Here is a 229350-nt window from a genome sequence, read left to right as displayed (position 1 = left end):
AGCCGGAAGTCGCGCTCCACGATCCACCGGAGGCGTTGTACGGCGGGGGAGCGGACGGCATGGAACTCCCGACGGCGGCAGCCGCCTCTGCTGCCCGGCTCCTGAAGGACGGGGGCTACTTCGTGATGGAACACGCCGAAGTCCAGGCAGAATGGATCGCCGGCATGTTGGAGCGCATGGGACGTTGGAAAGAGATCACCACGCACTTTGACCTGAACGGCAAAGAACGTGCCACCAGCGCGATACTGGCCAGTGTCGCCCCTGATGAGTGAAAGAATAGCGCTGTGACCACAACCTACAACTGCACTTCCGAGGACCAGCGCGCTGAAGGGCTTCAGCACGCCCAGCGCGCCATCAGCGAAAAGAAGTGCATCGTGATGCCCACGGACACCGTCTACGGTATTGCCGCCGATGCCTTTTCGCCCTTGGCGGTGACGATGTTGCTGGCCTCCAAGGGCCGCAGCCGGCAGATGCCGCCCCCGGTGCTGATTCCCCGGATCAACGCCCTGGATGGGCTGGCAACTGAGGTGCCAGCCGATGCGCGCGCCCTCGCGCAGGCCTTTTGGCCTGGCGGGTTGACGCTGATTCTGCATGCACAGCCGTCACTCGATTGGGATCTTGGGGACACCAAGGGCACCGTGGCTCTGCGTATGCCTGATGACCACCTTGCCCTGGACCTTTTGGGCATGACGGGGCCGCTGGCTGTATCCTCTGCCAACCGTACCGGCCAGGAAGCAGCGCAGACGGCTTCGGAAGCACGTTTGCAGTTGGCCGATTCAGTTGAGGTCTACTTGGAGGGCGGCTTCCGACCGGTCAAGGGAACCGCAGCCGTGCCTTCCACAATTGTTGACGCAACGTCCACCCCCTTCCGGGTGGTCCGCCAAGGTGCCATCGAACTGGAGCGGCTCAGGGAGATTGTTCCATCGATACTCGGAATCGGTGAAACGGTGGCTGCCGCAGCACCGGAAGCCGATTCCGAAACGGCCACGCCCGGGACCGACGGCGAAAACCTGCCCGAATGATTCCTGTACGCCAACGCGTCCCCGTCCTTGACGTGGACGCCACTCCGATGCGCGTCCAGGAGCTTCTTGATGCGATGGCCGGCCTTCTTGAGGCCGGCACCACCAGCACCGTTCTGGGCCACAACCTCCACAGCGTTACCTTGGTGCACTCGCACCCCGATGTCCGAGCGGTCTACGAGGACAGCTCCATCGTCCTTCTGGATGGTGCTCCGGTAGCGATGTTGTGGGGACTCGCGCACAAACGGCAACTGGAGGCGGCCGGACGGGGGACCATGGCCTACAGGCTTGGTTCCATGGACTGGATCCCGGAGCTCGGGAAGATTCCCGGGCTGCAGCGTATTGCCGTCATCGGGGCCGGACGCGAAGCCAATACCAAGGCAATCGCCCGCCTTCGATCCATCGTTCCGGGGGCGACCGTTGACGGTATGCCTGGCGAAGAATGGGATGAAGCCCTGGAAGGCGCAGTGGTGCAGTGGCTGGCCGCCTTCCGTCCCCAGATCGTCCTGTTGGGCCTGGGAATGCCCCTTCAGGAAACGGTCCTGCACCGCAGGCTCGGGGAGCTTCCTGCTGCGCTCTACTGCGCCGTCGGGGGAGCGATAGAGCAGGTGGCCGGTATCCAAAAGCTGGCTCCACGCTGGTTGGGCCGCCTGGGACTTGAATGGGCCTGGCGCCTGGTGCTGCATCCGGGCAGGGTCGCCTACAGGGTTTTCGTTGAACCATGGAAGCTGGCCGGACTGCTGCTGAGGCGCCGTTTCCAACCATCCAAGACCAAAGGCAACTAAATGTCATCGAAAGCTGTCGTGGTCGCTGTCGTAGTGACCTTCAACCGGCGTGAACTCCTCCAGACCACTTTGGAGGGCATCGCTGCCGGCACCCGCGTTCCGGACGCTATCGTCGTCGTCGACAACGCGTCCACGGACGATACCGCCGCCTTCCTGGAGCAATACCAAGGTCCGGTGACAACCGACGTCGTTCGTTTGAACACGAACGTTGGCGGCGCCGGAGGGTTCGTGGTTGGCATGGAGCGTGCGGTGCTGGACCACCACGCGGACCACGTGTGGATCATGGACGACGACACAGAACCCCAGGCAGCCGCCCTCGGTGAAGCCTTGGAGGTTTCCGAAGCCTACCGGCAGGAAACGGGGGAAGCCCCGGCGTTCATCGCGAGCCGTGTCGTATGGACCGATGGCCGCGACCACCCCATGAACAGGATGCGCCCGCGGATGGGTGCAAGCGAGGCTGCACGCAGCACCGCTGCCCGGATCGGGGCTACCCAGATCCGCAGTGCTTCCTTTGTCTCGGTTCTGATCCGGGCCGAAGAAATCAAACAGCACGGCCTTCCCATCGCGGACTACTTCATCTGGAATGACGACCTGGAGTACACAGCCAGAATTTCCCGTGACGGTACAGCCCTGACCACCGAGGCGTCCGTGGCCAACCACCATACGAAAGTCTTCGGCGACGCCGGAGCGGATCCGGGCCCGCGGTTCTATTACGAGGTACGGAACAAGCTCTGGGTGTACACCCGGTCGAGCGCTTTGGCGCCCTGGGAGAAGATCTTGTTCACCGGAGCTTCCCTGCGCAACTGGACACGGACAATTGCTGCCTCCTCCAACCGCAAGGTTCTGTTGGAGGGGCTTCTCAAGGGCCTGCGCCACAGCCTCAAGGCACCGCGTTCCAACGCGCAGGTACTGGACGGAATCTACGCCCTGAGGGACGTAAAAGAGCCTGTACGGTAACAGCCGTACAGCCCGGGCCCGGCGAAAACAAGCTGCGGTCCTGCGGCTGCGTCACACCGGTGGTCACGGCCATTGGCATTAGTATCGTCACTAGAGTCCACGAAAATCCCGCAACATTCGGCACAGCCGGTGCAGGCATGGCGACGGAGTAGTTCCATTTATCCACTGACAGAATTCCACACCCTGAGCTGCCCTGAGTTGCCCCTCATTGCAGCGCCCGGGCGGCGTGCACCGGTCCCGGTGTCCGCGTCGGCCAAACGGCCGCTCCAGGGAGTCGCCTCATGATCATGTATCTGCTGATGGCGTTGACGGCTGCCGTAGTGGCCTACGGGGGAACGTGGGGAGCCCGCGTGCTGGGGAACAAGCTTCGCTTGTACCAGCCCATCCGAAGCCGTGACATGCACTCCGCCCTGATCTCCAAGCTCGGGGGACTGGGCATCTTCGTGGGCTTTTTCACTGCGCTGGTGGTGGCGTCCAATTCGTTCTTCGTGAAGGACATCTTCAGGCACAACGACGCCCCATGGGGGATCCTGGCCGGTGCCGTTGTCATTGTCGCGGTGGGGGTAGCCGACGACATCCTGGATATCCGGTGGTGGATAAAACTCCTGGGCCAAGGAACAGCGGCCTTCATCGTGGCGATCTGGGGCGTACGGATGTCCGTCGTGCCGTTCATCCCCGAGCCCATAGTGCTCAATTCCGAGGTAGTCCAGATCGTGCTTACGGCGGGCTTGATCGTTACCACCATGAATGCCGTGAACTTCATCGACGGACTGGACGGCCTGGCAGCCGGCGTAGCCATCATCGGCGGGGGAGCGTTCTTCCTCACTGCTTACTGGGTCCACCGCAACAACCCGTCCACGGATAACTCGGACCTCGCGACGCTCCTGATGGCCATCCTTGTGGGCAGTTGCATCGGCTTCCTGCCCCATAACTGGTTCCCGGCCAAGATCTTCATGGGAGACTCCGGGGCAATGCTCATCGGCTTGCTCATGGCCTCGGCAGGTGTGGTTGCGACGGGACAAATCGGTTCGGGGCTGTATGACCGCGCCAATGGCATCCCCACCATCGTTCCGATTCTGCTGCCCTTCGCTGTGTTGTCGCTTCCGCTGCTGGATCTGGGAATGGCGGTCGTCCGCCGGACGGCCCGGGGCCAGTCTCCGTGGTCCGCTGACCGCGGGCACCTCCACCACAAGCTGGTGGACCTCGGGTACTCGCACCGCACCGCCGTCGTGATGTTGTACGTCTGGACGTCGATCCTGGCCTTCGGCGGCGTGGCTTTTGCCGTCTTCCCCTGGCAGGTAGTGCTGATCGTGGTCATTGCGGCGGCGCTGGTCATGGCCGCGGTAACGGCGTGGCCCTACTTCACGAGGAAAACAGCCGGACCGGGAGAACGGTAGATGACGGTCGGTTATCGTCACAGTTCTATCTCATGTAGAATTCTTACTGCGGACAGTCACTCGCCCGTAACCCCACTTTGAGAATATGGCACCTGTGCCACGAGGATTGGTATCCCCATGACATCCAACGCCAATTCCGGACGCCCGTCCGGTAAACGTGTTGTTGGATCCTTTGGTGGCCGGTCCTCGTTGTGGCTAAGGCTGCTTGCCCTCAGCGCTGCGGCGGCCACCGCTGCAACGGCGCTCACCTGCGTGATCGCAGCCCTCATGAATGGGGGGCAAGGCGCGCTCTCAGCCGCGTTCGGCTCCGCGCTGGTCATGCTCTTCTTTGGAATCAGCCTCCTGATCGGTCACTTTGTCGGCCGGAACAACCCCTCCGGTGCCGTCGGTCTTTTTGTGGCTACGTACTTCATCAAGGTTGTCGGCTTCGCCGTAGTGCTGTTTGTGCTCGGAGCGCCGGAGTGGCTGCACGCACGGTGGTTCCTTATCGGGGCAGTCGTCTCGGTGGTCTTCTGGCAGGCCGCGGAAATCTACGGTTTCAGCAAATCCCGCCTCCAGATCTACAACGATCCTGCCGAGCCGAAGGGTGGTCCGGATGTCTCCGCGTAAGCGCTATTCACGCCCGTCCCTCGGTGGTCAGCAATCCGCCAACCGTAATGACTCCGCTGAAGCCGGAAACGACGGCGGCTACAACGCCGGTATCGCTGTCTTCAGCTACATCATTGGCGGGATCATTGTCTGGAGTTTGATAGGCTGGGGTTTGGATAATCTGTGGGGGACCCGCTGGATTGTGCTCCTTGGCGCTCTGCTGGGAGCCGCAGGAGGGTTCTATCTTTCCCATATGCACGGCCTCACCAGGCAAAGCTCCTCTTCTGGCGAGAGCAACGCAGACAGCGGTCCGTCCACGGACGGGGACAGTAATGCCAAATAATTTCACATGGAATGTGGATGCGTGCAACGCTTCCGGATTTCAACCAATGCCCAATGATGGACACAGCAGAGAGGAAACGCGTTGATCGCGCTTGCGCTCCCCGCCCAGGATTCGGGGTCCTTCACCCCACCCGGAATCGACGAAATGCACCTGCCGGCAATCCTGCCTTGGGGTGCGCACGACGGATTCTCCAAGCAGATGCTGCTGGTGATCCTTTCGGTCGTCATTATCGCTACATTCTTCATCCTCGCTGCACGCAAGCAGCAGCTGGTTCCCGGCAAGCTGCAGTTCGCCGGTGAGATGGCCTACGGCTTCGTCCGGAACAGCATTGCCAAAGACATCATCGGCGGCAAGGACTTCATCAAGTACGTCCCGCTGTTGTTCAGCCTGTTCTTCTTCATCCTGGTGAACAACATCTACGGCGCCATCCCGCTGATCCAGCTCCCGAGCTTCTCGCACGTAGGCGGCGCCTATGTAATGGCCGGCATCGTGTATGTCACCTGGATCGCGATCGGCCTGAAGAAGAACGGCCTTAAGTACTTCAAGCTCGCGACGGTTCCGTCCGGCGTGCCGTGGTACATCCTCCCGATCGTTGTTCCGATCGAAATCATCTCCAACTTCCTGGTCCGCCCTGTCACGCACAGCCTCCGTCTGTTCGCGACCATGCTGGCCGGCCACTTGATCGTGATGCTCGCCGGTTCCGGCATCGAGTTCCTGGTCATGCAGGAAAACGTGCTGCTCAAGGGCGCATCGGTCCTGGTCCTCGTCGGTGCCATCGCCATGTACATGCTTGAAGCGCTGATCATGGCACTGCAGGCATACGTGTTCACCTTGCTGACCGCGATCTACATCGAAGGCGCCCTGCACGCCGACAGCCACTAAGGCTCCCAACACTTCCCCTCGCGGGGATGAAGCAACCCAAACAACCTGCCGCACGGGCGGCATCTTGAAAGGAAGAAAAAATGGAAGGCACCATCAACGGCTCCCTCAACCTCATCGGCTACGGTCTTTCGGCCATCGGCGGTGGTATCGGTGTGGGTCTCGTGTTCGCCGCTTACATCAACGGTGTTGCACGTCAGCCGGAAGCTCAGCGTGTGCTGCAGCCGATCGCGTTCCTTGGTCTGGCACTGACTGAAGCTCTTGCCATCCTCGGCCTGGTCTTCGCTTTCGTTCTTTCCTAGTCCTAAGAACCAAGCGAATCCAAGCACGAGTAGATAGGACGGGTGAAATATGAATCAGCTGATCATCTCAGCCGCCACTGAAGGCGAAGCGGCAGCGAACCCGCTTGTTCCCAATATTTGGGAAATGGGCGTTGTCCTCGTCGGCTTTGCGGTCCTCATGTACATCGTGGTCAAGTTTGTTGTCCCGATGTTCGAGAAGACCTTCGCAGAGCGTGCCGAAGCAATCGAAGGTGGCATTGCAAAGGCCGAAGCGGCTCAGGCAGAAGCTTCTGCAGCTCTTGAAGAGTACAAGCAGCAGCTCACCGATGCCCGTGCCGAAGCCAACCGCATCCGCGAAGAAGCACGCGCCGAAGGCGCCCAGATCCTCGCGGACCTGAAGGCAAAGGCTGCAGCAGAGTCTGCACGCATCACCGAGCAGGCACACGCCGCCATCGAATCGGAGCGCCAGGCAGCTGTTGTCTCGCTTCGTTCCGAGGTCGGTACCCTGGCCACCACGCTGGCTGGCCGCATCGTTGGCGAAGCACTCACCGACGACGAGCGCGCTGCCCGCGTTGTTGACCGCTTCCTGGCCGATCTGGAGACCCAGAGCGCAGGTGCAGCTAAGTAATGGCAGGTATATCGAGCGAATCGCTGACCAAAGCACTGTCCCAGTTGGAAGCCAAGCTTCCCCTGGCCTCGCTGCAGTTGGCTAAGGACCTCTTCGGAATCCTGGGAACGGTGGACAGCTCGGCTGGCTTGCGCCGCGCCCTGACTGACCCGTCCCGTACCGGAGACGAGAAGTCGGCGCTGGTCAAGCAGCTGGTTGGCGGGAAAGTCTCCGCTGATGCAGCTGAAATTGCGGGCGGATTGGCCAGCTCACGCTGGGCGTCGGCACGCGATATCGGCGATGCACTCGAGACCCTTGCCGCCACGGTGGTCATTGCCGTAGCTGAAAACAAGTCGGCCGTTTCTGCCTCCGGTATCACGGGGCTGGAAGAGCTGGAAAACGATCTGTTTGCCTTCAACCAGGCCGTCGCTTCCAGCCACGAAGTACAACGTGCTTTGTCTGAGCCGCAGGCTTCCCCTGCGGCGAAGATTGCACTGGCCGAGAAACTGGTTCCTGGCATCAGCGAGGAAGCCAAGATTCTCATCAGCCAGGCAGTGACGCATCCGCGCGGTGTCAAGCCGAGCAAGCTTGTCGAGTCATTCGCCAAGCTTGCAGCCAAGCGTCAGCAGCGCTGGATTGCAACTGTCAGCGTTACCCGTCCGTTGACGGAAACGCAGGCCAGCCGTCTGCAGGCCGGGCTTGACGCCCTGTACGGTCGCGAGCTGAAGGTCAACGTCAACGTTGATCCGGCACTTATCGGTGGCATCCGCGTCCAGGTAGGTGACGAAGTACTCGATGCTTCGGTTATTGCCCGCCTGACCGAGCTCCGCCGCCAGCTTGCCGGCTAGCGAAGACACAGCACAACTTAACTGATATAAAACCCGGTCATCGTGAGCAACGATGATCACGAAACAGGAGAGCAGGGACTGCAGATGGCCGAATTGACCATCAACGCCGACGACGTCCGTAATGCGTTGAACGAGTTCGCGGCGTCCTACGAACCCGGTAACGCAGAGCGCGTAGAGGTTGGTCGTGTGACCACCGCAAGTGACGGCATCGCCCGTGTTGAGGGTCTTCCCTCGGTCATGGCGAACGAGCTGCTTCGCTTCGAAGATGGCACGCTGGGCCTGGCCCAGAACCTTGACGTCCGCGAGATCGGTGTCATTATCCTCGGTGACTTCACCGGTATTGAAGAAGGCCAGGAAGTTCACCGCACCGGTGAGATCCTGTCCGTTCCGGTGGGCGACGCCTTCCTGGGTCGCGTTGTTGACCCCCTGGGCCAGCCCATCGACGACCTTGGCGAGATCAAGGCCGAAACCACCCGTGCACTGGAACTCCAGGCTCCGGGCGTTACCGAACGCAAGTCGGTCCACGAACCGATGCAGACCGGCCTCAAGGCTATCGACGCCATGATCCCGATCGGCCGTGGCCAGCGTCAGCTGATCATTGGTGACCGTCAGACCGGTAAGACCGCAATCGCCGTCGACACCATCATCAACCAGAAGGCCAACTGGGCTTCGGGAGATGTCACCAAGCAGGTACGTTGCGTCTACGTTGGTGTTGGCCAGAAGGCTTCCACCATCGCATCCGTCCGCCAGACCCTTGAGGACCACGGCGCACTGGAGTACACCACCATCGTGGCGTCCCCGGCTTCTGACCCCGCCGGCTTCAAGTACCTCGCACCGTACGCCGGTTCGGCCATCGGCCAGCACTGGATGTACGGCGGCAAGCACGTTCTGGTGATCTTCGATGACCTGTCCAAGCAGGCTGAAGCTTACCGCGCCGTGTCCCTGTTGCTGCGCCGTCCGCCGGGACGCGAAGCATACCCGGGTGACGTCTTCTACTTGCACTCCCGCCTGTTGGAGCGTTGTGCCAAGCTCTCCGACGAGCTCGGTGCAGGTTCGATGACCGGTCTGCCGATCGTCGAGACCAAGGCAAACGACGTTTCGGCCTACATCCCGACCAACGTGATCTCCATTACCGATGGCCAGATCTTCCTCCAGTCGGACCTCTTCAACGCCAACCAGCGCCCCGCTGTTGACGTTGGTGTGTCCGTCTCCCGCGTTGGTGGCGCCGCCCAGGTCAAGTCCATGAAGAAGGTCTCCGGTACGTTGAAGCTGGACCTGGCCCAGTACCGCGACATGCAGGCGTTCGCAATGTTCGCCTCCGACCTTGACGCTGCTTCCCGTCAGCAGCTGACCCGTGGTGCACGCCTGATGGAACTGCTCAAGCAGGGCCAGTACTCACCGTTCCCGGTCGAGAACCAGGTTGTTTCCATCTGGGCCGGTACCAACGGTTACCTGGACGACGTTCCGGTTGAAGACATCAGCCGCTTCGAGTCCGAGTTCCTGGAGCACCTCACGCACAAGTCCTCCATCCTGACCACGCTGGCACAGACCAACGTCCTGGATGACGACACCGTTGCGGCTTTGAAGGAAGCAATCGTCTCCTTCAAGAAGGGCTTCTTCGGCGAAGGTGACAACCGCCTGGTTGGTGCCGGCCACGAAGAGCACGCAGCGATCTCCGGCGGCGACGTCGACCAGGAAAAGATCGTCAAGCAGAAGCGCTAGTTCCGAAAACCTGCCCTGCCGGGGTCCGCAAGGGCCCCGGCAGGGCAGCACATCGGGAACTTAGGAAAGGATAAGTATGGGAGCCCAGATTCGGGTCTACCGTCAGAAGATCAGCTCGACGACGTCGATGCGCAAGATCTTCAAGGCGATGGAACTGATCGCTACCTCGCGCATTGGTAAGGCCCGCGCCCGCGTAGCAGCTTCACTGCCCTACGCGAACGCGATTACCCGCGCCGTTTCTGCTGTCGCAACTCAGAGCGAAATCGACCACCCGCTGACCACCGAGCCGGAGCAGATCCGCCGTGCCGCAGTCCTGATCATCACTTCGGACCGCGGCCTTGCAGGATCCTACTCGGCCAGTGTGCTCAAGCAGGCTGAAGGTCTCACCGAGCTTCTTCACGCAGAAGGCAAGGAAGTCAAGGCGTACCTGGTTGGCCGCAAGGCGCAGGCGTACTTCGATTTCCGCAACCGGTCTTACGCCCGCGTATGGACCGGCGGCACGGATGCACCGGAATTCGAAACCGCGCAGGAAGTCGGAGCTGCTCTTCTTGAAGACTTCTCCACCGATTATGAAGAGGGTGGCGTGGACGAAATCCACGTCGTCTACACCCGCTTCAAGTCCATGGTGACGCAGGAGCCCACGGTTATCCGTTTGCTCCCGCTGGAGGTCGTCGAAGAGGAAGCAGCCTCGGAAACCGAGCTGCTGCCGTTGTACGAATTCGAACCGGAAACGGAGCAGGTCCTCGACGCCCTGCTTCCGCGTTACATCGAGTCCCGCATCTTCGCGGCGATGCTGCAGGCTGCTGCTTCCGAGCTCGCAGCACGCCAGCGTGCCATGAAGTCGGCCGGTGACAACGCTACGGAACTGATCAAGAAGTACACGCGCCTTCGCAACACGGCCCGCCAGGCCGAGATTACGCAGGAGCTTTCCGAAATCGTGGCCGGCGCCGACGCACTCGCGTCCTAGCCTGCAACGGATTCGGTTCCAAGCTGCACCTGCAATAAACAGATAAACTTAACCCCACGCCATCTACTGAGTGAAGTGAGAGAGATGACTGCCACTGCTACCGAACACGTAGCAACGGCCGGTGCCACCGGCCGCATTGCCCGTGTTATTGGTCCGGTTGTCGACGTCGAATTCCCGGCTGACGCAATCCCCTCGATTTACAACGCCCTGACCACTGAGATCACCCTCAACGGCCAGACCAAGACCATCACGTTCGAGACCTCCCAGCACCTGGGTGACAATCTCGTCCGCGCCATCTCCCTGCAGGCAACCGACGGACTTGTCCGCGGCACCACTGTCCAGGACACCGGCGCTCCGATCTCCGTGCCCGTCGGCGACGGCGTCAAGGGCCACATCTTCAACGTCCTCGGCAAGCCCCTGGATGTCGAAGAGTCTGAGATCAAGGCTGACGCCTACTGGCCGATTCACCGCAAGGCTCCGAGCTTTGCTTCCCTCGAGGGCTCCACTGAGATGCTCGAGACCGGAATCAAGGTCATCGACCTTCTCACCCCGTACATCAAGGGTGGAAAGATCGGCCTGTTCGGCGGCGCCGGCGTTGGCAAGACCGTTCTGATCCAGGAAATGATCACCCGTGTTGCCCGTAACTTCGGTGGTACTTCGGTATTCGCCGGTGTTGGCGAGCGTACCCGTGAAGGTAACGACCTCTGGGTTGAAATGGAAGAGGCCGGCGTTCTGAAGGACACCGCCCTTGTCTTCGGCCAGATGGATGAGCCGCCGGGAACGCGTCTTCGCGTGGCCCTGTCCGCACTGACCATGGCGGAGTACTTCCGCGATGTCCAGAACCAGGACGTGCTGCTCTTCATCGACAACATCTTCCGCTTCACGCAGGCAGGTTCGGAAGTTTCCACGCTGCTCGGCCGTATGCCGTCCGCCGTGGGCTACCAGCCCAACCTTGCTGACGAGATGGGTCTGCTCCAGGAGCGCATCACCTCCACCAAGGGTCACTCCATCACGTCGATGCAGGCCATCTACGTGCCTGCTGATGACTACACCGACCCGGCTCCGGCCACGACCTTCGCACACCTCGACGCGACCACGGAACTTTCCCGTGAAATCGCCTCCCGTGGTCTGTACCCGGCCGTTGACCCGCTGACGTCGACCTCCCGTATCCTGGACCCCCAGTACATCGGCAAGGACCACTACAACACGGCTGTCCGTGTTAAGCAGATCCTGCAGAAGAACAAGGAACTCCAGGACATCATCGCCATCCTCGGTGTCGATGAACTTTCTGAAGAGGACAAGATTGTCGTGTCGCGTGCACGTCGTATCCAGCAGTTCCTCTCCCAGAACACCTACACCGCAAAGCAGTTCACCGGCGTCGAAGGCTCCACCGTGTCCATCAAGGACACTGTTGAAGGCTTCACCGCTATTTGCGACGGCGAGCTGGACCACATCGCAGAGCAGGCGTTCTTCAACGTCGGCGGCCTGGATGACGTCGAGCGTAACTGGGCCAAGATCCAAGAACAGACCAAGTAATATGGCTGAGCTCGAGGTTGAGATTGTCGCGGCGGACCACTTCGTGTGGTCCGGAGCGGCCAAGATGGTGAAGGCCCGCACCAGCGATGGTGAAATCGGAATCCTGCCGGGCCACTCGCCCCTGTTGGCCATCATGGCCGAGGGCGAGCTGGCAATCCAGCCGGTTTCCGGTGACCGGATTGCAGTAGTTGTCGACGGCGGGTTCTTCTCCGTGGACAACGACCGCGTGGTCATTGTTGCTGACAACGCCAAATTGGGCGAAGCGGCTACAGCGGGGATCCGATAGCACGACCTTGATGGACGATTCCCTTATTCCGTTCATCGCCTTGGCAACAGCGTTCACGTTGCTGATCATTTCACTGTGCCTTCTGGGGGTGCGCCGCTTCAATCTGCGGCGCGCCCTCGGCACGATCGACGCCTCCATTTGCACGGCTGGAAACAGCTGGCAGATGGGGGTTTGTCGTTATCAGGACAATGATCTTGAGTGGTTCCGCTTGATGTCCCTGAGCGTTGTTCCCAAATACAGATTCAAACGCAGCTCGCTGGAATTGCTGGGCCGCCGCCAACCGACTGAGGAAGAACTCGTCCGGGTGCAGCCTGGCGTCGTGGTGGTCGAACTGCAATACGAAGGCAAGAAGTTCATGCTGGCCATGAACTTTGATGCCTATGCCGGGCTCTCCTCCTGGCTGGAGGCCGGGCCGGTTATCGGCGTCGGTACCTGGCGTTAGGCGTTATGGACTTCCTTTCGGACGTCAGCCTTGTGTCCGGGCCGTTCCTCTGGTTCAGCATTGCCTGCGGGATCGTTGGGGGAGCGTACCTCCTCTGGCGACGACGACTGTCCTGGTTACTGGTGGTTGTGGGCTCCTTGCTGACAGCCATCGCCGTGGTCGCCTTGGTGCACTGGATCCTGGTGGACCTCATGGCTGTCTTCTCGGAGAACCTGCCTTTCGAGACCTTGGCGTGGACAGTGCCTGCCGTAGCAGCCATTTTGCTCGGTGCTGCACGTATTCGCCGCAATTCCGCCAAAGGTCGCTTGCTGAGCGTGACGGCCATGCTGGGAGTGATCCTGCTCTGCATGGTGCAAGTGAACCTGTATTTCGGATTGAACAACACCGTGGCTGACCTCCTGGGCACCGCTGTGGCACGGATCCAGCCGCTTGAACAGAGCCTCAAGCGCCCAGCAAGGCCCACTCCGGCTCCTCTGCCGTCGGCGTGGAAGGCTCCTGAATCCATGCCGCAGTATGGCATTCTGCGAAAGGCCACGATCCCCGGGACAGTATCCGGTTTCACTTCCCGGGATGCATTCATCTACTTCCCGCCTGCTTATCAGACTGAGCTCCGGCCCAGCTTGCCGGTGCTCGTGCTTTTCGCAGGGCAACCCGGAGCACCGGCCGACTGGTTGACCGGAGGAAGACTTCGGGCCCAACTCGACCATTTCGCCCAAGCCCATGGCGGAATTGCGCCAGTGACCGTGGTGGTTGATCCGAATGGATCCGGCAACGCCAATACCCTGTGCATGGACAGCCGGATCGCGCCGGCAGACACTTACCTGTCGCAAGATGTCCCCGCGTGGATCTCCGACACCCTGGACGTCTCCACCGATCACAAGCAGTGGGCTGTGGGCGGCTTCTCGTTTGGCGGTACGTGTGCCCTGCAGATGGGAACCGCGCACCCTGAGATCTTTCCTTCAGTGCTCGCCTTTTCCGCCGAGCGTGAACCTGCCCTCGCCAAGGACAGGAACAAAACCATCGGGGACTCGTTCGACGGCGATGTCGCAGCCTTCGAATCAAGGACGCCTTTGGTGTTGATGCGGGGCCGTAACTTCGCCGGCAGTGGCGTCTACTTCGCGGCCGGTGAAACGGACAACGAATTCATTAACTACATGCACGAACTTGGCGAAGCCGCCAGGAAAGCGGGTTTCCAGACCGAGGAGCACACGATCCGCAAGGCCGGGCATTCCTGGGACGCTGTGGTGAAGGGAATGCCGGAAGGCCTCGATTTCCTGGCCGGTCGATGGGGGCTTCCGAAATGAGCCTGGCAGTAAAGGGTGTCGTCCTGCCCGCGTTGAGGCAAACCGGACAGCATGTGCGGGCCACCCCCTTCACCGTCACCGTTCTGGGATTGTTCGTTGCCGTATCAATCATCTCCGGCAGCTTTGTCGCCGGTCCCCCAGATGGTTGGCTGCGGGTGGCTGGTGTGAGCCTGGCTGGTCTTAAGGCCGGTGACTGGTGGTCGATCTGGACATCGCTGTTCTTCACCACCAACCCCTCGGCCTATGTCACCGCCGTGCTGATGATCCTGTTTCTCCTGGGACTGGCCGAACGGCGCTTCGGATCGCTGAAGACAGCCGCGGTGTTCTTTGGCAGCCAGTTTGCCGCGGTTTCGGCATTCCTGCTGGTCACCCAGATAGCGAAGGCCTCCGACGACGGTTGGCTGGCCCGCATGGGTGAAACGCCCCTGATTGGGCCGTACGCCGCCATCCTGTCCACATGTTTGGCGGCCAGCGCACTCCTGCCAATGCTGTGGCAACGACGCCTGCGCACAGTGGCTGTGTCGATCTCCCTGCTCCTGCTGCTGTACGTCGGCCACGCCGAGACGGTGATGGGCTTCCTTGGAGCATTGATCGGCTTGGCGGCCGGTTGGTGGACACAAAGCAGCCAGGGCCATCTCCACCTGCACAGGTCAACGGGCAGGGAAGTACGGAACCTGTTGTCCTTGACCATGGCAATCTTCGCCGTTGGACCCATCGTGACAGCCGCTGCGAAGAGCCCCTCGGGTCCGCTCGCTTTGCTGCGGGACGTCATTCTGAATCCAATACCCACGTTGGGCCAGCTTGAGAGCAATTGCGGCGGCAGCATCGATGTCTCATGCCTGGAGGTTGGACGGCAGGGCTACACCGGTCCCTTCGGCCTGGCCCTTGCCGTGGTGCCTGTAGCGCTGCTCTTGATCTGTGCCGACGGAATGCGCAGGGGGCGCCGGCTCGCCCTGGGGATCGCCATAGGCGTGCAGTTGGTGGTGGTCGCCCTTTCGGCAATCTACCTCGGTCTTTTTGCCAACATCCCGAGGCCGCAGGGGCGTTCCCATGTGGGGATGATGAACTCCGCCGTGGTCCACCTTATTCCGCTGGTGCTGGTTCCCCTCGTCCTGGCGGTACTGCTCTTTGTCTATCGGGGCCACTTCCGGGTTGTTTCCTCGGACCGTCTCCGGCGCCGGGTGTTTTGGCTTGTTGGTCTGACCGGCGCAGGACTTGGTATCGCCTACTGCATCGTCTGGTTCTCCTCCGGGGGCATGTCGAGGGATGGCGGGCTGCTCGGCCTCGCAGCGGAACTTGCCCGGCAATACCTCCCTGTACCGCTCCCGGGTTCCTACCGGAAGGTCTTTGCCGAGCGTGACGTCCTGGAAGGCTTCCTTTTCTCCTATTCCGGCACCGTGTTCTGGCTGGTGGCGCTGGTGGGCGTATGGATACTTTTCGTCCGTGGGCACCACACGGGCGGCCGCGACCACCAGGCGCGCGAACGTGCCCGGACCCTGGTGAAGTCCGGTGGCGACTCCTTGTCCTGGATGGCGCTGTGGGAGCCGAACAAGTATTGGTTCGCTCCCGGGCACGAGGGGGGAGTGGCGTACCAGCAGCACGGGCATGTGGCGCTGACAATGGCGGGTCCCATCGGGCCGAAAGAGAATCACGTGGCAACAGCCGCCGGTTTCCTCGGGCATTGCTCCGAACATGCGTTGATCCCGTGTTTGTACTCTTGCACGGATGAACTCTGGCCGATGCTGCAGGGGCGGGGCTTCCACCGCGTGGCAGTAGCCCAGGAAACACGCCTGCGCATCCGCGGCCTGGAATTCAGGGGCAAGGAATGGCAGAACGTCAGGACCTCGCTCAACCGCGCGGCCAAACTGGGGGTCACGGCCCGATGGGACACGTTCTCCGGGCTGCCTCACGGCATCCGCGCCCAAATAAGTGAGGTGTCGGAGGAATGGGCAGCGCAGAAAACGATTCCGGAGATGGGTTTCACCTTGGGCGGCCTGGATGAACTCGAAGATGACGAAGTGTTGTGCGGCGTAGCAGTCGATGAGGCCGGCTTCGTCCATGGCGTGACCAGCTGGCTCCCTGTCTTCGAAGACGGCAAGGTGGTCAGCTGGACGCTGGACTTCATGCGGAGGCGTGGGGATGCCTTCCCTGGAGTAATGGAATTCCTGATCGCCTCGGCTGTTCTCCACCTGCGGGAATCCGTGGAGGTGATCTCTTTGTCGGGATCGCCGCTTGCCCAGGAGAAGGGTGAGATTGAACAGCAAGCCAAGGGCTTGGCAGGTTTGCTGGATGTCGTAGGCCAGGCCCTGGAACCCGTTTATGGTTTTAGGTCCTTGGCCTCCTTTAAGTCGCGATTCCAACCCGAGTACCGGACCTTGTACATGTATTACCAGGATCCACTGCATCTTCCGGCAATGGGGCGCGCCCTCAGCCGCGCTTACCTCCCGGGGCTGTCAGTTCGTCATTCCGCCAGGCTGCTTCGGACTTTGGTTGGTTGAATTGTCAATGCTTTTATGAGCAGGCATTTCTTCGTGTTTAGTAACAGTCGCAATCTGAATGTGACAGAGCGGGCCGCATAAACGAACTTCCCGTCCTTAAACACCTTGACCCCGGCTCGGAAGCCGGGGTCAAGGTGTTTGTCCCTTCCGCGCCATATGGAATCAACGCAGAATCAACGGGTAAGGCTAGACGACGGTAACGCCGGTGGCCTGGGGGCCCTTGGCACCCTGGCCGATCTCGAACTGAACGCGCTGGTTCTCATCGAGGGTCTTGAATCCACCGGTCTGGATCTCGGAGTAGTGAACGAAGACGTCCCCATCCGAGTCGTCCGGGGTAATGAAGCCGAAGCCCTTTTCAGCGTTGAACCACTTTACGGTTCCCAGTGCCATGTATATCTCCTCATTATGGAACTTCAGTCCGATACACTTCGTACCGGCTTTGTTACTCCGCGAGAAGACCTGAATTCCCTTCCAGATGACCTGGTTGGATTCGCAGGAGCTTCACGCTCGCAACTCGTCTTGCGAGCATGAAAACCACCTACACAAAGACTGCTACAACACTTTCATGTGCTCTGCCGGAGGTCAACGGTGTTTTGGGCAATTCGAGAAAAATTTAGGTAAAAAGAAGGTAACGCGGCACGCCCGGCAATTGCACGGAAGCGCTTGGCTAGGACAGCCATTGCCCATTGCGCATGACGCCGGTGAGTTCCAGGTCTTCATTGGTAAGAACGACGTCGGCGCGCAGTCCGCGTCGTAGGCCACCTATTTCGTCGGAAAGGCCAAGCACGGCCGCCGGAACCGCCGTTGCGGAACAAACGACGTCGGGAAGCGCGACGCCGGCAGCCACCGTCTTCCGGACGACGTCCAGGAGGGTGTCGGTGCCGCCCGCGATCGATCCCGTGGCATCCAGCGTGGCTACGCCGTTGCTGACCGTCACCGGGGAAGGGCCCAGCATGTAGTTGCCATCAGACAATCCGGCCGCGGCCATGGAATCGGTCACCAGGACGATGTTGCTTGCACCGACCAACTGGAACACGGTGGCGACCGTGCTGGGTGCCAGATGGGTACCGTCCGCGATGAGTTCCACTACCGCCTTGCCTTCCTGCGCCATGCGCAAGCAGGCGGCGACAGGCCCGGGCGAGCGGTGGTGAAGGGGAGGCATCCCATTGAAAAGGTGCGTGACGGTCGGAAGCGAGCTGACGCCGTCGAACCCTGCTGACTCAAGTCCTTCACGGGCGGCGGCCAGCGACGCTGCCGCCGTGGCGTCGTCGCAATCCGTGTGGCCCAACGAGGGCGTGACGCCATGGGAGGTCATGAGGTCCACCAGGGCAGCGGCGCCCGGGAGCTCCGGCGCGTACGTCATGGTGGCCAGCTTGCCCCCGGCGGCGCCGACCAACTCGGTCATGAGGTCCAGATCCGGCTCAAGCAGGTAGTCCGGATTCTGCGCCCCGCAGCGGGCATGGGAGAGGAACGGGCCCTCAAGGTGGATTCCGGCTACGAGTCCTTCCTCCACCAGCTTCACGTAGAGCTCTATGCCGCGAAGGAGGTCTTCCCGCGGCGCGGTGACCATGCTGGCGAGGAAGGTTGTGGTTCCGGAGCGGTGCAGGAACTCGACGGCTTTGCGCGCGGAGCTTTCTTCGCCGCCGGGGAAATCGCCTCCGTTGCCGCCGTGGCAATGCACGTCCACCAGCCCGGGGATCAAGTAGCTCCCGCTCGGGACGCCGAGACGGATCGCCCCCTCAAAGCCGTCGAAAGCCTCGGGGTCGAAGTCCGCGGCTGGACCCGCGTAGGCAATCCGGTCGCCGTCGATGGCCAGCAGGCCGTCTTCGATCACCTCACCGTCGGTGACAAGCGTTCCTTTGATGATCTGATGGCTTGGCGCGGACGAGGAAGCGAAACGGGTTTCGGCAGTCATGTTTCTGATTCTAGTGGCCTGCGGCACACTGGCCGCCGGAGGCCTCAGAAGAGGCGGGACTCGCTGTCATCCACTCCGCGCATGGCGTCATAATCCAGGGTGACGCAATCGATTCCGCGGTCATTTGCCAGAACTTTGGCCTGGGGCTTGATTTGCTGTGCTGCGAAAATGCCCCGCACGGGCGCCAGCAGGGGGTCGCGGTTCAGCAACTCGAGGTACCGGGTCAGTTGTTCGACGCCGTCGATGTCACCACGGCGCTTGAGTTCGACGGCGACGGTGCCGCCGCTGGCGTCGCGGGCCAGGATGTCCACGGGGCCGATGGCCGTGAAGTACTCGCGGCGGATCAGCGAGTAGCCCGGGCCCAGTGTCTCGATCTGCTCGGCCAGCAGGCGCTGTAGGTCCGCTTCCACTCCATCCTTGATCAGGCCAGGGTCGATGCCGAGATCATGGGAGGTGTCGTGGAGTTGTTCGTAGATGTTGATGATGAGGCGGTCATCGGTCTTGGCCGATTGCACTGTCCACTGTTCCACCACGCCCTCTTCGACGTCGGTCTCCTCCGGGGTGGTCACCCGCAAGGTGGCAGGCGGGCTCATCCAGTTCAGCGGCTTGTAGGAGCCGCCGTCGGAGTGCACCAGCACCGAGCCGTCGGCTTTGACCAGCAGCAGTCTGGTGGCGAGGGGGAGGTGGGCCTTGAGCCGGCCTACATAATCAACAGAACAACGGGCTATCACGAGTCGCACCCGCCCCACATTACCGTCTGGGTCCGGTGGTTTGGGGCAGAATGGAGGTATGCCCCGCTCCAACCGTCCCCGCCGCAACGCGTCCAGCGCACGCTCGGGCAACGCTGCAGGCAAGTGGAGCGAACCGGTGCCAGAGCTTGACCTGGAGCGGGCCCGTGCAGGAATTGCCCGCAGGGAGAGCGCTCCGGACGGTGACTGGATGGTCCGGACCATGACGGCCAAGAAAGCCGAAAAACAATACATCTGCCCGGGTTGCTCCACGGCAATCCTGCCGGGCATCGCGCATTTGGTGGTGTGGTCCGACAACCACCTGTTCGGGCCGGCCGCCGGATTGGCAGAGCGTCGCCACTGGCACACCAACTGCTGGACCTCGCGGACCTACCGCTACCGCTGATGCGCTTAGGCTAGGAAGCATGACTTTCGACCCCGCCTCGTTCGTTTTCACCCCGCAGGACGCGCCCTCGGAGATCCGTGCCTCAACGGTGCTTCCGGCCAAGCGCGAGAATGTGGAGATCACCACGGAGGACGGCAAGGTCCTGGTGGGCGAGCTTGCGCTTCCCGAATCCGGTGAGGTCACGGCAACCCTGATCACCCTCCACCCGCTGCCGACCCACGGCGGATTCATGGATTCCCATGTGTACCGCAAGGCGTCCTACAGGCTCCCCGCACTCTCCGGCGTCGCGGTCCTTCGCTTCAATACCAGGGGAACGTCCTCTCCGCGCGGCACCAGCGATGGGCAGTTCGAAGAGGGGATCGGTGAGCGCTACGACGTCGAGGCGGCTGTGCGTTTCGCAGTTGGTCGGGGCCTGCCCAACCGCTGGCTGGTGGGATGGTCCTTTGGAACGGAACTTGCGCTGATGTATGGCGCTGTGGAGCCTGTGGCGAGCCAGATTGAGGGAGCCGTGCTCCTGTCCCCGCCGCTGCACCGGGCCACGGACGTCCACCTCAAGGAATGGGCCGGTTCCGGCAAGCCGCTGACGGTTTTGGTGCCCGAGCATGATGACTACCTGCAGCCGGAGGAAGCCGCCCGGCGGTTCAGCCTGGTTCCGCAAGCCCGGGTTGTCGGCGTCGACGGCGCGAAGCACCTGTGGGTGGGGGAGAAGTACGCGGCGCGGGTCCTTGACGAAATCGTCGACGACGTAACTCCCGCAGGTGCCGGCGTCGACGGCCTGCCACGCCAGTGGGCGGGACCGGTAGCCAGCGCCTGACCAGTAGTCACTACCCAACCCCCACCCCGGAGTTTTTGTACAGATAATGCCCCTAAACGCGTCGTTTAGGGGCATTATCTGTACAAAAACTCCCTAGGGGAGGGAGCGTCGGGGACGGGGTCAGTGCCTGTCTTGCCGGACGATGAAGACTTCCTTGATCAGCAACATGATGGCCGCGGCGGTCGGGATGGCAATAAGCGCTCCCAGCACGCCCAGGAGGCTGCCGCCGGCAATGACGGAGATGACCGCGACGGCGCCCGGCACCGCCACGGCGCGCTGCATGATGCGCGGCGAGATGAAGTAGGCCTCGAACTGGAGGTAGGCGAAGTAGGCGATCGCGTAGACGACGGCGGTCTGCCAGCCTGCCGTGAGGGCAACCAGGATGACGACTACCGCCGCGATCATTCCGCCCACCAAGGGGATGAAGGCCAAGAGTGCCACGACGAAGGCCAGCAGGACGCTGAACGGGATGCCCAGGATGGTCATGACGATGAAGGCGAAGACAGCGTTCAGCAAGGCAACGCACGCCTGGCCGATCACGTAGTTGCCCACGGAATCGGTGATCGCCTCTGACAGGGCTTCGACCCTGGGCCGGCGTGAACGGGGAGCAAGCCGGTAAGCCCACTTCTTCATCGACGGCAGTGCCGCCAGGAAGTACAGGCTCAGGACAAGGACGATCAGCGAGCCGAACAGGCCGTTGGCCACGGTGGACCCGAAGCCAACGACACCGCCGAAGATGCCACCCATGGTTTCGGGATCCTTGACGAATTTGTCGAGCTCCGTGGTGATGCGCTCGCGCACGCCAAACTGGCTGTCCACGGTGCGGAAGAAGTCTGAGTCAAGGAAGTTCCGGATCCAGTCCGGGGCTTGCCGCACGATCTCCGAGACCTGTTCAACAATGGTGGGAATCAGGGTTGCGAAGAAACCCGCCACTGCCAGTACCAGTGCTGAGACGGAAATCAGGATGCCCGCGGGCCGCGGGACCTTGTGGGCCTCGAGCCAGCGGACCACGGGATCAAGTCCCAACGCAATGAAAAGGGCGGCAACGATCCACAGGATGAGCTGCGTGGTGTTGCTGGCAATGTAGAACACGGCCAGCGCCACTCCGACACCGGCGGTGCCCATGAAGCCGACATAGAGGGGGTGCTGTGATGACATCCGGGGACCGGGAGCGCCAAAGCCGTGATCGTCCTCCGGGCGGAAGCCATCCCGACCGGCGTCGCTGTCGTCCTCCGGCGGCATCTCGAAGCGGACGCGGTTGCGGGCGCCGGGGATAGGCTGCCTGAGTCGGCGGCTGATGGCGGCAAGCCGTCCGGTCCGGACTGGAACAGCGGCGGCAGACCCCTCCGACGAGGCATCCACAGCGGCCGGTCCGGCAGCGGACGCCGGCTCATCGACGGGACGGGACTCCATGTGGTCTTTCACAGGGTTGTACAGCCTTTTCATTGGTGGTGCAGGGTCAATTCAGGCTCATTACTGCCCGGATATCATGATCATCGCCACACTATCAGGAGCACTGAATCGGGCCGCGGCGGCGCCACCGCGGGCTTTTCAGGGTGTCGCCGCCGTCACGCCGATCTGACTCCTTGATAACAAAACGGTTACCCTTGAAGTTCAACGACCGCTGATGATAGGTGATCCTGTGCGTTTGAAGACTGCAGCCTTGCTGGTGCTGCTGGGCCTGCTGACGATGCTGGCCGGCATTGGCCAGCTGACTTTCTGGGCCCCCGCTGAAACCGTGACGGCTTCGGTTCCCGGCGATACCAAAGCTTCCCCGCTGACCGTGATCGATCAGAAACTGATCGACCTCCATGACGGCCCGGTGAAGATCAAGATCCAGGGCGAGGGCAACTACACCATTGCCACAGGCCGCCCGGACGATGTCGATGCCTGGGTAGGGAAAACAGCCCACACCACACTGACCGGTGTCTCCGCAGACCAGAAGTCGCTCGAAGTGACCTCCGCCGACGGCGAAGCAACAGCGCCCTCCCCGGCCGGCTCCGATCTCTGGGTAAGCACTGAAGACGCAAGCGGCGACTTCGAATACACCTGGAATCCTCCCGCCGACGGCGAATGGTCGCTGCTGGTGGCTGCCGACGGTACCAAGCCTGCACCGACCGCGATCTCCATGACGTTCCCGAACAAGGCCACCACACCGTGGGCTGTGCCGCTGATCGTCCTGGGCATCATCATCATCCTGGTGGGAGCGGCCCTGCCGTTCATCGCCAAAGCCTTGAGCAGCCGCCGCAAGGACGGCGAGGGTGACGGTCCGCATGACGGCGAGGCAACCACGACGCTGCCCGTACAGTCGCCCGCGGGCGATGAGGGCCGCCGTCGTACCGGTGGAGCCGAAGGCCCGGCCCTGCGAGTTACTGCCGTAGCTGCCGCGCTTGCAGCAGTCATGGTCGGCGGGACGGCTGTGGCCGCCCAGGCCACGTCTTCTCCGGATGCGACCCCTTCTGCCTCGTCCTCCGCAGCAGCCGGTGGCGACGGCGGAACCCCGGTCATGCTCGAATCCCAGCTTCAGCGCATCCTGGAACAGGTTGCCAGCACCGTTGACGCGGCCGATGCCGCGAAGGATGCGGCCAAGCTTGCCCCGCGCGTGGACAAGATGGAACTCCAGATCCGGACGCAGAACTACAAGATCCGCTCCGCTGTCTCGGCGTACGAAGCGCGCATGCCGGTCCGGGCCACCAAGCTCCAGAGCAGCGTCATCAGCACCAAGAAGGACTGGCCAAGGACCGTCTACGCCCTGACCCAGGGTGAAGGAAATGTTGTCCCGCAGGTCCTGACCCTCGTGCAGCTTTCGCCGCGCGAAAACTACAAGCTGTGGGGCACCGCGCCCCTCCAGCCCGGCACCAACTTCCCGTCCTTCCCGGTCCCGCGCAAGGGCACCACGCCCGTGGCTGCAAGCGACAAGGACGGCTTGGCCTACAGCGGCAACCAGGCGCTGGAAATCCTGAGTGAAATGCTCACCAACCCGGATTCACCCAACCGGAGCAAGCTCGCCGACGGCCAGGCATCCCCGTACATTGCCGGGGCCCTGGCTTACCAGGCCGATACCGTGAAGAACGGCACCAGCGCCAACTTCAAGTTCACCCACACACCTGTCAGCAACCAGACCGTCGTGCTCAAGACGGCCGACGGCGGTGCGCTGGTGGTGGGGCGCCTGGACTTCTCGTTCGAGGGAACCCCCAAGGCAGCAGGTGACAAGCTCATCCTGGAGGACGATTCCGCCGTCTTTGCCGGTGGCAAGGAGACAACTACGGGCATGGTGTTGAACTTCGCCGAGTCCGTGGCCGTGTACATCCCGCCGGCGGGCTCGTCCGATCCCATGAAGCTGGTAGCTGCCACCCGCGGACTGGTTGGCGCCAGCTTCAAGTAGCCCGACCAGCAGGCAGGCAGCGGCTAGAGTGGACGGTATGAGTTCGCCCGGATACCGACCCACTCCAGCCGCTGCCAGCCAGCTCAACCTGCGCGGCGCCGTCGACCTCTCGTCGTTGCGCCGCCCCACTCCGCCGCAGGGGCCACCGGTTCCCGTGTCCGCGGACGGAGAGGCACCCCAAGGCGGTGGCGCCGGCAAGGCCCCGCTTCGCGTGGATGCCACGGAAACAAACTTCCAGGACCTGGTGCAGTTGTCCGCCCAGATTCCCGTGCTGTTCCTCCTTTGGTCGCGGTATGCGGCCGAATCGCCCGGCGTACTTGATACAGCACAACGCGTCGTTGAAAGCTACGGTGGCCGCCTCGTGCTGGCCGCTGCCGACGTCGATGCCTTCCCCCAATTGGCCCAGGCCTTCCAGGTTGAGGCTGTGCCCACCGCCGTCGCAGTGATCAAAGGCCAGCCCGTGCCGCTGTTCCAGGGCCCGGCCGACGACGCGCAGATCCGCAACCTCATTGAAGAACTCCTCAAGGTGGCGGCCGCCAATGGCGTCACCGGAAGCATCGGCGACGCCGGACAGGCCGACGACGCCGAGCCCGCACCATTGCCGCCGCTGCACCAAGCCGCCGTGGACGCGATCGAGTCCGGCGACTACGACGCCGCGGTAGCCGCTTACAAGCAGGCCCTCCTCGAGCAGCCCGCAGATGCTGAGGCCAAGGCAGGCCTGGCCCAGGTTGAATTGATGGCCAGGCTGGAAAAGCTCACCGCTCCCGAGGCCGAAGCTCTCCGCGACCAGGCCGCCAGGGAACCCGATGATCTCCAGGCCCAATTGGGCGTCGCCGACCTCGATGTCTCAGGCGGGCACATTGAGGATGCCTTCAACCGGATCATCGCCTTCATCGGCAGGAACTTCGGTCCCGAGCGGGAGGCTGCCCGCGTGCGTCTCCTTGAGCTCTTCGAAGTCGTGGGCATCAAGGACGAGCGTGTGGCCAAGGCCCGGCAGGGCTTGGCAAGGGTGCTCTTCTAGTGGCATCGGCGCTCTTTTCCCCGCTGAAGCTTCGCTCGCTCACGATTGAGCACCGGGGTTGGGTTTCGCCCATGTGCCAGTACAGTTGCCGGCCCGAAACAGGGGAGGGCGTCCCGAACGACTGGCACCTCATGCACCTGGGCTCCTTCGCCGCCGGAGGAGCCGCGCTGATCATGAGTGAGGCCGCGGCGGTGAACCCGGAGGGCCGGATCAGCCCGCGGGACGCGGGACTCTACACCGATGAACAGGCTGCCGCGTGGGCCCGCATAGTGCACTTCGTCCACCAGCATGGTGCCGTTGATTGCAGGATCGGCGCCCAGCTGGCTCATGCGGGGCGGAAGGCCTCCACGTACTGGCCATTCGCTGACCGCTCGGGTTCGGTCCCGGAGTCCGACGGCGGTTGGCCCACCGTTGGTCCTACGGACCAGGCCTTCGACGGTTACGCAGCGCCGGCTGCCATGACCGAAGAGGACATCCAGGCCGTGGTGGCAGATTTCGCCGCCGCTGCTTCGCGTGCCGTGGATATCGGCTTTGACACTGTGGAGATCCACGGTGCGCACGGGTACCTCCTGCACCAGTTCCAGAGTCCGCTGATCAATACGCGCACGGACGGCTGGGGCGGGAGCGAGGAAGGCCGGAACCGGCTCATGCTCACGGTCGTGGAGGCCGTTAGGGCCGTTATACCCGACTCCATGCCGCTGTTGCTGCGGATCTCCGCCTCCGACTGGGCAGAGGGGGTGTGGACGTGGACGCCTCCGCCAGGTTGGCGCGGGCGGCCGCCGAGCTCGGCGTCGATCTGGTGGATGTCTCCAGCGGTGGTGCTGTGGCCCACCAAAAGATCAACGCTGTGCCCGGTTATCAGGCCGGGTTCGCCGAGCAGGTAAAGCGCGACGCCGGCGTCCCCACCGCTGCTGTGGGACTGTTGACCAGTCCCGCCCAGGTAGAGGACATCGTCGCCAACGGCCGTGCCGACGCCGTGTTCATGGCCCGGGCAGCCCTGCGCGATCCGCATTGGTGGTTGCGTGCGGCCTACGAGCTCGGCCATGAACTGCCATGGGTTCCGCAGTACCAGCGGGCCGTGCCCCGCCACGGTTTCTAGAACCCAGGCCAGCCCGCGCCACCGAGGCTAGGCTGGTCCCATGACGGAACCACGCCATGAATCCATGCCCTTATCCACCTCCTCACAGGCGTCCGAATCCCAGCCGTCGGCCGCTGCGGGTGCCAGCCAAACACCGCAACAGGCACCGCAGCCACCGGCGGAAGCCCCCTTGTCGGCCCTGTCCATCCGCGGGCTGGCCAAGCGCTTTGGCGGCAAGATTGCTGTGGACGGAATCAACCTGGAAGTACCTGCCGGCTCGTTTTACGGGATGGTGGGTCCCAACGGCGCCGGTAAAACCACAACCTTGTCCATGGCCACCGGCCTGCTGCGTCCGGACTTCGGTACGGCGGTGGTCCACGGAGTCGATGTGTGGGCACAGCCCTTGGCCGCCAAGAAACTCATGGGCGTCCTGCCCGATGGCGTGCGCCTGTTCGACCGGCTGACCGGCGAGCAACTTGTCACCTATTCAGGCCTCTTGCGCGGCATGGACCGCGATGTCGTGGCTGCAAGGGTGTCGGAGCTGCTTGCTGCCCTTGACCTTCAGGGCGATGCCGGATCACTGGTGGTCGATTATTCGGCCGGCATGACCAAGAAAATCGCCTTGGCATCGGCGTTGATCCATGCGCCGCGGCTCCTTGTCCTGGACGAGCCCTTTGAATCGGTGGATCCTGTGTCGGCCGCCAATATCCGGGGCATCCTGGAGAGCTATGTGGCCTCCGGAGGAACGGTCATTGTCTCCAGCCACGTGATGGACCTCGTACAGCGGATGTGCAGCCACGTTGCCGTTGTTGCCGGCGGCCGGGTCCTGGCTGCGGGCTCCGTGGACGAAGTACGCAACGGTTCCACACTGGAAGAGCGCTTCGTGCAGCTGGTAGGCGGCGGACACCGGACGGAGGGGCTGGAATGGTTGCGCACCTTCTAGGCCTGAAGTGGCAACTGCTTCTTAACGGCTTCAAGCGCAGTCCGTGGCAATTGGTTGGGATGGCGTTGGGGTTGCTCTACGCATTGGGAATGCTGGTCCTCCTTGTTGGAGGCCTTATAGCACTGCGGTGGGCCGATCCTGAGATCGCCCACACCGTGGTGGTATTGGGTGGAGTGGCCACAGTTCCGGGGTGGGCAATCATCCCCCTGGTAGCGTCGGCGGCCGACATGACGTTGGATCCGGCACGTTTCACCACGTTCGCTATTCCACCCAAGCAACTGCTCGCGGGCCTGGCGCTTGCCGGGCTCATCGGCATCCCCGGCCTCGCCACCCTGATCGCGGCCTTGGGAACCGTGGGCACATGGTGGCGGAGCGTGCCCTCGGTTCTTGGCGCATTCGTGGGTGCCGTCCTGGGAACACTGACCTGCATCGTGTTGTCCAAGGTAGTGACGACGGCGACTGCCGGCCTTGCCTCGTCGCGGCGGTTCAAGGATGTCAGCAGCATCATCGTCTTCATCCCCCTGGTGCTGCTGGGGCCGATCATGATGGGAATCGTGGAGGGGGTCCGCAACAGCGCAGACTACCTTCCCGGGCTCGCACGTACGTTGTCGTGGACGCCCCTCGGAGCGGCTTGGTCGCTGGGTGGGGAGCTGGAATCAGGGCAGTGGGCCGCCGCCGGCCTCAAGGTCCTGATCGCGGCGGCGACCATTGCCGCGCTGCTCCTGTGCTGGCACTTGCTGCTGCGGCGGGCCCTGGTGACACCCACGTATTCCGGCGGCTCGGCGAGGAAGGGCGGAAAGCTTGGACTCTTTGGCCGTCTCCCGGGGACCCCGGCCGGAGCCGTGATGGCGCGGGCCCTGATCTATTGGCTCAAGGATCCGCGGTATGCGGCGTCGTTGGTCATCGTCCCGCTGTTCCCGGTACTTTTCTTCTTCAGCAGTTCGCAAAGCGGCAGCTACGGGCTCTTCATGATCCTGGGCCCTCTCACTGCATTCGTCATGGCGTGGTCCATCTGCGCTGATGTTTCCTATGACAACACGGCCTTTGCGCTGCACCTCGCCGCCGGTGTCCGGGGTATTGATGACCGTTTGGGGCGGGCCCTGGCCTGCCTGGCGATATCGCTTCCCGTGGTCCTGGTCTTCACTGTGGGGACTTTGTTCCTCACCGGGGAATGGCAGTGGCTGCCCAACGTTCTGGGGTTGTCACTCGGGACGCTTTTCACCGGGCTGGGTCTGTCCTCGGTGATCTCGGCCCGGTATAACATTGCCGTACCCCTGCCGGGAGACAGTCCGTTCAAGAAGCCGCCGGGAAACGTAGCCCAAACGCTTGCCGTGCAGGGAATCGGAATGCTCGTTCTGGCACTGCTGTTGGTTCCGGAACTCGCTTTGGTGGCTGTCCAGGCCTTCAGTGGCGGTCCTGAAGCCGGATGGATCAACCTGCTGGTGGGTCCGTTGCTGGGCGGGGTCCTCTTCATCGTCGGCGTTCGGCTCGGGGGCAAATGGCTGGATGCACGTGGCCCCGAGATGTTTGCCCAACTCAGTGTGAACCGCTAGTTCCGTAACAAGTTTGACAACCATGGCCTCAAAGATGGGACATGGGATAACCTCGGTGACAGAAGATGATCCTCAGAAAGAAAGGCCGTGACGATGGAAGTTGTCATTCTCCCTGGCACCAAGCAGATTGGTGCGCTTGCTGCCGACGCCATCGAGGCGTTGGTGCGGCGCAAGCCGAACGCTGTGCTGGGCCTCGCCACGGGATCCTCTCCTCTGCCTATTTACGATGAGCTGGCCAGCCGCTACGAAGCCGGGGGCCTGGACTTCAGCCAGGCCCACGGCTTCGCCCTGGATGAGTACGTTGGCTTGGAGGCCGGGCACCCGGAGTCCTACCGCGAAGTCATTCGACGGGAATTCACCAACCGGGTCAACATCAAGCCAGAGAACGTCCATGGTCCGGATGGGGCTGCCGAAGACCTGGAAGCAGCCTGCCAAGCCTACGAGGACGCAATCAAGGCCGTGGGCGGCGTGGATCTGCAGATCCTTGGTGTCGGGACGGACGGCCACATCGGCTTCAATGAGCCCGGTTCCTCCCTGGCGTCCCGGACCCGGATCAAGACCCTGATTGAGCAAACACGCAAGGATAACGCCCGCTTCTTTGACAGCATCGACGACGTGCCGCACCACGTGGTCACCCAGGGGCTGGGGACCATCATGGACGCCAAGCACGTGGTCCTTGTGGCTACGGGGGCCCAGAAGGCCCAGGCGGTCCGCGATTTCGTGGAAGGACCGGTGGCTGCCATCTGTGCCGCGTCCATCCTTCAGATGCACCCCCATGCCACGATCCTGGTGGACGAAGCCGCCGCGTCATCACTGAAGCTGGCCGACTACTACCGGCACACCTACGACAACAAGCCGAAGTGGCAGGGCCTGTAGACGGTAAGATGTTTGGCATGACTACGCTTCCTCCGGATCCATTCGAAAACGACCCCATGCGCGAACTTTCCGGAGCCGGAACGTCCACCTCCACCATCGAGCGTGAAGAAACACGCCAGGAAGTGGAACCCGGTGACCGTGAGCGGTTTGCGCACTACGTCCGCAAGGAAAAGATCATGGAATCGGCAATGACAGGTGAGCCCGTCATTGCCTTGTGCGGAAAAGTCTGGACCCCGGGCCGGGATCCCCAGAAGTTCCCGGTCTGCCCGGAGTGCAAGGAGATCTATGAGGGCCTCCGCCCCGGCAATGACGGTGGAAACGGCGACGGTCCGGGCAACTCCAAGTAGTGGGTGGGAAGAGAACACAGGCCCCTTGTAAACAACACCGTTGTGCGGTCCGCTTTGGCGCGCCCGCAAACAGTGCGGTAACTGCAACTGCCATCAGGCCGGGGGAGTCAGCATGACAGAAACACTTTTCGGTGGCCCTTCACTGCCCCCTGCGTACCCGGAACGCGCTGCCTGGGGTACGGCTCCCAAGCTGCGTGCTTGGCAGCAGGAGGCACTTGACCTCTACATGACCCGCAACCCGAAGGACTTCCTCGCTGTGGCAACGCCCGGCGCTGGTAAAACCACCTTCGCCCTGCGCATTGCCACCACGCTGCTGGACAGCGGGGTGGTCAACCGCGTCACCATCGTGGCACCAACCGACCACCTCAAAAGGCAGTGGGCGGACGCCGCGGCCAGGGTGGGCATCGCCATTGATCCCAACTTCAAAAACTCGGACGGGCAGCACGGCAGGGGCTTCGTCGGCGTCGCTGTGACCTACGCGCAGGTGGCCAGCAAGCCGATGCTGCACCGTGCCAAGACCGAAGCAGCCCGGACCCTGGTGATCCTTGACGAGATCCACCACGGCGGTGAAGCCCTGTCCTGGGGCGATGGGCTGCGCGAGGCTTTTGATCCTGCCGCCCGCCGCCTCTCCCTGACGGGAACGCCGTTCCGGTCCGATACCTCGCCTATTCCATTCGTTGAGTACGCCGAGGACCGTGACGGTATCCGCCGGTCCAAGGCCGATTACACCTACGGCTATGGCAACGCCCTTCGGGACCACGTTGTCCGGCCTGTGCTGTTCATGGCGTACTCGGGCCAGATGCGGTGGCGCACAAGTGCCGGCGACGAAATGGCGGCCTCGTTGGGCGAAGCCGCCGTGACCAAGGACATCACCTCGCAGGCTTGGCGGACGGCTCTGAATCCCGCCGGCGAGTGGATCCCGGCTGTTCTGGCAGCAGCGGACAAGCGCCTCAGCGAGGTACGCCGGACGGTGCCTGATGCCGGAGGCCTGGTGATCGCCACCGACCACGAGGACGCCCGTGCCTACGCTGGACAGTTGAAGAAAATCACGGGCCAGTCGCCCACGGTGATTCTCTCCGACGACTCAAAGGCCTCCAGCAAGATCGAGGAGTTCTCGGCAGGGGACAAGCGCTGGATGGTGGCCGTGCGCATGGTGTCCGAAGGTGTCGACGTGCCCCGCCTGTCGGTGGGTGTCTACGCCACGTCAACCTCGACACCCTTGTTCTTTGCCCAGGCAGTTGGCCGCTTTGTGCGTGCGCGCAAAAGGGGGGAAACGGCGTCGGTCTTCCTGCCGTCGGTACCGCCGCTGATGATCCTCGCCAACACCATGGAAGCCGAGCGCGACCATGCGCTGGACCGGCCCGAAAAGGACGACGACGGGCTGTTCAGCCCCGAGGAAAACCTGATGGCAGAGGCCAACCGGGAAGACAAAGCGTCCGACGAGCTCACCAAGGGCAAGTTCGAAGCATTGGACTCCCAGGCTTCCTTCGACCGTGTCCTGTTCGACGGCGGCGAGTTCGGTACCGGGGCGGACATCGGCTCGGATGAAGAACTGGATTTCCTTGGCATCCCCGGACTTCTGGATGCCGAGCAGGTGGGTACTTTGCTTCGGCAACGGCAACACGAGCAGCAGTCGCGAAAGAAGCGCCAGTCGCCCCTGGCCGCCGCGGCGTCCCCGGCGATTCCGGACCACCGCATGCTGATGGACCTGCGCAACGAGCTCGCCAAGAACGTCGCCGCGTGGGCTGCCCGTACGGGAACCCCGCACGGGGTTGTCCACACCAAGCTGCGCGAGGTCTGCGGTGGTCCAGCCGTGGCCCAAGCCAACGAAGAGCAGCTGCAGGCACGCCTTCGAAAGCTCCAGGATTGGTTCATCGGCCGGAAGTAGCCTGCCCTCGGCCCTGCCTGATACGCCAAAGGGCGCCGCAAATGCGGCGCCCTTTGGCGTTTAGTCTCAAGCGGGTCAGCCGTGCTCGACCTCGACGCCGGCCGCTTCCAAGTCGTCGAAGACATCGCTGAGGTCTTCGGAGATCCCGGCGGTGAGGTCGGCAATCACGGTGGTGTTGTACCCGGCCTGGACGGCATCCAGTGCTGTGGCTTTGACGCAGTAGTCGGTGGCAATGCCTACGATCACCACATCTTCGACATCATGGCTCTGGAGCCAGTCATCGAGTCCAATCGCGTCCTCGTCGATCACCTCGGCTACCGTGGCGCCAGCTTTCAGGTCTCCTGAAGGAACGTCATCTTCCGGCGCCAGGACCCCTTCGAAACCCGAGTAGGCAGCCGTGTACTGTCCTTTGCGGAAGTAGGCCTGGATGTACTCGGGGTCCAGGTCCTCATGCAACTCGGCGCCCTTGGTGCGGGCCCGGCAGTGCGGCGGCCATGAGTCCACCATGTCCGGTGTGTCGGAGAAGTGGTCGCCGGGCTCGATGTGCCAATCCTGTGTTGCCACGATGTGATCGAAATGCTGCTGGTTGGCGTCAACGTATTCGGTGATGGCACCGGCAACATCGGCACCTCCCTGGACCGCCAGAGTGCCGCCCTCGCAGAAATCGTTCTGGACATCAACGATGATCAAGGCCCTGGACATCAGTTCTCCTCGTAAACGGTGGGGATGGCGGCCTCGCCGCGTTGCAAACGGTTCACGACAGGGGGCAGCTCGGCCATGGTTGCCGCATGGCGTTCCTTCGCCCGGACAACACCTTCGGGGCCGGTCCACCCCGGCAGGACCTCACCGTTCTTGACGAACTGGTGGAGCAGGGGGCGATCGTTGCCGTCGTCTTCGGGACGGTGTCCGATGCCCACCACTTCGTGGGTGGCCCTGCCGCGCTCGTTGAGCTTGCGCAGGGCGTACTTGCGGCCACCAACACTTGCCTTGTTCTTGGCAGCCTTGGCGACGGAGATAAATTCGCCGGCGTCGTTGGTGCGACTGACCAGTTTGTAGACCATGCTCGCCGTCGGAGCGCCGGAGCCTGTGACCAGCGAGGTCCCCACGCCGTAGGAGTCCACAGGCGCGGACTGGAGGGCTGCGATGGCGAACTCGTCCAGGTCCGACGTCACAACGATGCGGGTGTTGACGTTCCCGAGGTCATCGAGCAATTGGCGGACCCACTGGGCCTGCGCCACGAGGTCGCCGGAGTCCAGGCGCACGGCTCCCAGCTTGTCTCCGGCGAGTTCGACGGCGGTCCGAACCGCCGTTTCGACGTCGTAGGTATCCACCAACAGCGAAGTCCCCGGGCCGAAGGCCGCAATCTGGGCTTCGAATGCTTCACGCTCGGTGTCGTGCAGAAGGGTGAAGGAGTGTGCCGCCGTGCCGACGGTCTTGATCCCGTAGCGCCGGCCGGCCTCAAGGTTGGAGGTGCTGGCGAAGCCGGCGATGACAGCGGCGCGGGCTGCCGCCGTCGCCGATTCCTCCTGGGTGCGCCGGGAGCCCATCTCGATGCAGGGGCGGGTCCCCGCAGCCGAGGTCATGCGGGACGCGGCCGAAGCGATGGCGCTGTCGTGGTTGAGGACCGAAAGGATGAACGTCTCAAGGATGCAGGCCTCGGCGAAAGTCGACTCGACAATCAGGATGGGGGAGTTGGGGAAGTAAGCGTCCCCCTCTGCGTAGCCCCAGATGTCGCCGCTGAACCTGTAGTCGGCGAGGTAGTCCAGGGTCTCCCTGTTGACCACCTTGTTCTGTTCCAGGAAGGCGAGTTCGGCGTCGCCAAACCTGAAGTCCGCTATGCCTTCGAGCAGCCGTCCCGTGCCGCCCACCACACCGTAACGCCGGCCGTCCGGCAGCCGGCGGGCGAACGCTTCAAACACCGAACGCCGGTGGGCGGCGCCCGAGTGCAGGGCGGCCTGCAGCATGGTCAGTTCGTAGTGGTCTGTGTACAAGGAAGTTGCGGGGTGGTCCCACGACGCGGCTCTACTCACGAATTCACTCTAGTGCGAGCCGCCATAGAATGGACAGATGAGCCCTAGCGTTGCGTTTGGCACGGACATCGATGAGCGGACCGAAGCTGCAGAGCAGACGTCCACCGATGTCCTGACGGCCCCCGATGTCCCTTGGAACCTGGTGATCTGGAACGATCCCGTCAACCTGATGAGCTATGTGAGCTACGTTTTCCAGAGCTATTTCGGCTACTCGGAATCGAAGGCGCACAAGTTGATGATGGAGGTCCACAAGAAAGGCCGTTCCATCGTGGCGTTCGGAAGCAAGGAACAAGTGGAGCAGCACGCTGTGGCCATGCACGGTTTTGGCCTGTGGGCCACTGTGGAGAAGGCCGCCAGCGGTAACGAAACACCCGGAAAGGGCGGCCGCCAGCGTGGCTAAGGCATTCAAATACGGCCTCAAAGGCATTACGGGGTTCCTTGAGCCGGCCGAGCGTGATCTCCTGCGCGGTTTGCTGGACGACGTCATCTCGATGCTCGACCCCGAAGTCCGGGAAAATGAAGACCCCCTGGCGGCCCTCATCGGCCTGGACATGGACGTCAAGCAGCCAAGCGACCGGGCCCTCCTGCGGCTGTTGCCGAACGTTTTGAAGGACGACGACGGCGGCTCGCTGGAGTTCCGGCAGCTCACCGAACGCTCTGTCCGGGAGAACAAGATCGGGGCGCTCCGGGCCACCGCAATGGGCTTGGACCGGGAGGACCTGGTTCTGACGCCGGAAGAAGCAGCCCGCTGGTCCATGGCGCTCAATGACGTCAGGCTGGTCCTGGCAGAACGGCTGGACATCCGCGATGAAGCGGACGCCGAGCACATCCACAGCATGCAGGACTGGAGCCAGGCCGAAGACGTGGAGAGCTATTTGGCGTTGGTCTACAACTTCACCACCTGGCTCCAGGAGTCCCTGGTCCAGGCAATGATCTCGGCCCGGCAGGCGAAATCCTGATCTTGGGGGCCCTGTGCCGCTCCGCCCTTGTGACACATAAGACACGAGGCGGAGGACACACCTGATGGCCGCACCCCACGGGAGGCCTTATTCTCGAATAATCATGACATCAGCATCGGGTTCACCAAGCGGCGCTCCGGGCAGTGGCGCCCCCATCAGCGCGGGGGAGATCGTGGGAACGCGCCCGATCGGTATTTTCGACTCCGGCGTAGGCGGATTGACAGTGGCGCGGGCCATCATCGACCAACTGCCCAACGAGTCGATCCTCTACGTGGGAGACACCGCCAACGGCCCCTACGGACCCCTCCCCATCGCCGAAGTGCGCGCCAATGCCCTCGGTGTGATGGACGAACTGGTGGATTCCGGTGTCAAGCTGCTGACCATAGCCTGCAACTCGGCGTCGGCCGCTGTTCTCCGCGACGCCCGGGAAAGATACACGGCCAGGTACGGGATACCGGTCATCGAGGTCATTCAACCCGCTGTCCGGCGTGCCGTTTCCGCGACGCGTTCCGGCAGGATCGGGGTCATTGGAACCTCTGCCACGGTGGGTTCGCGTGCCTACGAGGACACCTTTGCCGCAGCCCCTGACCTCACCATCACATCCGTGGCGTGCCCAGCCTTCGTGAGCTTCGTCGAAGCCGGAATCACGACGGGGCCCGAACTTTTGGCGGCCGCCAACGAGTACTTGGCACCCCTCAAGCAGGCCGGTGTGGATACGGTGGTCCTTGGATGCACCCACTATCCACTGTTGACCGGCGTCATCTCCTTTGTCATGGGTGAAGATGTCACTCTGGTCTCCAGCGCCGAAGAAACGGCCAAGGACGTCTACCGGGCGCTGGCCACCCACGGTATCCAGCGGACGGGGTCGAGTGCCCCCAGCCACGAATTCATCGCCACAGGTGATGCCGCCCAATTCGAAACGCTGGCGCGCCGGTTCCTTGGACCCGAAGTGCTGTCCGTGAAGCACGTGGACCACGTGGCAGCGCAGTATCCAACCGGCAGCCTCGCGCGGATCACCCCCGAGATGCTGGAAGCGGCAAAATCAGGGGCCGGCCTGTCACGGCGCTCCTATTTCGTGAACCCTGCCGACTCTGCGGCTGCAGCCATGGGGCGTGGCTTGTGAAGCTGACCATCGTGGGTTGTACGGGTTCGTTCCCCGGGCCGGGATCGCCGGCGTCGTGCTATCTGGTGACAGCCCATGACGGCGAACGCGAGTGGAAGATCGTCATGGACCTCGGAAGCGGCGCCCTGGGTGCGATCCAGCGGTATACGGACCTGGAGGACATCGACGCGATTTTCCTCACCCACCTGCATCCGGACCACTGCATGGACCTCTGTGGCCTGCATGTAGCAGTGCGCTGGAAGCCCGGCGGCTGGGGACGCGACCGCATTCCCGTGTGGGGTCCGGCGGCCACGGCGGACCGTATGGCCACCGCGTATGGTCTGGACCTGGATCCGGGGATGCATGAGGAATTCGACTTCACCAACTGGGCGGAACAGAAGCCTGTCACGGTTGGACCGTTCACCGTTACTCCCTACGGCGTCAACCATCCGGTGGAAGAGTGCTACGCCTTGCGCGTCACGGCAACAGAGCCGGGTAAGGACGGCACGCCGGTGACCCGGGTCCTGACATACTCCGGAGACACCGACTCCTGCCAGGGCCTGGAAGATGCTGCAGAGGGGGCAGACCTTTTCCTCTGCGAGGCAGCCTTCGAGGAAGGCCGCGATGACGCCATCAAGGACGTCCATCTCACCGGCAAGCGCGCCGCGGAGGCGGCGGTGAACGCCGGTGCCAAACGATTGCTGCTGACCCACATCCCCGTCTGGACCTCCCAGACGAAAGTGATGTCCGAGGCCAAACCCGTTTTCGCCGGGGACGTTGCTGTTGCCGTAGCCGGGGTCCACTACACCATCTAGCAATGGGCGGCTGAGGCAGGCGGGCCATCGTCGCTAAGCTTGGAGCATGACTTCTGAAGCTACAGCAACACCCGTCATCCGCGCCGATGGCCGGACCCCCGACCAATTGCGACCCATCAGCATCACCCGTGGCTGGTCCAAGCAGGCAGAGGGCTCGGCTTTGATCGAGTTCGGAAACACCCGGGTCCTGTGTACCGCTTCCCTGACCGAGGGCGTGCCCCGCTGGCTAAAAGGCGAGGGCCGCGGCTGGGTAACTGCCGAGTACGCCATGCTTCCCCGCGCTACGAACACCCGTTCGGACCGTGAGTCCGTGAAGGGCAAGATCGGCGGACGCACCCACGAAATTTCGCGCCTCATCGGCCGTTCCCTGCGTTCGATCATCGATACCAAAGCGCTTGGCGAGAACACCATCGTCCTGGACTGCGATGTCCTCCAGGCCGACGGCGGTACGCGCACGGCTGCCATTACCGGTGCCTACGTGGCGCTCGCCGAGGCCATCCGCTTTGCCCGCGAGAACAAGCTGATCGCCCGCAATGCCGAGCCTCTGGTGGACACTATTGCGGCGGTCTCCGTGGGAATCATTGACGGCGTTCCGATGCTTGACCTGCCGTATGTGGAAGACGTCCGTGCGGAGACAGACATGAACGTAGTGGTGACAGGATCCGGCAAGTTCGTGGAGGTGCAGGGCACAGCCGAAGGCGCTCCCTTCGACCGCGATGAACTGAACGCCCTGCTGGACCTCGCCCTCCTGGGCACCACCCAGCTCGCCGCCATCCAGCGCGAGACGCTGGCGGAAGCCCCGTGAGCGCCGGGACCTCAGCCAGCACTCCACTGCTGGTCCTCGCTACCCATAACAAAGGCAAACTGAAGGAGCTCCGCGAACTGCTGCGCGGCCAGGTGCCCGGTCTCGACGTCGATACCCAGGTAGTTGACGCCGCTGCGGCAGGTGCCCCGGACGTCGCGGAAACCGGAGTCACCTTTGCTGAGAACTCACTCCTCAAAGCCCGCGCAGTGGCAGAGGCGACAGGCTTGGTGGCCATCGCCGACGACTCCGGGCTGGCGGTTGATGTTCTGGGCGGCGCGCCGGGCATCTTCTCAGCCCGTTGGTCCGGACGGCATGGCGACGACGAGGCAAACCTGAACCTGCTGCTGGCCCAGCTCTCCGATGTCCCGGAGGGATTCCGCGGGGCGGCCTTCGTGTGCGCCGCGGCCTTGGCTGTGCCGGGATCCGATGGCGTTGCCCGCGAGACCGTGGAGTACGGCCAGCTTGAAGGGACGCTTCTGCGTGAGCCCCGGGGTGAAGGCGGCTTCGGTTACGATCCCGTACTGCAGCCTGCGGGTATGGACCGCAGCTGTGCCGAGCTCAGCCAGGAAGAAAAGAATGCCATCAGCCACCGCGGGCAGGCATTCCGGGCTTTGCTTCCAGCCATTGTCTCTGCGCTCTCCGGTAACGGTTCAGAACGGTCCTGATCCGGCACGCAACGACAAAGCAAAAGGCACCCCCGCGATGCGGGGGTGCCTTTTTCTGCTTTTGGCTCGTGTGCTCCGGGAGTCCTAGCGCTCCGTGTGCTTTCCGGCCTCGTGTTCGTCGATGAATTCCTCCACCGGGTCGGTCCCTTCGGCTGCGGCCTTCCGCTTCGCCACGAACCCCCGGGCGACCTCGATGATGACCGGGATAACAGAGATCAGGACGATGACGATGAAGATGATGTCCAGGTTCTTGCTGACCCACGGAATGCGATCTCCCAGGACATAACCGAGGAAGGTGACGCCACCGCCCCAGAGGAGCGCGCCGATGACGTTGAAGATGAAGAACTTCCGCTTGTCCATCTGGGCAACGCCCACGATGACAGGGACGAAGGTGCGGATGATGGGGACAAACCGGGCGAGGATCAAGGCCTTGCCGCCATGCTTTTCGAAGAACGCGTGCGCGCTCTCGACGTTTTCCTTCTTGAAGAGCCTGGAATCAGGGCGGTTGAAGATCGCCGGGCCGGCCTTTGAACCGATGAGGTAACCGGTCTGGTTTCCAATGATGGCTGAGACGATGATCAGGCCTGCGAGGGCCCAGATGTTGAACTTGATGGTGTCGGTTGCGACGAGGAGTCCGGCCGTGAAGAGCATTGAGTCACCCGGCAGGAAGAAGCCCACCAGCAGCCCGGTTTCAGCAAACACAATGCCGCACACCAGCAGCACGACCCACGGGGCCAAGGCAGGGTCGGCCAGGAAGATCTGGGGGTTCAACCAGTCCGGCAGGAACGACGCCATGGCCGGCTGCACGGGGCCTGCGCCCCCGAAAGTGGATACGGCAAGGTCGCTCATCGCAGAAAAGATCACCCAACAAGCCTACTGGACCGCCGCCGTCGTTAGTTCTTTGCCACCGGGCCGAAGCCAGCGGACGTGTAGCGTTGCCCACAATCCGTGCCGGATGGGCCGCCCCGCCGTCGAAATCGCAAAAGGGCGGCCTATTCCGGCTGTAATCTTGTCCAGTGGCATTGGACTTTACGGCGATCGACTTCGAAACAGCCAACGGCTTCAGGGGGTCCCCGTGTTCGGTGGGACTGAGCAAGGTCCGTGGGGGAGTCGTGGTGGAGGAAGCCTCGTGGCTGATGCGCCCGCCCGAAAACCACGATCACTTCGAATTCCACAACACCCGGATCCACGGGATACGTGCTGAGGACGTCGCCGGGCAACCCAGGTTCGGGGAGCTTTTCCCGGAAATCGGCGCCTTCATCGGTGACGACATCCTCGCAGCACACAATGCAGCGTTCGATCTTGGCGTCATCAGGTCCGGTTTGGAAGTCTCTGGGCTTCCCGGTCCGGCCTATGACTACGTCTGTACCGTGATGCTGTCACGGCGCTGCTATTCGCTGGTGTCGAACTCGCTGCCGTACGCGGCCGAGGAAGCCGGTGTGCCGCTGGTGAACCACCACGACGCCGCCGAAGACGCCCGTGCCTGCGCCGGAATCCTGGTGGACATTGCCAGGCGCAACAACGCCAACAGCATCGCCGAACTCTACCTTTCCCTGGGCCTGAACCTGCCCAAACAGCCCGCATTTGATCCCTCCCACGGGTTGTCGAAGGCCACCAGATCCGCCCTCGCTGTCCGGACCGGCGGTGCGTTGACAGCGGGTCCTGCAGGGACTGCGGAAGCCCCGGGCTGGTCGGCGTGGCCGGAAGAAGGCCCCAACCCCCTGCCCAACCCCGCGGCCGAACCCGGACATCCGCTCTTCGGGCAGACGGTGGTGTTCACGGGCGATCTCGCCATCACCCGGCCTGAAGCGAAGTCGCGGGCCGCTGACATGGGAGCCCGACCGGAAAGCCGCGTTACTGCACGTACGACAGTTTTGATCGTTGGCGACGGATTCGTCGCAGGCGACCTTCGCGCGGGACGACTCACGGGCAAGGCAAAACGCGTTCTGGAGCTGCACGCCAAGGGCCAGCAGATCGAAGTGGTCTCAGAGGGCGAGTTCCTGCAAATGGTGGGCGGCGCCTGAGAGCGACCCTGGCGCTCTCTCACGTCCCGCGGGTTTCCCGCGGACGCTCTCTCACGTCCCGCGGGTTTCCTGCGGACGCTCTCTCACGTCCCGCGGGTTTCCTGCGGACGCTCTCTCACTTCCCGCGGGCCGCCAGGACTGTCGTGCCAGCGGATCGGCGGTTGGGCCGATCTACCACCCGAAGGGAAGGGAGGGTTTGGGCTTTGGGGGTGGGATGTGATTGACGGTTGGGGTGATACGCAGGGGAAGTGAGAGAGCGTGGGGTCATAGTCCGCAACAATGCTTTCTGCAGCCGGGCCGGCGCTCCTAGCCTAAGGTCATGACAAAGCCAACCCTTCCTGTAACGCCAACGCGCCAGACCGGGGCGCGCGTGAACCGCGGGGTTGATTGGCGGGCTGTGTTCGCCTTCCCCAACCCTGTCAACGAGTACGCCGCCCGTATCACCGCCGGCCTCGTGGTGCTGCTGGCTGTCGCGACACTGGTGACGGGTTGGGGCTGGGGCTTGGTGGTCCTGGCCGCAGGATTCTGGCTCCGGGTGCTTTTTGGTCCACGGATTTCCCCGTTGGCGCTGCTGTCCGTTAAGGTCCTGGCGCCCCGGATCGGTCACGCCAAGCTGGTTGCCGGTCCTCCCAAGCGTTTCGCCCAAGGGATGGGTGCCGCCATGACGAGTGCCGCCGTCGTGCTGTTTTTTACTGGCCTCCAGCCGGCCGCCTGGGTCGTCCTCGCATTGTTGATCGTTGCTGCGTCGCTGGAATCGTTTGTTGGCTACTGCCTTGGCTGTGCGATCTTTGGCGTGCTGCAGCGCCGCGGACTCATTCCCGACGACATCTGCGAGGCCTGCAACAACATCACGCTGCGCAGCTTGTAGGGACCTCAGCCGGTAGTGACGGCAATGAGCCGGTCTGCCATGCCGCGAACAACCTCGGGCGCTTCCAGCGCGGCCAACCAGTCTTCGGGGAGGCACTGTTCGCCGTAGTAGGCTCCCAGGATGTTTCCGGCGATGGAGCCGGTGGAGTCGCTGTCGCCGCTGTGGTTGATGGCCACTGCAATCGCTTTGCGGAAGTGCTCTGCAGGGTCACCGTCCGTGGTGGACAGGACAGCGTAAAGGGCGACGGCGAGGGCCTCCTCGGCCACCCACCCCTCACCCAGCGTCGTGGTGAGGTCCTCAGGATTAAGTCCGGCCGTCTCCAGCGACAACTCTAATGCCGCCTGCAGGCGCTCGCGAAGTTCGGGCGCCTGCGTTGACACGCCGTCAGTGTAGGCCAGCGCCTCTTGCGCCGCCCCGCGGATGCTGCCTCCCGCGACGATGTTGTGGATCAGCAGGCTGAAGGCCGCAGCGCTCAGTCGTGCCGAGGGATGGCCGTGCGTCAGAGAAGCAGCATCTGAGCTGAGCTTGTAGACCGCATCCGGGGAGATGTGGGGGATCAGGCCGAACGGTGCCGAGCGCATCACCGTGCCGCATCCTTTGGAGTCGGGATTGACCGGCCGTGCCGCTGTGCCCATCTCGCCGGAAGCGAGTCCGCTCAGGCAGGCGTTGCCGGGCGCCCGCCGGTGCCGGAGCACCTCTTGGGCGTCGATCCACCGGGGCTGCGGGACGGGAGCAGAGGAGGAAACTTCCACATCCTGGGTTGCCAGCCATCGCAGGTAGGCGAGCCAGAGGCAGGCGGTTTCGTCGGCGGCGACTCCGTCGTTTGCCCATTCAAGTGCCTCCACCAGGCCATCCACCGTATAGAGCGTCATCTGGGTATCGTCCGAAAAGTGGCTGCCGCCGTCGAGCTGTCCAAAGGAGGTCAGGCCGTCTGGTCCGTAGTGCGCGCGGATCGCGGCAATGGAGTCGAACTCCACGGCGTAACCCAGGGAATCGCCCAAGGCTCCACCCAACAGGGCGCCATAGACGCGGGAGGGGAAGGACGGCGCGGTGGTGGAGGTAGCTTCAGCACTCATGCCAGTAACTTACCGTGCCCGGGACGCGCCCGCTGATATGGTGGGGAGGCTGTCCGGCGCTGAGAAACTTGGAGAGACATCGTGCGTGAACCTGCTTGGCGACAAACGGGCAAGACTCCCGACTACCGGTTTTCGCTGGCCAACGAACGCACCTTCCTGGCCTGGATCCGAACCTCGCTTGCTTTGCTTGCCGGAGCAGTCGCCGTCGATCAGCTGGCGCCAAATATCGCGCCGACGCCGGTCCGCCTGGTTTTGTGTGTGTTGCTCGCCCTCGTGGGGGCCGGCCTTGCGGCCCTGTCCTACCGCAGGTGGGGCCGGATGGAAGCTGCCATGCGCAACGATGAGGCACTGCCTTTCTCCCGCGTGATGTTGTTCATGACCATCGTTGTTGCCGTCGCGGCCTTTGCCTTCGCGGTGCTGATCCTGGTGGCCCGTTGAGCGGCTCGCAGCAGTGAGCGGAGCGCGGCGGTGAGGGGCGCCATTCCGGAAGCCACCCGCGATCCCGGGCTGCAGCCGGAACGAACTACCCTGGCGTGGCGCAGGACCCTGATCTCCCTGGTGGTGGTGGACCTGTTCATCTGGCGCAGCTGGTTGAAGTCCGAGCCATCTCCGGTCAGTCTCGTCAGCGGCCTGCCCGGGCTCGACTATCAAGGAATCTGCGCCCTCATGGCTGCCGCAGCCACCGTGGTCCTGGCTTCCGTGGTGTGGATCCGGTCCCGACAGCTGCAGGCAGGAATCGCTGCATCCTCCGCGCAGCTGATTCTGGCCAGCACATTGGCCGTCATGGGGCTGGGCGCCGCCGCGATCGCGGCCATTGCCTTGGGCGGATAAGCTCGAGGGTAGGTTCGCGTCCCAGCAACTGTCCAGATTCGGCTGGCAAAATGCTCAAGGATCCCGGACGCACACAAGAGCACCTCGTGCTATCCCCACGTGCTTGGGCACCCGCACACCACCTTCCACCCCGATCGTAAGGACCCGTTCCCCATGACCACTTCTGTTCAGGCCGCTACCGAACCCCAGCCGGGACTCCTGGCCAGGTTGGGCGCCGAAGCACTGGGTTCGTTGTTCATTGTGCTTGTGGCGGTGGGCGTTTCGATCTTCTCGAACCCCTCCGGGGCGCCGCTGCCTGCAGCCTTGGCCACCGGACTGGCGGTTACTGCGGTCATGGCGGCATTCGGCTACATCTCCGGGGGCCATTTCAACCCGGTGATCACCTTGGGCAACCTCATTGCCGGACGCATCCGTGCTGTTGCTGCAGTGGCCTACCTCGCCGCGCAGATCGTCGGCAGCGTGATTGGTGCAGCCCTTGTCTACATCGTGGTGACCATGGTCCCCGTGCTCACGGATTCCCGGGCTGCCTTCGGGTCCACCGCAGCCGGCTTCGGCGAGCACGCCGTGGCGCAGACCCAGATGGCCGGCGTGTTGCTGGTGGAAGTTATTGGTTCGGCTCTCCTTGTTGCCGTCTTCCTCGGCGCTACCGCAGGACGCCGGGCGGTGCCGGCCGTGGCCCCCTTCGCGGTAGGACTTTCGGTGGCTGTGCTGGTGCAATTCGGCCAGGTTCTTGGCAACCTTCCGTTCAACCCGGCCCGCGCTACCGCGCAGGCATTCTTCAGTCCCTCATGGGCCCTGGACGGTCTGTGGCTTTTCTGGGTGGCCCCGCTCATGGGTGCGGCCCTGGCCGGCCTGGCTTTCCGTGGATTCCAGGGCTTGTCCGCTGGCTCTGACGCAGCGGCCGAACCCCAAACCGGTTCCGATGCCATCAACGACGACTTTGATGCGGCCACGGTCGAGGATGCTTCGGACTCCGGAACGGACGACGCCGCTGCGCAGCAGCTTCCGGCCAAGCCGGTACACGATGACGCCCGGGACTTTTTCGACAACAAGAAGGGCTAGCGAGCCGCAAGGGCCGACGACGGACGGCTTGTCTGCGCTTTTTTGTCGGTGCCCACGGTTAGCTTGGAAATATGCGGTTACTCCACACATCGGACTGGCATTTGGGCCGGTCATTCCACGGCGTAGGCATGCTGGATGCCCAGCGCAGCTTCGTGGACCAGCTGGTGGCTTTCGTCCAGGCCCAATCAGTGGACGTGGTGTTGGTTGCAGGAGACGTCTACGACCGTGCGCTGCCCGGCCTGGACGTGGTGAAGCTGCTCGATGACGCCTTGGTCCGGATTACGCAGGCTGGGGCCGCCGTCGTTGTGACCAGCGGCAATCACGATTCCGCCATCAGGTTGGGCTTTGCGTCCCGGCTCCTGGAACGCGGCGGAGTCCATGTCCGGACACGCGTGGAGGAACTGGACGTTCCCGTCCTCCTGCCTTTGCACCCCGGAGGGGATCCGTCGGCCCACGTCGCCATCTACGGGATTCCCTACCTTGAGCCCCGATTGGTGGCGGAGCGGCTGGGCGTCGAAAATGCCAGCCACTTCGACGTCACGAAGGAGGCCGTGGACAGGATTCGGCGCGATGTCGAGCGCCGTCGCGAATCCGGCACCGTTCATCCCGTCGTCCTGGCGCACACTTTCGCCAGTGGAGGCATCACCTCCGAAAGTGAGCGGGATATCAGCATTGGCGGCCTGGGCGCGGTTCCGCTGGACCTGTTTGACGGCTTCACATACACGGCATTGGGCCATCTTCATGGCCGTCAGGAGTTGGCGCCCAATGTCCGTTACTCGGGTTCTCCGCTGGCGTATTCCTTCTCCGAGGCCAAGCACCACAAGGGCGCATGGCTGCTCAACATTGCAAGCGATGGAGCAGCCAGTGTTCAGGAAGTTCGCTGGGAGCCGCCCAATGCGCTGGCGGTCCTGCGGGGAAAGCTGGATGATTTGCTGGCCTCGGAAGAATACGCCTGGGCTGTGAACGCGTACTGCCAGGTCACCCTGACAGATGCCAAACGGCCGCCGCAGGCCATGGAGAAGTTGCGCACGCGATTCCCCGAAACACTGGTTCTTGCCTTTGATCCCGAAGGCGCCGAATCCAGGCCTCAGACAAGTTACAGCAGCCGCCTCGCCGAGGCCGAAAGCGACCTGGACATTTGTTGTGGCTTCCTCGAGCACGTCCGGGGCAGGGGACCTGCGGACTCCGAGGCAGCGGCACTGCGCGAAGCCCTCGAGGCAGTGCGTTTGGAGGAAGCGGAACTATGAGGATCCACCGGCTGGACATCGAAGCATTCGGGCCTTTTGCCACCTCACAGCACATCGATTTTGACCTTTTGAGCGCGCAGGGCCTGTTCCTTCTCAACGGCGCAACCGGCGCAGGCAAAACGAGCATCCTGGATGCCATCTGCTTTGCTCTGTACGGTTCAGTGCCCGGCGCCCGGCAGGAAGGCAAGCGGCTTCGCAGCGATCATGCCCTGCCCGGTGCCGAACCTCGGGTGGTCTGCGAATTTTCCGCACGCGGCAGGCGCTTCGAGGTCACCCGTTCCCCGGCGTGGGAACGCCCCAGCGCACGTGGTCGCAAGGGCTTCACCACCCAGCAGGCAAAAACGCTCCTGCGCGAGAAAGTAGCCGGGCAGTGGGAAGAAAAATCATCAAGGAATGACGAAGTTGGCGCCGAACTTTCCGATGTCCTCGGCATGGACAGGGACCAGTTCACCCGGGTAGTGATGCTGCCGCAGGGCGACTTCGCGGCCTTCCTGATGTCCAAGGCCGGTGACCGGCTTGATCTGCTCCAGAAACTGTTCGGCACCCAGCGCTTTGAAGCAGTGGAGCAGCAACTGGCCCGTCAGGCCGCAGAAGCTGCCAAAGCCGTGGAAGAGAATGCCGCCGAGCTCAAAATGCTCCTGGACAAGGCAGCCTCTGAGCGCGATCAGCTTGGTCTGACGGAAGCCGGGACTGCTGGTGACGATACTCCCTTGGATACCGCTGGTGATCCTGGACTGTGGCTCGCTGAAGTCCAGGCACTCGTTGACGCCGAAGTGAAGCGGCGGCAGGAACGGGCCACAGCCGCTGAGGCTCTGTCCACCCGTCTGAGCGGCGAACTTCGCGAGGAGCAGGAGAAAACGCAGCGGCATGAACGGCTGCGCTCAGCAACGCAGAGAAGAGTTCTCCTCGAACTGGCCGCTCCACGTGCCCTGGAAAACAAGGAGCTGCTTCAAAAGCACCGCCGTGCAGCTGTGCTCAGCGGGCAACTGGAGGCCGTTGATGCTGCCGAGCGCAAGTACACCTCTGCTGAGGCCCGGATGGCACGGCTCAGGGAGAAATTGTCAGCATCGGGACTCGATGCGGAGGACCCCGCAGCCGCACTGGAGAGCGTCAAGACCTCGATTGCCGTCCTTGAAGCGAGGCTTCCGGATGAGCAACGCCTTGAGGAAGTCGCTGCCCGGCTCGATGCGCAGCACAAGGAAGTCGCTCGTCAGCAACTTGCGGCTGAGTCCTTAGCTGCAACCTTGGCGCAACTGCACGGGGACGCCTCGCAGCTTCAGAACCGCATGGAACCCTTGGTGTCCGTTGCCGCTGACGTAGGTGCGACGGAACAGGCAGCATTGGCAGCGGCCGAACTGGTGGGCGTTGTGTCCCGCCACTTAGTGGCCGCCGCTGAGCTGGAGGAGCTCACCGCAAGGCACCTTGAAGCCCGGGCCGCCTCGCAGGATTTCAGGGACAAGTGGCTCGACGTGCGGGAACAGCGGCTCTCGAATGCAGCAGGCGAACTGGCTGCAGCGTTGGAGAGCGGAGAACCCTGTGCCGTGTGTGGAAGCACGGAGCACCCGAATCCTGCCTCGGCGGTCCGTACCGCCCTGTCCCTTGCCCAGGAAGAAGAAGAAGCCAAGGCCCGCTTCGAAGCCAGTGAGGAAGCGCAGGGCCGGCTGGGAGAAAAGCTGTCCGCCGCTGCCCAAATGGTTGCCGGCCTTCAAGCCCAAGGCGGATCAACGGATCCGGCCGAAGCGGACGATCGTTTGGCCAAGGCCGAGGCTGCCGCCTCTGCCGCCAAGCAAGCCGCCGCTTTGCTGGACGAACTGCGGGCACGCCAGGAAAAGGTCGCCCAGCGGCTGCTCACTGCGCAACAGCAGCATGCAGAGTGCTTGCAGGCCGAAGGGCAGGCATCATCGAGCGTCCTGCTGCTCCAGGAGCAACATGAAGTCCTGGAGGCCGGGCTTTCGGCGTTGCGGGCCGGTTTCCCCAGCTTGCGCGATCGCTTGGAGGCGGTGTCGGCGGATTGCGCGCTGCTTCAGGCAGCCACCGATGCCGGGTCCGAGCTCGCCCGTGCTACACAAGCCCGTCTCGAAGTCAAAGAGTCGTTGGAGAAGGCGCTCCTGACAGCGGGATTTTCCTCTGCCGCCGAAGCCCGCCATGAAATCCTTTCACCCGCCGATGTGGTGGGTCTTGAGAAGGACATCGCGGATTTCGACGCCGAGACCGCCCGCCTGGATGAGCTGTTCGCGAACGAGGACCTCGCCCTGGCAGCCAAGGAAATCAGTATCGGCGCCCTTCCCTTGTCCGACGCTGAGCTTGCCGAGGCACAGCGCGCGGTGTCAGTCGCGGCCGAGGATTCACAGGCGGCGGCGCTGGCAGCGGGCCTTGCGGGAAAGGCCTCCGAAACAGTCCGCCGATTGCGATCCAACTATGAGGACCTCGCCGAGGCCGGGAATGAACCCCGGATGCGCGCCCTGATGCTGGCCGGCCTGGCCGAAACTGCCCGGGGCTCCGGGGACAACGGATACCGGATGAGTTTGAACACTTACGTCCTGGCAGCACGACTCGAGCAAGTCGCCCTCGCTGCGTCCGAGCGGCTGGTATCCATGAGCGACGGCCGTTACACGCTGCAGCATACGGACGCCAAGGCCGCCCGGGGTGCAAAGTCGGGTCTCGGCCTGGAAGTAGTGGATGAATGGACCGGCCAGCGGCGTGACACCGCCACGCTCTCCGGCGGCGAATCTTTCATGGCGTCGCTGGCCTTGGCACTGGGCCTGGCGGACGTGGTGCAGCAGGAGGCCGGTGGCGTGGACATCGAGACGCTGTTCGTGGATGAAGGCTTCGGGAGCCTTGATGAGCAGGCGCTGGAACAGGTGATGGATGCCTTGGAGGGACTACGCGACGGCGGCAGGGTGGTTGGGCTGGTCAGCCACGTGGCGGAGATGAAGCAGCGCATCACGAGTCAACTTCAGGTGGTCAAGGGACGCAACGGCTCCAGCGTGCGCTTCGCCGAAGCTGTTCCCGCCTGAATACCATCCGATAGACTTGTTCCGTTACACCGGGTCGCGCGCATCGGGAGGAGGGACGATGCGCACACTTTAGCGAACCCGGATTAATGGAAAAATCTACTGTGGCCCCTAAGCCCGATTCACCCGCGGCCCTCCGCCGCTCACGCTTGCCAGGCCGATTCGCCCGGCTTCCTGAACTGGCCGGACCCGGATTCCTGCCGTTGGGGCTTTTCGCAAGACTGCCCCTGGCCATGCTGACCGTGGGCACCCTGACCCTGATCACGGCAGTCAGCCACTCTTACGCCGTCGGTGGCATGGCCGCCGGAGCTGTTGGCATCGGGTCGGCCCTCGGAGCACCTGTCCTTGGTTCACTGGCGGACCGCGCAGGCCAGAGGGTTGTGCTCCTTGTCGCAGCAGTGGTCAACACCCTCGCCGTGGCCGCTCTCTTGGCTGCGGCCTACCTCACCCCGGCTTACGGCTCGCCGGCAGATGCTGTGGGAGTGCTCATCGCGGCCTTCCTGGCCGGTGCCAGCTGCCCGCAGGTAGGCCCCATGGCCCGTGTCCGGTGGATGGCGTTGACCACCAGGAACCTCTCACCGGCCGCAACCGGAGGCAGCAGAAGCGTGGCCTCCAACAGGGCCGACCTGGACACGGCCCTGTCCTATGAAGGCACCGCCGATGAGATCACCTTTGTCCTGGGACCGGCTTTGGTGGGTCTGCTTGCAAGCCTCGTGGCGCCGTGGTTGCCCCTCGCCCTGGCAGCACTGATGACAATCACGCTGGTTCCAGCCTTTGCGGTGCACCCCAGCCAGTTGGCCGTGGTGCCCGCACCGCGGGTGCCGCGTGCCGGCGTCGAAAGTTCCGTCGAACAGGAAACAGCACTTACGCGCCGCAGCCGATGGTCAGGTGCCGTGGTGGCAGTTCCCGTGGTGGCGATGGTGTGTATGGGCACATTCTTCGGTGCCACCCAGAATGCGCTCAGCGCCTATTCCGCCCAGTACGCGACGGCCGAGATCGCTGGACTCCTGTACGCGGTGATGGGCCTTAGCTCGGCCGTTGCGGCCCTGTCCGTCGCTTTTTGGCCGCAGCGTTTCAGCCTCGCCTCACGGTGGGTTGCCGCCGCATTGGCCATGACGGGCCTGTCGGCGTTGCTGTTCCTGCCGTCGGGCATCTGGCCGATGGTGTTTGTCCTGCTGCTCCTTGGCATCCCCGTGGGTCCGGTGATGGTCACGGTCTTCAGTATCGGCGGTGTCGTGGCTCCGGCCGGCCGCATGGCTACGGTCATGACGGCCCTGGCCAGCGGAATCGTGGCGGGCACGGCGCTGGGATCCTACCTGGCGGGCCAACTCGCGCAAACCCAGGGGGCGGCGGCTGCGTTCGGGGTCTCCATGGGTGCCGCAGCTGGTCTTCTGCTGCTGGGTGCCGTCACCTGGCTGGTCATGAAGCGCCGTCCCCAGTCCTAGCCACTCCAAAAAGCGGCCCTGCACGGGCAACAGCGCAGATGCTACGCGCTGTTCCGGTAGCCAGTGGGGGAGTTGCCGAAGGCTGCCCGGAAGATCCTGCTGAAGTGGGCGGCGTCGGTGAAGCCCCACCGGGCAGCGATGGCGGTGACGGGACGGTCTGCGAGTACCGGGTCCCTCAAGTCGCGCCGGCACCGTTCAAGCCGCCGCTGCCGGATGGACGATGCCACGGTGGTGCCGATTTCCTGGAAGAGGTCGTGGAGGTGCCGAGTGGAGATATAGTGCGCTGCGGCGATGGTGCCGGGGGAGAGTTCGGGATCTCCGAGATTGGCTTCGATGTAATCGTGGATACGGCCGAGGAGCAGCAGGTGCGGGTCCCTACCGGTTTCGATGAGTTGGTCGAGTTCGCCGTTGAACAGCGTAGTTACCAGGTCCAGGGCGTTATGGACCAGCCGCAGGCCATTGGCGCCGGAGAGGGCTTCGAGGTTGTCGGCGAGCTTCACCAGGAACGGACTGATCAGTTCCCCCAGGCCTTGGTCGCCCGGTATCCGTAGCGCAGTCACGTGTCCCATGGCCTCCGCCGGCAAGTCGAGCAGCACGTGCGGGAACATCAGCACCAAGGTGCGGAAGTCGTCGTCGAAAGTGAGCTGGTAGGGGCGGGAGGTGTCGTAGATGGACAGATCGCCCGGGCGAAGCACCGCCTCCCGTTCGTCCTGGACCAGCCGGCCCGAGCCAGCCAGTTGGATGCTGAGCTTGAAGAAGCGGCCCGTGGATCCGGCGATCAACTCCGGAGTGCGCAGGACAGTATGCGGTCCCGCGGTAACTTCCACCACCGAGATCTGGCCCAGTACCCGGGCCCGCATCACGCCGTGGAAAGCCGAGTCCCTCGGGCCGGTTGCAGCCAAGGGAACGAAGGACGCAGAGATGGCCCGGCTCCATTCCTGGAACGACTCCGCGACGATGGTTTGAACGGTTGCGGGGTCCGTGTGAGCTGCGACGGTCATCGGACTCCCTTCGTGAGCTTGCCCACGATTCTACACCGGTCGTCCCCGTCGGAAACGGCGTGCGTGCTCTGACAAATACCCTGCCGTGTGAGACAAGTCACGCAGTGTTCCGGCGGTGGAAGATTGCGGAAACACTACGTGCCGCGCCCTTCTCCCGCGGCACCGAGGCAGGAGCAGGAGCACACTATGAGCGTGGACAATCCCGTCAAAGGCAGGACCGCCGGCACCGTCAGCACCAAGCGGCGGTTGGGCGTACCGGCTGTGACCTTCATGATTATCGCGGCCTCTGCGCCGCTGACCGTTCTGGCTGGGGGAGTCACCACCACTTTCGGCGTAACCGGAGTGACCGGCGTGCCATTGTCCTTCCTGGTGTTGGGTGCCATCCTGGCGCTGTTCGCCGTCGGTTACGCGGCGATGAGCCGGTACGTTACCAACGCGGGCGCCTTCTACGCCTACATCGCCCAAGGCATTTCGCGGCCGGCCGGTGTCGGGGCTTCGTTGATAGCCCTGATGGCGTACAACCTGATGCAGGTAGGCATCTACGGCTTGTTTGGCTTCACGGTTTCTTCGCTGTTGTCGGCGCGGCTGGGCGTCAGCGTTCCTTGGTGGGTCCCGGTGCTGGTGTGCATCGCCATCGTGGGGTGGCTCGGGGTCAACAGGGTGGATCTGTCCGCGAAGGTCCTTGGTGTCCTGGTGGCCCTGGAGTTCCTGGTGGTCATCATTTACGACGTCATGAGCCTGGCAGTGGCTCCCGAAGGTGTCAGTGCAGCGAGCTTCAGCCCGGACAGCCTGTTCGTCCCAGGCGTGGGCGCGGTCCTGTCCTTCGGCATTGCCGCCTTCATGGGATTTGAATCCGCCGCAATTTACGGCGAAGAGTCCAAGGACCCGCAGCGCACCGTCGCCCGGGCCACCTTTGCGGCGGTGGGCATCATCGCTGTTTTCTATGCTGTTTCAGCCTGGGCCATGACTGTGGGAACGGGCCCCTCCGCAGTGGTCGAGACCGCTGCCACCAGTGGCCCGGACATGATTTTCGCCTTCCTCGGCGAACACGGTGGGTTGCTCCTGAGCGACATCGCGCAACTCCTGTTTGTCACCAGCCTTTTTGCGGCCCTCGTGAGCTTCCATAACGCGGTGGCGCGGTACTTCTTCTCCCTTGGCCGCGAACGGGTCCTTCCGGGAGCGCTGGCCAAGGTGCGTGCGGAAAGTGGCGCGCCGTTCGCAGGTTCGCTCGCGCAGACGGTGATCGCCGTCGTCGTAACCATTGGCTTTGCGGTCGCGGGCTCCGGTTCCGAACTCGGCGAACTGTACCCCGTCCTGACCATGTTCACGTGGCTGACCAACAGCGGCGCCCTTGGGCTGGTGCTTCTGATGACCGTTGTTTCCGTGGCCGTGATCGGCTTCTTCCGAAAGAACGGGCATGGTGCAAGCCTCTGGGTACGGTTGGTTGCGCCGGGCCTGGGCTTCGTCCTGCTGGCCCTCGTCCTGGTGCTGATTGTGTCCAACTTCAACGTGTTGCTGGGCCAGTCGGAGTCCACCGCTGCCAGCTTTGTCCTGCCCCTGTTGGTCCTGCTGCCGGGCGTGGCGGGCATCATCTGGGGCTTGTGCCTCCGGCGCTCGCAGCCGGCGTTGTACGCACGGATTGGCCACGGCTCGGAAGACTGAACCGTTCCGAAACGAAAGCGTCCCCGGCAGGTTCTGCCGGGGACGCTTCCGCGTTGTGGGTGCTTAGATTGCGGGATTCAATTCGGGGCTGTGGTGGCTGACGCTGATCAAGCGGCCATGCGCTCCGAACGTGAAGTGGACCGGATCGACGCCGGCTTCGTCCCAACCGAACAGGCTGCCGTGGGAACGGATGGCGTTGAGGTCGCGGTGATCGGCAATGGTCACCGATCCGCACGGAATCACCTTCTCGCGCCACGTGAACACGAAAATGCCCGGCCTGACCTGTAAAACTGTGTTGGAATCGGTGTCCGCCAAGCCTTGCTCCGGACCTGCCAGGCACTGCCACGTGTACCAGGTGGGGCTCAGGTAGACGTGCTCGTAGGCGTGGACCGGGCTGTAAATCCATTCGACGCGGCGCCCGATCAAGCCGGTGCTTTCCCCGATGGCGTCACCTCTGGCTGTGAAGCCCTCCAGCGTGCCGACCCGGAAATCATGCTGCACGGCCGTGGCCCCCGCGGTTGCCCGGCCCAGCTGCGCGCCGATGTACAGGGCGCGGCCGTTGGCCAGGTCCGCAATGAGCGAGACCGCGAGTCCAGCATCAAAACTGCTGTGCCACTGCGCATAGTAGAGGTCCTCGGCAACCTTGAAGACCTCGTGGGTCGAGGTGCCCGTGTAGCCTGCGGCTGTCCACGTGACTTCTTCTTCGCCGAAGCTGAAAGTCATTGGGCCGCCGTCGCCGACCACCGTCAGTTCCTTGCCCGCCAAATCCTGGACGGTGGGCGCCTTGTTGGCATCGAAGCCGGGCGCCAGGCCGTCCAGGGGCAGCCAGTTGGAGGTGTCAAGAAGATTCAGGCTCATGGGGTTCCTTCCGAAACTCGAACAAGGCCAGGCCAAGGCGGTCCTGTCCTTCGTCGAGTATTCGAGATCCGCCGGCCCTCAGTCTTGTGTGCCGGGGCACACTCCTTGGCGTGGAACGAATGACCTCAGGCCAGTTGGCTTTCGATACGTGCCGCACTGGCCGCCAAGGCCTGGCCCACCTCGTCGGCGTCCTGGTCAAGCCGGATATAGACGACGGCGATCGCGGCCGGCCGCCCGCCCGGAACCTTGATGGGGGCGGCAATGGAGGACAATCCGGCGACTACTTCATCATGGCTGGTGGCGTAGCCGATCCGTCGGGCTTCATGGGCTTCAGGCCGGTACGGGTTGCCTGCTCCCACCTGCTGCCAACGTTCTTCGGTCATGGTTGATTGAATGGCAATGCCGGGGGCGCCCGTGCTGACGGGGTGCCGACTCCCGGGATGTTGCGCGAGGGCCGCGCCGGTGTGGCGCGGTTCAACCGTCACCAGGGTGACGCATTCCTGGTGGTCCCATACAGCGATGAAGGCTGTCATGTGCAGGGTGTTGGCCAACTGCGTGAGCTCGGGCAACGCGGCGGTTTGCAGGTTCCTTGAGACTCCGCTGGCCAGGACGGAAAGGCCAGGGCCGGGCTGGACCCGTCCGGAGTCGTCGCGGACCAGCAGGGAGTGGTCCTCCAGGGTCCGGAGAATCCGGTAGGCGACGGAGCGGTGAACACCCAGGGCTTCGGTGAGTTCCCCGATGCTGAGGGGGCGATCGGCTGCGGCGAGGATCTCCAGGGCGCGGATTCCGCGGGAGAGTGTTTGCGACGGCGGGACTTGGGTCCCCGCTTGCTGCTGGCTGTTGACGCCGCTGCGTGGATTCATGCGAACCATCCTATGTTGGCGGCGTGTTGGCATGGCTGTGCTTTGGGTCACAGCCTGTAGTATTCTTTCCTAACTGACCGTTCTGTCGGTTATGCACGTCTCGCATCGCATCCTCACCCAATGGAGTTCCAATGACCGCAACTTCCACTGTCGACTCGCCGACGGGCCCAAGCAGCAAGCGCGAAGAGCGCCGGGTGCTGGCGGGAACCCTGGTGGGCACCACCATCGAGTGGTACGACTTCTTCATCTTCGCCCAGCTCACAGCCACACTGCTGGCACCGTTGTTCCTTTCTCCCCTGGAAAAGTCCAACCCGGGAGTCGCCCAGCTCCTGTCCTTCGCCACCATCGGCATCAGTTTCCTCTTCCGCCCCCTCGGCGCGTTCGTGGCAGGCCACCTGGGCGACAAGATGGGACGCAAGGCCGTGCTGGTCATGACGCTGGTCATGATGGGAGCGGCTACGGCGCTGATCGGTGTTCTTCCCACGTACGAGACGATCGGTCTTTGGGCGCCTGTGCTGCTGATTTTCCTCCGCGTGGTCCAGGGCTTCTCGGCCGGCGGCGAATGGGGCGGAGCGGCCCTGATGGCCGTGGAGCACGCCCCCATCAAGAAGCGCGGGCTCTTTGGCGCCTACCCCCAGATTGGCGTGCCGATCGGCATGATCCTCGCCACGGGACTGTTGTTCTTCCTGCAGTCGGGCATGTCGAAGGAGGCGTTCACGGCCTGGGGCTGGCGGGTGCCGTTCCTGCTGTCGGTGGTCCTGATCGTGGTGGGCTACTTGATCCGTCGCGCGGTTGGTGAGAGCCCGGTCTTCAAGGAGCTTTCCCAGCGCAAGGCCGAGAGCAAGGCACCCCTCGGTGAACTCTTCCGCCGGAACAAGAAGGAAGTTGTTCTCGCTGCCCTGATCTTCATCGCCAACAACGCCGCAGGCTACCTGCTCATTGCCTTCTTCATCTCCTACGCCACCAAGGCACTGAAGATGCCGGCGCCCCAGGTCTTGCTGGCCACCACCATCGCCTCCTTCGGCTGGCTCATCTTCACCATGGTGGGTGGTTGGCTCTCCGACAAGATCGGTCGCGTGAAGACGTTCCTGATCGGTTACGGCTTGGTGTTTGCCTGGATGATCCCCATGTTCGTCCTGATCGACAGCAAGGACATTTTCCTTTACGGAACGGCCTTGTTCATCCTGACCATCGGCCTTGGGCTTTCCTACGGTCCGATGTCCGCCATGTACGCAGAAATGTTCCCGGCCCAGGTGCGCTACTCGGGCATCTCGATCGGTTATGCCCTGGGCGCCATTCTGGGTGGTGCATTTGCGCCCTTGATTGCCCAGGCCTTGCTGGACTCCACCAAGTGGTCCGGGTCGGTGGGCCTCTACATCATGGGGCTGTGCATCATCTCGGCAGTCGGCGTGATCCTCGCCAAGGAAACCCGAGGCCGCCCGCTTGGTTACAGCGTGCACCACTAGCAGCCAAGGCAAAGAGGGGCGCAGTCGTCACGGCTGCGCCCCTCTTGCTTCGCGCTGGAAACGGAAGCTCCATGGGGCAACGGCAGATTCGATCAAGCACTGTTCGAAAGATCCCAGTCGAGCTGCGTCATTTTTGCATGTAGGCAGGCACTCCAAGATGGTGCTGTGAGGAATGAACTCATCAAATCTTTGGGGGACTTAATGAAGAAAATAAGCAATGCCGGCCTGAGTATCGGGCTGTTGATGATCCTGGTCGGTTGGATACTCGACATGTATGCCTTGCCGGGCAGCCTTGGGCCCTTGGTGATGAAAGCCGGTGTTGGCATCCTCGTAGCAGCTTTGGCGCTTTTGATGTGGAGAGGGCTCAGGATTTACAACGAACGTCCGGACACATGAAATCGGCGCGGTTCCTTCAACTACCGCCGCCCGACGTGGGCCCTACGCGCGGACGAAGCTGCTGGCTCTGTCCTTTGGCCGCAGCACCCTTCAACAAGTCCATGACGTCCTCGTCCGTCAATTGCTCGAAGTGCTGGTAGAAAGCGCCCACTGCATGAAACTTGCCCGGGGTGTGGAGGGCCATGACGATGTCGCAAACCCGCGCCAGTGATGATGAGGCCTCCAAAGACGCCACTGGAACAGCGGCGATCACGGTCTTCGCTCCGCCTGCCCTGACGGCTTCCACAGCGGCGCGCATGGTGGCCCCGGTTGCAAGGCCGTCGTCTGCCAGGACGACGGTCTTCCCGCGGAGATCGTGGCTGGTCCCCGGATACTCCGTGGCCCGGCGGAGCAGCTCGGAACGTTCGTGGGCTTCCACAGTGTCCAAGGCCGACTGCGGGATACCGCGGGCGAGGATGAGTTCCCGGAGCGGCCTGTTGATGATCCGGAGCACATCGCCACCTGACCACGCCAATGCGCCGAAAGCAGTTTCATCCCTGCCCGGGATACCGAGTTTGCGCACGAGTACGGCTCCGAAGGGCAGGTAAAGTTCCGAGGCTGCTGCGGCGGCCACAGGGACACCTCCCCGGGCGAGACCCAGGACGATGGCATCGGGACGCTCCCTCAACTGCGGGAGTGCTTCAGCCAGGCGCCGACCGGCTTCCGGCCGGTCCTTGAAACGCATGCCCATCTGCTCCACTTCCACGTCTTCCAGTGCTCTCCCAAGCCTACCTTCCGCACCTTGCCCACCGCCCCCTCCACTGAAAGCATGGCCTTGTGAACAAGCCCATCGGATATTGGATCAAGAGGCTGGACGCGGCGCTGGAGGTCCAGTTGGATCGCACGCTGGCGCGGATCAAGCTGACCCGCCGACAATGGCAGACCCTGGCCACGCTGGCAGATGGTGCCATGCTTCCGGACCAGCTCGAAGAAGTGCTGAAGCCTTTGTGGGGTGGCGATGACCGCCTGCGTGAGCGTGAACTTGCCGCCTTGGTGGGACACGGAATGATCACCATGATCGATGACCGCCTGGCACTGAGTGAGCGTGGGCGGGAGAGGTACCACCAGGCGCAGCAGCTGGTGGAAGATGCCCGCCACGATCTCTCCATGGGTATCGGCATCGACGAATACGCCATGGCCGTCAGTGTCCTGGAGCGCATGAGCCTTAACGCCGAACGGCTGGCCCGCTAAGGGACCAGCCGTTCGGCGGTTGGAGACTAGACTCCCAGGAACTCGATGGCGGCCTCCTTGAAGGCCCTGCTGGTGATTACGTTGGTATGCGTGCGCCCCGGGATAACCAGGGTTTCCGCCAGCCCGCCGCGTTTTGCTGCCATGGCGGCCAGCTCCGGCATGGTTGCTGCCCGTTCATCCTTTTCACCGGCGACCAGCAGGAGCGGCATGTGCGGGGCCGCCTCAGCGGGATCGAACGGCTCGCCCTTGATGGCCTCAATCAGGGACAACATGGCGAACAGGTTGTTGCTGGGCAGCAGCTGGGCCATCTTCAAGAGCCCGTTGGTCGATTCGTCCTCGATGGGAGTGCCGTCAGCGAGGTGCCTTTGGGCAGCAGCGAGGTCGAAGGCGGCCAAGGGGTCAGCTGAGCTTGGTCCGCCCAGGACAATCCTGTGCACCAGGTCCGGCTGCGTGGCACCGAATTCCCACGCCAGCCGGGATCCCAGCGAGTAGCCGATGACGTCCAGCCCGGTGGAGGGGTCGCCGTCGCGCAGGGGCCGGGCTCCGGCGTCGGTCACTATCTGCAGGAGGTCCGCGCGGATCCGGCTTGGCGTGTAGGAATCCAGGTCTTCGGGGGAGTGGCTCCGGCCGTGTCCCGGAAGGTCCACGGTGATGATCCGGCGCCCGGCTTCCTGAAGAGTGGTGATCCAGCCGCTGTCTGCCCAGTTCAGCTTGCTGGAGGAGGAGAAGCCATGAATCAGCAGGACGGGTCGGAGCCCGGCGTCGGCAGCCGGCTCATGAACTTCCACGAACAGTCCAGGATCCGTACCTTCCACGGTGTGTCTGTGCTGTTCCACGGTGTGCCTGCCGGTCATCATGTCAGTCCTCATCGAGTACGGCGCTCAGGCGGACCCGGCGCTTGGGTGCTTCGTCCTTCGGAACAGTGCCCACGATTCCGGCGGTATCGTCCGGAACCTCGAACACGATCAGCGGGGCGCCCACGTTGATGGTTTCCCCGGGCGCTCCGTGAATACGGACAACTTTACCCGCCTGGGGGCTCGGCAATTCGAGTGCGGACTTGCTTGTTTCCAGCTCAACGATCGGTTGGTTGCGTTCAACCTGCTGTCCCGGTTCCACCAGCCAGTCCAGCACAGTGGCCTCGATGAGGCCTTCGCCCAAATCCGGAAGAGGAAAGGAAATTTCAGCCACGGCGGTACTCCAGTACTCGTTGGATCCCAAAGAGGATGCGGTCGATGTTGGGAATGTATTCGTCCTCCAGGTCACCGGAGGGGTAGGGCACGTCAAAGCCGGTGACGCGTTCCACCGGGGCCTTCAACGTGTCGAAGCACTGTTGGGTGATGAGCTGGGCGACTTCGGCGCCAAGGCCTGAGGTCAAGGGGGCTTCATGGACGACGACGGCGCGCCGCGTCTTTCCCACGGACCTCGCCAAAGCCTCGGCGTCGATCGGCTTCAGCCAGCGCAGGTCGAGGACTTCGACGTCGATCCCGTCCTCTGCGGCGAGCTCAGCGACTTGGAGGCAGCGGGACACCATGGCGCCCCAGGCGACGAGTGTCAGGTGCCGGCCTTCCCGCGCCACGCGGGCTCCGGTGGGCCGGCCGTCGTCGGACGTCGTATCCACCGCCCCCTTCTGCCAGTAGCGGGATTTCGGTTCCATGAAGATCACTGGATCCGGCCGCGTGGCCGCGTACTTGAGCAGATGGTAGGCATCGTGCGGGTTCGACGGCGAGACCACCTTGAGGCCAGGCACGTGGGCAAAGAGGGCTTCCAGGCTCTCGCCGTGGTGCTCGGGAGCGCGGATGCCGCCGAAGCTGGGCACGCGCAGGGTGATGGGCATGGGCACGGTGCCCCGGCTTCGGTAGTTCATCCGGGCGATCTGGCAGATGATCTGGTTGATGGCCGGATAGGCGAAACCGTCGAACTGGACTTCGGGAATGGGGTGGAAACCCGCCATGGCCAGTCCCACGGACATGCCCAGGATGCCCGATTCAGCAAGCGGGGTGTCGAAGACGCGGTCCTCGCCATGCTTGGCCTGAAGACCGTCGGTGATGCGGAAGACGCCGCCGAGGCGGCCGCAGTCCTCTCCAAAGATGAGGGACTTGGGGTTTTCAGCCAGCACCTCATCGAGCGCCAGGTTCAGGGCCTGCTGCATGGACAGTTGCTGGATGCCTGGGGCTCCAGTGTTCGTGGAGGGCATTGCGGTGATGGTCTCAGACATGTTCTGACTCCTCGCGCCACGCGGTGGCCTGGGATTGAAGGGCGGGAGTTGGCTCCTGGAAAACCAGGCCGAACATTTCGGCGCCCGGGCGGGGGCCGAGGTCCTGGATTCCGGCGCGGATGGTTTCCACTTCTTCCTCTGCCTGGCGTTGAGCTTCGGCAAAGAAGGCCTCGTCTGCCACGCCGTCGCTGAGCAACCGCTGCTTGAACCGCGCCAGGGGGTCCTCGCCGGCGTCCAGGCGTTCCTCCTCCAGGGTGCGGTAGCGGCCGGGGTCATCTGCGGTGGAGTGTGGTCCGCGCCGATACGTCATGGCCTCGATCACCACCGGACCGTTGCCGTTCCGGCAGTGGGCGAAGGCGGACCGGGTGGCCTCGTACACGGCGACGACATCGTTGCCATCGACCTGCACTGCCGGAATGCCGTAGCCGGCCGCCCGGGCTGCCACGGATCCTCCTGCCACCTGGCGTTCGGTGGGGACGGAGATGGCCCAGCCGTTGTTCTGGATGAAGAACACCACCGGAGCCTTCATGACGGCTGCGAAGTTCATGGCCTCGTGTACGTCTCCCTGGGAGGAAGCACCGTCGCCGAAGTAGGTCATGGCCACGCCCGTTTCCCCGTCAGGGCAGGAGAGCGTCTGGCCGTGGGCCCAGCCGACGGCGTGCAGGACGGAGCCGGCCACGACGGCCTGGATGGGCGCGAACCTGGATTCCATGGGGTTGTACATCCCGCCGTGCCACGTGGCTTTGTGGGTCGACATATAGCCCACCATGTCGAGCTCCATGGCTCGAGCCACACCCAATTCACGGTAGGTGGGGAACACGAAGTCCCGGCTCCGGTCCACGGCGTATCCGCTGCCCACCTGGGCTGCTTCCTGCCCGAGTTCGGGCGCGTATCCGGGGATGATTCCCTGGCGTTGCCATGCCACCGCTGAGGTGTCCAGGTGCCGGACCACTGCCATCAGCGTGTAGAGCTCGCGGAGTTGGTGGTGGGTGAGCGGGGCGGCGTCGTCGACGGCGGCCAGCGTGGGTTTGGTCGTCATGGCTGTGACCCTAGTCACCGACGTGGGCTCTTGGCAATAAGCTCAGTGCCAAGCAAACACTTTGTACAAGTTGAACAAGCAAAGAAGCCCTGCACGGTACAAACTGTGCAGGGCTTCCAGGATGTTGCTGACAGAAGACTATCCGACGCGGTGCGTTTCCTTGCCGGCTTTTGCCCTGGCGTTGAGGAAGCATCCGGCGGCAATCACCAGGATAAGGAGGAACGTACCGATGAGCTGGCCGGCACTCTCCGGGTTGGCGAAGCCGACGACGAAGATGATGCCCAGCAGGACCAGTCCCACAATGGTGAGGTAGGGGAAGCCCTTCATGCGCAGGGGCAGCTCAACGCCTTCGCGGTCTGCCCGGCGGCGCAGGATGAACTGTGAAACAAGCGCCGTTCCCCACACCACCAGGCAGGTCGAACCCACGAGGTTCAGCAGGGCGGGCAGGATTTTCTCCGGGAACAGCAATTCGAGGACCGTGGCGACGAAGCCAAAGGCCACCGAGATTCCGACGGCGGCTACGGGCACCTTGGCGCCGTTCAGCTTCGACAGGATCCGTGGTGCCTCGCCGCGCTCGGAGAGGGAGAAGATCATGCGGGATGCGCCGTAAAGGTTGGCGTTCAAGGCCGAAAGCAGCGCTACGACGGCCACCAGGGTGATGGCGGTTCCGGCGCCGGGAATCCCTGCGATGTCGAGGACTCCGGCAAAGGGTGACTTCAGGCCATCCGAACCCACGGGGAGGATCGCCGCGATGACAAAGACGGACCCGATGTAGAAGACCAGGATGCGCCAGACCACCGTGCGGATCGCCTTGCCCACGCTGTGTGCGGGGTTCTCCGTCTCGGCTGCTGCGACGCTGACAATTTCCGTGCCGCCGAAAGCGAAGATCACGACGAACAGGGCGGCAGCCATGCCGCCGATGCCATGGGGTGCGAAGTCGCCGAAAGCGGAGAGTCCGGGGGAGGGGACGTTCGGAAGCCAGCCGAACAGCAGTGCGGCGCCAATGAGCAGGAAGATGACGATCGCCGCAACCTTGAGGATGGCGAACCAGAACTCGAATTCGCCGAAGTTCCGGACTCCCACCAGGTTGATTCCGGTGAAGACCACCATGAAGACCAAGGCAAGGATCCACACGGGGATGACCGGCCATACGGAGAAGAGCAGCCCCGCAGCGCCCAGTGCTTCGGCGGCAATGACTACCACTAGTTGCAGCCACCACAGCCAGCCGATGGTTCCGCCTGCGGTTTTGCCCATGGCCTTTTCTGCATAGACCGAGAAGGCGCCGCTGTTGGGGTTTGCTGCCGCCATTTCACCAAGGGCCCACATCACCAGGATGATCAAGGTTCCGGCAATGAGATACGAGATCAGGACCGCCGGCCCCGCGGCCTGAACGCCTGCGCCGGAACCGAGGAAGAGGCCGGCGCCGATTGCGCTGCCGAGCCCCATCATGGTCAGTTGCCTCGGTTTGAGCGAATGCCCAAGGCCTGAGGTTGGGGCAGGAGCCGCGATGGACTTCGTTGTCATACGTGTCTACCTTCTATGGATTGCAAACGGGTTTGGCGTGCCCGCCTCGTGGGCTGGACAAGCGGGCGTCGACGACGCAGCAAGAGCCGTGGAATAATTCTCGCAGTTTGTAAGATACATCACTTTTTGCTTAGGCGATGTGATGGGTAGGGATCCCCGGGGACAGGAACTTTGATGCTGGTCGATGCGCTTGATGCAAAAATTGTACGTTTTTTCACTGATTCGCCGCGATCCTCCGTGCTGGAGGCATCCCGCGTGCTCCGGGTCGCGCGCGCCACAGTGCAGTCCCGGATCGACAGGATGATCGAAAACGGGGTCATTGGTTCCTGGGTGCCGCAGCCGGATCCGGCCAACTTCGGCTTTCCGGTGGTTGCGTTCTGCTCGGTCACCATCACCCAGGAGATCGGCCACGACGCCATCATCGAGAGCCTGAGTGCCATCCCGGAGATCATCGAAGTCCACACCGTGACAGGCAATTCGGACCTGATGGTGCGGATTGCGGCACGGTCCAATCCCGACATGCAGCGGGTCCTGGACGCCATGATCGCCACCAAATCCGTGGTGCGGTGCTCATCGGTGATAGTGCTGAACAGCCACATCCAGGGCCGGACCCTGCCGCTGATGGAGGCTGCCGCCAAGCCCGTGTGACGCATGGCATTTTGCTGGAGGGCCGCAGAGTCGTACCATTAGTTCTAGTCAACATGACTTTAACTAGCGCAGTCCGAACCTCAGGGGCTGCTTCAAGCGGCGATGAAGCGAGGTGTACGCCGTGAATCCAAGCTCCGCCAACGTCGCCGAAAGGCGGCTTGCGCCGCCGTCGTTGGCTATTTCCACGGTGATTTTCGCCCTCCGCCCCAGCGAAAAATCCGGCAGGCCCACCCTCTGGCTCCCGTTGGTCCGCCGGATCAGGGAACCCTACAAAGCCATGTGGGCCCTCCCCGGAGGCCCTTTGGCCCACGACGAGTCACTGCGGGACGCAGCCTCCCGCAACCTCCGCGAGACCACCGGCCTCACGCCCCACTACCTGGAGCAGCTCTACGCCTTCGGTGGCCTGCACCGCTCGCCCAGCCAGCGTGTTGTCTCAATCGTCTATTGGGCCCTGGTACAGCCAACCGAGGCGGCGCTCGCCGACGAATCCGAGAATGTGCGGTGGTTCCGGGCGGACAAGGTCGGAGACCTCGCCTTCGACCACAAGGCGATCGTGGACTACGCCCTCTGGCGCCTGCGCAACAAGATGGCCTACGGATCCATTGCCTACCACCTGCTGGGGGAGTACTTCACCTTGGCGCAGGTCCGTGAAGTCTATGAAGCGGTCCTTGACCGCCAGCTCGATCCCGCGAACTTCCGCCGCCACATCAAAGCCACGCCGGAAATAGAAGAAACCGGTGAATATCTCCAGGGCGGCAAACACCGTCCCCCACGCCTCTACCGCTTCACCGGAACACCCGGCCTCGGGCCAGACAACAGGAGTACACCATGAGCAGCGTCAACACCGCCGTCCAGCTGATCACCCGCGAAGAGGCCGAGAACGGCCTCTCACGGGCGGGATCAACCTGCAGCCCGGCCCTGGCAAGGGGCCCGTGGGAGTACGACCTCGCCGAAGCCCTCTCCGGTGCACCCGCCTACGGTCCGGGCGCGTCCAGCGACGACGTCGCACCGCCGGCGACGCCGCGCCAGGGCCAGCTGCCGGAAGAGTACAAAAGAGCCAGCGACGCCGAACTTGACGCCCGCATCCGGGCCGCCAAAGCGGCGCTCGGGGACCGCGCCGTCATCCTGGGCCACTTCTACCAGCGTGACGAAGTCATCCAGTATGCGGATTTCGTGGGTGACTCGTTCCAGCTGGCCAACGCTGCGCTGACCAAGCCCGACTCCGAAGCGATCATCTTCTGCGGCGTGCACTTCATGGCCGAAACCGCCGACATCCTCTCCACCCCGGAGCAAGCGGTGATCCTGCCCAATCTTGCCGCCGGGTGCTCCATGGCCGACATGGCCGATGAGGACTCCGTGGAGGAGTGCTGGGAGCAGCTTGAGGAAATCTTCGGCACGGAACCCGATGCAGCAGGCCGGGTTCCGGTCATCCCGGTGACTTACATGAATTCTTCCGCGGCGCTGAAGGCATTCTGCGGTCGCAACGGCGGCATCGTCTGCACCTCCTCCAACGCCAAAGTGGTCCTCGAATGGGCCTTCGAACGCGGCCAGCGCGTCCTGTTTTTCCCCGACCAGCACCTGGGCCGCAACACCGCAAAGGCTCTGGGTGTTCCGTTGGAGCAGATGCCGATGTGGAACCCGCGCAAGGAACTGGGCGGAAACGACGAACAGGCGCTGCTGGATTCACGGGTCATCCTCTGGCACGGCTTCTGCTCCGTCCACAAGCGCTTCAACGTGGGCCAGATCGAAAAAGCCCGCCAGGACTTTCCGGGCGTCAACGTCATCGTGCACCCGGAGTGCCCCATGGAGGTAGTGGACGCCGCCGATTCCGCGGGCTCCACGGATTTCATCAAGAAGGCGATTGCCGCGGCCACCGAGCCCACAACCTTCGCCATCGGCACCGAGATCAACATGGTGAACAGGCTGGCCGCCGAGAACCCGCAGCACACCATCTTCTGCCTGGATCCGGTCATTTGCCCGTGCTCCACGATGTACCGCATCCACCCTGGCTACCTCGCCTGGGTGCTTGAGGAGCTCGTCGAGGGCCGCATCGTCAACCGCATCATTGTGGACGACACAGTCCAGGACAACGCCAAGATTGCCCTGGAACGCATGCTCGCCGCCAAGCCGGCATAGCGCAACAGGTACCCCACCTAGTTCGAATCGAGCCCACATGACTACAGAGAGCCCGGCCGCAAGGCCCGCGCCCGGACGCTTGATCGTCGTCGGAAGCGGCATCGCCGGCCTGTACTCGGCCTTGCTCGCCGCAGAGGCCGGCGCGGAGGTGGTGCTGCTGACCAAAGGCGCACTCGCGGACAGCAACACCTACTACGCCCAGGGCGGGATTTCAGCCGTATTGGACGAACCTGCCCCCGGTGACACCGTGGCCGCCCACATCGCTGACACCCTTCGTGCAGGCGCCGGGCACTGCAACGAAGAGGCGGTGCGGGTGCTGTGCTCGGAAGCGCGGATGGACATCGCGGGGCTTGAGCGGTTCGGCGTTCGTTTCGACCTCGACGACGACGGCGGCACGGCGCTGGGGCTCGAGGCGGCGCATTCTGCTCCACGTATTCTCCACACGGGAGGGGACGCCACCGGTGCGGGAGTGGCGGCGGCATTGATCTCCTCCGTGCTGGATTTCCAGGCGCAGGGGAGGATCACGGTGGTCGGGCACGCCCAGGTCACTTCCCTTGCTTCCGACGCCGGTCGCGTGGCCGGCGTCGACTTCCTTCACGAAGGACGCCCCCAAAGCCTCCGCGGCGACGCCGTGCTCCTCGCCACCGGTGGTGCCGGCCAACTGTTCGCCCAAACCACCAACCCCTCCGTCGCGACGGCCGACGGACTGGCACTTGCGTGGCGGGTCGGAGCTGCCGTGGCCGATCTCGAATTCTTCCAATTCCACCCCACCTGCATGGTCTCCGGGCCGGAAGCAGGCGCAGCCGGCGGCGATGCGCACCCCCTGCTTATTTCCGAGGCCGTCCGCGGTGAAGGTGCACTCCTGGTTGACGCCAACGGCTACCGTTTCATGCCCGGCTACCATCCCGACGCCGAACTGGCGCCCCGGGACGTCGTCTCCCGCAGTATTGCCCTGCACCTGGCCGTGCTGGGTGACCCCAACGGCCACGTCTTCCTCGATGCCACGGTCATTGAGGAACTGCGCGGCTCAGGATTCCTGGAGAAGCGCTTCCCAACACTAAGTCGTCACACCCGGCAGGCAGGCGTGGACTGGACAAAGGAACCGGTGCCCGTGGCGCCGGCCGCGCACTACTGGATGGGCGGCGTGGTGACCGACCTCCATGGCCGGACCACCGTTCCTGGCCTGTACGCGGCGGGCGAGGTTGCCTGCACCGGCGTGCAGGGGGCCAACAGGTTGGCCAGTAACTCGTTGCTTGAGGGACTCGTGTTTGGGAGGCGGGCTGTTGAAGCGTTCCTTGGTAACGACCGCAGCGCCACAGCCCCCTTGGCGCCTGCGCTCGATGCCGTGGAGGACCTGTCCGCTGGGCCGGGTGCTCGTGATGGGTTTTCGAGGCCCGTCCTGCAGCGGCTTATGACCGCCAAGGCCGGGGTGCTTCGGAGTGGGGTGTTGCTGGCCGAGGCTGAGGCTGCGCTTGAGGCGTGGGCTGAGGAAGTGCTGCCATTGCATGTTCCTGGTTCCCTGGAGGTGCGGGAGCATGAGGACGCGAATCTGTTGTTGGCGGCCCAGCTGCTGGTGCGTGCCGCCCGGGAGCGTCGGGAGTCGCTGGGGGCGCACTACCGCAGCGACAACCTGGCCCAAGCCGCCGCCGTCGTCGATTTTGACAAGAGTTACACCATGAGTCCGAAAGCGAGCCTCGTCCATGACTAACCTGACCCTTCCTGCCGCACCTGTGCTGGACATCCTGGAGCGGTCCTTTGCTGAGGACGCTCCCAGCGGCGACATCACCTCCCAGCTGCTCATCCCGGCCGATGCGCGGGCGGTCGCCGTCCTCAACGCCCGGGTGCCAGGCGTCTTCAGCGGCGGCACTGTTTTCCGCGACGCCATGAAGATCGTAGACCCCGACACCGAGGTGGAATTGCTGCTCGCCGACGGTGAAGCCTTCGACGCCGGAACGCACCTTGTGCGCGTCAGCGGCAGCGCACGGTCGGTACTGATGGCCGAACGGGTGGGCCTGAACCTTGTGCAGCGCATGAGTGCCATTGCCACCAAGACTGCGGAATTTGTCCGCTTGGTGGAAGGGACCCGTGCGAGGATCACCGATACACGCAAGACCACTCCAGGGCTGCGCGTGCTGGAACGGTACGCTGTGCGCTGCGGTGGAGGAGCGAACCACCGTTACAGCCTTTCCGATGCCGTACTGGCCAAGGACAACCACTTGGCCGTCATGACCGGCGGGGACGCCACCAAACTGACAGAACTGCTGATCGCAGCCAAAGCCCAGCTTGGCCACACCACGCACTTCGAGGTTGAAGTGGACAGCGCCGAACAAATCGAACCCGTACTGGCTGCGGGGGTGGACACCATCATGCTGGACAACTTCTCCCTGGAGGAGCTGCGCGCCGGCGTCAAGCAAGTGGACGGCAGGGCGATCGTGGAAGCCAGCGGGAACGTCAACCTCGATACCGTCACCGGCATTGCGGCAGCCGGAGTCGACGTGATCTCCATCGGCGGCCTGACCCACAGCGTGAACGCCCTTGACCTTGGCCTGGACATCGAACTGACTTCGGGCCGGAACTGAAAGCCGTTCCCGACATGATCTTCCTGGATGCTGCGGCCACCACGCCCGTCCGCCGTGAGGTACTGGAGGCAATGTGGCCCTACCTGAGCGGTGAATTCGGCAACCCCTCCAGCCACCACACCCTGGGTGAAGCAGCCGCAGCGGCGCTTGCAGAAGCGCGTTCCGGCGTCGCGAAAGTGTTCAATTGCCGTGCTGGTGAGGTGACGTTCACCTCGGGCGGCACAGAGTCCGACAACCTTGCTGTCAAGGGCATCGCCTTGGCCCGGCAGGCCGCGGATCCGGCGCTCAACCGCGTGGTGATCAGCGCCGTCGAGCATCCTGCCGTGGAAGAATCAGCCCGGTACCTTGAACGGGTCCACGGCTTCGCCGTGGACATCGTCCCGGTCGACGGCGAAGGACTGGTCACCGTGGATGCGCTGCGCAGTGTCCTGAAACCGGAGACGGCCCTGGTCAGCATCATGTATGCCAACAACGAAATCGGGACCGTTCAACCCATTGCCGAGCTCGCTGCCGTGGCCCATGCCGTAGGGGTTCCTTTCCACACCGACGCGGTCCAGGCCGCCGGGTGGTGTCCGCTGGATGTCAAAGCCCTTGGCATTGACGCCTTGAGCATTTCGGCGCATAAGCTGGGCGCCCCCAAAGGGTCCGGTGCCCTTTTCACCAAAGGACGGCTGCGTTTAGAACCGCTCATCCATGGGGGTGGGCAGGAACGCGGAAAACGCTCCGGGACAGAGAACATGGCCGGAGCCGTGGCGTTGTCCACGGCCGCGGTGCTCGCCGCTGCTGAACAGCCGGCTCAGGCCCAACGCGTCGTGCAGTTGCGTGACCGCTTCATTGACCGGGTCCTGGACACGGTGCCGGACGCTTTGCTCACGGGCCATCGCAGCCAACGCCTGCCGTCGGTCGCGTCCTTCTGTTTCCCGGGAACCAGCGGCGAATCCGTCTTGCTCGAACTGGAGCGGCTGGGCGTTGTGTGCTCCAGCGGATCGGCCTGCGCTGCAGGCTCCGACGCGCCGTCACCGGTCCTGCTTGCCTTGGGCATTGCCCCCGAAACTGCCCAGACGGCCGTCCGTTTCAGTTTCACCTCCACCATCTCCGAGGCCGACCTGGAGGCTGCCGCCGCTGCCGTGGAAACCGCCGTCGGGCGTGTCAAACGCCTTGCCGCGCCGCAAGTGGGGTGACCGGCCGGGGCTAAACGTGCCGCGCGCGGCGGAAAATCCAGTGGCGCAGCAAGGTGAATCGGACAGCGGTGGCTACGAAACCGGACAACGTTGTTGTCCAGAGCTCCTCAGCGACGCTGGCGTCCGGTTTGAACAGATGCAGCACACCCAGGCTCCCGCCCGTGATGAGCAATGCGATACCGATCACGATGACTCCGCTGAGGTGGTCCCGGGCCCGTTTCCTGCTGCCGGTAATTTTGAACGTCAGGCGCCGATTCAGTGCCGTGTTCATCAACGAGGTCAAAATCAAGGCCACGGCGTTTGCCAACTGGGGGTCGATCAATGGACGCAGCAGCGCGTAGATGGCCAGCGAGCTTCCCGTGCAGATGACTCCGACACCGCTGAAGCGGATCAATTGCCGCACCACAGGGTACTTGAGGATGCCGCGGTGCCGTTTGCGGGGCGGTTTTTGAGGGGGAGATGGCAACAGGCCTGTGGCGTCCGCAGCTATCTCCATGGTCTTAAGCCTGACACACTACGCAGGCAGGTCCTCCCACGAAGCGCCCCGCACGGGGTTGGTGAGTTCGCCGATTCCCTCCACGCGGCACGTCACGGTGTCGCCAGGCTGGATGCGTGCGGTCTCTGCCGGGAACCCGGTGAGGACCAGATCGCCAGGCTGGAGGGTCATGAACGACGTGAGGTACACCAGGATCTCGTCCACTTTCCAGCCGAGGTTCGCCGAACCCGCAGTCTCCAGCTCGCGGCCGTTGTGGGCGATCCCGATTTCCAGGTCCGTTGGGTCCAATTGAGTGACAATCCAAGGTCCTGCCGGGGTGAAGGTGTCCTGGCTCTTGGCGCTGATCCAGAGTTCATCGGTTTTCTGGAGATCCCGTGCTGAAACGTCATTGCCGATCGTGTAGCCGAGAATCGACGAGCCTGCCGTTTCCAGCGTCAAGGCGCGCGCCGCACGGCCTATGACGATTGTCAGCTCTGCCTCAGGGTCCACATGGCCTACGTCCGCCTGGAGTTGGATTGCCTCGCCCGGCCCCACCACGCTGGATGCCGCTTTGTGGAACGCCTGCGGGGGAAGGTCGCGGCCCGGTTGGCCGGTGTTGTGCGCCATGCCAAGGACATTGACCGGCACCGAGGGCGCGAGGAACGTGAAGGCGTCTTCAGCGACTGTTGCGGCCCGCTCCCAACCAGAGCGCTCCGGGCTGGCGGCGTTGGCCCGGGAGGAGGGGAAAGGGGAGTCGATGACCGTCCACGACTTTCCTTCGTCCGAGGTGAAGTCCGCTGCGTCGTTCGCGACGAAGAACTGCTCGTCCGGGGAGGTTGGATCAAGGGGGCGGACGCGGGCGATACGACGCGGCAGTGGGGAAGTCATGATGACATCCTACGTCCTCCCATCCGTTGCGGGGCCCGCTTTACGTCCCATGATTCGTCCATGACGCGCAAAGCAGGCCTCGCAAAGCGCTAGGCGAGTGGGGCTGAGCCGAACGCCACGCTGAAGCGATCACACCACAGGACCACCGAGGCCACGCCCGAGAGGTCGGTTCCGGCCGGAATGGCATAGTTCTGGTTGCCGTGCGTGGCCTTCACGGCTCCCAAGTCCACGTAGCGTCCGGAGCGGTACTTGTACCAATCGCCTCCCGCCTCCAGACTGCTCAGCCACACTTTGACGTCGGGGCCGTCACTGCTGGCCAGATCTTCCAAGCGGAGCACATGGCTTCCGTCCGGGAGCTTGAGCAACTGTGCTGTACCGGTGGTCTGGTGTTCCTGTGACCCGAACATGCCCGTTCGCACAACAATCGGTCCGGCCACCGTGGCTGGACCGCTGTCCGGTCGGGTTGAGTCCGGCGATGCATCCTCGGGCGTAGTAACCCCGAACGTTGTGGCAACCGGCAGAGCCTCGTCCAGGCTGCTGCTGGTGAAGAGCCGCCACGGCTGGAACAGGAAAGCCCCGAGCACAAGAAACACGAGGACCACCACACCCGCAGCGGATGCGAGGGCCTTGTGGGACCGGATCGAGCTCCGGAATCCGTTCATGATCCAAGGCTAGGCACAGGGGACGCCGCACGGGAGCCGGATTGCTTACGATTCCGTGACGCTGTTCCCGCGCCGCGCAGGAGTCCCCTCAGGAGTGGGGCTTAGAATCCTGCTCATGCGTCTGGCGATAATTGGATTGATACTCCTCGTAGCGGGTGGGGTGACCGTGGCTACGGGTGTGCTTCCGTGGCACGAAGTCATGGTGCTCGTGGACCGGGTCGCACCAATTTTGGCCTTTGTCGTTGCCATGACCGTGGTGACCGAACTGGTGAGTGAAGCCGGCACGTTCCAGTGGATCGCACGGCGCCTGCGCCGGTGGGGGCGCGGGCGAAGCGTCCTGTTGTGGTTGCTGCTGGCACTGTTTGCGACCCTGAGTACGATTTTCCTCTCCCTCGACACGACGGCGGTCCTGCTCACCCCCGTGGTTGTCACCGTGGCCCGCCAGGCAGGGCTCCCGGTACTGCCCTTTGCCCTGACAACGGTATGGCTGGCCAACACAGCCAGTCTGTTGCTCCCGATCTCCAACCTCACCAACCTCCTCGCCCAACACAACCTGGGTGGCATCACCCCGGCACAGTTCGCGCAACTGATGTGGGCGCCTTCGCTGGCGGCCATCCTTGTGCCTCTGGCTTTTATTGCCGTGGTGTTCCGGCGCGAGCTGCGAAAGAGCTACGCCCTGGATGCTTCGCGCCCCGCAGCCGCTCCCACTGCAAAAGCTCCTGACCGGCTTCTGTTGGTCGGCAGCGCAGCAGTCCTGGTGCTGCTGCTGCCGGCACTGGTGTCGGGAGTCGCCATCTGGATTCCCGCTGCAGTGGCCGCTGTGGTCCTGGCCATCCTGTTCATCATCCGCAGGCCGGCCGTCCTGAAGATCACGCTCATTCCCTGGTCGCTTCTGCTGTTCACCTGTGGGCTTTTCCTGGTGGTCGAGGCGACCCAATACCTGGGCGCGTCGGCGTTGCTCGGCCAGGTGGCTGGCCAAGGGGATGGCTTCCTTGAGCTGCTGAGGCTGGCTTTGACCGGCGCCCTGGGTTCGAACATCGTCAACAACCTGCCGGCCTATCTCCTGGCTGAACCGCTGGCGGGAACTCCGGAAAGAATGGCGGCCTTGTTGGTAGGGGTCAACGCCGGTCCCTTGATTGCGCCGTGGGCCTCATTGGCTACTTTGCTCTGGCATGACCGGCTGGTGCGCATGAACGTGCTGGTGAAATGGCAAGGCTATGCGGTGATGGGGCTGCTGGTGGCACCACTGACCATCGTTGCCGCTGTTGCTGCGCTCGCGGCGTTCGGGCCGGGCGGCCTGTTTGGCTAGCCAGCGTACAACTCGCCGACGGGCACCTCTGCAGCCAACCTGTTGGCTGGACCTGCAAGCGGGCAGGCCCAGGCTTCGTTGTAGGCGCAGGACGGGTTGTAGGCGAAGTTGAAGTCCAGGATGAACTCCTGCCCGGCATCCGTTTCCCTTGTGCCGTGGAACGAGCCTTTGACTGTATCCAGCAAGTACCGGCCCGCCCCGTAGCTGCCGCCGGGTTTCCCGGCGGTCGCGTCACGGAACGGCACGAAGATTCCGCCGCCGTAGCTCATCAACCGCCACACAGCCAAGGAGCCGAGTCCGGGTAGCTCAAAGGTGCCGATCCGTGTGAAGGGTACAACGCCGTCGGTCCCGGTCTGGACATTCATCTCCTGGCCCACGCCCTCGGGCAGGAGCTCGGCGGTCAGGCGGTAGGAGGGATCGTAGCCGGCCGTCCTCAGGCCGGAAAAGGAAGCCTTCATTTCCGGAGTCAGGGCAGAGGCGGGATGCGTGGCAAACATCAGATCCCGCTCCTGGCGCCAGTAGACGTGTGCGTCAAACGGATTGGTCGCTGCGAGTTGCCGCACTTTGTCGTAGAGGGCGAAGGTCTTCAGCCGCCAGTCAGCGATATCTACCGCGGACATCGTCGGGAGGGTGTCCTCGAATTCGTCGTTCTCGGTGGGAGCCATGGACCCAGCCTAGTCCTGTGCGTGTCGTGGCCTCCCCACCGCTAGGCTGTGCTCATGACCGGCATGAGGAACCTCGAAGGCATACAGCTGAAACTTGCTGCGGCGGCCCTGGCAGGTTGCCTGGTGGCCGGTGCGACCTCATGCTCGTCGCAGAACAAGGGTCCGCAAGTGACCTCCACGGCATCGTCGAGCCCCAACAGTTCCGAATCGGGGACAGGCACCCCCGAAAGTACGACGACGAGTCCCGGCAGCGACGCTGGCCAGCCTTCATCTTCGGCTGCTTCGAGCGGCACGGACGCGCCTTCGGGATCTGCAAGTGCGGGGCCGGAACCGGTCCCCACCGCCCTTTCGTGGAAAACCTATACGGATCCGGCCAAGAGCGTCAGCTTCGAGCTTCCCAAGGACTGGATTGCCCAGTCTGCCGCCCCGGACGCCGGTTCTTTGGCCGGGGCAGTGAAGGTGGAAGTCAAGGACGGGGCAGGGAAGTACATCGCCACGCTCCAGACAGGATTGGCGCCCGCCACTGCGGCTCCTTGCCCGGCCGGACAAGGCAAGCCCTACGTGGTGATCAGCAGCACGCCCTTGGACGTACCGCACTCGGACGGACCTGACACCATCGATCCGCGCGTCGTCTTCCGTGTAGTCCAGGGCTATAGGTTCTTTGGCTCCTACGGCATCACCAACAAGGTGGCCGGTGCTGACGGGCAGTCGTGCGAACTGGCAAACCGCGTGCAAGGGCCGGCGGGAAAGGGCGATTTTTCATTTGGGGACGTCCTTGCCCTGCATGCCTTCGCCGCAGAGGAGAAAGTCGCCCCGGCAAAGTCCTTCGACACTTTGGACCTCGCTGCAAAGTATGTGGCCCACGATTCTGAATTCGCCAACGTCCAGCGGATGCTACTGTCTCTGAAGGTCAATCTGTAGTCCTCGGATTGGCTGACTCAAACATTCGGCGGCGATGGGGGCTGCCCGCCGCAAACCCACTGTCGGAGATCAATGGAACGCAACGTTTCTGCCACGCTCGTTTTCAAGACCGCAGCCAACACCAAGGTGGCCATGGCCATTGCCGTAGCCAACAACCCCGGCTACGACTCAGTCACCGAAAACCTGTCGGTCACAGTGGCGGGGGAGGAACTTCCCGTAGCCGAACTCAGCGACCACCACGGAGGCCGGTTCCACTACCTCGAGTTGGCCGAGCCCAGCGAGGTGACCGTGGAGTACGCGGCAACGGTCCACGGCCAAGCGTTGCCCGATACGTCCACCCCGATGGAACTCATCCGCTATGTCAGGCCCAGCCGCTACGCCGAATCCGACCGTCTGCTGCCCACCTCCTACGCAGAGTTCGGCAGCCTGAATGGCGAAGAACTGCTCCATGCAGTCCGTGACTGGGTCCACGGTGAACTCCGCTACGTCAGCGGTTCCTCACGGGGAACGGACGGAGCCGTCGAAACGCTGCTCCACCGCAGGGGAGTATGCAGGGATTTTGCCCACCTCGCCATTGCACTGCTGAGGTCCAAGGATGTCCCTGCACGCCTGGCGGCCGTTTATGCGCCGGGACTGACCCCCATGGACTTCCATGCCGTTGCGGAGGCGTACGTGGACGGTTCATGGCGGATCATCGACCCCACAGGCCTGGCGCCCCGCGAATCCATGCTGCGCATCACCGCTGGACGGGATTCCTCCGACACGGCATTCCTCTCCACAGTGGGCGGCAGCCTGTCACTGAAGACCCTCAAGGTCAGTGCTTCAGTCAATGGAGAGCTCCCGGCGGAAAACCACCGGGAGCTCGTCACCTTGCGCTAGTGCCCGGCCACGGAGGCGCGTAGCTTCTCCGTCAGGCGCAGCAGCTCCCGCTGCTCGTCGGCCGTGAGCGCGGGCGCCACCAGGGTGGCGATGTCGCGAACGTGTTCACGCCCGATGGTCTTCTGTAGTTCGCGCCCGGCTTCGGTGAGGGCCAGCAGGACCCCACGGCCGTCGTCGGGAGCGGTTGTACGCTCCACAAGTCCGCGCTTTTCCAGGCGGTCGACCAAACGGCTCAGGCTGGACTGGCTGAGCAGTACCTTGTCGTTGATTTCGTTCAGGCGAAGCTGTCCCGAAGGGCAGCGGGACAGAGTGAACAGGACGTCGTACTCCTTGACTGGCAGTGCCTTGAAGGCCGGCCCGGACTGGAGCTTACGCATCACCGCCACCTGGGAGCGGAACAGAGATTCCCAGGTTTCGGCGGCGAGGCGGACGGCAGATGATGCCGGGGGCGTGGACATCAGGCGTCCTGCCCCGCAGCACCTGCCGCTGCTGATTCGCTGACCTTGGCCTCGAGCGCGGCTGCCACGCGGGAAGCATGGGTGGGGGCGTCCGGCACGTGCGCGGGCTTCATGGCGGCGTACTCCTTGCGCAGGACGGGCAGGACTTCCTCGCCAAAGAGGTCCAGCTGCTCCAGAACCGTCTTCAGGGGAAGTCCGGCGTGGTCGATCAGGAACAACTGGCGTTGGTAGTCGCCGAAGAACTCACGGAAGGTGAGGGTCTTCTCAATGACCTCCTGCGGGCTGCCTACGGTCAGCGGCGTCTGGGACGTGAAGTCCTCAAGCGACGGGCCGTGGCCGTACACGGGGGCGTTGTCGAAGTAGGGGCGGAATTCCTTCTCGGCGTCCTGTGAGTTCTTCCTCATGAAGAACTGGCCACCGAGGCCCACGATCGCCTGGTCGGCCTTGCCGTGTCCGTAGTGCTCGTAGCGCTCACGGTAAAGGCCGATCAGCTGCTGGTAGTGCTCCTTCGGCCAGAAGATGTTGTTGGCGAAGAAGCCGTCGCCGTAGTAGGCGGCCACTTCGGCGATTTGGGGAGTACGGATGGAACCGTGCCAGACAAAGGGCGCGACGTCGTCGAGCGGCCTCGGCGTGGACGTGAAGTTCTGCAGCGGGGTGCGGAACTTGCCGGACCAGTTGACGGTGTCCTCGTCCCACAGTTTGCGGAGCAGGCTGTAGTTTTCGATCGCCAGTTCGATGCCGTCCTGGATGTTCTTGCCGAACCAGGGGTAGACGGGAGCGGTGTTGCCGCGTCCGAGGACCAGGTCAACACGGCCGTCGGAGAGGTGCTGAAGCATGGCGAAGTCTTCGGCGATCTTCACGGGGTCGTTGGTGGTGATCAGCGTGGTGGCTGTGGAGAGCGTGATGCGCTCGGTCTGTGCCGCGATGTAAGCCAACGTGGTGGTGGGGGAGGAGGAGAAGAACGGCCGGTTGTGGTGCTCGCCCAGGGCGTAGACATCCATGCCGATCTCTTCGACCTTCTTGGCGATGGCAACGGACGCTTTGATGCGTTCGTTTTCGGTGGGCGTGCGGCCCGTTGTGGGGTCAGTCGTGATGTCGCTGACGCTGAATACGCCGATCTGCATGATGTGCCTTTCTCCCTGCCCGTGGTGCCGGGCTCTGTGAACAGTGTATCTCAAACTAGATGCATTTGCATGTATCAGTGCCTGTAACAGAGCAGGGCCGGGAAATGTTCCCGGCCCTGCTTCGAGGTTGGTTGTGTGTCTACTCGCCCGGATTGTGGGCGGCGCGCCGGCCCTTGACCCGCGGAATCATGCCGGTGGTCCAGTCCTGGAACTCACCCGTTCCACTGGATCCCAGGCCATTGCTTCCAGGGCCCGGTGTTGGCTTTTCCTGCAGGTCCTTCAGCAGTTGCTTCTTCTCCCGGCGCCCTTCCACCAGCTTGTACAGCACTGGAACCAGTACCAACGTCAGGGCTGTGGAGGAGACCAGCCCGCCAATCACCACGATCGCCAGCGGCTGGGAGATGAAGCCCCCGCCGCCGGTCAGGCCCAACGCCATGGGCGTCAGGGCAAATACTGTGGCCAGGGCGGTCATCAGGATGGGGCGCAGACGCTGCCGGGCGCCGTGCGTGATGGCATCAGCCACGCTCATCCCCGGGCGGCCGTCATGCGGCTTCCGGTATTGGTTGATGAGGTCGATCAGGACGATTGCGTTGGTGACGACGATGCCCACCAACATCAGCATGCCGATCAGGGATGGAAGGCCCAGCGGGACACCGGTCAGCAGGAGGAGTCCGACGGCGCCGGTGGCCGCGAACGGTACCGAAACCAACAGGATCAGGGGTTGGATGAGGGACTTGAACGCGGCCACCATGATCACGTAGACAATGGCGATCGCCGCCAGCAGGGCAAGGCCCAGCTGGCGGAAGGACTCGGCCTGCTGGGTGGTGGCGCCGCCAATGGTGGCCGTGACGCCCGCAGGCAGCTGCACGGACTTCAGCCGCTCCTGCACCGCGCTGCTGACGCTACCGAGGTTGGAGCCCGACGGCGTGACGGTCACTCGCGCTGTCCGCTGACCGTTGCTGCTGGTGATGGATACAGGAACGTCCACTTGTTCGACGGCGGCAATGGTCTCGAGCGCGATCCCGCCGCGGGCCGTGGGGAGCTGGAGTGCCTTGACGGCCGCGATGCTGGTGAAACGCGTTCCTTCGCCGATCTGGACAGGGTAGTCGTCGGTGTCTATCCGGACGGTGCCGGCTGGGATCGGGCTGACGGTGGAGGCCAGGAAGGCACCCACCTGCTCTTCCGTCAGGCCTGCGGCCACGGCCTTGGCGCGGTCCACGCGGACCTGGACCACGGACTGCGTGGAGGCCAGGTTCGTCGCAACTTCCGAGCTGCCGGGAACACCGTCCATGGCCTTGACCATGGCATCGCTGGCTGTCTTCAGGTCGGAGGAGTTGGCGGCCTTGATGGTGATGTCCACTGTTGAGGACGTGCCGAAGCCGCCTTGCTGGGAGCCAACCGTGATCTTGCCGGCAGCCCCTGACAACTTGCTGCGGACTTCGTCCTGTAGCTTGCCCTGGTTAAGCTTCTCATCGGTGACGATCGTGAAGGTGGAGTTCGATGCCCCCGTCGATGTCAGGGCGGCAAAGCCTGTCTGGGCGTTGCCGGAGGTGACCTGGACATCCTTGATGCCCTGGATGCCCTTGAGGGAGTCCTCCACCTTTGCAGCCTCGTCGCTGGTGGCCTGCAGGCTGGTGCCGGCAGGAAGAACCTGCCTCACGGTCATGCTGTTCTCACCGGAGCGGCCAAGCAGGTCCGTGTTCAGCAGCGGTGACACGGCGACGGTGGCCACCAGGATTACCGCCGCTGCCGACAAGGTGATGACCGGGTGCTTTTGGGTTTTTGTCAGGATGGGAAGGTAGCCGCGCTGGAGCCGGCTCCGTTGCTCCGCTTCACGTGCCTTTTCCGCGGCTTCCTTGGTGGAGGCCGCTGGATCACCACCCTTTGCGGGGGATGAGAGGAACCAGTAGGCGAGGACCGGGACGATGGTCAGGGAAACCAGGAGCGAGGACAACAGCGCGATGGTCACCGTCAGTGCGAACGGACGGAAGAGCTCACCTGCGAGGTCGCCAACGAACGCGATCGGGAGGAACACGGCCACCGTCGTAAGCGTCGAGGCCGTAATTGCCCCGGCGACCTCACGGATGGACGTCAGGATGGCAGTAAGTTTGGCTTCGCCGTAGCTGAGGTGCCTCTTGATGTTCTCGATGACCACGATCGAGTCGTCCACCACGCGGCCGATGGCTATGGTGAGGGCGCCCAGGGTCAGGATGTTCAGCGAGTACCCGGTGGCATAAATGCCGATGAATGTGATCAATAGGGACAGCGGAATGGACACGGCCGTGACCAAAGTGGAGCGGACGGACATCAGGAAAACCAGGATGACGGCAACCGCGAAGCCCAAGCCCAGGAGTCCTTCGGTGGTGAGGTCCTTGATGGATTTCTCAATGAAGGGGGCCTGGTCGAAAACAGGGGTAAACGTGGCGTTGTTGCCCAACTCGTCCTGCATCGCTCCGATGGCGTCACGGACAGCGTGCGAGATCGCAACGGTGTCGCCGTCGGGCTTCTTGGTCACGGACAACGCCAGCGTCGGCTTTCCATTGGTGCGTGTAATGGAAGTAGCGGCATCGTCCTCGATGCTGACCTCGGCCACGGCTCCAATGGTGGCGGCCTTGCTGGTTCCCGCCAGAGGCAGTCCCTTGATGACATCCAGGGAGTCCACTGGACTGCCGAGCTCCAGGGACAACGTCTTGCCCTGGTCCTCGATGGTGCCCACCGGAACCAGGGTCCCGTTGTTCTTCAGTGCGGAGCTTATGGATTGGACCGAGGCGCCCGTGGCCGCGAGATCCGCCTGGCGCGGTTTGATGAGGATGTGCTGGCTGGCGCCACCGGTCACATCGGCGCCGCGAACGCCGTCGATCTTCTGCAGCCGGGGCACGCTGAGCCGCAGGAGGTCGGCGTTGAGTTCACTCAGGGGCTTGTCCGACGACACGGCCAGGTAGACGATCGGGAAGTCACTGATGTTTCCCGCGATCGACTGAGGCTCTACGTTGGCGGGCAACAGGCGTTTGGCGTTGGATATGGCCCGGTCGATCTGGTTGCGTGCCCGGTCGAGATTGGACCCATAAGTGAACACCATGGTGATCTGCGAGACGCCGTTGCGTGAAGTCGACGAGGTTGATTCAAGTCCTTCAACGCTGTTCAGCGCGGTCTCAAGGGGCCGGCTCAATTGCTTGTCCACTACCTCGGGGGAGGCGCCTGGCATGGAGGTGACAACGGTGATCTGGGGGAACTCGATGGACGGAATGAGTTCCTGCTTAAGTGAGCCCATGGTGATCACGCCGAACACCGCCGCAAAGACGGTGATCAGCGCGATCAGGGCCCGGTTTCCCAGGGACAGCTTGGCCAGGCGGAACATTGCATCGACTCCTGTGGTCTACGAAACGATTCGTCTGACGGGAACCGGCCGCAGCCCCGGGTGTGGCCTAGCTCTGGATGGCGCTGGCCACTTCGAGCTGAAGCGACCTGGCTGTGCTGGCTTCCAGCTCAGCGGCGAGGTCCGGGTTCTCGTTGAGCTTGACGCCGTAGCCGGGCATCATGTCCTTGAGCTTGGACTGCCAGCCCTTGAAGTTCTTGGGGAAGGACTTCTGCAGGAGTTCGATCATGATAGGCACAGCCGTGGATGCTCCGGGCGAAGCACCCAGCAGGGCCCCGATGGAGCCGTCCCGGGAGGCGATGACTTCAGTGCCGAACTGCAGGACGCCGCCCTTTTGCGGGTGCTTCTTGATGATCTGCACGCGCTGGCCGGCAGTAATGAGTTCCCAGTTGCTGCCCACAGCCTCGGGGTAGTACTCGCGCAGGGACTCCACCTTGGCCTCGTGCCGCTTGGCGACCTCCTTGATGAGGTAAGCCGTGAGGTCCATGTTGTCCTTGGCCACTGCCAGCATGGGGATGATGTTGCCCGGGCGGATGGACAGCGGAAGGTCCAGGTAGCTGGAGGTCTTCAGGAAGTTCGTGGAGAATCCGGCGTACGGGCCGAACAGGAGCGAACGCTTGCCGTCAACGAACCGGGTGTCCAGGTGGGGGACAGACATGGGAGGAGCGCCCACGGAGGCCTGGCCATAGACCTTGGCGCTGTGCTGCGACGTGATGGCTTCATCGGTGCAGCGGAAGAACTGGCCCGAGACCGGGAAGCCGCCGTAGCCTTTGCTTTCCGGGATGCCCGAGGCCTGCAGGAGGTGGAGCGCGCCGCCGCCGGCGCCGACGAAAACGAACTTGGCGTGGATACTGCCATGCTCGCCGGACTTGGCGTGCTTGATCTTCAGGTCCCAGCCGCCGCCTGCTGCACGGTTGATGTTGGTGACATCGTGGCCGTAGTTGACCTCGGCGCCGCTGCTTTGCAGGTAGCCGGTCAGCTCACGGGTCAAGGCGCCGAAGTCGACGTCGGTGCCTTCTGCCGCGCGGGTGGCGGCAACACGCTGCTTACGGTCGCGGCCCTTGACGATCAGGGGCGCCCACTTGGCGATCTGGTCCTGGTCCTCGGTGTACTCCATGCTGCGGAAGAGCGTGTTGGGCTTGAGGGCCTCGTACCGGGTCTTGAGGAATTTCGCGTGGTCATCGCCAATGACGAAGCTCATGTGCGGAACAGTGTTGATAAAGCCCTTGGGGGAGCCGATCACGTTGCTGTCCACCAAGTGGGACCAGAACTGGCGCGAGAGCTGGAACTGCTCGTTGATGTGGAGCGCCTTGGAAGGGTCCACCGAGCCATCCTTGGCTGCGGGGGAGTAGTTAAGCTCACACAAGGCAGCGTGTCCGGTGCCGGCGTTGTTCCACGGTCCAGAGCTCTCGAGCCCTGCTTCGTCGAGTCGTTCGAACAGGGAGATGGTCCAGGTGGGTTCAAGTTGCTTGATGAACGCACCAAGGGTGGCACTCATGATTCCGCCGCCAATAAGGACGACGTCGGCATGTTGAGTCTTGGAAATGAAGGTCACGATCAATCTCCGATAGCGGCGGCACTGGCTGTCACAGAATATCCCCGCGCAGACCCAATACTGAAATTGTGGGGGTTCGTCAAGACTTTAGGCGGACGTTCGTGAAAACTTCGTTGAGGACCGGTGAAGCCGGGTACCTTTCCACCTTGTTGGACAACGCCAGGGCCGAGATGGGGAAGGCGATGGGGACGGCCGGTACGGAGGCTGCGATCTCGGCATTGATGGCCTGGTATTGGGCGTTGCGCTCATCGCCGTCAGGCATGGCGCGGGCACGCTCGATTTTGTGGAAAACTTCCGAATCGGTGTAGCCGAACTCGGCCCGGGTCTCGCCGAACAGCGGCCCCAGGAAGTTGTCGGCATCGGCGTACGAGCCGTTCCATCCGAGCAGGTGCAAGCCGCGGTCACCGGCTGACTGGACCTTCTGGAGGTAGCCGTTCTCCCAGTCGATGGGTACGGGTTTGATGTTGAAGCCCACTGCCACGAGCTGGCGGCTGATTTCGGCGTAGATCTTCTCGGGGGTGGGCATGTATGCCCGGGTCGCGTTCAGCGGGTAGTAGAACTTCAGTTCCTCACCCTTGTACCCGGCCTTCTCCAGCAGCTGCTTGGCTTTATCGGGGTTGTAGCCCAGTGAAGGAGCGTTGTTGTTGAAGCCACTGAGTTTTGGCGGCACGAACTGTGAAGCCTGGGCCGTGTTGTCGATGAAGAACTTCCGGATCAAGGATTCCTTGTCCACGGCCATCTCAATGGCCTGGCGGACCTCAAGCTTGTCCAAGGGGGCTACAGCCTGGTTGATTCCCAAGTACATGACCGAGAACGGGTCCCGCTGGATGATCTGGACACCCTTCTTGACCAGCTGGTCGAAAGTGGCAGGCGTCACCAGGTCATAGGCGTCGATCTTTCCATCCAAGAGGGCCTGCTGCCGGGTCTCGGCGTGGTCATAGGGAATGAAGTTGATGGTGGCTATCTGGCCCCTGTTGCCCCAGTAGCCTTTGTAGCTTTGAAGGGTGATCTTGTTTTCATCCCAGGTTCCAAACTGGTACGGGCCGGTGCCGACCGGGTGGCTGGCGTAGGCGGAAACGGCCAAGCCGTTCCGGTTTTGGTCCAGGACGTTGGCTCGCTGGGACTCGAGGGCGGCGGGCGAGGACATGGCGAAGGCCGGGAGTGTCAGGGCCTGCAGGAATCCCGTGAAGGGCCTCGTCAAGTTGATCTGCACATCGGTGGGCGAGACCACTTTGCAGTCCTTGAAGATGGAAAAAACCGGTTCATCCGAGTACGCCTTGAAAACGCTCTGGAACGAGATCCCCGGCGCCTGCTTGCGGAGGTCGGCGGGGAAGGTGAACCAGCGGTTGAAGTTTGCACAGACTGCGGCGGAGTCGAAGGGTGTTCCGTCGTGGAAGGTCACCTTGGAGCGGAGAGTGAAGTCATAGGTCAGCCCATTGTTGCTGTCCTTCCACTCTGTGGCCAGCAGGGGTGTCGTTTCTCCTGTTGATCCGTCAACACCCACGAGTCCTTCAAGGACCTGGCGGGTGACGCGGGCGGACTCGGAGTCGGCTGCCATGGCCGGGTCAAGGCCCAAGGGCATCGAGCCGGTGCCGAAGTTGAACGTGGCAGTGGGCTCGGCAGCCGCGGTGCTGTTGGCCGACGACGACGGAGCAGGACCAGGCGCTCCGGTGCAGGCCGTCAACGCCAAAACGGCAAAGACAGAACCCGCCTTGAGCAACTGCACGGTCAGGCTCCGCATTTTGCTGCTTGCCACTCTTGTCCCCTCAGCCGGTGTGAATGCCGTGGCCGGCTTAGGCCAGACCGCGTTCCAGTCTAGTTGAACGTCCTGAATGCCCCTCCCAGCGCTTTTCCAGCCAAGCAGGATTGTTGCCGACACGGAAAACCCCCGGATCTGCAGGTGTGCAGCCGGGGGCTCTGTGTGGCTTGCAGCCACGGTGTTCCACAATGTGCGCAAGGGGGGACTTGAACCCCCACGCCCGAAGGCACAGGAACCTAAATCCTGCGTGTCTGCCAATTTCACCACTCGCGCTGGCTGGCACGCGGCTTATCCAGCCGGGTGCCGTACGGCCTCAAGTGTACCCGCTACTTGTCCAGCTTCAGGTCCCGGCGGAGCTTGGCCACGTGGCCGGTTGCGCGGACGTTGTACTGGGCCAAGGTGACCTTTCCGTCAGGGTCCACCACAACGGTGGAGCGGATGAGTCCTTCGTAGGTCCGGCCGTAGTTCTTCTTTTCCCCCCATGCCCCGTAGGCATCGGCCACGGCGTGTTCCTCGTCGGACAACAGCGGGAAGGTGAGTTGCTCCTCGGAGGCAAACTTGGCCAGGGCCTTGACGGGATCGGGTGAGATCCCTACAACTTCATAGCCGGCGGCCTGCAGGGATCCCAACGTGTCGCGGAAGTCGCATGCTTCCTTCGTGCACCCGGGTGTCGAAGCTGCCGGGTAGAAATAGACGATGGTTTTGCGGCCGCGGAAGTCGGACAAGCTGACGCTTTTGCCCGTGGCGTCCTGCAGGGTGAAGTCCGGTGCCGCCTCGCCCGGGATAAGTCGTTCAGCCAAAATATGCTCCTTGGTTGGGGTCGCGATTTCCCATTTTAGACCGCAAAAGCCGCGTCTCCGGCCCTTGCGCGCATATACTGTCGGCATGCCAGATATGGAGAGATGGCCCACTACCCGATTGCTTTCGACAGCTGCGCGCCTGGTGGAAATCTCGTGGAACGAAAAATTGAAGTCCATCGGCCTTACCCACGCCGGTGTCATTGCCATGCAAGTACTTGCAGCCAAGGGTGCAATTACCCAGGCGGCTTTGGCCGAGGTTGCGCGGGTCAAGGCCCAGACCATGGGAACCACCCTTGCAAGGCTTGAGCTGCACGGGCATGTCACCCGCCAGCGCAGCGACTCCGATCGCAGGAGCCACGTTGTTACCTTGACGGACGCAGGCAGTGCAGCCCTTGCAGAAGCTGTGAAGCTTGAGCAGGAAGTGTTGTCGCCCGTCGCAGTCGACACGGCAAGGTTGCGGGAAGAGCTCAGGATTGTTGTCCGCGGGCTTGCAGGCTTGCCCGCCCCGGAGCAGGAATCCTCTGGACTCGAAACCGACATTCCGCAAGCGTGATGTAGAAAGCAGCCTGGCAGGTTTCCCGTTCCGGGAATTCCTGCCAGGCAAAAGAAAAGGCCCCGGATCGTTCATCACGATCCGGGGCCTTTTGCGTTGGTGCACCCCCCGGGACTCGAACCCGGAACCCATTGATTAAGAGTCAATTGCTCTGCCAGTTGAGCTAGAGGTGCAGCTATTGTTTGGTGGCTTCCGAGGAATTTGCATTCCTTGTCGACCTCCGCAACGACAAATAACTCTACACCACAATTCGCTGTGTCAAAACCAAGCCCAGGGGAGCGGGTGATTGCATTCCCCGGGATAAACAAAAGACCCTGAAGTGCGAACACTTCAGGGTCTTTATTTGGTGCACCCCCCGGGACTCGAACCCGGAACCCATTGATTAAGAGTCAATTGCTCTGCCAGTTGAGCTAGAGGTGCAGCTGTTGATTTCGATCATCCGTGGGGCTTTTCTTTCCCCGGCGATCTCCGCAACGACATGTAACTCTACACGACTTGGGCCCAAGTGTGAAATCGGGCCGGAGTGGCATCCCCGCCTCAGCCCTTGATCCGCAAAATCAGCGCAAAATCAGGGTTTTGGTTGTTGCTGAGCACCCAAAGTTCCCCGTTGGGGGCGCGGGCAACGTCCCGCAGACGCCCATATTCTCCTGTGAAATAAGCCACAGGAGGCCCTGCTGTTTCGCCTATCAGGGGCACCGCCCAGAGGCGCTGGCCGCGCAGCGCTCCAGTAAACGCCACCCCGCCCACGATTTCCAGCCCACTCGGAGAGGACTCGGCCGTCGATGGCCACACGACCTTCGCATCGATGAGGCAGTCCCTGCCTGGCGCGCCGGTTACCTGGGGCCATCCATAGTTGCCTCCTGGCGTGATCAGGTTCAGTTCATCATCGACGTCCGGGCCGAATTCGCTCGCCCAGAGCCGTCCGGCGCTGTCCCAGGCCAGTCCCTGGACGTTCCGGTGGCCGTAGCTGTACACGGGGTTATCGCCGAAGGGATTGCCGGGCGCTGGCCGTCCTTCCGGAGTGAGGCGAAGGATCTTGCCGCCCAATGCTCCCTTGTCCTGCGGTTGCTCACGCCGCTGGGAATCCCCGGTGCCCACATACAGCATTCCGTCCGGTCCGAAGCGGATACGTCCGCCGTTGTGGGTGGATGCTTTCGGGATGCCTTGGAAGATCACCTCCGGTGCGCCGAGGCCCAACACTCCCGTCGCGCCTTCGGTGAGCTGTATCTTCGCTATCCGGTTGTCATAGGCCGAAGTGAAGTAGGCGTACAGCCGGCGATCTTCTGCGAATGACGGGGACAGGGCCAGGCCCAGCAAACCGCCCTCTCCGCCAGGAACGACGCCGGACACCTTGCCCAGTACGGTTGCCTTCCCGTCCTTGATCGCCACGACGTTGGCCGAATCACGTTCGGACACCAATGCCGTACCGTCCGGCAGGAAGTCGACCGACCAAGGCAGCTGCAGGCCGGCGTCGAGCTTTTCGATGAGTTCAAGCGCCGCTGGAGATGCCTGCGACCCGTTGCCGCTTCCTGTGTTGGGGGACCCGGTCGCGTTCGGAGTAGCAGCAGTGCCGGGGGAGGACGGGCTTCCGGTGCACCCGGCCAGTGTCATCGTCAAGGCAACGGTGAGGGCGGCCAGTTGTCCTGCTGCCCGGTGTCCGCGCAGGGGCGCGTGCCTGTCCATGACTTTGCGGGTGGCTTTGGCTCGACGGGTAGGCGGCTCAGTGCCTGCTGCGCCGCGGCGGCCGGAAACCTGCTGCCTCAGCGTGTGCAGCGGAGATGAACCACACGTCCGCTTCGACGTCGTCGTAATCCGCGGCGTCCTCATCGTGGTAGGTCATGGTGGCCGCGATGGCCTTGACGGGGTGGCCGTCCCGCAGGGTGCTCGAGGATCCCGTGCCGTAGGGCTCTTCTGCTGCGAGGTGTCCGGACGGCGCCGCGGAGTCTCCGGCGGGGGCCGCGTCCTCTGCTGCGGCGGTCTCGGCGCCGGGCAGGGTGGGGGAGTGCGGGTCGGTGTATTCGTGGTGGTGGATGGGGCCGCCCGCCGCATCCGTCCAGGAGGATTCCCATTCGGCCTTATCGGCTGCCTCGTTTGCCATAGCAGTGTCTCGGGCCACAGTGTCGCGGGCCCCGGTGTCCTCAGCCCGCGTAACGTCGTCCGCTGTTGTGGCGCCCTGCCAATCGTCCACATCGCCGGCGACAGCGTCGGCGGAGTGCAGTTTCGCCTCCGTGTCCACGACGGGTTCAGCAACCACCGGCTCATCGACCATCGGGGCGGCAACGACGGGTTCCTCAACGGTCAGTCCCGGAGTCGTGGACTCCCCGGAATGAACCTCTGGTTCCGCCGCAGGCGCGGGCTCAACGTCCGGTTCGTCTGCCGGTAATTCAGCATCGGCTTCCCGGCGGGTGGGTTCGTCTCCGGTAGGTCCGCTGCCCTCAGCGGCCGCCTTGCCCGGATTGGTTACTCCGGCCAGCCCGGCGACCCCGGCGCTCACCGCACCCGGATCAGGTACCGTCGCGGTATTGGTTGGCTCCATTGCGGCGGGAGCTTGGCTTCCGGTGGAATTTGAGGCTTTGTTGCGGCTCATCAGCCACCAAACAATCGCGACGACCAAAACAATGACAATGACCCAAATTAACCAATCCATGGCGGATGCCCTTCTGCTCACTGGGGTGCAGTACGTGGTATTTCCGACGTTACGTGCCTGCTAATGGGCTGTCCAGCGTTTGGGCGGCCGGTCCCGAAATTCGTCAGAGTGCTTAGTAAGGAGCAGGTGAAAATTACTTTGGAGGGAATTCCTTCCAGTCACCTACTCTGGCTGCATGGACTTCAAAAGGCTGCAGATTCTGCGCGAGCTGGCGGATCGCCAAAGTGTGGGCGCCACCGCAGATGCCATGAATGTCACTGCCTCAGCCGTTTCGCAGCAGTTGAAGACCCTGCAGGCGGAATTGGGATTGAGCCTGGTGGAGAAGGTCGGCAGGGGAGTGCAGCTCACCGAAGCCGGCCAGGCCATGGCGGCCGCAGCGGCGGAAATTGCCACGGCCATGGCCCGCGCGGAGTCAACGGTGGACAGCTATCGGCAGGGTTGGCAGACCCATGTTTCAGCGGCCTTCTTTCCCAGTGCCGCCGAGATGCTGCTGCCGGGAATGCTGCGTCGCGTCGCTGCCGTTGAGGGGCTGGGCTTCGATGCCCATTTCGAGGATCCGGGCACGGCGCACTTCGCTCCCTTGGTGGCCGACTACGACATCGTGCTGGCCCACAGTGTGGACGGGCCCGGTGTCTTCGCCAAACGCTCGCTCGCGGTGGTACCGCTGCTGGAGGAAGCCCTCGATGTCGCCATGCCCGCCGGACATCCCTTGGCTGCCAAAGAGCGGCTGACGCCTGAGGATGTGGTGGGCCATCCGTGGATCGGCGTCCCGGAAGGATTTCCCTTCGACGCCGTTCTTCGCCAGATAGAAGTCCACGCAGGCAGGCGGGCCTCGCGGGGCCAGCGGTATCCGGACCTGCGGGTACTTGAGGCGCTGGTGGTGGCAGGTCACGGCATCTGCCTGCTGCCCCGCTACACAGCCCGCGCCAATGCCCGCCGGGGTCTGGTGCTCCGGCCCTTGACAGGCGTGAAGGCGAGCAGGAGCATCGTTGCGCTCGCGCGGCAGGAGGTGGCAGCCCGTTCGACCATTGCCGGAGTGCTGGAGATGCTCCAGGCCGAAGCTGCAGGGATTGCCAGGGAGCTGGATGACGCGCCCGCCCGGAAGTGAGCCTGTAGGGCGAAACTCCCACTGCCTTCCCGCAATATTTGGCCGATGCCGCTTAACCCGGCGGGGAACACGGACTGGGGACACCTGGTGCACATAGACTTTGGACCATGACCGACACCAGCACTGCTCCAGAGAACGCGCCGGACATCAAACCCCGCAGCCGGGCCGTCACCGATGGCATCCATGCAGCTCCTGCCCGCGGCATGTTCAGGGCCGTCGGCATGGGCGATGACGATTTCGCCAAGCCGCAAATCGGCGTGGCGAGTTCGTGGAACGAAATCACCCCCTGCAACCTTTCCCTCAACCGTCTTGCGCAGGGCGCCAAAGAAGGCGTTCACGCAGGGGGCGGGTTCCCGATGCAGTTCGGCACCATCTCCGTTTCCGATGGCATCTCCATGGGCCACGAGGGCATGCACTTCTCGCTAGTCTCCCGCGAAGTCATTGCCGACTCCGTCGAAACCGTCATGCAGGCCGAACGCATTGACGGTTCCGTGCTGTTGGCCGGCTGTGACAAGTCCCTTCCGGGGATGCTCATGGCCGCTGCCCGCCTGGACCTCGCTTCGGTCTTTCTCTACGCCGGATCGATCATGCCCGGTTGGGTCAAGCTCGAGGACGGCTCGGAAAAGGAAGTCACCCTCATTGACGCTTTTGAAGCAGTCGGAGCCTGTGCAGCGGGCAAAATGAGCATGGAGGACCTCACCCGCATCGAAAAGGCCATCTGTCCGGGCGAAGGCGCCTGCGGCGGCATGTACACCGCCAACACCATGGCCTGCATCGGAGAGGCCCTTGGCATGTCCCTTCCCGGGTCTGCCGCGCCGCCGTCGGCAGACCGCCGTCGTGATGATTTCGCACGCAAGTCCGGCGAAGCGGTAGTGAACCTGCTGCGCTTGGGCATCACCGCCCGCGACATCATGACCAAGAAGGCCTTCGAGAATGCCATTGCCGTCACCATGGCCTTCGGTGGCTCCACCAACGCAGTGCTCCACCTGCTGGCCATCGCCCGCGAAGCCAACGTGGAACTGACCCTGGATGACTTCAACCGGATCGGTGACAGGATCCCGCACCTGGGCGACCTCAAGCCTTTCGGCCGTTACGTCATGACCGACGTCGACAAGATCGGTGGCGTGCCGGTCATCATGAAGGCACTGCTCGACGCCGGGCTGCTGCACGGCGACTGCCTCACAGTGACGGGCAAGACCCTCGCCGAGAACCTCGCCTCGATCAACCCGCCGGACCTCGACGGAAAGATCCTGCGTGCGCTGGACAACCCCATCCACAAGACCGGCGGAATCACCATCCTGCACGGTTCGCTGGCTCCGGAAGGCGCCGTTGTGAAGAGCGCCGGTTTCGATGCCGACGTCTTTGAGGGAACGGCGCGTGTCTTTGAGCGCGAGCAGGGTGCGCTGGATGCTTTGGACAAGGGCGAAATCCACAAGGGTGATGTCGTGGTGATCCGCTATGAGGGTCCCAAAGGCGGGCCGGGCATGCGTGAGATGCTTGCCATCACCGGCGCCATCAAGGGCGCCGGCCTCGGTAAGGACGTCCTGCTCCTGACGGACGGCCGCTTCTCCGGAGGCACCACAGGTTTGTGCATCGGCCACGTCGCGCCGGAAGCGGTCGACGGCGGTCCCATCGCCTTTGTGAAGGATGGCGACCGCATCCGTGTCGACATCGCTGCCCGCTCGTTCGACCTCCTGGTGGACGAAGCCGAACTCGAGGCCCGCAAAGCGGGTTGGCAGCCGCTGCCGGCCAAGTTCACCAAGGGCGTCCTGGCCAAGTACGCCAAGCTCGTCCACAGTGCCTCCACGGGGGCCTACTGCGGATGATTTCCTGCATGTGACTCCGCTCCGACCGAGGAGCGGAGTCCGGCAGGCGGACATCGCTGTCCAAATAGTGAGATACGATGGTCCTCAATTGACACGTATCTCACTTTGAGGGAACACTGAACGCATGATCACATTCGTTACCGTCGGCGTCGTCGTCCTTACCAAGCGCGTGGCTTAGCCCGACTGGTAACGAACCGTCACGCGCAAACCCCTCGAAGAGCCGGAAGGCTGAGGGGTTTTTTTATTTGCAAGACCCACCATTTGTAGATCCACTAAGGAAGAGTCCGATGAGCAAAGGATCGCCGATCAGCCCCTCGCTGATGGCTGCAAAGTCCACTGGAGCCCCCAAAGCTCCGGAAAAGGTCGACCGTACGGCTGAAGCCGTCGTCGTCGACGCTGCTGCACCTCTCTCTCCTGTACTTGGGCCGAACAACGTTGTACCCCCAACGGTGATGACCGGCTCGCAAGCAATTGTCCGTTCGCTCGAAGAACTCGGCGTGGACGATATTTTCGGTTTGCCCGGTGGCGCGATCCTGCCCACCTACGACCCCTTGATGGCCTCCAGCATGAATCACATCCTGGTCCGTCACGAACAGGGAGCCGGCCACGCCGCGCAAGGCTACGCCATGGTTACCGGACGGGTTGGCGTTTGCATCGCCACCTCGGGCCCCGGTGCCACCAACCTCGTTACTGCCATCATGGATGCCCACATGGACTCCGTGCCGATGGTGGCCATCACCGGCCAGGTCTCCAGTGGAGTCATCGGCACCGATGCCTTCCAGGAAGCCGACATCGTGGGTATCACCATGCCCATCACCAAGCACTCGTTCCTGGTGACGGACCCCAACGACATCCCGCATGTCATGGCGGAGGCCTTCCACCTGGCCTCGACCGGCCGTCCCGGCCCCGTCCTGGTGGACATTGCCAAGGACGCCCAGGTGGGCCAGATGACCTTCTCCTGGCCCCCGAAAGTGGATCTGCCCGGATACCGTCCCGTGGTCCGCGGCCACAACAAGCAGGTGCGTGAGGCTGCCAAGCTGATCGCCGCTTCCAGCAAGCCTGTGCTGTACGTAGGTGGCGGTGTGGTCAAGGGCCACGCCTCCGCAGAGCTCATGGAGCTCGCCCTGGCAACCGGCGCTCCCGTGGTCACCACCCTCATGGCCCGCGGCGCATTCCCCGACTCCCACCCGCAGCACGTCGGCATGCCCGGCATGCACGGGTCGGTTTCGGCCGTTACGGCACTTCAGCAGGCTGATCTGTTGATCACCCTCGGAGCTCGGTTCGATGACCGCGTCACCGGTGTCCTGAAGACCTTTGCGCCCTTTGCAAAGGTCATCCACGCTGACATCGACCCCGCCGAAATCTCCAAGAACCGGACGGCCGATGTCCCGATCGTGGGCTCGGTCAAGGAGATCATCCCGGAACTCACCGAGGCCGTGAAGACGCAGTTCGAACTGAGCGGTGCACCGGACCTCGACTCCTGGTGGGCCTTCCTGGGCAACCTGCGCGACACCTACCCGCTGGGCTGGACCGAGCCCGAAGACGGCCTGAGCGCACCTCAGCGCGTGATCAAGCGCATCGGTGAGCTGACCGGACCCGAAGGCATCTACGTTGCCGGCGTGGGCCAGCACCAGATGTGGGCTGCACAGTTCATCAAGTACGAGCGTCCGCACGCCTGGCTGAACTCCGGTGGAGCAGGCACCATGGGCTATTCCGTCCCTGCCGCCATGGGCGCCAAGGTCGGCGAACCGGACCGCGTGGTCTGGGCCATCGACGGCGACGGCTGTTTCCAGATGACCAACCAGGAACTGGCCACCTGCGCCATCAACAACATCCCCATCAAGGTAGCCATCATCAACAACTCTTCGTTGGGCATGGTCCGCCAATGGCAGACCCTGTTCTACGAAGGCCGCTACTCCAACACGGACCTGAACACCGGCCATGACACCATCCGGATTCCGGACTTCGTCAAGCTGGCAGATGCCTACGGCTGCGCCGCGCTGCGCTGCGAGCGTGACGAGGACATCGACGCCACCATCCAGAAGGCCCTCGAAATCAACGACCGCCCCGTGGTCATCGACTTCGTGGTGAGCCCCAACTCGATGGTCTGGCCAATGGTGCCCGCAGGCGTCAGCAATGACCAGATCCAGGTTGCCCGCAACATGACCCCGGAATGGGAAGAAGAGGACTAGGCATGACCCGTCACACACTGTCCGTTCTGGTAGAAGACAAGCCCGGCGTACTGACCCGCGTGGCCAGCCTCTTCGCCCGGCGTGCGTTCAACATCAACTCCCTCGCTGTGGGACCCACCGAGGTTCCCGGCATGTCCCGCATGACAGTGGTCGTCGACGCCGACGGCGACTTGATCGAGCAGGTCACCAAGCAGCTCAACAAGTTGGTCAATGTGATCAAGATTGTTGAACTGACTTCTGAATCTTCCGTACAACGCGACCACATCTTGGTCAAGGTACGTGCGGATGCCGCGACACGTCTGCAGGTTACCCAGGCTGCAGACCTGTTCCGTGCCGCCGTCGTCGACGTGTCCACAGACTCGTTGGTGATCGAGGCAACCGGTACCCCCGAGAAGCTCGCCGCACTGCTGTCAGTGCTTGAGCCATTCGGCATCCGTGAAATCGTGCAGTCCGGCACCTTGGCCGTTGGACGGGGATCCCGCTCCATGAGTGACAGGGCGCTTCGCTCCGCGTGAGCCATGCCTACGCGGGCAGTGCCCAGTACCGCAGCACCACAATCAATATCTAAGAAATCCACTCAAGAGGAGTTACGCAAGTGACTGAAATGTTCTACGACGACGACGCAGACCTGTCGATCATCCAGGGCCGCAAGGTAGCCATCGTTGGCTACGGTTCCCAGGGCCACGCCCACGCGCTGAACCTGCGCGATTCCGGCGTCGAGGTTGTCATCGCGCTCAAGGACGGCTCGAAGTCGGCCGCAAAGGCCGAAGACGCAGGCTTCACGGTCAAGAACGTTGCCGACGCTGCTGAATGGGCAGATGTCATCATGATCCTGGCACCGGACCAGCACCAGCGCTCGATCTACAACGACTCCATCAAGGACAAGCTGACCGAAGGCAAGGCCCTCGCCTTCGCCCACGGCTTCAACATCCGCTTCGGTTACATCGAAGCTCCTGCCGGTGTCGACGTCATCCTGATCGCTCCGAAGGCGCCGGGCCACACCGTACGCCGGGAATTCGAAGCCGGACGTGGCATCCCGGACATCATCGCCGTCGAGCAGGACGCATCCGGTTCCGCTTGGGACCTGGCCAAGTCCTACGCCAAGGCCATCGGCGGCACCCGCGCCGGCGTCATCAAGACCACCTTCACCGAAGAGACCGAAACCGACCTCTTCGGCGAGCAGTCCGTCCTCTGCGGCGGTGTCTCCCAGCTCGTCCAGTACGGCTTCGAGACCCTCACCGAGGCCGGCTACCAGCCGCAGATCGCCTACTTCGAGGTTCTTCACGAGCTCAAGCTCATCGTTGACCTCATGTGGGAGGGCGGCATCGCCAAGCAGCGCTGGAGCGTTTCCGACACCGCTGAGTACGGCGACTACGTCTCCGGCCCGCGCGTCATCACCCCCGAGGTGAAGGAAAACATGAAGGCTGTCCTCGCGGACATCCAGAACGGTGCCTTCGCCAAGCGCTTCATCGACGACCAGGACAACGGCGCAACCGAGTTCAAGGAACTCCGCGCCAAGGCTGAGAAGCACCCGATCGAAGAAGTTGGCCGCGAACTGCGCTCCCTGTTCTCCTGGCAGCAGCAGGACGCCGACTACGTCGAAGGTTCCGCAGCCCGCTGATTGCCCACTGCCCAGCAGTGATGCACCAGCACTAAGCACCGACGCCCGCCCGGCAAGTTACAGCCGGGCGGGCGCCGCTGTTTCCCGCCCCGTTTCTCCACCGAATTGCCTGCCTGGTGGTGCTGTGAACTTCTTCACATCACCTCCGGTCCTGGCGTAACATCGCCCCCCGGCTGGGGGAAACACCGCCCTGATTCGATATTCTGGGCTGGTCCCGGCGCCGTGCCCCGGGCCACGCATCCGCTCCTTGTCCAGTTCTGTCCCACGTTCTCCAAAGTAAGGTGCCACCCCGTGTCAGCCAGCAAACCCGTAGTCCTCCTCGCTGAGGAACTTTCGCCCGCAACAGTCGAGGCACTGGGCCCGGATTTTGAAATCCGCCAGACCGACGGCGCCGACCGTTCCCAGCTGCTGTCTGCCATCGCCGACGTCGACGCCATCCTGGTCCGCTCCGCCACCCAGGTTGACGCCGAAGCCATCGCCGCGGCCAAGAACCTCAAAGTCATTGCCCGTGCAGGCGTCGGCCTGGACAACGTGGACATCAAGTCCGCCACGCAGGCCGGTGTCATGGTGGTCAACGCACCGACCTCCAACATCGTCTCGGCCGCTGAGCTCACCGTGGGACATATCCTCAGCCTCGCGCGTCACATCCCGCAAGCCAGCTCGGCATTGAAGAACGGCGAATGGAAGCGCTCCAAGTACACCGGCATCGAACTCTTCGAAAAGAAGATCGGCATCATTGGCCTCGGCCGCATCGGCGCTTTGGTGGCAGCACGGCTCCAGGGCTTCGAGACCGAAATCCTGGCCTACGATCCCTACATCACCTCCGCCCGGGCAGCGCAGCTGGGCGTCAAGCTGGTCACTCTCGATGAACTCCTGGAGAACGCCGACTTCATCACCATCCACATGCCCAAGACGCCGGAAACGGTTGGCATGCTGGGCGCCGATGCCTTCCGGAAGATGAAGGAATCCGCCTACGTCATCAACGTCGCCCGTGGCGGCCTCGTGGACGAAGAAGCACTCTACGTTGCGCTGAAGGAAGGCCAGATCGCCGGTGCGGGCGTGGATGTCTTCGTCAAGGAGCCCAGCACCGACCTGCCGTTCTTCGAACTGGACAACGTCGTCGTCACCCCGCACCTGGGCGCCTCCACGGATGAAGCCCAGGAAAAGGCCGGTGTGTCCGTGGCAAAGTCCGTCCGCCTGGCGCTGGCCGGCGAACTGGTGCCGGATGCCGTGAACGTAGCTGGCGGCGTCATTGCCCCCGACGTCCGTCCGGGCATCCCGCTGATCGAAAAGCTGGGCCGGATCTTCACTGCGCTCACCCACGCATCGCTGACGCAGATCGACGTCGAAGTTGCCGGTGAGATCTCCGCTTTGGACGTCAAGGTGCTGGAGTTGGCAGCCCTGAAGGGCGTGTTCGCCGACGTCGTCACCGAGCAGGTTTCCTACGTGAACGCCCCGGTCATTGCCGAGCAGCGCGGCATCAACACCCGTCTTATTACCACTCCCGACGCCGAAGACTACCGGAACGTCCTGACCATCCGTGGTGCGCTCAGCGATGGTTCGCAGATCTCCGTCGCCGGTACCCTTACCGGTCCCAAGCAGGTGGAGAAGCTGGTGGGCGTCAACGGCTACGACATCGAAATCCCCATCAGCGAGCACTTGGTGGTTGTGGCTTACGCTGACCGCCCCGGCGTCATCGGCACCATCGGGCACATCCTCGGCATGAACAACATCAACATCGGTGGCATGCAGGTGGCCCGCCAAACTGAAGGCGGCCAGGTCCTGGCGCTGCTGACCATCGATAGCTCTGTCCCGCAACAGGTACTGGAGGCCATCAAGGCCGGTATCGGTGCCGACATGGTCCGCGAAGTGGACCTGGAAGACTGATCGACATCAGCTGAAGATCGCGTGCCGGCGACACACCCATGGCACGCAAGAGTGGCCGGTCTGCTTACAATGGCTGGGTCCGGGATTCGGACCCGGCAGCAGGCCGGCCATTACTTTCAGCACATTCAGCCCGGTATTCCGCTGTGTTTTTTCAGGAATCCCGGACAACGTGTGCGCGCCCGCTATCAAGGTCCCAGGGAGCCCAATGAACGCCGTCCAAAGGTTCATCAGAAGCCGCGTGCTGCTGCTGACCGCGGCCATTTTGATCGTCGCCATGTGCATGTCCGTCCTCGTCCAGAGCCAGTCGCAGGCGGCTCTGAACAGGACAGTGGACGAGAACTCGCGGGGTCTCTACGACATCCTGGTCCAGGCCAAGCCTGACCAGTCACAAAATGGCGACGGCGGTTCGCTGATCCAGCCGGAAATCGCCAACGGCCAGGGCGGGATCAGCTTTGACCAGCTGGAGAAGATCCGGGGGATGGGCCAGACTGCCGTGGCAGCGCCCATCAGCCTCGTCTCCCGTGTTTCGCAGAACCTTGAAGCCCCGCGCCTGAACGCGATGGACTACCTGGGCTACAACGCCGGCCTTGCCGGCGCTGTGACTGCCGGTGACCCCTCCGCCATGGACTCCAGCAAATGGCCGGCAGCGGAGTCGGTGTTCTCGGATTCGCCCAAGAAATACCGACTGACCGCATCTGCCACCAGCTCGGATGGAGTCAAGGAGCAGACGCTCTTCAAGACCAGCGCCGAAGGCACCCTGGGCAAGGGACGCCTCGTGCAGGAGCAGGCAGCCGGTGGCAGCAACGTCCGCATTGCCGGTCCCGATGGCGAAACCGGTATTAAGTTCCCGGCTCCCGCCCTGGGCTCTGAGCACAACCTTTTCAACCTCTCCGTGGCCCTGCCCATGGCTCCTGAGGTGACCGAGTCCGTCGTCGCCGTCGACCCCGCCGCCGAAAGGGCGCTGCTGGGTTCCGCGGGGGACTTCCTCGCGCCGCTTCAGAAGGCTCCGCCGGCAGATGCCCGTGACGCCGGTGCGATCGGCCGCCACTTTGAAAGCCTCTTCACCACGGGCCTGAGCATGCAGCAGCTGGAAGAGGGCCCCGATTTCCTCGGCGTGAAGCTCAAGTACTGGGCACCGCTGATGACGCAGTACCAGCAGGCCAAGCGTGACGGCCTGCTGACCGCTGATTCAAAAGCCATTCCGTTGATTGTCCGCACGGGCACGTCCTTGGACCTGAAATACTCGGTGAAAATCGAGGAACTCGATTCCAGCGGCAAGGTGGTCAAGGACGTCGGAACCGTCACCCGTTCCCTGGACAAGGACTACCTGCCCTTCGTCTCCAAGTCTCCATTCGCCCTTGAACGGCCCGGTTCCACTGACCACAGCCAGCTCCTGGGCAGCACCGCTGCCTTCAGTCAGGGCCTCTACAACCCGGCAACGTGGAGCACGGCCTTCGCGGCGGCACCGCAGTACAAGGACGGCGATGAAGCCGCCAACGGCGCTTCCGACAAGAGCGCGACGCCGGGTGACTGGGTCACCGTCAACCGCTTGCCGGAGAAGTCCTCCTTCGGTGCTGCAGTGGACCAGACCCAGCGCAAGCCCGTGGACGAACGTTCGTACCGCAAGGATCTGGAGACGGGTAAAAAGCCTGCCGCGCCCCTGCCCATGGTGTACGGCACCTTCGATCCCTCCGCGGTCCAGGCTGCTGCCGGCGACGTCAACAAACTGCCCTTGGGCGGTTACGATCCCACGCCCATGACCCTGACCAAGGACGCCGAAGGCAAGGACGTCGCCAAGGCCGGGCTGAAGCCCTCGCTCAGCGCAACGGGGCTGGTGAGCCAGTCCGCCGGTGCCATCACCGATTACTACGGTCTGGCAGCGGCGCGTGGCTATGACTCCAACGCCAATGTGATCGACGCCGTGCGGGTCCGCGCCAACGCTTCGGGCAACTGGAAGACTGCACAGCCCGAGGTCGAGAAGCTGGCATCCCAAATCCGCGAGCTCGGGCTGGAAGCTACGGTCGTGGCCGGTTCGGCGCGTGAGGACGCCAACATCTTCGTGCCCGGCTACAGCAAAGACGACGCCGGCAAGGAATCTCCGCTGGGCACGGTCCAGCAGTCCTGGGTCCGGCAAAACGCGGCCGACGCCGTCTCCGGCTCCCTGACCGGAACCAACATCACCCTGCTCTTCCTGACACTGCTGGGGGCCACACTCCTTACCGGAGCTTCCACCGTCAGTTACATCCGCCAGCGCAGGAGCGAGGCAGGAATCCTCCGCGCCATGGGCTGGACCCAGAAGCGCATCCGTTCCTGGGTTCTGGAAGAGTTCGCCGTTGGCGCTGCCGCACTGGCCTCCGCGGGCGTCATCTTGAGCTTGCTGAGCTGGAACATCGCCACCGTGATCGTCTCGGTGACCATGCTCCTCATCTACGCCGCGGCCGCTCTTCTGGCAGCCCAGCAGCTTCGGCACCGCGTGGTGATCGACCAGGAGCCGCAGCACGACGAGCGGCTGGTAACAGTGGACTCGCCCCTGACGTTCGCCAACAGGCAGCTGACCACCAACCGGTTCAACTCCATTTCCCTCGCCGTGGCAGTGGGCGTGTTCGGCGCTGCAGTGGGTGCGTTGATCGCCTTGCTGATCGACATCCCGCGGGCAGCAGGTGCCAGTGCCCTCAGCGGCCTGGCCGCAGCCAGCATCGCCCTGCCGAGTGTGACCCTTGCTGTCTTCGGCGTCGTCGTCGGCCTCCTGCTGACGCTGGTCACTGGAAGGTTCGAGCTCCATGCCAAGCGCGAGTACCTGGGTACCTTGCGGGCCATGGGTTGGAACCCGGACATGCTGGGCCAGGTCCGGTTCTTTGAAAACGCACTTGTCGGCACGGTGGCACTTCCCTTGGGTGTCCTCGGTGCCCTGGGGCTCGGGTTGCTCCTTGCCCCCTACGCAGCGCTGTGGGCCGGACTCGCCGGCCTTCTGGCCGTAATTTGCTGGATTCCCATTGCAACGAAAGTAGTCAAATGACTGACAACCTCAACCCCGAGCTGAAGGCCACCCCGGAAACAACGGAAGAGTCGCTGCAGACCCGCGCCAACACCATCGTCAGGGCTGCCGACCACGCAACCCCCTTGGAACTGAGCCGGGTTACCATCCACTACGGCGGCGACAAGGGCGGCGCGGAGGAAGTCGACGTCGTGGATGACTTCAACCTGACCCTCCACGCAGGCGAGATGCACTGTGTCGCCGGCCGAAGCGGCTCCGGCAAGACCAGTATCCTGACGGTCAGCGCGGGACTGACGCTGCCGACCTCGGGCAAGGTCTTCTGGGAGGGCCACCCCCTGGACGGTATGGGCGACGACGAGATCGCCGACCGTCGCCGGGCACTGATCGGCTACGTCGACCAGGGTGGTGCATTGATCGATGGCATGAGCGCCCTGGAGAACGTGCTGCTCCCCGCTGTCCCGGATGGCGAAGTTGAGCAGCGCACCGAAATGGCCAAGGACCTCCTTGACCTGGTGGGCCTTGGACGCCGCATGCGCCACCGTCCGGCCCAGTTGTCCGGTGGTGAGCGCCAGCGTGTGGCGATCGCGCGCGCCTTGATCCTGGGCACCCGCGTGCTGGTGGTGGACGAACCCACCGCAAGCCTTGACCGGGCAGCAGCCAACCGCATCATCGGGATCCTCAAGGACACCACCAGCGATGGCATCGCTGTACTCGTCGCGTCACACGACCACGAGCTGGTCCGGCTCAGCGATACGCTGACGGAACTTAACTAAGCTATTTCATTCGAAAAAAAGGTAACTTCTTAGAGTGACGTCTCCAGAGAAATCCCCGTTCTACATCACCACCGCCATCAGTTACCCCAATGGTGTGCCGCACATCGGCCACGCCTATGAGGTCATTGCCACTGATGCCATGGCACGCTTCAAGCGCCTTGATGGCCATGAAGTGTTCTTCATGACGGGGACGGACGAGCACGGCCTCAAGATGCAGCAGTCCGCGGAGAAGGAAGGCATCTCAGCCAAGGAGCTGGCAGACCGGAACTCCGCAGCGTTCAAGCAGATGAGCCAGGACCTGGGCATCTCCTACGACCGCTTCATCCGCACCACGGACCAGGACCACTACGCTGCCTCGCAGGCCATCTGGAAAAAGATGGAAGCCAACGGCGACATATACCTTTCCAAGTACGAAGGCTGGTACTCCGTCCGCGACGAGGCTTACTACGTCGAGGACGACACCGTGGTGAAGGAAGACGGCCTTCGCTACTCAAAGGAAACCGACACCCTGGTTAGCTGGACCGCGGAGGAAAGCTACTTCTTCCGGCTCTCCAACTACCAGGAAAAGCTCCTGGCACTCTACGAAGAACAGCCTGAATTCGGGGCTCCGCAGTCACGCTTCAACGAGGTCATCAGTTTTGTCAGGCGCGGACTGGAAGACCTGTCCATCAGCCGTACCACCTTCGACTGGGGTGTTCCGGTTCCGGGCGATGCGAAGCACGTCATGTATGTGTGGGTTGATGCCTTGACCAACTACCTGACCGGCGTGGGCTACCCGGACATCGAGTCTGAGTCCTTCAAGAAGTTCTGGCCGGCGGACGTTCACGTTATCGGCAAGGACATTTCGCGGTTCCACGCGATCTACTGGCCCGCGTTCCTGATGAGTGCCGGACTGGAACTTCCCCAGCGCGTCATGATCCATGGCTTCCTGACCAACAACGGCGTGAAGATGTCCAAGTCCTTGGGCAATGTCGTGGCGCCCCAGGACTTCGTGGCACAGTACGGACTGGACCAGTGCCGTTACTTCTTCCTCCGCGAAGTTCCGTTTGGTGCTGACGGTAACTACAACCACGAAGCCATCGTGGGCCGGATGAATGCCGACCTTGCCAACAACTTCGGCAACCTTGCCCAGCGTTCCTTGTCCATGGTGGCGAAGAACTGCGATGGAAAGGTCCCGCAGCCCGGTGCCTTCACGGCCGAGGACGAAGCACTCCTTGCACAGGCAGGCGCCTTGCTGGAGACCGCGCGCAGTGCCTTTGAGAAGCAGGAGTTCAGCCGGGCGCTCGAAGCCATGTGGACGGTGTTGGGTGACACGAACGCCTACTTCGCCGAGCAGGCTCCGTGGGTACTGCGGAAGACCGACCTCGACCGGATGAACACGGTCCTGTACGTCACGCTGGAGGTCGTGCGGATCATTGCGATCCTCGCCCAACCCGTGATGCCGTCGTCGTCCGCCAAGCTGCTGGACGTGCTGGGACAGCACGAAGGTGAGGCACGCCAGTTCTCCGCCATTGCCACGCCGCTCGTGGCGGGCACCGAGCTGCCGGCCCCCGCGCCGGTCTTCCCGCGCTACGAACAACCCGCCGAGGCGTAAGCCCCACACGCTCTCTCACGTAATACCAACAGAAAAGAAACGCTCTCCCACTTCCCGCCGGATTCGGCGGCAAAGTGGGAGAGCGTTTCTTGTAAGGCCCGGGAATGTGAGTGAGGGATCAGGCGGTGGCCAGGCCCTCCACAGGCGACAATCGTGCCGCGCGCCGCGCCGGGATCACCGAGGCCAGGAGCCCTGCCACCACGGCCACGCCAAACACGGCAGCCAACTGAAGCCATGGCACCGTGGGAACCACGCTGGCCATGCTACCCAAGGTGGCCTGCGCGCCGAGCCATCCGTACACAATCCCCATGCCGGCGCCCATGAGGGAGGCAACACCTGCAACGAGCACGGCCTCGATGGCCAGCATCCCGCGCAGCTGTCCTGTCGTCAGGCCGAGGGCACGCAGCAACGAGTTCTCGCGCGTCCGCTCCAGGACCGAAAGGGAGAGGGTATTGGCCACGCCGATCAGGGCAATGACGACGGCGACGCCCAGGAGGCCTGTGACCACCAGCAGCAGGACATCGATGATGCTGTTGAACGTCACCCGTTCGATGGCGGCGCCACTGACCGTTCGTTCGTGGACTCCCAACGCCGAAGCCATGTCCTTTTGGATGGCCTGGACGCGGTCACCGGAGACGGAGTCGTCCAGTTTCACCCAAACCATGCCCGGGGTTTCCGGCAGGGGACCGGCGGTGATGCTGGAGGACTCCAGGAAGGCCGGGACGTGCGCCGTCCGTAGGACCTTCGCGTTGAGTGTGACGTTGCCGCCGGCTGTCGTCATGCTTGCTGCACCCCGGGGCGAGCCCTTGGGCAGGTAGACCGTTCCGGGGACCGGTCTCAGGTTGTTATCGCGCAGTACTGACGCGGCATCGCCGGCGGACAGTCCATAAACGGTGGTGTCGTCACCGGTCGTTTCGTTATGGATCGTCCCGACGGGCTGCAGCAGGACGGCGGCGCTGACGCCGTCGAGCCTTTTGATCCGGTTGATCGCCTGCGCGGTGTCTGCTGAGCCGGCCGTCTGCGCGGCGAGGTCCACGGGGTATTTCTCGGCGAGTGTGTCGTTGAACGCCTGGCGGGAGGTAGCCGCGCCGGTCATCATGAGGGAGACCAGTGTGACGCCGATCAGCAACGCCGCGGCGGTTGCCGAGGTGCGGGCGGGATTGCGCGTGGCGTTGACCGCCGCCAGCTTGCCCGGAACACCGGCCGGGGCCGTCAGACGGCCTGCCAGGGCAACGACTCCGGGAATGAACAGAGTGGAACACAGGAGGATGCCCACGAAGGAGGCCGCCCCACCAAGCAGGGCAACTTCAAGGACCACGTTGATGCTGCCGTACACCAGCAGCGCGGTGCCCCCAGCAAAAGCGACCAGGCCCAAGAGCAGCCGGACCCTGCCGCGGCGGTTCCGCACCGAAGCGTCATCGGCGGGCCGCAGCGCGGCAAGAGGCGCCACCGCGGTGGCGGCCTTCGCCGGGACCAGCGCCGCGACGACTGTCAGCAACGTCCCGGCTACTAAACCGGCAATGATGGCCGACGGCGGTACGGCCAACGTGGCGAAGGCCTGCTCGGGTTGTGACTTGGCCCAGGCGATCAGCGCGGACATCAAACCCGTCGCGGCCAGGACGCCCAACACCGAGGAAACGACTCCGATGACAAGCGCCTCAAGCATCACCGAGCCACGGATCTGGCCGCGCCCTGCGCCCAGGCACCGCAGGAGCGCCAGTTCCCTCGTCCGTTGGGCCACCAGGACCGAGAACGTATTTGCCACCACCAATGTGGAAACAAGGATGGCAATGCCGGCGAAGGCTAGAAGGACAATTGTCAACTGGTCCCCGCCGCTGAGCATGGCCACCGTCGAGGTCACTTTTTCCTGGGCTGTTTCCAGGACGGGATCCACGGCCCCGGCGGCCTCCATGCGGTGGCCGATGTAGTCCTTGGCGGCGGAAACGTCTTCGCCGGGCTTGAGGGCAAACTGCAGGCCGGAGTATCCCGCCCCGGCGTCCTGGACTGCGTTCAGGACAGACTCTGAAGAAAGCAGTTGGGCCGATGAAGAAGAGAAGGGGTCGTTGGTGGCCTGGATCAAGCCCGAGATAGTTACTTTGGCGTTCTTGACCGGACCTCCGCCGTGCAGTTCCAGCGTGCTGCCTACTGCCAGGCCAAGGTGCTCGGCAGACTTGACGTCTATGGCCGCTTCCAAGGCGTTGCCGGGCATCGAACCGGAGGCGAGCACGGCACTTTCAAGCGAGGCCGGCGCAGTATTGCGCAGCTTGCCGTATTGCTCACCGCCACCGGCCTCAAACGTCACGTAGCTTGAGCGTTCGGCGTAGCTGGCTTCTACGGCCGGGGAGGAAGCGGCGGCATCCACCGCTGCTTGGGAGAACGCCTCACCGCTCTTGGACGTAGCCACCAGATCGGCATTGCGATAGGCCTCTCCGATGCTGGCGCCCAGCGAAGCGTTGGTGCTTGCGCCCACCATAAGCGTTGAAGAAAGGAACATGACGGAGAGCATCACGGCAAGCCCAATGGCTATGAAGCGCCGGTAATGGGTCCTCAACTGGGAAAGGGCAACCCGCAACATGCCTCAGGCCCCCAGCTTGCCAAGGGCCGTCAGGACGGAGTCCGCCGTGGGCTGGTGGATTTCGCCCACCAAGCCGCCGTCGCTCATCAACACCACCCGGTCTGCGTATGATGCCGCCACGGGATCGTGGGTGACCATGATGATGGTCTGGCCCATCTCCAGGCTGCTGCGGCGCAACAACGCCAGAACCTCGCCGCCGGCTTTGGAGTCCAGGTTGCCTGTGGGTTCGTCACCGAATACGACGTCGGGACGCGTCAGCAGCGCACGGGCAACCGCCACGCGTTGCTGCTGACCGCCGGACAACTCGTGGGGCCGGTGCTTCAACCTGTCCTTCAACCCAAGGGTGGTAACGACGGTATCCAGCCATCCGGCGTCGGCCGTGGTTCCTGCCAAGGCGAGCGGAAGCGTGATGTTCTGCTCGGCCGTCAGGGTAGGCACCAGATTGAAGGCCTGGAAAACGAAGCCGATCCGTTCCCGTCGAAGCGCTGTGAGCTGGCGGTCATTGAGTCCGGTGATCTCGGTTCCGCCCAGGAGGATCCGGCCGGAGTCAGCAGTATCCAGCCCGGCCAGGCAATGCATGAGCGTGGACTTGCCCGAACCGGAAGGACCCATGATGGCCGTGAACTTCCCGGCATCGAAACTAACCGATACTTCGTTCAAGGCAGTCACGCTCGTATCAGCGCGGCCGTAGCTCTTGGTCAGGTTGAAGGCCTCGACGGCGGGACGGGCCTGTGCAGCGTCCGATCCCGCCTGATGGCCGGTTCCGGGAGGGTGGGGGAGAGGCGTGAATGTCGTCATGGTTCCACGCTATGGTCGGGCCTATGCCTGCGGGATCGGGCTGTGGACCCATTGTCGCCGGCGGGTGCTCATACCCAGGTCTGAGTCTAGGTCCCGGGAGACACAACCCCGGTCTCGTAAGCAATGACCACCACCTGGACCCGGTCCCTGGCACCCAACTTGGCCAGGATATGGCCCACATGTGTTTTCACCGTGGCTTCGGACAGGAAAAGCCCCGCTGCGATTTCCGGATTCGACCTTCCCTGGGCGATGAGCTGGAACACTTCGCGCTCGCGGTTCGTGAGGGTCTCGACGGCGGCCGCGTGCTCGCTCTGTTCGGGGGTCTGGGTCCTGAGCAGGGGCGCCACGTGATCCAGCAAGCGTCGGGTGGTCGAGGGCGCGATCACCGCGTCGCCCCGGTAGACCGTGCGGATGGCTTCGAGCAGCTCCTCCGGCGGGGCATCTTTCAGGAGGAATCCGCTTGCCCCGGCCTGGATGGCCGCCAGCGCATACTCGTCCAGGTCGAAGGTTGTGAGGACCACGATCTTGATGTCCGCACGTTGTGAACCAGCAGGTTGGGCTGCTGCCTGTTCCAGGATGCGCCTGGTTGCTTCGATACCGTCCATACCGGGCATGCGGACATCCATGAGGACCACGTCGGCGGTGGTGGCGCCCAGTGCTTGGATGGCTTCGATCCCGTTGCCTGCCTCGGCCACCACGTCGAGATCGGGTTGCGAGTTGATGAGCATCCCAAGGCCCGAACGGACCAGCTGCTGGTCATCGACGAGGGCAACCCGGATGGATGCGGGCAGTTCGGGCATTGCTAGGCCTCCGAATAGGGAATGAATGCGGACACGCGAAAGCCGCCCCCTTGTTCGGGGCCGGCCGTCAAGGAACCATCGTAGAGCGAGACCCGCTCAGCCATTCCCCGCAGTCCGTTGCCGCCGCCGGCTGCCGGGGGATCGGCAGCGGCGCCACGGCCGTCGTCGACGATGTCCAGTTGCAGGCCCCGGGCCTGCCAGCTCAGCGTCAGGTTTGCCGTGGCCTTGGGGCCAGCGTGCTTCATGACGTTGGTGAGGGCCTCCTGGATGATCCGGTACGCGGTGAGTTCCGCCCCGGCAGGAAGGGAACGTCGAGGTGTTCCGACCTGTTGGTATCCCACCTGGAGCGTGGCCGCACGGAAGCCCAGGAGCAGCTCATCAAGGTCGGAAAGCCTGGGTTGCGGACGCGTGGAGGACTCGCCATCCGAGCGCAGGATGCCCAGCAACCGCCGCATCTCGCCGAGCGAGTCCCTGCCCGTGGCCGCGATGGTGGCCAGGGCTTCGGTGGCAAGTTCGGGTTTCGCTGCGGCAGCGTACCTTGCGCCGTCTGCCTGCGTGATGATGACAGAGAGCGAGTGCGCCACGATGTCGTGCATCTCCCGGGCTATGTGGGAACGTTCGTCGGCGGCGGCCAGTTTCCGCTCCTGGGACTGCTCCACTTCCATCCGGCGGGTTCGGTCCTCCAGGGCTTGGAGCTGGAGCCTGCGCACGCGGGTGAGGTCACCGAGAGTCCAGCTCACCAGGACCAGCATCCAGATCAGTACGGTGTAGAGGGCCCCTATAGTCAGGCCCATGATGCCCGACTCCACGCTGCCGGTGTATTCGCGTGTTGTCAGCATGACGCCACCGACAAGGCCGGCCACCAAGACTGTGCGGCTGGCCCACGTCGGACCGTAGGCGGCAGTGGCGTAGATGATCAGCGGGACAGCGATCTGACCCGCCACCGGTTCAGCGCCGACCGCCCACTGGATGAGGCACACAAGGATGACGACGCCGGCCGCCATGGCAGGGCGGGTCCGTCGCCAGGCGAGGGGCAACAGAAGGCCGCAGGACAGGAGGAACAGCCACGGCCTGTCGGCGAGCAGGTAGACGGGGCCGAAGAGCAGGATGAGGAGGCACGTTGCCGTCAGGTCCACTTTGAAGCGGTTGATCCGGAACCATTCATATACTGCGTGCCTTCTGTCCACGCTAAGACTCTATGCGTTGTCTTGGGGCGGGGGCATCATGCCGTGGTCGGATATCTCGACGTCGGCTGTTCAAGGAGTGAGACGATTTTGACCAGCATGTGGATTGCTTGGCTAGATAGACCTATGAGTGCATCGTCCATCAATCTCGCTGTCATTCCCGGCGACGGCATCGGCCCGGAGGTCATCGCCGAAGCCGTCAAGGTCCTTGAAAAGGCTGTCGCCGCCGAAGGCGTAACCCTTGAGCAGACCCACTACAAGCTCGGTGCCCAGCACTGGCTTGAGACAGGCGAGACCCTGCCCGAGGAGGTTCTTGAAGATCTCCGAACGCGCGATGCCATCCTCTTCGGCGCCGTGGGCGCGGCACCTGGTGATACCCGCATTCCCTCAGGCATCATCGAACGCGAGATGCTCCTCAAGCTCCGCTTCAGCCTGGACCACTATGTGAACCTGCGTCCTTCCCGACTGTACGGAACTGTAGGCAGCCCCTTGGCCGACCCTGGAACCATTGACTTCCTTGTGGTCCGCGAGGGAACCGAAGGACCTTACGTGGGCAACGGCGGCACCTTGCGCGGCGGAACACCGCACGAGGTAGCTACCGAAGTTTCGCTCAACACCGCCCACGGAGTGGAGCGCGTGGTCCGGGACGCATTCCGTCGCGCCAGCGAACGCCCACGCAAGCACGTCACCCTCGTGCACAAGCACAATGTCCTGGTTTTCGCAGGGCATCTGTGGAAGCGCACGGTGGAAGCGGTGGCGCAGGAGTTCCCTGGCGTCACCCACGACTACCTGCACATCGACGCGGCCACCATCTTCATGGTGACCAACCCTTCGCGCTTCGATGTGATCGTCACCGACAACCTGTTTGGCGACATCCTCACCGACCTCGCTGCTGCCGTCACGGGCGGCATCGGCTTGGCGGCCTCCGGGAACATCAACATGGACCGCACAGCACCGTCCATGTTCGAACCCGTCCACGGCTCAGCTCCGGATATCGCCGGTCAGCAAAAAGCCGATCCCACCGCGGCCATCCTCTCCGCAGTGCTCCTTTTGGACCACCTTGGCTACACCACGGCGGCCCGAAAGATCGAAGCGGCAGTTGTTGCCGACGTCGAGAACCGCACCGGCGAACCGCGCAGCACCGCTGCCATCGGTGACGCCATCGCGGCCGCACTTTAGGCTCATTACGCAGGCGTAAGCTTGTCTTGAATTGTTTATCTGCTTCCCTGGTCCATCGCTGAACCACACCCTTTGGTGCCCGGTTCGCCATGCCAGGTAGCTGACTGTGGAGGAAACATGACTCAGACTGCCCATGGCGTCGAATTCAGCCAGCAGCTCTCGGAAAACCCGAAGCCTGCTGAGGAGCGTGCGGCCATCCTGGCGAACCCAGGCTTTGGCGACTACTTCACCGACCACACCGCCGTCGTCGACTACAAGGTCGACGCCGATGGCAATGGCGGTTGGCAGAATGCCCGGATCGAGCCCTACGGCCCCATCTCCCTGGACCCGTCGGCCGCCGTGCTGCACTACGGCCAGGAGATTTTCGAGGGACTGAAGGCCTACCGGCACGCCGATGGTTCCGTATGGACCTTCCGCCCGGAAGCCAACGCGGCGCGCCTGAACAAGTCGGCCCGCCGGCTTGCCCTTCCCGAGCTGCCCGAAGAGTACTTCCTGGGCGCCATCCGCGAACTCGTACAGGCAGACCAGGAATGGGTTCCCTCCGGCGACGGCGAAGCCCTGTATCTTCGCCCATTCATGATCGCCACAGAGGCTTTCCTGGGTGTCCGGGCTGCCCGCGAGGTGTCCTTCCGCGTAATCGCGTCTCCGGCCGGCAACTACTTCGGCGGAGAGCTCAAGCCGGTATCCATCTGGATCTCCCGCGAGTACGCCCGTGCCGGCCGCGGCGGAACGGGTGCGGCCAAGTGCGGCGGCAACTACGCCGCTTCGCTGATCGCGCAGCAGGAAGCCGAGGCCAACGGCTGCAAGCAGGTTCTGTTCCTGGACCACTTCAACGACGACGCCGTGGAAGAGCTCGGCGGAATGAACGTCTTCTTCGTCATGAAGGACGGTTCGTTGGTGACTCCCGCCCTCAGCGGCACCATCCTCGAGGGCGTTACGCGCATGTCGGTGATCCAGGTGGCCAAGGACATGGGCCGCGAGGTTTCCGAGCGCAAGATCACCCTGGACGAGTGGCGCGACGGCGTTGCCTCCGGTGAGATCACCGAAGTATTCGCTTGCGGCACGGCAGCTGTGATCACGCCGATCGGTGTCCTCAAGGATGCAACCGAGTTCATCGGTGCCGAAGATGCCAAGGCCGGAGAAACCACCATGGCCATCCGCGAAAAGCTTCTGGGCATCCAGACCGGAACGGTCGAGGACACCCACGGCTGGCTGACCCGCCTGGTCTAGCCAACCGAACCCTCGACGGCGGCCGGTCACCTTTATCGCGATGGTGACCGGCCGCCGTCGTGCGTTCCAACGCTCGCTCACATCCCACCCGTTTAATCCAGACGCTCGCTCACGTCCCGCCGGTTTGACCCAGACGCTCGCTCACGTCCCGCCGGTTTGATCCAGACGCTCGCTCACGTCCCGGGCGTCCTTGGGCCTCGGTCTTGGTGTGATTGAGGGTTGGGGTGAAGGGGCGGGGATGTGATGGAGGGTTGGAAGTAGTGCCAAGATGGGATGGTGACTTCTGAACCAATGGCGACGCCGGATGGCCCGTCCCCAACCGACGGCACTTCTTCCCTGCAGCGCAGCAGCGAACTGACGCGTTTCCGGCTCGCTCCAAACCCTGGTCCGATGAGCCTCGACGGCACGAACTCCTATGTGATCGGAGTGCCGGGTTCCGGCCATGTGGCCGTTGTGGACCCGGGCCCGAGCGATGAGAAGCACCTGGCGGAGTTGGCAGCCGCCGGCGTGGTCGATGTCGTCCTCATCACCCACCGCCACGCGGACCACACCGAAGCATCCGCCCGCTTCCACCAACTCACGGGCGCACCCGTCCGGGCAGCCCTGGAAGAGCATTGCCACGGGGGAGAGAAGCTCAGCGACGGTGAGGTCCTGAACGCCGGCGGCGTCGAAATCCGGGTCCTGGCAACCCCCGGCCACACCTCGGATTCAGTCTGTTTCCACCTGCCGGATGACGGGCCCCGGGGATCGGTGCTCACCGGCGACACCATTCTTGGCCGCGGCACAACGGTGCTGGACTATCCGGACGGCCGGCTGGGGGACTACCTTCACAGTCTGGATCGCCTCGAAGCCCTCGGCGCGGCAACCCTGCTGCCGGCCCACGGACCGGTTCTGCCCGCCGTCGATGAGAAGTGCCGTGAGTACCGCGATCATCGCCAGCAACGCCTTGGCCAGATCAGGGCAGCCCTCAAGCAGGTTGGCCGGGACGCCAGCATCGCGCAGGTCACGGACGTCGTCTATGCCGACGTCGATCCTTCCGTCCGGTGGGCGGCTGAGACGTCGGTCGCTGCACAGCTGGATTACCTCCGAAGCTAGGCCGTGACTGTAGGCTTGAGCTCATGCGTATCGCCCGGTTTGTAGTTGATTCTGATCCCCTTTACGGCGTTGTCGAAGGCGAGCCCGGCAGTGAGGAAATCACTGTCATCAACGGCGACCCCTTCTTCAACGGCGTCGAACGTACCCACGTGAAGCACAAGCTGGAAGACGTTCGGCTCCTGGCTCCGATCATTCCGCGCAGCAAGGTTATTGGCGTTGGCCGCAACTTCGCTGAGCACGCTGCGGAACTCGGCAACGAAGTACCCCAGCAGCCGTTGCTTTTCCTCAAGCCGAACACCTCGGTGATCGGTCCGAACGATCCCATCATCCTTCCCGAGTTCTCGGAGGAAGTCTCCTTCGAAGCTGAGCTGTGCGTCGTGATCGGCCGCATTTGCAAGGACGTTCCGGAAGACCGCGTGGACGATGTCATCTTCGGGTACACCTGCGGTAACGACCTCACGGCCCGCGATGTGCAGAAGACGGACCTCCAGTGGGCGCGCGCGAAGGGCTTCGACACGTCGGCGCCGCTTGGGCCGTGGATCGAAACAGAGCTCGACCACGAAGACCTCTCCATCCAGGGTCGGCTGAACGGCGAGCTCCGCCAGGATGGCAGCACCAACCAGATGATCCGTGGCGTTCGCGAGCTCGTGTCGATCGTCTCGCACGCATTCACGCTGCTCCCCGGGGACGTCATCATGACCGGAACCCCGGCCGGCGTCGGTCTTGTCAGCGAAGGTGACCGTTTCGAGGTCGAGATCGAAGGCATCGGACGCCTGTCCAACCCGGTCGTCCGCCGCTAGGCAGCGCACGGGCAAAGCACGACGGCGGTTGTCGCCTTTCGCAGGAAAGGCGACAACCGCCGTCGTCCGCTTTAATCCGGGAAACCGAGGCGATCCCAAGCGGTAAAGTTGGAACTACTATGACTACTGCTTCTGCGTCGAACGCTGCCTCCAGCGCCATCCCTGCCGTCAACGCCGAGACCCCGGTCCGCGTCCGCTTCTGCCCGTCACCGACCGGCACTCCGCACGTTGGCCTGATCCGCACCGCACTGTTCAACTGGGCCTATGCCCGCCACACTGGTGGCAAGCTGATCTTCCGCATTGAGGACACGGACTCTGCCCGCGACAGCGAGGAGAGCTACCACCAGCTGCTTGATGCCCTGAAGTGGCTCGGCATCAACTGGGATGAGGGCGTTGAAGTCGGGGGTCCGCACCAGCCTTACCGCCAGTCGCAGCGCGGCGATATTTACCAGGACGTCATCGCCAAGCTCAAGGCCGGGGGACACGTCTACGAGTCGTACTCCACTCCGGACGAGATCGAAGCCCGCCACAAGGCTGCCGGCCGTGATCCCAAGCTGGGCTACGACGGTTTCGACCGCCACCTGACCGAAGAGCAGCTTGCCCAGTTCAAGGCCGAAGGCAGGGAAGCCGTCCTGCGCCTGCGCATGCCGGACGAGGACCTGACTTTCAACGACCTCGTCCGTGGTGAGATCACCTTCAAGGCCGGCTCGGTGCCCGACTTCGCAGTGGTCAGGGCCAACGGAGCTCCGCTCTACACCTTAGTGAACCCGGTGGACGATGCGCTCATGGGAATCACGCATGTCCTGCGCGGGGAAGACCTCCTGAGCTCCACGCCGCGCCAGATTGCTTTGTACCGTGCGCTGTACGCAATCGGTGTGGCCGAGTACATGCCGGAGTTCGGCCACTTGCCGTACGTGATGGGCCAGGGCAACAAGAAGCTCTCCAAGCGCGATCCCGAATCCAGCCTGTTCCTGCACCGCGAACGAGGCTTCATCCCGGAGGGCCTCCTTAACTACCTTTCACTCCTTGGCTGGTCGCTCAGCGCGGACCAGGACATCTTCACGGTCGAGCAGCTCGTGGCCAACTTCGACATCCACGATGTCCTGGGCAACCCGGCGCGCTTTGACCTGAAGAAGGCCGAGGCCATCAACGGAACCCACGTCCGGATGCTTGCGCCCGAGGACTTCAAGGAGCGACTGGTTCCCTACCTCCGCGCTGCCGGATTCGTCGGCGAGATCCTCACCCCCCGGCAGGAAGAGATCCTTGCCGAGGCCGCACCGCTGGTCCAGGAGCGCATCACCCTGCTCGGCGAGGCTCCGGAAATGCTTGCCTTCCTGTTCAAGGCCGATGACGCCATCGACATCGCCGACGACGCCCGCAAGGGTCTGCCGGCGAACCTCGAGGAAGTTCTGGACGCGGCCCTGGCCGCTCTGGAACCCATCGAAGAATGGACGGCGGAGAACATCCAGACCGCGCTGAAGCAGGCGCTGGTGGAAGATTTGGGCATCAAACCCCGCGCTGCCTTTGGACCTGTGCGGACGGCGATCTCGGGCCGCCGGATTTCCCCGCCGCTGTTCGAGTCCATGGTGATCCTGGGCAAGGATTCCTCCTTGGCCCGCGTTCGCGCTTTCCGCGGCTAGGAGCAGCACCCGTCATGGCTATTGCAACTTCCTTTGGCACTATCCGCGGTGTCCTCTTCGACATCGATGACACCTTGGTGGACCTTGAGTACGCCATGACGACCGCGTTGCGTGATGTCAGTGAACATCTCCTGCCCGGCCTGGACCAGGCCGGGTGGGTGAAGTTCGGCCGCATCTTCACGCATGAGACCACGCATTTCTATGACCGCTACCTGGCCGGGGAGCTGACCTTCAACGAGCAGAGGCTGCTCCGGGGGCGCGCTGCCCTGGGACACTTTGGCGTGGAGCTCGAAGAAGGCGAGGAGTCGCAGGCCTGGGTGGCTGAGTACCACAAACGCCAGACGGCCTATGTGAGGGCTTTCAGCGACGTCGAAGAAGTGCTGGACGCCCTGGATGCTGCGGGAGTCCCTTATGGCGCTGTGAGCAACAACGTCCACGACTACCAGCGTGCAAAGTTGGACGGCGCCGGCCTGGAACGGATCAGGATCCTGGTCGGCACCGACACCGTGGGTGTCGCCAAGCCGGATCCTGCGATCTACCTGGAGGGTGTGCGTCTTCTGGGCACCACGCCGGGGGAGACCCTCTACGTAGGCGACAACCGCTTGCTCGACGCCGATGGCGCGACGGCGGCCGGCCTGGTGGGCGTGTGGCTCAACAGGGTGGGCGAAGAGGTGGAGGAATTCAGCGGGCGCCAGGTGGATTCGCTCCGGCAGCTCCTGGCCAAGGCTCCTGCAACCGCCTGATTTTCCGTGTGATGCAGGTAACGCCCTATCGATTTGTGCAGGTGGCAAGACTCCGGTAGAGTCATTACTCGTGCTGAGGGGCACGGAGGGAAAAGCCAAGGGAAACCGGGGCGGGCAACTCCGGTCCGAAAGTCACTTTGGGATATGGTGTAATTGGCAACACTACGGTTTCTGGTACCGTCATTCTAGGTTCGAGTCCTGGTATCCCAGCTCTGAAAATCCGCGTGAATACGCTGGAAATTCGGAAGTTCCAAGCCGCGAAAGCGATTTGGAGCAGAGCTGAAAGTATGAAATACTCATTCAGCTTGATCGCCGGAAACGGTGATAAAAAAGTGCAAGGCCCCATCGTATAGCGGCCTAGTACGCCGCCCTCTCACGGCGGTAACGCGGGTTCGAATCCCGCTGGGGTCACAAGCAAATCCCCCGGAACTTTGGTTCCGGGGGATTTCTTTTTGCCCTTTGCGCCTGCCCCTCGCTCCTACGGGAGTTGGGGCTGGCATGATGATGCTGTGACTGCACACGAAGACCCGTCAGCCTCCCGGGCCAGCCCCGAGCCGCGCGTTGCCCCACAAGGGGCGGCGGTCGCCGTCGGGACTCTGGAAGCTGCCCGGGCCGAACTCGCTGCCACCGCCCTTCCCCTTGCAGTGCCTGAGGTGCACGAAGCCCGCCAATGGATCCGGGAGTCCTTGGCGCAGCTGGAGGACTACATCATTCCCCGTTACCGCAGCCTGGACGCGCCGCTGCTGGCCGTCGTCGGCGGTTCAACCGGGGCAGGGAAGTCCACGCTGGTCAACGGCCTGGTGGGCTTTCCCGTGACGCGTGCGGGGGCTATCAGGCCCACAACCCGCCAGCCCATCCTCCTTCACCACCCCAAGGACGCTGAGTGGTTCGAAGGACAACGGATTCTTCCCGGCCTGCAGCGGATCCGCGGGACGGTGTCGTCGGTTCCCGTTCCGGCCAACCAGGCAGGCGCGGCTCCCGATCCGCAAGCGATCACGTCGTTGGTGCTGGCCGCGCATGACACGGTGCCCCAAGGCATAGCGCTCCTGGATGCCCCGGATGTGGACTCCATCTCCGACGACAACCGCCGGCTGGCGGGGCAGCTGCTGGCTGCCGCGGACCTTTGGATCTTTGTCACCACCGCCAACCGCTATGCCGACGCCGTTCCGTGGCGGCTGCTTTTGGACGCGGCTTCGCGGGACATCACCGTGGCCGTGGTCCTGGACCGCGTGCCGCCGGCAGCGGAGGAGGAAGTCAGGACCGATTTGCAGGCGATGCTGGACCGGCAAGGACTCGGCGACGCAAAGCTCTTCGTTGTGCCGGAGAGCGCCTTGGACGGGCTGGGCATGCTCCCGGCGGAATCGGTGGAACCCCTGCGGCTGTGGTTGGGAGCTCTTGCTGCCGATGCGGCCGGCCGTGCAGGGGTCGCCCGTCGGACACTCAACGGTGCCGTCAAAGCAGTGAGCCACCGACTGGAAGGCGTTGCGGCAGCCGCCAGTGCGCAGGAAACCGCAGCACGTGACCTCGGGCGTTCGTGCGAGGACGAATATGAACACGCACTGGCCCGCATCCTGGATGCTACGAAGGACGGGGCACTGCTACGCGGCGAAGTACTTGCCCGATGGCAGGACTTCGTGGGAACGGGGGAGTTCTTCCGCAGCCTTGAACAGAACATCGGACGTATGCGGGACCGGATGGGCGCCTTCTTCCGCGGCGAACCGGCTCCGGCAGTGAAGGTGGAGACCGCTATCGAAACAGGACTCCAGGCCGTGATCCTGGACGAAGCGGCGAATGCGGCCGAAAACGTCGACAGGCGTTGGCGCTCTGACCCTGCGGGCCGCCAGCTCCTTGGTACCGATGACCTGTCCGGGACCAGCGAGGGCTTTGACGCCAAGGCGGCGGCGGCCATTCGCACCTGGCAGGAGGGTTTGATGGAGATGATCCGTACGCAAGGCCAAGGCAAGCGGACCCAAGCACGGTGGTTGTCCTTCGGCGTCAACGGACTGGGTGCCGCCCTCATGGTGGTGGTGTTCTCCATGACGGCCGGACTGAGCGGACTGGAGATCGGCATCGCCGGTGGGACGGCTGTGGTCGGCCAGAAGCTGCTGGAAGCAGTGTTCGGTGAGGACGCGGTCCGTCGCCTGGCCCAGCAGGCCAGGCAGGACCTGCAAGCCCAGTGCCAGCGCCTCCTCGACGATGAGCGCCAACGCTTCCTCAGCCGGATCGATGCTGTCCGGACGGGCTCAGGAGATGAGCTCGACCGGCACGCCAAGGCCCTCCGCCGGCTGGCAGGGGCCGCATGAGCCGCCATAGCCAGGTTCGTGAATCATCCCAACTGCAGCGAAAGCTCGAAGCCCTCAACAATGCCCGGGAACTGGCCGAGGGGGTCCTTCCGGACCAGGAGCTCCAATCCGTCTACGACGTCCTGGAGCGGGCGGCATCGCGGCGTTCCTTGTCGGCAGGACACACCGTGGTGGGCTTCTTCGGTGCCACCGGCAGCGGAAAGTCATCATTGTTCAACGCCGTGTCCGGCAGCGATGTGGCCACTGCTACGGCGCGCAGGCCTACAACGTCCCAGCCCTTGGCGGGCATCTGGGGTGAAGAGGGCAGCGGCCCGCTGCTGGATTGGCTGGAAGTGAAGGAGCGTCACGTATTGCAGGCGGTGCCGGGCTTTGCCCACGACGACGCCGGGCTGGTGCTCCTTGATCTGCCGGATTTCGATTCGACACGGCTGGAAAACCGGGAAATTGTCCAGCGCATGGTCGGGATGGTGGATGTCCTGGTGTGGGTCATGGACCCCCAGAAATACGCCGATGCAGCGGTGCACAACGAGTTTCTCCGCCCGATGGCTTCCCACGGCGCTGTCACCCTGGTCGTCATGAACCAGGTGGACAAGCTCAGCGCCCCCGATGCCGCCGCAGTCATGGACTCCCTGAAGGGGATACTTGCGCGCGACGGCTTGGACAAGGTCCGCGTCATCGGTGCGTCAGCCTTAACGGGCGACGGCGTACCAACCGTCCGCGCTGCCATCAGGAACGTGGTGGTCCAGCGGGCCGCCACGACCCAACGCCTGGCCGCGGATGTTGCCAGGGCTGCCGCCGGATTGGCCGAGGTGTCCGGCGACGGAGAAGCAAAGGGCATCACCAGTGGCGCCAAGTCCCGCCTCGCCCAGGAGTTGGCGACGGCGGCCAACGTGCCGGTGGTGGTGGATGCGGTCCAGCGTTCCTTCCGGAGGGAATCGGCGCGCAGGACGGGGTGGCCCGTGACGCGATGGTTGCTGCGGTTCCGTCCCGACCCCCTGCGGAGGCTGAACCTGGGGCGAAACGACACCAAACCCGAGCTGAGCCGGACGTCCTTGCCCCCGGCCGGCGCGCCGCAGCGTGCGCGGACGGACGCAGCCGTCCGGGATTTTGCCGATGAGGCTTCAGCCGGCGCTCCCGGTCCCTGGCGTGCGGCAATCCGTGCAACCGCACGTGACGGCCGTGAGCAGTTGCCGGATGCGCTGGACCAGGCCATCGCCGGAACGGACCTGAAAACGGCGAAACGTCCTTTGTGGTGGCTGCCGTTCAACACGCTGCAGTGGATTGCGCTCCTGTTGGCCGTCGGCGGACTTGGCTGGCTCGGAGTCCTGGCGGCCCTGGGCTACTTCCAGATGCCCGTGCCCGAGGTTCCGCGGACCGAGGGTTGGCCGTGGCCTACCCTGATGGTGGCCGGGGGAGTCGCGCTGGGGGTGCTGCTGGCGATTGCCGGACGCGTACTGGGTGGCTGGGCGGCACGGATCAGGGCAACTGGCGCGTCGAAACGTTTGCATGCGGCAGTGGCAGTGGTGGCTGAGCAGCGGATCGTCGAACCGGTGGAGGTGGAAATCACGCGGTTGAAAGCCTTCAACGCTGCTCTGAAGGCTGCCCGCCGGGGCTAGAGGTTGCCCGCAGGACTAGAGGGCTGCGGCCGCGTCCCTGACTTTGACCAGGGTGCGGAGGTTCCGGGTGGTGGTGCTTGCCTTGTACCGCGGTTTGGCGGACAGCTTGCTGAACGGGCTGTCCAACGTCCCACCGGCAGGGGCCAACCAGGCCATCGCCTCCGGTCCCAGGCGTGTTTGTTCCACGCCATCCAAGGTTTTGCCGGCCTCGAAGAGCTCATCGAGCATGGCACTGTCAGAGGCCAACGTGACGTAGCTGTGGGTGGACTTGTCGTCGGCGGGGTAGGAGCAGGCCTCGACCAGCTGGGCCACGCGGTCCGCTGTCAGGACTACCACCCAGGCGTCATAGCCAAAGGAGTCCCTAAGGCACTTCTCGAATTGTGCCTTGACGTCCTTGGCGCCGAGCCCGCTTTGCAGCACGACGTTTCCGCTGGCCAGCAGGGTCTTGACCTTGGAGAACGGGTAGTCCTGCAGCGCGGCCTTGAGATCGGCCATCTTGATGTTGATACCGCCCACATTGATGCCCCGCAGGAACACGGCGTAGCTTTCCATGGCTAGTCGTTGTTCTTCCGCAACGCCTCAGTCAGGACCCGCGCCGCATTGCAGACGACTTCGGCGTGCAGGCGGCCGGGCTGGCGGGTGAGCCGTTCGATGGGGCCCGAGATCGATACTGCGGCAATCACCCTGCCGGACGGGCCGCGCACCGGTGCCGAAACAGAGGCGACCCCAGGCTCGCGTTCGCCGAGGCTCTGACCCCAGCCCCGGCGTCGTACTCCTGCCAGTACGGTAGGCGTGAACCGGGCGTTCTGCAGTCCTTCCAAAAGGCGGTCGTGGTCCTCCCACGCCAGCAGCACCTGGGCGGCCGAGCCGGCCTTCATGGACAATTGGGTGCCGACCGGGATGGTGTCGCGGAGGCCGATGGGACGCTCTGCCGAAGCCACGCAGACGCGCCAGTCGCCTTGGCGGCGGAAGATCTGGGCGCTTTCTCCGGTCGCGTCCCGGAGCTGGATGAGCACGGGGCCGGCGGAGGCGATCAGGCGGTCTTCGCCGGCGGCGGAGGCCAGCTCAACGAGGCGGCTTCCCAAAACGAAGCGCCCCTGGATGTCGCGGCTCACCAAGCGGTGGTGCACCAGCGCCAAGGCAAGGCGGTGAACTGTAGGGCGGGCGAGTCCGGTGGCTGCTACGAGCTGCGCAAGTGTCGTTGGTCCGGCCTCGAGGGCATCAAGCACTTGGGCCGCTTTATCAATGACACCGACTCCACTAGAATTGTCCATGTAATGATATTGCCGTCTCAATATCTGAGATGCAAGTTGTTTCGCTGGCCTATTTCGCAGCGGTGCTGCTTCAGTGGATGTAGAACAACCAACAGTGAAGGGAGCAGGCCGTGGGAAAGACACTGGCCGAGAAAGTCTGGGACGCGCACGTTGTGCGCAAGGGTGAAGGCGAAGGAGCCAACGCCCAGCCCGATCTTCTCTTCATCGACCTGCACCTGGTCCACGAAGTGACGTCCCCGCAGGCCTTCGAAGGTTTGCGCCTGGCCGGCCGAAAGCTGCGCCGCGTGGACCTGACGATCGCCACGGAAGACCACAACACTCCGACGCTGGATATCGACAAGCCGATTGCCGACCTCACCAGCCGCACGCAGATCGAGACTCTGCGCGCCAACTGCAAAGAGTTCGGTGTGCGCCTGCACTCGCTGGGTGACAAGGAACAGGGCATCGTGCACGTCGTGGGCCCGCAGCTGGGCCTGACCCAGCCCGGCATGACTGTGGTCTGCGGCGACTCCCACACCTCCACGCACGGTGCCTTCGGTGCACTGGCCATGGGCATCGGCACGTCCGAGGTCGAGCACGTCATGGCTACCCAGACGTTGTCCCTGAAGCCGTTCAAGACCATGGCGATCAACGTCGAGGGAACGTTGCGTCCGGGTGTCACCGCAAAAGACATCATCCTGGCAGTCATCGCCAAGATCGGTACCGGCGGTGGCCAGGGCTATGTCCTGGAATACCGCGGTTCGGCCATCCGTTCGTTGTCGATGGATGCCCGCATGACCATCTGCAACATGTCCATCGAGGCAGGCGCCCGTGCCGGCATGGTCGCTCCGGACCAGACCACCTACGAGTACATGAAGGGCCGTCCTCACGCGCCGCAGGGCGCCGACTGGGACGCCGCCGTCGAGTACTGGAACACGCTGCACACCGATGCGGACGCGACGTTCGACGTCGAGGTGGACCTGGATGCCGACACGCTGGAACCGTTCGTGACCTGGGGAACCAACCCGGGCCAGGGTGTTTCCCTCTCCGCGAAGGTCCCGTCCCCGGAAGACTTCGGCGACGAGAACGCCAAGCTGGCCGCTGAGCGCGCGCTGACCTACATGGGCCTGGAAGCTGGGACGCCGATGAAGGACATCCGGGTGGATACCGTCTTCCTGGGTTCGTGCACCAACTCCCGCATCGAGGACCTGAGCGCAGCCGCGGACATTATCCGCGGCCGTGAGAAGGACCCGAACGTGCGCATGCTGGTGGTTCCCGGTTCGGCCCGTGTTCGTTTGGAAGCCGAAGCCATGGGCCTGGACAAAGTGTTCAAGGACTTCGGTGCCGAGTGGCGTTTCGCCGGTTGCTCCATGTGCCTGGGCATGAATCCGGACCAGTTGGCACCAGGGGAGCGTTGTGCCTCGACGTCCAACCGCAACTTCGAAGGCCGGCAGGGCAAGGGCGGACGCACGCACCTGGTCTCGCCCGTCGTCGCCGCAGCCACCGCCATCCGCGGAACGTTGAGCTCGCCGTCGGATCTTGAACCGGCGTCGGCCGGAACGCTGACCGGAACCGCAGTCTAGGAGGATCCCCATGGAAAAATTCACCACCCACACCGGTATCGGGGTCCCGCTGCGCCAGAGCAACGTCGACACCGACCAGATCATCCCCGCTGTCTACCTCAAGCGCATCACCCGCACCGGCTTCGAGGACGCCCTCTTCGCCGGATGGCGCAAAGACGAGTCCTTCATCCTCAACCAGGCTCCGTTCAATGCCGGTTCCGTCCTGGTGGCCGGTCCCGACTTTGGCACGGGTTCCTCCCGTGAGCACGCCGTGTGGGCGCTGAAGGATTACGGGTTCAAAGCCGTCCTGTCCTCACGGTTCGCTGACATCTTCCGCGGCAACTCCGGCAAGCAGGGCCTGCTCGCTGCTGAGGTTGCGCAGGACGACATTGAGCTCATCTGGAAGGTCCTGGAAAACAATCCGGGTACCGAGGTCAAGGTGGACCTGGTGTCCAAGACGGTTGAATGCGGAAACGTCGTGGCACCGTTCGAGATCGACGACTACACCCGCTGGCGCCTTCTGGAAGGCCTGGACGACATTGGCCTGACCCTCCAGCACGAAGAAGACATCACCGCTTACGAAGCCACCCGGCCCTCGTTCAAGCCGCGGACTCTCCCGGCGAAAGTGGACGCTGTCTGACAGCTGACGGATCAGTGGAAATTACGCTGGCAGAGGACCGCCGAACCCCTTCGAAAGGGTCCGGCGGTCCTTTTTTGCGCTGGTTTTGCCGACATCGGATCCGGGTGTCGCGGGGCGGGTCCATTTCGGTTCGGTAACGTGAGCTTCTATGCTTAGCTGGAGCCTTTGTCAGTTTGGGGGGCGAGTAGTCGTGAGGAAACCGGTATAGATGAGTAGTGTTCTGACAATCCGCGGTGGCGTCCCGTTAACCGGACGAGTGACCGTTCGCGGTGCCAAGAACCTTGTGCCCAAGGCTATGGTGGCCGCGTTGCTGGGCAGTGAACCATCGGTGCTGAGGAACGTGCCGGAAATCAAGGATGTAGAGGTTGTCACCAGCCTCCTGCAGCTGCACGGAGTCACTGTCGTCAAGGATCCGGTGACGGGTGACCTCACCCTGGATCCCACGGAAGCCAAGACGGCGTCCAGTACGGCCATTGATGCGCATGCAGGGGACTCCCGCATTCCCATCCTGCTCTGCGGGCCGTTGATCCACGCGATCGGCGAGGCCTTCATTCCTGACCTTGGCGGTTGCAAGATCGGCGACCGGCCCATCGACTATCACCTGAATGTGCTTCGGCAGTTCGGTGCCGTCGTGGAAAAGCGTCCGGGCGGCATCCACATTTCAGCCCCGCACGGCCTTCATGGTGCCAAGATTTCGCTGCCCTATCCGTCGGTGGGAGCTACCGAGCAGGTTCTGCTCAGTGCAACCCGTGCCGAAGGCATCACCGAGCTCATCGGTGCGGCAACCGAGCCGGAGATCATCGACCTGATCGCTGTCCTCCAGAAGATGGGCGCCATCATCAGCGTCCAGACGGACCGCACCATCCGCATCGAGGGCGTCAAGGACCTTCGCGGGTACAACCACCGTGCGCTCCCGGACCGGAACGAGTCAGCTTCCTGGGCCTCTGCTGCCTTGGTGACCCGTGGCGACATCTTCGTTGAAGGCGCCTCCCAGCGCGACATGATGACGTTCCTGAACACCTACCGGAAGGTCGGCGGCGGGATGGACATCGGCGATGACGGAATCCGCTTCTACCACCCGGGTGGAAAGCTCACTCCGCTGGTCCTCGAAACAGACGTGCACCCTGGCTTCATGACCGACTGGCAGCAGCCGCTGGTCGTCGCTTTGACCCAGGCCGAAGGCGTGTCGATTGTCCACGAGACCGTCTACGAGAACCGCTTTGGCTTCACCGAAGCCCTGGCCCGGATGGGAGCGAACATCCAGGTGCACCGCGAGTGCCTTGGCAGCGTGCCGTGCCGCTTCGGCCAGCGCAACTTCCTCCACTCGGCCGTGATCTCCGGCCCCACCCCACTCCGGGGTACGGACATCGACATTCCGGACCTTCGCGGCGGCTTCAGCCACCTCATTGCGGCCTTGGCTGCAACGGGAACATCCAAGGTGACCGGGATCGATATCATCAACCGCGGGTACGAGCGCTTCACCGAGAAGCTGGCCGCCCTGGGCGCCGATTTCGACATCACCACCATCAAGTAGCGGGGGATCCTTTGAAGGAATCGGCCACGAGCCGTGCCGTGTTCATGTTGCTGGCGGGTATTGCACGCCCGGCAATGAACCTGTTGATGGCCAGGAAGTGGGAAGGCCTGGAGAATCTTCCCGCCGGTGGATTCATCGCGGTGCCCAACCACTGCACTGAGATTGATCCCATCGTCGTTGGCCACATGGTGTACAACCAGAAGCGCCCGCCGCACTTCCTGGCAAAGTCGGGACTCTTCAAGGTGCCCGTGCTGGGTGGACTGTTGCGTGCTACGAATCAGATTCCGGTTGAACGCTCGACGGCGGGAGCGAACCGCTCGCTGCAACTGGCCAAGGAGGTGGTGGACGCCGGTGGCGCCATCATCATCTATCCGGAAGGTACGCTCACGCGCGATCCCGAACTGTGGCCGATGAAGGGCCACACCGGGGCTGCCCGCCTGGCACTGCAGACCGGAGCGCCCGTGGTTCCCGTTGCGCACTGGGGTGCGCAGGAGGTGTTCCCCAGGTACGCCAAGCGTTTCCATGTCTTCCCGCGCAAGACTGTCAAGGTCCTGGTGGGCAAGCCGGTGGATTTGAGTTCCTTCGTTGACCGGCCGCTGGACCGCGGCACCCTCACCGAAGCCACCGACGTCATCATGGACGCCATCACCTCGCTCCTGGAAACGCTCCGCGGCGAAGCAGCGCCGGCTGAGCGATGGGACCCCGCGCTCCACAAGCAGAGCAAGCATGGCCGCCTTGTTGAAGGTGCGCCAACCGAAGCCGAGGACCCGGAGGCTGGAAAGTGACCGTGATCGGGAGCCCCGGCTTCGTTCCCACCACAGTTGCCGTGCTGGGTGCAGGGTCCTGGGGCACCACGTTTGCGAAAATCCTTGCCGACGCAGCAGAAGCTGCCGGTATCGAGCGCCGCATCCGCATCTGGGGACGCCGCGCCGAGGTAGTGGAGCAGATCAACTCAGCCCACCGCAATGAGCAGTACTTGAAGGACATTGAGTTGCCTGCGTCCATCACCGCTTCCACTGACGTGGAAGAAGTGCTCAAAGACGCCACCTTGGTGGTCCTCGCTGTACCGGCGCAGTCGTTGAGGCCCCAGCTCGGTGACTGGAAGGCATTGTTGGCCGCCGACGCCGTTGTGGTCTCCCTCATGAAGGGCCTGGAACTGGGCACGGATGCCCGCATGAGCGAAGTGATTGCCCAGGAGCTTGGGCTCCCGGAGACGCGCGTTGCCGTGGTTTCCGGACCCAACCTGGCCATGGAGATTGCCCGGGAGCAGCCGACAGCTTCCGTTGTGGCCTGCAGCGACGCCGACACAGCCGCTGCGATTGCCCTGTGCTGCACTGCGCCCTACTTCCGGCCTTACACCAGCACTGACGTTGTCGGTGTGGAAATCGGCGGCATCGTCAAGAACGTCATCGCTTTGGCGGTGGGGATCTGTGAAGGCCGCCAAATGGGCGACAACACGAAGGCCTCGGTCATTACCCGCGGCCTTGCCGAAACGTCGCGGCTGGCTCTGGCCATGGGTGGCGATGCCCACACGATGGCTGGACTTGCCGGGCTCGGCGACCTTGTAGCCACTTGCTCGTCTGCGCTTTCGAGGAATCACACCGCCGGACGGCTGCTCGGTGAAGGGCTAAGCCTGGAGCAGGTGGCGGAAGAGATGACGCAAACTGCCGAAGGCATCAAGTCCGGCCCTGCGGTGCATGAACTGGCGGGGAAGTTGAACGTTGAAATGCCCATCACCGCGGCTGTAGTGGCCGTGCTTGAGGGCAGAATGTCCGTTGATGACCTGGGGCCGCGACTGCTGGCCCGGGCACTGAAGTCCGAAGGCGACTACTGATGGTGATTGAAGAACCCGCTGCCGTGAAGGCCAAACCCCGCGTGGCGATCCTTTTCGGCGGCCGCTCGAGCGAGCACGCTGTCAGTTGCGTTACGGCCGCTGGTGTCATGGGCGCCATCGATACGAACAAGTACGAGGTCATCCCGATCGGCATCGCCAAGTCCGGTCAATGGGTTTTGGCATCGGGCGACACCAGCCAGTGGTCCTTGAGCTCGACGTCCCTTCCCGAGGTCGCGGCGTCGGGCAAAACCGTCACGCTGGCCGAAATCGGCGGCGAACACCAGTTGATCGTCACAGAGCCCAATGCCGTTCCGCAGGAATTGGGCAGCGTGGACGTGGTGTTTCCCCTGCTGCACGGTCCATGGGGCGAGGACGGCACCATCCAGGGGCTCCTTGAATTGTCCGACACGCGTTATGTCGGCGCCGGTGTGCTGGCCTCTGCAGTGGGAATGGACAAGCACTTCATGAAGGTGGTCTTCGAGGCCGCCGGGCTGAAGGTAGGTCCCTACATTGCCGTGACGGACCGCGAATGGGTGACCGACCCCGAGGCTGTCCGCAAACGCGTGGACAAGCTCGGATTCCCGGTGTTCGTCAAGCCGGCACGTGCGGGTTCCTCGATGGGTATTTCCAAGGTTGATTCGCTCGAAGGTTTGGATGCCGCCGTCGAAGAGGCCCGCCGCCACGACCTGAAGCTGGTCATCGAGGCCGGGATCATTGGACGTGAGATCGAATGCGCGGTCCTGCAGGGACGCGGGACCGATGTGCCGCGCACGTCCATGCCGGGTGAGATCGCCGTCGCTGCCGGGGAACACCAGTTCTACGACTTCGCTGCAAAGTATGTGGAGGACGGCGCGGCTGCCCTCAGCTGCCCGGCCGACATGCCGGATGAAGCAATCGCACGCGTGAGGGAGTTGGCTGCGGTCGCCTTCGACGCCGTGGGTGCCGAAGGCCTCAGCCGCGTGGACTTCTTCTACACTCCTGCCGGAGAGCTGATCATCAATGAGATCAACACCATGCCCGGCTTCACTCCCAAGAGCATGTACCCGCAGATGTGGGCTGCCTCAGGACTGGGCTACGCAGAGCTCATCGACGAACTCATCCACTTGGCACTGACCCGGAAGACTGGCCTGCGCTAGGTCGCGCCTACTTGCTCGAAGGCAGGTTCTGCAGGTCTTCCTGGCCGACGCACTTGCCGGTCGCCTTGATTTTTCCGACGGCGGCCGCGAGCTCGGTCAGGACGGTTGCGGAACTGATGTTCGCCGATTCCAACTTGACCGGATCGATCAGGATCTCCGTGGCGGGTACACGGCCGAAAGTGGTCAGCGTGTAGACAGGATCGCCTTCCTTGATGACCCAGTCGATGTCATTGACGCTGAGGCAGCGGTCCGTGGTGGGGCCGGGCACGTTCACGCCGCAGCGGAGGATGACCTGCGAGGGATCCCCCCAGGCAGCCGTGGCCTGGCTGTTTGTCTTGCGGAGCGCAGCATCGCCGATCTTGTCGGGCAGGGCCACCATCATGGGGGCGCAGGCGGGGTTGGCGGCGTCCGCGGCGGCGGTCACGTCAACAGCAGGTGAGCAGGCCGACAAAGCGAGGACGGATGCGGAGGCCAGGGAAACGGCCACCGCAGTCCGGCGGAGGGTCTTTCGATGCATCCCTCCAGCCTATCCCGCATGCAGCGGCCGAACGGGCGCGGGTAGCCCCGGTCACATTGCTGTGCAGCCGGCACCCGATCGCTGCATCGTTATGCTGTCAGGGGTTCGCGATAGCGTAGAGCCGTGCCTGCAGAACAACTGACCGTCCAAGACCTTTCGGAGTCCGAGCTCCTTGCCCGGATCTTTCCCCGCCTGAACAGCAGCGCCGGCGTTCTGCTGGGACCCGGTGACGATGCTGCCCTCATAGCTGCTCCGGATGGCCGCACCCTGATTTCCATCGACACCCAAACACAGGACCAGGACTTCAGGCTTCAGTGGAACAACGGTTACAGGACCACCGGGTATGACGTCGGGTGGAAGGCTGCGGCGCAGAATCTCAGTGACATCAATGCCATGGGCGGCAGCGCTGCTTCACTTGTGGTGAGCCTGACCATGCCGCCGTCCACGCCGGTTGAGTGGGTGGAGGCTTTCGCGGATGGGCTGACCGCGGCCATCGTGGGGTTGGGTGCCCCGGATTGCTCGGTTGCCGGCGGTGACCTTGGGCGCGGCCGTGAGCTGGCGGTGACAGTCGCCGTCGTCGGGACGCTTGCCGGAATGGCACCGGTGCTGCGCTCCGGCGCCAGGGCGGGCGACGTCGTAGCTGTTGCCGGGACGCTGGGGCTGGCGGCCGCAGGCTGGGCATTGCTTGAAAGCGATGTTCCCTTTGAAAGCCTCAACGAAGAGCTGAAGACCTTCGTGGAGCGCCAATGCAGGCCGTTGCCGCCGTTGGCGACGGGCCCCCTTGCTGCCCAGGCTGGTGCAACCTCCATGTTGGATATCTCCGACGGATTACTGCGCGACGGCGGCCGTCTCGCCACTGCCAGCGGCGCCGTGCTCGATTTCGATCCCCTCGTGCTGAAAAAGTATGCCGCCGTGCTGGAACCGGCAGCCTCATTGCTGGGCCGGGATGCGATGCCCTGGGTCCTGGGCGGGGGAGAGGACCATGGCTTGCTGGCTACGTTCCCAGCAGGAATTCAGCTGCCGCAGGGCTTCACTGCGATAGGCTCAGTTCAAGCCGTTGTCGAGCCGACAGGCAGCGGCGTCCGGATCGCCGGGCATGCTGCTGACACCGTTGGATGGGATCACTTTGCAGACTAAGATCGCCGCGAATGCGCACGCCATGAAACGTTGGCTCGGCAAGGCGGAAGTGGTCCTAGGAAACCACAGCGACCGCCTCAATGCGATCAACATCTTTCCCGTCGCCGACGGAGACACGGGAACCAACCTGTACCTCACAGTACGTGCTGCGGCCTCCGCTTTGGAGGCAACGGCATCCGATATCGCCGAAGCCGTCCATGATGTTGGCGCCGTGCTCTCGAAGGCCGGCCAGGCGGCCATGGAGCAGGCGAGGGGCAACTCGGGAACGCTGTTCGCGGTATTCCTGTGCGCTGCAGCCGAGCCTTTGGCAGGCAAGACCAGGCTCAGCGCACCGCTTCTGGCCACAGCTCTGAACAGGGCCCAAATCCGTGCCTGGTCGGCACTGAGCGAACCTGTGGCTGGAACCATGCTGTCCGTCTTGGAGGCCGCTGCGCATGCCGCACAGCGGGTAGACGCTGAACAAGACGGCGATGACAGCAACCATGCGCTCGGATTGTCACTGGATGCCGTGGTGGATTCTGCCTACCAGGCTGTTCTCCGCACCGAGGATGAGCTGGTCCAACTGCAGGAGGCGCACGTGGTCGACGCCGGCGGCGTGGGCATGCTGCTGGTGCTGGATTGCCTCCGGTCGGCTGTATTGGGCGAGGAACTGCAGGATGAGCTTCTGGACGACCTCCATGGCTACAAGCTGCAGGATCCGCACATTCATGAGCACATGCCGGCAGATGACGGCGTGGAGGTCATGTGCACCATCAGCCTTTCCCCGCTCAACGCCGCCATCCTGCGCCAACGGCTGGACGAGATGGGGGATTCGGTCATTATGAGCCAGGTTGGCGGGGCCCAGCCCAGCGACGATGACGACGAAGAATCCACGACGGAAGCAAGCTACCGGTGGCGTGTCCATGTCCACGTCCCCGATCCCGCTCCTGCCGTCGAACTGATCCGTTCGCTGGGTGAACCCTCCGACATCGCCGTCAGCCAACTGGCCCTGCCGCGACATGATGAGCCGGACCTGCCACGGCATGAGTACTGAGCTGGAGCTGCCGCTGGAGCGCAGGATCGGCAAGAGGTCAGCGGCGGTCATCGAGAAACACCTCGGAATCAAAACCTGCGGTGCCCTGTTGAACTACTTCCCACGGCGCTATCTGAGCCGCGGAGAACTGACTCCCATCAGCAACCTGCCATTGGATGAGGAAGTCACGCTCATTGCCCGGGTGGTTTCCAACAGCACCCGGCAGATGCGGGCCCGGCGTGGCTCCATCACCGATGTCGTCGTGACCGATGAGGCCGGCGGGTCGGGTGTTCCGGGGACGCTGAAGGTCAGCTTCTTTAACGGTTTCCGGGCGAAGGCGGAACTCCTGGCCGGTCGGCGTGCCATGTTTTCGGGCAAGGTTACCCGCTACGGCGGGTCTCTGGGCCTGACAAACCCGGACTTCCTTTTGCTGGATGAGGATCCGGAGGCCGAGGACTCCATGGACCCGGCCAAGCTCGCGGCCATGCCGATACCTGTGTACCCGGCTACAGCGAAGCTCACCAGTTGGTCCATCCATAAGGTGGTTGCTTCCCTGCTGCAAACCATGGATCTGGATGCGTTGGAGGACCCGATCCCCGGACATATTTCCGCCAGGGACGGCCTGCTCAGCGTCGCCGGATCGTACCGCCTGATCCACTCGCCCGAGACACAGAAGGATTGGCAGCGGGCGCAGGAACGCTTCCGCTACCAGGAGGCTTTGGTCCTTCAAACTGCCCTGGCCCGCCGCCGTGCCCAGCTGGCAGCCGAGGAAGCCACCGCCCGGCGTCCCACGGCCGACGGCCTGCTGACCAGCTTCGACCGGAACCTTCCGTTTACCCTGACGGCCGGCCAGTCCGCCGTCGGAAAGACGCTTGCCGAAGAGCTGGGCCGGGATACCCCCATGAACAGGCTCCTCCAAGGGGAAGTGGGATCCGGCAAGACCATCGTTGCCCTGCGCGCCATGCTCCAGGTGGTCGATGCCGGTGGCCAGGCTGCCCTCCTTGCCCCTACCGAGGTCCTTGCCGCCCAGCACTTCGATTCCATTCGGCGCACACTCGGACCCCTGGCCCGTGACAACATGTTTGGGGGCGCTGGAATGCTCGGTGGCGACCCCTCCCAACAGTCCGTGCAGGTGACCCTGCTGACAGGTTCCATGCCCACTGCCGCGAGGAAGCAGGCCATGCTGGACGCGGCTTCGGGAAATGCCGGGATCGTCATAGGAACCCACGCCCTGCTGAGCGACAAAACCAGTTTTCAGGACCTGGGGCTGATCGTGGTGGATGAGCAGCATCGCTTCGGAGTAGAGCAGCGTGACGCGCTCCGTGCTAAAGCCCAACGGCCGCCGCACTTGTTGGTGATGACCGCGACGCCCATTCCCCGCACCGTTGCCATGACTGTTTTCGGTGATCTTGAGACATCCATCCTTGACGAACTTCCAGCCGGTCGCGCACCCATTTCCACGCATGTGGTGGGGTTATCGGAAAACCCCGGTTGGGCGGACCGTATTTGGAAGCGGTCCCGCGAGGAAGTCGACGCCGGGCACCAGGTCTACGTGGTGTGCCCCAAGATTGGATCGGACGACGACGGCGACTTCAGTCCGGGGGAAGCGGAACCAAGCGACGCTGAGCTGGCGGACGAAGGTTCGGCCCGGGAGCTGGCATCGGTGACCGCCGTCGTCGAGAGCCTTTTGCAGGAGCCGTCCCTGAGCGGCGTGCCGGTGGCACCGCTTCATGGCCGGCAGGACCCGCAGGTGAAGTCGGAAACCATGGCGTCGTTTGCCTCCAACCAGACTAAAGTGCTGGTTTCCACAACGGTCATCGAGGTGGGCGTGGACGTCCACAATGCCACCTTGATGGTGATCCTGGATGCCGACCGGTTTGGCATTTCACAGCTCCACCAGCTGCGGGGGCGGGTGGGTCGTGGCGGCCTTCCCGGCACGTGCCTCCTGGTGACCACCCTGGAGCCTGGCCATCCGAGCCGCCGTCGGCTGGAAGCCGTTGCCTCCACCACCGACGGTTTCGAGTTGTCGCAGGAGGACCTGAAGCTTCGCCGTGAAGGTGACATCCTGGGTGCTTCACAGTCCGGTGGGCGCTCCACTTTGAAGTTGCTCCGGGTACTCGAGCACGAGGACATCATTGCCCGCGCACGGGCCGATGCCCAGGCCTTGGTAGGCCAGGATCCTGCATTGCAGGACCAGCCGGCCCTTTCCGCTGCGATTGACCAATACTTGAACCCCGAGAAGGAGGCGTTCCTTGAACGCGGTTAGCAGTCCCAGGCAGCGTCTACGGGGAGTTGCCCAGTGAGCCGGATTATCGCCGGGGTTGCTGGTGGAAACCCCCTGGCAAGTGTTCCCGGCACTGCCACACGGCCCACTACCGATCGCGTCAAAGAGGCTCTTTTTTCGAGGCTGGAGTCTTTGGCGGTCATCGACGACGCCAGGGTCCTTGACCTCTACGCCGGTTCCGGTTCGCTGGGCGTTGAAAGCGCCAGCCGGGGTGCGCGCAGCGTGGACCTCGTGGAATTCGATGCGAGGGCCAGCGACATCTGCCAGCGGAATGCGGACCTGGTCAACCAGAGCTTGGGGGCCAGGAAGGTTGCTGTCCACCGTTCCAAAGTTGAGTCCTACCTTGAACGGGCCGCCGATTCTTCGGTATGGGACCTGGTCTTCCTCGACCCGCCCTATCCCTTGGACGAGCAAGCCTTGAGCGCGGTGCTCGAAAAACTGGCGCCGCACCTGGATGACGCTGCCGTGGTGGTGGTGGAGCGCAGTTCCCGCAGTCCTGAACCCGCATGGCCAGAGGCCTTGGAGTGCTTCGCGGATAAGAAGTACGGGGAGACAAAACTCTGGTTCGCCGAACCAGCCTAAGCTAGCCGCTGATCCGGTCCAGGTCCACGCCGTGGAGGACGGTGGCAGGGTGCGGCCCCCTGGCCAGCAGCTCGGCTGTCCACTCCGAAGGCCATGGCTTCCTGGTACCTGCCAGAATGATGTTGCCCGGATAGCGGCCTGCGAACATTCCTGTTTCCGCGAACGCGGCCACGTCCTGCATGGCCAGGCGCAGCGCTGCCACTTGGCTCCGGACGAGCGTGAGCGCAGGCTCGTCGCCAACGTTCACTATCAGGACGCCGTCAGGAGTCAGTTGAGCGGCGGCTTCCTCGTAGAAGTCACGGCACGCGATATGGGCAGGAGCCTCGGGCCCGGAGAAGATGTCAAGGATTACGACGTCGAACCGCGCCTCGGCGGGCAGCTCTGCCAAGGCGTCGCGGGCGTCGCCGATGATGGTGGTCAACCGGGAGCCTTGGGGCATAGGCAGCTCGCGGAGGACGAAGTCCAGCAATTCGCGTTCCAGTTCAACGGCGTACTGTTCCGAGCCCGGGCGGGTTGCCTGGATGTAACGGGCCAGGGTCAGGGCTCCCGCGCCCAGATGAAGGGCACGAACTGGCTCTCCGGAAGCGGAGGCCAAATCCACGATGTGCCCGATCCTGCGAAGGTATTCGTAGAAGATTTCTTCCGGCGCGGCCAGGTTCACGTGTGATTGTTCGGCGCCGCCGATGCTCAGGATGAAGCTGCCTTTCACCAACGGGTCCGGTTCGATGGTGGCATGTTGGCCGGTGGTTCGAAGGAAACGTCCGGTATGGCCGGAATCCTTTGGAGTCACAGCCGGTCCTTGAGGGTTGCAAGCCGTCCGGCTGCCTCTTCGAGGACGTCGATCTTTTTGCAAAAGGCGAAGCGCAGCAGGCTTCGGGTGCGTTCCGCGCCTTCCGGATGGCAGAAGACCGGGACGGGGATAGCGGCCACGCCCACGAGGCCAGGCAGACGCCTTGCAAGATCAACGGAGTCCTGGATGCCCAGCGGGGCGGTGTCGACATTGATGAAGTAGGTGCCGCTGGGGTTGTAGACCCCGAAGCCGGCGGCACGAAGACCCTCGGCGAGTATGTCGCGTTTACGGCGGAGGGTATCGGCAATGCCCTGATAGAAAGCGTCAGGGAGTCCCAGCCCAACAGCGATCGCGCCTTGGAAAGGCGTGCCGGAGCTGTAGGTGAGGAATTGCTTCACCGTGCGGACTGCGGCCACCAGGGGAGCCGGTCCGGTGAGCCAGCCGATCTTCCAGCCGGTGAACGAGAAAGTCTTACCGGCCGAGGAAATGGTGATGGTCCGTTCGGCGGCACCGGGAAGGGATGTCACCGGGATGTGCGCCACTCCGAAAGTAAGGTGTTCATACACTTCGTCACTGACGATGATGGCGCCGTATTTAGCGGCCAGTTCCACAATCCTGGTGAGCACGCTCTTCGGAAAGACTGCTCCCGTGGGATTGTGGGGGTTGTTGAGGAGGACGATTTTCGTCCTGCTGCTGAAGGACGCCTCCAGCGTTGCGAGGTCGGGCAGGAAGTCCGGTGCCAACAGGGGAGCGGTGACATGCTTGGCTCCGGCCATCCCGATGATGGCCCCATAGGAATCGTAGAAAGGCTCGAAGGTCAGGACTTCATCGCCGGGTTCGACGAAGGCCAGCAGCGCGGCGGCGATGGCCTCGGTGGCCCCAGTGGTGACCAGGACTTCTGTCTCGGGATCGGGATCAAGGCCATAGAAGCGCTGCTGATGCGCGGACACAGCTTCCCGCAACGCGGCGACACCTTTACCGGGAGCGTATTGGTTGGCACCGTCGGCGATGGCAGCCTGAGCAGCGGCTTTGATTTCGGCGGGGCCGTCCTCGTCGGGAAATCCCTGGCCCAGGTTGATGGCCCCGGTGGCCATTGCCAACGTGGTCATCTCCTCGAAGATGGTGACGCCCAGACACCCGTCAGGGGACAACAAATTGGCTCCAACCGCGGCCCGTTTCCAGGGCGCCGGAGACCCGGTGGTAGTTCCGGTTAACGGGGTGCTGCTGCCTGCTGATGCCATGGGAGCCATGGTATCCCGGTGAAGCGATGGGGTAGGTTCGTCTCATGAGACGCGCGGTATGCCCTGGATCCTTTGACCCCATCCACAATGGACATCTCGAAGTCATTGCCCGGGCCGCCGGCCTGTTTGATGAAGTCATCGTTGCCGTGTCCACCAACTACGCCAAAAAGTATCGGTTCGGCCTCGAAGAGCGCATGGAGATGGCGCGTGAGACGCTGGCTTCCCTGCGTGGCATCATCGTCGAGCCCATGGGAGAGGGCCTGCTGGCTGAGTATTGCCGCCGCAGGGGCATTTCAGCGATCGTCAAGGGCCTGCGCTCTTCCTCGGATTTCGACTATGAGTTGCCGATGGCCACCATGAACCGGCAGTTGACCGGCGTCGAAACTGTATTCTTGCCGGCCGAAGCGCATTATGTGCACCTGTCATCAACCCTGATCAAGGAAGTCAACGTCCTCGGGGGCGACATCTCCGACTTCGTGCCCAAGTCTGTGTTGAAGAGGCTCCTTGCAGGCGAGTCGCCCAGCGAACCGCCGCGCAAAGGGTAGGCTTGTGGGGTACCTGCGCCTTCACGCAGAGTCCCCCATTCCGAAACAAGCGCGCTCCTCTGCGCGCCTGGTGCCGGTTTGAGTCCTCACGCGTGATCAGGCTAAGATGGTACGTCGGTCATATGTTCTACAGGAGTTCTCATTAAGCGAGATGCAAGTTCGCCCTTGGCGCTGGTAGTCAAGGACCTTGGACGCAGTCCGGGGACCATGCGGACGCTCAACGAGCATGTACCTGCACCAAGTGACCTTGGTGTGGCGCTCATTGGCGTAAAGGAAGGCTCGGATATCGAGCTCGATCTTCGTCTTGAGGCCGTACACGAAGGAATTCTGGTATCCGGATCCGCGGTCGTCGAAGTAACCGGCGAATGCGGTCGATGCCTGGATCCCCTTGCGTATGACCTTGAGGTCAATGTGCAAGAACTTTTCTTCTACGAAGGCGCTGAGCTTTCCGCCGAAGAAGACGATGAAGAGCAACGTCGAGTCGAGTACGATCTGATCGATCTTGAGCCGGTGTTGCGGGACGCAGTTGTCACTATGCTGCCGTTCCAGCCGGTGTGCCGGGAAGACTGCCAGGGTCTGTGCTCCGAATGTGGAGTGCGCCTGGAAGACGAGCCGGGGCACCACCACGAGGTCATTGACCCTCGCTGGGCTGCCCTAGCTGATCTGGCTAAGACTGACCGGCAAACCGATTAGTAAGTGTTCGTCTAAGAGAGAAATGAGATAGCCGTGGCTGTTCCCAAGCGGAAAATGTCTCGCGCAAATACACGCGCCCGCCGTGCCCAGTGGAAGGCAACTGCCCCCAACCTGGTCAAGACCATCGAAAACGGCCAGGTTACCTACAGCCTGCCGCACCAGGCAAAGGTCGTTACCGACTCTGCCGGCACCGCGCTGTTCCTTGAATACAAGGGCCGCAAGGTCGCAGACGCCTAATCTGCCGTAGAGGCTGACAAAGGATGTCTTCAACTGAAGAGCTTCTGAAGCGTCTCGGTGTCTGGATTGACACCGAGACGCTTCGTCTTGCTCTCACACATCGCTCATACGCGTATGAGAACGGCGGGATTCCCACCAACGAGCGCCTCGAGTTCCTCGGCGACTCCATTCTGGGATTCTCCGTGACCGATTCCCTCTACCGTGAGAACCCCGAGCTGCCCGAAGGCGAGCTCGCCAAGCGGCGTTCCGCCGTCGTCAGCACGCGCGCCCTGGCCGGAATCGGCCGGGAGATCGGCATCGGCGAGTTCATTTACCTTGGCCAAGGCGAAAAGCTCACCGACGGCAAAAACAAGGCCTCCATCCTGGCTGACACCATGGAAGCCCTGATCGGCGCCACGTACCTGTCAAACGACATCGAAACTGCGCGCCAGCTGGTGATGCGCCTGGTGGGGCCGCTCCTGAAGGACGCAGGCGCCCTGGGAGCCGGAACCGACTGGAAGACAAGCATCCAGGAACTCACCGCCAGCCGGCAGCTGGGTGCCATCCACTACGCGGTGGAAGGCTCCGGACCTGACCACGCGCGGACCTTCGAAGCTGTCCTGAACATCGGCGGAACACCCTATGGACGCGGTTCCGGACACTCGAAGAAGGAAGCCGAACAGGAAGCGGCAGCGGACGCCTGGCGCGCCCTGACTGCCCTGGACTCTGCTCCTGCCGGTCCCGCCTCCGCTTGAGCCTCCATGCCTGAGCTTCCCGAAGTAGAAGTGGTTCGTCGCGGACTGGCCAAGTGGGTTCGCGGGCGGACCATAACGGATGTCCAAGTACTTGACCCGCGTTCGATCCGGCGCCACGCCTTGGGCACCGAAGACTTCATGGGGAACCTCGAGCAGGCTACCGTCCTCGACGTCGTCCGGCGCGGTAAGTTCCTTTGGATGCCGCTGTCCATGAACGGCTTCCAGGACAGCGCGCCCACGATGGCCGATGAAGCGTCGCCGAAAGTGGCGTTGATGGCGCACCTGGGGATGAGCGGGCAACTGCTGATGCAGGACCCGGAGGTGCCGGATGAGAAGCACCTCAAGGTCAGGATCACTTTGAGCCCGGTGGACGGCATGCCGGAGCAACTGCGGTTCGTGGACCAGCGGATTTTCGGCGGGCTCTTTGTCACTTCGCTCGTGCCCACTCCAGACGCCGGACCAGGCGGCCTTGGCGAGACACCGTTGCCCGAGATAGCCGAAGAAGCCTCGCACATCGCCCGGGACCCGTTGGACCCGCATTTCTCCCTTGACGACTTCTACCGGAAGATCAAAAAGCGGAAGACCGGCCTCAAACGGGCGCTCCTCGACCAAGGGCTGATCTCCGGGATCGGCAACATCTATGCCGACGAAGCACTGTGGCAGGCAAAGCTCCACTATGCGCGGGCTACCGATACTTTGCGCCGGGCAGACGCAGAGCGGCTCATCACGGCAGTGAAGGACGTCATGGAGGCTGCTTTGGCGGCCGGTGGCACCAGCTTCGATTCGCTGTACGTCAACGTCAACGGCGATTCCGGATACTTTGCCCGTTCCCTCAACGCCTACGGCCGGGCCGGACAATACTGCACCCGATGCGAGGCATCAGGCCTCCAGAGCGTCATAAAACGGGAGCAATTCATGAACCGCTCGAGCTACTTCTGCCCCATGTGTCAGCGGAGACCGCGGACGAAGCCGACAAGATGACGCGGGCACTGCGCGGATCATCCGCCTGATCGTTGGCCTTCACCTCTACAACACCTGCAGTCAGTTGCGGGCGATCTCCGTCCCCTGCCGTGGATCGAGAGGGAGATAGTCCGGTTCGTGGTATCCGACCCGCTCCCAGTCACCCCAGCTCAGGCCTGGTTTTAGCCAGTTCCCGGAGACGTCCAGTCCGGAGAACGCGTAAACCACGTGTTCGTCGCCCTCCCACACCATGGTCCGCCCGGATCCGTCGGGTTGATAGGAGTAGGTGCTGTAGGTCTTGTCTGCACGCCACAAGTCCACCTGGCACAGAAACAGCTGCGACCCGTCCCGGATCGTCGTTTCAGCCTGATAGCTGTACGACGACGCGAGACGCCCGGTCGGCTGATACCGATCCATGATGACCCGCTCGTTCACCCCGGCCGTGATCGTGAAGTCAGGAACCTTTCCCGGTTCCAGGTCCGGTCCTGCTGACACCGAGAACACGGCCGACGGGTCGGCCCATGCGGCACGAGCCTGCGCCTCGGTCATCGCATCGACCGGCCTCAGGTACTTCGGATTCTTGTTCCACTTCAGGCCATACAGGTAGATCATCGGCATCCCTTCACTCCGGCTTGCGTCGCCATACTGAATGGGAGAGTACACCCGGTAAAAACAGACGCCCAGGGAACGGCCGCTGGTAGGTCCAAAACTGTTCCGGAATCCCGGTGCGGGTGGCAGACTGTCCCCATGAAACGCTTGGCGCGGCACAACGATCCTGCGGGAACGCCATGATGGCGCGACGGCTGGTCATCGCGGGTGTATGCCTTGCTGTGCTGATCGCGGCCGTCGCACTTCTCTTCGACCAGTTGGCTGCCAAGCCAGGTCCTGTGGCGCAAAGTACGTCCTCGCCGGCTTCAAGCCCCAGCCCGGGATCCGGGTCCAACGCTTCGGCCGGCACCACCTCCCAAGGCGCCGAGGCACCCACCTCCGGAAGTTCGCCGTCGGGCGGTTCATCGGGCGGAAGCACTGACAGTGGCGACGGCGGCGCGTCCCCCGCGGGCGGCCAGGCGCTGGAAGTCCTGCCGCCTGTCACAGCGACCCCCACCGGACTGCCCGAGCCGACGCCTCCCGCACCCCTGATCACCGGAGCCCTGCCCCAGCCCGGCACGGCCTCCGGCGAAGTGGTGGACGGTTGGCCGGCGGGAGTCCTGACACTGCCTGCCGGCACAACGATTGGCTCGACCTCGGTGTCGACCTCGGGAAACATCCTGCAGGTCGCCGCCGACGGCATCGTTGACAAGCCCCGGGCAGAAGTACTGGGATCCTTCCGCGACTCCTTGGTCTCCCATGGCTTCTGGACCGAAGATGCACCCGCCGGCGAAGGCGCTGTGGCTGCCCGGTTCGTGCGCGGCACAGACACAGTGACGGTTTCGGTATCGACTACGGGAACGGGCAGCTCGCGCTTCCAGCTTTTGGGCAGCCTGCACACGAGCGCGGACTGAGGTACCCATGTACATTTCCCTCTCGGACCGCAGCGGCGGTAAACGCGACAAGCCGCAGGGGACAGGAACGGCACTATCAACCGAGGTGCCGTTCCGCTTGTCTCCGGTCATCCTGTGGCTGGGCATTGTCAGCATGGTCACCGATGTCTCCTCGGAATCGGTATCGGCGATCCTGCCCTTGTACGTGACGGGCTTCCTTGGCTTGTCCACCATCGCCTTCGGCTTCATCGACGGCATCAACCAAGGCGCCAGTGCCATCGTCCGGATCGCCGCCGGTTGGGCATCGGACCGCAGCGGTCACCCCAAGCGGATAGCCTTGGCCGGTTACGGCCTTTCCATGCTTGCCAGGATCGGTTTCCTCTTCGCGGGAGGCTTTTGGGCCATTGCCGCCATTGTGACCGGTGACCGCATCGGCAAGGGCATCCGGACAGCGCCCCGGGACGCCCTCATTTCCACCTCGGCGCAACCGGAACACCTGGCCAGGTCGTTCGGCGTGCACCGGATGCTGGACAACATTGGGGCGGCAGCAGGGCCGTTGATCGCCTTTGTTGTGCTCTTGCTGATTCCCAACGGCTTCAGCACTGTTTTCGTGGTGTCCCTGGCCTTCGCCGTGATTGGTGTGGCCGTCCTCGCCTTGGTGGTCCCCGACGTCCAGGCACGGGCCCTCAAAGGCGCGGAGGTTCGGAAGGACCGCAGGCTTTTCGCCTTCTCCTGGAGGCAGCTGAGGGAACCAGGCTTGGGCAGACTGCTCATCGCAGCGGGGCTTCTCGGCTTGGTGACCATCGGAGACGGGTTCCTCTACCTCGTGTTGCAGGACAGGGACTCGTTCGCCGTCCAGTGGTTTCCGCTCCTGTTCGTCGGCACAAATGTGGTGTTCCTCGCGCTGGCCATCCCGTTGGGAAGGCTGGCGGACAAAATAGGCAAGATTCCGGTTTTCCTCGCAGGGCACGTCGCGCTGCTGGCCACCTACTTGCTGGCGGCGGCACCCTTTGGGGGGCTGTGGGCAACGATTCTCTGCCTGGTCCTGCTGGGGGCGTTCTACGCCGGCACTGACGGGGTGCTTGCCGCGCTGGCCAGCCAGCTGACGCCGTCGGGAAAGCTTGCAACAGGTATCGCCTCCGCGCAAACCGTAGTGGCCCTGAGCCGGATGACCGCCTCCGCCGGCTTCGGCGTGCTGTGGTACGCGGTGGGCGCTTCCACAGCGATGGTAGTCGCCGGGGCGCTGTTGGCCTGCGCGATCGTTGCGGTGTTCTTTATCCTGCGGGGTGCCAGTCGTTCAGCCACCGCTGACGTGGGCGACGCCGAATGAAGGACCAGGCCACCGAGTCAAAAGTGCGGTGGGGTGTCCTCCTGGTGGTCACATTGGTGGTCCTTGTGGCTGCTGGAATTTATGCCGTGGGGGCGTACCAGCGATTTGAAGAAGGCCGTAAGGCAGTGTCGTCGGTGCGGACCTCGGAGGGCGGGCAGCTTCCCGGGGCTCCGTTCATCCTGTTCCGGAACACCGCAACAGGACAAGGATACGGACATGCCGCAACGGTGCCGTTGTCAGAGCCTGGCGGAACCCGGGCAGTCAGCGACCAGGAGTGCGACCGCGTCTACGGTTCCACCGGGAGCGTCGTGTGCCTGCGCACCAACAGGGGGCTGGTCACTTCCTTTGAAGCCAGGCTGTTCAACAGCACGTGGGGTCAACAAATGGCTTGGCCGCTGCCGGGGATACCCAGCAGGACCAGGGTCAGCCCCGATGGCGCCAGGATCGCCACAACCGTATTCGTCACAGGCCACTCCTATGCCACGGCCGGATTCTCCACCGCTACGGAGATCACAGTCCCCGGGGGTACGTCCTCCGGCAACCTCGAGGACTTCGCCCTGCTCGTCAACGGTGAGCGGCTCCAGGCAACAGACCGGAACATTTGGGGCGTGACCTTCGTCCCCGGCCAGCCCGACGCCTTCTATGCCACAGCGGCTGCCTCCGGACGCATTTGGCTCGTGCGGGGGAGCCTGTCCGCGAAGACGTTGACGGCGGTCCATGACAACGTCGAATGCCCTTCCATCTCCCCGGACGGCACCAGGATCGCATACAAGAAGAACGACGGCGGTGCGCTGGCTGCGCATTGGAACGTCGCGGTTCTTGACCTCTCTACCGGACGTGAGAGCGTCCTCGCCGAAAAGCGCAGTGTGGACGATCAGATCGAATGGCTCGATGACCGGAGCCTTCTGTACGGGCTCCCGGACGATACCACCGACGGCGACAGCAACATCTGGAAACTCGGAACGGAACCGGGGGCGCAACCAAGCATGTTTATTGCCCATGCTTGGTCGCCCAGTGTGGTTCGGTAACAGGAGCAGTGGGTCCGGTAACCGGCGTCGTCAGCAGAGCCGGAGCAACCCGCAGACGAGTCCTCCTGACTGCGTCGGGGTGGGGGTCGGCGTCGGCGTCGGGGTCGCAGTTGGCGTCGCCGTTGCTGCGGCAGTAGCGGTTGGTGTTGCCGTCGCCGTCGGGGTGGCTGTGGCTGACGGCGTGGCTGCCGCCTGCTGGGCCGGAGCGGCGGTCGAGTACACCACGTCCACGAAGTAGTTCGTGGCGTTCCAGGAGCTGGTTGGCATCACGCCGCCCGAGCCGTACCGGTAGCGTCCATTGTTGGGTCCCGAGGCCGTGAAGACGCCACTGGTCCACGTCTGGTTGAAGAACCCTGGCGTGGAGGCGTAGTGGCCATTGGGTGCCCGGTAGGAAACCACATAGGTTTGGCCCACTGACAAGGCCACGGGGGTGCCCAGGGTGGCCGTTTGCCAGCCGGTCGCCGTCTCGTTCGTGAACGTCACCTGCGCCAGCCGGGTGCCTGCGGCATTCCAGAGCGAACCAACGTGGGTGCCGGTGTTTCCAGTCCCTTTGTAGAAGCGGATGCCAGTCACGTTGCCCGTTTGGGACACCGTGAACGCGGTACCCAGCTCCACCGAAAGCGAGTCGGAGTTTGCGGCAACCTGAGGAAGCAGCGAGCCGAAGATCGTTGATTGCTGGACAGCTGCGGCTGCCGTGGTGAATTGCCAGCTGGTCGGCGGCAGGGTTTGCCCCTGGGGAGTGGCCACGCCCGAAACGTTGGCAGTGATCTGGGTGTTGGCCGGCAGGACCGCCGACGGCGTGAACGTGATGGTTCGCGCGTCAGCCGACAATGCCGCCGTTCCTGCCACCGACGAGCCGTTCGCGGTCAACGTGAACGATGCCCCGGGATTGATGGCAGTAGAGAACGTGATGGATGGCTTCACGTCGGTGGGAATGGCAGTCGCTCCCGGAGCGGGTACCTGTGCAGTGACGGTCAGCGGAGGTACGGCCACGGTGAAGACCAGATCCACGAGGTAGCTGGCGGTCGATGCCGTATTCGGGAAGTCGCTGCTGTAGGAATAGGCCCCGGAGTCGGGTTGGGTCTTCAGGGGTCCCCGGGTGAAGCCGTCGCCGAAGCCTCCGGCTGTGTAGGAGTACTTGCCCGTCGTGGTCTTGTAGGCGGCTATGTACTCTGTATCGGCCTGGATGTTCACGGGCTGGCTGAACGTAGCCGTCTGCCACCCGTTGCTGGATTCGTTGGAGAACGTCACCGTCGCCAGGACCTGGCCGCCCACCGTGTACAGCCACCCGGTGTGGGTGCCCGTATTGCCGGCCGACTTGTAGAAGCGCACGCCCGTCACTTGTCCGGCAGTGTCGCTGGTGAACCTGACGCCAAGGGTCAACGGCACGCCATCATTGACTTCAGGCGTAGTTGGAGTCACCGAGTCGTCGTACAGCGTGCAGGGGCATGTACCGGGCGTGCCCGCAGGCTGGACCGTGGTGAATTGCCACGTACCGCCGGAGGACATCGGTTGTCCGGACGACGCCGTCGCAGTCACCGTCGCTGTATACGACGTAGCTGTCGCCAGGGCAGCGGCAGGAGTGAAGGTGACTTTGCGTGTGGTGGCGTCATACGTGGTGGTTCCGGCCACCGCAGCACCAGCCGCGGTCTTCAGGGACAGAGCGACGCTCGATGCAACTACTGCTTCTGAAAAGACTGCGCTGACCGGGGTGTTGACCGGGACACTCGAGGCGTTCGGGATGGGGGACTGGCTGCCCACGGTAAACGGAGGAGCCGAAATCACCACCACCACGTCCACGAGATAACTGGTCGAAGACCGCGACGACGGGAAGTCGCCACTGTAGGTGTAGGCACCCGCGTCGGAAACTGTCCTCAGCGGACCCACACTCATGCCCGAACCAAATCCGTTGGCGGTGGCGGAGTACGCGCCCGTGAGTGACTTGTACGTCGCAATGTACTCAGTGTTGGCGGCCATCTGGACCGGTTGGCTGAACATTGCCGTCTGCCAGCCGGAGCTGCTTTCGTTGGCGAAGGTTACAGTCGCCAGCTGCTGGCCGGCGGCGGTGTAGAGAGCGCCAGTATGCGTTCCGGTGTTCCCGGCCGACTTGTAGAAGCGGACACCGGTGACCTGCCCGGCGGAGACACTGGTGAACCGGACACCCAAGGTCAGCGGCACGCCGTCCTGGATTTCCGCGATGCCCGGTGTCACGGTGTCGTCATAGAGGCTGCAGGGGCATGAACCAGGGACAGAAGCCGTGGCCGCAGTGGTGAACGTCCACGTGCCGCCGGAGGTGACCTGTCCTCCGGTACTGTCGGTTCCAGCCAACGTTGCCGTGTAGGCAGTGCTGTAGGCCAGCTGGGACGTCGGTGTGAACGTGGCCTTCCGGGTGGTCGCGTCATAACTGGTAGTGCCTGCTACGGGACCGGCGGAAGACTTCAGCGAAAGCTGGACGCTGGCCGCAGTCACGGGCTTCGAGAACGAGGCACTGACCTTTGTGGTCACGGCCACGGACGACGACGACGGGATGGGAGACTGCCCGTTAACAGTCAGCGGGGAAGTGTCCACGGTGCTGAAGAGGGCATCGACAAAGTAGTTGCCGCCATTGAAACTGGTGGTCGGGAAGCCCTGGGAGGTGTTGTAAACGCCCGCAGGTTCGGCTCCGAAACCACCGGCAACCTTCAGCGGTGGGTCATTGAACCCAAAACTCGCCCATTGGTAGTCCTTGGTGGCGTAATGCCCCTTGGGCGCCCAGTAGGAGACCGTGTACTTCTGGCCCGCGGAAACTGCTACCGGCTGGCTGAAGAGCACGGTTTGCCAACCCGAGGCTGTCTCATTGGCAAAGGTTGCAGTTGCCAGGCGTGTGCCGGTGGAGCTCCACAAGGACCCGGTGTGGGTCCCGGTGTTCGCCGTGCTCTTGTAGAAGCGGACGCCGGTGATGAAGCCATCCACCGAGGGAGTGAATCGCAGGCCCATCTCATAGGCACCGCCGTCTCCGGAGTCCGTTGTTGCAGGCACCGTTTGGCCGAAGACGCTGTAGGGACCGGTCAGGGTCAGGTTCCGAGTGGCCACGGCTCCAATATTGGCGCTGTCATCCACCGCGCGAACCTGGATTGTGGCAGTGTCCAGGCCCTTCTGGATGTAGCTGTAGGTCCAGCTGCCCTTGCCTTGGGCCGGATGCCAGGTGGTGCCGCCGTCGGTGGAAACTTCGACGCCGGCCACAACGCCGCCGCTGTCCGTGGCCGTTCCGGTGACCGTCACGGACGCCCCATGGGCGATGGTCGCGGCGTTGGCTGGAGCGTTAATGGTTACCGTCGGGCCGGTCAGGTCCGAGCTCGAGCTCGCAGCAACAAGGCCTGATGCCAAAGTTGCCGGCTGTACGCCCATGTCGGCGAAAAGGTTGATCTGGGCCTGCCGCATGCGCGCATCGGCCGCAGCGCCGTCGCCGTCGTGTTCCTGGTCCAGGCCCCACGTCCACTGGACGCTGCCTGCCGAAAAGACCAGTGCGCCACTGGCCGCCCGGTACAGGGTGACGTGGTGGGTGGTAGTGCCGGGTTTGACGGTGTTCCCGTAATCCTGAAGATACTCACTGACGCTGCCCACCGTGGTGGACAACTGGATCAACCCTGCGGGGCGGAAGCCGTTATCGAGGTCCTCGTCGGATTCGTAGCCCACTGTGTGGGGAGCCAATGCGGCGGTGGAGCCCGCTGGCAGGGAAGCCAGGGAGGTATTGCGCCACAGCCTCGACTTACCCTCGGCGGCGGAAACCGTCACGGGCAGGTCAGTGTAGTTGGACATGTACGCCGTGCCGGTCAGTCCGTTTTCGGGAAGGCCGGCACCACTGGCCTGGGAGGCATAACGCGGGTCCCGCCACGTGCCGGTCCATTGGGTGGAGGGGTCGATCTTTCCGTTGCTCCAGGTTTCCTTGTAGCAGGTCAAAGTGCGGCCCGCGGCGCCGTCCACGGAGGAGGGCTCGAACCGCGTACGCCAGTACATCTCGTTGCCCGAGAGGAACTGGAGGTTGACGCCCGCGTCACGGGCCGCAGTAACGTTGGCCCTCTGCGGGCCGGACCAGTACTCGTCGTGTCCGACGGAAAGGAACACCTTGTGGTTCAGCAGCTCAGCACCACTTCGGTCTGCATCCAGACCACTGATGTAGCTGACGTCATAGCCGTTTTGTTCCAGGAACCTCACCATCGGGTACTCGTTGGCGAAATAGAAATCCCTGCCCCCGATGCCTCCCCGGGTATTCACAGGGCGGTTGTAGCTGACCTTGTAGGCCCGACCATTGACGGCACCCTGGTAGAAGTCGGCGCCGCCATAGGTGTTGTACGCCTGCCAGGTCTGATCCGCGGTCTGGAAAACCACAGATGAGCGGTTGCCGTCGTTACGGACGATGAAGGTGATGTGGCTCTGCCCGCCCGTGTCCGGTCGCGTCAGCAGGGCGATATAGACTCCCGAAACAGCGGTGGCGGGAACCTGCCAGGTTGCCGAGACAGCCCACGTGCCGCAGTCATACAGTTCGGTAGTAACGTCGCTGCGGCAAGCGGGTTGGGTCTGGCGCAGGACTGAAGGCGTAACATCGGCGATCTTCCTGGCGCCGTTTCCTCCGTACCAGCCCGTGCGGTAGATCGCGATGGTGTAGCTGGGAGCCCTCGTGTCGATCTTGAAGCGGATGGGCTGACCGGCGTTGACGCTGATTTCGGTGGAGAAGCCCTGGATGGTGTCATCCCCGGCGCCCAGGATGTCCCACTCCGATGGCGGGCTGCCTGGTTTGGAGTTCTCACACACCACGGCGCTTCCGCCCGGGTCGCAGGGACCCGCTGCCACAGCAGCCGGCGCGGTCAGCGGCAGCAATGCCGCCACCATGGCCAACACCAAAGGGAACAATAACCCTTTGAGGGCCCGCTGGGATGGGGTTGCTGAAGGACCGGCCATGAGAACTCCTGGAGTGGTACGCCAATTGCAATGACGGTGCTGCGCCTGCGCGCAGTCCCTGCTTGCCGCTCCCCAGCCAGGGTCAAACCAAGATCTTCAGTTATGGAAACCAGGGCCTCTTGGAGATCGACGTTCCTCTTGCGGGACCGGACCCGGCAGCGGGCGAACACAAGTTCAAGCCGAAGCCGGATCACCGGAACGAATCCACCAAAGTAACCCTTGGCAGGAGTGTAGGGGTGCGGCATGTCCGCCGCAAGGCTTTCCCGCTTCAGATCCGGGGATTTCACGTAAACGGCAGTAGATTTAGGGGGATACAAACACCCGGGCCACCCAGGAGAACCGAAGCGCCTTGCATTTGAAAAGTTTGACCGTCCGAGGATTCAAGTCGTTTGCGTCGGCTACGACGTTCGACTTCGAACCCGGCGTCACCGCTGTTGTCGGTCCCAACGGATCGGGCAAATCCAATGTGGTGGATGCACTGGCCTGGGTCATGGGCGAACAAGGTGCCAAGACCCTGCGTGGCGGAAAGATGGAAGACGTCATCTTTGCCGGCACCTCGGGCCGGCCGCCGCTCGGCCGGGCCCACGTCTCCCTGACCATCGACAACGCCGACAACGCACTTCCCATTGAGTACAGCGAAGTAACCATCTCGCGGACCCTTTTCCGCACCGGCGGATCCGAATACGCCATCAACGGCGCGCCCTGCAGGCTCCTGGACATCCAGGAGCTCCTCTCTGATTCGGGCCTCGGCAGGGAAATGCACGTCATCGTTGGCCAAGGCCAGCTGGACCGTGTCCTGCACGCCACTGCCGAAGACCGGCGCGGATTCATCGAAGAGGCCGCAGGCATCCTCAAGCACAGGCGGCGCAAGGAAAAGACCGTCCGTAAGCTCGAGGCCATGCAGGCCAACCTGGCACGCCTTGGCGACCTCACCGCCGAGATCCGGCGACAACTGACTCCCTTGGGCAAGCAGGCTGAAATCGCCCGCCGCGCACAAACCGTCCAGTTCGACGTCCGCGATGCCCGTGCCCGCCTGCTGGCAGATGACCTCGTGCAGCTGACAAGCAGCCTTGAAAAGGACGTCGCGGACGAAGCGGCACTGAAGGAACGGCGCAAGGTCGTCGAATCCGGACTGGGTGCGGGACGACGGCGCCAGGCGGAGCTGGAACAGCAAGCTGCCGAGGCAACCCCGCGCCTGAATGCCGCACGCGATAACTGGTATCAGCTCTCTGCCGGGAGGGAGCGGCTGCGTTCACTCGGTTCACTGGCCTCCGAACGCAAGCGTTTGCTCGGATCCGCGGAAGCCGCCGTCGAATCGGGGCGCGATCCGGAGCACCTTGAACGCCAGGCGGCAAGGGTCCGTGAAGAACAATCAACCCTGGAACACGACATCCTTGCCAAGCAGGCAGCACTTCTGGAAGCCACTGTCGCCAAGGACGCAGCTGAAGCGCTCGCAGCCGCCGAAGACAAGCGCCTCACCGGTATGTTGCGCGCAGCAGCGGACCGCAGGGAGGGCCTTGCCCGCCTCGCTGGGCAGGTTGCGGCGGCGCGATCCCGGGCGGAGGCGGCAGAGGCCGAACGTGGCCGGTTGCGGGAGTCCCTTGGAGCCGGTGATGAGCGGCGCCGCCAGGCACAAAGCGAATTTGCTGCCCTTGAAGCCCAGGTGGCAGGAGCCGAAGACGGTGAAGAAAGCCTGGATGCCGAGTACGAGGAAGCCAGCGAGGCCCTGGACGCGGTCATCGCGGAAATCGAAGATCTCAAGGCCTCCGAGCGGGAGGCGGTCCGGGAACGTGACGCGCTGGCTGCCCGGCGCGATGCCCTCCAGTTGGGGCTCAACCGGAAGGATGGCTCGGGCCACCTGCTGACGGCCGACGGCGTGCTCGGCTCCTTGACTGGGCTGGTGAGCGTGGAACAGGGCTACGAAACTGCCATTGCCGCAGCCTTGGGCAGTGCCTCGGATGCCCTGGTGGTCTCCGATGTTGAGGCCGCCGCAGCGGCAATCATCCGGCTCAAGGAGGACGACGCCGGACGTGCGGCGCTGCTTCTGGCCGATGCCCAGTCCGGGGACAGGGCGGTGGGCCCAACCGAACTGCCCGCTGGCTGCCGGTGGGCCGCCGACGTCGTCACAGTAGCCGACCCGGCAGGGCGCGGTGCACTGCAGCTCCTGTCCGCTACCGTCGTCGTGCATGACGTGGGGACGGCGGCGCGACTGGTCCGGGAGCAGCCCGGGCTGAAAGCTGTCACCACTGAAGGCGATGTGTTTACCGCGGTGACGGTCCTCGGCGGTTCAGCTACCGCGCCCTCCCTGCTTGAGGTCCAGGCAGCAGTCGACGACGCCGCTGCCCGCCTTCTAGAGGTCACCGCAAGGCTCGAGCGGGGCCGCTTCGCGCTGGCCGGGGCCCAGTCACGTCGCGCCGAAGCGCAGGACCGTGCCGATGCCGCTTTGGAAAGGCTCCATGAATCCGACGCCCGGCTTGCCGCTGTCGCCGAGCGCCTGGGCCACCTGAACTCCGTTCTTCGCAGCGCAGTGGGCGAAAGCGAGCGTCTTGCGGCCTCCATGGCAAAGGCGGAGGCCAACATCGCAGAGGCGCAACTGGACCTGGAAGTTGCCGCCGAACGCCTTGCCGCTGCCCAGGAGGTTCCGGACGAGGAACCATCCACCGATCAACGGGATCAACTCGCTGCGGAAGCCCGTGGGGCCCGCGCCCTTGAGACTGAAGCAAGGCTCGCCCTTCGCACGGCCGAAGAGCAACTCGGTGCCATCAGCAACCGCGCAGCTTCCTTGGAACGGGCTGCGGCTACCGAGCGCAGGGCCCGTGAAGAGGCCGCCCGGAGGGCCCAGCGCCGCAGGGCACAGGCACAACGTGCTGCAGCCGTGGTTTCGGCCGTGGAGCAGAGTCTTCGCTACCTCGACATTTCCGTGGATCTCGCGGCCAAGGAGCGCGACCAGGCCGAGCAGACGCGCGAGCTCCTCGAAAAGGAGCTGTCGGACGTCCGGACTGCCAATGACACCCTTGCCCGGGAGCTGGCAGAGCTGACTGATTCGGTACACCGGGATGAGATGGCACGGACGCAGCAGCGGTTGCGCATCGAGGCATTGGAAACCAGGGCCGTGGACGAATTGGGGCTTTCCGCCGAACAGCTCATCGCCGACTACGGTCCGGACCAGCCTGTTCCGCTTCCTGCAGGGTCCACCACAGACAAATGGGCAGAGCTGAGGGCCCCGGTGGACGCCAATGGTGAACCCATTGTCGAGGGAATCCCGTTCGTGCGGGCAGAGCAGGAAAAACGGCTGAAGAAGGCAGAGCGCGAGCTTGCTGCCCTGGGCAAGGTCAACCCACTGGCGTTGGAAGAGTTTGCGGCCCTCGAAGAACGGCACCAGTTCCTTAGCTCGCAGCTTGAGGACCTCAAGTCGAGCCGGAAGGACCTGCTGGACATCATCAAAGAGGTGGACAACAGGGTGCAGCAGGTCTTCGCTGAGGCCTTCGCCGACACCTCGGCCCAGTTCGATCACGTATTTGCCAGGCTCTTTCCGGGGGGAGAGGGCAAGCTCGTCCTCACCGATCCCGAAGACATGCTGACCACCGGGATTGAAGTAGAGGCCCGCCCTGCCGGAAAGAAGATCAAACGCTTGTCCCTTCTTTCCGGCGGTGAGCGCTCCCTGACGGCAGTTGCGCTGCTGGTAGCCATCTTCAAAGCCAGGCCGTCGCCGTTCTACGTCATGGACGAAGTCGAGGCGGCCCTGGACGACACCAACCTGGGCCGCCTGATCACCATCTTCGAGGAACTGCGGGAATCCAGCCAGCTCATCGTGATTACCCACCAAAAGCGCACCATGGAAGTGGCCGACGCACTTTACGGTGTCACCATGCGGGGCGACGGGGTGTCCACTGTCATCAGCCAGAGGCTCAGTACCGGGGCTTAGCTTTATGAGAAGGTAGGGGAGTGAACGATTTCCTACCCATAATTCTGTCCATTCTCGCTGCGCTCGTAGTGGTCGGCGGACTCGTGCCGGTACTCCTGAAGGCCCGTAAGTCGGGCTCAAAGTACCCCGGAACACGCGATGCCAACGATCCCGTGCAGTCCTCTGCAGCAGGCGGCGGAACCCTTGTGGAGGACCGCCCGGACGGCGTCAAGGCTCCAGCGCCCACCTTTGATGGATCAGTTGACGGAGCCGCGGTTCCTGACGACGCCGCAGGGCTTGAGACCATCGCCATCGACACTCCTGCGCCGGTGGAGGGACGTCTCACCCGTCTTCGCGCCCGCTTGGTGAAGTCCAACAACATCCTGGGCAAGGGACTGCTGGCCTTGCTGTCCGGCGACAAGATCGACGAGAACGTCTGGGACGAGGTGGAAGAAACCCTCCTCCTTGCCGACCTCGGCACCGAACCCACGATGCAACTGGTTGATGCCTTGCGTGAGCGGGTCAAAGTCCTGGGCAACCGTAGCCCCGAAGACGTCAAGACCATGCTGCGGGAAGAACTCATCAAGCTGGTTGATCCGGGTATGGACCGTTCACTGAACGTCGACCGTAAAGGTGACCGTCCCGCCGTCGTACTGGTTGTCGGTGTCAACGGCGTCGGCAAGACCACCACAGTAGGCAAGCTGGCACGTGTCCTCGTGGCCGAAGACAAGGATGTGCTGCTGGGTGCGGCAGATACCTTCCGTGCTGCCGCGGCCGAACAGCTGGCTACATGGGGCCAGCGGGTGGGCGTGCCGACGGTGAAGTCCGACATCGACGGCGCCGATCCCGCCTCGGTTGCCTACGAGGCCGTCAAGGCCGGCATCGACCAGGAAGTCGATGTGGTCATGGTCGATACCGCAGGCCGCCTGCAGAACAAGACCGGCCTCATGGATGAGCTCGGCAAGGTCAAGCGCGTCATTGAGAAGCTCGCCGAGGTGGATGAGGTCCTGCTGGTCCTCGATGCCACAACGGGCCAGAACGGACTCAACCAGGCACGGGTGTTCGCCGAGGTTGTCAACATCTCAGGCATCGTCCTGACCAAGCTGGACGGGACGGCCAAGGGTGGCATCGTGGTGGCCATCCAGAAGTCACTCGGCGTGCCCGTGAAGCTGATTGGCCTCGGTGAAGGCCCGGACGACCTCGCTCCGTTTGACGCCGAAGGCTTCGTCGACGCACTGCTCAACTAACGCGTGCTGTCAGCGGCTCGCGGGCTGCCAACCAGCCCGCGGCCGTCAGCAGCAGCACGCAGCCGGTGATGGCGAAAGCCCAGCCATAACCCCAGTGGTCGGCCATCAGGCCGGCCACAACAGGGCCGATGATCGCGCCGGTGTCGGCCGCCATCTGGAAAACGGCAAGCACTTTGCCTCCGGACCGTCCGCGTCCAATGACATCGGCGACGGCGGCCTGCTGGGCCGGGCCGAGCAGGCCGGAGCCGAACCCCGCTACCGCTGAGGCGATAAGGAACGCAGAGAGATCCGTCGTCAAACCGATAAGCCCTGTGGCAACGCCCGTGATCACGAGGCCCGCGACCACCAGGAACTTGCGCCCCCAGGCGTCTGCCAAAGGGCCGGAAAAGGTCAGGGCAGCGGCGTTGCCCACGGCAAAGACGGCCAAAGCCCAGGCGGCTGTCTCCGGCCGGGAATCCAGGACAGCCACCGCAAAGAGCGGGATAGTGGCCATGCGTACACCGAAGGTCACCCATCCATTGCCGAAGCTGGAGAACACGGCTGCCCGGTACGCGGAGTCGGCCAGCGCCTCTCTCAGCGCCATGACCGGTGCCTGTCCCGCCTCCTGGGCGGCGGTGCCCTCGCCACTGAGCATGGTCCGGACCACTATGGCGGCCACAAGCAGCGCACCGGCATAGGCCAGGAAGGGAACCCGGAGACCGAAACCTGCCAGCAGGCCGCCTGCCACCGGGCCCAGCACGCTGCCGATCAGGAAAGCCGAAGCGTAAGCGCCGGATACGCGCCCGCGGCGTTCCGGAGGGGCAAGCCTGATGAGCAATCCCATGGCGGCAACGGTGAACATCACCGAACCGGCCCCGCCGAAGCCACGGAAGATCACCAGCTGCCAGTAATCCTGGGCGAAGGCACAGGCTGCAGTGGATACCGCAACGATCAACAGGCCGCAGACGTATACGTTCCGCTCTCCGAACCGCCCGATCAAGGCACCGCCCGCCGGCGCGAAGACCAGGCGCATGAACGCGAAGATGCTCACTATCACCGCGGCGGCCGTGGCGCCGACGTCGAAAGTGGTGGCGAACTGCGGCAGAACCGGAGCGACAAGCCCGAATCCCAAGGCGATCAGGAACGCAGCAGCCAACATCACCTTGATGTCCCGGGGCAAGGGAACCTTTTCCTGCCGGATCCTCGGAGCTTTGACGGATCGGGGCGACTGGGTCATTCGGTGCTGGTCCTTCTGGTGGGATCTGGCGCGTGAACGCCTCGAGTGTCGGAAAACCCGGTTCTCCCGCGTAGTCTGACGCCTGAAACATATCCGTAACGTCGCAGATATGCACCATTTACGTTGGGGAGGTTGTTGTAACGGCCCCGCAATATAAAACCCGCGCAGGTGAAACACTGCGGCACAAAACTCTTAAGCAGGACGCAAAAGGCGTCAGGACAGCGGTTGAACCGCAGATCTAGCAAGAGAGGAACGTGCACCATGGAACTTACCGCAGGTCACGTATGGGTCATGGTGGCGGCGGCGCTTGTGCTGTTCATGACACCTGGTCTGGCATTTTTCTACGGCGGCATGACACGCGCCAAAGCAGCCTTGAACATGATGATGATGAGCTTCATCTCCATCGGCATTGTGGGCGTCGTCTGGGTGCTGTGGGGTTCGTCCATGAGCTCCGGCGAAGGTTTCCTGGAAATCGTCGGCAACCCGCTCGCAACCTTCGGCCTCGAAGGGGTCAGCGCGACTCCGGACGGCCTGATCAAGGTTGGCTACGCAGCCACCTTCGCCATCATCACGGTGGCCCTCATCAGCGGCGCCATTGCAGACCGCGCCAAGTTCGGGGCCTGGAGCATCTTTGTGCCTGTGTGGGTCACCCTGGTTTACTGCCCCCTGGCCTACATGGTGTGGGGCGGCGGCCTCTTCGGCCCTGAAGGTGCGATCGGCAAGGCCCTGGGCCACGCCATCGACTTCGCCGGCGGCACCGTGGTGCACATCAACGCAGGTGTGGCGGCCCTTGTCCTGGTCCTCATCATTGGCAACCGTCGCGGTTTCGGCAAGGACCCCAACCACCGTCCGCACAACATCCCGTTCGTCATGCTCGGTGCGGCCATCCTCTGGTTCGGTTGGTTCGGCTTCAACGGCGGCGCAGCAGCGACTGCTGAACAGGGTGGCCTGATCTGGATCAACACCCTCGCGGCCCCGGCAGCGGCCATGATCGGTTGGCTCATCACTGAGCGGATCCGTGACGGTCACCCGACGTCCCTCGGCGCGGCCTCCGGTGTCGTGGCCGGCCTCGTGGCCATCACCCCGGCTTGTGCCGATGTCAGCCCCGTGGGTGCCCTCGGCCTCGGTGTGGTTGCCGGTGTGGCCTCCGCCCTTGCAGTCGGCCTGAAGTTCCGCTGGGGCTTCGATGACTCGCTGGACGTTGTAGGCGTCCACCTCGTCTCCGGCATCATCGGCACCGTGGCCCTCGGCTTCATCGCAGTCCCGAGCGAAGGCTCCACCCCCGGCGGTCTCTTCTACGGCGGCGGATTCGCCCAGCTGTGGGCGCAGCTCGCAGCAGCCGGCGTGGCAATTGTCTTCTCGGCGGTCATGACGGCCATCATCGCCCTGGCCATCCACAAGACAATGGGCTTCCGGGTCTCCACCGAACAGGAGAACGTCGGTGTCGACCTCAGCCTCCACGCTGAGACGGCTTACGAGTTCGGCGTCAACGGACACGGTGGCAGCTTCCAGCCGCTGCACGAGGCCATGATCGGCAAGTCGGAATCCACCGCAACCAAGGCACCCGCAGAGGGCAAGGAGAGTGTCCAGGCATGAAGCTCATCACGGCGATCGTTCGTCCCGAAAAGCTTGAAGCAGTCCGCGAAGGCCTCGAAGCCTACGGAGTCCAGGGCCTGACGGTCAGCGCGGCCAGCGGTTACGGCCGCCAGCGCGGGTACACCGAGGTGTACCGGGGAGCTGAATACAACGTGGATTTGCTGCCGAAGATCCGCATCGAGGTCCTCGCCACCGACGAGCAAGCGGACGACATCCTGGATGTCCTCATTGCGAGTTCAAACACCGGCAGGGCCGGAGACGGCAAGGTGTGGACGGTTGACGTTTACGAAGCCGTGCGGGTTCGCACAGGCGAACGGGGCGCAGCCGCCATCTAAGGCGCAGCCGAACATCAGGGCAGCACACAAGCGGGCCGGGTACCACTGGAAGGTACCCGGCCCGCTTTTGCGTTCAACGGCGGCGTCAGCTCCCGACGGCGGTGGGCCAGGAGGCCGGCCCGGCGCTACCGGCGTCGTATTCTTCCAACGGAACTTCGCCCTTTTCCCAAGCACGGAGGACGGGCTCGATGATGCGCCAGCAGTCCTCCGCGGTGTCTCCTCGAACGGACAGCAAGGGATCGCCTGTGAGGATGCCTTCCAGGACTTCACCGTAGGGCAGCAGGTCCGCTGCGCTGAGCTGGGCCACCAGGCTCGCTCTGTCCAGGGTGAAGATGTCTCCAGGGCCGTTGACATCCACATCCAGCTGCAGGACATCCGGGCCGAATCCAATGCGGAGCTGATTGGGGGAGTCAACCCCCGAGAATCCCTTTGGCAAGTGCGGAACCGGCCGGAAGGTAATGACGGCTTCCTTGCGCCGGCGGCCCAGCGCCTTGCCTGAGCGGAGAATGAAGGGAACTCCCGCCCAGCGCCAGTTATCGATCTCCACCTGTACCTCAGCGAGTGTCTCGGTGTTGCGTCCGGGATCCACGCCTTGTTCGGCGGCGTAGTCGGGCACATTGCGTTCACCCAGCGTTCCTGCCGTGTACCTGGCCCGGCGGGTGGAGGCCTCATAGGGTGCTTTGATGCTGCTGGCCCGCAGCACGGTGGCTACGGCATCACGGAGGTCCCGCTCTTCGATGGTGGCCGGGGCGTCGATGGCCAGGAAAGCCATGATGTGCAGAAGGTGGCTCTGGATCATGTCCCGCAAGGCACCCGCGGTGTCGTAATAGCGCGCCCGGCCTTCGAGGGCCAAGTCCTCATCGAAGATGACTTCCACTTTTTCAATGTGGTTACGGTTCCAGACGGGCTCAAGGAAGCGGTTGGCGAAGCGGAGGCCCAGGATGTTCAGCACCGTGGCCTTGCCCAGGAAGTGGTCCACGCGGTGAATGTGGTCCTCGGGGACGAGTGCAGCCAACGTTTTGTTCAGCTCGTGTGCTGATTCGGTGCCTGAACCGAAGGGCTTTTCCATGACCAGTCGCGTTCCTGCCGGCACTTGGTCCGGGTGCAGTACTTCGCAGGCCTTCTGGCTGACATGGGGTGGCAGGGCGAAGTAGACGGCGACGGGACCCTCCAGCTGTGCCAGCAGCTCAGCCAAGGGGCCATCGGCTGTTACGTCCACCTGGTGGTAGGAAGTGTTGTTGGCAACAGCGTCCAGTGCCGCGTTTCCGGCCGCATCCGCCGACGTCGACGCCGTCGCGAAAGCGCCCTTGACCCTTTCGTGCCACTGTTCGGGGGACCAGGGGTCGGAACCGGCACCCACCAGCCTCAGTCCGGGCGCGCGTCCGGCCGCCAGCAGCCCCGCAAGCCCGGGCAGGAGCAGCCTGCCTGTCAGGTCCCCGGACGCGCCGAGGATGAGCAACGTTTTTACAGTTGTTTTACTGGTCACTGTGCCAGCATGCCACCTTGCCGGCGTGACTTGGTACCCTAGATAGTCGAGTCCCGTGGATAACGCAGATTTGTTGTGGTTGAGACTCATCTGTTGGGGCAGGAATCGTCAAGACTATGGTGTGCCGGACCGGCCACCATTCGTAGACCATCGAAAGAAGTGCACGGCGCGTGTTCAATTCACTCTCTGACCGGTTGACAGCAACCTTCAAGAACCTTCGTGGCAAGGGCCGCCTCACCGAGGCTGACGTCGATGCCACAGTCCGGGAGATCCGCCGTGCCCTCCTGGACGCGGACGTCGCCGTGTCCGTCGTCCGCGAGTTCACCGGGCGCATCCGTGAGCGTGCCTTGGGTGCCGAAGTCTCGGGGGCTTTGAACCCGAGCCAGCAGATCGTCAAGATCGTCAACGAGGAACTCAAGGAGATCCTCGGTGGCGAGACCCGCCGTATCCGCTTGGCGAAAACCGGCCCCACCATCATCATGCTGGCGGGCCTTCAAGGTGCCGGTAAGACCACTCTGGCGGGCAAGCTGTCCAAGTGGCTCAAGGCCCAGGGACACAGCCCCCTGCTGGTGGCGTGTGACCTTCAGCGCCCCAACGCAGTAACCCAGCTCCAGGTTGTTGGGCAGCGTGCCGGTGTCCCGGTCTTCGCCCCGCACCCAGGCGCCACGTCCTCCGAACTTGAGCACCCCGCCGGTGACCCGGTTGCCGTAGCCAAGGCCGGTGTCGAAGAAGCGCGCCAGAAGCTTCACGACGTCGTGATCGTTGACACGGCCGGCCGCCTCGGTGTCGACGCCGAGATGATGGACCAGGCCCGCCGCATCCGCCAGGCGATCATTCCCAACGAAGTTCTTTTCGTTATCGACTCCATGATCGGCCAGGACGCCGTAAACACGGCGATGGCCTTCGATGAAGGCGTCAACTTCACCGGTATCGTCCTTTCCAAGCTCGACGGCGATGCCCGCGGTGGTGCCGCGCTGTCTGTAGCGTCGGTTACCGGCAAGCCGGTCATGTTCGCGTCCACGGGTGAAGGCCTGGACGATTTCGAACTCTTCCACCCGGACCGTATGGCCTCGCGCATCCTGGACATGGGTGACGTTCTCACCCTGATCGAACAGGCCGAGAAGGCGTGGGACAAGGAAGAAGCTGCCCGGATGGCGAAGAAGTTCGCCGACCAGGAAGACTTCACCCTGGACGACTTCCTCGCCCAGATGCAGCAGATCCGCAACATGGGCTCCATGAAGAAGATGCTCATGATGATGCCGGGTGCGCAAAACATCCGCCAGCAGCTGGAGAACTTCGACGAAAAAGAGATCGACCGCGTCGAGGCCATCGTCCGCTCCATGACGCCGCATGAGCGTGTCGCCCCGAAGATCATCAACGGTTCACGCCGTGCGCGTATCGCCAAGGGCTCCGGTGTCCACGTGTCCGAGGTCAACGGGCTGTTGGAGCGTTTCGCCCAAGCCCAGAAGATGATGAAGAAGCTGGCCCAGGGTGGCGGCATGCCGGGGATGCCCGGAATGCCTGGCCTTGGTGGTCCTGGCGGCGGACGCAAGCACGGCAAGAACGCCCCCAAGAAGAAGGCGCGGTCCGGCAACCCGGCCAAGGCGGCCCAGGAGTTGCGCGATGCCGAGGCCAAGCGGGCCAACGCAGCTTCGGCAGCTCCCAAGGGTGCAGCTTTCGGCCAGGGCGCAGGGGAATTCGATCCGTCATCGCTGAATCTTCCCAAGGGCTTCGACAAGTTCCTCGGCAAATAACCGCACTGACATCCCAGCCGCACAGGTTGGGATGTCGGAGCCGTCGCATAGGCTGAACCAATGCAGAAGCAGCGCGTAGTCTTCCTTCACGGAGTGGGCAGTTTCGGTGCTGCGGCGTGGCCGAAGCAGCACGGAATGGCCCTTCACTACGACGCCCTGTTTCTCCGCAGGCACGGCTTCGATCCCGCGGACGAGCCCGTAGAGTCCGATGTCGCTGCCGATGTTGCCATCGTGATCCAGGCTCTGGCTGATTCGGGCGGAGGTCACGTGGTGGCGCATGAGCAAGGTGCCATTCCTGCCATGCTGGCAGCCGTGGAGCGCCCGGACCTTATCCATTCCCTGGTCCTGGTGGAGCCGGCCTGCCTGTCCTTGACTGCGGAGCTTCCGGCCACTGCTTCTTACCGCGCATTGATGGAACCGCTGTATGAGGTGCGGGGCCAGCTTAACGACGCCGATTACCACCGCGAGTATTACCTGCGTGCCTTCTCCGCTGAAACAGGTGGCTTGGAAACCCTTGAGGCACAGCGCTCGGCCCGCCGCTTGAGGCTGCAGGCGCCCCCGTGGGAAGCGCCGCTGCACATCGTTCCCGGAGTACCCACCCTTGTCCTGACGGGCGGGTGGGAACCCCTGTACGAGGAAATTGCCGCGTACCTCCAGGAGACCGGTGCCCTCCGCCACGTTGCAGCGGGCGGGCACCGGCCCCAGGATTCATCTGACGGCGATCACATCATCCGCAGCTTCGTTGCGGACGTGGGACGGACCCGGTCGGTTCAGGCGTCCTGAGTCCGGGGTACCTGGAGTTCCGGCAGATACACCTTTGCGCCGGCGGCGAGGAATTCCGCACTCTTTTCCCGCATGCCGTTGTATATCCCTGCGATGGCCGCTTGTGATTCGGCCGAGCCATACTCGTCGCGGATGTCCTGGCTGATGCGCATGGAGCAGAACTTGGGACCGCACATCGAGCAGAAGTGTGCCGTCTTGGCAGGCTCTGCCGGCAGGGTTTCGTCGTGGAAGGACTCCGCCGTGACCGGGTCCAGGGACAGGGCAAACTGGTCCCGCCAGCGGAATTCGAACCTGGCTTTGGATAGTGCATCATCGCGTTCGTGTGCGCCGGGGTGGCCCTTGGCCAGATCTGCGGCATGGGCCGCGATCTTGTAGGTGATTACGCCCGTCTTTACGTCGTCCTTGTTGGGCAGGCCCAGGTGCTCCTTGGGTGTGACGTAGCAGAGCATGGCAGTGCCGTACCGGGCGATTTCAGTGGCACCAATGGCGGAGGTGATGTGGTCGTAGCCGGGAGCGACGTCGGTGACCAACGGTCCCAGTGTATAGAACGGAGCGCCCTTGCACAGTTCCTGCTGGCGCTCCACGTTCTCCCGGACCAGATGGAACGGAATATGCCCGGGACCTTCCACCATGACCTGCACGTCGTATTCCCAGGCACGCTGGGTCAGCTCGGCCAGAGTATCGAGTTCGGCAAATTGTGCGGCGTCGTTGGCGTCGGCCGTGGCGCCCGGGCGCAGGCCGTCTCCCAGGGAAAACGCGACGTCGTACTGGGCGAAGATTTCGCACAGCTCGTCGAAGTGCGTGTAGAGGAAGTTCTCCTGGTGGTGGGCCAGGCACCATCCGGCCATGATGGAGCCACCGCGGGAGACGATGCCCGTGACGCGGTTGGCAGTCAGCGGCACATACCTCAGCAGCACACCGGCGTGGATGGTCATGTAGTCCACGCCCTGCTCGCACTGCTCGATCACGGTGTCGCGGAAGATCTCCCACGTGAGTTTGTTGGCCTCGCCATTGACCTTCTCCAGCGCCTGGTAGATGGGCACTGTGCCGATGGGTACCGGGGAGTTCCGGATGAGCCACTCGCGGGTGGTGTGGATGTCGTCGCCGGTGGACAGGTCCATAACGGTGTCCGCGCCCCACTGGGTGGCCCACTGCAGTTTGTCCACCTCTTCGGCAATGGAACTGGTGACGGCCGAGTTTCCGATGTTGGCGTTGATCTTCACCAGGAAGGCCTTGCCGATGATCATGGGCTCGGACTCGGGGTGGTTGATGTTGTTGGGAATGATCGCCCGGCCGGCGGCCACTTCGCTCCGGACCAGTTCAACGTCGCAGTTCTCCCGCAACGCGACGAACTGCATTTCGGGGGTCACTACGCCATTGCGTGCGTAGTACATCTGGGTGACGGTTTTGCCTTCGATGGCGCGGCGGGGCACAGGCTGCGCCCCTTTCCACTCCGCAGAGGCCGCGCCTCGCCGCAAAGCTGCCTTGCCGTCGTCGAGCAGGTTACGTTCGCGGCCCGTGTAGGGTGCGGTGTCGCCGCGGGCTTCAATCCAGGCGGACCTGAATGGTTCGAGCCCCACTACGGGATCGCTCCCGGGGCCGGCCGTCCGGTAGACCTGCAACGGCGCGTTGGCCTGGCCGTTGGGGGAGGGCTCAAGCGAAATTTCGGTCACCGGAACGCGGATGCCGCTGGCTGGGTCTTCAACGTAGGCGAGCGAATGGGACTTCAAAGACTGCGTAACAACCGTGTCTTCGGCCGGGCTGTTTTGGGCAGGGCTGTGCTGTGTTTTGGTGGTGCTCAAAGGATTACTCACTTCCTTCGCCGGCATTACCCGGACAGGTTCAACGGTCGCAGGCTGCCTCAGCCCGATCTCAGCCCCTGCAAGGGCCCCCGTGTGGTCGTAGACGAAGCTACCACAGCTGCCATGGGGCGCCCAGTCACATGAAGGCCGCACCTGCGGCAGCACTCGTGCGGACTAGGATTTTGGCATGTCCAACATCATCGAATTCACCGGACCAGTGCTCGTTGCCGCGAATCAGGAACGACGCGGAATGTGGTCCGTCGGAGGCGCACTGACGTTCGAACGCCCGACGACTGAACCGGACAGCGTACTTGACGGCTGGGTCCTGCCGGGATTCGTTGATGCCCATTGCCACATCGGGCTGGGCCCCGGTGGTGCGGTTGATGAGGCCACTACCCACGCACAAGCCCAGGCTGACCTGGCCGCCGGGACGTTGCTCATTCGCGACTGTGGATCGCCCAGCGATACACGATGGGTGCAGCAGCGCACGGACCTGCCCCGCCTGATCAGATCCGGCCGCCATATCGCCCGAAGCCGCAGGTACCTGCGCGGATTGGGTCACGAGATCGAGCCGGAGCAGTTGGTCGAGACCGTACGGAAGGAAGCCCGCGACGGCGACGGCTGGGTGAAACTGGTGGGGGACTGGATTGACCGGGGCATTGGTGACCTGGCTGCCTCCTTTCCAGCGAAGACGGTCAAGGATGCCATTTCCGCCGCCCACGACGAGGGCGCCCGGGTCACGGCACATTGCTTTGCCGAAAACACCATCGACGACATGCTCGATGCCGGTATCGACTGCATCGAACACGCAACGGGTCTGTTGCCACGCCACATTCCACGGCTCGTGGAGCAGTCCGTCCCGATCGTTCCCACGTTGATCAACATCGCCACCTTCCCGGAGATCGCTGCCCAGGCCGCGCCCAAATTTCCTGGTTACGCGGACCACATGACGCGCCTCTGGGAACGCCGGCGTGAACGTGTGGTGGAGGCGTACGAGGCCGGAGTTGCCATCCGTGCCGGTACGGACGCCGGCAGCGTCATCAGGCATGGTCGGATTGCAGATGAGATGAAGGAACTGCACGACGCCGGCCTGCCGCCTGCAGCGGTCCTCGACGCCGCCACGTGGGGCGCCCGCAAGTGGCTGGGAGCCGAGGCCATCAGCGAAGGGGCGAGTGCCGACGTCGTGATCTGCCACGAGGATCCGCGCCGGAATGTCAGTACAGTCTCGGCACTCAAGCACGTCGTCCTGCGGGGGCAGCTGATCCGCTAGGAATAAATTGAAGCTTCAAGTAATTTAGATAGGTAGAACGTGCCGAAAGGCGGCCGCATCAACACCGGGAGCTTCACATGTCCGCTTCATCCATACAGGATCTTCTGCCTGCCGACCTCGCCATGGGCACCGTCATGCTTAAGGTCGGCGATATGAAAGTCATGAGTGACTACTACCAGCGCGCCTTGGGGCTGGAGGTTGTTGCCGAGCAGGACGGTGGCCTCTACCTGGGGCGCGTCGGCAAGCCTGTGGTCCACCTGGCACCGGCTGCCGGTCTCCAGCTTCCAGGGCGTGGTGAGGCCGGGCTGTTCCACACCGCTATCCTCTTCCAGGACCAGCCCTCATTGGCGGCCACCATCGCAACCACCGCCGGATATGAACCCCGTGCCTTTGTGGGAAGCGCGGACCACCTGGTCAGTGAAGCGTTCTACTTCACCGACCCCGAAGGCAACGGCATTGAGCTCTACTACGACAAGCCACGCGAAAGCTGGCAGTGGGACGGCAAAAATGTGGTCATGGACAATGTGGCCCTCCCGCCGCAGCGTTTCCTCCAGCAGCACCTGAGCGAAGCCGCGGTCACGGGCCAGCACGAAGCGGCGGCCGGCGTCGGCCACGTCCACCTTCAGGTGGGCGACGTCGCCACGGCCCACAACTTCTACGTCGAAACCCTGGGCTTCGAGAAGACCGCGGGTTGGCACGGCCAGGCGCTGTTCGTCTCCGCCGGTGGGTACCACCACCACATGGCCATGAATGTGTGGAACAGCCGCGGCGCCGGCCCCCGGAAGGACACCCTGGGGCTCGGGGAGGTGCTCATTGAGGTGCCCACCGGTGATGACGTCGGCGCACTGGCGGACCGCCTGCGGGTGGCCGGCGTGCAGAACCACCACACGGGCGCCGAACTGCAGTTCGAAGACCCGTGGAGGAACAAGCTGCGCGTTGCCGTGCGCCGGCCCGCGCCCGAGGCAGGACCCGCCAGGCCCGCCGGGCTGCACTAGTCTGGACAATGACGGCGCGGGACCTCCTGTCCTGCGCCGCACGCCCCGTCAGCACTAACGATTGAGAGTACTTTCCATGGGCTTTGCCGAAATTTTTGTAGCCACCCACGACGAAGCACTCAAGCGGGCAGCCGCCCTGGACAAGGGTGCCGACGTTGCCGGACCCGCGGTCCGGATCAAGGACATTACGGACTACGAAGTTGAACAGCTTGGGGACCTTGCGGGACAGGCGGTCCATGCTGCGGGCGCCGACTACGAACTTGCCCTGGTGGACGTCACCAGCGACGCGCTTCTTGGCGTTCCCGAGGCGATGGTGAGGGCGCTGGCCGAACTGCTCACCTACGAAAGCGAAGGCGAAGCCAACGTCCTCGACGACGTCGCTGCCGCCTGGGCTGCGCAGGAAGACATGCCCTTCGAAGCCGCCCAGTCACGGCAGTATGTCCAGCAACTGGCCGCCCTTGCCGCGGACGTGGAAAAGACCGAACGGGCCGGGCTCTACGTCTGGTCGGAATGAGCATCCGCCGTCCGGTCCGGTGAAGGCGACGTCCGCAAAGTGACCAAGAACTCACCGGCCCGTGCGGCGTAAGTCGTAAATGCCGCGGGCATCTGGCACAATAGACAGGTACTCGATCGGTACGGCCCCTCTCTCCGTGCTCGTATCTTGTCCTTCGAACCGCCAAGTATGGCCCGCCCCACGGGTGCAGAACGCCCGGTTCAACCCCGTTTCAGAAACAGGAGTGACCACAAAAGTGGCCGTAAAGATTCGCCTTAAGCGCTTCGGTAAGATGCGCGCACCGTACTACCGCATTGTCGTCATGGATGCCCGCGCCAAGCGCGATGGCCGTGCCATTGAAGAAATCGGCAAGTACCACCCCACCGAAGAGCCGTCGTACATCGAGGTCGCTTCCGAGCGCGCCCAGTACTGGCTCTCCGTTGGTGCCCAGCCGACCGAGCAGGTTGCCGCGATCCTCAAGATCACCGGTGACTGGCAGAAGTTCAAGGGCCTCCCGGGCCAGGAAGGCACCCTGAAGACCAAAGCTCCGAAGGAAGCTTTCGTAGCTCCGGAGAAGGGTTCCGTCATCATCCCGGAAGCCATCACCAAGAAGGCCAAGAAGGACGACGCTGCTGAGGCTCCGGCCGAGGCTGAAGCAGAGACCACCGAGGCTGAGTAAGTTGCTGGCAGAAGCGCTCGAGCACTTGGTCCGTGGGATCGTTGACAGCCCTGAGGATGTCAAGGTCAGTGCCAGGAACAACCGTCGCGGGGAATCCCTCGAGGTGCGCGTTCACCAGGAGGACCTCGGACGGGTGATCGGCCGTCAAGGACGTACTGCACGTGCACTGCGCACTGTGGTTGCTGCCTTGGCTGGTGGCGAGCAGGTCCGGGTCGACGTCGTCGATACCGACCGCCGCCGGTAACGCGCTCAGCACTTTTTGTCTTAGGTCCGGCCCCTTCACCGAATATGGTGGAGGGGCCGGATTGCTTTGTCCAACACTTCACCACCGCGACTGCCCGGCGGCGCGGAACAACAGAATTCAGAGGAACCCATGCAGCTCCAGGTGGCCCGGATCGGCAAACCCCATGGCATTCGTGGCGAGGTGACGGTGCAGGTACTCACCGACGCGCCCGCAGAGCGTTTTGTCGCGGGGACCGAGTTCGTCGTGGAGCCGGCCTCAGCCGGCCCGTTGACTGTCCGCAGCGCCAGGTGGAACAAGGACATCCTGCTGCTTGGCTTCGAGGAGATCGCGGACCGCAATGCCGCTGAAGCCATCCGTGGGGCAAAGCTGTTCATTGAAACGGAAGAACTCGACGACGACGACGAGGAAGGCTGGTACGAGCACGAACTCGTTGGCCTTCAGGCGCGTGTGGGTGCCCAGGTCGTTGGCAAGGTTGCCGCACTGAACACCATGCCCGCCCAGGACCTGCTGGTCATTGAATCCGAAGACGGCAAGGAGATCCTGGTTCCCTTCGTTGACGAAATCGTCCCGGAGGTCAACATCGAGGACGGCTACATCCTCATCACGCCGCCTGCGGGCCTGTTCGAGCTCAACGACGAAGGCAGCGCAGACTCCAACGGGGAGCCTGCTGAATGAGGATCGATGTCGTCAGCATTTTCCCTGAGTACCTTGCCCCGCTGGAGCTCTCGCTCATAGGCAAGGCCCGGCAGGATGGATTGCTCGAGCTTAACGTCCACGATCTCCGTACCTTCACCACGGACAGGCACCGGACGGTCGACGACACCCCGTATGGCGGCGGTGCCGGCATGGTCATGAAGCCCGAACCGTGGGCGCAGGCGCTTGAGTCCTTGATCCCTGGGGAGGCGGGCACCAAGCCGGTGCTCATCGTTCCGTCGCCGGCGGGGGAGCGCTTCAACCAGGCGTTGGCCTATGAGCTCGCCGAGGAAGAGCAGCTGGTCTTCGCTTGTGGTCGCTACGAAGGCATTGACGAACGCGTCATCGACTGGGCCCGCGCCCACTTCACGGTGCGTCCGGTCAGCCTTGGCGATTACGTGCTCAACGGAGGCGAAGTTGCCGTCCTCGCCATGGTGGAAGCGATCGGCCGCCTCCTTCCCGGGGTGGTCGGCAACCCCGAATCGTTGGTCGAGGAATCCCACTCCGACGGTCTCCTGGAGTACCCCGTTTACACCAAACCGTCGTCCTGGCGTGACCATGAGGTGCCGGAGGTCCTGCTCAGCGGCAACCACGGCAAGATCGCGCAGTGGCGCCGCCATGAGCAGTTCCGCCGGACGGCCGAACGCCGGCCTGACCTCCTGGCGGAATTCGACGCCGGTTCGTTGAGTCGCGCGGACCGCAACGCCCTTGCGGAGCTTGGCTACGAGGTAGCGGACGGACGCCTGCGGGCCACGCCCGGCGGCGACGCCGCCAACTGAGGCTGCCTGCCGCCGTCGTGCGTTGGCCGGGCCGCCAGTTGGCTGGATGGCTGCGCATATGGCAGAATTAATCCTTGTGTCTGCTGGGCTGACACCTGCCACAGGGGGAGTTCAGCCAACAGTCGGACAACCCGGTGACGCCAATCAGTGGCGGAGCCGGACACTAAGAAACTTCGGCGGAAATTTCCGGTGGCCTTGTGTGCCCCGGGCTTGTCCGCCGTAACCCAAAGTGAATGACCTGTGGCGTTCACCAGGAGTGGATTAATGCATATCCTCGATAGCGTAGATGCAGCTTCGCTGCGTAGCGATGTTCCTGAGTTCCGCGCGGGTGACACCCTCAAGGTTCACGTCAACATCATCGAAGGCAAGAACTCCCGTGTCCAGGTATTCCAGGGCTTCGTCCTGGGCCGCCAGGGTGACGGCGTTCGCGAAACCTTCACCGTGCGCAAGGTTTCCTTCGGTGTCGGCGTAGAGCGTACCTTCCCGGTACACTCCCCGATCATCGAAAAGATCGAGGTCGTCACCAAGGGTGACGTCCGCCGCGCGAAGCTTTACTACATGCGCGCACTGCGCGGTAAGGCTGCGAAGATCAAGGAAAAGCGCGACTTCGCCAAGTAAGCCCCGCGACTTACGCAACGGGTCCAGGATTCGTGCCCGGTAGTTCCGGAGCAATCCGCAACGCAACACAGGATACGAGTCATGGACACAACAGAACGCCAGCCCCGGAAACAGGGCTGGCGTTTTGTTTTGCTGGCGCTGGTCCTTGCGATCGCCATCAGTGGCCTGGTCCGTTCACTCTGGGTGGACGTCTACTACATTCCTTCCGAATCCATGGAGCCTCTCCTGATGACGGGCGACCGGATCCTGGTCTCGCGCACCGACTTCAGCGCCGAGCCTATCCGCCGGGGCGACGTCGTGGTCTTTGATGGACGAGGCTCCTTCGCGCCGCTCAGCAGTGGCAAGGGGCCTTTCGTGGATGCGGTCAACGCCGCGGGGCAGTGGTTCGGGCTGACGGGCAGCGACACCACATACGTAAAAAGGGTTATTGGCGTCCCCGGTGACCATGTTCAGTGTTGCGATGCCACCGGGCATCTCACAGTGAACGGTCAGGTACTTGAGGAACCCTATCTTTACCCGGGCGATGAACCCAGCACGCAGAAGTTCGACGTCGTGGTGCCCCGGGACCGTCTCTGGTTGATGGGTGACCATCGATCACGCTCTGCCGACTCCCGTGGGCTGCTGGGCGCGCCGGGCGGCGGCATGGTTCCCATGGAACGGGTTATCGGACGGCCGGTCCAGATCATCTGGCCACTTGATAGATTTACAGGGATGCCTCGCTCCATGCAGGCCGAAACATCATCGAAGGACGGACAGTAGATGCCGGACAAAGCTCCCGGGACCCCAGAGCGGTACGACGACGACGCGCGGCTCTCGGACGAAACGGCACCTTCAGATGGTGCGGAGACCCGGGCAGAGGCGGAAAAACCGGCCAGGAATCCTGTCCTTGTGTGGGTCAAGGAGATCGTCACTGTCGTGGCGATTGCGCTGGTGCTGTCCTTCCTGCTGAAGACGTTCCTCTTCAAGGCGTTCTTTATCCCATCGGAGTCCATGGAAAGCACCCTGGATGTCCAGGACCGGATCTTCATCAACCTGCTGGTTCCCGGGCCATTCGACCTCTCGCGCGGCGACGTGGTGGTCTTCAAGGACACCCAAGCGTGGCTGCCGCCTGTTGTGCAGAAGCCCGCAGGCCCCATGGACTGGGTGGGAGACACCCTTGAATTCGTGGGCCTGGCTCCGGACGCCAGCGAGCAGCACCTGGTCAAGCGGATCATCGGGCTTCCCGGCGATCATGTCAGTTGCTGTGATGCCCAGGGACGCGTCAGTGTCAACGGGGTGGCGCTCGATGAAAGCTACATCAATCCGGCTGAAACCCCCTCTCCGCAGACCTTCGACGTCGTTGTTCCCGAAGGTAAAGTGTGGGTTATGGGAGATAACCGCAACCACTCTGCGGACTCCCGGGCCCACCAGGAAACCAACGGCGGATTCGTGAATATTGAAGATGTTGAGGGCAAGGCCACCGTTATTGCCTGGCCAATCAACCGGTGGACTGTCCTGGACAACTATCCGGACGTTTTCCGTAACGTCCCCCAAGCAACCCCGGCAAAGTAGATGGCAACCACAGCAACAGGTCCCAAGGCCAAAGCCAAGACCCCGCCCAAAGCCAAGACCCAGCCCAAGGCAAAAGCGAAGGCGAAGAGCCCGCTGGGTTTTCCCACGTTGGACGTGGAGAGATCGTTCCACTCCGAAGGTGTGCGACTGCTTGCGGGTGTGGACGAGGTAGGACGCGGCGCTTTGGCCGGTCCCGTCAGCGTGGGAATCACGGTGGTCGACCTCGCCGAGCATGGCCTCCTGGCCGATGTTCGCGACAGCAAGCTGCTCAAGCCCGAAGACCGTGACCGCTTGGAACCCCTGGTCCGTGAATGGGCCCTGGCCTCAGCAGTGGGGCACGCCTCCTCACAGGAGATTGACGAGATCGGCATCATTGCCGCCCTGCGCCTGGCCGGGACCCGTGCGTGGTGTGAAATTCTCGACGGCGGCATCACGCCTGACCTGGTGCTGTTGGACGGCAGCCACAACTGGCTTTCACCGGACGTCCAGGCGTCGCTCTTTGACCCGGCACCGACCGGTGCACTGTGCGAAGCTCCTGTCCACACGAGGGTCAAAGCCGACATGAGTTGCCTCAGCGTGGCGGCGGCCAGTGTTTTGGCCAAGGTGGCCCGCGACCGCATCATGGTGGACCTCCACTCCGAGCTGCCCGCGTACGGCTGGAATGTGAACAAGGGGTATGCCACCGCCGCCCACCGTGACGTTATCCGCCTTCAGGGTCCCAGTGCTTACCACCGCACCAGCTGGCACTTGACCGGCGCCGTGGAGGAATAACTCCTGCCAGTCGCGCAGCTGTTGTGTACTTGGCGCGTACCAACCAGCAGATAGTGCAAGATGGAACTATGAGTGCCGAGGACCTTGAAAACTATGAAACCGACATGGAGCTGCAGCTCTACCGTGAGTACCGGGACGTAGTCGGTCTTTTCAGCTACGTTGTCGAGACGGAGCGACGGTTCTATCTGGCCAACCACGTCGATCTCCAAGCCCGCAGCGCAGACGGTGAGGTTTACTTCGACCTGACTTTGCAGGACGCGTGGGTCTGGGATGTTTACCGCTCCGCGCGCTTCGTCAAGAACGTCCGAGTGATCACCTTCAAGGACGTCAACGTCGAAGAACTGCCCCGCAGCGAAGACCTTGCGTTGCCCAAGGACGGCGGCCTGGGAGACCTTGGAGATCTCGGCAACTAGCGCTCTTCCGGGGAGCACTATTCCTCCACAACCTACGATTCCGGCCGGTTTACCCACATAGCAGCAGGCCGCCCTGTCACCGTCTGCCTCCAGCCTGAAGGCTGGTCAGTGGAGGTGGTGGCCATGAGGGCAAAAGACGTGCTGGGCCAATACGGCGAGGCATTGGCGGCGAATTTCCTGGCGGACCAGGGGATGCGGATCATTGATCGCAACTGGCGTTGTGCCGATGGGGAAATCGACATCGTTGCAATTGACGGCGACACCTTGGTGGTGGCCGAAGTCAAAACGCGCAGGAGCCTGGACTACGGGCATCCATTCGAGGCTGTAGGACCGGCCAAATTGGCCCGGCTCCATCGACTTGTCGCGTCCTGGTGCCGCGCCCACGAGTTCAAGGCGCGGCGTCAGCGTGTTGATGTCGTGTCGGTGGTTGACAGCGGCTTCGGCGATCCCGTGCTGGAGCACCTTCGGGGTGTTGGGTAGATGGGGGTCGGGCGCAGCTACAGCGTCGCCCTTGTGGGCCTGAACGGCTACATCGTGGAAGTAGAGGCCGACATCGGCCAAACACTACCCAACTTCGTGATCCTCGGGCTCCCCGACGCTGCCTTGAATGAGGCGAAGGAACGCATTCGCTCGGCCGCGCAAAACTCAGGGATACCTTTGAGCCGCCGGAAGATCACGGCGAACCTCATCCCTGCCTCACTTCCGAAACGTGGTTCCGGATTCGATCTGGCGATCACGATTGCGGTGCTGCGGGCTGCCAAGGACATCAGGTCCATCGACGGAACCGTGTTCATCGCTGAGCTTGGCCTGGACGGCAGGCTGAGGCCGGTCCGTGGGATGTTGCCCGCGGTGATGGCCGCCGTCCAGGCCGGCTATCCAGACATTGTGGTGGCCGAGGCGAATGTTGCGGAGGCGGCGCTTGTCCCGGGCGCAAACGTCCGGGGCTACAAGACGCTGGCCAGGCTGGCGTACGACTTTGGCGCAGACCCGAAAGACCTCGCGCTGGACTATGAGCCCGCGGACGAGGATGTCCCTGGCGCGGACGTGGACAGCTTGGCCTCTGCGCCCGATCTTTGTGATGTCTCAGGGCAAGGCGAAGCGCGACGTGCATTGGAAGTGGCTGCTGCAGGCGGACACCATATGCTGCTGACCGGCCCGCCCGGGGCCGGCAAGACCATGCTGGCCGAGAGACTTCCCGGATTGCTGCCGGACCTGGCGGACACGGCCGCAATGGAGGTGACCGCCATCCATTCCCTGGCTGCGGTCCAAGCCTCTGCTGTTCGGTTGGTCCGAAGACCGCCTTTCGAGAATCCACACCACAGTGCAACGGCCGCGGCCATCATCGGCGGCGGTTCGGGCCTTCCGCGGCCCGGTGCCGCGTCACGTGCCCATCGGGGCGTGCTGTTCCTCGACGAGGCTCCAGAGTATGAACGACGGGTGTTGGACGCCCTTCGGCAGCCACTGGAAAGTGGCGAGCTGGTGATCCACCGTTCGGCCGGAACTGCTGCCTATCCGGCCCGCTTCCAACTGGTTCTGGCCGCCAATCCATGTCCTTGCGGGAAAGCATCCGGCAAAGGGATGGAGTGCACCTGCACGGCGATGATGCGGCGCCGCTACTTCGGGAGGATGTCGGGCCCACTGCTGGACCGCGTCGATATCCAACTGCAAGTGGAACGGGTATCCCTGGCGGATTTCGGCAACGCCGGGAAAGAAGAGGATACCCGCACTGTGGCAGGGCGGGTAGCAGCCGCCAGGGAAAGGCAGCTGGTCCGCCTGAACGGCTTGGGGTTCGAGACGAATGCGCAGGTCCCCGGACGAAGCCTTCGCGGCGAACTGCGCTTGTCCCCGGGGACCACACGAATCCTGGACGCCGCCTTGGAGCGGGGCATCCTGACGGCGCGGGGCTACGACCGTGTCCTGAGGCTCGCTTGGACGCTTGCGGATCTGGACCTCAGCGACATGCCCGATGCTGACCACATAGGGCAGGCACTTGGCCTGAGGCAGGCCACGGCAGCGACATGAGCACAAACAACACGACGCGAAATAAGGATTCGGAGGCATGAGTGAGGGAGGACTAGGCGTGCAGGACAAAGAAAGGATTGCCCGGGCAGCTCTGGCCCGGCTAATGGAACCCCAGGACTCAGTGGGACTGGCCTTGGTCCACGTGGCCGGAGCTGTCGACGCCCTTGGCGTTGCAACAGGGGAACTGCGAACTGGACCTGCCCTGGAACAGGAGATCTCCGCCGTGCTCCGCGACGGCGGAGGACCCGCAAGCTGGCCAGGGCTCCAGGACAGTCTCAAGCGGTGGGCACCTCGTGTTGCCGACTTGGCTCCAGAGCGCGACCTGGAGACCATGCGGCGGCTTGGCGGCCGTATGATCATGCCCGGAGATGACCTGTGGCCGGAGCAATTGTCCGATCTTGGCCTTCAGGAACCCCTCTGCCTGTGGTGGCGGGGGCACGAGCAGGAACTGCCGTCAGCATCGCACGCCATCGCACTGGTGGGCTCCCGGGACAGTACCGGCTATGGCGCATCGGTCACGGGAGACTTCGCATATGGACTGGCCCAGCGGGGCTTGACCGTGGTCTCGGGCGGGGCCTATGGCATCGACGCCAACGCGCACCGTGGAGCGCTCAACGGAGGGGTAGCCGGGCTGCCCACCATAGCGGTCATGGCCGGGGGAGTCGACCGCTTCTACCCCTCCGGCAATGAGGACCTCCTGCGGGCTGTCTGCACCCAGGGAGCTGTTATTTCGGAAGTTCCCCCGGGTTCGGCGCCCACACGGTACAGATTCCTGCAACGGAACCGGCTCATAGCCGCCCTTGCCTCTGTCACCGTGGTGGTGGAAGCCCGGTGGCGTTCAGGGGCACTGAACACGGCACATCACGCTGAGACGATCGGCCGTGTGGTGGCCGCAGTTCCGGGATCAATCCACAGCGCAAACTCGGCCGGTTGCCACCGCCTTCTCAGGGAGGGGGGAGCCGTATGCGTGACGGACGTGGGCGAGATTGCCGAACTTGCCGGGGCCATGGGTGAGTCCGACGCCGAGGACAAGGACGAAGGCGCGGCGGTCCATGACGGGTTGTCGCTGGAGGACCTCATCCTCCTGGATGCCCTGCCCCTTCGCTCCTCAAGTTCCGTGGAAAAACTATCCGTCGTGGCGGGCTTGAGCACGGTCGCAGTTCGTGCTGGTCTTGGCCGGCTGGGACTGTTGGGCCTGGCCGTATCGGAGCGGGGCGCATGGAAGCGTGGAAAGAATGCTTAGCGCCTTTCGGAACAGGCATGTTGGTGCAGGCGCCGTGCAAAGACTGCTGGCACAGTTGGATGGGTGGATGCACGATCACTACCTTCAAACTTGGCCGACGCAGTTGAAGGCTTCCGTCGATACCTTGAGGCTGAGCGGGCCCGGTCAGCCCACACCGTCCGCGCCTACACGGCAGATGTTGAGAGCCTTCTCGCTTTCGCTGTTGAAGAGGGGGTCCAGGAATTGAAGCAACTGGAGCTCGGGTCGCTTCGGCGTTGGCTTGGTGCCCAGAGTGAAGCTGGAATGTCCCGGGCTACGCTGGCCAGACGTGCGGCGACGGCCAGGTCCTTCACCGGCTGGGCGCTCCGGGAAGAACTGATCCTCACCGACCCAGCGGTGCGGCTGCAGGCCCCCAAGCGCAGCAAGGCCCTCCCTGGCGTCTTGCAGCAACAGCAGGTCACCCGCATCGTTGATGACCTGGGCGTCGCCGCCGAGGGCGGTGGTCCGATGGCCCTCCGCAACCGGGCAATGGTTGAGTTGCTTTACGCCACAGGTGTCCGGGTGGGCGAACTTGCGGGACTGGACATTGATGATCTGGACCCGGACCGAAGAACCCTGCGTGTGCTCGGAAAGGGTAACAAAGAGCGCACCGTACCATTCGGCGTCCCGGCTGCCCTGGCCGTGGACGACTGGGTCAGGCGGGGCCGCCCAGCCGTAGCAGCTGCACGAAGCGGGCCGGCCCTGTTCCTGGGAGTCCGGGGTAACCGCGTCGATCCCCGGCAGATCCGCTCCGTGGTAAGCGGGTTGCTCCAGGCGCTGGGTGATACCTCCGCCACGGGACCGCACGCGCTGAGGCATAGCGCGGCGACGCATCTTCTCGACGGCGGCGCCGACCTGCGTGCCGTCCAGGAAATCCTCGGGCACAGCAGCCTCGCCACCACGCAGATCTATACCCATGTGTCCGTGGACCGGCTCAGGAACAGCTATCAGCAGGCGCACCCGCGTGCCTGAACATGAACGCTTCAGACACCGCACTGGCGGAAAGCAGCAACGTACGGCAAAATAAGAGCACCACGGGGAAACCTTCAATTCATGCTTGAGGGTTAGATCTGTGCCAAGATCGTCAGCAGGACGACACAAATGAATAGCCTGTCAGGGCCCACATGAATTCCATGGCATCCGGCAGCATCGGCAAACATCCAAGCAGAGGTCGTTGGGGAAGACGTACCTACAGCTATGGAGGATGGAATGTCTGTTGCAACAACCCGCGGTGTCTTGTTCGTGCACTCGGCCCCGACTGCACTTTGCCCGCATGTCGAGTGGGCCATTGGATCGGTCGTGGATAAGCGGACCGATCTTGAGTGGACCCCTCAACCTGCCGCGCCCGGAATGTTCCGGGCTGAGCTTTCCTGGACCGGTGCTCCAGGAACCGGGGCACAACTGGCGTCGGCTCTTCGGGGCTGGGCGCATCTGCGCTACGAGGTTACCGAGGAACCCAGCCAGGGTGTCGACGGTGCCCGCTGGTCGCACACGCCCGAGCTCGGCATTTTCCATGCCGTGACCGATGTGCACGGCAACATCATGGTGACCGAAGACCGCATCCGTTACGCGTATGAATCCGGTGCCGGAGATCCTTCGGCCGTTTACCACGAGTTGTCCCTGGCCTTGGGTGAGGCGTGGGATGAAGAACTCGAGCCATTCCGGCATGCTGCCGAAGGCGCCCCCGTACGCTGGCTGCACCAAGTGGGCTGACAGTCCAGCCAAGCAGTACCCCATAGCAATGAAGAGGGCCCCACCGGATGGTGGGGCCTTCTTCATGTCAAGGCAATAACCCTCGGACTAACCGAGCCTGCTTCAGACGTTTCGCACTGCAATGACTGCGTTGTGTCCACCGAAACCGAACGAGTTGCTCAGCGCTACGATGTCTCCGGCCGGAAGGTCGCGGACGGAGGTTACGACGTCGAGGGGGATCTCGGGATCCTGGTTCTCGAGGTTGATGGTGACCGGAGCCTTGCGTTCATAGACGGCGAGCACCGTGAGCACGGCCTCAACGGCGCCTGAAGCACCCAGGAGGTGGCCCATCTGAGACTTCGTTGCGGAGACCGCGACGTTGTCCACGTGGGTTCCCAGGGCAGCGCGGAGGGCTGTGTACTCGGGCTTGTCGCCTACCGGGGTTGAGGTGGCGTGCGCGTTGACGTGCACAACGTCCTCGGCCTGGATCCGGCCATCGAACATTGCGGCCTTCAGGGCCCTGGTGGCACCCAGGCCCTCGGGGTCCGGGGCGGTGATGTGGTAGGCATCCGCCGTCACCGATGTTCCGGCGAGTTCCGCGTAGATACGGGCGCCGCGTGCGATGGCGTGTTCCTCGGCCTCCAGGACCAAGGCGCCGGCACCTTCACCCATGACGAAGCCGTCACGGTCGGTGTCGTACGGGCGGGAGGCGCGCTCGGGCTCGTCATTGCGGCGGGACAGAGCCTGCATGGAAGAGAAAGCGGCCAAGGGCATCGGGTGGATAGCCGCTTCGGCGCCACCACATACCACTACGTCCGCCTTGCCGGACCGGATCAGGTCCAATCCAAGGTGAAGGGCTTCAGTTCCGGATGCGCAAGCGGAAACCGGCGTGTGGGCACCGGCGCGTGCTCCGAGGTCGAGGCTGACGGCAGCTGCTACGCCGTTGGGCATGAGCATGGGGACGGTCATGGGCAGGACCCGGCGCGGGCCCTTGTCTCGGAGGGTGTCCCAGGCATCCAGGAGAGTCCAGACGCCGCCGATTCCGGTAGCAAAAGCCACGGCCAGGCGGTCGTGGTCGATCTCCCCGATTCCGGCGTCGGACCATGCTTCGCGGGCGGCGATGACGCCAAACTGCGTGGACGGGTCCATCCGCTTGGCCTCAACCCGGCTCAGGACATCCAGGGCAGGCGTGGAGCACCTGGCAGCAAAGTGGACGGGGAGGTCGTACTTGGCGACCCACTCATCTTCGAGGGTACGGGCGCCGGAGACCCCTTTCAGCGCGTTCTGCCACATTGTGGGTACGTCGCCGCCGATGGGAGTGGTGGCCCCCAAGCCGGTTATGACTACTTTGCGTGCCATGTGATCACTCTCTGTCGGATCAGCCGTCCCGTTCGCGGTCAGCGCGGGCGGCAGGAAAACTTTGGGCGTTATTGCGGCTGTGCCGGGCAGGGACTGGCGCCCCGGCCCGGCACAGCTGGTGTCAGGACTAGGCCTGAGCGTTCGCGATGAAGCTGACGGCGTCGCCGACGGTCTTGAGGTTCTTGACCTCTTCGTCGGGGATGCGGACGCCGAACTTCTCTTCAGCGTTGACGACGATGGTCATCATGGAGATGGAGTCGATGTCCAGGTCCTCGGTGAAGGACTTGTCGAGCTCGACGGCTTCGGTGGCAAGGCCGGTCTCTTCGTTGACGATTTCAGCCAGGCCGGCCAGGATCTCTTCGTTGCTAGCCATTGTTGGCTCCTTTTCTTGTTGTACCGGCTGCTGCCGGAAAGGGGGCAAACCGCGGTTACGGTTTGGGTTTGTCAGGAATATTCAGTTGGCTGGAGGCCGCCGTGGCCGGTCCAGGTCTACGGCAGGACGACAACCTGTGCGCCGAAGACCAAGCCGGCGCCGAAGCCGATCTGCAGGGCAAGGCCGCCACTCAAGCCAGGGTTCTCCTGGAGCAAGCGGTGCGTTGCCAAAGGGATGGAGGCAGCAGACGTGTTTCCGGCTTGGGCGATATCGCGGCCGATCACCACAGACTCGGGGAGCTTGAGCTTCTTCACCATCTCATCAATGATGCGCATGTTCGCCTGGTGGGGAACGAACGCAGCAAGGTCACTGGCTTCGATGCCTGCAGCGTCCAATGCCTGTTGGGCTACCTTGGCCATCTCCCATACCGCCCAGCGGAAGACGGTCTGGCCGTCCTGACGCAGGGTAGGCCACACATCCTGGGTTGCCGAAAGGATGGCGGGGTCATCAATTTCGTCGGAGTGCCTGGCGGACTCGCCGAGCTTCTTGACGTCTTCAAGGGAGTGGGTCATGCCGATGGCGTCCCACTTGCTGCCGTCGGAGCCCCATACGGAGGGGCCGATACCGGGTGTGTCGGAGGGGCCAACGACGACGGCGCCGGCTCCGTCACCCAGGAGGAACGAGATGGTGCGCTCGTGGTTGTCGATGACATCCGAGAGCTTTTCGGCGCCTACCACCAGCACGTACTCGGCCGCGCCGGAGCGGACCAATGCATCAGCCTGGGCAACGCCGTAGCAGTACCCGGCACAGGCGGCAGAGATATCAAAGGCGGGTGCCGGCGTTGCGCCCAAGCGGTCGGTCAACGCAGCTGCTGCGGAGGGCGTCGCGTAGGGGTGGGTAACTGTGGAGACAATGACGGCCCCAAGCTGTGACGCTTCGATGCCTGCCTGGGCCAGTGCTTCCCGGGCTGCCCCTTCGGCCATGTCGATGACGCTGACATCCTCCGCCGCGCGGTGGCGGGTGATGATGCCGGTCCGCTGGCGGATCCATTCATCCGAGGAATCGATCCACTGGCACACGTCCTCGTTGGTGACAATGACGTCCGGGCGGTACGCCCCGATACCCAGGATGCGGGCGTTCTCATTGACGGCGGCCTTGTTCAGTACCGGGGTGCTCATGCCTGTCCCTCCAGTTCAGCAAAGAGTGCGAGAGCCGCGGACAGGTCGTCCGGGGTTTTGACTGCGACGGTCTTCACGCCGGGCATCCCGCGCTTGGCCAGTCCGGCCAAGGTGCCGGCCGGTGCAAGCTCAATGACGCCGGTAACGCCGCGCTCCACCAGTGTTTCCATGCACAGGTCCCAGCGGACGGGTCGGGATACCTGGGCGATCAGGCTTTCGACGGCGGCAGGGCCGTCCGTGACTTCCTTGCCGTCGTAGTTGGACAGCAGGGGCACCGAAGGGCTCTGCGGCGACAGCGAAGGCTTGAGGGCTTCGAGGGCGCTGACCGCGGGGGCCATGTGGGAGGTGTGGAAAGCGCCGGCGACCTTGAGCGGAATCACACGCGCTTTCGCGGGCGGGTTGTCCGCAAGGGCCTTGAGCTGCTCGAAGGTTCCCGCGGCGACGGTCTGGCCGGCGCCGTTGACGTTGGCGGGGGTGGCGCCGGAGGCTTCAATTGCCGCCAGGACCTCGGCGGGATCGCCGCCCACTACAGCGCTCATGCCGGTGGGGGTCACTGCTGCTGCGGCGGCCATGCTGTTGGCGCGTTCGCGGACGAAGGTCATGGCCTCGGATTCGGTGAGGACGCCGGCAAGGGCGGATGCCGTGATTTCACCAACGGAGTGGCCGGCCAGAATGACCGGCAGGGTGCTCAACTCGACGTCGAACAGGGACTGCGCGGCCACAAGGCCCGCCGCGACGATCAGCGGCTGTGCGACGGCAGTGTCCTTGATGGTCTCTTCATCGGAGGTGGTGCCATGGGCCTTGAGGTCAATGCCTGCGATCTCGCTCAGGGCGGCCACTTGGCCTTCGACGGAGGGGAGTTCCAGCCAAGGGGCCAAAAATCCGGGGGTCTGGGAGCCCTGTCCAGGGCAGACGATTGCAAGCACGTATCCAGCTTTCCAAATTGCCACGTGATCCACTGGTGTTTTGGTACACCAAGCTCACTGGGTCAGTTTGTAGGAAGTCTACAACGGTTCAGTTCTGTGAACGTGACGCATGACGTTCGGGAACGGCTTTTGGCGGGGCCGACAGCCGTCCCACAACCAGGGCGGTCTGCAGCACAAACGCCTCCCTCGGAAGCAGCGGATCCCAGCCTGTCACGTCGCAGACACGCTTCAAACGGTAGCGCACCGTGTTGGCGTGGACGAACAGTTCCCGGGCCGTTGCTTCCAGCGAATGTCCCAATTCAAGGTACGTCCCGAGAGTCTCCACGAGGCCGTTGGAGGCCGCCAGCAGGGGCCGGTAGATGTTCTTGATGAGGGATCGCCGGGCAGCGTCATCACCGGAAACCACGCGCTCCGGAAGGAGATCATCGGCGGCAACAGGTCGGGGGGCGGAGGGCCACGCACGGGCTGCGGTCAGGCCCGCGAACGCAGCTTGCGCGGAGCTGCTCGCTTCAAGCAGGGAGCCGGCTTCAGGGCCATACACCACCGCACCCGGCGCGAAGAGTTCACTGAGCTTCAGGTAGGCCGTGTCCCGGTCCTGCACCCCGCCAAGGATAAGGATGAGGCGGTCACCTTGGATACCCACCAGCGCGTCCTCGGCGAACCGGCCCGCAGTGCGGCGCAGTTCGCTGACGTAGCTCGCGCTGGGTTCGGACGGGGAATTGCCCACCATGACGGTAAACCGCTCCTGCGCTTTCCAGCCGAGGGCCGCTATCCGGGACCGCAGGGCGTCGGTGTTCTCGCCCCGGAGAATGGCGTCAACTATCAGCGCTTCAAGGCGTGTATCCCAGGAGCCGCGTGACTCCGCTGCGCGTGCATAGACATCCGCGGCGGCGAACGCCACCTCACGGGAGTAGCGCAGGACAGCTTCACGCAAGGAAGGCTGGTCGGATTCCGGTGCTATGACGGGCACTTGGTCCTCGACCACCTCAACTACGATCCGGATCAGTTGCAGGGCCTTCTGCAGGCTGATGGAGCGGGTGAGCTCGGTAGGGGCGTTGCCGAAGACATCGGTAAGGATCCAGGACGGCGAACTGGGGCGCTCGTACCAGGTGACGAAGGCGGCGATTCCGTTCTGCGCCACCAGGCCCAGCGCGGAGCGCTCGTCGGAGCTCAGGCGGCTGTACCAGGGGAGCGACTTCTCCAGCTGGCGCATCGTGCTGGTGGACAGTTGCCCGACGTTGGCGCGGAGCTGCCGAAGGGTTTCCGCCTTTTCCGGCGACAATGCCTGGGGCGCTGCCTTGCGCTTTGAAGTTGTTTTGGTGGGCTCTGCCATGGAACGAGCATACGGCCCAGCGGTGGGAAGCTCCATTTGTGCGAAGGCTACAACTCGCCTTGTCGCCGTCACCTTCGGCCCGACCGCCCGCAGAGCGCTTAAAAGCCCGACGGCGGCCCCCACCTTTGGTGAGGACCGCCGTCGCGGATAGTGCTGGTGACGCGTGACGTCCCGGAAGGACTTAGGCGTCTCCGCCTGCTCCGCCGGTGGTGCCGGCGTTCACATCCAGAAGCCGGTACTTGTCGATCGCCTTTTCCACGGCACCTTCTTCAACTTCGCCCTTGGCGGCGAGGAGTTGGAGGGTTTTGGTGACGATGGAGTGGGTGTCGTTTTTGAAGTAGCGGCGGGCGGCTTGGCGGGTGTCGGAGAAGCCGAAGCCGTCTGCTCCGAGGGAGGCGAAGTCGTTGGGGATGTATTGGCGGATTTGGTCGGGGACGGCTTTCATGTAGTCGGAGACGGCGATGACGGGTCCGTGGTGGCCGGTGAGTTGTTCGGTGATGAACGGGGTTCGTGGGGGTTGGCCGGGGTTGAGGAAGGCGTGGTCGTCGGTTTCGAGTCCGTCGCGTCGGAGTTCGTTCCAGGAGGTCACGGACCAGACGGTCGCGGCGACGCCCCAGTCTTCGTTGAGGATTTTTTGGGCGTCGAGGGCCCAGGGCACGGAGACGCCGGAGGCGAGGATTTGTGCGGTGGGCCGGTTGGTGTCTCCTTGGGGGGCGTCAGCGAGTTTGTAGATGCCTTTGAGGAGTCCGTTGGTGTCGAGGTTTTCGGGTTCGGCGGGTTGGGTGATGGGTTCGTTGTAGACGGTGAGGTAGAACATCACGTTCTTATCCTCGGAGTCTTCGCCGTACATGGTTTCGAGGCCGTGGCGGATGATGTGGCCGATTTCGTAGCCGTAGGCGGGGTCGTAGGTGCGGACGGCGGGGTTGGTGGAGGCCAGGATGGGGGAGTGTCCGTCGGCGTGTTGGAGTCCTTCGCCGGTGAGGGTGGTCCGTCCTGCGGTGGCGCCGATGATGAATCCGCGGGTCATTTGGTCTGCTGCGGCCCAGAACGAGTCTCCGGTGCGTTGGAAGCCGAACATGGAGTAGAAGACGTAGATCGGGACCAGGGGTTCGCCGTGGGTGGCGTAGGAGGTGCCGGCGGCGGTGAAGGCTGCGACGGCGCCGGCTTCGTTGATGCCGGGGTGGATCAGTTGTCCGGCGGGGGATTCTTTGTAGGCCAGGACGAGGTCGCGGTCCACGGAGAGGTAGTTCTGGCCTTTGGGGTTGTAGATTTTCGCGGTCGGGAAGAACGCGTCCATGCCGAAGGTGCGTGATTCGTCCGGGACGACCGGGACGAGGCGGTGGCCGAAGTTTTTGTCCCGCATGAGGTCTTTGAGGAGCCGGACGAAGGCCATGGTGGTCGCGGCTTGTTGTTTGCCGGAGCCGCGTTTGGCGACGTCGTAGGATTTGGCCTCGGGCAGGGTCACGGGGGTGTGGGTGCGGCGGCGTTCGGGCACGAACCCGCCGAGCTCTGCCCGGCGGTCCATGAGGTACCGGATTTCGGGGGCGTCCATGCCGGGGTGGTAGTACGGGGGCCGGTAGAGGTCCGCGTCGAGTTGCTCGTCGGTGATGGGGATGCGGAGGTGGTCACGGAAGGCTTTGAGGTCTTCCATGGTCAGTTTCTTCATCTGGTGGGTCGCGTTGCGGCCCTCGAAGTGCGGGCCCAGGCCGTAGCCCTTGACCGTTTTGGCCAGGATCACGGTGGGTTTGCCCTTGAACTCGGTCGCTGCCTTGTACGCGGCGTAGACCTTGCGGTAGTCGTGGCCGCCACGCTTGAGGCCCCAGATCTGCTCATCGGTCAGGTCCGCGACCATGTCCTTGGTCTGCGGGGACTTGCCGAAGAAGTGTTCGCGGACGAACCCGCCGGATTCGGCCTTGTAGGTCTGGTAGTCACCATCGGGGGTTTCGTTCATGATTTTCACCAACGCCCCGTCCTGGTCCGCTTCGAGCAGGGAGTCCCACTCACGGCCCCAGACGACCTTGATCACGTTCCAGCCCGCGCCGCGGAAGAACGCCTCGAGTTCCTGCATGATCTTGCCGTTGCCGCGCACCGGCCCGTCCAGGCGCTGGAGGTTGCAGTTGATCACGAAGTTCAGGTTGTCCAGGTTCTCGTTCGCGGCGAGCTGGAGCAGGCCACGGGATTCAGGCTCGTCCATTTCACCGTCACCAAGGAACGCCCAGACCTGCTGGTCACTGGTGTCCTTGATGCCACGGTTGTGCAGGTACCGGTTGGACTGGGCCTGGTAGATCGCGTTCATCGGGCCGATACCCATCGACACGGTCGGGAACTCCCAGAACCCCGGCATCAGGCGCGGGTGCGGGTACGAGGACAGGGCGTGGCCTTCCTTGGACTTCTCCTGACGGAACCCGTCCAGGTCCTCCTCGGACAACCGCCCTTCCATGAACGCCCGGGCGTACATCCCCGGGGACGCGTGGCCCTGGAAAAACACCTGGTCCCCGCCCGAGGGGTGGTCCTTGCCCCGGAAGAAATGATTGAAACCCACCTCGTACAACGTCGCGGCACCGGCATACGTGGAAATATGCCCACCGACACCAATATCGGAGCGCTGCGCACGATGGACCATCACCGCGGCGTTCCACCGCATATACGCCCGGTACCGGCGCTCGAACTCCTCATTCCCCGGGAACGGCGCTTCCTGGTCCACCGGGATCGTGTTCACATAATCAGTGGTCGTCACCATCGGCACACCCACGCTCCGGGCACCAGCACGCTGCAACAACGAACGCATAATGTACTGCGCCCGCTCTGTACCCTGCTCAGCGATCAACGCATCAAGGGACTCAATCCACTCCGCGGTCTCTTCCGGATCACGATCAGGCAGCTGGGCAGTCAACCCGCTGAGGATGTGTGAGGTCTCTTCTCCTGCAGCCACGTCCAACCTTCCTTATTGGCGCATCCATCGGCGCCTCAAGTCCGGCAGGGTGACTGCCCGTCGTGAACGCGTCGTGTGCGACATCTCGGTTTCAACAGCCCGGTCGGATGCGCCGGGCAGGTCTTGTGAGCGCCTGGCTGCCCAGTAGAATTCTGCGGGGCGATCGCCCTGCAGCCATAGCGCTCATGGCCACTCTAGCTTTCACTGCGCCGCTATGCGTAGCCGCAGCCCCCGCAGGGCGTTGTATGTCACATCCAAACGGCCTGCGTGACGCAAAGCACGCCCCCGCCAAGGGCTCCAAACGCCGTCGATGGTGCGGAATGTGCCCTCCTGCAGGGACAATAGCTTGAAGCACGCGCCCAAAGGGTGTTGGCTGTTAGTAATGGAAGTCACTTCAAAGGAGGAAACGTGAGCGAGGCCGACGCCGCCACATCGGTAAATGTGGCGGAACGAATGGGTTTCAAAGATGGGGATCTGATTCAGGAGCTCGGCTACGACGACGACGTCGACTTCGACTTGCGTGACGATATTGAAGATGTCACGGGCTCCGAATTGCTGGATGAAGACGATCACGACGTCGTTGACGCAGTCATTTTTTGGTGGCGCGATGGCGATGGCGACCTTGTTGATGCCCTCATGGATTCGTTGACCACGCTTAAAGAAGGCGGCGTTGTCTGGGTCCTGACACCCAAGTCGGGAAGGGACAACTATGTTTCTCCCGCCGACATCCAGGACGCTGCACCTACCTCCGGCCTTCACCTGACGACTTCCGCCGGAGTTTCGAAGGACTGGAGCGCCACTCGCCTGGTGCCCAAGAAGAACAAATGACCGAAGTCCAGCAGGCCCCGGCTTCGGTCGGAGTTCCCCAAGCAGGGCAGCCTGCGCCGGATTTCGATTTGCTGAACCAATACGGTGAGCCGGTGCGCTTGTCGGACTACCGCGGCGTCAACGTGGTTGTCGTGTTTTTCCCCTTTGCCTTCTCCGGCATCTGCACCGGTGAGTTATGCGAGATCCGCGACAACATTGCCCAGTTCAAGGATTCGAACGCGACCGTGCTGGCAATTTCCGTCGACAGCAAGTTCGCCCAGCGGGCCTACGCGGAGCGCGAGGGTTTTGACTTCGATCTCCTGGCGGACTTCTGGCCGCACGGGGCTGTCGCCCGGGAGTACGGAGTGTTTGACGACGCCAGTGGAATGGCGTTGAGGGGCACGTTCATCATCGATGCCGCCGGTATAGTCCGATACGTCGTGGTCAACCCGCGGGGTAAAGCGAGGGACTTCGCAGAGTATCGGCGGGCGTTGGCTTCGTTGGTGGATCAAAGGCCATGACCAACCCCGGGCACGGAGTCGGAATGACGGGGTTTGCCAGCATGGCGCCCGTAGCTGACGTGCAACTCGATCCTCCGGAGCAGGAAGCCCTTGGTTCCGCTGTGGAGGTCCTGCAGGGCAAGCGCCTGGCAGTGCTGACTGGAGCCGGTTTGAGCACGGATTCCGGCATTCCGGATTACCGGGGGCCGGGGTCTGCACCGCGGAACCCCATGACGTACCAGGAATTCATCGGCAGCGAGGCCAACAGGCGTCGCTACTGGGCGCGCAACCACCTTGGTTGGTCCCATCTCCGGCATGCCGACCCCAATTCCGGCCACGCCGCCGTCGCCCTGATGGAACGGCGGGGCCTGATGACCGGCCTGATTACCCAAAACGTTGACAGGCTGCACGAGGACGCTGGAAGCGTCAACGTCGTTGACCTGCATGGTCGCTTCGACCAAGTGATCTGCCTTTCGCATGGACATACCTTCAGCCGGCAGTTGATTGCGGCGATCCTGGAGGAGATCAATCCTGGTTTTGTGGAAGCCGCGGTGGAATCCGGGCTGGTCGAGATGGCACCCGATGCCGACGCGACGGTTGAAGATCCTGAGCTCATCAAGTCGTTCGTCATGGCTGTGTGCCCCATCTGTGGCGGCATCCTGAAGCCCGACTTCGTCTACTTTGGCGAGAACGTCCCCAAGGATCGTGTCATGCGCGCCTATGCCATGGTTGACGACGCTGACGCACTCTTGGTGGCGGGGTCGTCGCTGACGGTGCAGAGCGGTCTTCGCTTTGTCCGCCATGCTTCGAAAGCAGAAAAGCCCGTAGTCATCATCAACAGGGGCAGCACCCGGGGAGATGGGTTCGCGACCGTAAAACTCGAACTCGGAGTCAGTGGTGCCTTGGGCTACTTGGCACGGGTTTTGCCGGACCTGCCCGAGGCCCGGGACTCGATTGGTGTTTCCGGCGGTTGATCATGTAGAGTCATTGTTCGTTGGTTGAAGCGCTAAGGAACATAAAGGGCGCGGAAACAACGATTTGGGTCTTTAGCTCAGCTGGTAGAGCGCCACGTTTACACCGTGGATGTCATCGGTTCGATCCCGGTAGGACCCACGAATGAAAAACCCGCTTCCATCCTTGGAAGCGGGTTTTTTGTTTCCTGTGAGCGGATATCCCGCACCCTTTTAATGTCAGTCCTACCCCCTACGGTTTCCTTCCATGGAGCACGTATACATCCGCACAACAGCCCACGGTGAGCCTGCCGTCGTCGTCAGGGGAGGGCGGGAGTGGAAGATTGCAGTTGAACCTGTCCGCTGGTTCGAAAGGATTCCCTGGTGGGAGGAGCGCAGGCGGATGCCCCGGGGAGCCGGGCGCGTGGATATTGAGGTCCTGCAGGTCCAGGTGCGCTTGGGTAACAACGTCCGGTCCGCTTTGGCCACGTGGGAATTGGTGCGTGACGGCTCGGGAGGGGGCTGGTGCCTGAGGGGCGAAGGGGTTGTGGCTGCTTGACGCCACCGAACCGGCACTGGCTGCGTCCGGAAATGGATGAGCTCTCCACCGCGACTATTGGGGGATGCCGCGGTGGAGAGCTCGAAAATGAATATACAGCCAACTTTTGGGTTTGAAAAGGCGACAGGTTCGTGTCGGCCGGCATGCCACTATGATGGGTATTGTTCAGTAGATTGAACACCTATTTGCAATGACGAAGGAGAATCATGGCCGATTCCCGCACCACCCGCTCCGAGGGCCTGGGCGCTTCGTCGCCTGCCCCCGCCGTGACCCGCGCTGCCGCAGTCCTTGAGGCCTTGGCTGATTCCCCTTCCGGACGCTTGACCCTCAGCGACCTGTCGCGGGAGCTCGGCATTCCCAAGTCTTCGACGTCGAACCTGCTGCTGGCGCTCGAGGAAGCGCGCCTGATTACCAGGCAGGGTGCCGACTTCGCCTTGGGTCGAAAGCTGGTGGAGCTGGGGGCGGCATACCTCAGCCGCCTCGACGAGGTGCAGGAGTTCTACAAGTACTGCGAGCAGGCTCCGACGCTCTCCGGAGAGACGGTACGGATTGCCATGCTCGACGGCGACCACGTCATCTACCTGGCGCGTTACGAAGGCCACCCGGCTGTCAGGCTGACCTCGAACATCGGAGACAAAATGCCGGTGTCGCTGTGCAGCGTTGGCAAGGCGTTGTTGGGGCAACTGCACGATCACGATATCGAGGCCATGTTTCCGGACGGCATGGAGCTGCCCACCATGACCGCCAACTCCCTGAAGACAGCCGAGCAACTCAAAGCCCAGATCGCCACCATCCGTAAACAGGGCTTTGCGTTCGAGGATGAAGAGTCGACGGTGGGCGTCGTTTGCCTCGCTGTTCCCGTGCCCACCCACGGGGCCCACGGACCGAGTCTTGGCCTGTCGGTTACCGCCCTGAAGGCAACCTACTCGGAAGAGCAAGGGGCCCTCATGGTCAAGGAACTCAAGGAGTTGGCCCGTTCCCTGGGCAACCCAATGGGCTGATCATCATAAATCTGATTTTAATCTTGGCAAGGCGTTCAGCAAGCTGTACTCTGTTCATCATAGTGATCTTGGCGGTGATGCCATCACTATCTCACGGGGCCAACGGGGGCCCGGTGTGATTTTGAGGGAGTGCTTGTGACAACTCGTACTAAGACAAAGTTCGCAGCTGATGCTGACGAAGCCGTCGTCGAACCGGAGCAGCTGCGGCGCGCTACGCTGGCCAGCTCGGTGGGCTCGGCTCTGGAGTACTACGACTTCTACATCTACGGCCTTGCGTCGGCCCTGATCTTCGGTCCGCTGTTCTTCTCGCCGCTGGGGGAGAGTGGAGCGCTGATCGCCTCATTTGCAACCTATGGAGTGGGTTTTGCTGCCAGGCCGTTCGGCGGCATTTTCTTCGGTTACATCGGCGACAAGTTCGGCCGGAAGACGGTCCTTCTTCTCACCATTGGAATGATGGGCCTCGCGAGTTTTGCCATTGGCCTTTTGCCTACGTTTGAGCAAGCGGGAATGCTTGGGGCAGTTCTTCTGGTCACGCTTCGTATCATTCAGGGTCTTGGGGCCGGTGCAGAGCAAGCCGGTGCCACTACATTGATTTCAGAAGTTGCCCCTCCCAGGCGCCGTGGCTACTTCGCCTCCTTGCCTTTTGTTGGCATCCAACTGGGGACGCTGCTTGGCGCCGGAACTTTCGCGGTACTTCAGCTCGCCGACAAAGACGCCTTTGAGGGCTGGTTGTGGCGCGTGCCGTTCCTGGCCAGCTTTATCCTGATCATCGTGGCCGTCTTCATCCGTCTCCGGCTTAAGGAAACGCCGGTCTTTCAAGAACTCGAAAAGCACAAGAATGTAGTCAAAAACCCGGTCGGGGAGCTGTGGAAGCATTCACGGAAAAACGTACTGGTCGGGATCGGGTTGCGGATGGGCGAAAACGGAAACTCGTCAATCTACTCTGCGCTGTTGATCTCCTTCATGTCCGTCAAAGAAGGCGTCTTCCCGGGCGATAAGTTCATTGGGCCTGTTGGCTTGTTGATCGCCGCAGGTTTCGCCGCTGTCATGGTTGTAACATTTGGTGCGCTGTCTGATCGCTTTGGGCGGGTGAGGGTATACCGCTACGGCGCCCTGTTCCAGGCAATCATTGCTGTTCCTGCTTTTTACCTGGTCACGCTCGGCAACGTCACGCTGGTGTGGGTGGTCATGGTTGTCGGCATAGCGCTCGGTGTTCAATCAATGCTTGGGCCCCAGTGTGCGCTGCTGCCTGAGCTCTTTGGTTCCCAATACCGCTTTACAGGTGTTGCCCTGAGCCGAGAGCTGTCAGCCGTTATGGCGGGAGGCTTGGTTCCGGTCGTGGGAGCAATCCTCCTGGCTGCTACCAACCACTCCTGGCTGGTGCTCGCCATCTACTCGCTGGTCTTGGCCCTGATCTCGTTCGTCACCACGTTCTTCACGCCGGAGACGGCCGGACGCGACCTCGTCAGCACGGAAGACGCTGAATAGACGGCGACACCGTCCCGGACGGAGCCCGCACGGCGCCCCTCCCTCAGGAGGGGCGCCGTGCTGTTTCTTTTAACCCATGGTTGTGCACAGGCTTTGGCCCGGGGTGCTGGAAATTTGGAAGGCGCGGTGCAGAATTGGTGCAGCGATAGAGGAGCGTGTCCATGACGGCAACCAAGGGCGTGGCATCGCCGGAAAGCCCCGGGCTGGTCCGGCGCGCCAGTGGCACCAGGTTTCGTCCGGAAATCCAGGGACTCCGTTCGCTGGCCGTGCTCATGGTGGTGTCCTACCACATCTGGTTTGGCAGGGTTTCGGGAGGCGTGGACGTCTTCCTGTTGATTTCGGCATTCCTGATGACACTCCAGTTCGTCAACCGCTACGAGGAGTCGCGGCCGGTATCACTGGTTCGGCACTGGCTGCACTTGTTCTGGCGGCTGCTGCCCGCCGTCGTCGTTGTCCTGACGGGCACCTTGGCGGCGACCTTCATGATTGTCCCCAGGACCCGGTGGACGGAGATCGTCAACCAGGCGTGGGCATCGCTTTTCTACGTCCAGAACTGGCTGCTCCAGCGGCAGGTAGTCAACTACTATGCCGCTGACCACAGCCTGGCCAGTCCCATGCAGCACTTTTGGTCCTTGTCCATCCAAGGACAGGTCTTCATCCTCTGGCCGGCGATCTTCGTTGCCGCAGCCTTGGTCTGCCGCAGGACCGGCTTGCGCTACCGGACGGTGTTGCTCTGCGTCTTCGGGCTGATTTTCGTCGCGTCGCTGGGCTACTCAATCTATTTCACCGCCGCCCACCAGGAACTGGCCTACTTCGACACTTTTGCCCGGCTATGGGAATTCGCGCTGGGCACCCTGGTTGGCTTGCTGCTTCCCTTCCTGCGTCCGGGGCGGGCTCTGGCAACGGCGCTGGGTTGGACGGGCGTGGCTGCAATGCTCAGCTGCGGCATGATCCTTCAAGTCCGGACGGCGTTTCCGGGTTTTGTGGCGCTGTGGCCCACCCTGGCGGCCGTGGCTGTCATCATTGCCGGTCAGACGGGAAGCCGTTTCGGCGTCGACCGGATCCTGTCATCGAAGGTGTTGGTGGGGCTCGGGGCCAACTCGTATGCGCTGTACCTGTGGCACTGGCCGCTGTTGGTGATCACCCTGGTATGGATCGGCGAAGACCAGGCGGATGCCTTTACTGGCGCTTTGATTGTGGCCGTGTCCCTCTTGTTGGCCTACCTGACCACGAGGTTCGTCGAGCGGCCATTGCGGTCGTGGAGGTGGCCTGAAGCAAAGCGGCGCCGCCTGGCGGTCTCCGTCCTTGTGTGCCTGACGGTGGCTGCCACTCCCATGGCGTGGTTCGGGTATCAGCAGGAGGTGGAGAAAAACGCGATTGCCGGCCAGGATTCCGAAGACAACCCCGGCGCCAGGGCTTTGCTGCCCGGCTATGTCAACCGCGTCGGAAAGGATGCGAGGACGCTGCCTACCCCGGAGCAGTTGCCGGCGGACTGGGGGAAGCTCGATGGGCCCTGCTCAGGTGAGCTTCGGCCACAGGACCCGGTGCTGTTTGCAGAGTGTTTGCAGAACGACGTCGGTGCAAATGCGGACAAGACCATCTTCGTCGTAGGGCAGTCGCATTCCCTGCAATGGCTTGGGGCCATCGGCCCCATTGCCAAGGAGCGCAACTGGCGGGTCCAGGCCATCACCTTCGGCGCATGCCCCTTCATGACCCAGACGGATGAAGTCGGAGATGATTGCAACGCTTTCAACCGGAAGGTCCGTGAGCATATCCGCCTCCACCATCCGGATGCGGTCTTCCTCGTTGGCACAGCCGCCGTGCCGGATTCTCCCGACGAGGATCTGACCTGGGGGCTGGAGGAGTTGGTTGGGGAGATCACCGATCAGGGCGTGGAGGTCATTGCCATGCGTGACAACCCGCGCTTTTCCTTCAGCCCCAGCGAATGTGCCATGGCTTCAGGGGTCGATAACCCGCGTTGCCGCCCTGCATTGTCTTCCGTGCTTGCCGCCACCAATCCGCTTGACCAGCTGGAGGGAAACTTCACGGGCCTGTCCATCCTGGACATGACGGACCTGATCTGTGACGGTGCATCCTGCCCGGGGATCATTGGCAATGTCTATGTGTACCTGGACGATAACCACCTCTCGAGCACTTACACCAGGAGCATGGCCGATGCACTGTCCGAGAGGTGGCTCAACGCCACTGGGTGGTAGTCCGGCCTAGTAGAAGTGGACCGGGTCCACCAGGTGGGGGAGTTCACCGCCGTCGAGGAAGATGCGCAGGTTGCTGCAGAAGCGTTCGGCGATCAGCCGGTTCTCCGCCGTACTGAGCGCGGAAGTATGCGGGGAGACCAGGACCTTGGGGTGGTTCCACAGCGGACTCTCCCGCGGCAGGGGTTCGACGGCAAAAACGTCAAGGCATGCGTACCCTACCTGGCCGTTGTCGAGTGCTTCGAGCAAGGCGTCTTCGTCCACGACCGTTCCGCGTCCCACGTTGACGAAAACCGTTCCGGGCTTCATGGCAGAGAAGATGTCCTTATTGAACAACTTTTCTGTGTAGGGCGTTCCGGGAAGGGTGTTAACCACGGCGTCGGCGTCGGCCACCAATGCTGCGAGGCCGTCGTTGTTGGTGACTTCCTCGATTCCTTCAATGGCACTTACGTTGCGTTTGGTGCCGCTGACCCTCATGCCCAGGGCACGTGCAATGCGGGCAGTTTCCATGCCGATTTCACCGAGGCCGGCAATGACTACCTTGGAGCCGTTGGCCAGCTTGGTGGGCGTACGAAGCTCGGGCCAAACCTTGGCGGCTTGGTCCTTGGCCATCTCCGCGCTGCGCTTGAAGCCGTTCAGGATTCCGAACGCCGAGATTTCCGCCAGGGGCAGGGCGTGGACGCCGGCCGAGGTGGTGACCTGGAATTTGCGCAGCGTTTCGGTGTCCAGGCCAGAGGCCTTCACGGCGCCGCCGGCCCCTGCTGCCATGGCGTGGATCCACTGCAGGTGCGGGTTGCTGTTGGCGATACGCGCCAGTCCCGCTGGGCTTTCATTGGGAAAGCCGTACAGGATCTGGGCGCGGTCCAGCATCGCCCAGTAGCGTTCTTCCTGCTCCGGCGTCCTCGTGAAGGCGGGATCACCTGCGTGGTCCGCCGGGAACCGCTCCGGGGGGAGGAGCTCGGGTTCGTAGAGAACCGTTACGGAAGGGTCCACAGCGCGGATCTGCTCTACGTACTCAGCTTCGAGCGGTACAGCGATGGCGATGGTAAGTTCATCAGTCGTCATAGTGTTCATCATACTGAATGACGGCTAGGATATTGAACAGAATTTCCTTGGATGACCACAACGAAGTGAGGTGTTACCAGCCATGACCACCCAACGAGTGGGTTTCGTGGGCTTGGGCCTGATGGGAGCTCCCATGGCCTCGAACATTGCCGCCGCCGGATTGAACGTCACCGCCTGGAACCGCTCCGACGCTGCCTTTGACGCACTTCCCGGCGTCAAGCGTGCTGCCTCTGTCGCCGCGTTGCGGGATGAAGATGTCATCATTTTCATGCTGCCGGACCTTCCGTTCATCGAAGATGCGGCCACGGACTTGCTGGAGTCCTGGCGGAGCCGCGCACCCCGCCCGGGTACCGCCGTCGTCGTCATGAGCAGCGTTTCACCCACGGAAGTCCAGCGCTTCGGCGAAAGTGTCCAGGAGGCAAGCGGCGGCAACGCCGTGGTGGTGGACGCCCCCGTCAGTGGGGGAACGACAGGGGCGCGCAGCGGAACGCTGGCCATCATGGTGGGGGCATCCGTTGACTGCTTTGACCAGCTTGAACCACTTTTCAGGACCATGGGAACCACCGTCAGGCGGATGGGCCCACTGGGTGCGGGGTCCCTCGCCAAGGCGTGCAACCAGTTGATCGTCGGAACCACGACGGCGGCACTCGCCGAAGCGGCCGAACTCGCCGAACGCTCCGGAATGGAGGTGGAGGCGCTCTTCGAGGTGCTCTCCGGGGGACTGGCGGGCAGCAGGGTGCTCGAGAACGTAGGTCCACGCCTGGCTGCAAAGGATTATGCACCCACAGGTCCGGCCAAGTTCATGCACAAGGACCTCGGCTTCGTCCTGGCCAGTGCAGCCGCCGCCGGCTCCGCAGTGCCCATGGCGTCTGCGGCAATCGACCTGTACGCAGAACTCAAACGCCAGGGCCTCGGGGACCAGGACCTCGCCGTCGTACGTCAGGCCATCGCCAACCTGAGCGGCACACTGGACGCTACCACCTCCACAATCCACTGAGGCCACCGACACTGAGCAATCCACTACAAACCGAACCGGCGCAACCAAAGAAGGAATGACAGACACACCATGAGCGCACTTTTTGATCTGACCGGCCGGGTGGCCTTGGTCACCGGCTCGAGCAGGGGAATAGGCAACGCCCTTGCCCGGGGTCTCGCGGATGCGGGGGCGACGGTAGTTCTTAACGGCATCAACACCGAACGCCTGGAGGCAGCGCGTGAGGCCATGTCTTCGCAGTACCCCGAGGGCAGGGTCCACAGCCGCGCCTTCGACGTCACCGATGCCGATTCAGCCGCTGAAGGGGTCGCCTGGGTGGAGCAGAACGTTGGACCGTTGGACATCCTGGTGAACAACGCAGGCATCCAGCACCGGGTGCCCATGCTGGACCTGGACGTCAAGGACTGGGAGCGGGTCATCACGACGGACCTCACCAGCGCCTTCCTGGTGGGTCGGGAGGCCGCCCGCCACATGATTCCCCGCGGACGGGGCAAGATCATCAACATTTGCTCCGTCCAGACAGACCTGGCCCGTCCCACCATCGCGCCCTACGTCGCGGCCAAGGGCGGGTTGCGGAACCTGACCCGTGCCATGACAGCTGAGTGGGCGTCCTCCGGCCTGCAGATCAACGGCATCGCGCCGGGCTACATCCACACCGAAATGACCCAGAACCTGGTGGATGACCAGGACTTCAACTCCTGGATCCTTGGCCGTACTCCGGCGAACAGGTGGGGTACGACAGCCGACCTCGCCGGACCGACGGTGTGGCTCGCATCCCAGGCCTCGAACTTCGTGAACGGCCAGACGATCTTCGTTGATGGCGGAATGACGGTGGTGGTCTGATGAGCACCGATCTTCCTGCTTCGGGTCCGGCAGTGGTCGCCCACGGCAAAGGTGACTTGCGTATCGAGGACATTCCGCTGACGCCGCCTTCAGCCGATGAGTCCGTCGTGGAGATTGCCTACGGCGGAATCTGCGGTTCGGACCTCCACTACTGGTTGCACGGGGCGGCCGGAGAATCCATCCTCAAAGAGCCCATGGTGCTCGGCCACGAAATCGTTGGCGTGGTTGTCCGGCAGGCGGCTGACGGAACCGGCCCGGCAGCAGGAACGCCCGTGGCGGTCCATCCCGCGACGCCGGCACCCGGAGACGCCAGGTACCCGCAGGACCGCCCGAACCTCTCACCGGGATGCACCTACCTGGGCAGTGCGGCACGCTATCCCCATACGGATGGTGCCTTCAGCCGCTACGCAAACCTGCCCACAAGGATGCTTCGCCCTCTGCCAGCGAACCTGGATCTTCGAACCGCTGCGCTGGTGGAACCGGCCAGCGTTGCCTGGCACGCGGTTTCCCGTGCGGGTGATGTCGAGGGGAAGACCGCACTGGTCATCGGCAGCGGCCCCATCGGGGCCCTCTCGGTCGCCGTCCTGAAACGCGCGGGCGCGGCCCGGATTGTCGCCGTCGACATGCATGACAAACCATTGGAAATCGCCCGCTCCGTTGGTGCCCACCACGTCCTCAAGGGAGACGATGCCGAGGCCATCGCAGCGGTGGACGCCGACGTCGTCATTGAATCCTCAGGCAGCCACTACGGCCTTGCCTCGGCCATCAAGGGTGCCACGCGCGGTGGCAAGGTGGTGATGGTGGGGTTGCTGCCGTCCGGACCGCAGCCGGTGTTCATCTCCCTGGCCATCACGCGGGAGCTGGAGTTGCTGGGCTCGTTCCGTTTCAATGACGAGATCGACGATGTCATCGCGGCACTGGCCGACGGCTCCCTGTACGTGGATCCCGTGGTGACGCATGAATTCGACCTCGCCCACGGCCTGGAGGCGTTCGAGGTTGCCAGGAACTCCGCCGGGTCCGGCAAGGTGTTGCTTAGCTTCCGGGAGTAGCCGGTTTCTGTGCAACAGGGACGAAGACGCGGGGCTGGTCGTCCCAACTGGGTGCCAGCTCCGCGATCGTCTGCCGCATGATCTTGGCCGCTGCCTCGCGGGCCAAGGTGCCATCACCGTCATCAATCGCATGAGCCACGTCCATGTGCCACTGGAGCGCTTCCTTTTGTGGATGCTCCGGCATCAGGCCATGAACGGTCCGGCCCGTGAGGGTTTCGGTGACCTGTCCGATCAGGTTGGCGAACATTTCGTTGCCCGAACCGGACAGCACCAGGGCGTGGAAGCGGATATCGAGGTCAAGGAACGTTGCCATGTCCCCGGCGTCGCCGGCCTGTTTCATCGCCAGCGAGATACCCACCAGCTCTTGCCGGAGGCTCTCGGGCGCATTGCCTGCGGCAAGCTCGGCAGCTACGGGCTCGACGGCGGAACGCAACTCGGCCAACGACCGCAACTGCGCGCCACGGCCGTCGCCGGCCAACCGCCAGCGAATGACCAAAGGATCAAACGGATTCCAGCGATGCGCGGGCAGGACCCGGATGCCAACCCGCTTGATGGTTTCCACGAGCCCGAGTGATTGGAGGACACGCACGGCTTCACGCACCACGGACCGTGAGACGTTGAGTTCATCTTCCAGGTGCTCAGCCAACATCACGTGGCCCGAGGGAAGGGCGCCACCCACAATCCGGGTTCCCAAATGCTCAATGGCGCGGTGGTGAAGGCTCGTTGACATAGAGGTAAGCATAATGGCGCGGGAAGGTCCAGGTGCGGGCAGTGGTGCCCCGGAGCTGTCCGGGCCGCCGTGTCGGGGCGCGGACATCATAGACTGTTTATGACGCGGCAGCTTCCACAACGTGGGCGCCGCTTTCCCGCCCAAGGTTTTAATACGTATGGTTTATTTCAGCCCCTGGTTTTGAAATCGCTTCCTGCGTGTCCCCTGAGGGTACGTTGGGACTGTTTGTACACGAACGAATTGGAGTTTTGATGTCAGCACACATCGGTGTCACCGGCCTTGCGGTGATGGGCGCCAACCTGGCCCGCAACCTCGCACGCAACGGCTTCACCGTGGCTCTCCACAACCGCTCCGTGGAAAAGACCGACGCCCTGCTGGAAAAGCACGGCTCGGAAGGCGACTTCATCCGCACGGAAACGCTGCAGGAACTCGTCGACTCCCTCGAAAAGCCGCGCCGCGTCCTCATCATGGTCAAGGCAGGTGCCCCGGTCGACAACGTGATCGAGCAGCTGGAACCGCTTCTTGAAGCCGGCGACATCATCATCGACGCCGGAAACTCGCACTACGAGGACACCCGCCGCCGCGAAGCCGCGCTGGCCAAGAAGGACCTTCACTTCGTAGGCGTCGGTGTCTCCGGTGGGGAAGAGGGCGCACTGAACGGCCCGTCCATCATGCCCGGCGGCTCCCGCGAGTCCTACGACGCCCTCGGCCCGTTGCTGGAGAAGATTTCCGCCAAAGTCGACGGCGAGCCCTGCTGCGCATGGATCGGCACCGACGGCGCCGGCCACTTCGTCAAGATGGTCCACAACGGCATTGAATACGCCGACATGCAGGTCATCGGCGAGGCCTTCGACCTCCTCCGCTCCGGTGCGGGCATCGAGCCTGCCGAGCAGTCCAAGATCTTCGCTGAGTGGAACAAGGGCGAGCTGTCCTCCTTCCTCATCGAGATCTCCGCTGAGGTCCTCGGCCACGTGGACGCCAAGACGGGCAAGCCCTTCGTGGACGTCGTCGTAGACGCAGCCGGCCAGAAGGGTACCGGACGCTGGACCGTCATCTCCGCCCTCGAACTCGGATCGCCTGTCTCGGGCATCGCGGAGTCTGTCTTCGCCCGCGCACTGTCCTCCCAGACCGAGCAGCGCAAGCTCGGCCAGGAACTGCTGGCCGGCGAGGAAGCTTCCGTCGAGATCCCGGAAACGTTCGTTGAGGATGTCCGTCAGGCCCTGTACGCCTCCAAGCTGGTCTCCTACGCCCAGGGCCTGGACATGCTGACCTCCGCTGCCAAGGAGTACGGCTGGGACCTCAAGCTGGACGAGATCGCTTCCTTGTGGCGCGCAGGCTGCATCATCCGTGCCGAACTGCTCAAGGACATCACCAAGGCCTACGCTGCTGACGAGAAGCCCGCCAACCTGCTGTTCGCTCCGGCCTTCACCAAGGCCATCGCGGACGCTCTCCCGGCCTGGCGCCGCGTTGTCGCTACTGCCGTGCAGCTCGGTATTCCGGTTCCGGTCTTCTCCTCGTCGCTGGCGTACTACGACGGCCTCCGCCGCAAGCGCGTTGCCGCTGCCTTGATCCAGGGCCAGCGCGACCTCTTCGGCGCACACACCTACGGTCGAGTGGACACCGAAGGCACCTTCCACACCCTCTGGGGCGAAGACAAGTCCGAAATCTCGGCAGTCGACACCCACTAGCACCACCAACTGCAAAGGCCGGTTCCTCCCCATTAGGCTGGGAGGGGCCGGCCTTTGCCGTACGGAGTTCCCGTTAGGAGTCGAGGCCGCCAGCAAAGGAATGGTGCCATGGCACCCCGCGTCGCGCTGGTCACGGGAGCTTCCACAGGAATCGGCTTCGAAACAGCCTTGGCCCTGAATGCCGCGGGCTTCACCGTCTACGCAGGGGCGCGCAGGGTTGAGTTGATGGAGCCGCTCAAGGAACACGGCATTTTCGTGGTGTCGCTGGATGTGACTTCAGAGGAGTCAATGACCCTGGCGGTAGCCGAGGTGGAAGCTGCCCATGGGCACGTCGATGTCCTGGTCAACAATGCCGGCTATGGATCCTACGGCTCACTTGAGGAAGTCCCTTTGGCCGAGGGACGGCGGCAGTTCGACGTCAATGTCATGGGGCTTGCGAGGATGACCCAATTGGTGATCCCCGGGATGCGGAGTGCCCGGACAGGCCGGATCATCAACGTCACGTCCATCGGAGGGAAGATCTACGAGCCCCTAGGCGCCTGGTATCACGGCACCAAGTTCGCAGTGGAGGGCATCAGCGACTCGCTGCGCCTGGAACTGAAACCGCACGGCATCGACGTTGTAATAATTGAACCTTCGGGGACCAATACCGAATGGGGCACCATAGCGGGCGAGGGCTTGCTGGCCACTTCGGGCGACGGTCCGTATGCCGATCAGGCGCACATTGTGGCGGCAGCCCTGGCATCAACGTCCGGCCAAGGGCATGTCCTCTCCACCCCGGCGCCGGTGGTGGCCAAGACCATAGTTCGTGCTGCAACGGCGAAACGCCCTGGTACCCGCTACCCGGTGGGTAGGGGCGCCTGGGGCGTTCTGGCCATGAGAAGGATTCTGCCGGACCGCGTGTTTGACGCCGTCTTCCTGAACTTCTACAAGAGGTTGGCCGGCTAGATCCGGTATTCGATGTAGTACTCTGCCGGATCCACGGCGGGTTTGGTCTCTGACCGTGCGTCGCGGTGCCGCCACGTCGCAGGGATGCCCGTGATGATTGACTCCGGGGGAGCGTCTTTGACCACAACTGCATTTGCCCCGACTGCGCTGTCCGCTCCGATGGTGATGGGGCCGAGAACCTTTGCGCCGGCACCGATCGTGACGCGGTCACCAATGGTGGGGTGGCGCTTGACCTTGGCCAATGAACGGCCCCCGAGGGTAACACCGTGATAGATCATCACGTCGTCGCCGATCTCGGACGTCTCACCGATGACAACGCCCATCCCGTGGTCGATGAAGAACCTGCGGCCAATCGTGGCGCCGGGGTGGATTTCGATGCCGGTCAGGAACCTGGCGAGTTGCGAAATCAGGCGCGCAGGAAACCTTAGTGCCGGGTTCTGCCAGAGCTTATGGGTGACACGGTGCGCCCAAATGGCATGCAAGCCCGAGTAAGCGAAAAAGTTCTCGAAAGAGCCTCGCGCCGCCGGGTCGTGGGACCGGGCGGCGTCGAGGTCTTCCTTAAGTCTTGCGAAGAAGCTCACAAAGACCTTTCTACAGGAAATGAAGGAATGCAGGCGTTGTGTTAGCTGCGGATGTCATCGAACAGCACGGTGGAGATGTAGCGCTCTCCAAAGTCACAGACGACAGCAACGATCAGCTTGCCGGCGTTCTCCGGACGCTTGGCCAGTTCCAGGGCGCCCCACACGATGGCACCGGAAGAAATGCCACCGAGGATACCTTCGCGGGCACCGAGGTCACGGGCGACGCGGACGGAATCTTCGAGCGTGGCATCCAGGACCTCGTCGTAGACGTTGGTGTCCAGGATTTCGGGGACAAAGTTGGCGCCGATTCCCTGGATCTTGTGGGGGCCGGGGGCTCCGCCGTTGAGGATGGCCGAGTCTTTAGGTTCGACAGCAACAATCTGCACGCCGGGCTTGCGTTCCTTGAGGACCTGGCCGACGCCGGTGACGGTGCCGCCGGTGCCGACGCCTGCAACGAAGATGTCCACTTCGCCGTCGGTGTCTTCCCAGACTTCCTCAGCCGTGGTGGCACGGTGGATTGCCGGGTTTGCCTCGTTGGCGAACTGCTGTGCCCAGATGGCGTTTTCCGTGGTGGCGACGATTTCCTGGGCCTTCTCGACAGCGCCGCGCATGCCCTCGGAGCCGGGGGTGAGGACGATCTCGGCACCGTAGGCGCGCAGCATGACGCGACGCTCGGTGGACATCGTTTCAGGCATGGTCAAGATGACCTTGTAACCGCGGGCAGCGCCGACCAGGGCGAGTGCGATACCGGTGTTGCCGGAGGTGCCCTCAACGATCGTTCCGCCGGGCTTCAAAGCACCGGACTTTTCCGCAGCGTCAACGATGGCCACGCCGATGCGGTCCTTGACGCTGTTGGCCGGGTTGTAGAACTCGAGCTTGACCGCAACCTGGGCGTCCAGGCCCTCGGTCAACCGGTTCAACCGAACCAGCGGAGTGCGGCCGACCAGCTGGGTGACGTCGTCGTAGATCCTTGCCATGAAAATTTACGCCTATCTCTGAAGAGGGAATGCTGAGGTCAGCCTAACCAGCGGGATCGAAACCTTGCTAAGCAGTAAGCCATGCAGAGTAATATTTCCTCGCCTTGGCCAGCTTGGGATTAATGATCACCTGGCAATACCCCTGGTAAGGGAACTTCGCATAGTAATTCTGGTGAACTTCCTCGGCCTCGTAGAAGTCCGGCAGGGGGACCACCTCAGTCACAATTGGATCGGACCAGAGCGCTTGGGCGCGTTCGATGGCCTCCTCGAACAGCACTTTCTCTTCCGTGGTGGTGTAGAACATCGAGGACCTGTACTGGGTCCCAACGTCGTAGCCCTGGCGGTTCAACGTAGTGGGGTCGTGGAGGGCGAAGAACATGTCCAGGATGACTTCTTCCGGAACCACAGTCTCATCGAAGGTCACTGCTACTACCTCTGCGTGGCCGGTGGTTCCGGAGCATACCTCGTAGTAGTCGGGATTGCGGACGTGGCCCCCGGTGTAACCGGAGACCACCGAGCTCACGCCGCGGGTCTTCTGGTAAACGGCGTCGAGGCACCAGAAGCAGCCGCCGCCAAGTACGAAAGTTTTCATGTTCTCTTCAATGGTTGGGATGTCCTGATGATTCCCGTTTCACCTTACGGGAGAATTACGGCTCCCGGCAGATACCCGGCGGCAAGGACTGCCTGATCCGGAACGGTAGTGAAGAATAGGAACATGGAAGCAGTAAACACTGGCATTTCTGATGCGGATTCCGTCGAAGAGGACGAAACAGAACACGACGAAACAGAGGGAGCCAGCGCCGAACCCAGCCTCGGCCAGGTGTTGTTGGCTGTGGAAGAGCTCTGGCCCGAGTCCCTTGCCGAGGACTGGGACGAAGTAGGCCTGGTGGTCGGGCGTCCCACGGTTCCGGTGACCAAGATACTTTTTGCAGTGGACCCCACCCTGGCAGTCATTGACGAGGCCATCGAATGGGGCGCTGAACTTCTCATCACCCACCACCCCTTGCTGCTCAAAGGCGTGAATTCGGTGGCGGCAACGTCGGCCAAGGGACTAGCGGTGCATCGTTTGATCGAGGCGGGCGCCGGCCTGCTGACTGTCCACACGAACGGCGACTCCGCCGTCGGTGGGGTCTCTGATGTCCTCGCAGATGCCTTTGGGCTGGAAAACGTCACGCCACTGACCCCTGCATCCAACGGCCTGCCTGAAGAAGGAATTGGCAGGGTGGGTGATCTTCCGGACCTCGAAACCCTGGGTGACTTCGCGGCACGGGTCTTTGAAATGCTCCCGGCTGTTGCCGGCGGCGTGCGGGTGGCCGGTGACAAGGACGGACTTGTGCGGCGCGTCGCGGTCTGCGGCGGCGCCGGCGACAGCCTGTTCGACGCCGTCCGGGCCAACCAAGCAGATGTCTACGTCACAGCGGATATGCGCCATCACCCGGCATCGGAAGCCAGGGAAGGGGCCACCAACGGTCGTCCCTACTTGATTGACGTTTCCCACTTCGCCAGCGAATGGCTGTGGCTTCCCGCGGCGGCCGAAGCGCTGGGCAACGTCCTCGCGGACCAAGGCTACGACGTCGATATCCGCGTCAGCAGTACCAACAGCGACCCGTGGGACTTCATACTGACTCCCGGCGGCGACTAGAGTCTAGGAAAGATCCGGACCTGATCTCCAGGGCCGGCGGCGACAAGCGGAGGTAAGCGTGGCAAAAGCAGCACCGGCAGAACAAATGAAATTGCTTGAACTGCAGGGACTGGATGCCAAGCTCAAATCGCTGGCCGGCCGCCGGAAAGTGCTGGAAAACGATCCCCGCATTACTGACCTGACCGATGCCCTCGCAGTAGCCAACGGTGAACTGGGGGCTGCCAAAGTAGCCGTCCACGACGCCGAGGCCGAACTCCGCAGGGCGGAAGCCGACGTCGAACAGGTTGCCTCCCGCATCGAGCGCGACGAAACCAGGCTCAACAGCGGGACCGGCCTGTCCAAGGACCTGGTGGCGCTGCAGAACGACATTGCCTCGTTGTCCAAGCGCCGTTCAGACCTCGAAGACGTTGAACTGGAGATCCTGGAGCGCCTGGACACCCTGCGTGAACGCCAAGCTGCCCAGCAGGCCATCGCCGATGACATCCAGGGCTCTTTTGGAAGTATCCGTGCGGAGCTGGATGAAGCTATCGCGGAGATCGCTGCTGAGGAAACGGTGGTCCGCGGACAGCGGGCAGCCTTCGCCGAAGCCTTGGATACGGGGATGCTCGCAGTCTACGAGAAGACCATCGCCAAGCGGGGCGTCGGTGCTGCCCGCCTGTTCCACGGCAAGTCCGAAGGCTCGGGGATGATGCTCAGCCCAGGCGACCTCGCCGAGGTCAAAGCCGCTGCCGAAGACGACATCGTATTCTGCCCGGACTCCGGCGTCATCCTGGTTCGATCGGCGGAGTGGAACTGACCCTGCTGCGGATTCCGCGGGCCTAGCTCGTCAGGATAATGTTCAGCGCATGCGGCTTGCGGGCAGTGCCCTCGACGAGTTCGGTGGTCCAGTGCTCGCTTGCTGCCTTCAGGAGTTGTTGGGGAGTTGCCGGTGCCTTGCCGCGCCTCGTCAGCAAGTGCCGCGCCAGCTCACCCCGGGTGTGCTTTGCGAAGTGGCTCACCACCGTCCGCTTGCCATTGGCCTCGTTGAAAACATTGACGTTTACCGTCTGCTCCGCGGGGGGAGCCCACGCCGCGGCGTAGGTGCTCGAGCGGCAATCGATCAGCAGCTCTCCTTCCGAGCGTTTGGCCAGTGCGGCGTTAAGCTGCGGCTTCCAGTAGGAGGCAAGGCGTCCGACGTCGGGCAGTGCGGTTCCCATGGACAGGCGGTAGGCCGGCACGTGGTCGCCGAAGCCGATGGCGCCCCAGAGCGCCGAGACCACCAGGATGGATTCGGTCGCCTTGCGCCGCTGGGCCGGCGTCATGGTTTTGAAGCCCAAGGCGTCGTACAGCACGCCGGAGTACACCTGGTGCGCAGGGGCTGCCGGTTCGGCATGGAGGCGGGTATTACGTTCGACGTCGTCCCGCAGGGAGGCGCCGACGCCCAGCAACGCGAGTGCGTCCTCGTGCGCGCTCACGGTTCCCAGCGCTTCAAGGACCTTGGCCCGGTACGGGTTAAGTTCCGGAAAGCTCAACGACTCCCAGTCAATGGCGGGGCCTTTGGCGGCGGGGGTCTTGCCTTCTGAAGGCGGCAGCAGAATCAGCACCAGTCGATATTACCGGTGACTTGGGCCGCCCGGACGCCGGTAGACTGTAGGGCGGATGGGTTGACCAGGCGGTCGCGCGTCACGAAAGTGGCTCGAGGAACGTCCGGGCTCCGCAGAGCAGGGTGGTGGGTAACGCCCACTCGGGGTAACCCGCAGGCCAGTGCCACAGAGAACAGACCGCCTGCGTTTCCGGTATTGCACCGGTTGCAGCAGGTAAGGGTGAAACGGTGGTGTAAGAGACCACCAGCTCCCCGGGTGACCGGGGAGGCTAGGTAAACCCCACCCGGAGCAAGGCCAGACAGGACACGTTCGAGGGCTGCTCGCCCGAGTGTCCGGGTAGGCCGCTGGAGGGCGTCGGCAACGGCGTCCGTAGATGGATGGCCGCTACTCCATTGTTGGCAACGACAACGGATGACAGAACCCGGCGTATCGGTCAACCCATCCATTTATGACTGCCGGAATCGCGGGCGTGTGAGTGATTTCACGCCTCCGGGACGACTATGCCCGGCCCTTCCCGCCTAGAATGGTTACTGAACGTAGATGTTCTGCCGCCGGGACTGCGTTCGCAGCCGGCGGATTTTCTTTGCTCTCGTTCAAGGCGCTGTGGGTGGACCGAAGCCCGCTGGCGCATGTGCCGCAGGATTACTCCGGGCGGCCGCTGCCATCTGCATACGAGGACGTATGTGGTTGACCCAAGGAAGGTAGTTCTGTGAGCCAGACGTCAGATTCTTGTCTTGATAAGTGGATGGGCCGGGAGGCTCTCGCCGAGGCCATGATTCCGGTGATCGGCCGGTTGTACCGGGAAAACAACGTGGTCACCAGCATCCACGGCCGGAGCTTGATCAACAAGTCCACCATGAACATCCTCAAGGCCCACCGCTTTGCACGCCGGATGAGCAACCACGAGCTCCTGCTCGAAGAGACCGCACCCCTGCTCAACGCCCTTTCTGAGCTTGAACTCGGTGCCGCAGCCATCGACATCGCACGCTTGACGGAGAAGTACCGGGCAGAAGGCAACGGCGCCTCGCTGGATGAGTACTTGCGGTCAGAACTGGCCGAGATCGTGGGCAGGCGCGGCGCTGATGACCGCACCAGCACCGACGTCGTTCTTTACGGTTTTGGACGCATCGGCCGCTTGCTGGCCCGCCTCCTGATCGAAAAGGCCGGCGGTGGCCACGGTCTTCGCCTGCGCGCCATCGTGGTTCGCAAGGGTGCTGACAACGACCTCGTCAAGCGCGCGAGCCTGCTGCGCCGCGACTCCGTCCACGGCTCCTTCGAAGGCACCATCCGCGTGGATGAGGAAGCCAACACCATCACGGCCAACGGTGTCCAGATCCAGGTCATCTACTCGGACAACCCCGCGACTGTCGACTACACCGCGTACGGCATCAAGGATGCACTGGTTGTCGACAACACGGGACGCTGGCGCGACACCGATGGCCTCTCCCAGCACCTGCAGAGCAAGGGCGTTGCCCGCGTCCTGCTGACGGCGCCGGGCAAGGGCGAGCTCAAGAACATCGTGCACGGTATCAACCACCGCGACATCAACGACGACGACAAGATCGTCACCGCCGCGTCCTGCACCACCAATGCCATCACCCCTGTGCTGAAGGCCATCAACGACAAGTTCGGCATCATCCACGGCCACGTCGAGACGGTCCACTCGTTCACGAACGACCAGAACCTGATCGACAACTTCCACAAGGGTGACCGCCGTGGACGCTCGGCTGCGCTGAACATGGTGATCACCGAGACCGGTGCTGCAAAAGCTGTCGCCAAGGCCCTTCCCGAACTGCAGGGTAAGCTCACGGGCAATGCCATCCGCGTACCCACCCCGGACGTGTCCATGGCCATCCTGAACCTCAACCTTGAGAACGGCACCACGCGTGAGGAAGTCAACGACTACCTCCGCGAAATGTCCCTCCACTCCGATCTCCGCAAGCAGATCGACTACATCGATTCCCCTGACGTGGTTTCCACCGACTTCGTTGGATCCCGCCGGGCCGGCATCGTTGACGGACTTGCGACCATCTCCAACGACAAGAACCTCGTGCTGTACGTCTGGTACGACAACGAGTTCGGCTACTCCTGCCAGGTTGTCCGGGTCATGGAAGAAATGGCCGGTGTGAACCCGCCGTCGTTCCCCGCCAAGGACGTCATCGCTCCCATTGCTGTACTGGAAACTGCTGACGCCTGATACCCACGCAGTTCTCACGGGTTTCCCGGCCGGGTCACTGGAATCGGCCGGGAAACCTGAGCAGAATGGCACTCATGGACAACGAATCAACCATCGAACATGAGACCACGCTCGAACACGCCTTGGATGTCGCCAAGGCCAACCATAAGCAAGCACAGAAGCTTCTGGATCAAGCAGTCGCGGCCAACGCTGCCGGAGACGTCTCCGACGAGCGTGTGGAGCAACTGCGCGGACTTCTGGAAGTGGCTGCCGAGGATCTCCAACGCGTGATGCGCGAGCAATAAGGGTTCCGCTTCCGGCCTCCACAGTGTGACTTCTCCTACACACTGTGGATACCGACTCTGGCTGTCGGGGCCTTGCCATACGCTCGTAGGACACACCTGCCCCACTGGATGGAGTCCCTTGAGCATCACCTGGTCCGCCTACAAACGCGCCCGACGTCGGTCACGCCAAGCATGGGCTGTTCTCGCCCTGGCTGCCGCCACCATTGTTGCGGGGCTGTCCTGGTACTTCACCACGGGCCAATTCGATGCAGCCCAGCCTGCGCAGTCCGGACCGAGTGAAGCTCCGGTCTACAACCCCGAGTGGATGAAACCGGTCCGCGGCGCGGCAGCGGTAGCCCCCGAAAAAGCCACAGACGCCCTGGAGCGCCTGCCGGTCAAAGGCCGGGCTGCGAAATCCGACTACGACAGGGCCGCCTTCGGGCAGGCCTGGGCCGATGCGGACCGGAACGGGTGCGATACCAGGAACGACATCCTTCGTCGTGACCTGACGGCGGTCAGGTTCACTGAAGGTTCCTCCTGCAAAGTTGCTTCCGGCATGCTGAACGAGCCCTACACGGGGCGGCAGGTGTCCTTCGAAAGGGGACAGGACACCAGCTCTGCGGTGCAGATCGACCACGTGGTTGCCCTGGCCGATGCCTGGCAGAAGGGAGCCCAGCAGCTGACCGTGCAGCAGCGGCAGACCCTCGCCAACGACCCCCTGAACCTCATCGCGGCCGATGGCCCGGCGAACGTCAAGAAGGGGGCAGGCGATGCCGCCACCTGGTTGCCCGCCAACAAAAACTTCCGTTGCCACTACGTTGCCCGGCAGATCTCGGTAAAGACCGCTTATCACCTATGGGTGACCCAGGCTGAAAAGGACGCCATGAAAGGCGTGCTCTCCTCCTGCCCCGGACAGCAGACGATCTACAACGCCAGGTGACCGTGCCCGAGTTGCCAGGTGCCGCCGTCGTCGATCCGCTGCAGGACCACCCGCTGCAGCGACGTTTCCCGGGGGAGTTTGTCCAGGTCCACCAAGCCCCGCTGACGGAAGGTGAAGTAGACAGCGTCGGTTGGTGCATCGGTGCAGCGGTCAACCGTGAACCGCCTCGCAAATGAGGCGATGTTGCTGTTCGGGAGCCGCTCCGAGAGGTACGGATCCAACATCCATGAATCGCAGGTGGCCACGGCTGCCGGCTTGTCCGGAAAGTGACGGGTGAAAAAGGCGCGGGCTTGGGCAAAACTCTCGTCCACCAGGGCAGGGGAGAGGCCACCGTCCTCCGGGATATGCACACCCAACACCCATCCCGAGGCAGCACCATCGGCCGGGACGAGGTGGAACTGCAGCCTGCCAAGCCGGAAGAGGTTGCCGGCCATATGAAGCGTCAGCCAACCCCATGTATCCAATCCGAACCGGCCGTGAACCCGTCGGTTGATCCGCAGTTGCAAGCCCACATCGGCCAGTGACGCCGCGGAAACAGCAGAACTGATGCCCAACTTCAGGTGGTAGTCATGGACGACGGGTGCGAAGCGCAGGAGTGCTTCGATCCAGGCCGCCTCCGATGCGTCCTCTTCCTTGATGCTGTCCAATGGAAAGGTGCCAAGCCGCGCCTGCAGGGCCTCGAGGGACCGGATAACGCCATTGTCAGGTGGGGTGGCCAGCAGACGCGCGCACTCCTGCGCGTCCTCGGCGCTGATTCCCAGAAGCGTGAACAGCCCGGTGTGGGTGGCGGTCACCATGGGTCAGTGTCCGAAAGGATCAGGGTCGACGCCGGGCATCCACGTCAGGCCGGGCACGCCCCAGCCGTTCTTCTTGGCATGCTTCATGGCCTTCTTGGAGTAACGGTCCACGAGGCGGTTCACGTAGAGCTTGCCATCCAAGTGGTCGAACTCGTGCTGGATGATCCGGGCGAACCAGCCCGTCGCTTCGAATTCAACGGGGTTGCCGTCGCCATCAAAACCTTGGACCCGCGTCCATTCGGCGCGCTGCAAAGGGTAGTACTCGCCAGGAAAGGACAAGCAGCCTTCGACGTCTTCGTCGGGATCGGGAAGGGCACCTGAGACTTTGGACAGGGTCAGTACCGGATTGACCACTACGCCCTGCGGCGGGACGTCGTCGTCGTTGTCGTACTTGTAGACGAAGATGCGCTTGCCTACGCCGACCTGGGGAGCGGCAAGCCCGACGCCGTTCGCGGCGTCATTGGTCTCGAACATGTCCGCAATCAAGGTGCGCAGTTCGTCGTCGAAGACTTCCACTTCGCTTGCCCGGCGGTGCAAGACGGGTTCGCCCCATATGGTGACTGGCAGGACGGTCATGTCGGTTCTTCCTCTGGTGATCGCTGGGGTCCGGGATGTTCCGGATCCGGGTTAAAAGCAAAGGCCGCACCGGATAACCGGTGCGGCCTTTGTGGAAACCGGCTCTGCAGCCAATCTCGGTGGGGTGAGCTACGGGGGTTGAACCCGCGACCTCCTGGACCACAACCAGGCGCTCTGCCAACTGAGCTAAGCCCACCATGTGCCTTCCGTGGTCAGTCCGTTTGACCGGCTTTCCTCGAAGGCAACGACAAATAGCTTACCTGCTGTTTGGGGGTGCAAAGTCCACTTTTGCCGGTTTTGGCGAAAAAACCTTCAAAAATGGCGCAGATCACACCGTCTCGCTGGATCCAAGGGTTTCGGCGCTGGCGATGATCTCCTTGGAAATGCGCTGGGCCGTGGCGGTATCGGGACCCGGAGCCGGAACAAAGACGGCCTCGCGGTAGTAGCGGAGTTCGTCGATGGAGTCCTTGATGTCACCCAGCGCGCGGTGGCCACCATGCTTTGCCGGCGACTGGAAGTAGGCGCGCGGGAACCAGCGTCGTGAAAGCTCCTTGATGGTGCTGACATCAATGACGCGGTAGTGCAGGTGCTCGACGATGTTCGGCATGTCCCGGGCCAGGAACATGCGGTCCGTTCCCACGGAGTTGCCACCCAGGGGCGCCTTGCGGGGATCCGGAACCCATTTCTCGATGTATTCCAGAACCTGGGCTTCAGCCTCGGCCATGGTCTTTCCGAACGGGAGTTCGTCCAGGAGCTTGGACCGGGTATGCATGTCGCGAACGAAATCGTTCATTTGTTCCAGCGCGGCATCATCGGGTTTGATGACGACGTCGACGCCGTCACCGAGGATGTTGAGCTCGGAATCCGTCACCAGGGCGGCTACTTCGATCAAGGCGTCGTTCTTGAGGTCGAGACCGGTCATTTCGCAGTCGATCCAGACGATGCGTTCATTAGTAATAGGCACGCGCCTAGCCTATCCTTCCGGCTGTTCCAAGTGCTCCGATGGTACGATTTTTGAGCGCGGCAGTGTCGTTTCTTCCTGCTGCTGAAGCCCCGAAGACGCAGAACTTTTGTCCCGAAATCACCGGGCGAACGATTGGATGACGACTACATGACGGTGCCCGTACCCGCCGCCCAGAAGGCAGGGACAGCAGCGCCGACGGCGGATGCTGCAACCAGCGAGGTGGATAACGCACGTTCGCCGCTGATCGCCGGTTTCATTGGTTCGATGTTCATGGTGTTTGGTTCCCTGGGTGTCGGTTGGCTGGCGCCGGTGTCCGAACTCCGGCGGTTGCCGCTCTTCATCTGGATGCGGACCGAGGGCGTTGGTGTAGCACTCTCCATCGTTCTTTTGGCCATCGGCGGGATGCTGTTGGTCCGGGCCTGGCTGCGTTTGGGCCAACGAGTCCGGGTCTGGGGTCTGGAAGCAAGGAAAGCAACCCTTCAGGCGGTGGTGGCCTGGGGCCTGCCCATGATGTTCACGGTCCCTTTGTTCAGCAGGGATGTCTACGCTTACATCGGCCAAGGCCGTCTGATGGTCGAGGGCATGAATCCGTACAAGAACGGCATCTCTGCCCTTCCCAACTACTTTCAGCTGGGTGCCGACAAGATGTGGACCGAAGCTCCGGTCCCGTACGGGCAGTTGTTCTTGTGGATCGAGCAGTTCGTTGTCTGGATTACGAATGTCCAACCCGAAGCCAGCATCATGCTGTTCCGGCTGGTTGCTTTGGTGGGGATCGTTCTCTGCATTGTCTACGTGCCCAAGCTGGCGGAGCTTCACGGAGTCAATCCGCACCGGGCTCTGTGGCTGACTGCGGCCAATCCGCTCTTCCTGACCAACTTCATCGCCAGCGTCCACAACGATGCCCTCATGATCGGACTCGCACTGGCGGGCCTCTATTACTGCGCTACCCGCCGCGTCATCCTCGGCATCGTCCTGGTCACTCTCTCGATCTCCGTCAAGCCCATCACCATAGTGTTTCTGCCGTTTATCGGGCTCCTGTGGGCGGGCAAGGGCGCATCCTGGCCACGAAAATTCCTGTATTGGTTCCTGACTGCGGCCATCAGCTTCGGGCTGCTGTACGCCCTGAGCGCGGTGAACGGCTTCGGGTTCGGATGGATCAACGGGCTTTCCGCTCCGGGCAGCATCTGGATCTGGTACGCGCCCGTAGGCCTTATTGGCCTGGTTGTCGCATCCATAGTCAATGTCTTTGGCCTGGACGGCTGGGGCATGGCCAAGTGGGTTTACGATGCCGGGAAGGTCCTCATGGTCGGCGCCGTTGCGTGGCAGATCTTCCGCGGTGACTACGACCGCCTGATGCGTCGATTGACGTTGGCTTTTGCTGCGATCGTCATTCTCGCCCCGATGATCCAGTCCTGGTACGTGGTGTGGTTGATTCCGCTCTTCGCAGTTACTGGCATCCGCAACGACTGGCAGGTCAAGGCGGTCTACTTCATCGTGTCGTTCTTCATGGTGTACGCCATCTCCGACCAGTTGGATGTCTTCCCGTACCTGCAAAGTGAAGACCTGGGCCTGGCACTGACCTTGGCCAGGAACGCGGCCGCGATCATCGCGCTCCTCTTCGCTGTCTACCTGATCTTTGTGGACCCGAAGACCAAGAGCTTGTTCCGCAAGCGCGATGAGCCAGGACACCGTCCTGTCATTTGAACAGCAGCAGGTCAAGTGAGCAGCAGCCGGGTCGCTTCCCGCTTGGATAACGGGCTTAACGCTTCCCGGTGTTCTTCGACGAAGCCGCGGACCCACTCCGGATCCGTCTTGCTGTACTCGCGCAATGACCAGCCAATGGCTTTCCGGATGAAGAACTCCTTGTCCGCCAGATTTGCCGAGATTACTCGAGCCAGCAGCACGGTGTCCGTTGTGGATTTCGCTCCGAGCTGCGCCGTGATGGCAGCCCTGCGGATCCACATGTCCGCGTCGGTGGCCCACCGAAGCAGCAGCGGGGTAATGGTGTCCCGGTGGGCCAACAGAAGTGCGCAAATCCGATGCGAAACGCCGTCCACAAGGTCCCACCACGCACCTGTCCGGATGATTTCCTCATAGACCGCCAGCATGGCCAGATCCTCCTTGACCATGCGCAGGCCGGTGAGGTCAATGGCCGCGTAGCGTTCTTCCCGTGCCCCGGCTTCCCGCCAGAGCGTCAGGGTGGCCGTTCGCAACTCTTCCGGTGACGTCGGCGGGAATTCCATGGCCGCCGATTTGACCATCCTTCGCACCTCGGGAACCCTGACGCCAAGGGAGGGCATATCGGATTTCATGTAAGCCTGGGCGCCACGTGCGCGCTCGGCGTCGCCCCCGGCACGCAGCTTTGAACGGATGGACTCAACAAGGGCTGCGGTGGACATGCACCAACTCTAGGGTGCGTTCCCCGGCAGCAGTTCGCTTCTCAAGTCGCGGCACCCACCAACTCACCCGTGATGGTGTTCACCAGGAGTTCCCCGCCGCCTTCTGCATCCTCCAGGCCGGCCGGGACCGATTCCTCTTCCGGAGGCACATGGTCCTCGTTATCGTCACCGGCATTCCAGTCGCTTCCGCCCGGTGGGTTGCCTGAGCCCTCAGCCACGGGGTTTGACTCAAGGGGTGCCGCCGTACCGTTCATACGGGTGAAGTTGGCAGAGCCCCACATGAGGTCATGTCCAACCGACTCGGCATCAATTTCCGCGACGTGGTAGGTGCGCCCCTCATGCTCCCACTGCCTCAAGCGCAGCTTTCCCAGGACCAGGACCCGTTGCCCCTTCTTGACGCTGCAGCCCACGTGTCCGGCCAGATATCGGAATGACTGCACGGTGTACCAATTGGTGTTGCCATCCACCCACGTGTTGCTCGCGCGGTCGAAGCGCCGCTCGGTGGTTCCGAGACGGAACGATGCCGTTGCTGTGCCGCGGGTTGTGGTGGAAGTCTTCACGTCCGAGGCCACGAAGCCTCTGACTGTGATCATGTCGTTCATTGGTGGTCCTTCGCGATGTAGGGAAGTGCCTGTCCGGCTCCTTCAGCTTCGTGGAGCATCGCTTTGAACGGCAGCGCTTGTCCTGGCTATGTGCATAACTTTGGCAAAAGCACAGGTGTTGAGGACTGGACGCGTCCAGCGTGGAGATTCGGAGCGACCAAGTATCGCATGTAAACTCTTTGTGGCGCAGACGGCCCATGTGGTCCTCGAGTCAGTGCGCCCCAGTAGCTCAGGGGATAGAGCAGCGGCCTTCTAATCCGCCGGTCGGGGGTTCGATTCCCTCCTGGGGCACAGATCACCCTCCTTGGTTACCTCCAAGGAGGGTGTTTTTTTCTGGGGCTGACTCCAGGAATTCCTTCAGGTTGCCCAAAACCAGTTCCCACGTGGCAGTGGAGGAGGCAACTTCGTCCTCGCTTGAATTGTTGCCTTGAGTGATGGTCACGGTGGTGCCGCCCGGAGTCCGGTCCAGGACGTATTCCACGGTGTGATGGTTCTCGGGGATGTCCGCAAGTCCCGAGGACGGAGTGAAGTGGGTGGTCTTCAGCCTCACAGGCGGATCGAAAACGAGGACGGTCCCTGTGTCCTTGTACCCGGTGCCGTGGTACTCGCCGGAGTAGGTAATCGGGTCGCCCACTTTCCACGTGGTGGTGACATGGGTCCCCAAAAAGTACTGCTTGATGAGCGCCGGATCCGTCAGGGCTTCCCAGACCTTTTCAGGCTGCGAATTGATGGTGGTTGAGGCAACGGCATCTTCGACTTCTCCACCCACCGCGTCCGCTCCATCCCTTTTTCAGGCTTTTCATGACCTCCCAGCAAACGCTACGCCGGTCCAGGCCGTCTGTGAATGGCACAATGGCTAGGTGATAATCAGGGGAACCACACCAAAACCTGGCCGGGCTGCACAGGCTTCCACCACCAGCCTCCGGCTAACAGGAGGGGCGCTGATGCTCGCCTCGGCGATTCTGATGATGACAGCATGCACTGCCGCGCCTGCCGCTCCCACGCCCGCCGGCTCGACGACGCAGCCCGCGGGCACGCCCGGCACAAGCGTCAGCAGCGCGAATCCGTCGGCAGGTACCTCCGCCACGGAAACCCCGGATCCTGCCGTGCTGGCAACCACGAAGACCGTCGAGTCCACACTGAAGAACCTGGTTGCGGGCAATCCCAAGCCGGACAGGGAATCGCTGCGGGCTGCCCTGGTATCGGCAGGCATCCCGGAGGGGAACCTCGAGGTATCGGTCAGCCGAACGCCAACCGGGCTTGATGTCGACGCCATGGAGGCGGCCGCGTTGTCCGGCAAGTCCTGCGTCATGGGCCAGATACGTGACGGAGGCGTCGTGGTGACGGTGCTGCCCGTTCTGGCGACAGGGAAGTGCTTCGTAGGGGACGCCCGGTAGTTCACCTGTGTTGTGCGAATGTGAGTTATGAACGCCTACCCATTAGATTTAAAGGCATGGCGGAATTCATTTACACGATGACCAAGGCTCGCAAGGCCGTTGGCGACAAACTTATTCTGGACGACGTCAGCATGTCGTTCTACCCCGGCGCGAAGATTGGCGTCGTCGGCCCGAACGGTGCTGGCAAGTCCACCATCCTCAAGATCATGGCCGGCCTGGACACCCCTTCCAACGGCGAGGCCCGCCTGAGCCCCGGGTACACCGTGGGCATCCTCCTGCAGGAACCGCCGCTGAACGAGGAAAAGACCGTTCTGGGCAACGTCCAGGAAGGCGTTGGCGAGATCTACGGCAAGATCCAGCGCTTCAACGAAATCTCGGAAGAGATGGCCAACCCGGACGCGGACTACGACACATTGCTCGATGAAATGGGCAAGCTCCAGGAAGCTATCGACGCCGCTGACGCCTGGGACATCGATTCCCAGCTTGAGCAGGCCATGGACGCCTTGCGTTGCCCGCCTGCAGATGCCGACGTCACCGTCCTCTCCGGTGGTGAACGTCGCCGCGTGGCCCTGTGCAAGCTCCTTTTGCAGAAGCCCGACCTCCTGCTCCTTGACGAACCCACCAACCACCTGGACGCCGAGAGCGTTCTGTGGCTCGAGCAGCACCTGTCCCAGTACCCCGGTGCTGTCCTCGCCGTCACCCACGACCGTTACTTCCTCGACCACGTGGCTGAGTGGATCGCAGAAGTGGACCGTGGCCACCTTTACCCGTACGAGGGCAACTACTCCACCTACCTGGAGAAGAAGAAGGCGCGCCTCGAGGTCCAGGGCAAGAAGGACGCCAAGCTGTCCAAGCGCCTGAGCGAGGAACTTGAGTGGGTACGCTCCAACGCCAAGGGCCGCCAGACCAAGTCCAAGGCACGTTTGGCCCGCTACGAGGAAATGGCTGCGGAGGCCGAGCGCACCCGCAAGCTGGACTTCGAAGAGATCCAGATTCCGCCGGGACCGCGCCTGGGATCCTTGGTGATCGAAGCCAAGGACCTGAAGAAGGGCTTCGATGACCGCGTCCTGATCGAAGACCTCTCCTTCTCCCTTCCCCGCAACGGCATTGTCGGCGTGATTGGCCCCAACGGTGTGGGTAAGTCCACCCTGTTCAAGACGATCGTGGGGATGGAACCGCTCGACGGCGGCGACCTCAAGATCGGCGAGTCGGTCAAGATCTCCTATGTCGACCAGTCGCGTGGCGGCATCGACCCCAACAAGACCCTCTGGGAAGTTGTTTCCGAAGGCAATGACTTCATCCAGGTGGGCCAGGTCGAAATGCCTTCGCGTGCCTACGTCTCGGCCTTCGGGTTCAAGGGCCCGGACCAGCAGAAGAAGGCCGGAGTCCTCTCCGGCGGTGAGCGGAACCGCCTCAACCTGGCACTGACGCTCAAGCAGGGTGGCAACCTCCTGCTCCTCGACGAACCCACCAACGACCTCGACGTCGAAACCCTGAGCAGCCTCGAGAACGCGCTTCTCGAATTCCCGGGCTGCGCCGTGGTGGTTTCGCACGACCGCTGGTTCCTGGACAGGGTGGCAACGCACATCCTCGCCTACGAAGGTGACGACGAGAACCCGTCCAGGTGGTACTGGTTCGAGGGCAACTTCGATTCGTACGAGGAAAACAAGGTGGAGCGCTTGGGCCCCGATGCCGCCAAGCCGCACCGCGTGACACACCGTCGCCTCACCCGCGACTAGTGCATAAAAGAAGAGGCCGGTCCCTGCTGGGGCCGGCCTCTTCTTTATGTCTTGCCAGGCTACGGAATCCTGACCATGCCTTCCTGCGCGACCGTGGCGACATGCACGCCGTCGCGGTTGAAGATCCTGCCCGTGGCCAAACCCCGGGCACCCTGGGCGCTGGGGGACTCCTGCACGTACAGCATCCACTCGTCCACCTTCACGGGCCTGTGCCACCACATGGCGTGGTCGAGGCTGGCAACGCTCATGCCCGGCGTCATCCAGGAGAGCCCGTGCTTGCGGAGGATGGGTTCAAGCAGCGTGTAGTCGCTGGCGTAGGCCAAGGCGGCGATGTGCAGCTGGGGATCATCGGGGAGCGGGCCCATGGTTTTCATCCAGACCGCATTGGTGGCCACATGGTCGCTCGGCGGGGAAACATAGAGCGCGGGGTCGATGTGGCGGACATCGAAGGGCCGCTCGGAGGACATGTGCCGTGCCAACGGATGGTCGAAGTGGGACAGGAGTTCGGCCGTGCTGGGCAGCGTTTCGGGATCAGGGATGCCTTCGGGCATGGTTGCCTGATGATCCAGGCCACCGTCTTCGACCTGGAACGAGGCAATCATCGAAAGGATGGGGACGCCGTCCTGGTAAGCGTGCACGCGGCGGGCGGAAAAGGAACGGCCATCACGCAGCCGTTCAACACCGAAGGTGATGGGCTTGTTCGCGTCGCCCGGACGCAGGAAGTACCCGTGCATGGAGTGCGCCACCCTGTCCGGCTCAACAGTGCGCATACCCGCCATCATTGACTGGGCAAGGACCTGCCCGCCAAAAACACGATGCCGGGGCTGCTTCTGGGAGGGACCCAGGAAAATGTCCTCATTGGTCCGGGCTCCGTCAAAGTCACCAAGGTCCAGCAGGCCAATCAGCACTTCCATGGGGTCTTCTGCGGGTGCATCCACCTGGAGGCCAGCGTTCGTCTCAGTCATGGTTCGACTTTAGACGCCGCCCCGACCCCTCTCAACCGCGGACATGCCGGTAGAGTCGATGATGTGACAGACGTTCTGACCCAGTCCTTCCGCTTCGCCGATCCCCGGGACCTCGCTGATTTGCGGACCTTCGTCACCCGGGCAAAGAGCATCGACGACGGTGCCATCCGCCTCCAGGCCGCAGGCAGCGTCCTGGCTGCTTACGTCTGCGTTCTGAGGCCGCGGATTCTGGGGGAGTCGACTCCCACGATTCTTGGCCTTCGCACCATGGCCCTCGCGGAGCCGGCACACGCGGACGTCACAGTATCGCTTGCCTCCATTACGGACCGCCTGGCACGCTCAGGCGCCGACGACGTCGAACTGCCCGTACCGCCGTCGACCGTTTCCGAGTCCTGGGCCGGCGTCAGCGCACCGCGAAGCGGCTGGGAAGCCCATGGGACAATTTCCGACGCCGACCTCAAGGCAGCAGCCGAAGCCGGCATCGCGGAGGTGGCCGGCGTTATTCCCACGTCGGCGGGAGCCGCAGTGGTCAATACTGCAAGGGCTGCCGTTTGGGGCCGGGCGCTTCCTGGGCAAGACGTGCTGCCGGCCGGGGCCGCGTTTGCGGCTTTTGCCCTGGGGTTCCTTGGGGATGACACCCAACACGTCTTCCGGAACGGACGCTGGTTCCGGCTGAGCGGACCCCGCGGCCACGTGCTGGTGCGCACGGGCGCGGGGCTCGGCCTCGGTCTATCGGTCTAGTTGCGCGGACCCTGGGAGGGGCTGTTGACCATGGTCAGCGCCGCCCGTTCCATGTAATCCCACAGCGTTCCCTCGTGAAGGGGCGAAAGATCCAGCGAATCAACTGCCGTGCGCATGTGGAACAACCACCGGTCTTTGGCCTCCGGGGTGACCTGGAACGGCATGTGGCGCATGCGCAGGCGCGGATGGCCGCGTTCCTCGCCGTAGGTGGTGGGTCCGCCCCAGTACTGCTCAAGGAACATCAGGAAGCGGCGCTTCGCCGGGCCGAGGTCCTCTTCGGGGTACATGGGGCGCAGCAGCGGATCGGTGGCCACGCCGTCGTAAAAGACGTCAATCAGCTTGACGAACGTTTCGTGGCCTCCGACGGCAGCGTAGAAACTGTCCGTATAGGCAGGCTGGCTGAAGGGATCGTTTTGCATCAGCTGACGTCGAGGACCCGCCTGCGGTGACTGCGGTTCTCCGCCTGCGATGTTACTCATTGGACTTCTCCTCGGCTTTTGCGACGCGGGGCGCGCCAGCAGTGACGGGCGCCGCTGATGCGCCCGGTTCGTCGTGGGCATCGGGTGATTCCAGCGGCACGTAGTCTCCCTGGGAACGGTTTCCAACCCGAAGGATTTCACCGTTCCGGAGGTACCAGATGGCCCCGTCTTCGGCTCGTACGCGGGTGATGCGCAAGCCCACGGATTCAACGGTACCAATCACTTCACTGGTGACGATGACGTCGCCGATTCCGTACTGGTCCTCGATGGTGATGAAGATCCCGGCGAGGAAGTCGCGGATGAGCTGCTGGGCGCCAAAACCTATCGCGACACCAAGGATTCCGACGCTGGTCAGCAGCGGAGCGACGTCGACGTTCATGAACTTGAGGACGTAGATGATGACGATCACCACCACTACGACGCTCACCAGGCTTGTGAGCAGGGAGCCGATGGTTTCAGCGCGCTGGGAACGGCGTTCGTGGTCCAGTGCGCGGATGGCGGGCTGAACCCATTTGAAGTGGGCCTTCTTGAAGAAGGAACTGCCGGCAGATACTCGCCGGGTGATGCGCACAATGATGAAGCGTGCCACTATCCACACCAGCAGGCCGACGCCTACGGTGATCAGGATGGATACGAGGTCGATCTTTTCAGGTTCGATGTTGATGGCTTCCGCAAACGGGATGAAGGTCAAAGTGGTAAAACTCCTTGTGGTCGGCCCGTGTTCGCCGGGCGCGGAACACTCTGTCCACGTTTAACCCTAGCGCCGTAGCGTGACGATATGCGCATCCTGATCCTGGGCGGTACAGCCTTCCTGTCAGCAGAAATTGCCCGGCAGGCCGTGACCGCCGGGCATGTTGTCACCTGTTTCGCGCGGGGTTCTTTGGCGAACCCGCCCGACGGCGCCACCTGGGTCAGGGGGGACCGCGCCTTGGGTGCAGCAGCCTACGCGGACCTGGCAGGCGGCTGGGACGCGGTGGTGGAGGTGTCCAGGGATGCGGTCCAGGCCCGGGAGGCGTTGCAAGTGCTGGGCCCTGCCACGGGGCACTGGACGTTCGTCTCAAGTTGTTCGGTTTATGCGGACCACTCAGTACCTGGCGCGGACGAAAGCGCCGCCTTGTTGGAGCCGCTGCCTGCAGGTGAGGCGGGCACTCCGGAAACGTACGGTGAGTCGAAGTCCGCCATTGAACAACAGACCCTGGCCATGGTGGGGGAGAAGGCCCACCTGGTCCGGGCAGGATTGATCGGGGGTCCGGGCGATGCCAGTGACCGTTACGGATATTGGCCGGCCCGTTTCGCTGTCGATTCAGGGACCGTGCTCTTACCGGATACGCCGGACGCGCCCACCCAGATCATTGACGTGAGGGATTTGGCTGCCTGGGTTCTTCAGGCTGCGGAGGATCGCGTCACAGGAGCGTATAACGCCCTTGGTGATGTGGTGCCCTTCAGGGACTACATTGACGAATGCCAGGCGGTGGCGGGTTCCGGCGGAGCCGATGTTATCCGTGCATCCGAGGACTGGCTCGTGGAGCAGGGCGTGGATTACTGGGCCGGACCCGATTCCTTGCCGCTATGGCTGCCGCCGGATCACGGAGGTTTCCAGGCCCGTTCCAACACAGCAGCCAAAAGCCGGGGGATGGTGTTGCGCCCGTGGCAGGAAACGCTCGCCGCGACGTTGGCCGATGAGCGCAGGCGCGGACTGGAGCGGGAGCGCAAGGCCGGACTCAGCCGGGGAACCGAACAAAAGCTCGTGGCGCTCTGGCGGGAGCAGCAGCGCTAGGCGGGTGACGCCGTCGTCGTTAGCGGTTCGTGGTGGACCGGGAAGTTGACGCTCCTGGCGATGAAGCAGACCTGGTTTGCTTCATGATGCAACTGCGGCATCAACGACGTGTGCGAAGGATCCGCGAGGGTGACGTTTGGTTTGAGCGTGACGCTTTCGAACTGTCCGCTGCCGTCGCGATTGAGTTTCATCAGGCCCTCTGCGTGGTCTTCATACCCCGTGACCACAACACCATGCTTGACCGCAATGTGCAGGAAAGAGAGCATGTGGCACTGCGAGAGCGCTGCAAGCAGCAGTTGTTCAGGGTTGTAGCGGGTCCGGTCCCCATGAAAGGTGGGGTCGGACGATCCCTTCAGTGTGGGCAGCCCATTGATCTCAACGTCGTGGTCGCGTGAGTATCCCCGGTAACTGGCGGTTCCCTCCCCGAGGTTTCCGGTCCAGCGGACGGTGAGCGCGTAGTGGTGTTCGTTGAGCCCCATGCGGACAGTCTAGCCATGCCCGGCCGACTGCCCCGCACGGGCCAAGGAGCCTAGATGTCAGCTGCCCTTGCTCGAAGGGCGCGGGCTACGCCGTCGCGGTTTTCCAGCATCATCCGGCGAAGCGCCGCACTTTCCTCAGGCAGGCTTGCCAGGAATTCATCGGTGCGGTCCACGGTGGCCTGCGTTGTGAGCTGGGCCGGGTAGAGGCCCACCACGATTTGCTGGGCCAGGGCATGAGTGCGCTCTTTGACGATCCCGGGCACTGCCTGGAAGTACTTCTCCGCGTATGGTTCCAGCAGACTCGTGTCAAGGACCCTCATGAAGCCGGCGACAGCTGAGGCCTGCAAAGCGTTGGAGAGTTCTCCCTTGACCACGATCGAGTCCCACGCAGCGGCTTTGGCATCAGGGGTGGGGATGGCGGCCTTTGCCTGGGCCGCCGCGTTCTGGCCGTTGGAGGTGTTGTCCTTGGCAAGCTCGGCGTCGATCCGCTCTTGGCCTTCGCGGCCACCGGCTACGAGGGCCGTCAACAGCTCCCAGCGCATGTCCTGGTCAACAGTGAGCCCGTTGAGGGTGTCCGTTCCGTCCAGGAGAGCCTGGAGGCGGTCCAGTTGGGCGGCGCTGCGGGCGAGCTGGGCGTAGGACTTGGCGAATTGCAGCTGGGCGTCGGAGCCGGGCTCCACTGAGGCTGCAAGGTCCCACAGTGTGTCCGCTGCTGCGATAGTCGTGCCGAGTTTGTGCTCGGCAGCGACGTAGTACGTCAAGGTGGTTGCCAGCTGGCGCAGTTGGACCAGGATCACCGAGGAGTCTGTCTCGTGGGCGATGTTGGCCAGAATCAGGTCCACGTAGCCACGGGCGGGCGTTTCGCCGTCACGGGCGGCATCCCAGGCCGAGCCCCACACCAAGGTGCGTGGAAGGCTGGTTGCGAAGTCCTTCAGGTGTGCTTTGGCAGTTGCCAGGCTGTGGGGGTCCAGTCGGACTTTGGCATACGCGAGGTCGTCATCGTTGAGCAGGATGAGGTCCGGACGGGTAAGTCCCACCAGGGCAGGGACCTCGGTTCGGGGACCATCGACGTCCAGTTCTTCGCGGTGCGTGCGTTCCAGGGCCCCGTCGGCGGATACCGAGTAGAAACCGACGGCGAGGCGGTGCGGGCGCAGGGTGGGCTGTTCTTCGATGGCGGTCTGCAGGATCGCGAAACCGGTGATCGTGCCATCGGAGTCGACTGACAGTTCGGGCGTAAGGGTGTTCACTCCGGCGGTCTCGAGCCAGAGCCTGCCCCACTGGTCAAGGTCGCGTCCGGACGCAGCTTCGAGTTCCACCATGAGGTCGGCGAGTTCCGTGTTTTTCCAGGCGTGCTTGCTGAAATAGGTCCGGACTCCGGCCATGAACTGCTCAGGACCCACCCACGCCACCAGCTGCCGAAGGACAGACGCGCCCTTGGCGTAGGTGATGCCATCGAAGTTGACCTCGACGTCCTCGAGGTTGTTGATCTCGGCGAAGATCGGGTGGGTAGTGGGAAGCTGGTCCTGCTTGTAGGCCCACGACTTTTCCACGGAGGCAAAGGTGGTCCACGCGTGATCGAACTCGGTGTTTTCCACTGCGGCCAGGTGTGACATGTATTCGGCGAAGGACTCGTTGAGCCAGAGGTCGTTCCACCAGCGCATGGTGACGAGGTCGCCAAACCACATGTGCGCCAGTTCATGCAGGACCGTAATGGCCCGCCGTTCGATCTGTGCGCCGGTGACCTTGCCCCGGAACACGTAGCCCTCGAGGATGGTCACGGCGCCCGCGTTCTCCATGGCGCCGGCATTGAACTCCGGGACGAACAACTGGTCGTACTTCTCGAAGGGGTACGGGCAGCCGAACTGGGCCTCGAAGAATTCGAAACCTTGTCGGGTCAGCTCAAAGATGTTGTCCGCGTCGAGGTACTGCATCAGGGACTTGCGGGCGAACACACCCAGCGGAATGACCCTGCCGTCGGAACTGGTTACCTCGGACCGGACGGACTGGTACGGCCCGGCAATCAAAGCGGTGACGTAGGAGGACAACCGTGGAGTGGGAGCGAATTCCCAGACCGAGCGGGCGCCTCCGTCTTCACCAGGGGTGGTTTCGGAGGGAACCGGGGTGGGGGAGTTGGAGACAACGTCCCAGTGCGACGGTGCCGTGACCTTGAACGTAAAGCTGGCCTTCAGGTCCGGCTGTTCGAAGACGGCAAACATGCGGCGCGAGTCGGGCACCTCGAACTGGGTGTAGAGGTACGCCTCACCGTCCACGGGGTCCACGAAGCGGTGCAGGCCCTCGCCGGTGTTCATATAAGGTGCGTCAGCTACCACCGTCAGTTCGTTTTCCGCTGAAAGTCCAGGCAACTGGATGCGGAGGCCGTCGGAAACGTCCGCGGGATCCAAGTCTTTCCCGTTCAGCGTCACGCTGTGAACGGTGTGTGTGATGGCATCAATGAACGTTGATGCTCCCGGCGTGGCGGAAAACCGGACGGTCGTGGTGGATCCGAAGACCTCCGACCCTTTCGTCAGGTCCAGGGTGACTTCGTAGGAATCGACGGTGAGCAGTTTGGCGCGGTTCGCGGCTTCATCGCGCGTGAGGTTCAGGCCTGGCAAGTGGTGCCTCCGGGAATCGGGATGACCGGCCGGTCCGCCGGCCGCTGGTATGAAGTTATTCTTTCACTCCGAGGACGGAAGGCAAGGAGCGATCGCCACAGTGTCGCTCCCACGGAGTAGCGTTGGGATATGGGAACGATCCGCGAAAAACTCGACTTCCGCGCCTTGAGGTTCGCGATAGCTTTTCCACTGCTCCTCGCCATTGGCTTCGGTGTGTGCGCGCAGATGCTGCGCAATGATCTTCCCAACCCCGTCGCGGTCATGTGGAGTGCCGACGGCGGTACGTCCTTCGCACCGTTCGGTGCCTACGTAGCAGGGGGCGCAGCCCTCATCGTTGTGTGTGGGTGGGCGGTGTTCTTGCAGGCCGTCCCTATTTCCCGGCCCGTCATCATGCGGCGGGTGATGATGGGTGTCGGGCTGATGGTCAGCCTGTTCATCACCACCGTGCTCGCCGCCGGACTGGTAGGCCAAACCGGCGCAGCCGACGCCCGCGAGTCACATGTGGACCCGATCGTACTGGCCATGGGCAGCGGAGCGGCATTGGCGCTTGGCGTTGTCATGATGTTCGCTTTCAAGCCCGACCCCCGCTGGACAAGGGAAGATGACGCAGCGCTGCAGCAGGAGCTGGCGCTTCTTGAGGATCCGGACCTGGCCCGGGACAGCCTGAAGATGTGGGTTCACGCCCGTAGTTCAGTCTTCGTCATGATCATGGTGACGGCCATCTTTCCTGCCGCCTTGATTGCCATTGCGGTGCCGTGGCTTGGCGCCCTGGTAGCCGTAGCGGCAGTAGTCGGTGCCGGATTCCTCTTTGCCAGGGTCCGTGCCGACAGGGGTGGCCTGCAGGTCTTCGCGGGAGGAATCGTGCGGGTCCTGACCGTTCCCGCCGTCGAGATTTCAGCGGCTGACGCGGCAGAGGTCAAAGCAGCCGACTACGGCGGGTGGGGCTGGCGGCACCACGACGACGCAACAGCCATGCTGGTGGGCAGCGGTCCTGCCGTAGTGGTCAGGAAACTCAACGGAGGCCGCGTTGCCTTGAGTGCAGGCACGCTTGCATCTGCCGACAGGCTTGCCGGAATCCTCAACAGGGCCGCGCACCGTGCACGTGATGACGGGCAGGCTCCGCAACCCCGGTAGCGGTAATCTAGGTAGCGCATCCCTCAACGCCGCGCCCGGCAGATGCTGTGCCGCTGCCCAGAGCCGCTGCCAGCGCCGCACCGGAGCCCAGAAAAGAATGGACTTTCCGTGACTACACCCCGCGTCCACATCGCAACCGACCACGCTGGAATGGAACTGAGCGCCCACCTGGTCAGCCACCTCACCGCGAAGGGCTACGAAGTGGTGGACCACGGACCCAAGGAATACGACGCACTGGATGACTACCCCTCGTTCTGCATCAATGCGGCCGTTGCAGTGGTCGCAGACCAGCAGTCGGGAGTTCACGCCCTGGGCATCGTGCTCGGCGGATCGGGAAACGGCGAGCAGATTGCGGCGAACAAGGTCAAGGGTGTCCGTGCTGCGCTGGTGTGGAACCTCTCCACGGCAAAACTGGCCCGTGAACACAACGACGCCAATGTCGTGGCAGTAGGAGGTCGCCAGCACTCGGTGGAGGAAGCAACGGAGCTTATTGAGGCCTTCCTGCAGGAACCCTTCAGCAACGACGAACGACACATACGCCGCATCGGCAAGATCGCCGTGTACGAAACCACCGGCGAAATCGTCCAGTAGTGCCGGAGGGGCACTCGATCCATAGGTTGGCCCGCCAATTCCAGGATGTTTTTGGCGGCCAGCGCTTGGAAGTCTCCAGCCCGCAGGGGCGTTTTGCTGCCGGGGCCCAGCTGCTGACAGGGCACACCATGGTGGAGGCCCTGGCCCACGGGAAGCAGTTCTTCCTGAGGTTCGATCACGGGCTTTTCCTCCACGTCCACCTTGGGCTGTACGGTGCCTGGAGCTTTGGCGGTGACAGTACCTTTACCGGTTCCTCCAGCATTGGCGCTCCCCGCCGCATCGGTGAACGGGAAAGCGGCGCCGGCCAGGACGATGGCCAGTACTCAGGGCCACCGGCGCCGGTGGGCGCCGTGCGTGTCCGCCTGGTCTCGGAGCATGGCTGGGCGGATCTCAGGGGTGCTACCACCTGCGCCGCAATCACCGCGGCCGAGGCAGGAGCGGTGCTGGATCGCCTGGGACCTGATCCCCTCCATAACCGCCCGGGGGACCGGGAGGAATTCATCGGGCGCTTGCGCCGTCGTAAGACCCCCGTAGCGCTGCTGATGATGGATCAATCAGTGCTGGCAGGAGTAGGGAACATCTACCGGGCCGAAGTGCTCTTCCGGCAGGCAGTGGACCCGTGGACGCCGGGGAGCGGGATCGACGTCGACACCGCAGGCCGGTTGTGGGATGACAGTGTCAGGACCATGGCCGACGGCGTCCGCGACGGCCGGATTGTTACGACGCCCCCGTCACTGTGGAGCGGCGGCGGTGGACTGCCGCGCGACGCCGATGCCCACTTTGTGTACAAGCGTCAGGGACTGCCCTGCCGGGCTTGCGGCACCGCGGTGGGGGTGACCGAGATAGGAGCGCGAAAGCTCTATTGGTGCCCGGGCTGCCAGGTATAGCCATCCTTGGTGACCGGTAGCGGTCCGGTGAAACCGCTTGAAATGCAGAAGGGCCCCGATCCGTGGATCGGGGCCCTTCTTTATGGAGGGGACGACGGGAATCGAACCCGCGTAATCAGTTTGGAAGACTGAGGCTTTACCATTAAGCTACGTCCCCGAAAGGATCTCCTGTTCAGGACATCTTCCCGGTGGCTGTTCAAGCCGGGTATAACTAAACCTAATTCCGGCGGCGGTGTCAAATGTGCATTCTCGGCCCGCTTGCCCGTAGACTGTCCTGTGCATTCGGGGTGTAGCTCAGCTTGGCTAGAGCGCCTGCTTTGGGAGCAGGAAGTCGCAGGTTCAAATCCTGTCACCCCGACTCTGTGTTTGTGTCCGATTCCGGGACGCATCAGAACCCCATACCCACAAAATCAGGAGTACTTAGACTGTGAAGAGCGCTGTCGAGAACCTCACCGCAACGCGGGTCAAGCTCAACGTTGAGGTTCCCTTTGAGGAACTGAAGCCGAGCATCGATGCCGCGTACAAGACCGTTGCTTCGCAGATCCAGGTTCCCGGATTCCGCAAGGGCAAAGTTCCCTCCAAGCTCATCGACCAGCGCGTTGGCCGTGGGTATGTCCTGGAGACGGCCATCAACGATGGCCTCAACGGCTGGTACCAGGCCGCTGTCCAGGAGACCGGCGTTCGCCCGCTGAGCCGTCCCGAGGTTGAGATCACTGAGGTTCCGGATCCTTCCGCAACCGACGGTGAGCTGAAGTTCCAGGTGGAGATCGACGTCCGCCCCGAGATCGAGCTGCCGGACTACGCCGGCATCAAGGTTGAGGTTGCCGCCGCCGAGTCCTCCGAGGCCGACGTCGACAAGTCCCTCGACGAGCTGCGTGGCCGTTTCGGCACGCTGAAGTCCGTTGAGCGTCCTGCCGAGAACGATGACTTCCTCACCATCGACATCACCGCCACCATCGACGGCGAAGAGATCGACTCCGCCGCCGGCCTGTCCTACCAGGTAGGCGCCGGCACCATGCTCGAAGGCCTCGACGAAGCCGTGACCGGCCTGTCCGCCGACGAAGAAGCCATCTTCGACACCACCCTTGTCGGTGGCGACCACGCCGGCGAAGCTGCCCAGGTCAAGGTTGTCGTGAAGGCCGTCAAGGAGCGCGAACTCCCCGAGGCAAACGACGACTTCGCACAGCTCGCTTCCGAGTTCGACACCCTTGCCGAGCTCCGCGAGGACCTCGCCAAGCAGGCTGCCGACTCCAAGGTTGTGGAGCAGGGCGTCGAGGCCCGCGACAAGGTCCTGGACAAGCTCGTTGAACTCGTAGAGGTTCCGGTTCCCGAATCCGTCGTTGAAGAGCAGCTCGAAGCGCACTTCAACCCGGAGAACGCCCACGGCGAAGGTGACCACGACACCGAGGAACACCGCGCGGAGGTCAAGGCCAACACCGAGCGTGCGTTCCAGAACGAAATCATCCTTGACGCCATCGCGGACAAGGAAGAAGTAGAGGTCAGCCAGAACGAGCTGATCGACTACATCGTTACCACCGCCAGCCAGTACGGCATGGACCCCAACCAGTTCGCTCAGATCATTGACCAGAGCGGCCAGGTTCCCATGATGGTTTCCGAGGTCCGCCGCCGCAAGGCACTGGCCGTCGTCCTGGGCCAGGCAGAGGTTGTCGACTCCGAGGGCAACAAGGTTGACCTGACGGACTTCGTCCGCCCCGCCGGCGAAGAAGCAGCCGAAGCAGCAGCCGCTGTGGAAGCCACGGAAGAGGCCGACGCCGTTGCCAACGATGACCCCGCAGCGGTGAAGTTCTAAGCAGCAGCGCAAACCGACCCCGGATCTGATGATCCGGGGTCGGTTTTCTTTAAGGCCGGACACGGGCGCTCCACGCAGACGTGCGCCGTCAGCGAACAGCGCGATTCCGGCGAACAAATCGCCCCGGAAAACGGTTAGTGTCCAAGTAGTGAAGTTCAGTGACGTCACTGGCACCAGCGAGAGGTAAGTACTTATGTCACAGCAATCAGAGGCTCCCCGGATGGCAACTGTCGATCCAGCAGCCCAGGACAACTACATCTACAACCGCCTGCTGAAAGAGCGCATTATCTGGCTCGGCTCTGAAGTGCGTGACGAGAACGCCAACGCCATTTGCTCCCAGCTCCTCCTTCTCTCCGCCGAAGACCCGGAGAAGGATATCTACCTGTACATCAACTCGCCCGGTGGTTCGGTGACCGCCGGCATGGCCATCTACGACACCATGCAGTTCATCCCGAACGATGTCGTCACCGTGGCAACCGGACTCGCCGCTTCCATGGGCCAGTTCCTTCTGTCCTCCGGAACCAAGGGCAAGCGTTACGCCACCCCGAATGCACGTATCCTGATGCACCAGCCCTCCGGCGGCATCGGCGGCACGGCCTCGGACATCAAGATCCAGGCCGAGCTGATCCTGCACATGAAGAAGGTCATGGCGGAGCTTACCGCCGAGCAGACCGGACAGACCGTAGAGACCATCCTCAAGGACAACGACCGCGACAAGTGGTTCACCGCCACTGAGGCCCTGGAGTACGGCTTCTTCGACAAGATCTCGGCGCACGCCGGTTCTGTAGCTGGTGGCGGCGGTACGGCCAACCAGTCGAACTCCGAGAACTGATCCGGCACCAAAGAACCACTGAAAACCCAGGAGTAAGAACATGAACTACAACTTCGGATGGTCTGCCGGAAACCTCCCGTCCAGCCGCTACGTCCTGCCTCAGTTCGAAGAGCGCACGCCCTACGGCTTCAAGCGCCAGGACCCGTACACCAAGCTGTTCGAGGACCGCATCATCTTCCTCGGCGTCCAGGTCGACGACGCATCGGCCGACGACATCATGGCCCAGCTGCTGGTCCTTGAGTCCACGGACCCGGACCGCGACATCACGTTGTACATCAACTCGCCCGGTGGTTCCTTCACGGCCATGACGGCGATTTATGACACCATGCAGTACATCCGTCCGGAGATCCAGACGGTGTGCCTGGGGCAGGCAGCCAGTGCGGCCGCGGTCCTGCTCGCTGCCGGCACCCCGGGCAAGCGCCTGGCACTGCCGAACGCCCGTGTCCTGATCCACCAGCCGGCTCTTTCCGGCGGCCAGGGTGGCCAGGCCTCGGACCTTGAGATCCAGGCTGCCGAAGTCATGCGCATGAGGACCTGGCTTGAGGACACGCTGGCCCACCACTCGGGACGTACGTCCGAGCAGGTCAACAACGACATCGAGCGCGACAAGATCCTGACGGCGGCCGAAGCCATGAGTTACGGCCTGATCGACCAGGTTCTGGACTCCCGGAAGATCAAGCCCCAGGCAATCGCCAGGTAGCACACGGATTACGACGCCGGTGCGGTTCGCGAAATATGGACCGCACCGGCGTTCTGTTTCCACGCAAGCAGCCCATTGTGACCTAGAGTGGATGGTGTCACGGTGGTGCCAACCGCGGCTTGGCCGCACACTTGAGTACGGCGCGGAGCCGCATCACCCGCATGCAACGAAGGGATTCCCACATGGCTCGGATTGGTGAGAGCACGGATCTGCTGAAGTGTTCTTTCTGCGGAAAGAGCCAGAAGCAGGTGCGGAAGCTGATTGCCGGGCCCGGTGTGTACATCTGCGACGAGTGCATCGAGCTGTGCAACGAGATCATCGAAGAGGAGCTCGCGGAAGTTTCCGACCTCGGTAGCTTCGAATTGCCGAAGCCCCGCGAGATCTTCGACTTCCTGCAGGAATACGTCATTGGTCAGGAACCGGCCAAACGGTCCCTGGCAGTGGCCGTCTACAACCACTACAAGCGGATCCAGGCCGGCCATGCACCCAAGACCGGCAGCCTGGGGGAGGGCTCCCATCACGAGGATGTGGAGATCGCCAAGTCCAACATTTTGCTGATCGGGCCCACTGGCTGCGGCAAGACGTACTTGGCACAGACCCTGGCCCGCCGGCTGAACGTGCCATTCGCCGTCGCGGATGCCACGGCCTTGACCGAAGCCGGCTACGTCGGCGAGGACGTCGAGAACATCCTCCTCAAGCTCATTCAGGCCGCCGACTACGACGTCAAGAAGGCCGAACAGGGCATCATCTACATCGATGAGATCGACAAGATCTCCCGTAAGAGTGAAAACCCGTCGATCACACGCGATGTCTCCGGTGAGGGCGTACAGCAGGCGCTCCTGAAGATCCTCGAGGGTACCGTGGCCTCTGTCCCGCCCCAGGGCGGACGGAAGCACCCGCACCAGGAGTTCATCCAGATCGACACCACCAATGTGCTCTTCATCGTGGCGGGCGCCTTCGCCGGGCTGGAAGACATCATCGGTTCACGGTCCGGGCGGAAGGGTATCGGCTTCGGTGCTCCGCTGAACGAAGCACGCGATACCGTGGATACCTACGGCGAGGTCATGCCGGAGGATCTGCTGAAGTTCGGCCTCATCCCTGAATTCATCGGCCGCCTCCCCGTCATCACCACAGTTTCCAGCCTTGACCGTCCAGCCCTCATCCAGATCCTGTCCACGCCGAAGAACGCCTTGGTGAAGCAATACCAGAAGATGTTCCAACTCGACGGCGTGGAATTGCAGTTCGAACAGGACGCCTTGAACGCCATTGCGGACCAGGCCCTGGAGCGTGGAACGGGAGCGCGTGGCCTGAGGGCCATCATGGAAGAAGTGCTTCTTCCGGTCATGTTCGATCTTCCCAGCCGCGATGACATTGCAACGGTGGTCATCACAGCCGATGCGGTTGCCAAGAAGGCCCAGCCGACCATGATCGCCCATGACGTGGTGGCCAAGCGACGGAATAAGTCCGCCTAAGCCGCCGTTGGGCAAAGGAGGAGCGGTTCTTCAGGGACCGCCGTGACTAGCCACGTTTCCACTCTTGTAGAGGAGTTCTTTGTGTCCGAACAGATCGTTTCTGAAGTGACCGCGCCCGAAAACACCGTGAATAAGGCTGATTTCTGGTTCGACCCCGTCTGCCCCTTTGCCTGGATCACCTCGCGTTGGATCGGCGAGGTGGAGCAAGTTCGCGGCATCGAGACCACCTGGCATGTCATGAGCCTGTCCGTCCTGAACGAAGGCCGCGACCTCCCCGCCGAGTACCGGGCCATGATGGATGACAGCTGGGGACCGGTCCGCGTGATCATCGCAGCGCAGGAGCTCCATGGCAGCAGCTACGTCAAGCCGCTCTATGAAGCCATGGGGGAGCAGATCCACCATGAGGGCAACAAAGACCGCGCTTCAGTGATCCAGAAAGCCTTGGCCGAGACAGGGCTTCCTGCCGACCTGGCACGTTTCGCTGACTCGGACGAATTCGACGCCAAGCTGCGCGCGAGCCACGAGGCCGGCATCTCCTTGGTGGGCCAGGACGTCGGGACCCCGGTGGTCGCCCTCAACGGGACCGCTTTCTTCGGTCCTGTCCTCACCCGCATTCCCCGGGGCGAGGAAGCCGGGAAGCTTTGGGACGCGACAGTAACGTTGGCCGGCTACCCGCACTTCTTTGAACTCAAGCGCAGCCGCACGGAGAGCCCGGAATTTAACTAGCTGTACCGAACCGCTACTTCAGGAAGCGCGAGGTCCGGCGGTCGGCCAGGATTTTTCCATTGGTCTGGCAGTGGGGGCAGTATTGGAGGGAGGTGTCCGCGAAGGACACCTCCCTTACTGTTTCCCCGCACACGGGGCACGGCAAACCTGTCCTGGCATGCACCCTGAAGTTGCTGCGCTTGGTGTCCTTGAGTTCACTGGACGGTTTACCGGCAGCTGCGTTGACGGCGCCTACCAAAACCTCCTGCATGGAGTCATACAGGCGGCCCACCGTTTCGTTGTCCAACGACTTTGCGATGGCGAACGGGGAGATCTTCGCGGCGTGGAGAATCTCGTCACTGTAAGCGTTGCCGATGCCGGCTATGACGCTTTGGCTGCGCAGGAGGCCCTTGATCTGCTGCGGGCTGGACTTGAGGATGGCGGCGAACGCGGCTTCATCGAAGTCGGGGCTCAGTGGCTCGGGGCCAAGCGTCGCGATGCCAGGAACGTCCTGAGGGTCCCTGACCACGTAGATGGCCAGGCTCTTCTTGGTTCCGGCTTCGGTCAGGTCCACACCGATGTGGGCGTCATCGCCGGGACGGTGGAACAGCAGCCGGGCCGATATGTTGCTTTTCCCCATCCGCAATCCAGCAGAAGACGGGTGCTCGGTGTACCGGACCCAACCGGCCTTGGCCAGATGGAAAATGAAGAAGATTCCGTCAAGATCAAGGCAAACAAACTTTCCCAGGCGCCGCGCCCCCTGGACGGTCCTTCCCTCCAAAGCGCTGTAGGGAGGATCGGCAGTCTTGAGTGCGGAGAAGGAGTTGATGCGGACCTCGGTCAGCGTGGCTCCACGGAGTTGGGTGTCCAGGTACATGCACAAGCCGTGCACTTCGGGCAGTTCCGGCATGGACAATACTTTGCCACCGGTAGCTCCTGATAGGCAGGAAAACTACAGTTTTGTAGTTCGTTCCAAAGCCTTGTGCATCCCTTCCAGCGGGACAACAATAGTTCTTACCCACTTCGAAAGAAGCGGGACACGGAAACCAAAGATTCAGTGATATGCAGCCGACGCAGCCTTTGGCGCAGTTGGAAGCAAGCTACCAGTGACGAGGTAGGAAGACCTGAAATTCCAAGGATTCCGCCAGACTGTCAAGTCGTCACCAGGCAGCCGAAAAGTCGAAGCCCCACCAACGGCAAAACGCTGATGGGGCTTCCCCTTTGCCCAAAAATCCCTTGGGCGCACGTGTCGCTTAGGAGGCCGGGGCCTCCTCGGCAGGAGCCAGGACGACGTCGCTGACGCTCAACTCGCCTTCACCGGACTGCAAGGTGATCTCCTGCGCGTTGGCTGCCGCCTTCAAGTCACCCAGGCCGGCTTTCAGCTGCGCTACAAGAACCTCGGAAGCCGTGATGGAAGCGGAGAGCACCTCGGTGCGCTGCTTGACCTTGGCCTCGGACTTTGCCTTGCGGATGCCGCTCAGAGCGATACCCACCGTGCCAAGCATGGTGGTGTCGCCGTCGGTGATTTCAAGGGCCGTTGGCCATTCGGCGCGGTGGACCGAACCCGTGCGCCACCAGCCCCAGACCTCTTCCGTAGCGAAGGGCAGGAACGGGGCGAAGAGCCGGAGCAACGAGTCCAGCGTGGTTGCAAGTGCAGCCAGAACGGAAGCCTGTTCGGACTCTCCAGCTGCGCCATAGGCACGGTCCTTGATCAGTTCGACGTAGTCGTCGGTGAACTGCCAGAAGAACGATTCCGTGATCTGCAACGCGCGGGCGTAGTCATAGTTGTCGAACGCCTTGGTGGACTGTGCGACGACGTCGGACAGCTGTGCCAGGAGCGCGCGGTCCAGCGGGTTGGTCAGAACCGAGAGGTCCGAGGTCACCACGGAGTTCTCGGTGGCGCCAAGGTTCAGTACGAACTTCGAGGCGTTCAGCAGCTTGATGGCGAGGCGGCGACCGATCTTCATCTGGGCGATCTCGTATGCGGTGTCAGCGCCGAGCTTGGCCGATGCAGCCCAATAGCGGACGGCGTCGGATCCGTACTCGTTCAGCACATCGGTAGGTACCACGACGTTGCCCTTGGACTTGGACATCTTCTTGCGGTCCGGGTCCAGGATCCAGCCGGAGATGGCCGCATGCTTCCATGGTGCGCTGTTCTGCAGGGCGTCGGCACGCACTGCCGAAGAGAACAACCACGTACGGATAATGTCGTGTCCCTGCGGACGGAGGTCGAAGGGGTAGACCTTGGAAAACAGTTCGTCATCCCGGCTCCAGCCACCCACGATCTGAGGCGTCAGCGAGGACGTGGCCCAGGTGTCGAGAACGTCAGCGTCTCCGGTAAAGCCGTTGGCCTGGTCGCGCTGTGACTCATCGAAACCGGGGGCAGCATCTGCAGCCGGGTCCACGGGCAGCATCTCATCGGTGGGCAGGATGGGGTTGTCGTAGTCCGGGTTGCCCTGGGCGTCCAGCGGGTACCAGACCGGGATGGGCACGCCGAAGAAGCGCTGGCGGGATACCAGCCAGTCACCGTTGAGGCCCGCGATCCAGTTCTCGTACCGCGAACGCATGAAGGATGGGTGGAAGTTGATTTCCTGGCCACGGCCGATCAGGCGCTGGCGGCGCTCTTCGTCGCGGCCACCGTTGCGGATGTACCACTGGCGGGAGGTGACAACCTCGAGCGGCTTGTCGCCCTTTTCGAAGAAGTTCACCGGGTGGGTGATCTTCTTTGGTTCGCCGTCGAGCAGTTCGGCTGCCTTGAGCAGTTCAACCACGGCTTCCTTGGCGGAGAAGGCGGTCTTGCCGGCGATGGCGGCGTAGGCTTCCTTGCCGGCCTCTGTGGTGATCCATTCCGGGGTGTCCGCGATGATGCGTCCGTCGCGGCCCATGATGGCACGGGTGGGCAGCTGCAGTTCGCGCCACCAGGTGACGTCCGTCAGGTCGCCGAAGGTACAGACCATGGCGATACCGGAACCCTTGTCCGCCTTGGCGAGCGGGTGGGCCTTGACCTCAAGCTCGACGTCGAACAACGGTGACTTCACGGTCTTGCCGAACAGCGGCTGGTACCGCTCGTCGTCGGGGTTTGCCACCAGGGCTGCACAGGCAGCCAGCAGCTCGGGACGGGTGGTCTCGATGAAGATCTTTTCGCCGTCTTCAGTGAAGAAGGGGTAGCGGTAGTAGGCGCCGGGGACTTCGCGGTCCTCAAGCTCGGCCTGGGCCACGGCGGTACGGAAGGTGACGTCCCAGAGCGTGGGGGCTTCGGCCATGTAGGCGTCACCGGCAGCCAGGTTGGCCAGGAAGGCGCGCTGGGAAACGGCACG

Annotated in this window: 212 protein-coding genes, 10 tRNA genes, 1 other RNA gene, 1 pseudogene and 1 riboswitch (2 of these 225 cut by a window edge); of the genes and pseudogenes, 150 read left to right on the top strand and 74 right to left on the bottom strand. The window is 63.2% G+C overall.

All coding sequences use genetic code 11. From position 1 onward, the window contains the following. From prmC to N5P29_RS13125, 18 genes are all read left to right on the top strand, one after another. On the top strand, window positions 1-272 hold the 3' portion of the coding sequence (prmC, locus tag N5P29_RS13210) for a peptide chain release factor N(5)-glutamine methyltransferase (RefSeq protein ID WP_262275362.1). Its footprint begins 601 nt before the window's first position; the window shows 272 of its 873 coding nt (coding positions 602-873); its start codon lies off the left edge, out of view; its stop codon occupies window positions 270-272. A gap of 12 nt (window positions 273-284) precedes the next feature. Then, window positions 285-1022, top strand: a complete 738-nt coding sequence (locus N5P29_RS13205) for an L-threonylcarbamoyladenylate synthase (RefSeq protein ID WP_262275361.1) — start codon at window positions 285-287, stop codon at window positions 1020-1022. Next, window positions 1019-1804: a WecB/TagA/CpsF family glycosyltransferase gene (locus N5P29_RS13200; RefSeq protein ID WP_262275360.1), complete on the top strand. Its 786-nt coding sequence runs from the start codon at window positions 1019-1021 to the stop codon at window positions 1802-1804. Before N5P29_RS13205 ends, N5P29_RS13200 begins: the two co-directional genes overlap by 4 nt. Further along, entirely contained in the window at window positions 1805-2761 is a 957-nt protein-coding gene (locus N5P29_RS13195; protein ID WP_262275359.1) for a glycosyltransferase, read from the top strand. Between the two features lie 281 nt (window positions 2762-3042). After that, window positions 3043-4158 carry an MraY family glycosyltransferase gene (locus N5P29_RS13190; RefSeq protein ID WP_262275358.1) on the top strand — a complete coding sequence of 372 codons (1116 nt, stop codon included), beginning with the start codon at window positions 3043-3045 and terminating at the stop codon, window positions 4156-4158. A gap of 117 nt (window positions 4159-4275) precedes the next feature. Continuing rightward, window positions 4276-4767 carry a Cg1360 family ATP-synthase-associated protein gene (locus N5P29_RS13185; RefSeq protein ID WP_262275357.1) on the top strand — a complete coding sequence of 164 codons (492 nt, stop codon included), beginning with the start codon at window positions 4276-4278 and terminating at the stop codon, window positions 4765-4767. Continuing rightward, window positions 4754-5089: a hypothetical protein gene (locus N5P29_RS13180; protein WP_262275356.1), complete on the top strand. Its 336-nt coding sequence runs from the start codon at window positions 4754-4756 to the stop codon at window positions 5087-5089. Before N5P29_RS13185 ends, N5P29_RS13180 begins: the two co-directional genes overlap by 14 nt. Window positions 5090-5170: 81 nt before the next feature. Further along, entirely contained in the window at window positions 5171-5971 is an 801-nt protein-coding gene (gene atpB, locus N5P29_RS13175) for a F0F1 ATP synthase subunit A (RefSeq protein ID WP_144659867.1), read from the top strand. Window positions 5972-6051: 80 nt separating this feature from the next. Beyond that, window positions 6052-6270, top strand: coding sequence for an ATP synthase F0 subunit C (gene atpE / locus N5P29_RS13170; protein WP_011775261.1), 219 nt, complete (start codon window positions 6052-6054; stop codon window positions 6268-6270). Between the two features lie 49 nt (window positions 6271-6319). Beyond that, on the top strand, window positions 6320-6877 hold the full coding sequence (locus N5P29_RS13165) for a F0F1 ATP synthase subunit B (RefSeq protein WP_262275355.1): 558 nt from the start codon (window positions 6320-6322) through the stop codon (window positions 6875-6877). Continuing rightward, entirely contained in the window at window positions 6877-7704 is an 828-nt protein-coding gene (locus tag N5P29_RS13160; protein WP_262275354.1) for a F0F1 ATP synthase subunit delta, read from the top strand. The genes N5P29_RS13165 and N5P29_RS13160 overlap by 1 nt, the downstream gene beginning before the upstream one ends. Window positions 7705-7788: 84 nt before the next feature. Continuing rightward, on the top strand, window positions 7789-9426 hold the full coding sequence (gene atpA / locus N5P29_RS13155) for a F0F1 ATP synthase subunit alpha (RefSeq protein ID WP_262278580.1): 1638 nt from the start codon (window positions 7789-7791) through the stop codon (window positions 9424-9426). A gap of 76 nt (window positions 9427-9502) precedes the next feature. After that, window positions 9503-10393, top strand: a complete 891-nt coding sequence (locus tag N5P29_RS13150) for a F0F1 ATP synthase subunit gamma (RefSeq protein WP_262275353.1) — start codon at window positions 9503-9505, stop codon at window positions 10391-10393. An 84-nt stretch (window positions 10394-10477) separates the two neighbouring features. Further along, window positions 10478-11929, top strand: a complete 1452-nt coding sequence (gene atpD / locus N5P29_RS13145) for a F0F1 ATP synthase subunit beta (protein WP_189013090.1) — start codon at window positions 10478-10480, stop codon at window positions 11927-11929. Window position 11930: 1 nt separating this feature from the next. Further along, entirely contained in the window at window positions 11931-12215 is a 285-nt protein-coding gene (locus tag N5P29_RS13140; RefSeq protein ID WP_018776341.1) for a F0F1 ATP synthase subunit epsilon, read from the top strand. 10 nt (window positions 12216-12225) lie between these two features. Next, on the top strand, window positions 12226-12657 hold the full coding sequence (locus N5P29_RS13135) for a DUF2550 domain-containing protein (RefSeq protein ID WP_262275352.1): 432 nt from the start codon (window positions 12226-12228) through the stop codon (window positions 12655-12657). 5 nt (window positions 12658-12662) lie between these two features. Further along, on the top strand, window positions 12663-13961 hold the full coding sequence (locus tag N5P29_RS13130; RefSeq protein ID WP_262275351.1) for an alpha/beta hydrolase: 1299 nt from the start codon (window positions 12663-12665) through the stop codon (window positions 13959-13961). Continuing rightward, a complete protein-coding gene (locus N5P29_RS13125; RefSeq protein WP_410007875.1) occupies window positions 13958-16459 on the top strand; it encodes an MprF family protein in 2502 nt (833 codons plus the stop codon). The genes N5P29_RS13130 and N5P29_RS13125 overlap by 4 nt, the downstream gene beginning before the upstream one ends. 186 nt (window positions 16460-16645) lie before the next feature. Here N5P29_RS13125 and N5P29_RS13120 read toward each other — a convergent pair whose 3' ends face one another. The 3 genes from N5P29_RS13120 to nucS all read right to left on the bottom strand — a co-directional run bounded on the left by N5P29_RS13120 (window position 16646) and on the right by nucS (window position 19114). Next, the gene (locus N5P29_RS13120; RefSeq protein ID WP_018776337.1) at window positions 16646-16849 is read right to left on the bottom strand and encodes a cold-shock protein; all 204 of its coding nucleotides are present in this window, start codon (window positions 16847-16849) and stop codon (window positions 16646-16648) included. A gap of 277 nt (window positions 16850-17126) precedes the next feature. Next, window positions 17127-18374: an N-acetylglucosamine-6-phosphate deacetylase gene (gene nagA / locus N5P29_RS13115; RefSeq protein ID WP_262275349.1), complete on the bottom strand. Its 1248-nt coding sequence runs from the start codon at window positions 18372-18374 to the stop codon at window positions 17127-17129. 44 nt (window positions 18375-18418) lie between these two features. Then, on the bottom strand, window positions 18419-19114 hold the full coding sequence (nucS, locus tag N5P29_RS13110; protein ID WP_262275348.1) for an endonuclease NucS: 696 nt from the start codon (window positions 19112-19114) through the stop codon (window positions 18419-18421). A gap of 49 nt (window positions 19115-19163) precedes the next feature. Between nucS and N5P29_RS13105 the strand changes: the two genes are divergently transcribed. Then, the gene (locus tag N5P29_RS13105; protein WP_262275347.1) at window positions 19164-19508 is read left to right on the top strand and encodes an Rv1322 family protein; all 345 of its coding nucleotides are present in this window, start codon (window positions 19164-19166) and stop codon (window positions 19506-19508) included. Between the two features lie 19 nt (window positions 19509-19527). Continuing rightward, the gene (locus tag N5P29_RS13100) at window positions 19528-20322 is read left to right on the top strand and encodes an alpha/beta hydrolase (protein WP_262275346.1); all 795 of its coding nucleotides are present in this window, start codon (window positions 19528-19530) and stop codon (window positions 20320-20322) included. Between the two features lie 120 nt (window positions 20323-20442). Here N5P29_RS13100 and N5P29_RS13095 read toward each other — a convergent pair whose 3' ends face one another. After that, the gene (locus N5P29_RS13095; RefSeq protein ID WP_262275345.1) at window positions 20443-21747 is read right to left on the bottom strand and encodes an AI-2E family transporter; all 1305 of its coding nucleotides are present in this window, start codon (window positions 21745-21747) and stop codon (window positions 20443-20445) included. Between the two features lie 202 nt (window positions 21748-21949). Between N5P29_RS13095 and N5P29_RS13090 the strand changes: the two genes are divergently transcribed. The 8 genes and pseudogenes from N5P29_RS13090 to N5P29_RS13055 all read left to right on the top strand — a co-directional run bounded on the left by N5P29_RS13090 (window position 21950) and on the right by N5P29_RS13055 (window position 31413). Then, a complete protein-coding gene (locus tag N5P29_RS13090; RefSeq protein WP_262275344.1) occupies window positions 21950-23707 on the top strand; it encodes a DUF8094 domain-containing protein in 1758 nt (585 codons plus the stop codon). Window positions 23708-23744: 37 nt separating this feature from the next. After that, window positions 23745-24728, top strand: coding sequence for a tetratricopeptide repeat protein (locus N5P29_RS13085; protein WP_262275343.1), 984 nt, complete (start codon window positions 23745-23747; stop codon window positions 24726-24728). Then, window positions 24728-25827: pseudogene (locus tag N5P29_RS13080) on the top strand (NADH:flavin oxidoreductase/NADH oxidase). The gene N5P29_RS13085 and the pseudogene N5P29_RS13080 overlap by 1 nt, the downstream one beginning before the upstream one ends. Before the next feature lie 40 nt (window positions 25828-25867). Then, on the top strand, window positions 25868-26749 hold the full coding sequence (locus N5P29_RS13075; protein ID WP_262275342.1) for an ABC transporter ATP-binding protein: 882 nt from the start codon (window positions 25868-25870) through the stop codon (window positions 26747-26749). Then, window positions 26731-28302, top strand: a complete 1572-nt coding sequence (locus N5P29_RS13070; RefSeq protein ID WP_262275341.1) for a transporter — start codon at window positions 26731-26733, stop codon at window positions 28300-28302. The genes N5P29_RS13075 and N5P29_RS13070 overlap by 19 nt, the downstream gene beginning before the upstream one ends. 93 nt (window positions 28303-28395) lie before the next feature. Next, window positions 28396-29178, top strand: coding sequence for a glucosamine-6-phosphate deaminase (gene nagB, locus N5P29_RS13065; protein WP_262278579.1), 783 nt, complete (start codon window positions 28396-28398; stop codon window positions 29176-29178). An 8-nt stretch (window positions 29179-29186) separates the two neighbouring features. Next, window positions 29187-29525 carry a DUF3039 domain-containing protein gene (locus tag N5P29_RS13060; protein ID WP_144659886.1) on the top strand — a complete coding sequence of 113 codons (339 nt, stop codon included), beginning with the start codon at window positions 29187-29189 and terminating at the stop codon, window positions 29523-29525. A gap of 112 nt (window positions 29526-29637) precedes the next feature. Next, a complete protein-coding gene (locus N5P29_RS13055) occupies window positions 29638-31413 on the top strand; it encodes a DEAD/DEAH box helicase (RefSeq protein ID WP_262275340.1) in 1776 nt (591 codons plus the stop codon). A 75-nt stretch (window positions 31414-31488) separates the two neighbouring features. Here N5P29_RS13055 and N5P29_RS13050 read toward each other — a convergent pair whose 3' ends face one another. After that, window positions 31489-32115 carry an isochorismatase family protein gene (locus N5P29_RS13050; RefSeq protein WP_262275339.1) on the bottom strand — a complete coding sequence of 209 codons (627 nt, stop codon included), beginning with the start codon at window positions 32113-32115 and terminating at the stop codon, window positions 31489-31491. Beyond that, window positions 32115-33443: a nicotinate phosphoribosyltransferase gene (locus tag N5P29_RS13045; RefSeq protein WP_262275338.1), complete on the bottom strand. Its 1329-nt coding sequence runs from the start codon at window positions 33441-33443 to the stop codon at window positions 32115-32117. Before N5P29_RS13045 ends, N5P29_RS13050 begins: the two co-directional genes overlap by 1 nt. Before the next feature lie 37 nt (window positions 33444-33480). On the opposite strand from N5P29_RS13045, the gene clpS reads away from it, so the two are divergent. The 6 genes from clpS to rdgB all read left to right on the top strand — a co-directional run bounded on the left by clpS (window position 33481) and on the right by rdgB (window position 37789). Further along, entirely contained in the window at window positions 33481-33843 is a 363-nt protein-coding gene (clpS, locus tag N5P29_RS13040) for an ATP-dependent Clp protease adapter ClpS (RefSeq protein ID WP_018776321.1), read from the top strand. Beyond that, entirely contained in the window at window positions 33836-34402 is a 567-nt protein-coding gene (locus tag N5P29_RS13035) for a DUF2017 domain-containing protein (RefSeq protein WP_262275337.1), read from the top strand. Before clpS ends, N5P29_RS13035 begins: the two co-directional genes overlap by 8 nt. Before the next feature lie 103 nt (window positions 34403-34505). Then, complete coding sequence (gene murI, locus N5P29_RS13030; protein WP_410007874.1) at window positions 34506-35525, top strand: glutamate racemase; 1020 nt, start codon at window positions 34506-34508, stop codon at window positions 35523-35525. Further along, window positions 35522-36319: an MBL fold metallo-hydrolase gene (locus N5P29_RS13025; protein ID WP_144659892.1), complete on the top strand. Its 798-nt coding sequence runs from the start codon at window positions 35522-35524 to the stop codon at window positions 36317-36319. The genes murI and N5P29_RS13025 overlap by 4 nt, the downstream gene beginning before the upstream one ends. Window positions 36320-36365: 46 nt before the next feature. After that, window positions 36366-37124 (top strand): ribonuclease PH, encoded by a 759-nt coding sequence (gene rph / locus N5P29_RS13020; protein ID WP_315973348.1) that lies wholly within the window; start codon window positions 36366-36368, stop codon window positions 37122-37124. Beyond that, the gene (gene rdgB, locus N5P29_RS13015) at window positions 37121-37789 is read left to right on the top strand and encodes an RdgB/HAM1 family non-canonical purine NTP pyrophosphatase (protein ID WP_262275335.1); all 669 of its coding nucleotides are present in this window, start codon (window positions 37121-37123) and stop codon (window positions 37787-37789) included. Before rph ends, rdgB begins: the two co-directional genes overlap by 4 nt. A gap of 84 nt (window positions 37790-37873) precedes the next feature. Here the strand turns inward: rdgB and N5P29_RS13010 are convergent, their stop codons facing one another. Beyond that, window positions 37874-38638, bottom strand: a complete 765-nt coding sequence (locus tag N5P29_RS13010; protein ID WP_262278577.1) for a DedA family protein — start codon at window positions 38636-38638, stop codon at window positions 37874-37876. A gap of 167 nt (window positions 38639-38805) precedes the next feature. On the opposite strand from N5P29_RS13010, the gene N5P29_RS13005 reads away from it, so the two are divergent. Next, complete coding sequence (locus N5P29_RS13005; protein ID WP_262275334.1) at window positions 38806-39813, top strand: 3'-5' exonuclease; 1008 nt, start codon at window positions 38806-38808, stop codon at window positions 39811-39813. A gap of 319 nt (window positions 39814-40132) precedes the next feature. After that, the gene (locus N5P29_RS13000) at window positions 40133-40681 is read left to right on the top strand and encodes a DUF4395 domain-containing protein (RefSeq protein WP_262275333.1); all 549 of its coding nucleotides are present in this window, start codon (window positions 40133-40135) and stop codon (window positions 40679-40681) included. A gap of 5 nt (window positions 40682-40686) precedes the next feature. On the opposite strand, the gene N5P29_RS12995 is transcribed toward N5P29_RS13000, so the two are convergent. Next, window positions 40687-41757, bottom strand: coding sequence for an ADP-ribosylglycohydrolase family protein (locus tag N5P29_RS12995; protein WP_262275332.1), 1071 nt, complete (start codon window positions 41755-41757; stop codon window positions 40687-40689). Window positions 41758-41838: 81 nt separating this feature from the next. Here N5P29_RS12995 and N5P29_RS12990 point away from each other — a divergent pair, with 81 nt between their 5' ends. The 6 genes from N5P29_RS12990 to N5P29_RS12965 all read left to right on the top strand — a co-directional run bounded on the left by N5P29_RS12990 (window position 41839) and on the right by N5P29_RS12965 (window position 49356). Then, window positions 41839-42195 (top strand): YidH family protein, encoded by a 357-nt coding sequence (locus N5P29_RS12990; RefSeq protein ID WP_186313527.1) that lies wholly within the window; start codon window positions 41839-41841, stop codon window positions 42193-42195. Between the two features lie 30 nt (window positions 42196-42225). Then, complete coding sequence (locus N5P29_RS12985; RefSeq protein ID WP_262275331.1) at window positions 42226-42588, top strand: DUF202 domain-containing protein; 363 nt, start codon at window positions 42226-42228, stop codon at window positions 42586-42588. A 153-nt stretch (window positions 42589-42741) separates the two neighbouring features. Beyond that, window positions 42742-43650, top strand: a complete 909-nt coding sequence (locus N5P29_RS12980) for an MIP/aquaporin family protein (RefSeq protein ID WP_262275330.1) — start codon at window positions 42742-42744, stop codon at window positions 43648-43650. A 71-nt stretch (window positions 43651-43721) separates the two neighbouring features. Then, window positions 43722-44897 (top strand): exonuclease SbcCD subunit D, encoded by a 1176-nt coding sequence (locus N5P29_RS12975; protein ID WP_262275329.1) that lies wholly within the window; start codon window positions 43722-43724, stop codon window positions 44895-44897. Next, window positions 44894-47914, top strand: a complete 3021-nt coding sequence (locus N5P29_RS12970) for an AAA family ATPase (RefSeq protein WP_262275328.1) — start codon at window positions 44894-44896, stop codon at window positions 47912-47914. Before N5P29_RS12975 ends, N5P29_RS12970 begins: the two co-directional genes overlap by 4 nt. 86 nt (window positions 47915-48000) lie before the next feature. Next, window positions 48001-49356 carry an MFS transporter gene (locus N5P29_RS12965; RefSeq protein WP_262275327.1) on the top strand — a complete coding sequence of 452 codons (1356 nt, stop codon included), beginning with the start codon at window positions 48001-48003 and terminating at the stop codon, window positions 49354-49356. A 41-nt stretch (window positions 49357-49397) separates the two neighbouring features. Here the strand turns inward: N5P29_RS12965 and N5P29_RS12960 are convergent, their stop codons facing one another. Next, window positions 49398-50357, bottom strand: coding sequence for an AraC-like ligand-binding domain-containing protein (locus N5P29_RS12960; protein ID WP_262275326.1), 960 nt, complete (start codon window positions 50355-50357; stop codon window positions 49398-49400). 186 nt (window positions 50358-50543) lie between these two features. On the opposite strand from N5P29_RS12960, the gene N5P29_RS12955 reads away from it, so the two are divergent. After that, window positions 50544-52019 (top strand): APC family permease, encoded by a 1476-nt coding sequence (locus N5P29_RS12955; protein WP_262275325.1) that lies wholly within the window; start codon window positions 50544-50546, stop codon window positions 52017-52019. A gap of 63 nt (window positions 52020-52082) precedes the next feature. On the opposite strand, the gene N5P29_RS12950 is transcribed toward N5P29_RS12955, so the two are convergent. Both N5P29_RS12950 and N5P29_RS12945 read right to left on the bottom strand, forming a co-directional pair. Beyond that, window positions 52083-52877 carry a MoaF C-terminal domain-containing protein gene (locus tag N5P29_RS12950; protein ID WP_262275324.1) on the bottom strand — a complete coding sequence of 265 codons (795 nt, stop codon included), beginning with the start codon at window positions 52875-52877 and terminating at the stop codon, window positions 52083-52085. Between the two features lie 125 nt (window positions 52878-53002). After that, a complete protein-coding gene (locus N5P29_RS12945; RefSeq protein WP_410007923.1) occupies window positions 53003-53749 on the bottom strand; it encodes an IclR family transcriptional regulator in 747 nt (248 codons plus the stop codon). A 122-nt stretch (window positions 53750-53871) separates the two neighbouring features. On the opposite strand from N5P29_RS12945, the gene N5P29_RS12940 reads away from it, so the two are divergent. Together N5P29_RS12940 and N5P29_RS12935 are read left to right on the top strand one after the other, a co-directional pair. Then, on the top strand, window positions 53872-55206 hold the full coding sequence (locus tag N5P29_RS12940) for an MFS transporter (RefSeq protein ID WP_262275322.1): 1335 nt from the start codon (window positions 53872-53874) through the stop codon (window positions 55204-55206). A 165-nt stretch (window positions 55207-55371) separates the two neighbouring features. Next, on the top strand, window positions 55372-55602 hold the full coding sequence (locus N5P29_RS12935; protein WP_262275321.1) for a hypothetical protein: 231 nt from the start codon (window positions 55372-55374) through the stop codon (window positions 55600-55602). Window positions 55603-55618: 16 nt separating this feature from the next. On the opposite strand, the gene N5P29_RS12930 is transcribed toward N5P29_RS12935, so the two are convergent. Then, complete coding sequence (locus N5P29_RS12930; RefSeq protein ID WP_262278576.1) at window positions 55619-56332, bottom strand: phosphoribosyltransferase; 714 nt, start codon at window positions 56330-56332, stop codon at window positions 55619-55621. Window positions 56333-56418: 86 nt separating this feature from the next. On the opposite strand from N5P29_RS12930, the gene N5P29_RS12925 reads away from it, so the two are divergent. Continuing rightward, entirely contained in the window at window positions 56419-56832 is a 414-nt protein-coding gene (locus tag N5P29_RS12925) for a winged helix DNA-binding protein (RefSeq protein WP_262275320.1), read from the top strand. Window positions 56833-56858: 26 nt separating this feature from the next. Here N5P29_RS12925 and N5P29_RS12920 read toward each other — a convergent pair whose 3' ends face one another. The 5 genes from N5P29_RS12920 to N5P29_RS12900 all read right to left on the bottom strand — a co-directional run bounded on the left by N5P29_RS12920 (window position 56859) and on the right by N5P29_RS12900 (window position 61610). Next, window positions 56859-57689, bottom strand: coding sequence for an alpha/beta fold hydrolase (locus N5P29_RS12920; RefSeq protein WP_262275319.1), 831 nt, complete (start codon window positions 57687-57689; stop codon window positions 56859-56861). Window position 57690: 1 nt separating this feature from the next. Continuing rightward, window positions 57691-58020, bottom strand: a complete 330-nt coding sequence (locus N5P29_RS12915) for a biotin/lipoyl-containing protein (RefSeq protein WP_018776287.1) — start codon at window positions 58018-58020, stop codon at window positions 57691-57693. Beyond that, window positions 58013-59047 carry an alpha-ketoacid dehydrogenase subunit beta gene (locus N5P29_RS12910; protein ID WP_262275318.1) on the bottom strand — a complete coding sequence of 345 codons (1035 nt, stop codon included), beginning with the start codon at window positions 59045-59047 and terminating at the stop codon, window positions 58013-58015. Before N5P29_RS12910 ends, N5P29_RS12915 begins: the two co-directional genes overlap by 8 nt. Then, window positions 59040-60086 carry a thiamine pyrophosphate-dependent enzyme gene (locus N5P29_RS12905; RefSeq protein WP_262275317.1) on the bottom strand — a complete coding sequence of 349 codons (1047 nt, stop codon included), beginning with the start codon at window positions 60084-60086 and terminating at the stop codon, window positions 59040-59042. Before N5P29_RS12905 ends, N5P29_RS12910 begins: the two co-directional genes overlap by 8 nt. Window positions 60087-60224: 138 nt before the next feature. Next, window positions 60225-61610 (bottom strand): amino acid permease, encoded by a 1386-nt coding sequence (locus tag N5P29_RS12900; RefSeq protein ID WP_262275316.1) that lies wholly within the window; start codon window positions 61608-61610, stop codon window positions 60225-60227. 174 nt (window positions 61611-61784) lie between these two features. On the opposite strand from N5P29_RS12900, the gene N5P29_RS12895 reads away from it, so the two are divergent. The 6 genes from N5P29_RS12895 to N5P29_RS12870 all read left to right on the top strand — a co-directional run bounded on the left by N5P29_RS12895 (window position 61785) and on the right by N5P29_RS12870 (window position 68154). Beyond that, a complete protein-coding gene (locus N5P29_RS12895) occupies window positions 61785-62258 on the top strand; it encodes an Lrp/AsnC family transcriptional regulator (RefSeq protein ID WP_014922130.1) in 474 nt (157 codons plus the stop codon). A gap of 112 nt (window positions 62259-62370) precedes the next feature. Beyond that, on the top strand, window positions 62371-63090 hold the full coding sequence (locus tag N5P29_RS12890; RefSeq protein WP_262275315.1) for an NUDIX hydrolase: 720 nt from the start codon (window positions 62371-62373) through the stop codon (window positions 63088-63090). Beyond that, window positions 63087-64394, top strand: a complete 1308-nt coding sequence (nadA, locus tag N5P29_RS12885) for a quinolinate synthase NadA (protein ID WP_262275314.1) — start codon at window positions 63087-63089, stop codon at window positions 64392-64394. Before N5P29_RS12890 ends, nadA begins: the two co-directional genes overlap by 4 nt. A gap of 37 nt (window positions 64395-64431) precedes the next feature. Beyond that, window positions 64432-66102, top strand: coding sequence for an L-aspartate oxidase (nadB, locus tag N5P29_RS12880; protein WP_262275313.1), 1671 nt, complete (start codon window positions 64432-64434; stop codon window positions 66100-66102). After that, window positions 66095-66973 (top strand): carboxylating nicotinate-nucleotide diphosphorylase, encoded by an 879-nt coding sequence (gene nadC, locus N5P29_RS12875; RefSeq protein WP_262275312.1) that lies wholly within the window; start codon window positions 66095-66097, stop codon window positions 66971-66973. Before nadB ends, nadC begins: the two co-directional genes overlap by 8 nt. 14 nt (window positions 66974-66987) lie before the next feature. Continuing rightward, window positions 66988-68154 (top strand): cysteine desulfurase family protein, encoded by a 1167-nt coding sequence (locus tag N5P29_RS12870; protein ID WP_262275311.1) that lies wholly within the window; start codon window positions 66988-66990, stop codon window positions 68152-68154. A 10-nt stretch (window positions 68155-68164) separates the two neighbouring features. Here the strand turns inward: N5P29_RS12870 and N5P29_RS12865 are convergent, their stop codons facing one another. From N5P29_RS12865 to N5P29_RS12855, 3 genes are all read right to left on the bottom strand, one after another. Then, complete coding sequence (locus N5P29_RS12865; protein WP_144659920.1) at window positions 68165-68650, bottom strand: GtrA family protein; 486 nt, start codon at window positions 68648-68650, stop codon at window positions 68165-68167. Between the two features lie 18 nt (window positions 68651-68668). Further along, a complete protein-coding gene (locus N5P29_RS12860) occupies window positions 68669-69517 on the bottom strand; it encodes a fumarylacetoacetate hydrolase family protein (RefSeq protein WP_262275310.1) in 849 nt (282 codons plus the stop codon). An 89-nt stretch (window positions 69518-69606) separates the two neighbouring features. Then, window positions 69607-70179, bottom strand: a complete 573-nt coding sequence (locus tag N5P29_RS12855; protein ID WP_262275309.1) for a DM13 domain-containing protein — start codon at window positions 70177-70179, stop codon at window positions 69607-69609. A gap of 115 nt (window positions 70180-70294) precedes the next feature. Here N5P29_RS12855 and N5P29_RS12850 point away from each other — a divergent pair, with 115 nt between their 5' ends. Beyond that, window positions 70295-71488, top strand: a complete 1194-nt coding sequence (locus N5P29_RS12850; RefSeq protein WP_262275308.1) for an SLC13 family permease — start codon at window positions 70295-70297, stop codon at window positions 71486-71488. Here the strand turns inward: N5P29_RS12850 and N5P29_RS12845 are convergent. Then, window positions 71485-72153 carry a DUF1684 domain-containing protein gene (locus tag N5P29_RS12845; RefSeq protein ID WP_262275307.1) on the bottom strand — a complete coding sequence of 223 codons (669 nt, stop codon included), beginning with the start codon at window positions 72151-72153 and terminating at the stop codon, window positions 71485-71487. The genes N5P29_RS12850 and N5P29_RS12845 overlap by 4 nt on opposite strands. A 54-nt stretch (window positions 72154-72207) precedes the next feature. Between N5P29_RS12845 and N5P29_RS12840 the strand changes: the two genes are divergently transcribed. Together N5P29_RS12840 and N5P29_RS12835 are read left to right on the top strand one after the other, a co-directional pair. Continuing rightward, a complete protein-coding gene (locus tag N5P29_RS12840) occupies window positions 72208-73074 on the top strand; it encodes a hypothetical protein (protein WP_262275306.1) in 867 nt (288 codons plus the stop codon). Between the two features lie 72 nt (window positions 73075-73146). Further along, window positions 73147-73953, top strand: a complete 807-nt coding sequence (locus N5P29_RS12835) for a transglutaminase-like domain-containing protein (protein WP_262275305.1) — start codon at window positions 73147-73149, stop codon at window positions 73951-73953. On the opposite strand, the gene N5P29_RS12830 is transcribed toward N5P29_RS12835, so the two are convergent. From N5P29_RS12830 to bcp, 7 genes are all read right to left on the bottom strand, one after another. Next, window positions 73950-74411, bottom strand: coding sequence for a MarR family winged helix-turn-helix transcriptional regulator (locus N5P29_RS12830; protein WP_262275304.1), 462 nt, complete (start codon window positions 74409-74411; stop codon window positions 73950-73952). The two genes, N5P29_RS12835 and N5P29_RS12830, sit on opposite strands and share 4 nt — an antisense overlap. Then, window positions 74411-75535, bottom strand: a complete 1125-nt coding sequence (locus N5P29_RS12825) for an LLM class flavin-dependent oxidoreductase (protein WP_262275303.1) — start codon at window positions 75533-75535, stop codon at window positions 74411-74413. The genes N5P29_RS12830 and N5P29_RS12825 overlap by 1 nt, the downstream gene beginning before the upstream one ends. Before the next feature lie 139 nt (window positions 75536-75674). Then, the gene (locus N5P29_RS12820; protein ID WP_262275302.1) at window positions 75675-78893 is read right to left on the bottom strand and encodes an efflux RND transporter permease subunit; all 3219 of its coding nucleotides are present in this window, start codon (window positions 78891-78893) and stop codon (window positions 75675-75677) included. 67 nt (window positions 78894-78960) lie between these two features. After that, entirely contained in the window at window positions 78961-80466 is a 1506-nt protein-coding gene (locus N5P29_RS12815) for a malate:quinone oxidoreductase (protein WP_262275301.1), read from the bottom strand. Window positions 80467-80545: 79 nt separating this feature from the next. Next, window positions 80546-82207, bottom strand: coding sequence for an ABC transporter substrate-binding protein (locus N5P29_RS12810; protein WP_262278575.1), 1662 nt, complete (start codon window positions 82205-82207; stop codon window positions 80546-80548). 209 nt (window positions 82208-82416) lie between these two features. Beyond that, a tRNA-Leu gene (locus N5P29_RS12805) sits at window positions 82417-82498 on the bottom strand. Window positions 82499-82551: 53 nt separating this feature from the next. Continuing rightward, window positions 82552-83025: a thioredoxin-dependent thiol peroxidase gene (gene bcp / locus N5P29_RS12800; RefSeq protein WP_262275300.1), complete on the bottom strand. Its 474-nt coding sequence runs from the start codon at window positions 83023-83025 to the stop codon at window positions 82552-82554. A gap of 85 nt (window positions 83026-83110) precedes the next feature. Here bcp and N5P29_RS12795 point away from each other — a divergent pair, with 85 nt between their 5' ends. Further along, entirely contained in the window at window positions 83111-83578 is a 468-nt protein-coding gene (locus tag N5P29_RS12795; protein WP_262275299.1) for a MarR family winged helix-turn-helix transcriptional regulator, read from the top strand. A 97-nt stretch (window positions 83579-83675) separates the two neighbouring features. On the opposite strand, the gene N5P29_RS12790 is transcribed toward N5P29_RS12795, so the two are convergent. The 4 genes from N5P29_RS12790 to N5P29_RS12775 all read right to left on the bottom strand — a co-directional run bounded on the left by N5P29_RS12790 (window position 83676) and on the right by N5P29_RS12775 (window position 86225). Then, window positions 83676-83751, bottom strand: a tRNA-Lys gene (locus tag N5P29_RS12790). Between the two features lie 171 nt (window positions 83752-83922). Next, a tRNA-Lys gene (locus N5P29_RS12785) sits at window positions 83923-83998 on the bottom strand. Between the two features lie 117 nt (window positions 83999-84115). Continuing rightward, window positions 84116-85261, bottom strand: coding sequence for a PQQ-dependent sugar dehydrogenase (locus tag N5P29_RS12780; RefSeq protein WP_262278574.1), 1146 nt, complete (start codon window positions 85259-85261; stop codon window positions 84116-84118). Between the two features lie 37 nt (window positions 85262-85298). Further along, window positions 85299-86225, bottom strand: coding sequence for a sunset domain-containing protein (locus N5P29_RS12775; protein ID WP_262275298.1), 927 nt, complete (start codon window positions 86223-86225; stop codon window positions 85299-85301). 175 nt (window positions 86226-86400) lie between these two features. Here N5P29_RS12775 and N5P29_RS12770 point away from each other — a divergent pair, with 175 nt between their 5' ends. The 9 genes from N5P29_RS12770 (at window position 86401) to metG (ending at window position 100221) form a co-directional block, all read left to right on the top strand. Continuing rightward, window positions 86401-87333 carry a LysR family transcriptional regulator gene (locus N5P29_RS12770; RefSeq protein ID WP_262275297.1) on the top strand — a complete coding sequence of 311 codons (933 nt, stop codon included), beginning with the start codon at window positions 86401-86403 and terminating at the stop codon, window positions 87331-87333. Between the two features lie 107 nt (window positions 87334-87440). After that, window positions 87441-89159: a dihydroxy-acid dehydratase gene (gene ilvD, locus N5P29_RS12765; RefSeq protein ID WP_262275296.1), complete on the top strand. Its 1719-nt coding sequence runs from the start codon at window positions 87441-87443 to the stop codon at window positions 89157-89159. 287 nt (window positions 89160-89446) lie between these two features. Beyond that, the gene (locus tag N5P29_RS12760) at window positions 89447-91351 is read left to right on the top strand and encodes an acetolactate synthase large subunit (RefSeq protein WP_262275295.1); all 1905 of its coding nucleotides are present in this window, start codon (window positions 89447-89449) and stop codon (window positions 91349-91351) included. 2 nt (window positions 91352-91353) lie between these two features. Further along, the gene (ilvN, locus tag N5P29_RS12755) at window positions 91354-91866 is read left to right on the top strand and encodes an acetolactate synthase small subunit (protein ID WP_021470923.1); all 513 of its coding nucleotides are present in this window, start codon (window positions 91354-91356) and stop codon (window positions 91864-91866) included. Window positions 91867-91946: 80 nt separating this feature from the next. After that, window positions 91947-92972, top strand: coding sequence for a ketol-acid reductoisomerase (ilvC, locus tag N5P29_RS12750; protein WP_144659938.1), 1026 nt, complete (start codon window positions 91947-91949; stop codon window positions 92970-92972). A gap of 291 nt (window positions 92973-93263) precedes the next feature. Next, window positions 93264-94859 (top strand): phosphoglycerate dehydrogenase, encoded by a 1596-nt coding sequence (gene serA / locus N5P29_RS12745; protein ID WP_262275294.1) that lies wholly within the window; start codon window positions 93264-93266, stop codon window positions 94857-94859. A 205-nt stretch (window positions 94860-95064) separates the two neighbouring features. After that, window positions 95065-97875 carry an FtsX-like permease family protein gene (locus N5P29_RS12740; protein WP_262275293.1) on the top strand — a complete coding sequence of 937 codons (2811 nt, stop codon included), beginning with the start codon at window positions 95065-95067 and terminating at the stop codon, window positions 97873-97875. Further along, window positions 97872-98627 carry an ABC transporter ATP-binding protein gene (locus tag N5P29_RS12735; RefSeq protein ID WP_262275292.1) on the top strand — a complete coding sequence of 252 codons (756 nt, stop codon included), beginning with the start codon at window positions 97872-97874 and terminating at the stop codon, window positions 98625-98627. Before N5P29_RS12740 ends, N5P29_RS12735 begins: the two co-directional genes overlap by 4 nt. Before the next feature lie 34 nt (window positions 98628-98661). Beyond that, entirely contained in the window at window positions 98662-100221 is a 1560-nt protein-coding gene (metG, locus tag N5P29_RS12730; RefSeq protein WP_262275291.1) for a methionine--tRNA ligase, read from the top strand. Between the two features lie 118 nt (window positions 100222-100339). On the opposite strand, the gene N5P29_RS12725 is transcribed toward metG, so the two are convergent. The 4 genes from N5P29_RS12725 to N5P29_RS12710 all read right to left on the bottom strand — a co-directional run bounded on the left by N5P29_RS12725 (window position 100340) and on the right by N5P29_RS12710 (window position 105581). After that, on the bottom strand, window positions 100340-102715 hold the full coding sequence (locus tag N5P29_RS12725) for an ABC transporter permease (RefSeq protein ID WP_262275290.1): 2376 nt from the start codon (window positions 102713-102715) through the stop codon (window positions 100340-100342). Window positions 102716-102799: 84 nt separating this feature from the next. Next, window positions 102800-103594: an ABC transporter ATP-binding protein gene (locus tag N5P29_RS12720; protein WP_262275289.1), complete on the bottom strand. Its 795-nt coding sequence runs from the start codon at window positions 103592-103594 to the stop codon at window positions 102800-102802. An 86-nt stretch (window positions 103595-103680) separates the two neighbouring features. Continuing rightward, entirely contained in the window at window positions 103681-104394 is a 714-nt protein-coding gene (locus N5P29_RS12715; RefSeq protein ID WP_262275288.1) for a response regulator, read from the bottom strand. A gap of 2 nt (window positions 104395-104396) precedes the next feature. Next, the gene (locus tag N5P29_RS12710; protein ID WP_262275287.1) at window positions 104397-105581 is read right to left on the bottom strand and encodes a sensor histidine kinase; all 1185 of its coding nucleotides are present in this window, start codon (window positions 105579-105581) and stop codon (window positions 104397-104399) included. 123 nt (window positions 105582-105704) lie between these two features. Here N5P29_RS12710 and N5P29_RS12705 point away from each other — a divergent pair, with 123 nt between their 5' ends. From N5P29_RS12705 to N5P29_RS12660, 10 genes are all read left to right on the top strand, one after another. Next, entirely contained in the window at window positions 105705-106757 is a 1053-nt protein-coding gene (locus tag N5P29_RS12705) for a 3-isopropylmalate dehydrogenase (RefSeq protein ID WP_262275286.1), read from the top strand. Window positions 106758-106874: 117 nt separating this feature from the next. Continuing rightward, a complete protein-coding gene (locus N5P29_RS12700) occupies window positions 106875-107987 on the top strand; it encodes a branched-chain amino acid aminotransferase (protein WP_262275285.1) in 1113 nt (370 codons plus the stop codon). A 291-nt stretch (window positions 107988-108278) separates the two neighbouring features. Continuing rightward, a complete protein-coding gene (locus N5P29_RS12695; protein ID WP_262278573.1) occupies window positions 108279-109082 on the top strand; it encodes an MBL fold metallo-hydrolase in 804 nt (267 codons plus the stop codon). A 23-nt stretch (window positions 109083-109105) separates the two neighbouring features. Continuing rightward, the gene (locus tag N5P29_RS12690; protein ID WP_262275284.1) at window positions 109106-109882 is read left to right on the top strand and encodes a fumarylacetoacetate hydrolase family protein; all 777 of its coding nucleotides are present in this window, start codon (window positions 109106-109108) and stop codon (window positions 109880-109882) included. Between the two features lie 119 nt (window positions 109883-110001). Next, entirely contained in the window at window positions 110002-111522 is a 1521-nt protein-coding gene (gene gltX / locus N5P29_RS12685; RefSeq protein WP_262275283.1) for a glutamate--tRNA ligase, read from the top strand. Between the two features lie 14 nt (window positions 111523-111536). Beyond that, window positions 111537-112265, top strand: coding sequence for an HAD family hydrolase (locus tag N5P29_RS12680; protein ID WP_262275282.1), 729 nt, complete (start codon window positions 111537-111539; stop codon window positions 112263-112265). A gap of 138 nt (window positions 112266-112403) precedes the next feature. Continuing rightward, window positions 112404-112475: transfer RNA gene (locus tag N5P29_RS12675), tRNA-Gln, on the top strand. A 128-nt stretch (window positions 112476-112603) separates the two neighbouring features. Continuing rightward, window positions 112604-112676 (top strand) — tRNA-Glu (locus tag N5P29_RS12670). 98 nt (window positions 112677-112774) lie between these two features. Next, a complete protein-coding gene (locus tag N5P29_RS12665) occupies window positions 112775-114568 on the top strand; it encodes a dynamin family protein (RefSeq protein WP_262275281.1) in 1794 nt (597 codons plus the stop codon). Next, window positions 114565-116184 (top strand): GTPase, encoded by a 1620-nt coding sequence (locus N5P29_RS12660; RefSeq protein WP_262275280.1) that lies wholly within the window; start codon window positions 114565-114567, stop codon window positions 116182-116184. The genes N5P29_RS12665 and N5P29_RS12660 overlap by 4 nt, the downstream gene beginning before the upstream one ends. Before the next feature lie 15 nt (window positions 116185-116199). Here N5P29_RS12660 and N5P29_RS12655 read toward each other — a convergent pair whose 3' ends face one another. Next, entirely contained in the window at window positions 116200-116736 is a 537-nt protein-coding gene (locus N5P29_RS12655; protein ID WP_262275279.1) for a DUF1697 domain-containing protein, read from the bottom strand. A gap of 2 nt (window positions 116737-116738) precedes the next feature. After that, window positions 116739-117458: an IclR family transcriptional regulator gene (locus N5P29_RS12650; protein ID WP_014922101.1), complete on the bottom strand. Its 720-nt coding sequence runs from the start codon at window positions 117456-117458 to the stop codon at window positions 116739-116741. 110 nt (window positions 117459-117568) lie between these two features. Here N5P29_RS12650 and leuC point away from each other — a divergent pair, with 110 nt between their 5' ends. The 6 genes from leuC (at window position 117569) to N5P29_RS12620 (ending at window position 124143) form a co-directional block, all read left to right on the top strand. Continuing rightward, window positions 117569-119020, top strand: a complete 1452-nt coding sequence (leuC, locus tag N5P29_RS12645) for a 3-isopropylmalate dehydratase large subunit (protein WP_262275278.1) — start codon at window positions 117569-117571, stop codon at window positions 119018-119020. 10 nt (window positions 119021-119030) lie between these two features. After that, window positions 119031-119639 carry a 3-isopropylmalate dehydratase small subunit gene (leuD, locus tag N5P29_RS12640; protein WP_262275277.1) on the top strand — a complete coding sequence of 203 codons (609 nt, stop codon included), beginning with the start codon at window positions 119031-119033 and terminating at the stop codon, window positions 119637-119639. Window positions 119640-119847: 208 nt separating this feature from the next. Beyond that, complete coding sequence (gene murA / locus N5P29_RS12635) at window positions 119848-121173, top strand: UDP-N-acetylglucosamine 1-carboxyvinyltransferase (RefSeq protein ID WP_144659958.1); 1326 nt, start codon at window positions 119848-119850, stop codon at window positions 121171-121173. Between the two features lie 11 nt (window positions 121174-121184). Further along, window positions 121185-121958 carry a lysophospholipid acyltransferase family protein gene (locus tag N5P29_RS12630; protein ID WP_262275276.1) on the top strand — a complete coding sequence of 258 codons (774 nt, stop codon included), beginning with the start codon at window positions 121185-121187 and terminating at the stop codon, window positions 121956-121958. After that, the gene (locus N5P29_RS12625; protein ID WP_262275275.1) at window positions 121955-123007 is read left to right on the top strand and encodes an NAD(P)H-dependent glycerol-3-phosphate dehydrogenase; all 1053 of its coding nucleotides are present in this window, start codon (window positions 121955-121957) and stop codon (window positions 123005-123007) included. The genes N5P29_RS12630 and N5P29_RS12625 overlap by 4 nt, the downstream gene beginning before the upstream one ends. Beyond that, complete coding sequence (locus N5P29_RS12620; RefSeq protein ID WP_262275274.1) at window positions 123007-124143, top strand: D-alanine--D-alanine ligase family protein; 1137 nt, start codon at window positions 123007-123009, stop codon at window positions 124141-124143. The genes N5P29_RS12625 and N5P29_RS12620 overlap by 1 nt, the downstream gene beginning before the upstream one ends. Before the next feature lie 7 nt (window positions 124144-124150). On the opposite strand, the gene N5P29_RS12615 is transcribed toward N5P29_RS12620, so the two are convergent. Next, on the bottom strand, window positions 124151-124660 hold the full coding sequence (locus tag N5P29_RS12615) for a DUF3515 family protein (protein ID WP_262275273.1): 510 nt from the start codon (window positions 124658-124660) through the stop codon (window positions 124151-124153). A 123-nt stretch (window positions 124661-124783) separates the two neighbouring features. On the opposite strand from N5P29_RS12615, the gene thiL reads away from it, so the two are divergent. Genes thiL through rsmD form a run of 4 tightly spaced genes read left to right on the top strand, consistent with a single transcriptional unit; the run spans window position 124784 to window position 129675 of the window. Then, window positions 124784-125797: a thiamine-phosphate kinase gene (thiL, locus tag N5P29_RS12610; protein WP_262275272.1), complete on the top strand. Its 1014-nt coding sequence runs from the start codon at window positions 124784-124786 to the stop codon at window positions 125795-125797. 22 nt (window positions 125798-125819) lie between these two features. Beyond that, entirely contained in the window at window positions 125820-126830 is a 1011-nt protein-coding gene (locus N5P29_RS12605; RefSeq protein WP_262275271.1) for a DAK2 domain-containing protein, read from the top strand. Then, window positions 126820-129075 carry an ATP-dependent DNA helicase RecG gene (locus N5P29_RS12600; protein WP_262275270.1) on the top strand — a complete coding sequence of 752 codons (2256 nt, stop codon included), beginning with the start codon at window positions 126820-126822 and terminating at the stop codon, window positions 129073-129075. The genes N5P29_RS12605 and N5P29_RS12600 overlap by 11 nt, the downstream gene beginning before the upstream one ends. Window positions 129076-129108: 33 nt before the next feature. Next, a complete protein-coding gene (gene rsmD / locus N5P29_RS12595; RefSeq protein ID WP_262275269.1) occupies window positions 129109-129675 on the top strand; it encodes a 16S rRNA (guanine(966)-N(2))-methyltransferase RsmD in 567 nt (188 codons plus the stop codon). Window position 129676: 1 nt separating this feature from the next. Here rsmD and N5P29_RS12590 read toward each other — a convergent pair whose 3' ends face one another. Together N5P29_RS12590 and N5P29_RS12585 are read right to left on the bottom strand one after the other, a co-directional pair. Continuing rightward, a complete protein-coding gene (locus N5P29_RS12590; protein ID WP_262275268.1) occupies window positions 129677-130465 on the bottom strand; it encodes a spermidine synthase in 789 nt (262 codons plus the stop codon). Then, a complete protein-coding gene (locus N5P29_RS12585; protein WP_262275267.1) occupies window positions 130462-131715 on the bottom strand; it encodes an aminotransferase class I/II-fold pyridoxal phosphate-dependent enzyme in 1254 nt (417 codons plus the stop codon). Before N5P29_RS12585 ends, N5P29_RS12590 begins: the two co-directional genes overlap by 4 nt. 35 nt (window positions 131716-131750) lie before the next feature. Here N5P29_RS12585 and coaD point away from each other — a divergent pair, with 35 nt between their 5' ends. The 5 genes from coaD (at window position 131751) to mutM (ending at window position 134896) form a co-directional block, all read left to right on the top strand. After that, a complete protein-coding gene (coaD, locus tag N5P29_RS12580) occupies window positions 131751-132251 on the top strand; it encodes a pantetheine-phosphate adenylyltransferase (protein ID WP_144659968.1) in 501 nt (166 codons plus the stop codon). Window positions 132252-132416: 165 nt separating this feature from the next. After that, window positions 132417-132944, top strand: a complete 528-nt coding sequence (locus tag N5P29_RS12575; protein WP_262275266.1) for a YceD family protein — start codon at window positions 132417-132419, stop codon at window positions 132942-132944. Between the two features lie 33 nt (window positions 132945-132977). Next, on the top strand, window positions 132978-133181 hold the full coding sequence (rpmF, locus tag N5P29_RS12570; RefSeq protein ID WP_011775139.1) for a 50S ribosomal protein L32: 204 nt from the start codon (window positions 132978-132980) through the stop codon (window positions 133179-133181). A gap of 23 nt (window positions 133182-133204) precedes the next feature. Next, entirely contained in the window at window positions 133205-133915 is a 711-nt protein-coding gene (gene rnc, locus N5P29_RS12565; protein ID WP_144659970.1) for a ribonuclease III, read from the top strand. Window positions 133916-133921: 6 nt separating this feature from the next. Further along, window positions 133922-134896, top strand: a complete 975-nt coding sequence (gene mutM / locus N5P29_RS12560; RefSeq protein ID WP_262275265.1) for a bifunctional DNA-formamidopyrimidine glycosylase/DNA-(apurinic or apyrimidinic site) lyase — start codon at window positions 133922-133924, stop codon at window positions 134894-134896. Between the two features lie 60 nt (window positions 134897-134956). Here mutM and N5P29_RS12555 read toward each other — a convergent pair whose 3' ends face one another. Beyond that, window positions 134957-135493 (bottom strand): hypothetical protein, encoded by a 537-nt coding sequence (locus N5P29_RS12555; RefSeq protein ID WP_262275264.1) that lies wholly within the window; start codon window positions 135491-135493, stop codon window positions 134957-134959. A 170-nt stretch (window positions 135494-135663) separates the two neighbouring features. Here N5P29_RS12555 and N5P29_RS12550 point away from each other — a divergent pair, with 170 nt between their 5' ends. From N5P29_RS12550 to N5P29_RS12540, 3 genes are read left to right on the top strand one after another with little or no spacing between them, the layout of a single operon-like run. Beyond that, window positions 135664-136377 (top strand): hypothetical protein, encoded by a 714-nt coding sequence (locus N5P29_RS12550; RefSeq protein ID WP_262275263.1) that lies wholly within the window; start codon window positions 135664-135666, stop codon window positions 136375-136377. 7 nt (window positions 136378-136384) lie between these two features. Further along, window positions 136385-137686, top strand: a complete 1302-nt coding sequence (locus tag N5P29_RS12545) for an MFS transporter (RefSeq protein WP_262275262.1) — start codon at window positions 136385-136387, stop codon at window positions 137684-137686. Then, on the top strand, window positions 137683-138714 hold the full coding sequence (locus N5P29_RS12540; RefSeq protein WP_262275261.1) for a hypothetical protein: 1032 nt from the start codon (window positions 137683-137685) through the stop codon (window positions 138712-138714). Before N5P29_RS12545 ends, N5P29_RS12540 begins: the two co-directional genes overlap by 4 nt. 30 nt (window positions 138715-138744) lie before the next feature. Here N5P29_RS12540 and N5P29_RS12535 read toward each other — a convergent pair whose 3' ends face one another. After that, window positions 138745-143652 carry a DUF4082 domain-containing protein gene (locus N5P29_RS12535; RefSeq protein ID WP_262275260.1) on the bottom strand — a complete coding sequence of 1636 codons (4908 nt, stop codon included), beginning with the start codon at window positions 143650-143652 and terminating at the stop codon, window positions 138745-138747. Window positions 143653-144001: 349 nt separating this feature from the next. Here N5P29_RS12535 and smc point away from each other — a divergent pair, with 349 nt between their 5' ends. Together smc and ftsY are read left to right on the top strand one after the other, a co-directional pair. After that, entirely contained in the window at window positions 144002-147577 is a 3576-nt protein-coding gene (smc, locus tag N5P29_RS12530) for a chromosome segregation protein SMC (RefSeq protein ID WP_262275259.1), read from the top strand. A gap of 20 nt (window positions 147578-147597) precedes the next feature. Beyond that, window positions 147598-148803 (top strand): signal recognition particle-docking protein FtsY, encoded by a 1206-nt coding sequence (gene ftsY / locus N5P29_RS12525; RefSeq protein ID WP_262275258.1) that lies wholly within the window; start codon window positions 147598-147600, stop codon window positions 148801-148803. On the opposite strand, the gene N5P29_RS12520 is transcribed toward ftsY, so the two are convergent. Beyond that, complete coding sequence (locus N5P29_RS12520; protein WP_262275257.1) at window positions 148796-150019, bottom strand: MFS transporter; 1224 nt, start codon at window positions 150017-150019, stop codon at window positions 148796-148798. The genes ftsY and N5P29_RS12520 overlap by 8 nt on opposite strands. A 261-nt stretch (window positions 150020-150280) precedes the next feature. Between N5P29_RS12520 and N5P29_RS12515 the strand changes: the two genes are divergently transcribed. Together N5P29_RS12515 and N5P29_RS12510 are read left to right on the top strand one after the other, a co-directional pair. Continuing rightward, window positions 150281-151615, top strand: coding sequence for an ammonium transporter (locus N5P29_RS12515; protein WP_262275256.1), 1335 nt, complete (start codon window positions 150281-150283; stop codon window positions 151613-151615). Then, window positions 151612-151950, top strand: coding sequence for a P-II family nitrogen regulator (locus N5P29_RS12510; protein WP_017199639.1), 339 nt, complete (start codon window positions 151612-151614; stop codon window positions 151948-151950). Before N5P29_RS12515 ends, N5P29_RS12510 begins: the two co-directional genes overlap by 4 nt. An 85-nt stretch (window positions 151951-152035) precedes the next feature. Here N5P29_RS12510 and N5P29_RS12505 read toward each other — a convergent pair whose 3' ends face one another. Next, entirely contained in the window at window positions 152036-153436 is a 1401-nt protein-coding gene (locus N5P29_RS12505; protein ID WP_262275255.1) for a glucose-6-phosphate dehydrogenase, read from the bottom strand. A 170-nt stretch (window positions 153437-153606) separates the two neighbouring features. Between N5P29_RS12505 and ffh the strand changes: the two genes are divergently transcribed. After that, window positions 153607-155190 (top strand): signal recognition particle protein, encoded by a 1584-nt coding sequence (ffh, locus tag N5P29_RS12500; RefSeq protein WP_262275254.1) that lies wholly within the window; start codon window positions 153607-153609, stop codon window positions 155188-155190. 60 nt (window positions 155191-155250) lie between these two features. After that, a complete protein-coding gene (locus tag N5P29_RS12495) occupies window positions 155251-155973 on the top strand; it encodes an alpha/beta fold hydrolase (protein ID WP_262275253.1) in 723 nt (240 codons plus the stop codon). On the opposite strand, the gene thiC is transcribed toward N5P29_RS12495, so the two are convergent. Next, entirely contained in the window at window positions 155961-157775 is a 1815-nt protein-coding gene (gene thiC / locus N5P29_RS12490; RefSeq protein ID WP_315973347.1) for a phosphomethylpyrimidine synthase ThiC, read from the bottom strand. The genes N5P29_RS12495 and thiC overlap by 13 nt on opposite strands. After that, window positions 157771-157878: riboswitch (TPP riboswitch) on the bottom strand. Its footprint overlaps the gene before it by 5 nt. Window positions 157879-157962: 84 nt before the next feature. Here thiC and N5P29_RS12485 point away from each other — a divergent pair. From N5P29_RS12485 to N5P29_RS12405, 17 genes are all read left to right on the top strand, one after another. After that, window positions 157963-159045 carry an amidohydrolase family protein gene (locus N5P29_RS12485; RefSeq protein ID WP_262275252.1) on the top strand — a complete coding sequence of 361 codons (1083 nt, stop codon included), beginning with the start codon at window positions 157963-157965 and terminating at the stop codon, window positions 159043-159045. A gap of 77 nt (window positions 159046-159122) precedes the next feature. Next, a complete protein-coding gene (locus tag N5P29_RS12480; RefSeq protein ID WP_262275251.1) occupies window positions 159123-160040 on the top strand; it encodes a VOC family protein in 918 nt (305 codons plus the stop codon). A 76-nt stretch (window positions 160041-160116) separates the two neighbouring features. Continuing rightward, window positions 160117-160554: a hypothetical protein gene (locus N5P29_RS12475; RefSeq protein WP_262275250.1), complete on the top strand. Its 438-nt coding sequence runs from the start codon at window positions 160117-160119 to the stop codon at window positions 160552-160554. 235 nt (window positions 160555-160789) lie between these two features. Then, window positions 160790-161212: a 30S ribosomal protein S16 gene (rpsP, locus tag N5P29_RS12470; RefSeq protein WP_018776208.1), complete on the top strand. Its 423-nt coding sequence runs from the start codon at window positions 160790-160792 to the stop codon at window positions 161210-161212. Window position 161213: 1 nt separating this feature from the next. Continuing rightward, window positions 161214-161456, top strand: coding sequence for an RNA-binding protein (locus N5P29_RS12465; protein WP_144659985.1), 243 nt, complete (start codon window positions 161214-161216; stop codon window positions 161454-161456). 129 nt (window positions 161457-161585) lie between these two features. Next, on the top strand, window positions 161586-162131 hold the full coding sequence (gene rimM, locus N5P29_RS12460; RefSeq protein ID WP_262275249.1) for a ribosome maturation factor RimM: 546 nt from the start codon (window positions 161586-161588) through the stop codon (window positions 162129-162131). Next, window positions 162128-162928 carry a tRNA (guanosine(37)-N1)-methyltransferase TrmD gene (gene trmD, locus N5P29_RS12455; RefSeq protein WP_262275248.1) on the top strand — a complete coding sequence of 267 codons (801 nt, stop codon included), beginning with the start codon at window positions 162128-162130 and terminating at the stop codon, window positions 162926-162928. The genes rimM and trmD overlap by 4 nt, the downstream gene beginning before the upstream one ends. 264 nt (window positions 162929-163192) lie before the next feature. After that, window positions 163193-163546, top strand: coding sequence for a 50S ribosomal protein L19 (gene rplS / locus N5P29_RS12450; RefSeq protein WP_144659988.1), 354 nt, complete (start codon window positions 163193-163195; stop codon window positions 163544-163546). A gap of 81 nt (window positions 163547-163627) precedes the next feature. After that, on the top strand, window positions 163628-164305 hold the full coding sequence (gene lepB, locus N5P29_RS12445) for a signal peptidase I (RefSeq protein ID WP_262275247.1): 678 nt from the start codon (window positions 163628-163630) through the stop codon (window positions 164303-164305). After that, on the top strand, window positions 164306-165097 hold the full coding sequence (lepB, locus tag N5P29_RS12440; RefSeq protein WP_262275246.1) for a signal peptidase I: 792 nt from the start codon (window positions 164306-164308) through the stop codon (window positions 165095-165097). Next, window positions 165098-165868, top strand: a complete 771-nt coding sequence (locus N5P29_RS12435; RefSeq protein ID WP_262275245.1) for a ribonuclease HII — start codon at window positions 165098-165100, stop codon at window positions 165866-165868. It begins immediately after the preceding gene. A 68-nt stretch (window positions 165869-165936) separates the two neighbouring features. Next, on the top strand, window positions 165937-166281 hold the full coding sequence (locus N5P29_RS12430) for a DUF2469 domain-containing protein (protein ID WP_018776202.1): 345 nt from the start codon (window positions 165937-165939) through the stop codon (window positions 166279-166281). Between the two features lie 114 nt (window positions 166282-166395). Next, a complete protein-coding gene (locus N5P29_RS12425) occupies window positions 166396-166761 on the top strand; it encodes a YraN family protein (protein ID WP_262278571.1) in 366 nt (121 codons plus the stop codon). Beyond that, the gene (locus N5P29_RS12420; RefSeq protein ID WP_262275244.1) at window positions 166762-168303 is read left to right on the top strand and encodes a YifB family Mg chelatase-like AAA ATPase; all 1542 of its coding nucleotides are present in this window, start codon (window positions 166762-166764) and stop codon (window positions 168301-168303) included. 37 nt (window positions 168304-168340) lie between these two features. Then, a complete protein-coding gene (dprA, locus tag N5P29_RS12415) occupies window positions 168341-169546 on the top strand; it encodes a DNA-processing protein DprA (RefSeq protein ID WP_262275243.1) in 1206 nt (401 codons plus the stop codon). Window positions 169547-169609: 63 nt separating this feature from the next. Then, window positions 169610-170536, top strand: coding sequence for a tyrosine recombinase XerC (locus N5P29_RS12410; RefSeq protein ID WP_262275242.1), 927 nt, complete (start codon window positions 169610-169612; stop codon window positions 170534-170536). Between the two features lie 237 nt (window positions 170537-170773). Beyond that, window positions 170774-171277: a DUF3145 domain-containing protein gene (locus tag N5P29_RS12405; RefSeq protein WP_018776197.1), complete on the top strand. Its 504-nt coding sequence runs from the start codon at window positions 170774-170776 to the stop codon at window positions 171275-171277. A gap of 102 nt (window positions 171278-171379) precedes the next feature. Here the strand turns inward: N5P29_RS12405 and N5P29_RS12400 are convergent, their stop codons facing one another. The 6 genes from N5P29_RS12400 to aceE form a co-directional block, all read right to left on the bottom strand. After that, complete coding sequence (locus N5P29_RS12400) at window positions 171380-172615, bottom strand: beta-ketoacyl-[acyl-carrier-protein] synthase family protein (RefSeq protein ID WP_262275241.1); 1236 nt, start codon at window positions 172613-172615, stop codon at window positions 171380-171382. Between the two features lie 127 nt (window positions 172616-172742). Then, a complete protein-coding gene (locus N5P29_RS12395; RefSeq protein WP_011692310.1) occupies window positions 172743-172988 on the bottom strand; it encodes an acyl carrier protein in 246 nt (81 codons plus the stop codon). 116 nt (window positions 172989-173104) lie between these two features. Next, window positions 173105-174166, bottom strand: a complete 1062-nt coding sequence (locus N5P29_RS12390; RefSeq protein ID WP_262275240.1) for a beta-ketoacyl-ACP synthase III — start codon at window positions 174164-174166, stop codon at window positions 173105-173107. Continuing rightward, window positions 174163-175092: an ACP S-malonyltransferase gene (locus N5P29_RS12385; protein WP_262275239.1), complete on the bottom strand. Its 930-nt coding sequence runs from the start codon at window positions 175090-175092 to the stop codon at window positions 174163-174165. The genes N5P29_RS12390 and N5P29_RS12385 overlap by 4 nt, the downstream gene beginning before the upstream one ends. A gap of 88 nt (window positions 175093-175180) precedes the next feature. Next, window positions 175181-176425 (bottom strand): PucR family transcriptional regulator, encoded by a 1245-nt coding sequence (locus N5P29_RS12380; RefSeq protein ID WP_262275238.1) that lies wholly within the window; start codon window positions 176423-176425, stop codon window positions 175181-175183. A gap of 181 nt (window positions 176426-176606) precedes the next feature. Next, window positions 176607-179357: a pyruvate dehydrogenase (acetyl-transferring), homodimeric type gene (gene aceE / locus N5P29_RS12375; RefSeq protein ID WP_262275237.1), complete on the bottom strand. Its 2751-nt coding sequence runs from the start codon at window positions 179355-179357 to the stop codon at window positions 176607-176609. Between the two features lie 408 nt (window positions 179358-179765). Here aceE and N5P29_RS12370 point away from each other — a divergent pair, with 408 nt between their 5' ends. The 8 genes from N5P29_RS12370 (at window position 179766) to N5P29_RS12335 (ending at window position 186878) form a co-directional block, all read left to right on the top strand. Next, window positions 179766-180185, top strand: coding sequence for a DUF3052 domain-containing protein (locus tag N5P29_RS12370; protein WP_144659084.1), 420 nt, complete (start codon window positions 179766-179768; stop codon window positions 180183-180185). Continuing rightward, entirely contained in the window at window positions 180182-180685 is a 504-nt protein-coding gene (locus N5P29_RS12365; protein WP_262275236.1) for a peroxiredoxin, read from the top strand. Before N5P29_RS12370 ends, N5P29_RS12365 begins: the two co-directional genes overlap by 4 nt. 23 nt (window positions 180686-180708) lie before the next feature. Further along, window positions 180709-181638: an NAD-dependent protein deacetylase gene (locus N5P29_RS12360; RefSeq protein WP_410007872.1), complete on the top strand. Its 930-nt coding sequence runs from the start codon at window positions 180709-180711 to the stop codon at window positions 181636-181638. 66 nt (window positions 181639-181704) lie between these two features. Next, window positions 181705-181777 (top strand) — tRNA-Val (locus N5P29_RS12355). Window positions 181778-181882: 105 nt separating this feature from the next. After that, window positions 181883-182173 (top strand): hypothetical protein, encoded by a 291-nt coding sequence (locus N5P29_RS12350; protein ID WP_262275234.1) that lies wholly within the window; start codon window positions 181883-181885, stop codon window positions 182171-182173. A 206-nt stretch (window positions 182174-182379) separates the two neighbouring features. Beyond that, window positions 182380-183174 carry an IclR family transcriptional regulator gene (locus N5P29_RS12345; protein ID WP_262275233.1) on the top strand — a complete coding sequence of 265 codons (795 nt, stop codon included), beginning with the start codon at window positions 182380-182382 and terminating at the stop codon, window positions 183172-183174. Window positions 183175-183303: 129 nt separating this feature from the next. Then, window positions 183304-184662 carry an MFS transporter gene (locus N5P29_RS12340; protein WP_410007871.1) on the top strand — a complete coding sequence of 453 codons (1359 nt, stop codon included), beginning with the start codon at window positions 183304-183306 and terminating at the stop codon, window positions 184660-184662. A gap of 161 nt (window positions 184663-184823) precedes the next feature. Next, window positions 184824-186878, top strand: coding sequence for an acyltransferase family protein (locus tag N5P29_RS12335; protein ID WP_262275231.1), 2055 nt, complete (start codon window positions 184824-184826; stop codon window positions 186876-186878). A 6-nt stretch (window positions 186879-186884) separates the two neighbouring features. Here N5P29_RS12335 and N5P29_RS12330 read toward each other — a convergent pair whose 3' ends face one another. Further along, complete coding sequence (locus N5P29_RS12330) at window positions 186885-187952, bottom strand: D-2-hydroxyacid dehydrogenase (RefSeq protein ID WP_262275230.1); 1068 nt, start codon at window positions 187950-187952, stop codon at window positions 186885-186887. A gap of 70 nt (window positions 187953-188022) precedes the next feature. Between N5P29_RS12330 and N5P29_RS12325 the strand changes: the two genes are divergently transcribed. The 3 genes from N5P29_RS12325 to N5P29_RS12315 all read left to right on the top strand — a co-directional run bounded on the left by N5P29_RS12325 (window position 188023) and on the right by N5P29_RS12315 (window position 190826). Beyond that, window positions 188023-188937 (top strand): NAD(P)-dependent oxidoreductase, encoded by a 915-nt coding sequence (locus N5P29_RS12325; RefSeq protein ID WP_262275229.1) that lies wholly within the window; start codon window positions 188023-188025, stop codon window positions 188935-188937. 69 nt (window positions 188938-189006) lie between these two features. Next, entirely contained in the window at window positions 189007-189777 is a 771-nt protein-coding gene (locus N5P29_RS12320; RefSeq protein WP_262275228.1) for an SDR family oxidoreductase, read from the top strand. Beyond that, a complete protein-coding gene (locus N5P29_RS12315; protein ID WP_262275227.1) occupies window positions 189777-190826 on the top strand; it encodes an L-idonate 5-dehydrogenase in 1050 nt (349 codons plus the stop codon). Before N5P29_RS12320 ends, N5P29_RS12315 begins: the two co-directional genes overlap by 1 nt. Here the strand turns inward: N5P29_RS12315 and N5P29_RS12310 are convergent. Beyond that, a complete protein-coding gene (locus tag N5P29_RS12310; protein ID WP_262275226.1) occupies window positions 190810-191556 on the bottom strand; it encodes a FadR/GntR family transcriptional regulator in 747 nt (248 codons plus the stop codon). The genes N5P29_RS12315 and N5P29_RS12310 overlap by 17 nt on opposite strands. 251 nt (window positions 191557-191807) lie before the next feature. On the opposite strand from N5P29_RS12310, the gene gndA reads away from it, so the two are divergent. After that, window positions 191808-193244: an NADP-dependent phosphogluconate dehydrogenase gene (gene gndA, locus N5P29_RS12305; RefSeq protein WP_262275225.1), complete on the top strand. Its 1437-nt coding sequence runs from the start codon at window positions 191808-191810 to the stop codon at window positions 193242-193244. A gap of 108 nt (window positions 193245-193352) precedes the next feature. Beyond that, window positions 193353-194192, top strand: a complete 840-nt coding sequence (locus tag N5P29_RS12300; protein WP_262275224.1) for an oxidoreductase — start codon at window positions 193353-193355, stop codon at window positions 194190-194192. On the opposite strand, the gene epsC is transcribed toward N5P29_RS12300, so the two are convergent. From epsC to msrA, 3 genes are all read right to left on the bottom strand, one after another. Next, a complete protein-coding gene (gene epsC, locus N5P29_RS12295; protein WP_144659071.1) occupies window positions 194189-194773 on the bottom strand; it encodes a serine O-acetyltransferase EpsC in 585 nt (194 codons plus the stop codon). The two genes, N5P29_RS12300 and epsC, sit on opposite strands and share 4 nt — an antisense overlap. A gap of 41 nt (window positions 194774-194814) precedes the next feature. Continuing rightward, window positions 194815-195750: a cysteine synthase A gene (gene cysK / locus N5P29_RS12290; protein WP_144659070.1), complete on the bottom strand. Its 936-nt coding sequence runs from the start codon at window positions 195748-195750 to the stop codon at window positions 194815-194817. 67 nt (window positions 195751-195817) lie between these two features. Further along, window positions 195818-196342, bottom strand: a complete 525-nt coding sequence (gene msrA, locus N5P29_RS12285) for a peptide-methionine (S)-S-oxide reductase MsrA (protein WP_018777861.1) — start codon at window positions 196340-196342, stop codon at window positions 195818-195820. Window positions 196343-196465: 123 nt separating this feature from the next. On the opposite strand from msrA, the gene N5P29_RS12280 reads away from it, so the two are divergent. Then, complete coding sequence (locus tag N5P29_RS12280; RefSeq protein WP_262275223.1) at window positions 196466-197392, top strand: Nif3-like dinuclear metal center hexameric protein; 927 nt, start codon at window positions 196466-196468, stop codon at window positions 197390-197392. Between the two features lie 58 nt (window positions 197393-197450). Next, entirely contained in the window at window positions 197451-198188 is a 738-nt protein-coding gene (locus N5P29_RS12275; protein WP_262275222.1) for a zinc ribbon domain-containing protein, read from the top strand. Between the two features lie 22 nt (window positions 198189-198210). Here N5P29_RS12275 and N5P29_RS12270 read toward each other — a convergent pair whose 3' ends face one another. After that, complete coding sequence (locus tag N5P29_RS12270) at window positions 198211-198975, bottom strand: YaaA family protein (RefSeq protein ID WP_262275221.1); 765 nt, start codon at window positions 198973-198975, stop codon at window positions 198211-198213. A gap of 56 nt (window positions 198976-199031) precedes the next feature. On the opposite strand from N5P29_RS12270, the gene rnpB reads away from it, so the two are divergent. From rnpB to N5P29_RS12250, 4 genes are all read left to right on the top strand, one after another. Continuing rightward, window positions 199032-199420: RNase P RNA component class A (gene rnpB, locus N5P29_RS12265), an RNA gene on the top strand. Window positions 199421-199720: 300 nt separating this feature from the next. Next, a complete protein-coding gene (locus N5P29_RS12260; protein WP_262278570.1) occupies window positions 199721-201172 on the top strand; it encodes a glyceraldehyde-3-phosphate dehydrogenase in 1452 nt (483 codons plus the stop codon). Between the two features lie 74 nt (window positions 201173-201246). After that, entirely contained in the window at window positions 201247-201456 is a 210-nt protein-coding gene (locus N5P29_RS12255; protein ID WP_144659064.1) for a hypothetical protein, read from the top strand. Between the two features lie 118 nt (window positions 201457-201574). After that, on the top strand, window positions 201575-202375 hold the full coding sequence (locus tag N5P29_RS12250; RefSeq protein ID WP_262275220.1) for an HNH endonuclease family protein: 801 nt from the start codon (window positions 201575-201577) through the stop codon (window positions 202373-202375). On the opposite strand, the gene N5P29_RS12245 is transcribed toward N5P29_RS12250, so the two are convergent. The 4 genes from N5P29_RS12245 to orn all read right to left on the bottom strand — a co-directional run bounded on the left by N5P29_RS12245 (window position 202360) and on the right by orn (window position 204670). Then, window positions 202360-203172, bottom strand: a complete 813-nt coding sequence (locus N5P29_RS12245) for an acyltransferase domain-containing protein (RefSeq protein WP_262275219.1) — start codon at window positions 203170-203172, stop codon at window positions 202360-202362. The genes N5P29_RS12250 and N5P29_RS12245 overlap by 16 nt on opposite strands. Window positions 203173-203175: 3 nt before the next feature. Continuing rightward, window positions 203176-203748, bottom strand: a complete 573-nt coding sequence (gene def, locus N5P29_RS12240) for a peptide deformylase (RefSeq protein ID WP_262275218.1) — start codon at window positions 203746-203748, stop codon at window positions 203176-203178. A gap of 120 nt (window positions 203749-203868) precedes the next feature. Then, a tRNA-His gene (locus N5P29_RS12235) sits at window positions 203869-203944 on the bottom strand. A gap of 132 nt (window positions 203945-204076) precedes the next feature. After that, window positions 204077-204670 (bottom strand): oligoribonuclease, encoded by a 594-nt coding sequence (orn, locus tag N5P29_RS12230; RefSeq protein ID WP_262278569.1) that lies wholly within the window; start codon window positions 204668-204670, stop codon window positions 204077-204079. A gap of 189 nt (window positions 204671-204859) precedes the next feature. Between orn and mptB the strand changes: the two genes are divergently transcribed. Beyond that, window positions 204860-206416 carry a polyprenol phosphomannose-dependent alpha 1,6 mannosyltransferase MptB gene (gene mptB / locus N5P29_RS12225; RefSeq protein ID WP_262275217.1) on the top strand — a complete coding sequence of 519 codons (1557 nt, stop codon included), beginning with the start codon at window positions 204860-204862 and terminating at the stop codon, window positions 206414-206416. Between the two features lie 11 nt (window positions 206417-206427). Here the strand turns inward: mptB and N5P29_RS12220 are convergent, their stop codons facing one another. Then, window positions 206428-207111, bottom strand: coding sequence for a DNA alkylation repair protein (locus N5P29_RS12220; protein WP_262275216.1), 684 nt, complete (start codon window positions 207109-207111; stop codon window positions 206428-206430). 41 nt (window positions 207112-207152) lie between these two features. After that, window positions 207153-207713, bottom strand: coding sequence for a single-stranded DNA-binding protein (locus N5P29_RS12215; RefSeq protein WP_262275215.1), 561 nt, complete (start codon window positions 207711-207713; stop codon window positions 207153-207155). Window positions 207714-207931: 218 nt separating this feature from the next. On the opposite strand from N5P29_RS12215, the gene N5P29_RS12210 reads away from it, so the two are divergent. Next, window positions 207932-208004: transfer RNA gene (locus N5P29_RS12210), tRNA-Arg, on the top strand. Window positions 208005-208008: 4 nt separating this feature from the next. On the opposite strand, the gene N5P29_RS12205 is transcribed toward N5P29_RS12210, so the two are convergent. Together N5P29_RS12205 and N5P29_RS12200 are read right to left on the bottom strand one after the other, a co-directional pair. Next, a complete protein-coding gene (locus tag N5P29_RS12205) occupies window positions 208009-208482 on the bottom strand; it encodes an SRPBCC domain-containing protein (RefSeq protein WP_262275214.1) in 474 nt (157 codons plus the stop codon). An 87-nt stretch (window positions 208483-208569) separates the two neighbouring features. After that, window positions 208570-208800, bottom strand: a complete 231-nt coding sequence (locus N5P29_RS12200) for a hypothetical protein (protein WP_262275213.1) — start codon at window positions 208798-208800, stop codon at window positions 208570-208572. A 19-nt stretch (window positions 208801-208819) separates the two neighbouring features. Here N5P29_RS12200 and N5P29_RS12195 point away from each other — a divergent pair, with 19 nt between their 5' ends. Continuing rightward, window positions 208820-209110 carry a DUF6993 domain-containing protein gene (locus N5P29_RS12195; protein ID WP_262275212.1) on the top strand — a complete coding sequence of 97 codons (291 nt, stop codon included), beginning with the start codon at window positions 208820-208822 and terminating at the stop codon, window positions 209108-209110. Between the two features lie 56 nt (window positions 209111-209166). Then, on the top strand, window positions 209167-210849 hold the full coding sequence (gene ettA / locus N5P29_RS12190; RefSeq protein WP_262275211.1) for an energy-dependent translational throttle protein EttA: 1683 nt from the start codon (window positions 209167-209169) through the stop codon (window positions 210847-210849). Between the two features lie 59 nt (window positions 210850-210908). On the opposite strand, the gene N5P29_RS12185 is transcribed toward ettA, so the two are convergent. Continuing rightward, entirely contained in the window at window positions 210909-211814 is a 906-nt protein-coding gene (locus N5P29_RS12185) for an acyl-CoA thioesterase (RefSeq protein ID WP_262275210.1), read from the bottom strand. Window positions 211815-211877: 63 nt separating this feature from the next. On the opposite strand from N5P29_RS12185, the gene N5P29_RS12180 reads away from it, so the two are divergent. Next, the gene (locus N5P29_RS12180; protein WP_262275209.1) at window positions 211878-212555 is read left to right on the top strand and encodes a DUF8185 domain-containing protein; all 678 of its coding nucleotides are present in this window, start codon (window positions 211878-211880) and stop codon (window positions 212553-212555) included. Here the strand turns inward: N5P29_RS12180 and N5P29_RS12175 are convergent. Both N5P29_RS12175 and N5P29_RS12170 read right to left on the bottom strand, forming a co-directional pair. After that, window positions 212552-213034: a globin gene (locus N5P29_RS12175; protein WP_315973346.1), complete on the bottom strand. Its 483-nt coding sequence runs from the start codon at window positions 213032-213034 to the stop codon at window positions 212552-212554. The two genes, N5P29_RS12180 and N5P29_RS12175, sit on opposite strands and share 4 nt — an antisense overlap. After that, a complete protein-coding gene (locus tag N5P29_RS12170) occupies window positions 213027-213725 on the bottom strand; it encodes a mechanosensitive ion channel family protein (RefSeq protein ID WP_262275208.1) in 699 nt (232 codons plus the stop codon). Before N5P29_RS12170 ends, N5P29_RS12175 begins: the two co-directional genes overlap by 8 nt. An 87-nt stretch (window positions 213726-213812) precedes the next feature. Between N5P29_RS12170 and N5P29_RS12165 the strand changes: the two genes are divergently transcribed. Continuing rightward, window positions 213813-214811 (top strand): NAD-dependent epimerase/dehydratase family protein, encoded by a 999-nt coding sequence (locus tag N5P29_RS12165; protein ID WP_262275207.1) that lies wholly within the window; start codon window positions 213813-213815, stop codon window positions 214809-214811. On the opposite strand, the gene N5P29_RS12160 is transcribed toward N5P29_RS12165, so the two are convergent. Then, window positions 214808-215290: an OsmC family protein gene (locus N5P29_RS12160; protein ID WP_262275206.1), complete on the bottom strand. Its 483-nt coding sequence runs from the start codon at window positions 215288-215290 to the stop codon at window positions 214808-214810. The two genes, N5P29_RS12165 and N5P29_RS12160, sit on opposite strands and share 4 nt — an antisense overlap. A gap of 50 nt (window positions 215291-215340) precedes the next feature. After that, a complete protein-coding gene (pepN, locus tag N5P29_RS12155) occupies window positions 215341-217902 on the bottom strand; it encodes an aminopeptidase N (protein ID WP_262275205.1) in 2562 nt (853 codons plus the stop codon). 129 nt (window positions 217903-218031) lie between these two features. On the opposite strand from pepN, the gene N5P29_RS12150 reads away from it, so the two are divergent. The 3 genes from N5P29_RS12150 (at window position 218032) to N5P29_RS12140 (ending at window position 220514) form a co-directional block, all read left to right on the top strand. Further along, window positions 218032-219036 carry a hypothetical protein gene (locus N5P29_RS12150; RefSeq protein WP_262275204.1) on the top strand — a complete coding sequence of 335 codons (1005 nt, stop codon included), beginning with the start codon at window positions 218032-218034 and terminating at the stop codon, window positions 219034-219036. Window positions 219037-219186: 150 nt separating this feature from the next. Then, on the top strand, window positions 219187-219627 hold the full coding sequence (locus N5P29_RS12145; RefSeq protein WP_262278567.1) for a ribose-5-phosphate isomerase: 441 nt from the start codon (window positions 219187-219189) through the stop codon (window positions 219625-219627). Continuing rightward, the gene (locus N5P29_RS12140; protein ID WP_262275203.1) at window positions 219627-220514 is read left to right on the top strand and encodes an Fpg/Nei family DNA glycosylase; all 888 of its coding nucleotides are present in this window, start codon (window positions 219627-219629) and stop codon (window positions 220512-220514) included. The genes N5P29_RS12145 and N5P29_RS12140 overlap by 1 nt, the downstream gene beginning before the upstream one ends. 83 nt (window positions 220515-220597) lie before the next feature. Here the strand turns inward: N5P29_RS12140 and N5P29_RS12135 are convergent. Beyond that, window positions 220598-220671: transfer RNA gene (locus tag N5P29_RS12135), tRNA-Gly, on the bottom strand. Between the two features lie 126 nt (window positions 220672-220797). Between N5P29_RS12135 and N5P29_RS12130 the strand changes: the two genes are divergently transcribed. The 6 genes from N5P29_RS12130 (at window position 220798) to N5P29_RS12105 (ending at window position 226054) form a co-directional block, all read left to right on the top strand. Beyond that, window positions 220798-220872: transfer RNA gene (locus tag N5P29_RS12130), tRNA-Pro, on the top strand. 69 nt (window positions 220873-220941) lie between these two features. After that, window positions 220942-222324 carry a trigger factor gene (gene tig, locus N5P29_RS12125; protein WP_262275202.1) on the top strand — a complete coding sequence of 461 codons (1383 nt, stop codon included), beginning with the start codon at window positions 220942-220944 and terminating at the stop codon, window positions 222322-222324. Window positions 222325-222544: 220 nt separating this feature from the next. Continuing rightward, window positions 222545-223156 carry an ATP-dependent Clp protease proteolytic subunit gene (locus N5P29_RS12120; RefSeq protein ID WP_315973345.1) on the top strand — a complete coding sequence of 204 codons (612 nt, stop codon included), beginning with the start codon at window positions 222545-222547 and terminating at the stop codon, window positions 223154-223156. 40 nt (window positions 223157-223196) lie between these two features. Next, the gene (locus tag N5P29_RS12115; RefSeq protein WP_144659025.1) at window positions 223197-223856 is read left to right on the top strand and encodes an ATP-dependent Clp protease proteolytic subunit; all 660 of its coding nucleotides are present in this window, start codon (window positions 223197-223199) and stop codon (window positions 223854-223856) included. A gap of 182 nt (window positions 223857-224038) precedes the next feature. Then, window positions 224039-225328: an ATP-dependent Clp protease ATP-binding subunit ClpX gene (gene clpX, locus N5P29_RS12110; RefSeq protein WP_262275200.1), complete on the top strand. Its 1290-nt coding sequence runs from the start codon at window positions 224039-224041 to the stop codon at window positions 225326-225328. A gap of 81 nt (window positions 225329-225409) precedes the next feature. Further along, window positions 225410-226054, top strand: coding sequence for a mycothiol-dependent nitroreductase Rv2466c family protein (locus N5P29_RS12105; protein WP_262275199.1), 645 nt, complete (start codon window positions 225410-225412; stop codon window positions 226052-226054). Between the two features lie 13 nt (window positions 226055-226067). Here N5P29_RS12105 and N5P29_RS12100 read toward each other — a convergent pair whose 3' ends face one another. Beyond that, window positions 226068-226943 carry an Fpg/Nei family DNA glycosylase gene (locus tag N5P29_RS12100; RefSeq protein ID WP_262275198.1) on the bottom strand — a complete coding sequence of 292 codons (876 nt, stop codon included), beginning with the start codon at window positions 226941-226943 and terminating at the stop codon, window positions 226068-226070. Window positions 226944-227286: 343 nt separating this feature from the next. Further along, a protein-coding gene (gene valS, locus N5P29_RS12095; RefSeq protein WP_262275197.1) for a valine--tRNA ligase crosses the window boundary here: on the bottom strand, window positions 227287-229350 show its 3' portion. Its footprint extends 558 nt past the window's final position; the window shows 2064 of its 2622 coding nt (coding positions 559-2622); its start codon lies off the right edge, out of view — the gene reads right to left on this strand; its stop codon occupies window positions 227287-227289.

Origin of the sequence: Paenarthrobacter sp. JL.01a (assembly GCF_025452095.1) — a bacterium.
Lineage (GTDB): Bacteria > Actinomycetota > Actinomycetes > Actinomycetales > Micrococcaceae > Arthrobacter.
The sequence above is the reverse complement of the archived record's forward strand: the minus strand, read 5'-3'. Positions and strand labels throughout refer to the sequence as shown.

Coding starts and splice junctions, on each gene's coding strand:
- rimM (WP_262275249.1), top strand. CDS start 161,586: ATGCAGCTCCAGGTGGCCCGGATCGGCAAACCCCATGGCATTCGTGGC.
- clpX (WP_262275200.1), top strand. CDS start 224,039: ATGGCTCGGATTGGTGAGAGCACGGATCTGCTGAAGTGTTCTTTCTGC.
- N5P29_RS12615 (WP_262275273.1), bottom strand. CDS start 124,660: ATGCATCGAAAGACCCTCCGCCGGACTGCGGTGGCCGTTTCCCTGGCC.
- N5P29_RS12585 (WP_262275267.1), bottom strand. CDS start 131,715: ATGGCTCCCATGGCATCAGCAGGCAGCAGCACCCCGTTAACCGGAACT.
- N5P29_RS12905 (WP_262275317.1), bottom strand. CDS start 60,086: ATGACGACCAAACCCACGCTGGCCGCCGTCGACGACGCCGCCCCGCTC.
- N5P29_RS12120 (WP_315973345.1), top strand. CDS start 222,545: ATGGCAACTGTCGATCCAGCAGCCCAGGACAACTACATCTACAACCGC.
- N5P29_RS13060 (WP_144659886.1), top strand. CDS start 29,187: ATGTTTGGCATGACTACGCTTCCTCCGGATCCATTCGAAAACGACCCC.
- N5P29_RS12435 (WP_262275245.1), top strand. CDS start 165,098: ATGGCAACCACAGCAACAGGTCCCAAGGCCAAAGCCAAGACCCCGCCC.
- N5P29_RS12960 (WP_262275326.1), bottom strand. CDS start 50,357: ATGACCGTCGCAGCTCACACGGACCCCGCAACCGTTCAAACCATCGTC.
- mptB (WP_262275217.1), top strand. CDS start 204,860: ATGACGGTGCCCGTACCCGCCGCCCAGAAGGCAGGGACAGCAGCGCCG.
- clpS (WP_018776321.1), top strand. CDS start 33,481: ATGAGCCCTAGCGTTGCGTTTGGCACGGACATCGATGAGCGGACCGAA.
- N5P29_RS12115 (WP_144659025.1), top strand. CDS start 223,197: ATGAACTACAACTTCGGATGGTCTGCCGGAAACCTCCCGTCCAGCCGC.
- N5P29_RS12175 (WP_315973346.1), bottom strand. CDS start 213,034: ATGAGTAACATCGCAGGCGGAGAACCGCAGTCACCGCAGGCGGGTCCT.
- N5P29_RS12965 (WP_262275327.1), top strand. CDS start 48,001: ATGGAAAAATCTACTGTGGCCCCTAAGCCCGATTCACCCGCGGCCCTC.
- ettA (WP_262275211.1), top strand. CDS start 209,167: ATGGCGGAATTCATTTACACGATGACCAAGGCTCGCAAGGCCGTTGGC.
- mutM (WP_262275265.1), top strand. CDS start 133,922: ATGCCTGAGCTTCCCGAAGTAGAAGTGGTTCGTCGCGGACTGGCCAAG.
- N5P29_RS13165 (WP_262275355.1), top strand. CDS start 6,320: ATGAATCAGCTGATCATCTCAGCCGCCACTGAAGGCGAAGCGGCAGCG.
- N5P29_RS12600 (WP_262275270.1), top strand. CDS start 126,820: ATGAGTACTGAGCTGGAGCTGCCGCTGGAGCGCAGGATCGGCAAGAGG.
- N5P29_RS13055 (WP_262275340.1), top strand. CDS start 29,638: ATGACAGAAACACTTTTCGGTGGCCCTTCACTGCCCCCTGCGTACCCG.
- cysK (WP_144659070.1), bottom strand. CDS start 195,750: ATGGCAAGGATCTACGACGACGTCACCCAGCTGGTCGGCCGCACTCCG.
- atpE (WP_011775261.1), top strand. CDS start 6,052: ATGGAAGGCACCATCAACGGCTCCCTCAACCTCATCGGCTACGGTCTT.
- N5P29_RS12545 (WP_262275262.1), top strand. CDS start 136,385: ATGTACATTTCCCTCTCGGACCGCAGCGGCGGTAAACGCGACAAGCCG.
- N5P29_RS12350 (WP_262275234.1), top strand. CDS start 181,883: ATGGAGCACGTATACATCCGCACAACAGCCCACGGTGAGCCTGCCGTC.
- N5P29_RS12405 (WP_018776197.1), top strand. CDS start 170,774: ATGTCTGTTGCAACAACCCGCGGTGTCTTGTTCGTGCACTCGGCCCCG.
- leuD (WP_262275277.1), top strand. CDS start 119,031: ATGGAAAAATTCACCACCCACACCGGTATCGGGGTCCCGCTGCGCCAG.
- murI (WP_410007874.1), top strand. CDS start 34,506: ATGACATCAGCATCGGGTTCACCAAGCGGCGCTCCGGGCAGTGGCGCC.
- N5P29_RS12535 (WP_262275260.1), bottom strand. CDS start 143,652: ATGGCCGGTCCTTCAGCAACCCCATCCCAGCGGGCCCTCAAAGGGTTA.
- N5P29_RS12380 (WP_262275238.1), bottom strand. CDS start 176,425: ATGGCAGAGCCCACCAAAACAACTTCAAAGCGCAAGGCAGCGCCCCAG.
- N5P29_RS12655 (WP_262275279.1), bottom strand. CDS start 116,736: ATGGAAAGCTACGCCGTGTTCCTGCGGGGCATCAATGTGGGCGGTATC.
- N5P29_RS13010 (WP_262278577.1), bottom strand. CDS start 38,638: ATGAGCGACCTTGCCGTATCCACTTTCGGGGGCGCAGGCCCCGTGCAG.
- N5P29_RS12980 (WP_262275330.1), top strand. CDS start 42,742: ATGACCACTTCTGTTCAGGCCGCTACCGAACCCCAGCCGGGACTCCTG.
- N5P29_RS12820 (WP_262275302.1), bottom strand. CDS start 78,893: ATGTTCCGCCTGGCCAAGCTGTCCCTGGGAAACCGGGCCCTGATCGCG.
- N5P29_RS12310 (WP_262275226.1), bottom strand. CDS start 191,556: ATGTCAACGAGCCTTCACCACCGCGCCATTGAGCATTTGGGAACCCGG.
- N5P29_RS12840 (WP_262275306.1), top strand. CDS start 72,208: ATGACCGGCATGAGGAACCTCGAAGGCATACAGCTGAAACTTGCTGCG.
- N5P29_RS13100 (WP_262275346.1), top strand. CDS start 19,528: ATGACTTTCGACCCCGCCTCGTTCGTTTTCACCCCGCAGGACGCGCCC.
- N5P29_RS12515 (WP_262275256.1), top strand. CDS start 150,281: ATGGAACTTACCGCAGGTCACGTATGGGTCATGGTGGCGGCGGCGCTT.
- N5P29_RS13135 (WP_262275352.1), top strand. CDS start 12,226: ATGGACGATTCCCTTATTCCGTTCATCGCCTTGGCAACAGCGTTCACG.
- N5P29_RS12660 (WP_262275280.1), top strand. CDS start 114,565: ATGAGCCGCCATAGCCAGGTTCGTGAATCATCCCAACTGCAGCGAAAG.
- N5P29_RS12540 (WP_262275261.1), top strand. CDS start 137,683: ATGAAGGACCAGGCCACCGAGTCAAAAGTGCGGTGGGGTGTCCTCCTG.
- nadA (WP_262275314.1), top strand. CDS start 63,087: ATGAGCAGCGTCAACACCGCCGTCCAGCTGATCACCCGCGAAGAGGCC.
- N5P29_RS12485 (WP_262275252.1), top strand. CDS start 157,963: ATGTCCAACATCATCGAATTCACCGGACCAGTGCTCGTTGCCGCGAAT.
- N5P29_RS12245 (WP_262275219.1), bottom strand. CDS start 203,172: ATGGTGACCGCCACCCACACCGGGCTGTTCACGCTTCTGGGAATCAGC.
- N5P29_RS12870 (WP_262275311.1), top strand. CDS start 66,988: ATGATCTTCCTGGATGCTGCGGCCACCACGCCCGTCCGCCGTGAGGTA.
- N5P29_RS12345 (WP_262275233.1), top strand. CDS start 182,380: ATGGCCGATTCCCGCACCACCCGCTCCGAGGGCCTGGGCGCTTCGTCG.
- N5P29_RS12775 (WP_262275298.1), bottom strand. CDS start 86,225: ATGGATTGGTTAATTTGGGTCATTGTCATTGTTTTGGTCGTCGCGATT.
- N5P29_RS12365 (WP_262275236.1), top strand. CDS start 180,182: ATGACCGAAGTCCAGCAGGCCCCGGCTTCGGTCGGAGTTCCCCAAGCA.
- lepB (WP_262275247.1), top strand. CDS start 163,628: ATGGACACAACAGAACGCCAGCCCCGGAAACAGGGCTGGCGTTTTGTT.
- ilvD (WP_262275296.1), top strand. CDS start 87,441: ATGACCGACACCAGCACTGCTCCAGAGAACGCGCCGGACATCAAACCC.
- N5P29_RS12735 (WP_262275292.1), top strand. CDS start 97,872: ATGACTGACAACCTCAACCCCGAGCTGAAGGCCACCCCGGAAACAACG.
- N5P29_RS13190 (WP_262275358.1), top strand. CDS start 3,043: ATGATCATGTATCTGCTGATGGCGTTGACGGCTGCCGTAGTGGCCTAC.
- N5P29_RS12950 (WP_262275324.1), bottom strand. CDS start 52,877: ATGAGCCTGAATCTTCTTGACACCTCCAACTGGCTGCCCCTGGACGGC.
- N5P29_RS12810 (WP_262278575.1), bottom strand. CDS start 82,207: ATGCGGAGCCTGACCGTGCAGTTGCTCAAGGCGGGTTCTGTCTTTGCC.
- N5P29_RS12100 (WP_262275198.1), bottom strand. CDS start 226,943: ATGCCGGAACTGCCCGAAGTGCACGGCTTGTGCATGTACCTGGACACC.
- N5P29_RS12320 (WP_262275228.1), top strand. CDS start 189,007: ATGAGCGCACTTTTTGATCTGACCGGCCGGGTGGCCTTGGTCACCGGC.
- N5P29_RS13125 (WP_410007875.1), top strand. CDS start 13,958: ATGAGCCTGGCAGTAAAGGGTGTCGTCCTGCCCGCGTTGAGGCAAACC.
- N5P29_RS13105 (WP_262275347.1), top strand. CDS start 19,164: ATGCCCCGCTCCAACCGTCCCCGCCGCAACGCGTCCAGCGCACGCTCG.
- N5P29_RS12860 (WP_262275310.1), bottom strand. CDS start 69,517: ATGACTTCCCCACTGCCGCGTCGTATCGCCCGCGTCCGCCCCCTTGAT.
- N5P29_RS12605 (WP_262275271.1), top strand. CDS start 125,820: ATGAAACGTTGGCTCGGCAAGGCGGAAGTGGTCCTAGGAAACCACAGC.
- N5P29_RS13085 (WP_262275343.1), top strand. CDS start 23,745: ATGAGTTCGCCCGGATACCGACCCACTCCAGCCGCTGCCAGCCAGCTC.
- N5P29_RS12955 (WP_262275325.1), top strand. CDS start 50,544: ATGAGCGTGGACAATCCCGTCAAAGGCAGGACCGCCGGCACCGTCAGC.
- N5P29_RS12220 (WP_262275216.1), bottom strand. CDS start 207,111: ATGTCCACCGCAGCCCTTGTTGAGTCCATCCGTTCAAAGCTGCGTGCC.
- N5P29_RS12215 (WP_262275215.1), bottom strand. CDS start 207,713: ATGAACGACATGATCACAGTCAGAGGCTTCGTGGCCTCGGACGTGAAG.
- N5P29_RS12975 (WP_262275329.1), top strand. CDS start 43,722: ATGCGGTTACTCCACACATCGGACTGGCATTTGGGCCGGTCATTCCAC.
- N5P29_RS12680 (WP_262275282.1), top strand. CDS start 111,537: ATGGCTATTGCAACTTCCTTTGGCACTATCCGCGGTGTCCTCTTCGAC.
- N5P29_RS12930 (WP_262278576.1), bottom strand. CDS start 56,332: ATGGGCATGCGTTTCAAGGACCGGCCGGAAGCCGGTCGGCGCCTGGCT.
- gndA (WP_262275225.1), top strand. CDS start 191,808: ATGTCAGCACACATCGGTGTCACCGGCCTTGCGGTGATGGGCGCCAAC.
- N5P29_RS12920 (WP_262275319.1), bottom strand. CDS start 57,689: ATGATGACCGGCAGGCACACCGTGGAACAGCACAGACACACCGTGGAA.
- N5P29_RS12260 (WP_262278570.1), top strand. CDS start 199,721: ATGGGCCGGGAGGCTCTCGCCGAGGCCATGATTCCGGTGATCGGCCGG.
- N5P29_RS13160 (WP_262275354.1), top strand. CDS start 6,877: ATGGCAGGTATATCGAGCGAATCGCTGACCAAAGCACTGTCCCAGTTG.
- N5P29_RS12695 (WP_262278573.1), top strand. CDS start 108,279: ATGGCGACGCCGGATGGCCCGTCCCCAACCGACGGCACTTCTTCCCTG.
- N5P29_RS12650 (WP_014922101.1), bottom strand. CDS start 117,458: ATGGACAATTCTAGTGGAGTCGGTGTCATTGATAAAGCGGCCCAAGTG.
- N5P29_RS13075 (WP_262275342.1), top strand. CDS start 25,868: ATGACGGAACCACGCCATGAATCCATGCCCTTATCCACCTCCTCACAG.
- N5P29_RS12390 (WP_262275240.1), bottom strand. CDS start 174,166: ATGAGCACCCCGGTACTGAACAAGGCCGCCGTCAATGAGAACGCCCGC.
- N5P29_RS13200 (WP_262275360.1), top strand. CDS start 1,019: ATGATTCCTGTACGCCAACGCGTCCCCGTCCTTGACGTGGACGCCACT.
- N5P29_RS12725 (WP_262275290.1), bottom strand. CDS start 102,715: ATGTTCCTTTCTTCAACGCTTATGGTGGGCGCAAGCACCAACGCTTCG.
- N5P29_RS12830 (WP_262275304.1), bottom strand. CDS start 74,411: ATGTCCACGCCCCCGGCATCATCTGCCGTCCGCCTCGCCGCCGAAACC.
- nagA (WP_262275349.1), bottom strand. CDS start 18,374: ATGACTGCCGAAACCCGTTTCGCTTCCTCGTCCGCGCCAAGCCATCAG.
- gltX (WP_262275283.1), top strand. CDS start 110,002: ATGACTACTGCTTCTGCGTCGAACGCTGCCTCCAGCGCCATCCCTGCC.
- N5P29_RS12845 (WP_262275307.1), bottom strand. CDS start 72,153: ATGGCTCCCACCGAGAACGACGAATTCGAGGACACCCTCCCGACGATG.
- N5P29_RS12795 (WP_262275299.1), top strand. CDS start 83,111: ATGCCAGATATGGAGAGATGGCCCACTACCCGATTGCTTTCGACAGCT.
- N5P29_RS12720 (WP_262275289.1), bottom strand. CDS start 103,594: ATGACGACATTCACGCCTCTCCCCCACCCTCCCGGAACCGGCCATCAG.
- ilvN (WP_021470923.1), top strand. CDS start 91,354: ATGACCCGTCACACACTGTCCGTTCTGGTAGAAGACAAGCCCGGCGTA.
- N5P29_RS12715 (WP_262275288.1), bottom strand. CDS start 104,394: ATGCCCGAACTGCCCGCATCCATCCGGGTTGCCCTCGTCGATGACCAG.
- N5P29_RS12185 (WP_262275210.1), bottom strand. CDS start 211,814: ATGACTGAGACGAACGCTGGCCTCCAGGTGGATGCACCCGCAGAAGAC.
- N5P29_RS12475 (WP_262275250.1), top strand. CDS start 160,117: ATGGGCTTTGCCGAAATTTTTGTAGCCACCCACGACGAAGCACTCAAG.
- N5P29_RS12145 (WP_262278567.1), top strand. CDS start 219,187: ATGGAACTGAGCGCCCACCTGGTCAGCCACCTCACCGCGAAGGGCTAC.
- murA (WP_144659958.1), top strand. CDS start 119,848: ATGAGTAGTGTTCTGACAATCCGCGGTGGCGTCCCGTTAACCGGACGA.
- N5P29_RS12150 (WP_262275204.1), top strand. CDS start 218,032: ATGGGAACGATCCGCGAAAAACTCGACTTCCGCGCCTTGAGGTTCGCG.
- nagB (WP_262278579.1), top strand. CDS start 28,396: ATGGAAGTTGTCATTCTCCCTGGCACCAAGCAGATTGGTGCGCTTGCT.
- N5P29_RS12970 (WP_262275328.1), top strand. CDS start 44,894: ATGAGGATCCACCGGCTGGACATCGAAGCATTCGGGCCTTTTGCCACC.
- N5P29_RS12855 (WP_262275309.1), bottom strand. CDS start 70,179: ATGAACGGATTCCGGAGCTCGATCCGGTCCCACAAGGCCCTCGCATCC.
- N5P29_RS12360 (WP_410007872.1), top strand. CDS start 180,709: ATGACGGGGTTTGCCAGCATGGCGCCCGTAGCTGACGTGCAACTCGAT.
- rph (WP_315973348.1), top strand. CDS start 36,366: ATGACTTCTGAAGCTACAGCAACACCCGTCATCCGCGCCGATGGCCGG.
- trmD (WP_262275248.1), top strand. CDS start 162,128: ATGAGGATCGATGTCGTCAGCATTTTCCCTGAGTACCTTGCCCCGCTG.
- N5P29_RS12335 (WP_262275231.1), top strand. CDS start 184,824: ATGACGGCAACCAAGGGCGTGGCATCGCCGGAAAGCCCCGGGCTGGTC.
- atpA (WP_262278580.1), top strand. CDS start 7,789: ATGGCCGAATTGACCATCAACGCCGACGACGTCCGTAATGCGTTGAAC.
- N5P29_RS12300 (WP_262275224.1), top strand. CDS start 193,353: ATGGCACCCCGCGTCGCGCTGGTCACGGGAGCTTCCACAGGAATCGGC.
- nadC (WP_262275312.1), top strand. CDS start 66,095: ATGACTAACCTGACCCTTCCTGCCGCACCTGTGCTGGACATCCTGGAG.
- N5P29_RS13070 (WP_262275341.1), top strand. CDS start 26,731: ATGGTTGCGCACCTTCTAGGCCTGAAGTGGCAACTGCTTCTTAACGGC.
- N5P29_RS12850 (WP_262275308.1), top strand. CDS start 70,295: ATGCGTCTGGCGATAATTGGATTGATACTCCTCGTAGCGGGTGGGGTG.
- N5P29_RS12520 (WP_262275257.1), bottom strand. CDS start 150,019: ATGACCCAGTCGCCCCGATCCGTCAAAGCTCCGAGGATCCGGCAGGAA.
- msrA (WP_018777861.1), bottom strand. CDS start 196,342: ATGAAAACTTTCGTACTTGGCGGCGGCTGCTTCTGGTGCCTCGACGCC.
- N5P29_RS12430 (WP_018776202.1), top strand. CDS start 165,937: ATGAGTGCCGAGGACCTTGAAAACTATGAAACCGACATGGAGCTGCAG.
- atpD (WP_189013090.1), top strand. CDS start 10,478: ATGACTGCCACTGCTACCGAACACGTAGCAACGGCCGGTGCCACCGGC.
- N5P29_RS13140 (WP_018776341.1), top strand. CDS start 11,931: ATGGCTGAGCTCGAGGTTGAGATTGTCGCGGCGGACCACTTCGTGTGG.
- N5P29_RS12620 (WP_262275274.1), top strand. CDS start 123,007: ATGGTGATTGAAGAACCCGCTGCCGTGAAGGCCAAACCCCGCGTGGCG.
- coaD (WP_144659968.1), top strand. CDS start 131,751: ATGAGACGCGCGGTATGCCCTGGATCCTTTGACCCCATCCACAATGGA.
- N5P29_RS12945 (WP_410007923.1), bottom strand. CDS start 53,749: ATGGTTCGCATGAATCCACGCAGCGGCGTCAACAGCCAGCAGCAAGCG.
- N5P29_RS12395 (WP_011692310.1), bottom strand. CDS start 172,988: ATGGCTAGCAACGAAGAGATCCTGGCCGGCCTGGCTGAAATCGTCAAC.
- N5P29_RS12255 (WP_144659064.1), top strand. CDS start 201,247: ATGGACAACGAATCAACCATCGAACATGAGACCACGCTCGAACACGCC.
- nadB (WP_262275313.1), top strand. CDS start 64,432: ATGACTACAGAGAGCCCGGCCGCAAGGCCCGCGCCCGGACGCTTGATC.
- N5P29_RS12280 (WP_262275223.1), top strand. CDS start 196,466: ATGGAAGCAGTAAACACTGGCATTTCTGATGCGGATTCCGTCGAAGAG.
- N5P29_RS12910 (WP_262275318.1), bottom strand. CDS start 59,047: ATGTCTGAGACCATCACCGCAATGCCCTCCACGAACACTGGAGCCCCA.
- N5P29_RS12825 (WP_262275303.1), bottom strand. CDS start 75,535: ATGCAGATCGGCGTATTCAGCGTCAGCGACATCACGACTGACCCCACA.
- N5P29_RS12400 (WP_262275241.1), bottom strand. CDS start 172,615: ATGGCACGCAAAGTAGTCATAACCGGCTTGGGGGCCACCACTCCCATC.
- dprA (WP_262275243.1), top strand. CDS start 168,341: ATGAGTGAGGGAGGACTAGGCGTGCAGGACAAAGAAAGGATTGCCCGG.
- N5P29_RS12330 (WP_262275230.1), bottom strand. CDS start 187,952: ATGATGAACACTATGACGACTGATGAACTTACCATCGCCATCGCTGTA.
- N5P29_RS12700 (WP_262275285.1), top strand. CDS start 106,875: ATGACTCAGACTGCCCATGGCGTCGAATTCAGCCAGCAGCTCTCGGAA.
- N5P29_RS12895 (WP_014922130.1), top strand. CDS start 61,785: ATGCTGGTCGATGCGCTTGATGCAAAAATTGTACGTTTTTTCACTGAT.
- N5P29_RS12510 (WP_017199639.1), top strand. CDS start 151,612: ATGAAGCTCATCACGGCGATCGTTCGTCCCGAAAAGCTTGAAGCAGTC.
- N5P29_RS12995 (WP_262275332.1), bottom strand. CDS start 41,757: ATGAGTGCTGAAGCTACCTCCACCACCGCGCCGTCCTTCCCCTCCCGC.
- N5P29_RS13000 (WP_262275333.1), top strand. CDS start 40,133: ATGACAAAGCCAACCCTTCCTGTAACGCCAACGCGCCAGACCGGGGCG.
- def (WP_262275218.1), bottom strand. CDS start 203,748: ATGACCGTCCTGCCAGTCACCATATGGGGCGAACCCGTCTTGCACCGC.
- N5P29_RS13120 (WP_018776337.1), bottom strand. CDS start 16,849: ATGGCACTGGGAACCGTAAAGTGGTTCAACGCTGAAAAGGGCTTCGGC.
- N5P29_RS13130 (WP_262275351.1), top strand. CDS start 12,663: ATGGACTTCCTTTCGGACGTCAGCCTTGTGTCCGGGCCGTTCCTCTGG.
- N5P29_RS12555 (WP_262275264.1), bottom strand. CDS start 135,493: ATGCCGATGATCTACCTGTATGGCCTGAAGTGGAACAAGAATCCGAAG.
- N5P29_RS12835 (WP_262275305.1), top strand. CDS start 73,147: ATGGAACGCAACGTTTCTGCCACGCTCGTTTTCAAGACCGCAGCCAAC.
- N5P29_RS13150 (WP_262275353.1), top strand. CDS start 9,503: ATGGGAGCCCAGATTCGGGTCTACCGTCAGAAGATCAGCTCGACGACG.
- N5P29_RS12165 (WP_262275207.1), top strand. CDS start 213,813: ATGCGCATCCTGATCCTGGGCGGTACAGCCTTCCTGTCAGCAGAAATT.
- N5P29_RS13180 (WP_262275356.1), top strand. CDS start 4,754: ATGTCTCCGCGTAAGCGCTATTCACGCCCGTCCCTCGGTGGTCAGCAA.
- N5P29_RS13090 (WP_262275344.1), top strand. CDS start 21,950: ATGATAGGTGATCCTGTGCGTTTGAAGACTGCAGCCTTGCTGGTGCTG.
- N5P29_RS12160 (WP_262275206.1), bottom strand. CDS start 215,290: ATGGGGCTCAACGAACACCACTACGCGCTCACCGTCCGCTGGACCGGA.
- N5P29_RS12480 (WP_262275251.1), top strand. CDS start 159,123: ATGTCCGCTTCATCCATACAGGATCTTCTGCCTGCCGACCTCGCCATG.
- N5P29_RS12865 (WP_144659920.1), bottom strand. CDS start 68,650: ATGGAGATAGCTGCGGACGCCACAGGCCTGTTGCCATCTCCCCCTCAA.
- N5P29_RS13195 (WP_262275359.1), top strand. CDS start 1,805: ATGTCATCGAAAGCTGTCGTGGTCGCTGTCGTAGTGACCTTCAACCGG.
- N5P29_RS12780 (WP_262278574.1), bottom strand. CDS start 85,261: ATGGACAGGCACGCGCCCCTGCGCGGACACCGGGCAGCAGGACAACTG.
- N5P29_RS12495 (WP_262275253.1), top strand. CDS start 155,251: ATGCAGAAGCAGCGCGTAGTCTTCCTTCACGGAGTGGGCAGTTTCGGT.
- N5P29_RS12315 (WP_262275227.1), top strand. CDS start 189,777: ATGAGCACCGATCTTCCTGCTTCGGGTCCGGCAGTGGTCGCCCACGGC.
- N5P29_RS12770 (WP_262275297.1), top strand. CDS start 86,401: ATGGACTTCAAAAGGCTGCAGATTCTGCGCGAGCTGGCGGATCGCCAA.
- lepB (WP_262275246.1), top strand. CDS start 164,306: ATGCCGGACAAAGCTCCCGGGACCCCAGAGCGGTACGACGACGACGCG.
- N5P29_RS12940 (WP_262275322.1), top strand. CDS start 53,872: ATGACCGCAACTTCCACTGTCGACTCGCCGACGGGCCCAAGCAGCAAG.
- N5P29_RS12760 (WP_262275295.1), top strand. CDS start 89,447: ATGAGCAAAGGATCGCCGATCAGCCCCTCGCTGATGGCTGCAAAGTCC.
- N5P29_RS12740 (WP_262275293.1), top strand. CDS start 95,065: ATGAACGCCGTCCAAAGGTTCATCAGAAGCCGCGTGCTGCTGCTGACC.
- N5P29_RS12900 (WP_262275316.1), bottom strand. CDS start 61,610: ATGACAACGAAGTCCATCGCGGCTCCTGCCCCAACCTCAGGCCTTGGG.
- N5P29_RS12550 (WP_262275263.1), top strand. CDS start 135,664: ATGATGGCGCGACGGCTGGTCATCGCGGGTGTATGCCTTGCTGTGCTG.
- rnc (WP_144659970.1), top strand. CDS start 133,205: ATGTCTTCAACTGAAGAGCTTCTGAAGCGTCTCGGTGTCTGGATTGAC.
- N5P29_RS13050 (WP_262275339.1), bottom strand. CDS start 32,115: ATGTCCAGGGCCTTGATCATCGTTGATGTCCAGAACGATTTCTGCGAG.
- N5P29_RS12705 (WP_262275286.1), top strand. CDS start 105,705: ATGAGTGCATCGTCCATCAATCTCGCTGTCATTCCCGGCGACGGCATC.
- orn (WP_262278569.1), bottom strand. CDS start 204,670: ATGACCGGTCTCGACCTCAAGAACGACGCCTTGATCGAAGTAGCCGCC.
- N5P29_RS12420 (WP_262275244.1), top strand. CDS start 166,762: ATGGGGGTCGGGCGCAGCTACAGCGTCGCCCTTGTGGGCCTGAACGGC.
- N5P29_RS12325 (WP_262275229.1), top strand. CDS start 188,023: ATGACCACCCAACGAGTGGGTTTCGTGGGCTTGGGCCTGATGGGAGCT.
- rplS (WP_144659988.1), top strand. CDS start 163,193: ATGCATATCCTCGATAGCGTAGATGCAGCTTCGCTGCGTAGCGATGTT.
- N5P29_RS13185 (WP_262275357.1), top strand. CDS start 4,276: ATGACATCCAACGCCAATTCCGGACGCCCGTCCGGTAAACGTGTTGTT.
- N5P29_RS12690 (WP_262275284.1), top strand. CDS start 109,106: ATGCGTATCGCCCGGTTTGTAGTTGATTCTGATCCCCTTTACGGCGTT.